The following is a 228938-nucleotide window of genomic DNA, read 5'->3' as shown; positions in this document are numbered from 1 at the left end:
CTACGTGCGCTGCCCGTACGTGCTGAGCGACTACTTCGGGTTGATCGTTTCCGCGGTCATCGAGGCGCTGCACGCCCGCGGCATGCACGCCGTCGTCGATGCGGGCGAGTCGGCGTGGCGGCACACCGACGTCCTGCCGACGCTGGTGGGCTGGCCGCAGGTGCGCGGCGCCATCCTGGTCCTGCCGTCGGAGACGGAAAGCGAGCTGACCCGGCTGCGCGACCTCGGATTTCCGTTCGTGATCGTGGACCCGCAGGCGGCGCCTCCGGCGAACATCGCGGCCGTGTCGGCCGCGAACTTCGCGGGGGCGCGGCGCCTGGGTGCGCACCTGGTCGAGCTGGGGCACCGGCGCGTCGGCGTGCTCGGCGGCCGGCCCGAGTGGCGGGTGAGCGGCGACCGGCTCGCCGGCTACACGGCGCCGCTGATGGGCGCGGGGGTGTTCCCTTCCGAGGAGCTGCTGCGCTCGACCGACGACCCGACCGTGGAGGAGGGTTACCGGCTCGCCGGTGAGCTGCTGGACCTGCCGCAGCCGCCGACCGCGCTGGTGGCCTTCAACGACAAGATGGCGGTGGGCGCGCTGCGGGCCGCGGCGGCGCGTGGGCTGCGCGTGCCGGCCGACCTGTCGGTGGCCGGCTTCGACGACATCGAGCTCAGCCGCGTCACCGACCCGGCGCTGACCACGGTTCGCCAGCCGTTGAACGAGATGGGCCGGATGGCGGTCAGCCTGCTCGAGCGGATGCTCAACGGCGGCGAGATCGACGCGCTGCACGTCGAGCTGGCCACCGAGCTGGTCGTACGCGACTCGACCGGGCCCGCTCGCTGACGCGTGTTACATAGCCATATTCACGGTTCGGCTGCGAAAATTGCACCACAACATTGACGTGGTGTGCGCGACAGTGTTTCCTTCTCGTTAACGCCATCGTGCGAGCCGGGCAGCTCGCCGAGGCGATGCACCGACCCATCGAGGACTGTCGCGACCCGCCGAGCGAGCGCGATCGGGGTCAGCACGCCGGCCGACGACGTCGGCCGGTCGACCATTCCGACCCGGGAGTCCGCAGATGCCGTCGGCCGTACCCCCATCCCCGCGACGCGCGAGCCGCGGCGGGAACCCTCGCTGAGTCCCGGTCGCCCCGAACCCACGGGTGCGCGCCGCTTCCTCGGCGGCGTGCACCGAGGCGTCGCCTGTGCTCAGTGGCCGGTGCCTCCGGAAAGGCCGGCGTTGCCCGGCGCCGGCCTTTCCGCGTGCCCGCTCTGTCCCCCGCTATCCCCAACAGCACAGAAGGGACATCTCGCATGTCACCAGCGTCTCCCCGTCGCCGGATCCGGCGTTCGCGGGTCCTCGCCGCCGGTGTCACGACCGTGGTCCTCGCCGGCGTCGGCGTCGCCACCGTGACCAACGCGTTCGCGGCCACCACCGGCAGCATCGTCAGCTCGGCCACCGGCAAGTGCCTGGACGTGACCGGCGGCTCCACCGCCGACGGAACCCTCCCGCAGATGTGGTCCTGCGCGAGTGGCCCCAACCAGACCTGGACCGTCGCCGACAACGGCTCGCTCCAGGCGCTCGGCAAATGCCTCGACGTGGTCGCGAACGGGACGGCCAACGGCACCGCGGTGCACATGTGGACGTGCTACGACTCGGTCGCCTCGCAGAAGTGGCAGCTGACCGCGGCGCACGATCTGGTGAACACGGCATCGGGCCGGTGCCTGGACGTCAAGGACAACAGCACGGCCGATGGCGCGAAGTTGCAGTTGTGGGACTGTGCCGGTACCGCGAACCAGAAGTGGAACCTGTCCGGCGGATCCACCACGCCGACTACGCCGACCACTGTTCCAACAAATCCTACAAATCCGGATTTGGGGCCGAACGTTACGGTGTTCGATCCGTCGATGTCGGCGTCGACGATTCAGAGCAAGTTGACCAGCGTCTTCAATTCGCAGGTCAGTAACCAGTTCGGTAACGCGCGGTATGCGCTGTTGTTCAAGCCGGGTTCGTACAACGTGGACGCGAACGTCGGTTTCTTCACGCAGGTGGCCGGGCTTGGTCTCAGCCCGGATCAGGTGACTATCAACGGGCATGTGCATGTCGAGGCGGACTGGTGGCCGGACGGGTCGCAGAACGCGACGCAGAACTTCTGGCGTTCGGCCGAGGGGCTCAACGTCGTACCGGCGGATGGTCTTGATCGTTGGGCGGTGTCGCAGGCCGCGCCGTACCGGCGGATGCACGTTCGCGGGAATTTGGCGCTCTCCGACGGCGGCTGGTCCTCGGGTGGTTTCATCGCCGACTCCAAGATCGACGGGCAGATCCAGTCGGGTACGCAGCAGCAGTGGATCACGCGGGACTCGCAGATCGGCAGCTGGACCGGCTCGAACTGGAACCAGGTGTTCGTGGGTGTGCAGGGCGCACCGGCCAACAGTTTCCCGAGCCCGCCGTACACGACGGTCGGCTCGGCGCCCACGGTCGCCGAGAAGCCGTACCTGTACGTCGACTCCACCGGCGCGTACCAGGTCTTCGTCCCGGCGGTGCGCAACAACGCCAGCGGCACCAGCTGGGCCGGCGGCAACCCGGCCGGCACGTCGCTGCCGATCAGCAGCTTCTACGTGGTCAAGTCCGGCGACACCGCCGCGACCATCAACGCGGCGCTGGCGGCGGGCAAGAACCTGCTCGTCACGCCGGGCGTCTACCACCTGAACCAGACACTGAACGTCACCCGGGCGAACACCGTGATCCTCGGCCTGGGCCTGGCCACCTTCGTACCCGACGGCGGCGTCGACGCCATCCACATCGCCGACGTCGACGGCGTCCGGCTCGCCGGTCTGCTGCTCGACGCCGGCACCACCAACTCGAACACGCTGCTGCAGGTCGGCCCGGCCGGCTCGAGCGCCTCACACGCGGCCAACCCGACCGTGCTGTCCGACGTGTTCGTGCGCATCGGCGGCGCGATCGCGGGCAAGGCCACCGTCAGCGTCGAGATCAACAGCAACAACGTGATCGGCGACCACGCCTGGATCTGGCGGGCCGACCACGGCAACGGCGGCACCGTCGGCTGGACCACCAACACCGCCCGCAACGGCCTGATCGTCAACGGCCAGAACGTCACGACATCGACCTGCACATCCTCGACACCGTCAAGCTGATCCAGAAGTACAACCCGCGGGCGACGTTCTTCGCCTCCGCGTGGAGCGCACCGGCCTGGATGAAGACGAACAACCAGTTCACCGGCCAGGTCGCGCTCAAGCCGGGCAGCACCACCGAGTACTACCAGGCCGGCAAGCTGCGCGACGACGCGATCGACGTGTTCGCCAGGTACTACGCCAAGTACGTCGACGCGTACCGTCGTCAGGGCGTCTATGTCGACGCGATCACGCTGCTCAACGAGCCCGGCATGGACGTCGTCTACCCGGCGATGGACATCAGCGTCGAGCAGCAGCAGAAGCTGGCCGTGGCGATCAAGAAGACGTTCCGCGCCGCGGGCCTGCGAACTCAGCTGTACGTGCACGACTTCAACTTCTGGGACTGGAAGGACCCGAACTCCACGGCGACCAAGAACTACTACCGGATCATGAACGATCCGGCGGCGGCCGCGGCGGCCGATTCGATCGCGTTCCACCCCTACTGGGGCGACCCCACGGTCATGCGCGACACCTACGAGCGGTACGGCAAACCGGTGCAGCTGACCGAGACCAGCGACCTGTCACCGGCCACGGTGCTCGGGTACTTCCGGCTCGACGCGTCGTCGTACATCCTCTGGGCGCAGACCACCGACCAGGACGGCGGCACGCTGCACTGGACCGACAAGCGCGACAACAACGTCGACTGGGACCAGGTTGCCGCCACGACCAAGTGGCCCGACCGCCTCGTCAAGGTCAACACCAACACCAAGACGTTCTCGGTACGCGACGAGCTCTACCCGCTCGGCCAGTTCGCCAAGTACCTCACGCCCGCGGACGTCCGCGTCGAGTCCAGCGCTCCCGCGGCCGGGATCGCCAACGTCGTCTACCGCAACGGCGACACGTTCACGGCCATCCTGGCGAACAGCAACGCCACCGCGTCCTCGGTACGCGTGCTGCTCGGCGGCGAGTCGTTCGTCGCAACGGTTCCGGCCGGGGCGTACGCCACCTATCGATGGCAGGCGCGGGTCCCGCGCCGGGACCATGCACCCGTGCTGGCCGCCGTGCCCGCGGTGACCGCCGATCAGTACGTCACCAGCACCTTCGCGCTGCACGCCACGGACCGCGACCACGACCGGCTCGCCTACTACGCCACCGATCTGCCCGCCGGCGTCACGCTCGACGGCCGCACCGGCGTCGTGACTGTGCACCCGACCACGGCCGGCGAGCAGACCCTGACCTTCTACGCGACCGACGGCGCCTCGCGCGCCGCCACGACCGTGCACCTGACCGTGGCACCGCACGGCGCCCCGGTCGGCGAGAAGGTCGAGGCCGAGTCCTATGTGGCCCAGCACGGCTGGACCGAGGGCGTGAACTTCATCGAGTCCAACGCGGCGGCCAGCGGCGGCAAGAACGTCGGCTGGACCGCGGCCGGGAACTGGCTGCAGTACCGCCTGGACGTCGCCACCGCCGGCAGCTACGACCTGGAGCTGCGGGTCGCCAACGGAACCGGCGCAGTGGCCGCCGGCGCCGTCTCGCTGCGGGACGCGGCCGGCACCAAGCTGGCCACGGCGGATGTGCCGGACACCGGCGGCTGGGGCACCTACCAGTCCGTCCACGTGCCGGTGACGCTCGCGGCCGGCGACCAGCTGGTCACCGTCTACTGCGAGACCGGCGGCTTCAACCTCGACTACCTGCGGCTGGGCAACTGACCCGCACCAACGGGAATCGCCGTGCCCCGTCCCCGAGCCGGGGACGGGGCACGGCTCGTCCGGGTCACGAGGCGCGGACCAGCTCCTTGTCTTCCGGAGCCGGGTCGCTCGCCGACGCCGGCGCCGGGGCCGGCGGCTCGTGGGCGATCGCCGGGAGCCAGCCGAGCCAGCGCGGCAGCCACCAGTTCTTCTCGCCGAGCAGGGCCATCACCGCCGGCAGCAGCACCGCCCGGATGATCGTGGCGTCGAGCAGGATCGCCGCGGCCAGGCCGACACCGAGCTCCTTGGTCGAGGCCAGCGGCAAGGTGGCGAAGAGAGCGAAGACCGCGACCATCACCACGGCGGCGCTGGTGATCACGCCGGCGGTCTTGCCGATGCCCTCGCGGACCGCCTGCCGGGTGGGCAGGCCACGGTCGTAGCCCTCGCGGATCCGGCTCAGGACGAAGACGTGGTAGTCCATCGACAGCCCGAACAGGATGATGAACAGGAACAGCGGCATCCAGTTGATGATCCCGCTGGCCGCCTGGAACTGGAGCTGCTTCTCGAAGTGGCCGTACTGGAAGACCCAGACCATCATCCCGTACGCCGCGGCCACCGACAGCGAGTTGAGAACGACCCCGGTGATCGCCACCACGACCGACCGGAACGAGACCAGCAGGAGCACGAAGGCCAGGCCGAGCACGAAGCCGAACACCCACGGCAGGCTCGCGTCGAGCTGGGCGTTGAAGTCCGCGTCTCCCGCCTTCTCCCCCGTGACCAGTGCGGTCGCCCCGGTGAGGTGCCCGAAGGTGGCCGGCACGACCTCCTGGCGGAGGGTGCCGAGCGCGCGGTCGCCGACCAGGCCGACCGAGACCACCGCGACCGTGCCGGCCGGGTTGATCTCCACCTCGACCGGGCCGGTGAGGTGCCCGCCGCTCTTCTGCACCGCGGTCTTGAACGCCGTCAGCTGCCGGTCGAACGCCGCGCCCTTGACCGTCGGGGCCTTCACGACGACCTCGGCGGGCGAGGTCTTGCTCGGGAAGGCCTCGTCGACCGTCTTGTACGCCTGCACGATCGCCGCGCCCGGCGGCAGGTCCTCGAGGCCCTCGGCCTTGGTGCGCAGGTCGAGCACCGGCGAGGCGATCACGGCCAGCGCACCGACCGCGACGATCGCCGAGATCAGCGGCTTGGCCAGCACCACGCCCAGGAACGCGTTCCACGCCCGGCCGTCGCCACCCTTGCGGTACAGCCCCGGGATCTTGATCGCGTCGACCTTGTTGCCGAGAGCCGACAGCATGGCCGGAAGCACCGTGAGCGAGCCGAGCACGGTCACCATCACGACCAGGATGGTGCCGACCGCGAAGCTGGTGAAGGTCGCGTCCTGGGTGAAGAACATGCCGGCCATCGCCACGATCACGGTGAGGCCGGACACCCAGATCGAGCGGCCCGAGGTCTGCGCCGCGATCACCAGCGCCCGGTGCGCGTCGGCGCCGGCCCGCCGCTCGTCGCGCTCGCGCCGGATGTAGAAGAGGCAGTAGTCGACCCCCACCGCCAGGCCGACCAGCAGCATCACGTGCATCGTCGTGTCGACCGTGGGCGCCAGCCGGCTCGCCGCCGCCAGCAGCCCGATCGCCGCGACCACCGCGGTGATCGCCAGCGCGACCGGCAGCAGCGCCGACACCACCGCGCCGAAGGCGACCAGCAGGATGCCGAGAGTGACCGGGATCGACAGCATCCCGAGCCGGTTCAGCCCCTTGTCGAGGTCGTCGCCGATGAGCTTGTCGCCGCTCGCGTCGCCGCCCTCGGCGATGTAGAGGCCGGGATGCGCGGCCTGCGTGGCGGCGACGGCGTCGAGGGCCGGGCCCACCCGGTCCTTGGCCGTCTCGGGGTCGCCGGCGACGCTGAAGGTGATCAGCGACGATCGCTTGTCCGGCGACTCGATCGGCGGCTGCACGCCGGTCACGTCGCGGGTCGCCTCGAGCCGCTTGGTCACGTCGGCGATCGCGGCGGCCCGGTCGGTCGACGCCCGGTTCTGCACGATGACCATCTCGCCGGCCGGCTTCACCGGGAAACCGGCCTGCTCGACGATCTGGTCGGCCCGCTTGGAGTCGCCGTGGCCCTGGTCGGCGCCGGTGGCCTCGGTGGTGCCCAGCCGTCCGCTGAGGACGGTCACACCGATCACGAAGGCGATCCAGCCGAGGATCGCGAGCGTCCGGTGCCGGGCGCTCCACATCGCGGCCCGCGCCGCGATTCCCTTTACGTTCTCCCGGTTTCTCATGGCGATGACGCTATGGAGACCGGCAATCGAGTTCGATGGAGCTGGCAACCGTCTTTGGGGTAGTGCTAGCCCTACCCCCGGCGCCGCCGGTTCTCCTTCTTGAGCGAGATCGGGATCACCGAGATCGTCCGGCCGTCCGCCTCGCGCGACTCGGGCTCGCCCTCGACGAACCGGAAGCGGCGGTTCATCTGCCGCACGACCATGTTCTCCTCGAGCACCTCGCCGGTGAGCTCCTCCAGCCCGAGCACGTCGAAAGCGTGGTCGGCGGCCTCCCGCATCACCTCGAGCCAGGCCGGCAGCGTCTCGCCGCGCTCGGCCAGCCCGGCGGCGTCGAGGAAGAATCCCCACGATCCGGTCCGGCCGGGCCCGGCCGGGGCCAGGTCGAAGAAGTTGACCACGCCCGACGGCACGCCCTCGCGCTCGTAGATCAGCACCTGCCGCGACGGGTCGCTCCGGGTCTTCGACCACCACGCCGCGTGCTCGTCCGGCGTGATCTCGTGGCTGTTGATGCTGACCTCCCGGTTGGGCGGCTGGTTCCGCCAGGCCCGCATCGCATCGAGGTCGTCGTCGGTCGCCGGTCGCAGCATGTGATCGCTCACCCTTTCCGTCCTGTTCGCCTGCACGCTACAGATCTCCTGGGTACGCCGGTTCGGGCCCGGGTATGCTTCGGCACCATGAATTCGCTGAGTCGTTCCCAGGTTCGCGACCTCATGGCGCAGGTCATGAAAAACCAGGGCAAAGTGCTCCCGGACGACGACAGCGCAGACCTCCGTGAGATCGGTTTCCGGTCGCTCGACTTCTCCGAGCTGGCCCTGCGGGTCGAGGACGAGACCGGCGACGAGCTGAACTTCGACGCGCCCGGCCTGCGGCAGATCGCCACGGTCGGTGACGTGCTCGACTTCCTCGTGCAGCTGCAGTCGGAATGAGCGAGCTGAACGGCGACGGCAACCGGGTCGTCGCGAGCGGTCGACAGCTGACCTGGCGCGACCTTCCCGCCGCCGACCTGCCGTCACCCGCCGCCGTCCTGGCCGCCACCGGGCTCGACGCGCTGGTCGCCGCCCGGCAGCACGCCGTGCACGGGACGGAGCTGGTGCTCAGCACCCCGTCCCGGGTCGACTCCGAGCTGCGCGACGAGCTCGCCGACGCCGGCTTCACGGTCGTCCGGCTCGACGACGGTGACGTCACGGTGGTGGAGAAGGGGCGGCAGCGGCCCGCCGAGCCGGAGCGTCTGTGGCTGCTCACCTCGGGCTCGACCGGCCGGCCCAAGCGGGTGGGGCACACCCTCGAGTCGCTGACCACCGTCCGTGGCGCCCAGGAGCCGCGCACCTGGCTGTGTCCGTACTCTCCGGGCACGTACGCGTGGTGGCAGGTGGTCACCCTCTCGCTCACCCAGCCCGGGCAGGACCTGGTGGTGATCGAGCCGAGCGAGCTCGACAGCTGGGCCGAGATCGCGAGCGAGCACGGGGTCACGGCGGCGTCCGGCACACCGACGTTCTGGCGGCAGGCGATCTACCGGGACGGCGAGGCCCTCGCCCGCGTGCCGCTGCGGCAGGTCACGCTCGGCGGCGAGCCGGTCGACCAGGCCATCCTCGACCAGCTGCGGGAGATCTTCCCGGCCGCCCGCATCTCCTGGATCTACGCGTCCTCCGAGCTCGGCGCCTCGATCGTGGTGCACGACGGCCGGGCCGGCTTCCCGCAGGAGTGGCTCGACCGGTCGGCGCCCGACCGGCCGTCGATCTCGGTCGACGGCGACGAGCTGGTGATCCGGTCGCCCTACCACGGCGCCGGACTGACCGGAGCGGTCCGCACCGGCGACCGCGTCGAGATCATCGACGGCCGGGTGCACATCGTCGGCCGGCTCAACAGCGACGAGATCAATGTGGGCGGTTCGAAGATCTCGGCCGGGCTCGTCCGGCACGTGCTCACCGCCCATCCGCAGGTGGCGTGGGCCCGGGTGACGTCCCGCAAGGCACCGATCGTGGGCCGGATGGTCGCGGCCGAGGTGGTGCTGGCGCCGTCGGCCGACCGCGCGGAGGTCGACGAGGCCGCCCTCGTACAGTGGTGCCGGGACCGGTTGCCCGACTACGGCGTGCCGCGCCGCATCCGCTTCCTGGACGAAATCCCGGTCAAGGAGACCCTGAAAAGCGATGTCTGACGCTGCTGTGATCCCGCCCTCCTCCGTCGTGCTCGTCTCCGGCGGTTCGCGCGGACTGGGGCTGGCCATCGTCTCGAGCCTGCTGGCCGAGGGCCTGAAGGTCGCGGCCTTCGCCCGCACGGTGACGCCGGAGCTGCGCGACCTGGCCGTCAAATACGAGGGCCGGCTGCACATCGGCTCGGTCGACATCACCGACCTCAAGGCCTGCACCGCGTTCGTCAAGGAGGCCGAGGAGCGCCTCGGCCCGATCGACGGCCTGGTCAACAACGCCGCCATCGGGCAGGACTCGCTGCACGTGCACACCTCGGTCGACCAGATCGAGAAGATCATCAACACCAACCTGACCGCGCCGCTCGTCCTGACCCGGCTCGTCCTGCGGCGCATGCTGGCCAAGGGGCTGAAGGGCCGGCTGGTCAACGTCACGTCGATCTGCGCCCAGCGCGGCTACTCCGGCCTGGTCGCCTACTCGGCCACCAAGGGCGGGCTGGACTCGGCCACCCGCACCATCGCCCGCGAGCTCAACGGCCGGGTCCTGGCCAACTCGGTGGCGCCGGGCTTCTTCGCCTCGGAGATGTCGGCCGTGCTCGGCCAGACCCAGCTCGACCAGATCACCCGGCGGACCCCGACCGGCCACCTGACCGAGCCCGAGGACGTGGTGCCGGTGATCCGCATGCTGCTGTGCGAGAACACCAACATCAACGGCCAGGTGCTCGAGATCGACGGCGGTGCCTCGATCTGACCGCGCCGGCGTCCGGGAGCTGCTGGACCGGGCCGAGGAGCACCTCCGGATCGACGGCGACGGCGGCGGAGACGGCGTTTCGCTGACCCGGGCGTACACCGCCGACTCCCGCACGGTCGGCTGGTACGGCCCGGCGCCGGCCGGCCATCGCCTCGCCATCGACGCCGAGCAGAGCGACGCCACCGTGCCGCCCGCGCTGGCCGCCCGCTACGGACCGGCGAACTTCTGGGCCCGGTGGACCCGCGCCGAGAGCCTGTGCAAGGCGTACGACTTGCCGATCCTGCTCTGGCTGCGCCGGTACGGCCTGGAGGTCCCGCACGATCGCCCCGCCCGGTGGCGGACGCTGACCATCGACGACCTCACCGTGTCGGTGGCTTGCGTGCCGCTCGATCGGTAGCGATCAGTAGATCTCGAGGTGCACGGTGCCCGCTCGGGGCTGCAACCGGATCCGCCGGTCGCCGACCTCGAGCTCGATCGGCAGGCGGTCGTAGAGGAAGACGTCGGGCTGCACCGCGTACGCCGACTCGCCGTTGGCCGGCTCGGCGAACAGCGTCCAGTCGACGAGGCCGGCCATCGGGTCGAGCGACGAGCGCACGATCATGTCGGGCGACGGCAGCAGCTCGGCGAGGGCGATGCCGGCCGACCACCGGCCGTCGGTGCTCTCCAGCCGGCACTCCGCGTCGACGTAGTCGTTGGAGTTGGCGAAGAAGCGGCGCCAGACGAAGCGGGTGCCGCCGTGCTCCAGCATCGGCCCGCCCACGGTCAGCCGGTGACCGTCGGCGCCGGCCGTGACCTCGAGCGATTCGGCCATCGGGCGGACCGGGCCCTCGTGCAGGTTGACGTAGTTGGCCGGCGAGCGGGTCACGGTGAGCAGCCGGCCCTCGTGCACCGCCTGCACCGACCGGGACAGTCCGGTGGCCAGCAGCCAGTCCTGGTCGCCGTCGCCGACCCGGGGCACCCGGACCGTACGCTGCGTGAACGGGTCGTCGGGGTTGGCGGCGTCGACGATCGCCTCGAACGGCAACCGGACGGTGAAGGTCGCGCCGTCGTCGTCGCGCTGGATCCGCATCGGCACCACGGCGTCGCCCGACGACCGGCTCAGCCGGAACTGGGTTCCGGTGACGGCCCCGGGCAGCCGGCCGGCGAGAACGAACGCGCCGTCCTCGACCCGGGCCGACGTCAGCTCGTACGGCCGAAGCATCTGCATCAGCATCAACTGACCGCTGCTGGCGCGCGTCGGCTGGATCCAGACGCCGTCGGTGACCCAGGCGCCGGCCGGGAACTGCGGGTTGCCCGGACGCAGGTTGCGCAGCTTCGCACTCCGGCGCATCAGCCCGCGCCGGATCTCGACCTCGAAGTGGGACAGGGCCTCGTCGCGCGGGAAACCGGCGAGCAGGGTGCGGGACACGCGCGCCTCGAAGCCGACCTCGGCCGACCGGCCGTGCAGGTCGAGCGCCTCGAACCGGCGGACCGGCAGCGGGAACCTCTTGCCGTCACGGACGAGCCAGATCCGCAGCGCCGATTTCTGATCGTTGGCCAGGTGAAGGATCTCCGCCGTACCGCGAAGGATCAGGTCCTGGTCGTCCCAGCCGACCGAGGTCACCGAGTTGTGCAGCTCGATCTCCGGCCTGGGCAGCTGGTAGACCTTGCGCGACACCGGCCGGGGGTGGTCCTCCAGGCCGGGGTACTGGTTCTCGAACCGCCAGGGCAGCACCGGGTGCCGCCGGGCGATCGCGCCGCCGCGCAGCCCACCGTCGGCCCGGAAGCGTGCCAGGCGGATCAGCAGGTCGACGTCGCCGGTCTGCAGGGCGCGGTACTCGAGCCGCTGATACGGCCCGGCCTTGCGCAGCAGGTGCCCGTCGAGCCGGCCGGCCAGCCGCTGGCCGAGCCGCACCAGCTTGTCCTGCTCGTGCTCGGGCACCGAGCCGAACGCCAGCACGAGCGACGTGAGGTCGATCTCGGCGAGCACGCCGTGCACCTGGTTGCGCAGCTCCGGCGCTTCCTTGTCGATCAGATCCAGCACCATCTCGGCCGAGACCACCCGGTCGTAGAGGTTCGAGTACTCGAACCTCAGCTGGGTGATCGACTCGCCCGACTCGCGCTCCCGCCAGTAGTAGACGGGCGCGGACAGGCAGTCGACGGTGATCGCCTCGATGTGCGCCTTCAGCGTGACCGGGTAGTCCTCGTAGCGGATGGCCGGGAACTCGTAGCCGAAACGGTCCCAGAACGACCGCCGGTAGACCTTGTTCCACACCATGCGGTCGAGCGCCAGGGGCTTGAACTCGAAGACGTGGGTGGCGGGCCGGTCGGTCGCGAACGGAATGCGGTGGGACCACGACGGGCGTACGCCATTGGTGTTGTTGAAACGCCGTGCGTTGCCGGCCGCGAACGAGGATCCCGTGTCGTCGAGCGACCGAATCATGATCTCGTACGCGTGGCGGGCGACCAGGTCGTCACTGTCGACGAACGTCAGGTACTCGCCCTGCGCGTGCCGGACGCCGGTGTTGCGGGCCGGGCCGAGCCCCTGGTTCTCCTGCGTCACCACGCGGAAGCGGCCGTCCCGGTCGCAGAAGGATTTCGCCACCACGGCGCTGCCGTCGCGGGAACCGTCGTCGACCAGGATCACCTCGAAGTCGCCGTACGTCTGGCGGACCAGCGAGTCGAGGCAGTCGCCGATGTAGTCCTCGACGTTGTAGAAGGGGACGACCACACTGAGCCGGGGTTTCACGCCGTCACCTCACCGATGCGAGGGGCGGGGAGGCGGGAGCCGGGCGAGAGCGGAGTCGGCACGATACCCAGTTTCGACGAGGGTCACGACAATCGAGACGTTATCAACGCCAAATGACCTTCGCCGTAACGGGTACCCTGACGGGGTGTGCGCCCCGCCACACTGCACGTCGCCACCAGTGCACGTTCGGCGGCAACCGGCGTCGAAGTAGACTGCCCGGCGACATCGCGGGCCGACGCTGAATGCGAGTTTCATGGACTCCAGCAATCACTGGTACGGGCACGCCCACATCCTTGCCGCCTACTGCGGCATGAACGCGGCCAAGCCGCCCCGGATCAACGGCGTCCTGCAGCACGGGTGGAACATCCTGCACGGGTTCGGCCCGGGCCACGAGCCGCCCGCCGGCTTCCTCAAGTACGTCTGGTCCGACGTCTCCCGCCGCCGCGGGCACCTGATCGGATGGCGGGACTACGCGGTCATCGGCTCCCCGTGGGCGTACCTGCTGGCGCAGCAGCCGGAGCAGCCGGCCGAGCGGTCCGGCACCATCTTCTACCCGTTCCACACCTGGGAGCAGGGCGCCGTCGAGGGCGACCACGGCGACCTGATCGCCCGGATCAAGGAGACCGAGCCCGGCCCGGTCACGGTCTGCCTGTACTGGATCGAGTACGACATGCCCGAGGTGCGGCGCGCCTACGAGGAGGCCGGGTTCCGGGTGATCTGCCACGGCCAGCGCGGCACGTACTGGAAGGGCACCGACACCAAGTTCCTCTACAAGCAGCTCGCCGAGCTGCGCAGGCACAAGCGGGTGGCGTCCAACCGGCTCACCACCGCGATCTTCTACGGGGCGTCGGTGGGCTGCGAGGCCGGCGTCTACGGCCCGCAGATGGATTTCGTCGAGGACCGCGGCGGCTTCGACGGCAAGCACCTGGTGCAGCGGCTGCATCCGGAGCTGCACGGCGAGTCGATCGACCGGGAGCTGCTGGCCGCGGTGACCCGGTCCGAGCTCGGGCTCGACGAGCTGCTGAGCCCCCAGGAATTGAGCTACGAGCTCGGATGGAGCGTGGCATGAGCGATCAGGACCTGCCCGGTCGAGTGCGGCTGCTCGGCGGCGAGATGCCCAATTGGTCGGATCTTGCGTCGGCCTGGGAGCCGGTACGCGGCGGCGCGCAGCTGCCGATCGTGCTCGCCGCCCTGGCCGGCCGGTCGCGCGTGCTCGTGGCCGGTCCGCACGAGCCCGACCTGCTCGCGGCCCTGGCTCGGGCGATCGACGGCGAGCTGACCTGCCTGGTGCGCTCGATCCCGGACGCGCGGCTGCTCGCCGAGGCGTTCGACACCGAGAACACCGAGAGCGGCGAACCCTCGATCCGCGTCGTCTGCGGCAGCCTCGAGCGGTTCCACGAGACCGGGTACGACGCGGTGGTCGCGCTCGACGACGTCATCCGGCTGTATTCGACCGAGGGCCCGGAGCCGACGTTCGGCACCGCGCTCGCCGACCTGCGCCGGCTGCTGACGCCGGACGGCGTCCTCGTCGTGACCGTGCACAACGAGCTCGGCGTGCACCGGCTGACCGCCGAGGTCCAGCCCGAGGCCGATCAGTCCGAGCCCGCCTGGAGCCGCCCGGCCGACGCGGACGACACCCGTCCGCGGAGTCTCGCCGACCTCGCCGCCCAGTTCGGGCCCGGCGCCGCGATCTGGCCGGTCTACCCGCTGCCCTCCGCGCCGGTGGTCGCCTGGGGTGCCGCCGCCGCGTCGGTGGACCGGATCGAGCACGCCGGCTTGCTCGCGGCCCTGTCCGAGCCGGCCACGCGCTCGCTCGAAGAGGCCCGGCCGACGGCCGACGCGGCCTCCCTGATGCGGCGCGTCTGGCGTTCCGGGCGGCTGCCCGAGCTGGCCGCCGGCTGGCTGGTCGTCGCGGACGCGAGCGACGGCCGGTCGGTCACCGCGGGGGCGAGCGACGGCCGGTCGGTCACCGCGGACGCGAGCGACGGCCGGTCGGTCACCGCGGAAGCGGGAGACGGCGGCGGCCGCGGCCCGGCGGCCGGCGACGTGGTCGCGTGGTTGGCCGCCGAGCAGGGCGAGCCGGTCGCGGTCCGGCTGGCCGGCGGCCGTCCGGTGCTGCCGGACGGTTCGGAGGCGCCCGCCGGCCGGCTTCTGTCCGACGTGCTGGCCGAGGCGGTCGTCGCCCCGGACCAGGCGGCTCTGCGCTCGGCCATCCGGGCTTACGCCACGTGGCTCGGCACGCTGAGTGACGTGGCGCCGGCCGCGGCCTCCCGGGTGATTCTCGGCCCCGACGGCGAACACCGGCCGCTGGTCCTCGGCGACGCCGGCCCGCTGCCGGTGGCCAAGACGCCGGACGACCAGCTGCTGATCGCGGTCGCCGACCTGGTGCGCCGGGTCGAGCGGAACGGCTACCGGCGCACGTGGCCCTCGCATCTGACGCCGGTCGAGGCCGTCGCCTGGGTCGCCGCGATGCGGGGCACGCCGGTACCCGACGACGCGGTACGGCGGGTCGCCGCCGACGCGGGACTCGACCAGCCTCGTCCGCCCCGGTCCGGGGTGCCGGTCGCCGTGGCCGTGGCGGCCGAGCGGTTCGAGGACTCCAACGCCTCCCGCGCGCGCTGGTTCGAGACGAAGCTCAAGGCGACCGAGAAGCAGCTCACGGCCGCCTGGGGTGAGGTCGACAAGGCCCGCCGGGCGTACCGGGAGATCGCGAAGGCCGACGACGCCCGGCTGAAGAACCGGCTGAAGACCAAGCTGAAGGAGGACGCGCCGCCCGGAGCCCTGCGGATCGGCAAGGCCGTCCGCACCCGGCTGCGGCGGGCCAAGCGACTCGCCCGCCGGATCCGCGGCTGACGTCGGCGCCGCCGGAGGTGCTCAGCCGCCTCCGGAGGTGCTCAGCCTCGCCGCCGGAGGCGCTCAGCCCTGCAGGTAGGCCAGGACGGCGAGCACCCGACGGTGCTGCTCCTCGTCCTGGTGCAGGTCGAGCTTGGTGAAGATGTTGCGGACGTGCTTCTCGACCGCGCCCTCGGTGACCACCATCTTGCGGGCGACCGCCGTGTTCGACATGCCCTCGGCCATCAGGCTCAGCACCTCACGCTCGCGCGGGGTGAGGTTGCGCAGCGGGTCGTCCCGGCGGCGCCGCACGAGCAGCTGGCTGACCACCTCGGGGTCGAGCACGGTGCCGCCGCCGGCCACCCGGCGCAGTCCGTCGAGGAACTCGGCGACCTGCGAGACCCGGTCCTTCAGCAGATAACCGACCGCGCCCAGGCGGTCGGCGAGCAGATCGTCGGCGTACGAGACCTCGACGTACTGGGAGAGCACCAGGATCGGGCTGCCCGGCACCAGGGAGCGCGCCTGCACGGCGGCGCGCAGCCCCTCGTCGGTGTGGGTGGGCGGCATCCGGACGTCCACGATGGACACATCCGGCTTGTGCTCGGCGATCGCCGCGACGAGGGACGGCCCGTCGCCGACGGCCGCCACCACCGTGTGGCCGTTCTCCTCGACGAGCCGGATAAGACCCTCGCGCAACAGCACCGCGTCGTCGGCAATCACCACCCGCATGCCGCCATGCTGTCAGATGCGGCGCCTCTCAGAGGGGCAGGGCGGCGGTGAGGACCGTGCCCTGACCCACCGGGCTCTCCACCGAGAGCACCCCGCCGGCGGCCCGCACCCGGTCGTCGAGCCCGGCGAGGCCGTGCCCCTTGGCCAGGCTCGCGCCGCCGTTGCCGTCGTCGGACACGGTGACCAGCAGCCCGGTCGCGATGCGCTGCACGCTGACGCGCACCTCGCTGGCGTAGCTGTGCTTGGCCACGTTGGTCAGCGCCTCGGCGACCACGAAGTACGCCGTCGACTCCACCGCCGGGTCGAGCCGCTCGAACTGCGGCGCGTCGAGGTCGACCGGCACCGTGCAACGGCCGGCCAGCGCGGTCAGCGCCGCCTGGAGGCCGCGGTCGACCAGGATCGGCGGGGCGATGCCGCGGGACAGGGCACGCAGCTCGTCGAGCGTCTCGCGGGTCTGGGTGAGCGCCTCGGCGACGGTCGCCCGGGCCGCCTCGGGGTCGGTGGCGAACTGCTGCTCGGCCCGGCCCAGATCCATGGCCAGCCGGACCAGGCGCTGCTGCGGGCCGTCGTGGATGTCGCGCTCGAGCCGGCGCAGCGCGGTGGCCTCGGCCGAGACGGCGGCGGCCTTCTGCTCCTGGGCGACCTCGCGCGCCGCGTTGGCCTGGACGACCTGCTGACGCAGATCGTTGACGCCGCAGAGCAGGGCGCGGGCGAAGTACGCCTCGAGCAGCGCCGCCCCGCGCACGACCCAGTAGAGGGTGCCGGCGAAGAAGACGCCCGTGGCCAGGTAGAACGCCACCTTGGTGCCGTAGCTCCCGTCGAAGCCGAGCAGCTCGGGCAGGTCCTGGTCGTCCGGCCCGTTCGGCAGCGCCCAGCCCCACAGGCCCCAGGTGAGCCCGTTCAGGACGCCCGACCACCAGGTGACCACGAAGGCGAACGAGATGGTGCTCGGGATGAACCGGAACATGCCGTGCAGCATGTCCAGCCAGACCTGGCCGTCGGTGAGCGGCGTCAGCAGCTTGCGGAAGATGCCGGCCTCGGGCCGCGACTTCTTGTAGTAGGGGTGCTGCACCGGCTGGTCGAGGACCGGGCGGAGGCGGGCCCGCTCGAGGGTCGCGAGGCCACGGGCCACGCCCATGGCGGCGATCAGGATCGGCAGGCCGATCCAGATGATCGCGGTGCCCACGCCGAGCCAGAACAGCGTCATGCACAGAACCACCGCGAGGATTCCCAGCGGGAAGCCGACCAGCACGTAGAGGGTGTCGTTGCCCAGCTTGCGGAGGATCCCGTTGGCCCGGGCCGGCGCGAGGGGCGCGGAGGTCGTCGTCATGGGTTCGACGCTAGGCATTGGCGAGCCCCCCTCCGATCCCGCTGCCCGCCGAATCGACGGTAGGGCTAACCCTACTCAGGCGCGTCGACCAGCTCGTAGATCGTCACCGGGCCGGCCGTGTGCCGGGCGACGGCGGCCCCGGCCAGCCGGGCCGAGACCGGACCGACCCGGGCGTCGGCGAAGAGCCAGCGCACGCCGTAGCGGCCGTGCAGGGCGGCCACGTCGGCCGGGTCGCCCGCGGCGAAGACCCGCTCGTTGAGGGCGGCACGCGCGGGATAGGGGGCCGGCTGGAGGTAGTACCGCTTGCCGCCCACGCCGTCGGCGGCGACCGCCTGGTCGCTGTAGCCCCAGCCGCCCAGCAGCGTGCGGCGCCCGGTCAGGGCGGCGACCCAGAAGGCACGCGCATCGCACCGGCCCGGGGGACCGAAGGGGAGGCAGTGGACGTTGGTGGCGACGACGTCCTCCGGCCCGGCGTGCCGGTCGAGCCATCTCGCGGCGGCCATCTCGTCCCGGCTGACCGCCGGGATCTTCGCGGCGGCCGGCCCGCGGAGAGCGTGCCGCAGGGCCACGGCGACATTGTGCGCGTACCCGCCGACGCCGGCGCCGAGGACCGCCGCGAGCAGGACCATCGGCAGGGCGCGCCGAGCGGCCGGACCACGCCCCGCGAGCAGGGCCGCCGGCAGGGCGCGCCGCGCGAGCAGGACCACCGCCGCGACGACGACCGTGACGGCCGCGGTCAGCAGCACCGGCACGAGCAGGGCGAGCGACCACGACACGACCGTGCGCGCGGGCGTCCCGCCGAGCCGGGGCACGAGCAGCGCCCAGACCGCACCGGCGGCCAGGCCGGCCGCCACCGTGCGGCGTCCGGGCGCCCGGTCGGCGAGCAGCCAGACGGTGAGCACGCCGGCGGCCGGCAGGACGCCGAGCCAGAAGTACACCTGGCTCGCGGAGGGGTGCCAGAACAGCCACATCCCGCCCGCGCCCGCCACCGTGACGCCGGCGAGCAGCCAGGCCGCCGGGTCGCATCGGGCCCGGCCGGTGCCGAGCAGCGCCAGGCCCGCCAGCCGGCCCACCTGCATGACCAGCCACCAGATCACCAGGGCCGCGACGAAGGCCAGGCCACCGGCCGAGGCGTGCGCGACACCCGCCGGCAGGCCGCCGTCGTTCGCGTCGTAGGCGCCGAGCGTCTGCCGGTACGGCAACAGGGAGAAGAGGATGGCCAGCGGCCGGACCGCCAGCGTGCCCGCCCCGCCGCCCGCGAACAGCCGGTAGCCGACCAGCATCGCGGCCAGGACGAGGCCGAACAGGACGAGCGCGCACCGCAGCCGCTCCCGGCCCCGGACCGCCACCGCGACCGCGCCCGCCGCCAGGCCGGCCACGATCGGCGGCAGCGCGCCGGCCTTGGCCCCGGCGCAGGCCAGCGCGAGTGGGAAGACCAGCACCCAGGCCCGGCCGATCGGCACGCCGCGCAGCACGTCGACGGCGAGCACCAGCAGCAGCCCGGTCAGCGGCAGCTGGTAGCTCTGCGAGGGACTGGGATAGCTGATCGCGTTGCCGCCGAGGGCGACGATCGGCGCCCCGAGCACCAGCGGCAGCCCGGCCACGGCGAGCACGCCGCCGAGCGCGCCGGCCTGCCACCGGCCGGTGACCTGCCGGGCCAGGGCGGCGGTGACCAGCGCGGTCAGCGCGATGATCGGCGGGAGCCAGAGCCGCAGCAGCACGGTGGCCGGGTCGATCCGAGTGATCAGCGCGGCGGTCGCCACGTCGGCGTCGGCGAGGTAGTGGTAGCGCAGGGTGTCGCCGGCCACCTGCGGCGTCTGGAACGGCATCGGGCGCATCACCTCGCGGACCAGCGCGAGGTGGTAGTAGAGGTCCTGATACCAGGAGGCGCCGGCCGGCGGCAGCGGCGTCGCGCGCCAGGCCGGCCCGAGGGCGAGCACGGCCAGCGTCACCGCCCCGGCGAGCGCCCACGACCAGTACGCCGGCGCCGGCCGCGGGTGGGCGATGCGCCAGTGCCGGCGCAGCCCGGGCACGGCCAGGAACGGCGCGACGATCAACAGCGGCCAGGCCGGCAGCAGCGCCGGAAATCCGGTGACGGTCGTCACGGCCCAGCCGGCGGCCAGCAGCAACAGGCCGGTGGCGCCGCCCAGGCCGAGGTCCTCGGCGAGACTGCCGGAGCTGCCGCGCAGGGCCCGGTACACGAGCGTGCCCGGCAACAGCACGGCCACGGGCAGATACACCGCGTAACGAAGGATGTCCCCGGATGGGACCCCGGTCGCCCCCAGGAGCGCGAGCACCACCAGGCCCGGTACGAGCCATGGAAGCGCCGGGTAAACTCGCGCGGCAAGCGACCGGCCGGAGGACAGAGGACTCCTACTTTCTTACAGAGTTGTGGACGGGGTGAACAATCCCGGTTTAACTACAGTTGAACGAGTGTTGTCCTTCTTCGGCCGGCCGAGAAACGCACCCGATCGTGGTTATGCTTCGGCCTCGTACCGCGTTCTGCCCACCCCTCGGGAGCTCAATCGTGTCTGAAATCAGTGGATCTTCGATCCTCGTCACCGGTGCCACCGGCTCGTTCGGCAAGGCGTTCCTGAAGTACGCCTTGGAGCACCTGGACCCCCAGCGGATCGTCATCCTCTCCCGCGACGAGCTGAAGCAGTACGAGGTTCGCCAGATGTTCGGCGACGACAAGCGCCTGCGCTTCTTCCTCGGCGACATCCGCGACAAGGACCGGCTGGCCCGCGCCGTGCACGGCGTCGACTACCTGATCCACGCGGCCGCGCTCAAGCAGGTCGACACCGCGGAGTACAACCCCTCCGAGTTCGTCGCCACCAACATCAACGGCTCGCAGAACGTGATCGACGCGGCGATCAACGCCGGTGTGAAGAAGGTCGTGGCCCTCTCCACCGACAAGGCGTCCAGCCCGATCAACCTCTACGGCGCGACCAAGCTCGTCGCCGACAAGTCGTTCATCGCCGGCAACCACTACGCCGCCACCCACCCGACCCGGTTCTCGGTCGTCCGCTACGGCAACGTGATGGGCAGCCGCGGCTCGGTGGTGCCGCTGTTCCGGCGCCTGGCGGCCGAGGGCAGGAGCCTGCCGATCACTGACAAGCGGATGACCCGGTTCTGGATCACGCTCCCCCAGGCCGTGCAGTTCGTGGTCGACTCGTTCGACAAGATGGAGGGCGGCGAGCTCTTCGTGCCGCGCATCCCGAGCATGCGCATCATGGACCTGGTCGAGGCGGTCGCGCCCGGCTCGCCGACCCACGAGACCGGCATCCGCCCCGGCGAGAAGCTGCACGAGGAGATGATCGCCTCCGACGACAGCCGCCGCACCCTGCGCTTCCCGGACCGTTACGTGGTGCAGCCGGTCGTCGCGAGCTGGGGCTACCAGACCCCGGTCGGCGGCGAGGAGGTCGAGGACGGCTTCAACTACCGCTCCGACAACAACGACCTCTGGCTCGGCATCGAGGAGATGCGCGAGCTGCTCGAGAAGGAGAGCTGATGCTGCCGTACGGGCGGCAGTCCATCGACGATTCCGACATCGAAGCGGTCGTCGCCGCGCTCGGCAGTGACTGGCTGACCACCGGCCCCCGGGTCGCGCAGTTCGAGAAGGACATCGAGGCCGTCGCGGGCGCGCCGGCCGTCACGGTGACCAACGGCACCACGGCGCTGAACGCGGCGTACGCGGCGGCCGGCGTCGGGCCCGGCGACGAGGTCGTCGTCACCCCGATGACGTTCGTGGCCACGGCCTCGGGCGCGACCACCCTCGGCGCCAAGGTGATCTTCGCCGACGTCGAGGACGACACCGCCAACCTCGACCCGGCCGCGGTCGAGGCCGCGGTGACGTCGCGCACCCGGGCGATCGGCGCGGTCGACTACGCCGGCCACCCGGCCGACTACGACGCGCTGCGCAAGATCTCGGAGCGGGCCGGCGCGGTCCTGATCGGCGACGCCGCCCACGCGATCGGCTCGACCCTGCACGGCCGGCCGGTCGGCACGCTCGCCGACCTCACCACGTTCTCGTTCTTCCCCACGAAGAACCTGACCACGGCCGAGGGCGGCGCGGTCGCCTCGATCCGGCCCGACCTGCTCGAGCGCGCCCGCACGTACAGCCGCATCGGCATGGTCCGCGAGCCGGAGAAGCTGCGTCACCCCGACGAGGGCGGCTGGTTCTACGAGGTCCACGAGTTCGGCACCAACTACCGCCTGCCCGACCTGCTCTGCGCGCTCGGCAGCTCGCAGCTCAAGCGGCTCGGCGAGTTCAAGGCCCGCCGCCAGCGGCTCACCGCCCGCTACGACGAGCTGCTGGCCGACGTGCCGGGCCTGCGCCTGCCGGTGCAGCGCGACGGCGTCGACCCGATGCGCCACCTCTACCCGGTGCGGGTGCTCGACGGCCGCCGGCGCGAGGTCTACGACCGGTTGCGCGAGGCCGGCATCGGCGTGCAGGTCAACTACATCCCGGTCTACTGGCACCCGGTGTTCGAGGACCTGGGCTACCGGCGGGGGATGTGTCCGGTGGCGGAGGCCTTCTACGCTGAAGAGCTGTCCCTACCGCTCTTCGTCGACCTCAGCGACGCCGACCAGGACCGCGTCGTGGAGGCATTGCGACACATCCTCGGGAGCTAGCCGAGTGCACCACGCCAACCACTTCTACGGCCACGCGCACGTCCTGGCCGAGTACTGCGGCCTCGATCCGGAGCGTCCACCCCGGATCGAGGGCTACGTGCAGCACGGCTGGAACGTGGTCGACGGGCTCGGGATCGGCACCCCGTACATGCCGGGCAAGCCGATCTTCGTCTGGTCCGACCAGACCCGCCGGCGGGCCTGGTCGATGGGCCGCCGGCAGGTGACGGTGACCGGCGCGCCGTTCCTCTACCTCCTGGAGCTGAAGAAGGACGAGCCGGCCGCCGAGCGCGAGGGCACGATCTGGTATCCGTTCCACGGCTGGGAGAGCCAGAAGGTCAAGGGCAGCCACGCCCGCCTGATCGACGAGATCATGGCGACCGAGGACGGCCCGGTCACGTTCTGCCTGTACTGGAACGAGTACCGCACCGACCGGATCCGCGCCGAGTACGAGAAAGCCGGCCGGGTGGTGTGCCACGGCTACCGCGGCCTCAAATGGCAGGACACCGACACCCGGTTCCTGCACAAGCAGCTCGCCGAGCTCCGCCGGCACCGCCGGGTGGCGTCCAACCGGCTGAGCAGTGCGATCTTCTATGGGGTGGCGGCGGGCTGTGACCCGGCCGTCTACGGTGACCCGATGCAGTTGGAGAACGAGGACCGCGCCACCGCCGAGCGCATCCGCCGCCAGTGGCCGGAGCTGCACGGCAAGCGCCCCGATCCGGCCCGGGCCCGGCCGAGCGCGCTGGCCGAGCTGGGCGACGGCTACCTGGCTTCGCCGGCCGAGCTGCGGGCGATGCTGGGCTGGTCGCACGAGCGAGCAGGTCTGCCGGCCGCTGCCGCGACCGGTGGTCCGCGGGCGGTGCCGGCGTGATCCGGCTGATCGGCGGCGAGATGCCCGGGTTCACCGAGAGCCGGCCACCGGCGGGCGGCGGCCTCCTCGGTCACATCGCGGATCAGGTGCCGGCGGGCGTCGAGGTCCTGGTGGCCGGCCCGCACGACCGGGCGCTGATCGACACCGTCAAAACCCGCAGTTCCGTGACCTGTCTCGTACGCTCCCAGACCGCGGCCGCCGAGCTCGACGCCCGCGGCCTCGACGTGCTCTGCGGGTCGCTGACCAAGCTGGAGGCCGGCCGCTGGGACGTGATCGTCGCGTTCGACGGCGTCGACCGGCTCTGCTCGGTCGAGGGCCCGCAGCTGGACTGGGCCGAGAGCGTCCAGGCGCTCAAGCGTTCCCTGCGCCCCGGCGGCACGCTGCTGCTCGCGGTGGAGAACTCGCTCGGCGTGCACCGGCTGGTCGACCCCGGGATCCCCACCGCCGCGCAGACCGACGACGCGTGGCGGCCGCTCGGCGAGTTCGACGGGTCCCGCCCCGGCACCCCGGCCCGGCTGACCGCCCGCTTCGAGGCCGAGGGACTCACCGTCGGCTGGCTGGCCGCGGCCTGGCCCGAGCCCGGCTCCCCGACGCTGGCCGCCACGGCCGAGGCCCTAGAGAACGAGGCGCTCGCCGCCCTCGCCGCGCGCGCGGCCGGCGTGGCGTACGCGAACCGCAGTGTCCTGTCCGATCCCCGCCGCCTGGCCGCCGCCGCCGTGCGCGCCGGTCTCGGCGCCGAGCTCGCCGCGTCCTGGCTGGTCGTCGCCCACCTCGCGCCTTCGGAGTCACCCGCGGTGACGAGCTTGCCGCCGGTCCTGACCGAGGCCGGCCCGCTCGACCGGCCCCTGCCGCAGGGTCACCTGGTCGAGGAGTTGCTGCTGGCCGCCTGCCTGCGGCATGATCTGCCGACCGTGCGACGGCTGCTCACCGGCTGGATCGCGGCACTGCCCGGCGCCACCGCCGACAACGTGGTGGTCGACGGCGACACCTACACCATGCTCGACCCGAGCGTTCCGGCCGAGGCCGACGTCCTCCACCGGTTCGCCCGCACCCTGCTCACCGGCGGGTACGCGCACCCGTGGCCCGCCGCCACCGACCCGCAGGCGCTGACCGCGATCCTGCACGGCGCCGCCGGCCTGTCCGGCGACGTCCCGGCGGCACCGGACGGCGACGACCCGCCGCTCCCGGACGCCCGCCGCGAGCACGAGGAACAGCTGCGGGCCCTCAACCGCAGGCTGGCCGACGCCGAATCCCGCGCCGACATGTCCGAGCGCGAGCTCGCCAAGCGGGAGGAGGAGCTGCGGAAGGCCCGGGCCCAAATCGCCACATTCAGCGGTTCGATCGGCTACCGCATGGCAAAGCTTGGGTATGGAGCAGCACGTAAGGCAAGAAATCGCCTTCGAAAAAGGACCTAAATGACATCCCTCGGCATAATTCAGGCGCGGATGGACTCCTCCCGCCTTCCCAATAAGGTGCTGCGCAAGCTCGGCACCCGCACGATGCTCGAGCGTGTCGTCCGCGCGGCCCGGCAGAGCGGGGTGCTCGACGAGCTGGTCGTCGCCACCACGGTCGAGGCCACCGACGACGCGATCGTCGCCGAGTGCGAGCGGATCGGCGTGCCGTACCACCGCGGTCCGGTCGACGACGTGCTGGCCCGGTTCCTGGGCGTGCTCGACCGGTACGACAGCGACATCGTGCTGCGGTTCACGGCCGACAACCCGCTGATCGACCCGGAGCTGATCGCCCGGGCGCACCGGGTCTTCGTCGCGTCGGGGGCCGACTACCTCAGCACGTCGATCGGGCACACGCTGCCGCGCGGCCTGGACGTCGAGATGGTGCGGACGCCGGTGCTGCGCGCCATCGACGCGGTCGCCACCGAGCATCACCGGGTACACGTGACGTCGTACATCTACACGCACGCCGACGACTTCGACGTGGTCGGCCTGACCCTGCAGCCCGACCTCTCGCACCTGCGGCTGACCATGGACACCGAGGACGACCTCAAGCTGATCGAGGCGATCGTCGACGAGTTCGGCGACGAGCCGGTCGGCTATCGCAAGCTCACGTCGTGGCTTGCGGCGCACCCCGAGCTGGTCGAGATCAACGCGCACGTCCTGCAGAAGGCTCTTGTGCAGGCGTGACGATCGTCGGTATTCGCTGCGACGCCGGTGCCCGCACCGGCGTCGGGCACCTGGTCCGCTGTGTCGCGCTGGCCGAGGAGCTGGTCGCCCGGGGCGCCGGGGTCCGCTTCCTGAGTGACCTCGGCGGCGTCGAGTGGGCGACCGCCCAGCTCACCCAGCGCGGGCTGCCTTGGCATCCGCCACCGTTCGACCCGGTCGGGTTCGTGGCGGCGGTCGAGCGGCTCGAGATCGACGCGGTGGTGATCGACTCGTACACGCTGCCGCCCCAGCACAGCGTGGCCGTCCGCAAGACCGGCCGCCCGGTGCTGGCCATCGTCGACGGGGACTTCCGGGGGCAGACCGCGGACATCTACGTCGACCAGAACCTGGACGCGGTGATCGACGATCCGGAGGCGGTCGGGCTGGCCGGGCTCGACTACGCCCTGCTGCGGGGATCGGTCCGGCAGCTGCGACCGCTCTCGCCGCCGGTCGGGAGCTCCGCGCGTACGCCCAAGGTCGTCGCCTTTTTCGGCGGGACCGACGCCTACCGCGCCGCGCCGCAGATCGCCCGGCTCCTCGCCCGGACCGGCGTGCCCTTCGACGCCACGATCATCGGCGCCAACGAGGAGCTGCGGGCCGAGCTGGCGCAGGTAGCGGCGGGACCGGGTCAGCGTTTCGACATCATCCCGCCCACCGACGACCTGCCCAAGCTCCTCGCCGGCGCCGATCTCGCGGTCAGCGCCAGCGGCACCTCGACCTGGGAGCTGCTCTGCCTCGGTCTGCCGTCGGCGCTGGTCTGGGTGGTGGACAACCAGATCATCGGGTACGACCGGACGATCGCCCGCGGCTACGCGGCCGGCCTGGGACAGCTCGGCCACCTCGGCGACGACTCGGTGACGACCCTGCGCTCGCTGCTGACCGACGCCGGCCGCCGCACCGAGCTGGCCGCCCGGGCGTGGGCGGCCGTCGACGGGCGCGGCGTGGAGCGGGTGACGGACGCCCTGCTCGAGCGAGTTACGGCGCGCTGACCTCGATCACCACCTTGCCGACCGCGTGCTGCTCGACCGCCTCGTGCGCGTCGGCCACGCGCTCGAACGGGTAGCGCAGGATCGGCAGGCCCGCCTCCTCGCCCACCCGGAAGGCGCCGCTGTTGACCGCCTCGGCCACCGCGGCGACCGCGTTGTCCTTCTCCTCGGCCGAGGTCGTGTAGGTCAGCACGAAGTCCAGGCTGACGTTCTTGAGCATCGCCTTGAAGCTCGGGATCGTCACCTCGCCGCCCACGTAGATGGCGATGTTGCCGCCCGGCGCGACCACGCCGAGGTCGGTGCGCAGGTTCTCGGTGTTGACCTCGACCACGACCTGGCAGCCCCCCGGCGCCAGCTCCTTGACCCGGGCGACCACGTCCTCCTCGCGGTAGTTGATCACCGCGTCGGCCCCGGCCGCGCTCGCCAGATCGGCCTTCTCCTTCGAGCTCACCGTGGTCAGCACGGTCGCGCCGGCCCACTTGGCGAGCTGGATGGCGGCGTTGCCCACGGCCCCCGCGCCACCGGCGACCAGCACCGTGCGGCCCTCGAGCGCGCCCGGCCCGAGCCGGGCCGGGCCGTCGCTGGCAAGCGTGAGGCAGCGGTGCGCGGTCAGCGCCGGGATGCCCAGGGCCGCCCCGACCTCGAACGGGACGTCCTCGTTCATCCGGACGACCTGGCGGCGGGGAATCACGATGTACTCCTGCGCGGTGCCGTCGGCCCGGCCGTAGGCGGCGTCCCAGACCCAGACCCGGTCGCCCGGCTCGAGGCCGGTCACGCCCTCGCCGACCGCGTCGACCACGCCGGCGCCGTCCTGGTTCGGCACGCGCGGCGGGTTGACCCCGTCGGGCACGCCCCGGCCGGCGCGGGTGCCGGTGTCGGTGGGGTTGACGGCGGACAGGACAATCCGCACGCGGACCTCATCCACTCCCGGCGGCGGGGTCTCCCGCTCGACGATCTGCAGGACGGAGGCGGGTCCGGGCTCTTCGAAAACGGCAGCTCGCATGGATCACACGCTAGTCAGCTCCCGGCGCATCGCCACCCGCGGCCACCGATCCAGCCCGTGCGCGGCCTCGGCGGCGCGGATCCGGCGCAGGCCCGGGGTGAGCTCGGCATCGGTCAGCCGCCGGAAGCCGAGCCGCTCGTAGTACGGCGCGTTCCAGGCGACCTCCGCGTAGGTGGTGAGGGTCAGCGCGGCCGATCCATGCGCGCGGGCCCACGCCGCGACCTGCTCGACCAGCGCCGAACCGAGACCGCGGCGGCCGTGGGCGGGATCGACCGACACCTGCTCGATGTGCACGTTCCCGTCGACCCACTCGGCGACCAGGTAGCCGACCGGCGGGTCGCCGGCCACCCAGGCCCGGCCGTCCCGCACGTACGGCAGCAGCTCCTCGACCGTCCCCGGATCGTCCTCCGCCACGAAATCCATGCCGACGGCGGCGAACAGCCGCCCGGCCGCGACCTCGATCGAGATCATCGCCGGCACGTCGTCCGCCCGGGCCGCCCGGATCACTCATTGCCCATCGAGTCGAGAAGAGCATCGAGGTCCGGCCCCGGTTCCGGCGTCGGCCGCACCTCCACGTAGAGCCCGAGCGCCGAGATCACCTTGAAGACCAGACCGACTTCAGCGGTTGCCTTGCCTGCCTCGAGATCGGTCAGCCAGCGTCGACTCACGGTCGCCCGGTCAGCCAGCGCGCCCTGGCTCAGCCCGACAGCACGGCGGCGGTCGCGAAGATATCGGCCCAACTCCTGCACGTTGCTCAGTCGCACGGGCTCCCCCTCTCCGCGTCATTGTTGCGCACGTACGTGCGCAACCCGGAAAAGGGCTCAGTGGCCTCCGGCGGCGTGCCGAACAGGTCTGTGTTCATTCGCAGCTTCCCTGGAGGCACCCGTGTCAACCGTGCTCATCGCCGACGACGACGCCGACCACCGTGAGCTGCTCACGCTCGCCCTTCGCCGGGCCGGGCACGACGTGGTCGCGGCCGAGGACGCGGACGGCGCGATGACGGCGCTGCGCACGGGCTCGTTCGACGCCGCGCTGCTGGACGTGCGGATGCCGGGCGAGTCGGGGATCGAGCTGTGCGCCCGGCTGCGGGCCGAGCCGGCCACCGCGCTGCTGCCGGTGATGATGCTCAGCGCCGACGTCAACGACCAGAAGATCGTCGCGGCGCTGCACGCGGGCGCGGACGACTACATGACCAAGCCGTTCCACCGGGCCGAGCTCTGCGCCCGGCTGGACAACCTGATGCTGCACAAGCCGTCGCCGGCCCGGCAGTCGGCCACCGCCGCCGCGGCCGCCGCGGCCGCGGCCCGGGCCGGATCCCGGGCCCTGCGCGAGGCGGCGGTCCTTACGCCGGAGCCGCGCGGCGCCCGCACCGCCTGACCGTCATCCGACGTATGCCCGCGGCATGATCCCCGGGCGTAGGGTCGTCCGCATGACCGCCGCCGGGGACACCCTGATCCGCTACCACTCGGCCCGCGGGCGGTGGGTTCTGCTGGCCACCGTGCTCGGCTCCAGCCTGGCCTTCATCGATGCCACCGTGGTCAACATCGCGCTGCCGTCGATCGGCAGCAGCCTCGGCGCCGACGCGGCCGGGCTGCAGTGGACCGTCAACGGCTACGCGCTGAGCCTGGCCTCCCTCATCCTGCTCGGCGGCTCGCTCGGCGACCGGTACGGCCGCAAGCGCGTCTTCATGATCGGTGTGGGCTGGTTCGCCGCCGCGTCCCTGCTCTGCGGGCTGGCGCCGTCCATCGAGCTGCTGATCGGCGCCCGCGTCCTGCAGGGCATCGGCGGCGCGCTGCTCACCCCGGGCGCGCTCGCGATCCTGGAGGCGTCCTTCGCCCGCGACGACCGGGCCCGGGCCATCGGCGCCTGGTCCGGCCTCGGCGGCATCGGCGGCGCGCTCGGGCCCTTCCTCGGCGGCTGGCTCGTCGAGGCCGGCAGCTGGCGCTACATCTTCCTGATCAACGTGCCGGTCGCCCTGCTCGTGCTGCTGGTCGCGGCCCGGCACGTGCCCGAGTCGCGCAACCCGGCCGCGGCCCGCCACTTCGACATCGCCGGCATCGTGACCGGGGCGATCGGGCTGGGCGGCCTCACCTACGGTTTCACCGCCTGGCCGGCGCGTGGGCCGGGCGACCCGGTGGTGCTGCTGTCGCTGGCCGTCGGCGTCGCCGGGCTGGTCGCCTTCGTGCTGGTCGAGCGCCGCTCACCGCAGCCGATGGTGCCGCTGGAGATCTTCCGGCACCGGGCGTTCGCCGGGGCCAACCTGGTGACGCTGCTGGTCTACGCGGCGAACGGCGGCGTGTTCTTCCTCTTCGTCATCAACCTGCAGGTGGTGGCCGGGTTCAGCCCGTTGGCGGCCGGCACCGCGATGCTGCCGGCCACGGTCCTGATGCTGCTGCTGTCGGCCCGCTCGGGCGCGCTCGGCCAGCGGATCGGCCCGCGGATCCCGATGACGGCCGGCCCGCTGATCTGCGCCGTCGCGCTGCTGATGATGGCGATGATCGGGGCCGGCGCGTCGTACCTGACCGACGTCCTGCCCGCCGTGATCATCCTGGGTCTGGGCCTGTCGGCGCTGGTGGCGCCGCTGACCGCGACGGCGCTCGGCTCGCTCGACGACGCGCACGCCGGCATCGCCTCGGGCGTGAACAACGCGGTGGCCCGGGCCGCCGGCCTGCTGTCGGTCGCGATCCTGCCGCTGGCCGCCGGGCTGGGCGCGGGCAGCCTCACCGTCGCCGACCAGCTGCACCCGGTCTACCGCAACGCGATGCTGATCTGCGCCGGGCTGATGGTGGTGGGCGCGGCGCTCGCGTTCGTCCTGATCCCCAACCGGCTGGCCGAGCACCCGCCGTCGCCGAGCTTCTGCGACCCGTGCTCCCCGCCGGTCCTCTCGCGGGAACCGGCGGAGAGCAGGCCGGTCTAGAAGTGGGCGACGATCCGGCGCGCCGGGCCGTCCACGGTCATCCGCCCGCCGTACGGAAGGATCCACTGCGGCGCCGTATGACCGAAATCGACACCGAAGACCGCGAGCGCCGACGGGTTGTAGGCGGCCAGCGCGCGCAGCACCGCCGCACGCTGCTCGTCGCGATAGCGGGCCCGGTCCTCGTGTGGCGGCCGGTGCTCGAAGTTGCTGGCCTTGGCCGTCGCCACCAGGACCGCCGGGAACTGCTCGAGCAGGCCCCGCTCCCCCGCGTTGCGCAGCATCCGGAACACCTCCTCGGCCGGCGGCATCTCCTCCGAGGTCTCCAGCAGCAGGATCGACCCGGCGTAGTCGGCGGCCGGGTTGATCCACCGGTTCGCGGCCAGGTTCCAGTGCAGGATCTCGAGGTTGCCGCCCCAGGTCGGCCCGGTCACCACCCGGTCGGCGTTGTGCCAGTGGAAGCCGGGGCTCTCGACCCGCGGCGCCGCGGTGGTCAGCGCGGCCTCGTCGGACCAGCTCAGCTCCTCGTCGCCGAACTCCTTGACCGGCGTGATCTCGAGGTCGCCGCCGTCGAAGAGGGCCGCCCGCAGCGAGGCCAGGTGCTCGGGGTCGACCCCGCCGCCCCGCGCGAGGTGCACCATCGTCGACCCGCCGTGGTAGGCGGGCACCCCGTGCCGCCAGAGCCAGTTCAGCAGGTTGGTGTTGTCGGAGTAGCCGAAGAACGGCTTCGGGTCGGCCACGAACGGCGCCGGGTCGAGGTGCGGCAGCACGGTGATCTGGTCGCTGCCGCCGATGGTGGCGAAGACGGCCCGGATCGACGGGTCGGCGTAGGCGGCCGTCAGGTCGGCGGCCCGCTCGGCCGGTGACGCGCCGCTCTTCCGGGTGGTCGGGTACTCCACCGGCTCCAGCCCGAGCAGCTCCCGGATGCGGGCCAGGCCCTGCTCGTGGACGGCGGGATAGAGGGCGGGCGCGGCGAACGAGGGCGAGACGACGGCGACGCGATCGCCGGGTTCGAGCTTCATGACCCCTATCTGAGCCTCAGATCATGCCCGCCCGCAACGCATATGCCACGGCGTGCGAGCGATTGCGCAGCTTGAGCCGGTGCGTGACCCCGTAGATCACGTTTTTCACGGTCCGCTCCGAGTAGCAGAGCTTCCCGGCGATCTCGTTGGTGTCGAACCCGTCCGCCATCAGCCGCAACACGTCGATCTCGCGCGGGGTGAGCCCGGAGGCGTTCAGCCCGTTCGGCGCGAGCACGTCCCGCTGCATCCGGTCGACCTGCTTGAGCAACTCGCCGACCAGGTTGGGCGGCATCACCCCGCCGCCGGCCGCGGCCGCCCGCACGCTGTGCGCGAGCCGCTCGGCAGTGACCGCGGACCGCGGCAGGATCGCCACCACCCGGCACTCGACGGCGGTCATCAGCTCGGCCTCGGCCACTTCCTGGCAGACCAGCACGATGGGCGCGCCGGTCTCGGCGCCGGCCCGGCGCAGCGCGGCCACGGTGTCGGGGGTGAGTCTCTCGGCGGCGGCCACCAGCACCTCGGCGTCCGCCCGCTGAGCGGTACGCAGCACCGTGATGTCACCGCGGAACTGAAGCAACGCGGCCAGTCCCGCGTGGCTGACCGGATCCATCGCCTGCAACGCGACCCTGACCTGTTCCACGGCGGCCCCTTCCTTCGCGACGTGGAGCAAGTGTCGGAGAAGGTTCTTCAGGAATTCTTCACAGATCCTTCATCCCGGAATAGAGGCCGATAGGCCAGTTCAGCAGAGGTGCGAAGCGGCATGGAAGGGGTACCGCGGAGGTGTGCCCGTCCGTGCGGTTTGTGTTATCCATTGACACCCGCCCCGTCTCCCTCGAAGTTGGGTTCACCGACCCGGGAGGACACGTGCCCGAAACACTGCGCGTAGGCGTGCTCGGGCCGGTCCGTGCCTGGATCGGGGAGCGCGAGATCGACCTCGGCGCGGCGCGGCAGCGGGCGGTCTTCGCGGTCCTCGCCGCGCATGCCGGCCGGCTCGTCGGCCGGGACGAGCTGATCACGGCGATCTGGGGCGACTCGCCGCCGGCCACCGCGGCCGGGAGCGTCTACACGTACGTGTCGGGCCTGCGCCGCGCTCTCGACCCGGGCATGCTCACCACCGCCTCGGGCGGCTACCTGCTGCACGTCGCCGCGGCCGACCTCGACGCCGAACGGTTCGGCCAGTTGCGATCGGCGGCCGCCGAGCTGCTGGCCGCCGGCGACAACCGGGGCGCCGCCGACCGGCTCGACGAGGCGCTGGCCCTGTGGCGCGGTGACGCGTACGCGACGCTCGCCGGCCCCTTCCTCGAGCTGGACCGCCAGCGCCTGGCCGAGCTGCGCCTGGCCACCGCCGAGCAGCGGGCCCGCATCCTGCTCGACTCCGGCGGCGACGACGGCCTGATCGCCGAGCTGACCGGCCTGGTCAAGGACAACCCGCTGCACGAGCCGCTGCACGAGCTGCTGATGCGCGCCCTGCACCGGGCCGGCCGGCACGCCGAGGCGCTCGAGGTCTTCCGGGCCGCCCGCCGCACGCTGGTCGCCGAGCTCGGCATCGAGCCGGGCCCGGCGCTGCGCGAGCTGCAGCGCCAGGTACTGGCCGGCTCGGCCGAGCAGCCGGCCGCCCTGCCGGTGCCCGAGCCGCTGCGCACGGTGGTGCCGACCCCGGTCGCCAAGGCGCTGCGCGACGGGCTCGCCGCCCGTGACTGGTTCGGCCGCGAGTCCGAGATCGATCAGCTGCGCGACCTGGTGCGCCAGGTGGCGGCCGGCACCGGGGGCGAGGTCTGGATCTCCGGCGAGGCCGGCATCGGCAAGACCGAGCTGCTGACCCACGCGTTCGCCGACGCGGCCCGCTGCGGCTGCCGGGTGGCCTGGGGCGCGGCCGACCAGCTCGGCTCCCGGGTGCCGCTGCAGGTGCTGTCCCGCGCCCTCGGTCTCGAGTCCGCCTCCCGCCGGCCGCGCAGCCCGCTGGCCGAGCCCGACATCGCCGAGGACCAGATCGTCGCCTCGGTCCGCGCCGCCTGCGCGGCCGCGCCGCTGATCCTGATCGTCGACGACATGCAGTGGGCCGACAGCGCCACGCTGCGCGTCTGGGAGCGGCTGCGCGGCCTGCTCGGGCGGCTGCCGCTGCTGCTGGTCGCGTCCTCCCGGCCCGGCGACCGGGCGGCGCCGCCCGGGGCGCTGCGGCTGCGGCCGCTCCCGGCCGGCGAGCTCGACCGCCTGGTGGCCGCCCTGGTCGGCGCCCCGCCCGGCGACAACCTGCGCGCCCTGGTGTCCGGCTCCGGCGGCAACCCGCTCTTCGCCCGCGAGCTGGTCGGCGCGCTGCGGCAGCGGGACGTGATCGAGGTAGCCGACGGCCGCGCCGACATCGGGCCGGAGGTGACCGTCGAGCCGCCCCGCACGCTGATGGCCGCCGTGCACGCCACGCTCGAGCTGCTCTCCGGCCCGACCCGGGAGGTGTTGCGGCTGGCCGCGCTGCTCGGCACCGAGTTCTCGGTAAGCGAGGTGGTCGCGGTGACCGGCCGCTCGGCGCTCGAGCTGGTCGGCGCGCTGGAGGAGGCGCTGGCCGCGACCGTGCTGGTGGACAGCGGCACCGACCTCGCGTTCCGGCACGGCTACCTGCGGCAGGCGCTGGTCGAGACGGTGCCCCCGGCGCTGCGGGCCGGCCTGCACCGGCACGCGGCCGAGGTGCTCGCGGCCGGCGGCAGCCCGGTGACCCGGGTGGCCGAGCAGTTGGTGGCCGAGACCCCGGCGGTCGACACCTGGGTGCTCAACTGGCTGCTCGCCCACCACGCCGAGGTGGTGCGCCGGGCGCCGCAGATCGCCGGCGACCTGATCCGCCGCACGCTCGACACCGACCTGCCGTCGGCCGCGCAGCGTGGGGTGCTGCTGGTGGCGCTGGCCCGGCTCGAGTTCCGCCGGGAGCGCTACCCGATGACCGAGGCCGAGGAGGCGATGAGCCTCGCCACCGATCCGGCCGACCGGGCCGAGATGCGGCAGCTGCTGGCGACCATGCGCTACCGCAAGGGCGAGACCGCCGAGGCGGTGGCGATGCTGCGCGACGCCGTCGACGATCCGCGGGTGCCGACGATCTGGCGGTCCCGGCACCGGGTGCTGCTGGCCAACTTCCGCCGGGGCGATCTCGACGACCTCGACCGGGCCGAGGAACGGGCGCGGGCCGTGCACGCCGAGGCCGAGGCGGCCGGCCAGCCGTACGAGACCGCGTTCGCCCTCCAGACGATCTGGCTCACCAGCTCGATCCGCCGCGACCACGAGCGCGCGCTGCGGCACGTCGACCGGGCGCTCGAGGTGGTGTCGGGCCGGCCCGAGCTCGCCGGGACGTACTTCGACCTGCTCGACAACCGCCTGTTCTCGCTCCAGAACCTCGATCGTCTCGACGAGGCGCAGAGCACTCTGCGGCTGGCCGCCGAGTTCGCGGCCGAGCACCGGCTGCCGGCCGGCATGCAGGTCGCGACCGCCGTGCAGCACTACTGGCGGGGCCGCTGGGACGAGGCGCTGGCCGAGGTGGCGGCGGTGACCGAGGACGGCCCGGGCATCACGCTGCACGGCATGCGCGAGCCCGGCGCGGTCACCATGCTGCTGCACGGGGTGGCCGCGCTGATCGCTCTGCACCGCGACGCGCGCGACCTCGCGGCGGCCCATCTCGACGCGGCCGACGCCGTGCCGGCCAGCGAGGCGGAGCGGGAGAACTGCGACTTCCTGCTGGTCGCCCGGGCGCTCTGGGCCGAGCAGCGCGGGCGGCCGGCCGAGGCGCTCGACCTGCTCGCCCCGCTGCTCCAACCCTCGTACGCGCCGATGATGCTCCGCCACCAGTGGCTGCCCGACGTGCTGCGCCTGGCCCGCCGCCAGTCCCGGATGGACATCGCCGACCGGGCCGCCGCGATCTGCGCCGACGAGGCCGCGAAGGAGGTGCGGCCGGCCCGCGCGCACGCCGCCCACCTGCGCTGCCAGGCGCTGCAGAGCGGCGATCCGGCGCCGGCCCGGGAGGCGGCCGCGCACTACCGACAGGTGGGCCGGCCGTTCGAGCTGGCCGCCGCTCTCGAGGACGCCGCCATGCTCAGCGGCGAGCGCCCGGACGAGGCGCTGCACCTCTACGCATCCATGTCGGCGCGCTGGGACGTGGCGCGCACATCGACTGTTGTCGTTTAATACCCCTCCCGGCTCCATCACGCGCCGCCCACGAGGGGCGTTCCGCGTGCGTTTCTGATTGGTTCTGGTAGCGGACCTTGACAGGAAAAGTTTGATAGTGCGTGAATGTGTTTCCAGGCGGTTACTCCCCGATGACTCATCACCGCTAAGGAGCACAACTCATGAGCACATACCCGGGCCGCTTGCGGCCTGCGGCCGCTACCCTCGGTGCGGCCCTGCTTATTCTCAGTGCCGGCGCCTGCGCCAAGTCCGAGGACGACAGCTCGAGCAACAACGCGGCCGCGCCCGCGTCGGCCGCCGCCCAGGTCGCTCAGTCCGCCGCGCCCGGCGCCGCGACCTGCACGATCGACCAGTACGGCGGCACCAAGATCGACCTCAAGACGGCGAAGGTCGGCTTCTCCCAGTCCGAGAAGGAGGCGAACCCGTTCCGCATCGCCGAGACCCAGTCCATCAAGGACGAGGCGGCGAAGCTGGGCATCACCAACCTCACCACCACGAACGCGAACTCCCAGTTCAACAAGCAGATCAGCGACGTCGAGCAGATGATCGACTCGGGCGTGCAGCTGCTGGTGATCGCGCCGCTGAACTCGGACGGCTGGGACTCGGTCTTCGCCAAGGCCTCGGCCAAGAAGATCCCGATCGTGACCATCGACCGCAAGATCAACGCGACCCCTTGCAAGGACTACCTGACCTTCATCGGGTCGGACTTCGCCGAGCAGGGCAAGCGGGCGGCCGACGAGATGGCCAAGGCGATGGGCAACAAGGGCAAGGTCGCGATCCTGCTGGGCTCGCCCGGCAACAACGTGACCACGCTGCGTACCAGCGGTTTCAAGGACGAGATCGCCAAGGTCGCGCCGGACATCAAGATCGTCTTTGAGCAGACGGGCAACTTCGCCCGTGAGGACGGGCAGAAAGTCACCGAGCAGCTGCTGCAGGCCAACCCCGACATCAACGGCATCTACGGGGAGAACGACGAGATGGCCCTGGGCGCCATCACCGCGCTGAAGGGCGCCGGCAAGAAGGCCGGCGACGTCAAGGTCGTGTCGATCGACGGCACGAAGGGCGCGGTCCAGGCCATCGTGGACGGTTGGGCGAACGCCGTCATCGAGTCGAACCCGCGCTTCGGGCCACTCTCCTTCGCCACGGCGCAGAAGTTCTTCGCCGGCGACCCGGTCGAGCAGGACATCATCATCCAGGACCGGCAGTACGGCACGGACAACGCCAAGGCGGACCTCAACAGCGCGTACTGATCCCCGGAACGTTCCCGGCGGTGACCGCACGAGCGGCGCCGCCGGGAAATGTTCGTTCCCGTCTGTCTGTGTTGCCGGCGGCGGGACCAGTCGTCGATCCGGTGGAACGAGACCGCACACCGTAAGGAAATCGGGAAATGGCGCTGCTTGAAGTCGTCGACGTCTCCAAAATCTTCCCGGGGGTGCGCGCCCTCGACGAAGTCTCGTTCCGCCTGGAGGCGGGCGAGGTGCACGCCCTGGTCGGCGAGAACGGCGCCGGCAAGTCCACATTGATCAAGGTGCTCACCGGCGTCTATCACCCGGACGGCGGTGAGCTGCGCTACCAGGACCGGCCGGCGCAGTTCGCGACGCCGATGGACGCCCAGGACGCCGGCATCTCGACCATCTACCAAGAGGTCAACCTCATCCCGCTGATGAGCGTGTCGCACAACCTGTTCCTCGGCCGGGAGCCGCGCACGAAGCTCGGTCTGCTCGACGAGGGGCGCATGCACCGCGAGGCGCGGCAGATCCTTTCCGGGTACGGGGTGACGGCCGACGTCCGGCGCCCGCTGGGCACCCTGCCATTGGGCGCCCAGCAGATGGTCGCCCTGGCCCGGGCCGTGATGATCGACGCCAAGGTCGTGATCATGGACGAGCCCACCTCGTCGCTGGAGCCGCGCGAGGTGGAGACCCTGTTCGGGGTCATCCGCGACCTGCACGCCCGTGGCATCGGCATCATCTACGTCAGCCACCGGCTCGACGAGCTGTACCGCATCTGCGACGCCGTCACGATCCTGCGCGACGGCAAGCTGGTGCACACCGGAAAGCTCGCCGACCTCGAACGCATTCGCCTGGTCTCGCTGATGCTCGGCCGGGACATGTCCGAGATCAGACGTGAAGGATCGACGGCGTTCTCTTCGACCAAGGGCTCCGGCGCGGCGACCGGCGACACCGGCGCCGCGCCGGTCCTGGCCGCGGAGGGCCTGACCAGCCGCCCGAAGCTCCACGACATCAGCTTCGACGTCAAGCCGGGCGAGGTGGTCGGGCTCGGCGGCCTGCTCGGGGCCGGCCGCAGCGAGACGATCAAGGCGATCGGCGGCGCGTATCCGCTGGACGCCGGCGATGTGCGGGTGGACGGCGTCAACCTGAAGAAGCCCAGCACCGTGCGGGCGGTCAAGGCCGGCATCGCCGTACAGCCGGAGGACCGCAAGGCCGAAGGCATCGTCGCCGGCCTGTCGGTACGGGAGAACATCGCGCTCGCCGTGCTGCCCCGGGTGTCCCGCCTCGGCCTGGTCTCCGACGCCCGGATCGACGAGATCGTCGACAAGTACATGAAGCGCCTGCGGATCAAGGCGTCCAGCCCCGACCAGCTGGTCGGCGACCTCTCCGGCGGCAACCAGCAGAAGGTGCTGCTGGCCCGCCTGCTCGCGACCGGCCCCAAGGTGCTGCTGCTGGACGAGCCGACCCGCGGCATCGACGTGGGGGCGAAGGCGGAGGTGCAGTCGCTGATCGACGAGCTCGCGGCCGAGGGGCTCGGCGTCGTGCTGGTCTCCTCCGACGCCGAGGAGCTGGTCGAGGGCGCCGACCGGGTGGTGGTGCTGCGCGACGGCGTCGTCGTCGGCACGCTCACCGGCGACCAAGTGACCACCGAGGACCTCATGGCCACGATCGCCGCGGCCGCACCATCGGAGACCGACAATGACCACTGACACCGCGGCCGCCCGGCCGAGCGTCGACCTGAGCCGGATCAAGGCCTGGCTGCCGAAGTACGGCGTGTACCTGGCGATCGTCCTGCTCGTCCTCTACAACATCTTCTTCACGCCGTACTTCCTGACCTGGAGCAACCTGCGCATCCAACTGATCCAGGTGGCGCCGATCGTGATCGTGGCGATGGGCATGGCACTGGTGATCGGCACCGAGGGCATCGACCTCTCGGTGGGCTCGGTGATGGCCCTCGCGGCGGCGCTCATCCCCCTCTATCTGGGGTACGGGGTGGCGGCCGCGATCCTGGTCTCCCTCCTCGCCGGGGTGGTGGTCGGCCTGATCAATGGCACGCTCGTGGCCAAGGTCGGGTTGCAGCCGATCGTCGCGACGCTGGCCCTCTTCGTGGGTGGGCGCGGCCTCGCCGTGGTCATCTCCGAGGGCAAGCTCAAGGACATCCGCGACCCGAACTTCCTCTACCTCGGCTCCGGCGAGCTGCTCGGCATCCCCGTGCTGGTCTGGATCGCGGCCGTGCTGGTGCTGGTCGTGGCGTTCCTGGTGCGCCGCACGGTCTTCGGCCGGCGGCTGCTGGCGATCGGCGGCAACCGCCCGGCCACCGAGCTGGCCGGCCTCCCGGTCAAGCGGGTGCTGATCACCGTGTATGTGCTCTGCTCCGTCCTCGCCTCGATCGCCGGCCTCCTCTCGGTCTCCCGCATCCAGTCCAGCGACGCCTCGGCGGTCGGCCTGCTGATCGAGCTCTCCGCGATCACCGCCGTCGTGGTCGGCGGCACCCCGCTCACCGGCGGCCGGGTGCGGGTGCTCGGCACCGTCGCCGGCGCCCTGCTCATGCAGCTGGTGATCGCCACCATGATCAAGCACAACCTGCCGCCGTCCACGACCGAGATGGCGCAGGCCGTCATCATCCTGATCGCCGTGTACGTGGCGCGAGAGAGGAAGACCCGGTGACCATGGGAATCGCCGTCGATCCCGAGACGCCCGCGACCGTCGCCGAGGACGTCCGCCGGGCCGAGCGCACCGATCGGATCGTCGGGGCCGTGCAGCGTCAGGGCGCGCTCGCCGTCCTGATCGTGGTCGTGCTGATCTCGTTCATCGCGTTCCCGAACTTCCGCAGCTTCGACAACACGGCCACGATCCTGGTCGCGGCCGCACCGCCGATGCTGATCGCGCTCGGCATGACCTTCGTGATCATCACGGGCGGGATCGACCTGTCGGTCGGCTCGCTTTACGTGCTCGTTGGCGTGCTCGCCGCCTGGGCCTCGCAGTACGGCTTCGTGGCGGCGTTCGCGGCCCCGCTGCTCGTGTGCGGCGCCATCGGCTTGGCGAACGGCTTGCTCATCGCGTACACGAGAATGGCCCCTTTCATCGTCACCCTGGCGGCACTGCTCGGCGCCCGGGGACTGATGCGCGCGATCAGCGACGAGGGCTCGACGACGTACCTGGTGAAGAACGACGCGTTCCGCAAGCTCGGCAACGGGTCGTTCCTCGGTATCGGCTACCAGGTGTGGCTGGTCGCGGTGCTGGTGTTGCTGGGCATGGTGCTGCTCGCCCGCACCCGCTTCGGCCACCGCGTCTACGCCGTCGGCGGCAGCGAGGACGCGGCCGCGCTGATGGGCGTGCCGGTGCGCCGGGTCAAGGTCTGGGTCTACGTGATGTCGGGCCTGCTGGCCGGCCTGGCCGGCGCGATCAACGCGGCCAAGCTCGGCTCGGGCGTGACCGTGCTGGGCACCGGCATGGAGCTGGACGCGATCGCCGCCGTGGTGATCGGCGGAACCTTGCTGACCGGCGGCGCCGGCACCATAGCCGGCACGGTGGCCGGCGTCCTGCTGCTCGGCGTGATCCAGAACCTGATCAACCAGGTAGGCAACGTCAACAGCAACTGGCAGCAGGTAATCAGCGGCGCGTTCCTGGCACTGGTCGTGGTCGCACAGACCTACCTGGTCAAGCTCCGCCGCCAGAACAACTAGCCGCCCGGCGTCGCCAGAACAAGTCGCCAGAACAAGTAGCCGCCCGGCGCGGCGCGGCTCCCGGCCGTGCCGCGCCTCTAGGCCCCACCGACCGGGTAGTTGCGCTCCTGCGGTGGCGTCGCGCGGCGCTGCCACGAGGAACGAAACCGTCACGACAAGCGCGCCGCTCGGAGGCCCGGGCCACGGGCACCCGCAAGCACGGACGGCCGCAAGCACGGGCGGCCGCAAGCACGGGCTGCCGCAAGCACGGACGGCCGCAAGCACGGACGGCCGCAAGCACGGACGGCCGCAAGCACGGACGGCCGCAAGCACGGACGGCCGCAAGCACGGACGGCCGCAAGCACGGACGGCCGCAAGCACGGACGGCCGCAAGCACGGACGGCCGCAAGCACGGACGGCCGCAAGCACGGACGGCCGCAAGCACGGACGGCCGCAAGCACGGGCGGCCGCGTGGCACGGGAGCAAACGCGGCGCTTTGGTCTGCTCACCAATACGCGCCACAGGTGCACCCGCGGTTGCGGGTCGCCGTTGCCGTTGCCGTTGATCGCGCGTCCCCGGCCACCCCGCCACCCCGCCACCCCACCCTCGTGGGTGGGGCCGATTAGAGCACCCGCCTACGACATTTCCGCGGCGTAATCCACAGCGCCACTTCGCGGACAGCCGGCTACCTCACGAACGCTGCGGCTAATCGAGACTGGCCGTGCCGAGCAGGTGGCCGTCGTGGTCGGCGACGCTCACCGAGCGTACGTTGCGCAGCTGGATGGAGCTTGCGCCGATCACCTTTGCGCTGCCGCTCGGGGTCGGGCCCCACGTGGCCGCCTGCTCGGTGTCGCCCTGCATGCTGTGCACCTGGCAGAGGAACGGGCCCTGGCCGCGCAGCTTGGTCACGTCGAGCGCCACCGAGACGCCCCATGTCTTCGGGGTCAGCACCGCCTCGCCGGAGAGGCCGCTGCCCTGGGCCGGCTCGAACTGGGCGGTCACGAGCTGCGGGCTCGGCAACGCCTGCGGCGGCTGGGTCTCCCGGTTGCTGCGGATCACGCCGACGCCGATCACCGCGGCCACCAGCACGACCGCGGCGGCGGCCAGCCAGCGTACGCGTGCCTTGCGGTTCTCCCGGTTCCGCTCGGCGCGCATGCGGCGCAGCAGGCCCTCGATGTTCTCCGGCGTCGGCCGCGCCGACATGCTGATCAGAGGCTGCGCGGTCTCGGTCCCGGCCCGCCGCCCGTCGGGAAGGCGCTGCAGCAGCTCCGGCACGGGCGCCAGGCGATCCAGCTCGTCCCGGCAGTCGTCGCAGTCGCGCAGGTGCGCGTCGAGCCGATCGGTATCGGTCTCGTCGAGGCCGCCGAGCAGATAGCCGCCGAGCAGCCGGCGCAGCTCGTCGTGTTCGGCGCTCACCGTGCCGCCTTCCGTCCGCGACGGCGGGGCTCGCGTCGCTCGCTCCTCGGGCTCACCGCAGCACCCCCATCTCCTCGAAGGCGGTGCGCAACGCCCGGACCGCGTAATAGGCCCGGGACTTGATCGTTCCCTCCGGCACCGACAGCCGCCGCGCCGCCTCCGCCACGCTCTGCCCCTCGTAGTACATGGCCCGGACGACGGCCTGGTGATCGGCCGAGAGACGCTCGAGCGCCTCCGCCACCAGCCAGCCCTCGACCATCTGATCGACGTTGTCCTCGACCGGCATCGTGTTGACCGCGGTCTCGTCCGCCACCAGGTGCGGGCGCCGCTGCTCGGCCCGCCACGCGTTGGTGACCACGTTGCGGGCGATGGTCAGCAGGTACGACCGAGTACGGCCCTGATCGGTGTCCAGGTGGTCGATGTGCTTCCAGGCCCGCAGCAACGTCTCCTGGACCATGTCCTCGGCGCGGTGCCGGTCGTGCACGTAACGCAGGACGAAGCTCAGCAGGACCGCGTAATGCTCGGTGTAGAGCGCGGTCATCAGCTCCTCGTCGGGGCTGTTTCGCCTCATCCGCGCCTCCGCCTGCTTCCGGTGTCACCCACTTGTACACCGTCGAGGTGAAGTCGGTTCGACCGGTAGGCCCGGGAAACGGGACGATGCCCGGTCCCCCTCGCCGGGACCGGGCATCGCGTCACGCAGTACTTCAGCAGGCCTTGACCGGACCGCCGTACTGGAACGTGCGGGAGCTTCGCCCGACGATCGGGTACCGCGCGGCGTCCGTCGTCTGGTACGTCAGGTTCACCGCCGGGCCGTTCAGGAACGCCACGCTCGCCATGTAGGCCGCGCCGCTCGGGTCGGTCGGCTTCTCCGGGTTGATCGACAAGCCGTTGCCCATCTGGCTGCACGGGGTGAGGCTGGAGGCCGCCACCTCGCCGAAGACCTGGATCAGGCCGGACCGGCTGAACTTGATGCCCTCGTCGTTCCAGAGCTGCTCGGGGAAGTAACCGATCCACTCCGAGTCGAACGCGATCCACCACGCGCCGTTGAAGTACTGGATGCCGAACTTCTTGATGGTGTCGGTGGCGAGGGTGTCACCGGGCTTGATGTTCTTGCTGTACTGGACGAAGCCGCAGCCGTTGTAGCAACTCGGGGTGCGGTTGACCCAGTGGTAGACGAACAGGTGCGGGTCGTCGTCGCCGTTGACCAGGCGGTCGACGTTCCAGCCGACCTCGACGATCTGCTTGCCGTCGGCCGACTGCAGCGCCAGCTCGCCGAGCGTGTGGTAGTCGCCCCTGGTGAGGGCCGGCTTGGCGATCGAGACGTTGGTGTAGAAGCCGTCGGTCTCGGCGTACTGCATGCCGGTGTTGTAGAGGAAGTACGCCTTGTCGCTGGTGGTCGAGGCGCCGCTGGGCTCGGGCGCGACGTGCCCGGACGAGCTGGCGGCCGGCTCCGGCTCCTGGCCCGGCGCGGCGTCGGCGGTCGACTCGGTGGCCTCCGGCTGGGCGGCGTCGGTGGTCGTCTCGGCCGTCGGCTCGTCGGTCGCGGCGGTCGTCGCCTCATCGGTCGGATCCGTGGTCGGGTCCGTCGTCGCCGCGGTGGTCGGGTCCTCGGTCGGATCCGCCTCCGCCGTCGGGCTGGCGCCGGCCGGCGGCTCCGGCGGGGCCACGTCGGTCACCTCGGTCTTCAGGTAGCCGGTCTTCGACCAGCGGCCCTTCGGCGCGTACCGCCCGCGCGGCTGGGTCGAGCCCGACGTGTCGTTGGCCGCGGCGTCGTCGCCCTCGGCGCGCAGCGTCCGGCTGGTCGCGCCGGCGCGGCCCTTGCGGACGCGCTCGGGGCGCTGGCCCCAGGGAAGGACGCTGGGCGGCGTCGCCGTGCCGGCGAGCGCATTGGGATCGACCGGCGCTGCCTCGGCCACGGGCTGCCCCGAACCCCCCGTGATCTGTCCCGCACCCGCGTTCAGGGTCGAGGCGACGCCCAGGGCGCCCACCACGGCGACAGCTAGGCCGGCGGCAAGAAGACCGCGGCGTGACTTCAACACGTGTCCGTCCTCGTTGATCGTGGAGTCGGAGGCATGGGCGAGGTAACCTCCGGCACCGGTTCTCGGCGGCGCTGGTCACCATATAGCTTTCTCGATTCCGGATGACCCTGCCGACGGGATTTCCGCCTTAACGGCTGAGGCCCCCAGCCGATCCGGTGATGGAAAGCTCAATTTCGGCGACAGAGCGTGTGCGCGCGATCGCTCAGGGGCGATTTCACGCCTTGTTCGGAAAGAGGCAAAGCGCTATGAGCTTCTTTCAGGTCTAGCGTGGGTACATGGGCGGGATCCGGGTCCTGTCGCTCACCGGCGACGGGGTCGAGGCGCACACCGTATCCGAGGTCGCGGGCCTGTTGGACCGGCCGGGCGCACTGGTGTGGGTGGACGTTCCGGAGTGCAGTGACGAGGCGATCGCCTTGCTCACCGACGTGTTGTGCTGCCATCCTCTGGCGGTCCGCGACTGTATGCAACGGAATCGCGTGCCACGTGTCCGGATTTATCCGCATCAGCAACTCTTGATCCTTCACGGTCCGGAGCGGGGACCATCCGGTCATATCCACTACCTGGAACTTGATCAGATAATCGGGGAAAAGTATGTGGTGACCGTCCACGGACCGATTAATCCGGCGCTTTCCCTGGAAGTCGCTCTTCGCGAAACGGACGGTGTTCGGCGCCGGCTGGAATCGGGCCGGTTACGACCGGATTCACCCTATGAACTGTCCTATGCGATCACTTCCGCGTTGATCCACCGCCTCGAGGGCTTCATCGAGGAGATCACCACCGACGTGTGGCATCTCGAGCAGCGGGTGACCGGCGGCCACATGGGCAATCCCGAGGAGTTCCTCGAGGAGCTCTTCCAGGCGCGGCACGGCCTTCTCGCCGTACGCACGATGGGTGCCCTCGGCGCCGAGGTGTACGGCCGGATCGCCGCCCTCGAGGCCCGCGTGCCGGCCGACGACCTGCCCCTGGTCAACGACGTGGTCGACCAGCTCAACCGGATCCGCGGCCTGGCCGACGGCGAGCGCGAGTACCTGCAGGGCGTGATCGAGTTCTACCGGGCCCGGGCCGAGACCAAGATGACGGTGGCCGCCGAGCGGCTGGCCGTGATCGCGGTGGTGACCCTCCCGATCACGGCACTCTCCTCGATCTACGGCATGAACGTGATCGTCAACAGCCACACCCAGGTCGAGCAGCTGCTGGCCGTCCTGGTGATCATGGCCGTCATGTCGGCCATGCTGCTGACCTGGGCCAAACGGCGCGGCTGGTGGTGAGCGGACGCGCGTCCGCTTTTCCGCTCCCACATCGCGGAACGAATTTGACCACTGATCACCATTCCGGTCACCATGGGCGTCATGCAGCGGACGGGAATCCCTCTCGTCGCCGATCTGGCGACCGATCTGGCGCACTGCGCCAGCGCTTGCTGTCCTAGCTGACCAGCGCTTTCGAGTCTCTCAGCACTGATCCGCCGACTTTCCGCCCGACCCGCCGAGCCAGGCGCTATCCTTGGCCGCGTTGTGGCGGTAAACCTATAGGACTGATAGGCAATGTATGTAAATCGAGGAGCTTCCGTGAACGCCGTCGACCTTCGCCTCGACCATCTCGCCATCGCCGCCCGCTACGCCGCGACCCCCGAGGACTGGCCGGTCGCACCGCGCTTCAACCCGGTCGACCGCTGGTACCACCGCCTCGCCGTCGCCGACGACCACGAGGTCTGGCTGCTCACCTGGCTGCCCGGCCAGGGCACCGACCTGCACGACCACGGCGGCTCGGCCGGCGCGTTCCACGTCTTCGCCGGCACGCTCACCGAGGACACCGTCTCGATCCCGGCCGGCGGCCCGGCCCGGATCACCGGCCGCGAGCTCGGCGAGGGCGCCGGCCGCCGGTTCGGCTCCCGGCACATCCACCGGATCACCAACCGCTCGTCGCGGCCCGCGGTCAGCGTGCACGTCTACGGCCCGGCGCTGGCCACGATGACCCGTTACCGCATCGGCGCCGACGGCCTCGAGGTGCTGACCGTCGAGAAGGCCGGGGTGCAGTGGTGACCGCGGTCCTGACTCCCCCGCCCGGCTCGATCGGCATCGACGAGATCCTGGCCGGCGCCCGCGCCCGCCTGCGCCGCCTCGGCCCGCTCGAAACCGCCGCCGCGATCGACGAGGGCGCCGTGCTGGTCGACATCCGCCCGGCCGCCCAGCGGGCCGAGTTCGGCGAGATCCCGGGTGCCGTGATCATCGAGCGGAACGTGCTGGAGTGGCGGCTCGACCCGCGCAGCGACGCCCGGCTGCCGTTCGCCGACAGTTACGACCTGCAGGTGATCGTGACCTGCCAGGAGGGCTACACCAGCAGCCTGGCCGCCGCCTCGCTGCAGGACCTCGGCCTGCGGCGGGCGACCGACCTCGCCGGCGGTTTCAAGGCCTGGCGCGAGGCCGGTCTCCCGACCGTCTAGCCCGCTTCCGGCCTCGCCTTCCGGGGCAGCAGGAAGGCGAGGCCGAAGGCGAGCACCAGCAGCACCATCGTCACGCCCGTGCTCCACACCGCCGAGTCCTGGAAGCCGGCCCGCACCTGCTCCGCGGCGTACGCCTGCACCTGCGGGCTCGGCACGCCGGTGCTCTGGCAGCTGGCCGGCACCACGTCGGGATCGTTCTCCGCCGTACGGTCGCGGAGGCATTCACGCAGCCCGGCCACCACCGCCGGTTGCGCGTCGGCCGGCACCCCGGCCGTGGTCAGCACCGTCCGCAGCTCGGTCGCCGAACCGTCCACGTGCGACACGACCTGGCCGGGCAGGATCGCGAAGAAGATGGTGCCCAGCACCGCGATGCCGAACGCGCCGCCGAGCTGCTGGATCGAGGTGAGCGCGCCCGACGCCGAGCCGGTCTCCTCGTCCTCGACGCCGGCCAGCACGATGTTGAAGAACGGCGCCATCGCGAGACCCATGCCGGCGCCGGTGAGGACCATGGCCGGGATCATGTGGTACGGGGTGATGCCCGCACCGGCCAGCCGCACGGTCAGCGCCATCCCCGCCGTCCCCACGATCATCACGGCCGTGCCGATCAGCAGCAGCTTGCGGCCGAGCTTCTCGGCCAGCCCGGCGCCGGCCGCGATGAAGCCGGCGACCGTGCCGAGCGCCTGCGGCAGCGTGGTGAGGCCGGCCTTGAGCGGCGAGTAGCCGAGCCCGATCTGCAGATAGAAGGTGAAGACCAGGCCGGTGCCGATCAGCGCGCCGAAGAACACCAGGCCGACCGCAAGGCCGCCGGAGAACGCCCGCTTGCGGAACAGGCTCGGCGTGACCAGCGGGTCGAGGTGCTTGCGCTCCCGCCGGTTCTCGTAGAGGGCGAACAGGCCGAAGACGATGACACCGGCCGCCAGCAGCACGAAGCACCACACCGGCCAGTCCAGCTCACGGCCCTGCACCAGCGGGTAGAGCAGGAGGAAGGCGCCGACCGCGGCCAGCAGCACGCCGAGCAGGTCGAGCCGGGGCGCCCGCTCGCTGGTGAACTCGGGCAGGAACTTGACCGCCCCGAAGACCGCGAACAGCCCCAGCGGCAGGTTGATGAAGAAGATCATCCGCCAGCCGGCGTCGAGGTAGTCGGCGTCGACGAGCCAGCCGGCCAGGATCGGCCCGCCGACCGACGACAGGCCCATCACCGGCCCGAACGCGCCGAACGCCTTGGCCTGCTCGGCCGGCGAGAACATCTGCTTGATCATGCCGAGGCCCTGCGGCAGCATCACGGCGCCGAACAGGCCCTGCACCGCCCGCCCGGTGATCAGCTCGACCGGTGTCTGGGCGATGCCGCAGGCCAGCGACGCGAGCGTGAAGCCGGCCGCGCCGATCAGGAACATCCGGCGCCGGCCGTAGATGTCGCCGAGACGGCCGCCGGTGAGCAGGCCGATGGCCATGGCCAGGGTGTACGCCGCGCCCAGCCACTGGATCAAGCTGTAGGACCCGCCCAGGTCGGTACGGATCGACGGCCCGGCGATGTTGGTGACCAGTGCGTCGAGCAGGTCCATGACCTCGACGGCCAGGATCACGAAGAGCGCGACCCACCGATATCGGTACGCCGTCGCAACGGCGCCCGGCTTCTCCAGTACGGCTTCCATGGGGTTCCCCCGATGACGTTGAACGGTGTTCGTTGACTACGAACACCGTTCTACTGGCGAACACCGTTCGCGTCAAGTAGATTGGGCGGCGATGAAAGAGTCGCCGTTCCTGCGGCGGGCCATTAAGCCCCAGCGCCCCGCCAAGGCCCCGCTCGGTCGCGCCGAGATCGTCCAGGCTGCCCTGCGCATCGTGAAGACCGAGGGCATCGACGGCGTCAGCATGCGGCGGCTCGCGGCCGAGTTCGAGACCGGGCCGTCCAGCCTCTACGCTCACGTGACCAGCAAGGACGAGCTGCTCCAGCTGATGTTCGACGAGATGTGCGGGCTCATGGAGCTGCCCGAGCCCGACACCGCGCGGTGGAAGGAGCAGATCCGTCAGATCGCCCGCTCCGGACACCAGGTGCTGCTCGACCACTACGACCTGGCCCGGGCCGCGCTGGCCACGATTCCGACCGGGCCCAACGCGATGCGCGTCTCCGACTTCATGCTCGGCCTGATGGTCGGCGGCGGCGTCCCGCCCCAGGTGGCGGCCTGGGCGATGGACCGGATCTTCCTCTACATCACCGCCGACGCGTACGAGATGTCGATCTGGCGCGGCACGCTGCAGGGCGCCGGCTCCGACCAGGAGTCGTTCGTGGCCGAGCTGAGCGAGGACCTCACGGCCTACTTCGAGCAGCTTCCGGAGGAGCAGTACCCCAACCTCAAGAAGTACGCGCACGACATGGTCGGCGGGGGCAATGAGCAGCGCTTCGAGCTCGGCTTGTCGATGCTCGTCGACGGGCTGGACAAATATGTCACGAAATGAGCGATCAACGACGTCTTCAACATCGACAATGCCTGGTCGTCACCCATAGTTGATCTGAGCGGTTTTGTTGATACTGGGTCGATGGAAGGCCTGCCGGTACCGGCTACCGCGTTCGGACCACTTCATCTGTACGCGCTCCGGGTGCACCGGCTCGCCAACACCGGCCACGGGCACGAGGCGCTCGCGGCCGCCGACGCGTACCTAGCCCTGGCCCGGCTCTGCGGCGATCGCCGCACCATCCCCTTCCTGGTACAGGGAAAGATGTACGCCAACCTGTACATGGGCCGCCTCCACGAGGGCGCCGAGCTCGCTCAGGAGCTGCTGCGCATGCACCGCGCGGCCGGGTCGGCGCTGGGCGAGGCCAAGACGCTGTGCGATCTCGCGCACTTCGACGTGCTGCGCGCCCGCTACATCGACGCCATGCGCGGCCTGGCCCGCGCCGCAGTGCTGCTGGACGCGCCGCATCCGGGCCGCGACCGGCGCATCTCCGCGCTGTGCAGCTTCGCCGAGGCCGCGACGGCGGCCGAGATGTACGAGATCGCCTCGGACACCTACGAGCAGCTGAGCGAGGCCACCTCGGGGTTCGAGCTGGTGCACGCCACGACGCTGCTCAACTGGGGCGTACGGCTCGACCACATCGGCCGGCACGACGAGGGCGCCACCCGCCTGCGCCGCAGCGCCGCGATCACCCGCCGGCACGTCGACCAGTACCCCGACGACACCGGCGCGGCCGCGATGCTGGCGCTCGCCCTGGCCAAGCTCGGCGACGTGGTGCCGGCCGAGAAGCTGGCCCGCGAGGCGATCATGCCGTTACGCACGGCCGAGAGCTTCGCGTACGCCCGGATGGCACATCTGGCGCTGGGTATCGCGTTGCGGTCCCAAGGGGGACTGCCCGAAGCCCGGCGCGAGTTCGTGGCGGCGCGCGAGCTCTGCGCGTACGGCGCCCGCCCCGACGAGAAATCGATCATCCGCTTCGAGCTCGCCCTGACCGCCCTCGAGCAGGACGACGGCCAGGCCAACCGGGACATGTTCGACGCGGTCGAGGGGCAGACCCGCGAGCTGTGGCGGGTGCGTCTGCAGCGGCTCGCCATGCTGCGGCAGGCCCGCCAGCAGGAGGAGGCCGAGTCGGCGCGAGCGCGGGCCGAACGGGAGGTGCTGCGTGACCCGCTCACCAAGCTCGGCAACCGCCGCCGCTTCGACCTGCTGCTGAACCGCATCGACTCCGGCCGGCTGGCGGCCCCGCTGGTCCTGCTGCTGGTGGACGTGGACCACTTCAAGGCGGTCAACGACGCGTACTCGCACACGGTGGGCGACCGCGCGCTGCGCGAGGTGGCCAAGATCCTGCGCGCCCACTGCCGCGCCGACGACATCCCGGTGCGCTACGCGGGCGACGAGTTCACCGTCTTCCTGCGCGGCGACCTCGAGGTGGGCCGCGAGGTGGCCGAACGCATCCGCGCCGCGGTGGCGAAGGCCGACATCATCCCGGGCGTACGCCTGACGGTGAGCGTCGGCCTCGCCGCCCTCACCCCCGACATGACCGGCGAGTCCCTGTTCCGAGCGGCCGACGACCGCCTCTACGCCGCCAAGTTCAGCGGCCGAAACACCATCGCCTTCTGACATGAGCTAACGAAGGAGTTACGGCCCGGCACCATGCGGATTCTCTTCGCCTTCGACCCGTGGCGGTCGACGATTCTCCTGGTTGCCGGTAATAAGGCGGGACGATGGAACGTCTGGTACGAGACCGCGATACCGCTGGCGGAGCAGAGGTACGACGCATACCTGAAGGAACGCGGCGAACGGGAGGACGAGGCATGAGCGAATACGTGCGCTGGCGTGACATCCGAGCGGAGTACGTCGCGCGGGCGGGTGGGGAGGATGCCGTCGCCGCGGGGAAGCAGGAACTGCTCGCGGCGGTCGTCGGGCATCGGCTGGCCGAGGTCCGCCGGGGGCGCGGCCTCACCCAGCGGCAGGTCGCCGCGCTCGCGTGATCACAGGGGCTTCACGACGCCGGACTTGCCGCTGTAGAGGCTTCGGCCGCCGTCGCGGGCCCGCGGCGTGTCGGGGGCGTCGAGCCAGATGATGTAGGGCGCGCCCGAAGTGAGGCCGGTCAGGGTGGTGGAGACGGTGCAACCGGCGCCGGCCGGGACGGTCGTCCAGCTCGGCTCCGGCTGTGGGCCCTTAACCAGGCCCTGTCGAACGGCGGTGATGCGGTAGTACGAGCCGTAGGCCGAGGGCCACTCGACCTTGAAACCGCCGGCGACCGGGGTGATGACCATCGGGATCAGCACGAGACCCGTCTCCGGCCAGGCCATCGTGCACGCCGAGCTGGTCGACAGGTACGAGACCGAGGGCAGGGCGGGCGGCGGCGTACCGGTGAACCGCGCGGCGCCCCGGCTCGGGGTCGGATTGCCGGAGTTGTAGATCACCCATGGCGTCTGCGTCGCGGTCACCGAGGGCGTCGCGGCCGGCGTGGTCCCGCTGCGGCAGCCGGTCAGCGCGAGCGGGAGCACGAACGCCGCCGCCGCGAGCACGAACCGCATGCGACCCCTCTCCGCGTGTGCGAGTCCCTACCTCCCGATCGGCCTCTGCGCGTGCGCGCTTAGCGGCGGCGCGAACACCCAACCCTCCGCGAGCACCTCGTCGGTCGCCCTCACCGCGGCGCGCAGACGCTCGCCGAAGGTTCCGGTCAATTCCCGGTGTCGTACGCCGTGAGCAGCCAACTCGTCGCGAAAACGACCCGTCATCCACCGTCGGAGGTGCTCGCCGTCGCGCAGGCCGTCGTCCTCGAACGGCACGCCGTCGTCGTCCGTGAGCAGGTACAGATCGGGGCGGCGGACTTCACCCCGTACGGCCGCGGAAGTTGCTCCCAGATAGCGCTCCTCCCAGATCGTGGTCGCGAACGCGTCGGTATCGCCGAAGAGCACCGGTGAGCCCGACCGGGCCGCCGCATCCTCCGCGGCGTTCTGCGCCGCCGCCACCGTCCGGAAGTCCGCGTGGTCCCAGGTCACGTCGAAGATCGTCGCCCCCGGACCGAGCGCGGCCAGCTTGCGCTCGGTCAGCTCCCGGCCGAACTCGGGCACCCACCGGGTCGCCCGCCAGAGCCCGCCGCGCAGCCGGTAGTGCCGGGCCAGCGCCCGGGCCATGGTCGTGGTCCCGCTCGACTCGGCGCCGACCACCACCACCCGCTTCGCGAGCCAGCCCCGCACGCCCGGCCCGAGATGAGCCCAGTTCCCGATCGGGTCGTCGCGCACGGCCGTCCCCGAGACCGGCACCCGTTCCCGCCCGAGGTCGACGATCACCGGCTCGGCGTGGAACCGGGCCGCGAGCTCCACCCCGTACGCCTCGGAGGAGAAGACGGCATCGACCCGATCGGTGCCCGCCGCCGCCCGGAAGACCGCCATGTGCAGCTCCCACACCGCCGGGTCGGCATAGTCGATCGGGTGGTCGTCGTGCACGCCCACGAACCGTACGTTCGGCCCGTGCGCCGCGCGCAGCCAGTCGAGACGAAGATCGAGCGGCAGGGTCTCGGCCGAGGACGGCGCGACCACGACCGTCACCCGGGCGCATCGTGCCGCGGCCGTGTCGATCAGCAGGTGGTGGCCCGCGTGCGGCGGATAGAACTTGCCGACGATCAGCCCGTGTTCGTACTCCACAGCTCTTTTCTAGCGGTCCGCCACGAGCGCAGGCCGGCGACGTAGAGGGCGAGGAAGGCCACGTACAGGATCGCCGTGAGCCAGAGGTCCTTGTAGGCGTAGAGCGGAATGTAGATCAGGTCGGCGGCGATCCACAGCCACCAGCTCTCGATCAGCTTGCGGGTCTGGCCGTAGGTGGCGAGCAGCGAGAGTGCGGTGGTGAGGGCGTCGGCGAGCGGCACGGTGGACCCGGTGAGCCGGTCGAGGAACAGCCAGAGGCCGGCGGTCAGCACGATGCCGGCGACTGCCAGCCCGACCCACTCGGGGCCGGTGGTCGAGCGGACCACGAGCCGGGTGTGCCGCTCGCCGCCGTAGAGCCAGGCCCACCAGCCGTAGAGGCCGAGCACGACGTAGACGACTTGGAGGCCGGCGTCGGCGTAGAGGCCGGCCGACCAGAACACGACCATGAGCAGCAGAACGTTGAGGATGCCGAGCGGCCAGTTGAGGATGTGCTGGCGGACGAGCAGAGCCACGTTGATGAGGCCGGTCGCGAAGCCAAGGATCTCGGCCCAGGTCGTGGGGGCGCCGAATGCGGTGAAGGCGGTGCTCGTGAGCCAGTCGATCATCGTGGTCTTCTACCCGTGTCCGCCCTGTTTGTCCGGCCGTTTGTCTGCTGGTCTCACCCCACCCCGTTACTGGGTGGGGTGAGATTAGAGCACCGCTACGACACTTCCGAACCGGAATCCACAGGGCCGGTCGTGCCGCGGACGACCAGCCGGGGTGAGGTGACCACCTCGCGATGGGCGATCCGCACGCCGGCCACGCGCTCCACCGCGCGGGCCACGGCGAGCGTCGTCATGGTGTCGATGTCCTGGGCCACGGTCGTCAGGTCGATGTGGGCGAGCCGGCTGAAGCTGCTGTCGTCGTACCCGACGACGCTGATGTCGCCGGGCACGTCGAGGCCGCCCCGGCGCAAGCCGTCGAGCAGGCCGGTCGCGCTCAGGTCGTTGAACGTCGTGACCGCGGTGGGCGGATCGTCCAGCAACTCCCGGGCGGCCCGGGCGCCGTCCTCCTCGCCGGAGCCGCCGGGGACGACGCGGATGTGCTCGGCCAGGCCGTGCCGGGTCATGGCCTCGCGGTAGCCCTGCCGCCGCTCGGCCGACGCGACCCAGCGGGCGCCGTCGACGTGGGCGATGCGGCGGTGGCCCAGCTCGACCAGGTGGTCGACGGCCAGGTGCAGGCCGCGCGAGTCGTCGGTGCGCACGACGTCGACCGCCTTGTGCCGGATCGGGCGGAACATCGCCACCACCGGCATGCGGGCGGTCAGCGCGCCCAGCTCGGCGGTCGGGATGAGCGGACCGAGCAGGATCAGCGCGGCGCATCGGTCGCGCAACAGGCCGTCGATGGCCGTACGCTCATCGCGTCGCGGGGTCACCGCGCTCAGCGCCAGCTCGTGGCCGACCCGCCCGGCGGCGTCGTAGAGGCCGGTCAGCACGTCGTCGTGGAACGGGTGCTGGACGCCGAAGACCACGCCGAGCAGCCGGCTCTCGCCGCTACGCAGCAGGCGGGCCCGGCTGTCCGGCTGGTAGCCGAGCCGGCGGGCGACCTCGAGCACTCGCGCGCGGGTCGCGGCACTGGCGCCGGGCGCCTCCCGCATCACGATCGAGGCCAGCGCGACCGAGACCCCGGCCTCGGCGGCGACGTCGGCCAGCGTGGGCCGCCGTTCCCCTGTCCGCATGAAACCGAACTTTAACGTGTGATCACTAGAACGTTCTACGACGCCACGGCCTAGAACGTTCTAGAGTCGGCCCAGTGGAGAGAATGACCGCCGGCCGCCGCTGGGCGGCCCTGCTCGCGCTGGCGCTGGGCGGCTTCGGGCTGGGCCTGACCGAGTTCGTAGCGATGGGCCTGCTGCCCGACATGGCCCATGACCTGCTGCCGGCGGAGTACGCCCGATCGAGCGCCGACGCGGTGGCCAAGGCCGGCTGGATGATCACTGGGTACGCCCTCGGCGTGGTGGCCGGCGCGCCCACGATCGCGGCCCTCACCGCCCGGGTCCCGCGCCGCCGGCTGGTGGTCGGGCTGCTCGGGCTGTTCGTGGCCGGCACGGTCGCCTCGGCGGTGGCGCCCACCTTCGGGCTGGTGCTGGCCGCCCGGTTCGTCGCCGCGCTCGCCCATGGCGCCTACTTCGGCGCGGCCGGGCTGCTGGCGGCGGCCATGCTGGGGCCCGGCAGCCAGGGGCGCGGCTTCTCGATCGTGCTCGGCGGCCTGACCGCGGCCAATGTCTTCGGCGTCCCGCTGATCACCGGCCTCGGGCAGGCGGCCGGGTGGCGGGTGGCCTACCTGGCCGTGGCCGGCGTCTTCGCGCTCACGCTGCTCGCCGTGCTGGCCGTGGTGCCCGAGGTGGCGGCCGCGCCGGGCGGCTCACCCCGGGACGAGCTGGCCGCCTTCCGGCTGCCGCAGGTGTGGCTCGCCGCGCTGGTGGTGGCGATCGGCTTCGGCGGCTTCTTCGCCGTGAACAGCTACATCGCGCCGGTCACCACCCACGTCACCGGGCTGCCGGCGTCGGCCGTGCCCTGGGTGCTGGCGGTGATGGGCGTCGGCATGACGGTCGGCAACGCGGTCGGCGGCGTCGTGGCCGACCGCGACCTCCGGCGCAGCGTGCTGCTCGGCTTCGTCGGCATCATCGCCTCGATCGCGCTCTTCGGCCTGACCGCCCGGCACCCGGCCGGGCTGGTGGCCGGCGCGTTCCTGGTCGGCGCGGCCAGCCTCTTCATCGGGCCGGCGCTGCAGGCCCGGCTCATCTCGGTGGCGCCCGGCGCCCAGCTGATGGGCGCGGCGATCAACCAGTCCGCCAGCAACGTGGCGAACAGCATGGGCGCGGCCCTGGGCGGCGTGGTGATCGCGGCCGGATGGGGTTACCTGTCGTCGGCCTGGATCGGGGTGGCGCTGGCCGTCACCGGCCTGGTGCTGGCCCTGGTGAGCTTCCGGACGGACAGGCGGAGCAGCCTAGAGAGCGGGCCCGAGGCGGTAACCGGCCATCTCGAGCTCGCCCTCGCCCAGGGCGACCGCCGTGTACAGCCCTGACTCGTCGCTCAACGTCATCGTCGCGCCGTCGATGGTGTACGTGCCGTGCGCATGACGCTTCCGGCCGGCGACCTGCCCGTCGTACGTGCCGTCGTCGAAGATGTCGAGCCGCACCGCGCCGTCCTCGCTCAGCCACGCACCCACCGGCGCCGCGGTCCGCACCCGCGGGGCCGCGAGCCGCGTGGACTCGGCGGGCCGGCCGCCCATGATGCGCTTGAACAGGGCGACGTCGACGTGCGGGGTGCGCATGGCGGCTCCTCAAAGGCGAGGCGAACGGCGAGGTAGGGGAATGGCTCCTAGTTTCGGCAGCGAGGGGCTGACCCGGAGTGCAACCGGGTTGCGGTTGGGGTGCGTCAGCTCGACGCGCGCAACGCGGCCATGACCGCGGCGATCATCTTCTCCAGGTAGTCGTCGCCGAGGGGCGTACGTGCGACCGCGAGCCGCCAGTAGAGCGGCCCGAGGATCAGGTCGATCGCCACCTCGGGGTCGGTGCCCGGCGGCAGCTCCCCGCGGGCCACGGCCTGGCCGATCAGCTTGTCGCCGACCGCCTGCTGGTGGGTGCGCAGCGCCTTCTGGAGGGTCTCGGCGATCTGCGGGTTCCGCGAGGCCTCGGCCATCAGGTCCGGGATGATCTGCGAGGCGATCCGGTGCTGGAGCGCGCGGCTTACGATCATCATGAGCAGCTGGAGATCGCTTTCGAAGCTGCCGGTGTCCGGAAGGGGTACGCTTCGCCCCGCGACGTCGGAGACAATCTCGAGGACCATCTCGAGCTTGTTGCTCCAGCGCCGGTAGACGGCGGTCTTGCCGACGCCGGCTCGGCGGGCCACGGCTTCGATGGAGAGGCGGCCATATCCGACCTCGGCCAGCTCCTGCATGACCGCGTTACGGATAGCCACAGTGATGTCGCCCCGGAGCACGGCGGCCCCGGCTGGTGCTCGCTTCGCTGTCGCCACGTAGTCACTATACGCCAGGACGTAACGGTTGCGTTCCGCCGTTCGGTCGGTTAGATTTCACGTCGATACGAACCCGTTCCATCGGTGACGTGTTGGCATGCTTGCTAGTTGTGTTCTCGCGGAAAGCACCAGGACCCGATTCCCCCGACGTCGGGCCGACGAGATCGGAGCACCACCCCATGGCTCAGACGACCGTCGTCGAGTCCTACTCCGGGCCCTCCGTGAGGGAGCTGGCCCGGAAGCATGGACTGGGCGCCGCCGGACGGCTGCCCACCCTGCCGGAGTACACCCGCCAGCTCTGGGCCTACCGGCACTTCATCTGGGAGTTCGCGAGCGCCAAGGTCTCGGCGTCACTGGGCAACACCCGCCTGGGCATGATCTGGCAGGTCCTGACCCCGCTGTTCAACGCGGGCGTCTACTACGTGATCTTCGGCGTGCTGCTCAACACCAAGCACGGCGTGGGCAACTTCATCCCGTACCTGTGCACCGGGGTTTTCATCTTCGGATACACCCAGACCGTGGTGCAGGCCGGCGTCCAGGCGGTGAGCGGCAACCTCGGCCTGATCCGGGCGCTGCACTTCCCCCGGGCCAGCCTGCCGCTGTCGATCACCCTGGTCGAGGCGCGGAACATGATCGCGTCGACGGCCGTGCTGATCGCGATCGTGCTGTTCACCGGCGAGCCGATCACGGTCGAATGGCTGCTCATCCTGCCCGCCCTGGTGCTGCAGACGATCTTCAACGCCGGCTTCGCGATGCTGGTCGGGCGGCTCGGGTCCACGCTGCACGACCTGCGGCAGCTCATCCCGTTCATCATGCGGGTCTGGATGTACGGGTCGGCCGTGCTCTACCCGGTGACGCAGTTCACGGCCCACCTGCACGGCTGGAAGCTGGCCCTGGTCGAGGCCAATCCGCTGCTGGTCTACATCGAGCTCATGCGGCACGCGCTGATGGAGAACGTGATCCTGGCCGGGTCGCCGCGGCGACTCTGGACCGAGGCCGTCATCTGGGCCGTGGTCATGGGCCTCGGCGGCTACGCCTACTTCTGGCGGGGAGAGAAAGGGTACGGCCGTGGCTGACGAAGAGCGGGTCCCCACCGTCATCGCCGACAACGCGCACATCATCTACCGGATCCACGGCTCGGTCTCGGCCGCGCAGAACTCGCCGCTGAGCAGCTTCAAGCGCCTCGTCACCCGGACCAAGAGCGCGGCCGTCCGCGAGGTGCACGCGGTCAAGGGCGTCAGCTTCGTGGCGTACAAGGGCGAGGCCATCGGCCTGATCGGGACGAACGGCTCGGGCAAGTCGACGCTGCTGCGGGCGATCGCCGGCCTGCTCCCGGTCGAGGCGGGCGGCGCGATCTACGCGGCCGGCCAGCCCTCGCTGCTGGGCGTGAACGCGGCGCTGATGAACGACCTGTCCGGCGAGCGCAACGTGACCCTCGGCTGCCTGGCCATGGGCATGTCCCCGGCCCAGGTCAAGAGCCAGGTGCAGGACATCATCGAGTTCTCCGGGATCAACGAGCGGGGTGACTTCAGCTCGCTGCCGATGCGCACCTACTCGTCCGGCATGTCGGCCCGGCTGCGCTTCGCGATCGCCGCGGCCAAGAAGCACGACGTGCTGCTGATCGACGAGGCGCTGGCCACCGGCGACGCGAAGTTCCGCAAGCGCAGTGAGCAGCGGGTCCGCGACCTGCGGGCGGAGGCCGGCACGGTCTTCCTGGTCAGCCACAGCGAGCAGTCGATCCGGGACACCTGCGAGCGCAGCATCTGGCTGGAGAGCGGCGTGATCAAGGCGGACGGCCCGACCGACGACGTGATGAAGGAGTACGAGGCCTTCGTGAAGAAGTGAAGGCCCCGTACCGCCCTAGATGACCGACAAATGCACGTGGTTCGTGTGATCGCTCGAGGGATCGCCGTTGCCACGGGTGTACGCCTTCCAGCCGCTCGACGGCAGCCAGATGCGTTTGAACCAGATGACGTACAGGACGCCCAGCCGGCTCGAGTTGTTGATGAAGTAGTTCGCGAGGTTCGTCCCGTACGTCTTGCTGGCGCCCGTCGCCACCCCGCCGAAACCGCCCTTGTCGGCCGCGAAGTCGCAGGCCCGGCCCTTGGGATGCTCGCCGCTGTTCTGTTCGCGCCAGCAGTGCACGTAGTGCGTGAACCCGTCGGCCTGGGCCTGCCGCATGGCGAACAGCATGCGCTGGGTGATGCGGCCGCCACTGGTCGGGTCGTCCACCATGCCGCTGCCGCCCTGGAACTTGGCCGCCGACTTGCTGCTGCCGCCGTCGCTGGGCTGCGGGTCGTCCTGGCCGGCGTTGGCCGCCTTCAGCGCGGTCTCGGCCTGGACCTTGCGCTTGGCCATCACGTTCACCTGCTTCTGCTGGTCACGGATGGTGGCGTCGATCGCCAGCTTGGCCGCGGCCTGCTGGTCACGGACGGCCCGCAGGTCGGTGACCGCGGCCTGCTGCTTGACCCCGACCGTCTCCAGCATCTCGGCCCGGTCCAGGAAGCCGGCACCCGAGCCGGCGTTGAGCAGCGCGCTCATCGGGCCGAGCCGGCCGGACATGTAGGCCTCGGCGACGATCTCGTCGACCGCCGCCTGGCGGGGGGCGAGCTCGGCGTCCAGCTGCTTGAGCCGGGCGGTGAGCTGGGCCTGGCGGGTCTTGGAGGCCGCGAGCGCGTCCCGGGCCTGGACGTAGCCCCGGGAGGCCGCCTCGAGCTGCTGGATCAGCGACTTGGAGCCGCCTTCGCCGTCGTCCCCGGTGTCGCCCGGCGCCGCGTGGGCCGGGGCCGCGAACGCCAGACCGGCGGCAGCGACCAGGAGGGCGAGGGTCGCCGCTAATCGGCGGCGGACAGATTGGTGCCGCACACTGTTTCCTTCCGTCGGCCGCCGACCGAGTTAGCTGACGGGTTCGGGACGGAAGTTCCCTACCGGAAGTGACTCCGGATTCACCCCATTGAGAGGAACGGTTGGTTCCCCGGCTCGCCTCGCGGCGATTAGGCGGCGATCCCCGGGTGGGGATCGGGACCGACGATACCCATGCCATCGATTGATCGACAGATCTCGTACCCTGTGCGATTGGCCGATAACGGCTTGTCACCTCATTACGGAAAGTGCTTATCCGCTCACCACATTCACGTTTATCGGACCCTGATGCGTTCCCAAGTCTCGGGTAAACTCTCCGACGGCTCTGCCGCCGAAGGCGCCGCCCCCGAGGCGCCGGCAGACCACCGCCCAATCGCCGCGAGGCGAGCCGGGGAACCAAATGTTCCTCACCTGGGGTGAATCCGCGCGAGCGGTAGGGATCGCTTCCGTCCCGAACCCGTCAGCTAACCCGGTCGGCGGTTAACCGGAAGGAACCTGGCTGGATGACCGTACGAACCCGCCGGTGGCTGACACTCGCCCTGGCGCCGCTCGTGGCTGTCTCGTTCCTGGCGGCGCCGACCGCCCCCGCGAGCGCCGACCCCGACACCTCGTCCTCGTCGAGCTCCGGCGAAGGGTCGAGCTCAGGCGGAGGAACGTCCGCGATCCCTGACGAGGGCGACGACGACGTCGAGGCGAACGCGACGCTGAACGACGTGCTCGAGTCGTCGAACCGCAAGTATGTGCAGGCCAAGGCGGCGGTGACGAAGTCCACCGCGACGCAGAAGAGCCTGGCCGTCGAGATCAACCTGGCCGAGGCCAAGCGCAACGCGCTGATCCCCGAGGTCAACGCGATCGCCGCCCAGCAGTACCAGACCGGCCACCTCGGCGCCGCCAGCTTCCTGCTCGGCAGCCAGGGGTCGAGCGACTTCCTCAAGAAGGCGGTCTCGCTGGAGGAGATCAACACGCTGCACGACCGGAAGCTGCGCGAGCTCAACGCCGCGATCGACCTGGTCAACAGCAAGAAGGCCGCGCTCGACGCCGAGGTGAAGGCGCAGCAGACCAACCTGCTGGCGATGCAGAAGCAGAAGGCCTCGGCCGAGAAGGCGCTCGAGTTGGTCGGCGGCAAGAGCCTCACCGGCGGCTTCGTCGACGCGGTCTCCAAGCAGGCGGCGCCCGCGCCACGCAATGCCGAGGGCGGTTTCTCGCCGGAGAAATGCACCGTGAACGATCCGACCACGAGTGGCTGCATCACCGCGCGTACGTTGCACATGTACCAAGAGGTGAAGAAGGCCGGCTTCAATCGTTTCGTCGGCTGTCACCGCAACGGCGGACCGTTCGAGCATCCGAAGGGCCGGGCCTGCGACTGGTCCCTGCAGAAGAGCGGATTCTCGAACGCGCACAACGCCGACATGAAGAACTACGGCAACAACCTGATGGCGTTCCTGGTCCGCAACGCCGACCGGTTGGGCATCTACTACGTCATCTGGTATCAGCAGATCTGGTTCCCGGCGACCGGTAACTGGCACACCTATCACGGCGTCAGCGCCCACAAGGACCACGTGCACGTTTCGATGCTGTAGAGCAGACATGGCAACGGCCCCCGCGATATCCGCGGGGGCCGTTGTCGTTGACGGTCAGTCCTGCGGAGCCCGGCGCACCGGGGCCCGGCCCGCGGGCTGGGTCGGCGGCGGGCCGACCGGTCCGGCCGGCGGGATCGGCACGCTCACCGGCTTGACCTGGGTGACCTCGATCTCCTTGCCGTGGTGCAGCAGCACGAGCCGGGCCGAGCCGCCGCCGTTGCGCAGCGAGTAGGTCACCTCGTCGGCCGTGACATTCACCCGCAGCCGGAGCCCGCGCCACAACAGCGAGAACTCGAGGTTGCTGATCCGGCTCGGCAGCCGGGGCGCGAACGACAGCTGGCCGTTGAAGTCCCGCATGCCGCCGAGGCCGGCGACCAGCGAGATCCAGGTGCCGGCCAGCGACGCCACGTGCACGCCGTCACGCGAGTTCTGGTGGAGGTCGTGCAGGTCCATCAGGGCGGCCTCGCCCAGGTAGTCGTGCGCCAGCTCGAGGTGCCCGACCTCGGCCGCCAGAACCGCCTGGACGCAGGCCGACAACGACGAGTCCCGCACCGTACGGGCGTCGTAGTAGGCGAAGTTGCGCTGCTTCTCCTCCGGGGTGAACGCGTCACCGCGGATGTACATCGCCATGACCAGGTCGGCCTGCTTGACCACCTGCTTGCGGTACAGGTCGAAGTACGGGTAGTTCAGCAGCAGCGGGTACGCCTCGGGCGGGGTGTTCTCGAAGTCCCACTCCTGGAGCCGGGTGAAGCCCTCGGACTGCTGATGGACCTGCAACTCCCGGTCGTACGGGATGTGCACCGCCGCCGCCGCATCCCGCCACGACGCCATCTCCTCGTCGTCGACGCCCAGCTTGCGGGCCAGGTCGGGGTGCCGCTTGCAGGCCTCCACCGCGCTGAACATGTTCTGCTGGGCCATCAGGTTGGTGTAGATGTTGTCGTCGACCACGGCCGTGTACTCGTCGGGGCCGGTGACGCCGTCGATGTGGAAGCGTCCGTGCCGGTCGTGGTGGCCCAGCGACCGCCACAGCCGGGAGGTCTCGACCAGCAGCTCGAGACCGACCTCACGCTCGAAGTCGTAGTCGCCTGTCGCCTGCACGTAGCGGCGGACCGCGTCGGCGATGTCGGCGCCGATGTGGAAGCCCGCGGTGCCGGCCGGCCAGTACGCCGAGCACTCCTGGCCGCGGATCGTGCGCCACGGGAACGCGGCGCCCTGCAGGCCGAGGGTCTGCGCCCGCTCCCGGGCCAGATCGAGCGTGGAGTGCCGCCAGCGCAGCACGTCGGCGGCCGCCGAGGGCTGCGTGTAGGTCAGCGCCGGGAGCACGAAGGTCTCCGCGTCCCAGAAGGTGTGGCCGTCGTAGCCGGGGCCGGAGAGGCCCTTGGAGCCGATCGGGCGCTGCTCGGCCCGGGCGCCGGCCTGGAGGGTGTGGAAGAGGCCGAAGCGGACGGCCTGCTGCACCTCGGGGTCGCCCTCGACCTTGACGTCGGAGTGGTCCCAGAACGCGTCCAGGTACTCCCGCTGGGCCTCCACGAGGCCCTCCCAGCCGTCCAGCCGGGCGCTGGCGAGCGCGGCGCCCACCTGGTCGCGGATGGCGGGCAGGGAACGGCTCCCGGACCAGCCGTACGCGGCGAGCTTGACCACGCGCAGCTTCTGTCCCGGCTCGAGCTTGCTCGCCACGGTCGTGCGCAGCCAGTCGGGGTGGCCCTCGGTGGTGATCGCGTGCTTGCCCGGCGCCTCGACGAGGTGCTCCATGGCCGCGGCCATCCGCAGGTCGCTCGCCTTGGTCCGGTGCACCAGCAGGCCGCCGGTGCGCTGCTCGAGCATCTCCTCGGCCTGCAGCGGGTGGTCGAGCACGGCCGCGACGCGCGGGTCCTTGCTCATCGGCGGGAGCTGCTCGTTGGCGACCAGCTCGGACTGCAGGATCAGCCGGGCCGAGGCGTCCAGCGGCTCGACCTCGTAGAGGAACGCCACCACGGCGCGCTGGGTGAACGAGACCAGCCGCACGGTGCGCACCCGGATCGCCTGGCCGGACGGGGAGACCCACTCGACGGTGCGCTCGAGCGTGCCGGCTCGCAGGTCGAGCACGCGCTCGTGGGAGCGGAGCTCGCCGTACCGTACGTCGAACGGCTCGTCGTCGACCAGCAGCCGCATGAGCTTGGCGTTGGTCACGTTGATCATCGTCTGGCCGGACTCGGGGAATCCGTAGCCGGCCTCGGCGTACGGCAGCGGGCGCAGCTCGTAGAACGAGTTCAGGTAGGTACCCGGCAGGCCGTGCGGCTCGCCCTCGTCCAGGTTTCCGCGTATCCCGATGTGCCCGTTGGCAAGCGCGAACACCGACTCGGACTGGGCCAGCAGGTCCAGGTCGAGCCGGGTCTCCCGGATGTGCCAGGGGTCCACGGGATATGCCCGTTCACGGATCACGGTGGTGCCTCTCGTGAATGAGTAAAGAAAGTCGTGAATTTAAGCGCTGATGCGGGTTCAGCGCGTCAGGAGTTCGGACAGGTCCGTGACCACAATGTCCGCCCCGTGCTCGAGCAAAGCGTCACGTTGCCCGACGCGGTCCACACCGACCACGATCCCGAAACCGCCCGCTCGACCTGCGGCAACGCCGGCCTGAGCATCTTCGAAGACGGCACAGCTCTCGGGGGGAAGCCCGAGGAGTTTCGCGCCGTACAGGAAAGTGTCGGGTGCCGGCTTGCCGGGCAAGCTTTGCTCGCGTGCGGTCACACCGTCCACGCGCTCCTCGATGAGGTTCGCGATACCCGCCGCCTCGAGAACGTCCTTGCAGTTGGCGCTGGCCGAGACGACCGCCCGGCGCAGCCCCGCGTCGCGCGCGGCCTTGAGGTACTCCACGGAGCCCTCGTATACCTGGACCGCGCCCTCCTTAATCTTCTGTAGGACGAGGTTGTTTTTCTGGTTGCCGATGCCGTTCACGGTCAGCTGGTCGGGACCGTCATCCGGGCTGCCCTCGGGCAGGGTGATACCGCGAGAGGCGAGGAAGGTGCGTACGCCATCGGCGCGTGGCCGGCCGTCGACATATCGGTGGTAGTCGGCGCCGGAGTCGAACGGCACGAATTCTTGCCCGTGCTGTGCCGACCACGTCTCGAGGAACGTGTCGAACGTTTGTTTCCACGCAGCATTGTGCACGAGGGCGGTCTGCGTGAGCACGCCGTCAAGATCAAAAAGGCATGCGGTCACATGCTGAGGTAGTCCGAGCACGCGCCCAATGTAGTCGCATGCGGCTCGCGGTGAGTCCGGAAGGGCGGCTTCACGTTTTCCGGACGCTTTACAAGCTGTTCAAATCACCGTTTCACGCAGGTCACACGCGGCGCGGCAACTCGATGCGCAGCCCGATCGTGGTACCGATCGGCCCAGTGGCCACCGTCACCTCGTCGCACAGCTGGTGCGCCAGCCAGATGCCCCGCCCGCCGACCTCGAACGCGCCGGGCACCTCGGGCTGCTGGAGGTAGTGCGCCGGGATGCCGGGGCCCGAGTCGGTGACCGTGCACCACGCCGAGCCGCCGGCCAGCCAGAGCACCGCCCGGCCCTGGCCGCCGGCGTGCAGCACGACGTTGGTGATCACCTCGTTGACGGCCAGGACGAAGCCCTGCAGCCGCTCCCCGGCCAGACCGGCCGCGGTGAGCCGGGCGGACACCTCGTGCCGCACCACGGCGATCTCGTCACGGCCGAAACGCCGGTCGAGAAGCTGAGGAGAGCGGGGCGCATCGCCGCCGGACGACTCCACGCCGGGAGCCGAACGCACGCTCTGTCGCAATCTCTCCTCCACCGTGGTGCAGCCTACGCGCCGTGGTCTCCCGGTTGCAGCAGCCATGGGCGATCAACCTCAGAAGAGGTGAGCGATCGTCTTGAAGATCTCCGCGTAGAAGTTGCCGTCGATCTGGCGGTACAGGCTGAACTTCATGCCCGGGCTGCCGAAGAACGGCCGCAGCGTCCACGCCAGCTGGGTGCCGACGAAGCCGAACAGCAGGATCCAGATGTACAGCAGGGTCATGCTGGGCGGGGTCTGCGTGGCCGGCCGGGCCGGCGCCGCCTTCTGGATGGGCTGGAGCACGTAGCCGAGCGGCACCTGGACCTGGTGCGGCTGCGGCGCCGTGCCGTTGCCGGCCTCGGGGGCGGGAGCGCCGGCCATTGCCGGGACCGCGGCCGGAGCGGGTGCGGGCGAGACCGGGGCCTTGACCGGCTGGGGCGCCGGCGCCATCAGGCCGTGCCGGTTGAGCGTGCGCATGCCGTCGGTCATGAAGCGCAGGCCGACCAGCGCCGAGAGCGCCAGGATCGCGACGTTGAGCAGCTTGAAGAACTGGTAGTCGGGCGCAGTGATCAGGAAGAACAGGCTGATCGGCGCGAACGCCAGCGCGAGCATGGCGGTCACCGTGAGCGCCACCATGACCAGCGCGAGCGCCTGCCGCACCGAGAGCCGGGCGCCGAAGACCAGGTTGAACAGGTACAGCGTGGGAAGGCAGATGGCCAGGGTGGCCAGGAACAGCAGCGGCAGCTTCACCGCCGACGTCAGCGCCATCAACACACTGTGGAAGGAGCCGAGAACCGCGCCGTAAACGGCGAGGGCCAGCACCGTGCTGGCGAGCATCTGGCCCACCAGCCGGGGCAGGTCCCGGTCCTCGACGAGCTGCTGCCAGATGCCCTGCCGGTCGCGCAGGATGCGCTCGATCACCAGCAAGCCGGACGCGTTCGCCACGTGCCCACCTCCGCGAGGTCTTCAGCGTCGATACGCCATCGCATCGACGTGTGGGCGGAACGCTAGCTCATGGGGTCAAGCGGGGGAAGATCTCCGTTACCGCCAACCGACGTCGATGCGGTCGCCGCGCTCGTCGAAGAAGTGCAGGGCATCCATCCGTACGGCTACGGCGAGCGGATGTCCGGGCGAGACGGCCGGGTACGGCGCCAGGCGCACCGCGAGCTCGGCCGGCCGGCGGTGGTGCCGGCCCGGGTCGAGCACGCTGTCGCGCTCGGGCCGGGGCTGGACGACCGTGGCCGTGGCGGCGCGCCCGGTGAGCTTCTGCAGCGCGCCGCCGAAGCGCTTGAGCGGGTTGCCGGGCTCGGGGTCGGGCTTGCCGGTGCCCATCTCGTCGACCACGATCGCGGTCGCCCCGATGTCGAGGTAGGCCAGCGACTCGTGCCCGTGGTGCTCGAGGTAGCGGATGCGGCCCCGCAGGATGTCGCCCGGCACGTCCGGCGCGACCGGCGTGAGCGCCTCGGCCCGCATGCCGACCACGATGCGCTCGCCGTGGTAGTGGGCCACCGCCCGGGCCCGGATGTCGTTCCACGGCAGGTACAGCGCCTGCTCGCCGAAGTTCAGGGCGATGTACTGATCGAGGTGCACGTAGACGGATGCCTCGAGCAGGTTCATCCGGGGTGAGCCGAGGAAGGCGGCGACATAGAGGGTGGCCGGCCGGCCGTACACCTCGGTCGGGGTGCCGACGTCCTGGAGGATGCCCTTCCGCATGATCGCCACGCGGTCGGCCATGGTGAGCGCCTCGGCCTGGTCGTGCGTCACGTACATGGTGGTGACGCCGAGCTCGCGGGTGAGGCCGGTGATCTCCGCGCGCAGCTCGGCGCGCAGGCCGCTGTCCAGGTTGGACAGCGGCTCGTCCATCAGGAAGAGGCCGGGGCGGCGCACGATCGCGCGGCCCATCGCGACGCGCTGGCGCTGGCCGCCGGAGAGCTGGCTCGGCTTGCGGCCGAGCACATCGCCGATGCCGAGAGCGCTGGCGACGTCACCGACGCGATCCAGCCGGTTGGTCTGTTCCATTCCGGACAGACGGAGGGGAAAGCCGATGTTGTCGCTAACCGTCATGTGCGGATAAAGGGCGAAATCCTGGAAGACCATGGCAATACTGCGGTCGCGTGGCGCCAATTCCAGGACCGGGTCACCGTTGAGAAGAATGTCCCCTTCGGAGGGATCCTCCAGGCCCGCAATCATGCGTAAAATGGTGGATTTGCCGCAGCCGGACGGGCCCAGGAGCACGAGAAACTCACCGTCCTTCACGTCCAGGCTGACGTGATTGACGGCAACCGTGCCATCGGGCCAAATCTTGGTGACGTCCTTGAGCAAGACGGTGGACACCGTCTCTACCTCCTGCCGCAAATGTACGCAATGACCCCGATCCCACGACGGTCGGCGATCTAGCTCACTTTGACGAGGAGTATCTATATGCCGCCATCGGGTGAACGTGCCATTTGCGCACAGTAGCGGACCGATTACGGCAGATTACCGCTGTTCCGGAACACCCGGCGAACCACGCGCTCCGACGCCCCGCCGTCGTCGAGGTAGCAGAACCGAGCCCGGAACGCCGCGCGGGCGGCGTCGCCCCGCTCCCCCGCCTCCAGGATCCGGACGAGCTCGCCGAACTCCGTCGCCACCGGGCCCGGCGGCTCGGCCAGCAGGTCGAAGTACGCCCCGCGCAGGTCGCGGTAGGCCGCCCAGTCCGGCGCGTAGACGACCACCGGCCGGTCCAGCACCGCGAAGTCGAACATCGCCGACGAGTAGTCGGTGATCAGCACGTCGGCGGCCAGATAGAGGTCCTCGACCGAGCGGTGGCCGGAGACGTCGACGAGCCGGCCCGGGCCGCCCGTCGTCCGGTCGGCTGCGCCGGCGCCGGCACCGGTGTCGAAGTAGTGCGCCCGGACCAGCAGGACGGTGCCGGGGCCGAGCGCGTCGGCGAGCCGCTCGACGTCCAGCACGAAGGTGTCGGCCGGCAGCCATTCGCGGTGGGTGGGCGCGTAGAGCACGACCCGGCGGCCGGGCTCGATGCCGAGCCGCTCCCGGGCCGCGGCGGCCTCCCCGGGCGTGGCGGTGGCCAGGCGGTCGTTGCGGGGATAGCCGACCTCGAGCGTCTCGTACGCGCACGGGTAGGCCCGGTCCCAGGCGATCGTGCTGTGCGCGTTGGCCGAGACGCTGAAGTCCCACTTGTCGGCCCGGCGCATCTGGCCCGGCAGGTCGGCGTCGCGGGCCGCGGCCGGATGGTCGAGCTGGTCCATCCCCATCATCTTCAGCGGGGTGCCGTGGTGGGTCATCACGTGCGTGGCGCCACGGCGCTTGACCGTCCAGTCCGGCCAGTTGACGTTGTTGATCAAGTAGCCGGCGCGGGCCAGCGCCCGGTAGTACGGAAGCGTGCCCTCCACCACGTACGGCGTGCCCGGCGGCACCGAGCCTGCCCGGTCCGGGCCGACCACCCAGAGCTGCCGCACGCCGGGCACGAGCTCGGCCTGCTTCGCGGCGATCGCGGCCGGGTTGCAGGCGACTCCGCGGAACCAGTAGGCGGCGTAGAGCGCCAGCGACCGGTCGACCGGCAGCAGCAGGTTGAGCCGGTAGTAAAGGTGGCCCAGGCCCTGGCGGAAGCGGCGGGCCAGGCGGTGGCGCGGCCCGCTCAGCGTCCGCTGGGCCGACCGGATCGCCTGCATCGCCGTCTCGGCGACGGTGAAGAGCGTGTACGAGCCACGGGCCAGGAAGCGGTAGCGCAGGCCCTCGCCCCCGCCCGGCGACGGGAAGCCCGCCGGCGGCCGGTGCTTCTGATACATCTCGGTCATCCGGGCGAAGAAGCGGCGGCGCGACCGGCCCGGCACCCGGGCGTCGTGGCGCAGCACCCGCATGAAGTGCCAGAGCATCCGCCGGAACAGCAGGCCGCGCACCCGGTCGCCGGGCTGGGCGTACTTGGCGCACAGCGCGAGCGCGTGCTCCCAGTGGTCGAAGACCTCGAAATGCCGGTCGCCGACGGTGTTGGTGATCGCGCCGGTCCGCCGCTGGCGGTAGTGGACGCAGGTGCGGGGCAGCGCGCTGATCCGGTTGGTGGCCAGCAGCAGCGGGAACGTGAACGACACGTCCTCGTACCAGCCGGTCTCGAAGCCGAGCCCGAGCCGCTCCAGCAGCTCGCGGCGGATCACCTTGTTCCACGCCACGTGCAGGACGTCGATCACCTGGGGCCAGTCCTCGACCGAGAAGACCGGGGGCGCGTCGCCGAGCAGCGTGCGGGCCGACCCCGGCTGCACCGGGCCGTCCCAGTGCACCCGGTCCCAGCCCACCACCAGCACGTCGGCGTCGGTCTCCCGCAGCCGGGCGGCGACCGCCGCCAGCGCGCCGGTGGCCAGCCAGTCGTCGCTGTCGACGAACCAGACGAACTCGCCGGTGGCGTGCTGGAGGCCGAGGTTGCGGGCCCGGCCGAGGCCGACGTTCTCGGGCGAGGTCACCACCCGGACGCGGGGGTCGCGGGCCGCGTACTCGGCCAGGATCGCGCCGCTGTAGTCGGGCGAGCAGTCGTCCACGGCCACGATCTCGAAGTCGCCGAAGGACTGGCTCAGCAGCGAGTCGAGGCACTGGCGCAGATAGGCCTGCACCCGGTAGACCGGCAGAACGATGGTCAGCAGGGTCACGTCGTCCGGCCGCCCGCCCGCCAGTCGGCGATCGCGTTGTACAGGAAAGATCCGCCGGTCACGACGGCCAGGAACGCCTCGCCGGCGGTCGCCGCCCCGGCCAGGGCGAACGCGGTGAGCAGCACGACCCGGCCGTCCCAGCCGATCGGGGCGCCCACCGCCCGCCCGGCCGGCGCGCCCTTCTCCATCCGGGCGGTCAGGTCGTAGTGGCGCAGGGCCAGCGTGAACAGCAGCAGGTAGACCACCGGCGGCGGCACCGAGCCGCTCAGCCCGGCCGCGACGACCAGCAGGTATTCGCCGGCCCGCAGCGCGGCCGGCACCAGCCAGTCGAGCGGGCCGTCGTGCCGGGCGCGGGCCGGCAGCCCGGCCGCGAGCACGAGCAGCGCGGCGATCGCGAGCGCGGGCTTGGCCGGCGCGTCCAGCCACCCGGTCAGCAGGGACACGACCAGGGCCAGCGCGGCGGCGGCGCCGAGCACGGCGAAGGCCAGCGGCGCGGGCAGCCCGGCCCGGCCGAGCAGGTACCGCACCAGCGGACCGTCGTCGCGGTGCCGGGCGGTGTCGACCGTGTTCAGCACGCCGACCCGCATCGAGAGCGAGCGCAGGGAGCGGAGGGCGCCGGTGTACGCGAAGGCCAGCAGCCCCCAGGCGACGACCGCCGCCAGCGCCACCCGGCCGTTGAAGATCATGGCGAGCACCGCGATCAGGGCCCAGCGCTCGCCGATCGGGAAGACCACGATCCGTTTCAGCCAGTACGCGGCCGAGCCGGTCTCGCCCTGCACCCGGTTCGAGGCGGCGCTGAGCCGGGCGCCGACCCCGCCCGCCGCCTGCGGCCGGGGCCGGGCGGCGGCCTCGTCGTGCAGCGCGCCGTACCAGGTATCGGTCATGTGCCGGACGGTCTGGAGCAGGATCGCGGTCACGGCGAGCGGCCACGCGTACGGCAGCCCGACGCGCTCGGCGCCGGCCGCTAGACCGGCGTAGACCGCGTACTCCTTGGCCCGGTCGGCCATCGTGTCGAGCCAGCCGCCGAACGCGCCGAAGGTGCGGGTGTAGCGGGCGAGCTGGCCGTCCACGCAGTCGAGCACGAAGCCGAGGTAGAGCAGGATGCCACCGGCGATCATCGCGGGCCGTGACGCCTGCCAGAAGGCGAGCGCGGACACCACGGCGAGCAACACCGAGAGCCAGGTCACCGCGCTGGGCGACAGGCCGAGCCGGGCCGCGGCGCGGGTGACGATCGGCGACCACGAGCTGACCGCGTACGTGGTGAAGAAGTCGTCCTTCTCCTTGACCGCCAGCCGCAGCAGCGCCCGGTCCTCGTCGACGGCGGCCAGCTCGGCGCGGGCCCGGGTCAGCTCGGCCGTCGTCCGCACCCGCTCGGCCTTGAGCAGCCGCACCGGCGTCGCCACCGGCACCAGGCCGGCCTCGAGCAGCGCGGCGAACAGGTCGGGCCGGTCCGCGACCTTGTCGAGCGTGGGCAGGTCGGCCGGGGCCAGGCAGACCGCGCCGAGGTAACGGACGGTGCCGGCGCCGGGCGCGGCCGGGAGCAGCTTGCCACGGTCGTCGCGCAGGTCGCCGGCCGGATCGGCGACGACCAGCGCGGTGCTGCGGCCGCCGGGCTCGGTGGCCAGGATGCGCAGCAGCCCGGCGTGGGCGACCAGGTCGCCGGCACAGATCAGCAGGCGCTCGCCCGCGTCGTGGGCACGACGGGAGAGCTCGCGCAGCCGGCCGGGATCGTCGCCGAGACGTTCCACGTCGGCCGCGCCGGCCGCGTGCAAGGCGGTGACCAGTTCGTCCTCGAGACGGTTCGCATCGGTCGGATCGAGGGCATTGGCGCTGCCGGAGAGGACGGCCAGCGTCACGGAACTATCACCGCCTTGACAGGGGGCCCGGAGTCGGCGTCCAGGTTAACAGTGAGTGTCCTTCGGGTACGGGTGACCCTTACGGGAACCGGACCGCCCATCTCCCCCTCGGGACCGAGGGAAGCCGGTCGCCGCGCCCCTACCGTCGAACTTGGTCGCGGGAACTGCCCGTGACCAACCGATAAGGAGACGATGACCGTGTCCAGCCGCCTCTCCCGCCCTCGCAACGACCGTTGGATCGCCGGCGTCTGCTCCGGCCTCGGACGCCGGTTCGGGCTCTCGTCCGGCACCGTTCGCCTGATCTTCGTGGTCTCCTGCCTGCTGCCCGGACCGCAGTTTCTCATCTACCTGATTCTGTGGGCCCTCATGCCCAACGAGTGAGACCCCGGCTCAGGGACTGGTGAAGATGACCGTCACCGACGTGTAGCCGAGCCGGGTGAACAGGCTCTCCAGCATGTGTTGCGTGTTCTCCCGGGCGCGCCGGTCGAGCCCGCTGGCCGTGGCCGCCTCGGTGATCCGCTGCTGGGCCGACTGGTAGACCCGCTGCTGCTTGTCGGTGTCGGTCTTGAACGCGTCGCCGATGCTGGTCAGCAGCCCGCGGTCCTCGTCGGCTACGTAGCTGCGCTGCAGGTCGAGCGCGACCTGCCCCTGCTGCGGCGGCGGCAGCGTGATCTTGATGGTCTTCTTCTCGTTGTCGACCTCGAGCGCCTTGTCGGACAGGGTGCCGAAGTCGACGTACTCCTCGACCGTGCCGGAGCCCACGAACAGCACGCGCCGGTTGATCAGCCAGTCCGGGATGTACTTCCGGTCCTCCTGCATGTCGACGATCACCTGGAAGGTGCCGTCGGCCGCGACGTACCGGCTCAGGTCGCGCATGGACTGGAGGAGCACCGGCTGGCTGCGGTCGGTCTGCTGCTTGTCGAACGGGTTGTCGAAGCTGGGCAGCACGTTGAGCGAGCGGAGCCCGAAGCAGGCCGCGACGATCACGGCGAAGACGACGCCGAAGAAGATCAGAACGCGGGCGACGATGCTCCGGCGCTCGGGCTGGGGATCCGACGGGGAATCGGTGACAGGCTCATCGGGAACCGACGGGTACTCCTTGGTCGGTTCGTCGACATCCGGTGACTGGGCCATACCCATAAGGTACGAGGGGGGTACGACACCCGCATCCGATCAGCCGGCGAACGCGTTCAAACCAGTCAATTTCTGGCCGATCACCAGCTGGTGGATCTCCGAAGTTCCCTCGTACGTGAGCACACTCTCGAGGTTCGCGGCATGCCGCATGATCGGGTACTCCCCGCTGATGCCGTTGCCGCCGAGGATCGTCCGGCACTGCCGAGCGATCTTGATCGCCTCGCGGACGTTGTTGAGCTTGCCCACGCTGACCTGCTCGGGGCGCAGCGACCCGGCCGAGTCGCGCAGCCGGCCGAGGTGCAGCGCCAGCAGGAAGCCCTTCTGCAGCTCCAGCGCCATGTCGGCGAGCTTGGCCTGGGTGAGCTGGAAGCCCGCGATCGGCCGGCCGAACTGCTCGCGGCTGCCGGCGTAGTCGATCGCGGTGGCCAGGCAGTCCCGGGCGGCGCCGAGCGCGCCCCAGATGATGCCGAAGCGAGCCTCGGTGAGGCAGGACAGCGGCGCCTTGAGCCCGGCCGCCTCGGGCAGCCGGGCCGCTTCCGGCAGGCGTACCTCATCCAAGGTGATCTCGCCGGTCGACGACGCCCGCAGCGACATCTTGTGCTTGATCTCCCGGGCCGAGAAGCCCGGCGTGTCGGTCGGCACCGCGAAGCCGAGCACGCCGTCCTCGCCGCGGGCCCAGATCACCGCGACGTCGGCGATCGGCGCGTTCGTGATCCACATCTTGCCGCCGGTGAGCACCCAGTCGTCACCGTCGCGGCGGGCCCGGGTCGCCATGGTGGCGGGATCGGAGCCGTGGTCGGGCTCGGTGAGGCCGAAGCAGCCGATCAGCTCGCCCGCGGCCATGCCCGGCAGCCAGCGGTGCTTCTGTTCCGCGGAGCCGTATCTCCAGATCGCATACATGGCCAGCGAGCCCTGCACGCTGACCAGCGAGCGGACCCCGGAGTCGGCGGCCTCCAGCTCCATGCAGGCCAGGCCGTAGGAGACGGCCGAGGCGCCGGCACAGCCGTAGCCGGTCAGGTGCATGCCGAGCAGGCCGAGCTTGCCGAATTCCAGGGCGAGGTCGCGGACCGGGGCGGCGCCGTTCTCGAACCACTCGGCGACGGACGGGCGTACGCGATCGTCGGCCACCCGCCGGCAGAGCGCGCGGATGTCGCGCTCCTCGTCGGTGAGCAGGGTGTCGAGGTCGAGAAGATCAAGCGGGGCGACGGCCATGCCCTAAAACTAACGGTGTTAGCCCTCGACCACCAGCACCCGGGCGTGGATCTGGTTGCGCTGCTGCAGTGCCGCCCGCAGCGCGCGGTGCAGCCCGTCCTCCAGGTAGAGCGCGCCCTGGTATTCCACGACGTGCGGGAAGAGATCGCCGTAGAAGGTCGAGTCCTCGGCGAGCAGCTTGTCCAGCGCGAGCTCACGCTTCGTGGTGATCAGGTCGGCCAGGCGGATGGGCCGCGGCGGGATCTCGGCCCACGCCTTGAGCGTGGTGTGATGATCGGGGTACGGGGCTCCGTCCCGGACCGCTTTGAAGATCACGTCGGGTTGCACCCCCATCCGGCCAAGAACCCAAGTCAACGCAAAGCCTAGCCGCCCAACAATCACTCGGCGCCGGGCGGCGGCTCAGTCCATCGGCCATGATGCACCACTTCGTCCACCGGGCGGTGCCCCCTCTTCAGTGACGGGGACCTCTTGTCGGCGGCACGGTAGCCGACCGACAGCGTGCCGATCGGGTGGAACTCGGCCGGCACGCCGAACGCGTCCTTGAACGCCTGCGTGGTCTGCACCGGGATGCCGAAGAAGCACGAGCCGAGGCCCTCGTCGACGGCGCTGAGGTGCATGAGCAGCGCCGCGAACCCGGTGTCGATGTCCCAGTACGGCACCGGCCAGTGGCTCTCCGACCTGTCGGTCCACCCCTTGTCCGGCTGCGCGTAGCGGTCGAGGTAGGCCGACTTGTTGGCGAGGCAGACGATCAGCACGGGCGCGTTGCGCATCCGGGTCAGCCAGTCGCCGCGCCACACCGGCTCGGCCTCGCCGCCGGTGGTGACCGCCCAGTACCGGTCGCGGTCCTGCGGCTCGGTGAGCACCAGGAAGCCCCAGCCCTGGGAGAAGCCGGCGCTCGGGGCCCGCAGGCCGTGCTTGACGATCTTGTCGACGACCTCGGGCGCCACCGGGCGGTCGGGGTCGTAGGTGCGCACCATCCGCCGCTTGCGGACGACCTCGGCGAACTCCATCAGCCGCGGATTCCCCAGCTGGTGGCCCAGCGCTCGCCGGGGGCCAGCACGGTCAGGTCGCGGCCGGTGCGGAACGAGTCCGGCGGGCAGGTCATCGGCTCGATCGCGACCGACCGGCGGAACCGCTCGCCGTGCAGCGTGTCGCCGGTGAAGATCTGCCAGTACTTGCATTTGCCGTCGGCCCAGACCACGACCTTGCGGTCCGAGCCCGGGTCGGCGATGGTCACCTCGGTGAGGCCGGACGCGTCGTGCTCGATCTCGCCGAACGAGACGTCCATGACCAGGTCGCCGATCTTGCGGGGCTGGGTGAAGTCGTACTCGGTGCCGGCCACCGGGACGTAGCCGATCGGCAGCAGCCGGTTGTCGGCCTGGATCCGGGTCTTGCCCGGCACGTGCAGCAGGATGTCGTCGACCGCCACGCCGGCGAGCTGGACGTACGGGTGGACCGAGTAGCCCCACGGCGCGTTGCCGCCGCTGTTGTTCACGACCTCCTGGTCGCACCGCAGCCCGTCGGCCGACACCGACCAGCGGGTCCGCAGCGTCAGCCACCACGGGTAGCCGATCTGGGCCGGCAGCTCGTACTCCAGGGTGACCGTGTCGGCGGCCTGCTCGACGAGCGTCCAGCGCGACCAGTTGGCCAGGCCGTGGATCGCGTTGTGCCGGGCCGGCTCGGTCAGCGGCAGCTGGTGGCTCTCGCCCTCGAACGTGTACTTGCCGTCCCGGATCCGGTTCGGCCACGGCGCCAGGATCTGCCCGGACGACGCGGGCGACAGCTCGTCGGCCTCGAAGCCGTCGAGCACCTGCGTGTCGCCGACCGAGAAGTGGCGCAGCGTGCCACCGACCTCGACCACGACGGCCCGGGCGCCGCCCGACTCGATCGACCACTGGGTTCCGGATATCGCCGGCACGACACTCGTCATGGTTTGGACCCTAGCGGTTCTGATGGGGGCTTATAACGCGCCAGGGCCGGGAAAACCAAGCCGAGCGCGAGGGCCAGCCCGGCCGCGACGAAACCGCCGCCGGCCCACGAGCCGGTCGTCCCGGTCACGTCCGCGGTCGCGCCGGCCCGCAGGTCGCCGAGCCGCGGGCCGCCGGCCACCACCACGATGAAGACGCCCTGCAGCCGGCCGCGCAACCGGTCGGGGGCGAAGGTCTGCAGTATCGACTGCCGGTAGACGGCGCTGACCAGGTCGGCGGCGCCGCCGACGGCCAGCAGCAGGACCATCAGCCACAGCGAGTGGGCGAAGCCGGAGAAGCCGATCGCGATGCCCCAGGCCATCACCGCCGCGATCAGCGCCACGCCCTGCCGCTTGACCCGGCCGATCCAGCCCGAGGTCAGGCCGGCCACCACCGAGCCGATCGCGATCGCCGCGTACAGCCAGCCGACGGCCGAGCCGCCGCCGAACCGGTCGGCGGCGACCTCCGGGAACAGCGCCCGCGGCATGGCGAAGACCATCGCGATGATGTCCACCGCGAAGGACAGCAGCAGCACCGGCTGGGTGGCCAGGAACCGCAGGCCGTCGACGATGCCGCGAAGACCGGCCGAGGGCTTCTCCTCGTCCTCGGCGTGCACGATCGGCGGGATCGGCGGCAGCTTCCAGGTTGCCCAGAACGAGATCGTGAAAAGCACGGCGTCGACCAGGTAGGCCACCGTCACCCCGGTGCTGGTGGTGGCGACGCCGAAGATCAGGCCGGCGGCCAGCGGGCCGAGCACGCCGCCCGCGGTCGTGGTCGTGTAGCTCAGCGTGTTCGCGGCCGGCACCAGGCCGGTCGGCACGATCCGCGGGATGATCGCCTGCCGGGTCGGCGAGCTCACCGCGAAGCCGGCCGACTGCAGGGCGGTCAGCGCCAGCAACAGCCAGCCGCTGCGCACCCCGGCCAGCGCCTGGAGCAGCAGCCCCACGGTCGAGAGCCAGGCCAGGGTCGAGCTGATCAGCAGCAGCTTGCGCCGGTCGATCACGTCGGCCGCGGCGCCACCCCAGAGCCCGAAGATCAGCAGGGGGACCAGGCCGGCGATGCCGAGCAGGCCGACCCAGGCCGAGGAGTGCGTGATCGCGTACATCTCGACCGGCACCGCGACCGAGGTGAACTGGAAACCGAAGAAGGAGACCCCGTTGCCGATCCACATCCGCCGATAGGCGGTGACCTTCAACGGGCGGGTGTCGATCACCCAGGACTTGCGCTCGCGCTCCTCGACGATCTCCTCGGTCGCCTCGACGGCGTCCTGGCTCACGGCGCGAGCCTCTCGACGATCCAAGAGCCTTCGTCCGTACGCCGGAAGCGCAGCCGATCATGCAGGCGGTTCGATCGGCCCTGCCAGAACTCCACCGTCTCGGGCAGCACGCGCAGGCCGCCCCAGTGCGGCGGAGGCGGCACCGGACCGTCGCCGAAGCGCTCCTCGGCGGCGGCCAGGCCGGCCTCGACCGCGGCCCGGTCGGGCAGCACCCGCGACTGCGGGCTGGCCCAGGCGCCCAGCTGCGAGCCGCGCGGCCGGGTGGCGAAGTACTGCTTGGTCTCGGCCCGGGAGACCCGCTCGACGGCGCCGGCGACGATCACCTGGCGCTGCATCGCGAACCACGGGAAGACCAGGCTCGCGTACGGGTTGGCGGCCAGCTCCGAGCCCTTGCGCGACTCGTAGTTGGTGAAGAACGTGAAGCCGCGCTCGTCGTAGTCCTTGAGCAGCACCGTGCGGGCCGAGGGCCGGCCCGCCGGGGTCGCGGTCGACACCACCATCGCGTTCGGCTCGGGCAGCCCGAACGACACCGCATCCGCGAACCAGACGGCGAACTGGCTGGTCCAGACGGGCTCGAGGCTGGTCTCGAGGAGCGGGCCGCGCTCGGTGTAGTCGCGCCGCATCCCCGCGGGCGAGGGTGGTTCCACTGTCACGAGCGCTCCCTGGATGCTTTCGGCCACAACGACCGTAAGTCGCCGCGGGCCTTACGTCAGCTCGGCGAGGATGGGTGTCACACAGAGCACATCGCGCCCGCCCTGGCAAACGGGCAATATGAAAGACTCAAAGCATTTCTTCGCAGATATTCTCTTCGCAGTTTTCCGCAGGGAGCCTGTCTTAATTGTCCGATTTCAAGCCGGGCCTCGAAGGCGTCATCGCGTTCGAGACCGAGATCGCCGAGCCCGACAAGGCGGGGGGCTCGCTGCGCTATCGCGGCGTCGACATCGAGGACCTGATCGGCACGGTCTCCTTCGGCGACGTGTGGGGGCTGCTGGTCGACGGCAAGTTCGGGCCCGGGCTGCCGCCGGCCGAGCCGTTCCCGGTCCCGGTGCACTCCGGCGACATCCGCGTCGACGTGCAGTCCGCGGTGGCCATGCTCGCGCCGTACTGGGGGCTCTCCCAGCTGCTCGACATCGACGACGAGCAGGTCCGCCGCGACCTCGCCCGGGTCTCGGTCACCGCGCTCTCGTTCGTGGCCCAGGCCGCGCGCGGGCTCGGCCTGCCGGCCGTGCCGCAGAAGGACATCGACAAGGCCGGGACGATCGTCGAGCGGTTCATGCGACGGTGGCGGGGCGAGCCCGACCCGCGGCACGTCCAGGCCGTCGACGCGTATTTCATCTCGGCCGCCGAGCACGGGCTGAACGCGTCGACCTTCACCACCCGCATCGCCGCCTCGGTCGGCGCCGACGCGGCCGCCTGCATCTCCTCCGGCATCGGCGCGCTCTCCGGCCCGCTGCACGGCGGCGCGCCCTCCCGGGTGCTGCACATGATCGAGGCGGTGGAGCGCAGCGGCGACGCCGAGGGGCACGTCAAGGGCGTCCTCGACCGCGGCGAGCGGCTGATGGGCTTCGGCCACCGCGTCTACCGGGCCGAGGACCCGCGGGCCCGGGTGCTGCGCCAGATCGCCCACGACCTGGGCGCGCCTCGCTTCGAGGTGGCCGAGGCGCTCGAGCGGGCGGCGCTGGCCGAGCTGCGCGAGCGCAAGCCCGACCGGGTGCTGGCCACCAACGTCGAGTTCTGGTCGGCCGTGGTGCTCGACTTCGCCGAGGTGCCGGCGCACATGTTCACGTCGATGTTCACCTGCGCCCGGGTGGCCGGCTGGAGCGCGCACATCCTCGAGCAGAAACGGCTCGGCCGCATCTTCCGGCCCAGCGCCCGCTATGTGGGACCGGCGGCCCGCAAGCCGCAGCAGGTCGAGGGCTGGGATCGACTCGCGCATAATGTGTGACCGTGAATGACATCCGGATCCCCGACACCATCAAGCCCGTAGACGGACGCTTCGGCTCGGGCCCGAGCAAGGTTCGTCCCGAGGGTGTCGAGGCGCTGTCCGCGGTGTCCCGCACGTACATGGGCACCTCGCACCGGCAGAAGACGGTGAAGAACCAGGTCGCCCGCCTGCGCCGGGGTCTGGCCGAGTTCTTCTCGCTGCCCGACGGCTACGAGGTGATCCTCTCCAACGGCGGCACCAGCGCGTTCTGGGAGACCGCCGCCTTCGGCCTGATCCGCGACAAGGCGCAATTCGCCGAGTTCGGCGAGTTCGGCGCCAAGTTCGCCAAGGCCGTCGCCGACGCGCCGTTCCTCGCCGATCCGACCGTGCACAAGGCGCCCGGCGGCCAGGCGGCGTTCCTCACCGCCGAGGCCGGCGTCGACGTGTACGCGTCGGTCCACAACGAGACGTCCACCGGCGTGGCCGTGCCGGTGCGCCGGGTCGCCGGGGCCGACGAGGGCGCGCTGCTGCTCACGGACGCGACCTCGGGCGGCGGCAGCCTCGACGTCGACCTGACCGAGACCGACGTCTACTACCTCGCCCCGCAGAAGGCGCTCGGCTCCGACGGCGGCATCTGGCTGGCGCTGATGTCGCCGGCCGCCCTCGCCCGCGCGTTCGAGATCAAGTCGTCGGGGCGGTACATCCCGCAGTTCCTCGATCTGGTCACCGCGATCGAGCAGTCCCGCCTCGAGCAGACGTACAACACGCCGGCGCTGGCCACCGTGTTCCTGGCGGCCGAGCAGCTGGACTGGATGAACTCGCTGGGCGGGCTGCCCTGGGCGGTCAAGCGGAGCGCCGAGAGCGCGGCCGCCATCTACGGCTGGGCCGACAAGTCGTCGTACGCGACACCGTTCGTCACCGACCCGGCTTTGCGCTCGGCGGCGGTCGCCACCATCGACTTCGACGAGAGCGTGGACGCGGCGGCGATCGCCAAGGTGCTGCGGGCCAACGATGTGGTCGACACCGAGCCGTACCGCAAGCTCGGCCGCAATCAGCTGCGGATCGCCCTCTACCCGACCGTGGACCCGGCCGACGTGACCGCGCTCACCGCCTGCATCGACTACGTGGTCGAGCGCCTTTAGGCGGCGCTTCCCGGCCGGGCACGTTGAAGATCATCAGCGCAGCTCAGCGATGTGATCCGATCCGACACGACCGCGTGTCTCCCCCCATTGGGTGAGTGGGACGCGTACCGTGTTCCAGAACGCGCCCGGGTAACGGACTCTCGGGAGCACAGGCCAACGCGACGGGACGGAGGCAACGCATGCGGCCGGTACGCTTCGTCGCCCTCTCCGAGGACGGTCAGGCCCTGGTGCTTGCCGATGAGGTCGGCCGGCTTCTGGCCCTGCCCATCGACGACCGCATCAGCGGTGCGGTCAGCCACGAGCCGCACGCCGCCGTGCCCGGCAACGCGGTGGCCCCGGTGGTGCCCGAGGCCATGGCGAGCCTTTCCCCGCGCGACATCCAGGCCCGGATCCGGGCCGGCGAGTCGGCCGAAGAGGTCGCCCGCGTCGCCGGCGTGCCGGTCGACCGGGTGCTGCGCTACGCGGGACCGGTACTGCAGGAGCGGGCCATGCTGGCCCAGCACGCGCGCCGCACCCGCCTCAAGACCTCCGACTCCGGCGCGCCGCTGGCCGAGGTGGTCGACAGCCGCCTGGCCCAGCACGGCATCGACACCGAGAAGATCTCGTGGGACGCGTTCCGCCGCGACGACGGCACCTGGCGCATCGTCGCCACCTGGCCGTCGGGCAAGGCCACCGCGCAGGCCATCTGGGATCTCGACAAGGGACGCCAGGTCGTCTCCCCGCACGACGACATGGCGCAGTACCTGTGCGCCGAGCGGCCCACCCAGATCCTCGGGCAGGAGCCGGTTCCGGAGCGCACGTTCCTCGAGCGCGGCGGCCACGGGCTGCCCGGCCCGGCGCGCACCGCCGAGCCCACCCGCGGCGGCCACGCCCTGCCCGCCGCCGAGGCGCCGGCCGCGCGCCCGACCCGAGACCCGATCCGTGCCGGCCGCGACGCGCTGCTGGCTTCGCTCGACCGCCCGCTGAGCGGCGGCCGCGGCCTCGAGCCGGCGGCCGACCAGCCCCGGCGCCCGGTGGCGGGTGGTGCCGCGGCCCTGCTGGGCGGCGGTTCCGGCTCGGCCTTCGACGACGACGCCGACCTGCCCAAGGAGGTCCCGGCCGTGCCGTCGCTGGCGGTGCTGCGGCCGAGGCGCACGGTGGGCCAGTCCGGTCAGCAGGGCGAGACCGACGAGACCAAGCCCCGCAAGCGCCTGCCAAGCTGGGACGACGTCCTCTTCGGCGGCGGCCCCGCAGCGCGCGAGTCGTCCTGACCCGCCTGTTCGTCGCGCTCTTCCCGCCGGAGCCGGTCGTCCGGTCGTTGCGGGCCGCCCTGCCCGCCGACGCCCGCTTGACCGCGCCCACGAAGTGGCACGTCACCCTCGTCTTCCTCGGCGAGGTAGACCCGCTTCCGCCGGCGACGCCCGGCGCATCCGCCGGCTCGCCGCCCCGCTCATCCGCCAGCTCGCCCGGCAGCTCGCCGCCCGGCTCACCCGGCAGCTCGCCGCCCGGCTCACCCGCCAGTTCGCCGCCTGGCTCGCCTTCCGGGTCGCCGCCCACTTCGAGCGCCGTTGCCGAAGTGTCCGCGATTCTCTCTCGGGTGCCGGTCGGCGGCCCCTTCTCGCTGCATCTGGCCGGAGGCGGTCGCTTCGGCTCGGCCGCGTGGGCAGCCGTCCGCGGCGACATTTCCTACTTATCGCGATTTCGCGAGAACATCCGCTCAGCCCTCGACGCCGGCGGCTTCCCCTCGGACCCACGCCCCTACCAACCGCACCTCACCGTGACCTACCGGGTATCACCCGCCGTATTGTCCGCCCTGGACCGATATATCGGCCTATCGTGGACGGTCGACCGGTTCGCCCTGGTCGAGAGCGCGAACGGCGCCTACACAACCCTCCAGACCTGGCCCCTCTAGCGGTCTGCCCCTTCCCGCATCGCACGTTCCGCCTCGGGCACCCCGCGTGAATTCACCGCAGCGGCGAGGATCGCCTGGGCCGACGTGCGCATCAGCTCGGCTGCCTCCCGACGCGACAAACCGGCAATATCGGTCAGCCAGATCAACGACTCGATGCCGGTGGTTGCTCGGATCGCGATCGCCAGGCGGCGTACATCCAGGAAAGGATGCGACTCCCGCAACGGTGACAGCGCGTCCTCGATCCAGTCGATCGCCCGCCCCTGGCGCAACACCGGCTGCTCGGCGCCCGGCTCCAGCGACAGCCGCAACGACGTGCGCAGCTGCGGCTCCCAGTCGACGTTGATCCGGGCGAACTCCCGCAGCACCAGGTCGAGCCGGGTCGCGACGTCCGCGGGCGGCGCGTCGGCGGGTAGCAGCGTGCGCTGGGAGATCTCCGGGTGGGCGGCCAGCAGCAGGGCTCGCTGGCTCGGGAAGTAACGGTATGCCGTCGTACGAGAAATGCGCGCCTCTGCCGCCGCCTGCTCGACGGTCGGGCTGACACCGTCGGCCAGCAGGCGCCGCGTCGCCGCGACGAGGGCCTCCCGGGTCCGCGCCTTCTGATCCCGCCGGCCGGTCGCTTCATATGGTACTGGCATCGCCATAATGGTACTGTAGTACCATGGGACTTAAGTCCCACGAAGAGGTCGGAGGGCGTCATGGATCCCACGGTGGTCAGTCCGGAGCTTTACCGCGTGGTGCTGGAGAACGATCGAGTCCGCGTCCTGGCGTACCGGGATCGTCCCGGCGATCGCACCCGCCCGCACACCCATCCCGACTCGGTGATGGTCACCTTGTCGTCCTTCCGCCGGCGCATCACGTCGGGCGAGCGCAGCGTCGAGGTCGAGCTCGGCGCCGGCGAGGTCCGCTGGCTGGGCGCGCAAGAGCACTCCGGCGAGAACATCGGCGACACCGAAACCGTCTCGATCTTCGTGGAGCTGAAAGGCGATGGTCCCTCCCCCGACGGCGCCGCTTCGCTCGGCCCGACGCCCTGACTTTCGGTGCGGCCCTACCGCAGGGCCAGACCCGCCGCCTGCAACTCGCTCTCGACACGCAGCCGCTCGAGCTCGCGGTCCATGCCCTCGAGCGGTTCGAGGTGCTCACTGAGGCCGAGGCAGCGACAGGCAAGGCACAACCTCTGGTCGTACGCCCGGAGCACCGCCGCCCGCCATTTCTCCGACTGCCGAATAAGATCGCTGCGCCGTTGCACATCAAGCCGGCGCAGGTCATAGGCGATCTGCTCAATCGACGGCACGTCCGCCACCACCAGCGACGGCACCGGATCGTCCGACCGCAGCGCCCGATCGAGCCGCCGCAGAGCCCGCAGCTCGCGACGCCCCTCCCGGGTCAACAACCGGCGCACGACCCGCTCGTCGGCACAGAGAGCGGCCGCCACGACGCACGGCAAGAACAGCAGCGTCAGCAACGCCGCCAAAAGCACGACAATGTGCGCGATGGCCACGTTGAGACGCTAAAACGCCGCGATGCTCGCGCGGAATACCCGTTCAGCCGACCCGATCTGCCAAAACGAGACCGCCCCTGTGGATAAGGCCCCGAAAGTGTCACAGCCCTTCCGTATGTTGTCCCCCACCCAGTGTTTGGGTGGGGTTGCGTAACTGCCGCCGCCGTCGAGCGGGGGCGGCGCTCGGCAGATCGGGGTGGTGCTGGCCGGGCGGAGCGGTGCCCAGCAGGTGGCGAGGCGGTGCCGGCCGAGCGGGGCGATGCCCAGCAGGTGGCGAGGCGGCGCCGGCCGAGCGGGGCGGCGCCCAGCAGGCGTCGAGGCGGTGCCGCCCGAGCAGGGCGGCGCCCAGCAGGTGTCAAGGCGGTGCCGGCCGAATGGGGCGATCCCCGGCAGGTGTCAAGGCGGTGCCGGCCGAATGGGGCGGTGCCCAGCAGGTCGGGGCGGTGCCGACTGAACATGGCGCTGCCCAGCCGAACAGGTCGCTGCCGAGCAGGGCGGAGCGGTGCCCGGCAGAACACGCAACACCATCCCCCGCTAACGCACCGCCCAGCCGCACACCTGTGGACAGCGCCAGGAAATTGTCATACCCCGCGTCTACGTTGTCCCCCACCCAGTGACCGGGTGGGGTGCGTAAGGGCAAGGGCGCACTCCCGCCGCGAAACGACCCGCTGGCGCACTCCGGCCGCGGAACGACCGGCTGGCCCACTCCCGCCGCGGAACGACCGGCTCGCGCACTCCCCGCCGCGGAACGACCGGCGAGCGCCCACCAGGTACCGTCGAGCGCCATGCAAGGGGCGACGGTGTTCGGGGTGCTCGCGGAGCTGGCGCCCGCCGGTGGGGATCGGGTGCTCGATGTGACCCGCGGCAACCAACCCCTCGTCTGGCTCGCCGACGCCGAGCGCGCGCCCCGCCGGAAGGAGCTCGATCGGCTCGCCGCGCTCGACGCCCTGCACCGGGAGGAACGGCTCCTGCGCCGCGGCTGGGGCTTTCTGGCCGGCCGGGCCGATGTCGAGGGCAAGTCTCGCAAGATTCGGGTACCGCTGCTCAGCCAGCCGGTACGGCTCGAGCGCGGCCTCACCGGCTATCGGGTCGCGCCCGCCGGGGACGTCGAAGTCACGCCCCTGGTGGCCGATCGCGATCTGGCGGCGGCGCTCGAGGCGGCGCCGGGGCTGGCGGCGCCGGGCTGGCTCGACGCGATCGGCAGCAAGGCGTGGCTGATGTCGGCGGCCGAGGCGACGGGACTGCCGATCGACGCCCTGGTCGAGGACCATCGGCGCCTGCCCGACGACCGGGTCGTGCTGGTTGCCGTGGCCGGCCTGTTCGTGGCGCGGGACGTCTTCGGCGCCGGGCTTCAGGACAGCCTGCGCAGCTGGGCCGGGCGTGATGTGACCGGTACGGCGTTGGCGGCGATCTACGGCGAGGACGGCGCCGACCAGCACCAGGACGACCGCTCCCCGGTGCTGTCGCCGCTTCCGTTGACGGCCGCGCAGGAGGAGGTGGTGGCCCGGGCGCGGACGAGCCCGATCACTGTGGTGTCGGGGCCGCCCGGGAACGGCAAAAGTCACACCGTGGTGGCGGCGGCGCTCGAGGTGGTGCATCGGGGCGGCTCGGTGCTGGTGGCCACCCAGTCGCCGCATGCGGCCGAGGTGCTGGCGGGGCTTCTCGCGCGCTATCCGGGGCCGGCGCCGGTGCTCTTCGGGGACGCGGGACGCCGGGAGAGCCTGGCGGCCAAGCTCGCGGCGGGTGCGGAACAGGGCCCGGGCGAACGAGACCTCAGAGCGGATGTCGCGGCCGTCCGTCGAGCCGAGGACTCCGTACGCCGGAAGCGCTCCGAAATCGCCGATGCTCTCGGTTTGGAACACCAGGCGGCCACGCTCGCCACCTGGCAGCCGGAGCTGCCCGCCCTGGCCGCCGACGTGCCGGGCGCCTTCGACGACGACTTCGACCCCCGGCGGCTCGACCGCAGGGGACTGGCCGGATGGTGGGCTCGTCGCCGATTGCGGACGCGTCCCGGCGTACCCGCAAACCGGGTGACCGACGCCATCGCCGCCGCCACCGCGCAGCGTGCCGCCGCCCACCTCGCCGCCACCGGCGGCACCGACCTCGCCCCGCGCTGGATCGCCCTGCACGCCGCCGAGGCCGAGTTGGCCGCCGCGGTCGGCACCGCGATGCGCAACGCCGCCCGCAGCGAGAAGCGCTGGGACCGCGAGGCCCGGCGCGGCGCCGCCTCCCTGTCCGCCGCCTTGCGAGCGGGCCGGAACCGCCGACGCGAGCTGCTCGCGAGCCTGGACGCACCGCCGCTGGTCCGCGCCCTCCCGCTCTGGATCGGCACGGTCGCCGACGTGGAAGACCTGCTCCCGGCCGCGCCCGGCATGTTCGACCTGGTGGTGATCGATGAGGCGTCGCACGTGGACCAGGTGCGGGCGGCTCCGGTGCTGGCCCGGGCCCGCCGGGCGCTGATCGTCGGCGACCCGAGGCAGCTGCGGTTCGTCTCGTTCGTGAGCGACGTCGACGTGGCCGAGGTCCTCTCCCGGCACGGCGCCGACGAGCGTCTGGACGTCCGGCGGATGAGCACGTACGACTTGGCGGCCGGCGCGGCGCCCGCCACCTGGCTGGCGGAGCATCACCGCAGCACCCCGCACCTGATCGGCTTCTCGGCCCGCCGCTTCTACGGCGACCGCATCGAGGTCATGACCCGCACTCCGGCCGCCGAGGCCACCGACGCGATCGATGTGGTGAAGGTCCCGTCGGCGACGCTCGCGTGCGAGGTGGACACGGTCCTGAAGGTCGTCGGCGACCTGATCGCCGAGGGCCGGCGCGGCATCGGCGTGATCTCCCCGTTCCGCGCGCAGGCCGAGGCGCTGGAGGCCGCCCTGGTAGCCGCCTATCCGGTGGAGAAGATCGAGGAGTTCGGGCTGCGGGTGGGTACGGTTCACGCGTTCCAGGGCAGCGAGGCCGATACCGTCGTCGTCTCGCTGGGACTGCTGCCCGGGGACTCGGCCGGCCGGCGCCGCTTCGTGGCCGATCCACACCTGTTCAACGTGATGATCACGCGAGCGCGGCGGCGGCTGGTCGTGGTGACGGCGTTCGATTCTTCGTCCGGCTTGCTCGGGGACTTCTTGGATTACAGTTCCACGGTTTCGACTTCGGATTTGCCGGAAATGTCGCCCGAAGGGTGGGTGGCGGATCTTGCGGCCGAGTTGGCCGCGTTGGAGGTACGCGTACGGGCGGGCTACCGGGTCGGGCCCTGGACGGTGGACCTGTGCATCGGCGACCGCGAGATCCCGATCGGGGTGTTCTGCGGACCGCATCAGGATGGCGCCGAAGCCCACCTGCAACGCCAGCGTGCCCTGCACCGGTCCGGTTGGCGCTTGCTGGACGCCTTCGAGAGCCGCTGGTCCAGCGACCCCCGGCGCGGCGCGCTCGAGCTGGCCCAGGCTGTGGACAACGGTCCGGAATTGTCGTAGGCGGTCGCTAGTTTCGTCCCCACCCACTGAACGGGGTGGGGGACCAACGGGCGATCCGAGGCCCGACACTGCCTGCTGGGCCGGGGCGGCTATCGGGTCGAGCTGAGCGCCGGGGAAACGGGCTCGACCTCGAGCGAGCGCACCACACCCGAGGGCACCTGGCGCCGCGGGGCCTCATCGGCCGGGATCGGTGCGCCGCCTCCGGCAACCGCGTCCACCGGCGCCCCCTCGGTCCGCGCGCCTGCCGGCGTCTCCCCGGCGAGCGGCGTCTCCCCGGCGAGCGGCGCCTCCCCGGCGGGACGAGCCTTCGCGGCGCGACCATCGTCCTCAGCCACAACGGCCTGCCGGTGACCGGGGACGATCCGCACCCGCGGCCAAGGCCGGACCCGCACCACGATCCGATCCCCGCTGACCCGCAGCTGCCACACCAGCGCCACCGCGGCGGCGGCGAAGCAGATCAGACCCGCGCCCCAGATGCTGGACGGCACGCCGAAATGCTGGCCCCACCAGCCGACCACCGTGGCGCCGATCGGGGTCGTCCCCAGGAAGACCAGCACGTACAGGGCCATCACGCGGCCCCGGTACTCGCCGTCCACGCCCATCTGGACGCGGTGGTTCGCGGCCTGGGCCAGGAAGATCGAGAAGAAGCCGGTGGGCAGCAGTACGGCCATCGCGACCAGGAAGCTCGGCGCGAACCCGACCGCGAACTCGAGCAGGCCGAACGCCAGCGCCGAGCCCAGCACCAGGTAGACGCCGGGACGGGCCCGGCGCGCGCTGCCGGCCAGCGCGCCGCCGAGTGCGCCGACGGCCAGGGTGGTGGTGAGCAGGCCGAAGGAGGACGGGCCGGCGTGGAAGTTGATTTTCGCGAGGGCGGCCAGCGTCACCGGAAAGTTGAAGCCGATCATGCCGACGACCGCCATGAGGCTGATCGGCAGCAGCAGGTCGGGCCGGCGGCGTACGTAATGAAGCCCGTCCAGCACCCGGGCGTCCTTCTTGCCCACGGCGTCCTTGCGGTAGAGCTCGCCCGGCCGCATGCGCCAGTAGCTGAAGACCGGCGCGACCGCCAGCGCCGTCGCGATCAGGAAGACCGGGCCCGTGTGAAAGATCGCCAACGCCACGCCGGCCAGGGCCGGGCCGCTGATCCGGGCGGTGTTGAAGGTCGCCGCCGACAGCGCCAGCGCGTTGGGCAGCAGCGGCACCTCGACCAGCTCGGACACGAAGGCCTGCCGCACCGGCGTCTCGATGGCGTTTGCGATGCCGAGCAGGCCGGCGAAGAGGAAGACGTGCCACAGGCGTACGGCGCCGGAAGCGACCAGGATCGCGAAGATGATTGCGGTGATCGCGAAGGCCGCGTTCGCCGCGATCAGCAGGTGTCGCTTGTCGTAGCGGTCGGCGAGCCGGCCGCTGTAGAGGGTGAGCAGCAGCACCGGCACGAACTGCAGGGCGGCGACCGAGCCGAGCGCGCTCGGTGAGTTGCCGGACAGGTCGAGCACCAGCCAGTCCTGGGCGGTGAACATCATCCACACGCCGACCAGCTTCACGAGCTGGCCGGTGGCGAAGATTCGGTAGTTACGAATCTTCAAGGACCGGAACGTGGTATTCAGCACTGCCCGCACGTGGCTGCGCCTCCCTTTCGGCCGTACGCGTCATCGACATGTGATGAAGCACGGCGACCGAAGCCGGCGGTCAGGCGCGGGCGACCTGCTGCAAGATCTGTGCAGCCCGGACGAGCACGTCGCGGTCCTCGGCGCTGAGCGCGGCCAGCTGGTCGGCCAGCCACTCGTTGCGCGCCTTCTCGAACTGGGCGTACATCGCCCGCCCCTCCTCGGTGGCGGCCAGGATGACCTGCCGTCCGTCGGTGGGGTGCGGGGTGCGGACCACGAGGCCGCGATCCTCCAGCTTCCCGACGATCTTGGTCATCGTCGGGGGCTGGACCCGTTCGACGTCGGCGAGCTCCCGCGGGGTCAGCGCGCCGGCCAGTTGGAGGCTGGTCAGGGCGGAGAGCTGACTGAACGTGAGATCGCCGACCGCGCGGGTCTGCCGGACCCGCCGGTTGAGCCGCTGGATGGCCTCGCGCAGCGTCCTGGCCAGCTCGTCCGCTGTCCCTCGCTCCGTCGCCACCGGCAACTCCATCACGATACTTAGCCTAACTAATGAGCCAGGCTAACGACTATGGGAAGGCGTATGACCACCGTCACCGGGCGAGCGAGCCCGCCCGGTGGCGGAAAGTCTAGAGAACCCAGGCCTCGAGCGGACCACGCAGGAAGTACAGAACGAAGAGCGCGGCAACGCCGTACAGGATGGGGTGAATCTCGCGCGCCCTGCCGGTGGCGACCTTGAGCACGACGTACGAGATGATGCCCGCCCCGATGCCATTGGAGATCGAGTAGGTGAACGGCATCAGCGTGATCGCCAGGAACGCCGGCACGGCGACCGTGTAGTCGGTCCAGTCGATCTGCCGCACCGAGGTCATCATCAGGAAGCCGACCACGACCAGCGCGGTCGACGCCGCCTCGAACGGCACCACCTGCACGAGCGGCGCCAGGAACATCGCCAGCAGGAACAGCACGCCGGTGACCAGGTTGGCCACGCCGGTCCGCGCGCCCTCGCCGACGCCGGCCGCGCTCTCGATGTAGGACGTGTTGCTGGACACACTGGCCGCACCGCCGGCCGCCGCGGCGACCGAGTCGACGAGCAGGATCTCCCGGGTACGCGGCGGCATGCCGGACTCGTCGAGCAGCCCGCCCTCCTGGCCGATCGCGACCAGGGTCCCCATCGTGTCGAAGAAGTCGGTGATCAGCAGCGTGAAGACGAACATCACGCAGACCAGCCAGCCGGCCTTCGACCACGAGTCGAGCACGTTGAAGTGGCCGATCAGCGAGAGGTCGGGGCTGCTGACGATCTTCTCCGGCAGCTTCGGCACGTTCAGCGACCAGCCGTGCGGATTGGACACCGAGGAGCCGACGCCGGCGATGGCCTCGACGATGATCGCCAGGACCGTGCTGCCGAGGATGCCGATCAGGATCGCGCCCTTCACCTTGCGGACGAAGAGCACCAGCGTGAAGAGCAGCCCGACCACGAAGACCAGCGACGGCCAGCTCATCAGCGCGCCACCGAGACCCAGCTCGACCGGGACGGTGGTGTTCGCGGCGTCCGGCACGCGGTGCACGAACCCCGCGTCGACCAGGCCGATGATCATCAGAAAGAGCCCGATACCGACGCCGATGGCGGTCTTGAGCTGGGTGGGTACGGCCTTGAAGACCAGCGTGCGCAGACCGGTGAGCACGAGGAGGGCGATCAGGACGCCCTCGATGACGACCAGGCCCATCGCGTCGGCCCAGGTCATCTCCGGGGCGATCTCGTACGCGACCAGGGCGTTGACGCCGAGGCCGGCGGCGAGCGCGAGCGGGAAGCGGGCCACCACGCCCATCAGGATCGTCATCACGCCGGCGACCAGGGCGGTTCCGGCCGCGAGTGCCGCGATCGGCAGCTTGCCGCCCTCGCCGTCGGTCCCCGCCCCGAGAATCAGCGGGTTGAGGACGACGATGTAGGCCATCGTGAAGAAGGTCGCGAACCCGCCGCGGATCTCCCGGGAAAGGTGCGATCCACGCGCAGATATCTCGAAATATCGGTCAAAAGCGTTGCGTACGCCTGCATCGGTAGTAGCGGTCGACATGCAGGGCCCTCCGGAAACGTCGGATGAAACTCCTTCGCGCAGATGCTGTCAGATGGGGTGAGCTGCGCAAAGTCTCAGAGGCACCGGTCACCGTGAATGATCGTCGCGGACGTACTCTGTCGAACGTGACTCAGCCCAAGCCAAGGGTGGAACCGCTCGACCCGCCGATGGTCCCGTTCGCGATCGCCGGTCTGGCCGCCTTCGTGATCGCCGGCGTGATCGTCGCGCTCGCCGACGGCCCGGACAGCTGGCTCGACACCTGCATCGCCGGCTTCCTGGTCGGCATCCCGGGTCTGATCACGATGATCATCCACGACCGCAACCGGCGCCGCCGCCGCGCGCTCACCCACGCGACGTTCAAAGAGAACTAGCTGTGGCCGTAGTCCTCGGCCGGCTCCTCGTTCTCGACCGACCCGTGTCCGCGGCTGACCGCGACCGACTCGACCTCGCTGTCGTCGTAGACCGTCGGCAGCTCCTCGACCGGCTGCTCCGCGGTGCCGAGCAGCGCTTCGGAGTGCGCGCCGCAGCCGTGGTCGGCACTCACCGCGCGGCCGTCGTCGGGCGCGTAGAGGTTGCCGCAGACGCCGAACATCGCCCGTAGCGTGCCGGCCAGCGGCAGGTAGAAGCCGCAGGTGCCGCAGCGGGCGTTGCGCGGGGCGGCGGCCGAGATCGGCGCCTCCGGACCGGACTCCCCGTCGTACCACCGCTGGGCCGTCTCGATGCGGCCCTCGCGGGACATCACCCGGGACCGGCCGAGGCCCAGCTCCCAGCTGACCTCCTCGACCGCGGGGTCGTCGCTCAACACGTACCCCTGGGCCAGCCGCTCGTCGTCGGGCGCGGTCGGCATGAGGTCGCCCACGCCGAGGTCGCCGGGCTGCAGGCGCTCGTTCCACGGCACCCAGCCGGGCGCCATCAGCGCGTCGGGCCCGGGCAGCAGCACCGTCTCGCAGACCGTGACGTGCCGGCTGCGCGGCACCCGGGTCACGGTGACGGCCCAGCGCCAGCCGCGGTAGCCGGCGAGGTGGCTCTCGAAGAAGTGGGTCACGACCCGGTCGCCCTCGGCGATCGCCTCGAGGTGCTCGCCGATGTCGGCCGGGTCCACATCGGTGATCGCACCACGGGCCACCCCGACGGCATCGGCACAAACCTGGTCGAGGCGGGCGGCGCGCGCGGTGGTCCTGGTCGTCACCTATCCATTGTCCCCTACCGGGACAGGTGAGCCGCAGGGACTCCCCCGAATTCCGCGGTGCCGGAGGCGACGCGGCTCGCCCGCATCAGTCAGGATGGTTCCCATGCCGCTGCTTCCCACCCTCGGACGCACCGTCGGCACCGGGATCAAGGCCGCCCGCCTGCTGGTGCGCGGCTCCCTGCGCGGTGGGGTCTGGGCGACCCGCCGCGTCGGCACCGCGCGGGCGAAGGGCGCCGCCAACGAGATCGGCATGATCCGGCTCTTCGACCTGCACGCGATCTCCTGCGCCGGCGACACGCTCATCGCCATCGGCCTGGCCGGGACGATCTTCTTCAACGTGCCCCTCGGCGAGGCCCGCAGCAAGGTGGCGCTCTACCTGCTGATCACGATGGTGCCGTTCGCGCTGCTCGCGCCCGTCGTGGGTCCGCTGCTCGACCACTTCCGGCACGGCCGCCGCTACGCCCTCGCGGCGACCATGCTCGGCCGGGCGTTCCTGGCCTACGTGATCTCCGATCACCTTTTCGGGTGGGGCCTTTACCCGGCGGCTTTCGGGGTGCTTGCGCTTTCCCGGGCGTACGGCGTTGCCCGATCCGCCGCGGTTCCCCGGCTCCTGCCCGAGGGCGTCGGGTTGTCCCAGGTCGGCGCCCGGGCCAGCGTCTACGGCACGTTCGCCGGAGCGGTCGTCGCGCCGCTGGGCCTGCTCGCCTTCAAGATCGGACCGCAGTGGCCGCTGCGGGTGGCCACGCTCATCTTCGTGGTCGGCATGGTGATCTCGCTGGCGCTGCCCCCGCGCGCCGACTCCGACCCGCCCGAGGCCGTCCCCCGCCCGTGGCGAGCCGCCCTGGGCCTGGGCCGCAACGGCGACCGCCCGCTCTCCGGCAAGCTGGTGATCGCCACCCTGATCGGCAGCGCCAGCCTGCGCCTGCTCTACGGCTTCCTACTGCTGTTCCTGGCCTTCGTCATCATGGCCAACCAGCTGGACACGACGTTCCTCGGCAAGGACGTGGGCCGGCAGGCCGCCGTCGGCGTGGTCGGCGGCGCCCTGGCCGTGGGCACGTTCCTCTCCACCGCGGCCGGCACCCGCCTGCGCATCCGCCGCCCGCTGCCGCTGCAGTCGGCCGGCCTGACCATCACCGCCGGCGTCGCCGTGCTGGCCGCGCTCTTCTACAACCTCGCCACGGTCGCCCTGCTCGCCCTGATCACGGCCATCTTCAGCGGCATCTCCAAGCTGGCCATCGACGCGAGCATCCAGGAACGGGTCCCCGAGCGCCTGCGGGCCAGCGCCTTCGCCCACTCCGAGACGGTGCTGATGATCGCCTGGGTAGCCGGCGGCGCCATCGGCATCATCCCGCTCCCCGGCCGCCTCGGCATAGCCTTGGCCGCGCTGCTCGCGGTGGCCATGGCCGCCCGCGCCGCCTGGGCCGCCGCCCGCCTGCGCAACGAGCGCCTCTCCGGCCGAGCCGGCGACCCCGACGCCGAAAAGCCGGCCACCGAGCCCGCCACGGATTCCGCCGGAAAGCCCCAGCCCGCCGGAAAGCCCCAGCCCGCCGGAAAGCCGGCCACCGAGCCCGCCGCGCCGATCGACCCGTGGCCGGAGGCGCCCACCGTCCCGGTCCGTAACCAGCCCAACCCCTCGACTCCGCCCGTTCCCCCGGCACCCCGCGCACCCGCCGGCACCGCCACCCGGGCCCGACCGGCCGACCAGACGAAGATCGACCCTGAGCCCGGCCGATCCGGCGGCCGGCGATTCAGCTTCGGCTTCGGCAAGAACAAAAGCAGGGACACGGGCAAGACCAAGGGCAGGACCATGAGCGATGACACTCCGGTGACTCCGCCTCCTCCACCGGCGCCGGCACCCGAGCCCGTCACCAAGCCCGATCCCGCGTTGGCACCTCCCGGCTTCCACGTCTACCGGCCCTCGTCCGCGGAATCGCAGACCAACGGCGGCCTTACCGAGGACGACGACCGCTGATGACGTATCCGCTGCTGGTGGTCACCGCGGTGGCCGCCGAGGCCGAGGCTGTCCGCGCCGGGGCCGACCTCGCCCACGTCGTCGTCGAGCCGGTCGGCGTCGGGCCCGCGGCGGCCGCCGCCGGGACCGCCCGGCTGCTCGGGACCGGCCGCTACCGGGCCGTGATCAGCGCGGGCATCGCGGGCGGCTTCGCCGGGCGGGCGCCGGTCGGGGCGACCGTGATCGGTGTCCGCAGCATCGCCGCCGATCTCGGGGCGGAGTCGCCGGACGGGTTTCTGCCGATCGAGGAGCTGGGCTTCGGCTCGAGTGTGGTCGCGGCCGATCCCCTGCTGCTCAAGGGCCTCACCGCCGCGCTGCCCGAGGCCGTCGCCGGGGACGTGCTCACGCTGGCGACGGTCACCGGGACGGCCGCCACCGCGGAAACGCTCGCCAACCGCTTCCCGGATGCCGTGGCCGAGGCCATGGAGGGCTTCGGCGTCGCCGTCGCGGCCGCGGGACTGCCGTTCGCCGAGGTGCGGGCGATCTCCAACCCGGTCGGTCCGCGGGACCGGGCGGCCTGGCGGCTCAAGGAGGCGTTCGCCGCGTTGTCCACAGCTTCCGGCGCCCTGTGGACAGCCTGTGGATAACGTCACCGTGTGGGATGAGAGACAGCCGTGGCGGGGGGCGGCAGCCCGGTCCCGGGTCTAGCGTGGCCCTCGTGACGCTTTCACTCGCGGTCTCCCCGTGTCCCAATGACACGTTCGTCTTCCACGCTCTCGTGCACGGGCTGATCCCGGGCACGCCCGAGGTCAACCTGACCTTCGCCGACGTGGACGTCACCAACACGGCGGCCGAGCGCGGCGAGTTCGACCTGGTCAAGGTCAGCTACGCGGCGCTGCCCTGGCTGCTCGACGACTACGAGCTGCTGCCGACCGGCGGCGCGCTCGGGCGCGGGTGCGGGCCGCTCGTGCTGGCGCGTGACGAAGACCGCGACCTGACCGGCGCGACGGTGGCGGTACCCGGCGACCGCACCACGGCCTACCTGCTGTTCCGCCTCTGGGCCGAGCAGACGGGTCAGCGGCCGGGCAAGATCGAGGTGGTGCCGTTCCACCAGATCATGCCGGGCGTCGCCGACGGGACGTACGACGCCGGCCTGGTGATCCACGAGGCGCGTTTCACGTACCAGCGCTATCAGCTCGTCGCCCTCAAGGACCTCGGCGAGTGGTGGGAGGCGGACACCGGCCTGCCGATCCCGCTCGGCGCGATCCTGGCCAAGAAGGGCGTCGTCGACCCGGCCGCGGCCACCGAGTGGATCCGCAACTCGGTGAGCATGGCCTGGGCCAACCCGGCCGCCAGCCACGACTTCATCCTCGCCAACGCGCAGGAGATGGAGCCCGACGTGGTCAAGCAGCACATCGAGCTCTACGTCAACGAGTTCACCCTGGAACTGGGCCGGGACGGACTCGCCGCCGCCGACGCCCTGTTGCAGCGTTCGGCGGCGGCGGGTCTGACGCCGGCCGTGAAGCCCTTCCTCTGAGGGTCAGGCCTCGAACTCCTTCGCGACCGCGTGGACGAGCTGCGCGATCTTCTGGGACGTCTTCTTGTCGGGGTAGCGCCCGCGCGACAGGCCCGGCTGCACCTGCGACTCCAGCACCTTGATCATGTCTTCGACCATGCTGTGCAGCTCTTCGGCCGGGCGGCGCCGCAGCTCGGCCAGCGACGGCGGCGCATCGATGAGCTTGACGCCCATCGCCTGCGCGCCCTTGCGGCTGTCCACCACGCCGAAATCGACCCGCTGACCCGCCTTCAGCTCGGTCACGCCGGCCGGCAGCGCGCCCTTGGGCAGGAACACGTCACCGCCCTCATCGCTGGTGACGAACCCGAATCCCTTCGTCGCGTCGTACCACTTCACTCGACCCGTGGGCACCGCTGACCTCAACTTCACTCAATGGAAACAACCGCTCACCGCAAAGGCTACTGAAGCGGCGGCCTAGGACCCAACTGCAATCTCGCGCAGCAGCGCCGGGAACCCGGTGAGATCCGGCAGGACGTACGCCGCGCCGGCCGCCCGCAAATCCTCGGCACTGCACGGGCCGGTCGCCACGCCGATCCCGGGCACACCGGCGGTCCCGGCCGCGACCATGTCGGCCACGTGGTCGCCGACGTACCAGCGCACCCCGTGCTCGGTCAGCGCCGCCGCCTTGCCCTCGGCGAACAGGTCGCCGGCCAGCTCGTCGACGCGCATGCCGAGGTGGTCGAGGTGCATCCGCGCCAACCGGCCCAGCTTCGAGGTCACCACGACCACCCGCAGGCCGAGCTCGCGCACCGCGGCCAGCGCCTCGACCGCGCCCGGCGTGGGCACGCTCGGCGCGATGGCGTAGTCGGGGTAGAGCGCGCGATAGGTGTCGACCGCCTGCTCGACCTGGTCGGCCGGGAACCATTCACCCAGCTCGGCGCGCAGCGGCGGACCGAGCCGGGTGACCGCCAGGTCGGCGTCGACGAAGACGCCGGTCGTGGCGGTCAGCGCCCGGTAGGCGGCGTGGATCCCCGGCCGGGAATCGATCAGGGTCATGTCCAGATCGAAGCCGACCGCCGCACTCACGCGGGCGTGGACGGGATGTAGGTCAGGCGGTCCACCGGCAGCGGAAAGGTCAGGTCGTCGCCGAACGGCGACGGCGCGGCGGCCCGGTCGGCGATGAGCTCGGAGACCGCGTGCGGGGCCCGGTCGGGCGTCACGCCGGTCGCCGGACGCGACCCCGCGCCGCCCCGGACAGCGGTACCCGGCAACTTGTCTTGAGCGGCCACGGATCTCCCCTTCAGGTGTTCACGGAACCGGGCGCGTCGCCCGGACACCTCAATATCGTCCCACGGCGGCTAGCGTTGAGAACGATGCCCACCACATTCGCCGATCAGCTGCGCGCGCTCCCGGACGAGGCGCTGAGCGCGCTCATCCAGCTGCGCCCCGACCTCGTCGTGCCGCTGCCCGCCGACGTCTCGGCGCTGGCCGTGCGCGCGCAGTCCCGCGGCTCGGTCGCCCGCTGCCTGGACGGCCTGGACGAGTTCACCCTGCGCATCCTCGACGCGGCCCGGCTCAGCCGTTCCCCCGACACCGCCCTGACCTCGGTCGACGCCATTCTCGAGCTGGCCGGCGGGGTGTCGGCCGACGACGTTCGGGCCGCCGTCGAGCGGCTACGGGTGCGCTTCCTGCTGCACGGCCGCGAGGACGCGCTGGAGGTGACCGGCGCCGTCGACGAGGTCACCTCGCCCTACCCGGCCGGGCTCGGCCGGCCCGCCGACTACCTCGACCCCCAGGCCGCGGCTCTGGTCGCGGACAAGGCCCGGCTGCGCCGCACGGTGCTGGCGGCACCGCCCGGCGCGCGAGCGGTGCTGGACCGGCTCGCCGCCGGCCCGCCGATCGGCGCGCTCGGGCGCGACTCGATGGCCGAGCCGGTGCGCTGGCTGCTCGAGCAGCACGTGCTGGTCGCGGTCGGCGAGGCGGGCCGGGCCCCGCGACCGGACGGCGAGCTGGTCGAGCTGCCCCGCGAGGTCGGCGTGCTGCTGCGCCGCGAGACCGGGCCGCTCGGCGAGCTGCGCCCGTTCCCGCCGTTGCCCGAGGGCTCGCGCCGCGATCCCAAGTCGGTCGACTCGGCCGGCGCCGGGCAGGTCATGGAGGCGGTGCGCAGCACCGATGCGCTGCTCGAGGCGCTCGCGGCCGAGCCCGCGCCGGTGCTGCGGGCCGGCGGCCTCGGCGTGCGCGACCTGCGCCGGCTCGCCCGGTCGGCCGGTCTCGACGAGGCCGGCGCGGCGCTGCTCATCGAGATCGCGTACGCGGCCGGCCTGCTCGGTGAGGCCGACGCGCACGGCTCGTCGCGGTCGGTGACGGTCAGCCGGGCCGGCTCGCCGGTCGACGAGATCTTCCTGCCGACCGGGGCGTTCGACCTGTGGCGGGCGCTCAGCATCGCCCAGCGCTGGCACACGCTGGCCCGGGCCTGGCTCGCGATGACCCGGCAGCCGGGCCTGGTCGGCACCCGCGACGACCGGGACCGCCCGATCAACGCGCTCGCGCCCGAGGCCGAGCGGGCGGGCGCCCCGCAGGCCCGGCGGGAGGCGCTGCTCGTGCTGGCCGACCTCGAGGCCGGGACCGCGCCGGCCGCCGACGAGGTGCTCGAGCTGCTGGCCTGGCAGGCGCCGCGCCGGGCCCGGGGCCGGGAGGCCGCACACCGGGACGCGCTGGGCGGGGCCGCGCTGCTCGGCGTCACCGCGCTCGGCGCCCTCACCTCGTACGCCCGCCTGATCTTGGAAGACCCGGACGACGCCGACGAGACCGACCCGCTGGGCGTGCGGGCCGCCGCCGCGCACCAGAGCAGCGACTCGGTACGGCTGCTGGACGGCCTGCTGCCGGCGCCGGTCGACCACATCCTGGTGCAGGCCGACCTCTCGGTGGTCGTGCCCGGCCCGCCCGAGCCCGAGCTGGCGGGCGAGCTCGACGTGGTGGCCGAGCCGGAGTCGGCGGGCGGCGCGAGCGTGTTCCGGGTGACCCCGGCCAGCGTGCGCCGGGCCCTCGACGTCGGCTACACGGCGAGCGACCTGCACGCGCTGTTCAAGCGCCGCTCGCGCACACCGGTGCCGCAGACGCTGACCTACATGATCGACGACGCCGCCCGGCGGCACGGCGGCCTGCGCGCCGGCTCGGCCGGGTCCTACCTGCGCGGCGACGACGAGGCGCTGATCGCCGAGGTGCTGGCGGACAAGCGGCTCGGCCCGCTGGCACTACGCCAGATCGCGCCCACGGTGCTGGTCAGCCCCACGCCGACGGCCCGGTTGCTGGCCGCGCTGCGGGACGCCGGCTTCGCGCCGGTCGCGGAGGACGCCGGCGGCGCCGCGGTGCTCGCCCGGCCCAAGGTGCGGCGGGCTCCGACGCGTACCTCCCTGGCCGCCCGGATCTCCGACCAGGCCGGACCTCCCGTCCTCGCCGGACCACGTCTCGCCGGGGTGGTCGAGCAGATCCGCAAGGGTGACATCGCCACCCGGGCCGCCCGCCGCGCCCCGGTCACCGTGCGCGCCGCCAATGGGCAGAGCGTGACCGGACTCACGTCCGTGCAACGGCATGGTGAGGCGATGGCGGTGCTGCAACAGGCCGTACGGGAGAAGGCGCGGGTCTGGGTGGGTTATGTCGACTCACACGGCGCCACCCTGTCGCGGCTCGTGCGCCCGGTGTCGCTGAGCGCCGGTTACCTGCGGGCCGAGGACGAGCGCACCGAGACGCTGCACACCTTCGCCCTGCACCGGATCACCGCCGCGGTGCCCGAGGACGAGCAGTAGAAGGGGGCAGGTCGCACGCCCCCGAACCATCGCGCGACCTGATCCCCCGCATCAATAAACGCAGGGATGAGCGGCAAGGTTGCACCGTGGCAAACTGGAGGGTCGGCTTTCGCGCTACGAGAGGGACTTCGGGTGAGCGGCGGACCACTGATCGTGCAGTCGGACAAGACACTCCTGCTTGAGGTCGACCATCCGGACGCGCAGGCCTGCCGGATGGCGATCGCGCCGTTCGCCGAGCTCGAGCGGTCGCCCGAGCACGTGCACACCTACCGGCTGACCCCGCTCGGGCTGTGGAACGCGCGGGCCGCCGGGCACGACGCCGAGGGCGTCGTCGACTCGCTGATCCGGTTCTCGCGCTATCCGGTGCCCAACGCGCTGCTGGTCGACGTGGCCGAGACGATGGACCGGTACGGGCGGCTGCAGTTGCTGAACGACCCGGTGCACGGGCTGGTGCTCCGCGGCCTCGACAAGATCGTCCTGATCGAGGTGGCGAAGTCCAAGAAGCTGGCCGGCATGCTCGGCGCCCGGATCGACGACGAGACGATCGCGGTGCACCCGTCCGAGCGCGGCCGGCTCAAGCAGGCGCTGCTCAAGCTCGGCTGGCCGGCCGAGGACCTGGCCGGCTACGTCGACGGCGAGGCGCACGACATCTCGTTGAAGGAAGATGGCTGGACCCTGCGGTCCTACCAGCAGGAAGCCGTGGATGGTTTCTGGGCCGGGGGCTCGGGTGTGGTTGTCCTGCCCTGCGGTGCCGGGAAGACCCTGGTCGGCGCGGCGGCGATGGCGACCGCGTCGGCCACAACATTGATCTTGGTGACCAACACCGTCGCCGGGCGGCAGTGGAAGCGGGAGCTGGTCGCGCGCACGTCGCTCACCGAGGACGAGATCGGCGAGTACTCGGGCGAGCGCAAGGAGATCCGCCCGGTCACCATCGCGACGTACCAGGTGCTCACCGCCCGCCGCGGCGGCGCGTTCACCCACCTCGACCTGTTCGGCGCCCGCGACTGGGGCCTGGTGATCTACGACGAGGTGCACCTGCTGCCCGCGCCGATCTTCCGGTTCACCGCCGACCTGCAGGCCCGGCGCCGGCTCGGCCTGACCGCCACGCTGGTCCGCGAGGACGGCCGCGAGGGCGACGTCTTCTCGCTGATCGGGCCCAAGCGCTACGACGCGCCCTGGAAGGACATCGAGGCCCAGGGGTGGATCGCGCCGGCCGAGTGCGTCGAGGTGCGGGTCACCCTCACCGAGGCGGAGCGGATGACGTACGCGGTGACCGACGCCGAGGAGCGCTACCGGGTGGCCGCCACCGCGCGCACCAAGCTGCCGGTCGTCAAGGCCCTGGTCGAGAAGCACCCGGGCGAGCAGGTCCTGGTCATCGGCGGCTACATCGACCAGTTGCACGAGCTCGGCGAGTTCCTGGACGCGCCGATCGTGCAGGGCTCGACCACCAACAAGGAGCGCGAGCGGCTGTTCGACGCGTTCCGCGAGGGCTCGCTGAAGACGCTGGTCATCTCCAAGGTCGGCAACTTCTCGATCGACCTGCCGGAGGCGGCGGTCGCGATCCAGGTGTCCGGCACGTTCGGCTCCCGGCAGGAGGAGGCGCAGCGGCTCGGCCGGGTGCTGCGGCCCAAGGCCGACGGGCGGCAGGCGCACTTCTACACGGTGGTCTCGCGCGACACGATCGACACCGAGTACGCGGCCCATCGGCAGCGGTTCCTGGCCGAGCAGGGGTACGCGTACACGATCGTCGACGCCGACGACGTGCTAGGCCCGCCGCTCCCCCGCATGGACTAGCTTCCGGGTCCTTTTCGTATCGTACATCGCGACGTCGGCCCGGGCGATGACCTCGTCGATGGTGTCGCCCGGGCGGACAGGCGCGACACCGACGCTGACCCCGATCCGCACGAGCTCGCCGCCGATCTCGAACGGCCGGGAGATCGCCTCGGCGACCCGGCCACCGACCGTGGCCACCGCGTCCGGACCGCGGCAGACCAGCACGAACTCGTCACCGCCGAACCGGCTCGCCAGGTCGCCGTCCCGCAGGCACGCGCGCAGCCGGTCGGCCACCGCCACCAGCAGCTGGTCACCGGCGGCGTGCCCGAGCCGGTCGTTCACCGGCTTGAAGCCGTCCAGGTCGCAGAAGAGCACGGCCAGCTCGTCCGGCTCCGCGGCCAGCTCGCGCGCCAGCCGGTCGAGCAGGGCCCCGCGGTTCGGCAGCCCGGTCAGCGCGTCGCTGGTGGCCAGCCGGTGCAGCGCCTGCTCGGCCTGCCGGCGCCGGGACGAGAGTCCGGCGATGCGCACCATGACCAGCGGGATCAGCCCGGCCGAGGTGACCGCGATCAGCACGCCGTCGATCGGGAGGCCGAGCATCGCCCGCCCACCGCCGATCAGCGGGGCGAGCGCCAGCATCACGCCGAGGAAGGTCAGCCGGCCCCAGGTCAGGTCGTCCTCCGGGGCCGGGCCCGGCGTCATGACCCGGGCGACCGAGGGATGCACGGCGGCGCACCCGAGGGCGGCGTACGCGGCCAGGAAGATCATGTTCGTCCAGTCCGGCCGGACGTTCGCCGCGTCGGTGGTCAGCGCCGACGCCACATTCCCGGCCAGGGTCAGCGCGACCCCGGCGGTGAAGAGCCGGACCGACGGCGAGCGGCCCGCGGACGAGACCCGGGAGACGCGCAGCATCGCACCGAGCGTGCCGGTCATCGTGATGATGCTGACGAACAGCGACACCTGCCGGCCGGTGGGCACGTGCTCCGCGGTCAGCACCGGCAGCACGAACGCGTCCCAGAGCACGCCGCCGAGCGCCACCGCGGTGATGACCGAGTCGATGATGCCCCCGGTGTCCCCGCGCCCCCGTTGGCGCACGACCACGAGCGCGGCGCCGAGGACGAGCAGCCCGCCGGCGCCGTAGAAGAGATCCGCGACGCTGCCGTCGCCCGTCGCCTCTCCGACGACCGTTTCGAGCCAGATCCACACGACGTTGCCGGCGTTGTAGAAGGCCAGCGCCACCAGCATCAGCCACCAGGGCAGCCGGGCGCCGGCCGGGGCCCGGCGCAGGGCGACGACCACGGCCGGGACGGCCGCGCCCAGAGTGACCGCGAGGAACGGCCAGGAGCGCTGGTCGTACGGCCACACCAGGTAGGTCGCCACGAGGACGCCCGTGACGGCTGCGTACCAGCGCAAGAGCATGTGCGACCCATCGGCCGCACGGCGAAGGATGTGAGGTTTCAGCGCGGGGAGACGGCCGGCGCCGGGGCCGCCGGCTCCGGACGGGACGAGCTGCTGCTCCAGAAGAACGAGAACGCGCACAGGCCCAGGACCACCAGCAGGAACAGCCCGCTCACCCCGGCGACCACCGGCCAGACCCAGGCCGGCCGCCGCCGTTTCGGCGTCTCGGGGCGGGTGCCCGCCTCCTCGTGCGCGGCCGCCGCCACCACGTCGGGGGAACCCAGCCGCTCGAGCACCTCGATCAGCTCGCCCTCGGTCGCCAGGTTGCGCTCGGCCCGCTCGCTCGCGATGTGCGCGGCCAGGTCGGCCAGCAGCTCGCGGCGCTGCAGCACGGGCATCCCGGCCAGGCGCTGGTCAACCTCGTGCAGGTACTCCGCGACGACGTCGGTGTGCTTGGTCTTCATGCGGCCTCACCGGTTCCCACGAGACGGTCGACGGTCTGACGAAACGAAACCCATTCGGTGCGGAAGTGCTCAAGCGCGGACCGCCCGCCGGGGGTGAGCCCGTAATACCGACGCGGGGGACCCGACGGCGACTCCGCCCATTTGCTGTCCAGCCAGCCGACCCGGCGCAGGCGCGAGAGCAGCGGATAGATCGTGCCCTCGCTCGCGGCCAGGCCCGGCTCGTCACCGAGGCGGCGAACGATCTCGGTGCCGTAGCGATCCTCTTGCTCGACCATGGCGAGCACGCAGAACTCGAGCGTCCCGCGGCGCAGGCTGGTCGCCAGTTGCCCGACATCTGCCATGCCTCACACAGTACCTTGCGACGCAAGGTAGGAGAAGCCCACGCCGAGAGCCGCTCCGGCCGTGTTGTGCACCACATCGATGGCGTCCCCGCCCCGGCCGATGACCGCCTGCCAGGCTTCGAGCAGGAAGCTCAGCCCCGCGCAGGAGAGCAGGACCAGCGCCGGCCGCCGCCAGAGCAGCGTCCCGAGCAGGCCGAGCGGCAGGAACAGCACGATGTTGCAGAGCCTCTCGACGTTGCCGCCGAAGCCGCCGAAGACGTATCCGGGGTCGCCGAACTGCTCGAGATAGGGCCGCACGCCGGCGACGTCGAAATGGACCAGCCGGGTGGTGGCGGTCGCGGCCAGAACCAGGCCGGCCGCCAGCACGAACAGCACCCCGGTCACGCCTCGTCGGCGCCCGAGCGGCCAGGCCAGCAGCAGGGTGAGCAGGATCAGGACGATCGTTGCCGGCCTGGTCGCGACGATCCAGGCGATCCGCGTGTCAACCACGCCGCCGACTCAAGCAGAGGCGGTCAATCCGCCGGTAGCTCCGGACCCGGTTCCAGCAGGTCGGCGAGCAGGTCGCCGTGCTCCTCGACGCGGTCGAGCACCTCGTCCGCCCGGTACTGCCGCGCCTCGTCCTCGCCGGTGGCGACCGCCTCGACCTCGTCCCAGGTGAGCGGCGTCGAGGCGGTGGGGAACTCCTGGGCCCGCAGCGAGTAGGGAGTGACCGTCGTCTTGGCCGCCGCGTTCTGGCTCCAGTCGATGAAGACCTTTCCCGGCCGCACCGCCTTCGCCATCTTGGCGGTGATCGAGCCGGGCACCATCGCCGCCAATTCCTCGGCGACCTTTTTCGCGTACGCCGAAACCGTCTCCGCCGATTGCGTCCCGGAGATCGGGCAGCACAGCTGCATGCCCTTCTTCCCGGACGTCTTCGGATAGGCCGCCACCCCGTCCTCGGCGAGCCGGTCCCGCATCAGCACCGCGACCGCGCTGCACTCCTTGAGACCGGCCGGCGCGCCCGGGTCGAGGTCGACGACGAGCAGATCGGGGTCGCGGCCGACCCGCCACTGCGGCGTGTGCAGCTCGAGCGCCGCCAGGTTGGCCAGCCAGACCAGGGTCGGCAGATCGTCCACCACCACGAAGTCGATGGTCTCCCGGCTCTTGGTCGAGCCGGGCACGGGCAGCGTCTCCAGGCGCACCCAGTCGGGCGTACCCCCCGGCTTGTTCTTCTCGAAGAAGTGCACGCCGTCGACGCCGTTGGGGAAGCGGATGCGGGTGACGGCCCGGTCGGCCAGATGCGGCAGGATCACCGGCGCGACCCGGGTGTAGTAGTCGATGACCTCGCCCTTGGTGAAGCCCGCGGCCGGGAACATCAGCTTGTCGAGGTTAGAGAGCTCGAGGTCCCGCCCGCCGATCGAGACGAGGAACCGGTCAGGTGCCATCCTCGTCGTCCTCCTCCGCGCACTCGGCCGGCGTCTTGTCGTCACGCAACCGCAGATAGCGCGGGAAGCGCAAGCGCCCGTCCGGCGTCCGGTTGCCGTAGCGCACCTCGACGACCAGCTCCGGGTCCACCCAGTGGGCGCCCTTCGCATCCTCCCGCGGAACCACGCCCGGCGCGAACGGTGACTGCCGCCGGGCCAGCGGCTCGAGCCGGGCGAGCAGCTCCTTCTCGGCCACCGCGCCGATGCCGCCACCGACCCGGCCGCGGAAGGCCAGGCCGTCCGCGGTCGGTACCCCGATCAGCAGGCCGCCGAGCTTGCGCGCGCCCGAGCGCCAGCCGCCGATCACGTAGTCGCCGGTGCGGTCGAACTTGACCTTGACCCAGTCCGGCGACCGCGTGCCCGGCAGGTACACCGAGTCGCTTCGCTTGGCCACCACGCCCTCGAGGCTGTTCTCGCGGGCCGCCGCCTCGGTGGCCGGGCCGTCGCCGAACGACGGCGGGATCATCCAGCGCGGCCCGGTCAGCTCGAGCTCCTCGAGCCGCTCGCGGCGGGCCAGGTAGGGCAGGCCGGTGAAGTCCATGCCGTCGTAGTAGAGGAGATCAAAGATCATGTACGTGACCGGGGCCGTCACCGCGAGCCGGGACGCCCGGTTGTGCTCGCGGACGTGCATGCGCTCGGCCAGCGCCGTGAACGACGGCCGGCCCTTGGCGTCGAGCACCACCATCTCGCCGTCGAGCAGCGTGCCCTCGGGCAGGTGCAGGTCGGCGATCTCCGGGTAGGCGGCCGTGACCAGCGCACCGGAGCGCGCGAACAGCTCGGGCGGACCGCCGGCGAACAGGGCGAGAACGCGTACCCCGTCCCATTTGAACTCGTAGCTCCAGCCCGGCCCGACCGGCAGCGCGCCCGCGGTGGCGAGCATCGGGGACAGCGGCGCACCGGGCACCTGATCACCTTAGGCAAGGTCGAAGACCTTACGCAGGCGTCTCAGTAATGTAATCCTGAAGCTATGCGTGCGATCTGGAAAGGTGCGGTCTCGTTCGGCCTGGTGTCGATCGCCGTGAAGCTGTACTCCGCGACCGAGGAGAAGGACATCCGGTTCCACCAGGTGCATCGCACCGACGGTGGCCGGATCAAGTACCAGCGCACCTGCTCGATCGACGGCGAGGTGGTCAGCTACGACGACATCGCCAAGGGCTACGACATCGGCGGCGGCGAGATGGTGATCCTCACCGACGAGGACTTCGCCGACCTGCCGCTGACCACGTCGCGGGCGATCGACGTGCTGGAGTTCGTCCCGGCCGACGAGATCGACCCGATCCTGTTCGCCAAGGCGTACTACCTCGAGCCGGAGGGGCAGGCGGCCAAACCGTACGTGCTGCTCCGCGACGCCCTGCAGGACGCCGACCGGGTGGCGATCGTCAAGATCGCCCTGCGCCAGCGCGAGCAGCTGGCCACGCTCCGGGTCCACGAGGGCGTGCTCGTGCTCAACACGATGCTCTGGCCCGACGAGGTGCGCACGCCCGAGTTCGGCTTCCTCGACGAGGACATCGAGACCCGGCCGGCCGAGCTGGCGATGGCCTCGTCGCTGATCGACTCGATGGCGGGCAGCTTCAAGGCCGACGAGTTCACCGACAACTACCGGGCCGCCCTGCAGGAGGTCATCGACGCCAAGGTCGAGGGTCGCGAGATCGTGCAGCCGGAGGAGGCCGAGGAGGCGCCGGCCGCCGCGGTCGACCTGATGGCCGCGTTGAAGGCGTCGGTGGAGCGGGCCAAGAAGGCACGCGGCGAGGAAGCGCCGGCCAAGAAGGCCACTCCGGCCAAGAAAGCTGCGAAGAAGGCCACTCCGGCCAAGAAGGCGGCGAAGAAGTCGGCCTGACTAGAGTTGGCGCGTGGCGTTGACGTGGGCTGAGTCTTATCTGGGCAAGGTGCGGGCGAGCGTCGGCGATGCCGACACCATCCTGTTCGTCGGGGCGCGGGGCGTGGTCATCGACGACCAGAACCGGCTGCTGCTGATCCAGCGCTCCGACAACCATCGCTGGGCGATCCCGGCCGGGGCGATGGAGCTCGGCGAGAGCATGGAGGAGTGCGCGATCCGCGAGGTGTGGGAGGAGACGGGCCTGCGGGCGACGTCGCTGACCCCGTTCGCCTTCTACAGCGCATACACGTACACCAACGACTACGGGCACACGTACCAGCAGATCTTGATGAGCTTCCGCATCCACACCTGGGAGGGCGAGCTGCAGCGCCAGACCGAGGAGTCGGTCGACGCCGGGTTCTTCCCCCTCGACGCGCTGCCCGGGCCCAAGTCCTTCGTCATCGAGGAAACCCTTAACGATCTTGCATCGTACGAGGCCACGGGCCGTATCGTGCTGAAATGAGGTGGCCGTCGCCCGGTTCGCGGCATAGAGTCGCGGCCCGTGAGCAAGCGCCTGGGCCTCGATCTGAGCCCGCTACGAACGTCGCGTGACTACCGGCTGGTCTTCACCGGCGGCGCGGTCACCGCGTTCGGGTCGTTCATCAGCTACGTCACCATCCCGTACCAGGTCGCGAAGCTCACCGACGACCCCCTGATGGTCGGCCTGCTCGGCGTCTGCGAGCTGGTCCCGCTGCTGTTCATGGCGTTCGTGGGCGGCGCGCTCGCCGACTACGTCGACCGCCGTCTGCTGGTCCGCGGCGGCGAGTTCGCGCTGGCCGGCCTGAGCGGCATCCTGCTGCTCAACGCGCTCTCCGACCGCCCGCACCTGTGGCTGCTCTACGTGATCGCCGCGCTCACCGCGTGCGTCGACGGCCTGCAGCGGCCCGCCCTCGAGGCGATGGTCCCGCGCCTGGTCGAGCCCGAGCAGCTGCCGGCCGTGATGGCGTTGCAGTCGTTGAGCATGCAGATCGCGCAGCTCGGCGGTCCGGCGCTGGCCGGCGTGCTCATCTCCGCGATCGACCTTTCCTGGGTGTACGCATTCGACCTGCTCACCTTCGCCGTCTCGCTGACCTGCCTGACTTTCGTACGCGCGGTGCCGCCCCCGCCCGCGGCCGACCGGCCGTCGATCCGGTCGGTGGTCACCGGCCTGCGCTACGCCCGGTCGCGGCCCGAGCTGCTCGGCACGTACCTGGTCGACATCAACGCGATGTTCTTCGGCATGCCGACCGCCCTCTACCCGTTCCTGGCCACCCAGCTCGGCGGCCCGCGCATCCTCGGCCTGCTCTACGCCGCGCCCTCGGTCGGCTCGCTGATCGCCACCTTGACCTCGGGCTGGACCGCTCGCGCGCATCGGCACGGCCTGATGGTGCTGGTCGCCGGCGCGCTCTGGGGCCTGGGCATCGTCGGCGTGGGACTGTCGCACACGCTCTGGCTGACGTTGTTCTGCCTGGCCTTCGCCGGGGCCGCCGACATGGTCTCGGGCATCTTCCGCGCCATCGTCTGGAGCCAGACCATCCCCGACCACCTGCGCGGCCGGCTCGCCGGGATCGAGATGCTCTCGTACACGACCGGACCGCTCCTGGGTCAGCTCCGCTCCGGCCTGATGGCCCGCACCCGCCTCGGCGTGACCGGCTCGATCTGGCTGGGCGGCGTGCTGTGCATCGCCGGTTCGGCCGTGCTGGCCGCCGCCCTCCCCCAGTTCGTGCGCTACGACGGCAAGGACGGCCCGGCCCGCAAGAAGGCCGCCGACGAGGCCTGGCTGGCCGCGTCTAGCTCGAGGTCGACGGCGTCGGTCCCGTCTCCTTGACGGCGTTCTCCACGGCCGCGATCGTCGCCGCGTCGACCGTGCCGGTCGGCTCGACCTGAAGCTCGGTCTGGAACTCCTTGAGCGCCCCGGTCAGCTCCGGGGTCCAGACGCCGTCGACCGGCCCGGTCCAGTGCCCGGCCAGCTTCAGCGTCTGCTGCACGGCGGCGGTCGAGGCGGTCGCCTGCTGGGCCTCCTGGCCGCCCTTGGCCGCCAGCTCGGCCTGGAGCGCGGCATCGGTGGCCTTGTCCACGGTCCCGGTGACCGGCAGCCCGTTCTTCTTCTGCAGAGCCTCGACCGCGCTCACCGTGGTCGGGCCGTAGACCCCGTCGATCTCGCCCTCGTAGTAGCCGGCCGCGGCCAGCGACTTCTGCAGGGCCAGCGTGTAATCGCGGGCGGCGTCGTGATGGCTCTCGTCCAGGCAGCCCGCCTCGTCCAGCACCCGTATCCAGGCCATCTCCAGCGCGACGGCGGCCGCGTTGAACCGCTCGGACGCCTGGCGGATCGGCGTCTGCGCGGAGATGCCCTGCTGAGCCGCCGCGAAGTCGGCGTCGGCCTGCTTGACCCGGTCGATCGTGGCCGGGGCGAGACTCGGCCCGGTGCTCGGCGACGCCGCCGGGCTGCTCGCGGCCGAGGCGCTGGTCTGCGCCCGTTTCGCCGCGGCCAGCTCCTGCTCGGCCGTGGCCACCGCGTCCTTGGCCTCCTTGACCTGCTCGGCGGCGGCGATCACATCCTCGCGCGGCTCGGCCAGGTCGGCGCCGGCCTCGGTGACGTCGCCGACCGTCGGCGCGGTCCGGGTCAGCACATCACCGTAGCGATCCAGGGCGGTGACGTACGCCTTGGCGTCACCGCAGAACTCGTCGCCCGCCTTCGCCAGGTCGGCTCGGGCCTGGTCGAGAGCCTCCTGCTTCTTCTGCACCTCGGCCGCGGCGGCGTCACCGTTCCGGCCGCCACAGCCGGTCAGCGCCAGTACCAGGACCGCCCCGGCGACGCCGAGCCGGCGCACGTTCAACGTCCGTTACGCCGTCGCAGGATGACCACGGTTCCCGCGACGACCAGAAGGATGGGGAGCACGAGCCCCCAGAGCAGCACGCCATTCACGAGCATCAGCCTGCATCGGCGCGCGCCCCGGGGGATCACCCCTGCCGAATGAAGGTCAGAGCTTCTCGAGCAGCGCCCGGTTGAAGGCGGGGATGTCGTCGGGCTTGCGGCTCGTGATGAGCTGACCGTCGACGTGGACCTCCTCGTCCACCCACTTCCCGCCGGCGTTGGTGATGTCCGTGTGCAGGCTCGGCCAGCTGGTCAGCGTCCGGCCGTTCACCACGCCCGCCTCGACCAGCGTCCACGGACCGTGGCAGATGGCGGCCACCGGCTTGCCGGTGGCGAAGAAGTCACGGACGAACCGGACGGCGGCCGTGTCGGTCCGCAGGAAGTCGGGGTTGGCCACGCCACCCGGCAGCACCAGCGCGTCGTAGTCGGCCGGATCGGCGTCCGCTACCTGCTTCTCGACGGGGTACGTGCCGCCCTTGTCCATGTGGTTGACCGCCTGGATCTCCCCGTCCTTGATGGAGAGCAGCTCGGCGGTGCCGCCGGCGTCCTCGACCGCCTTGCGCGGCTCGGTGTATTCCACTTCCTCGACGCCGTCGGTCGCCAGGAACGCCACGCGCTTACTCATTTTCAATCCCTTCGAGTGACTGCCGCTTTCCTTGAGCCGTTCCCGGGCACGCGGCAGTCAAACGATGGGATCAGTAACCGCGGTTCTGCGCGGCCGCCTTCGCGAACGCGGGCATGCGGCCGTTGGCCAGCTCGCCGCCGAACCACAGCCCGAAACCGGAGACCGACAGCGCGAGCAGCTCGATGACCAGCAGACCGGGGCCGGCCGCCCGGTCGTGCGCGCCGACCCGCACCATGAGAATGACGGCGAAGAGGAACAGCACGCCCATGTTCACCAGGACGCGCAGAACGCCGACCCGCCGCGCGGTCGGGCGCCGGACGTAGGCAAGGTCGATCACGCCGGCCACCAGGGCCAGGAAGCCACCGGCCAGGCCGGCCACGATGTTCCAGTACGCCAGGGCCCCGAGCATGCCGGGGCCGCCCGACAGGTTCGCGACGTCGAAGATCACGGCCATCGTGAACAGTCCCAAGGGGAACATCACGAGGATGGGTTGCACCGCTTGTCCCGCGATGCTGAGGCGGCTCTCCATCCGGTCATCGCCCTTCCTACCTGCGTGAATCGTAGGTTCGTCGTGGCATCCGTGTGTGGCCTACCCGGTGCATACATCAATGAAACGCCGCAGATGGGCCCTGGTGACGCACGCTACTAGCCAGTACTCAGCTTGTACGCAATCTGCAACATGGCAGGTTGAGTTGTGGCGCATTGCCGGGTGGCGTGCTCTACTACAAGTAGAGCAACACAGGGCGGAGTAAACAGGAACACCGCAACGGCACCCGGCGGCAACCGGGTGCCGTTGGCGCCTCTAAAGCTCCGTCAGAAGCGAGGCGGGGAATTCTCTCTGCGCCCATGGTGGCTCGCACTTCCCTGTTCTCGCAAGAGCCTGGGGAGGGAGTTCGCGATGCGCATCTACTACCGCGGGCCCGACGCCGTCGTGACCAGCGAGCTCTTCGTCCGGCGCGGATCACCGCCCGGGCGGTTCGCGATTCGCGACCTGCGCGCGGTCACCATTGCCAGCGCCGAACACGACGGCGCCCAGCTCACCACCGCCATTCCGTTCGCCGCCGCGGCCGTGCTGGTCGGCGCGGCGGTCATCGCGGCCGCCGGCTACGTGGTGATCGGCGCGACACTCGGGGCCGTCGCTCTGGCCGTCTGCCTGGCCTGCATGGTCATCGACGAGCACCGTCCGCGCCGCTGGGAGCTGCGCGCGCGGTACCGCAACGACACGGTCACCCTCTTCTCGTCGTCCGACGAACGCGTCTTCCACCAGGTCAGCCGCGCGCTGCGCCGGGCCATCGAGGAGACCCGCCCACTGGGCGGGGTCGCCGCGGCATGAATTGCTCAAACAGCTTGTGCGCAATCTGCGATATGGCAGGTTGAACGGTAGCGGCCCGACTTGTGGCCATGCTGTACTCGTTACAGACAGTCCGGAGGGCGGATTTTCGAGGGGAGAGACAAAGCGGCGTCTGGCGGCAACCAGGCGCCGTTTCTCTCTCTGCCGGACACCCGCCGCGCCCAAGCGAGGTGGGAATTCTCTCTGTGCCGCACCGGCGGCCCCTCCTCATTGACGAAAGGTCCGGATCAGCGCCGAGCAACGCGAGAGGGGAACCGGAAGTGCGCACGTATTACCGCGGCCCTGACGCCGTCATCACCGACACCCACTTCGTCTGGCAGACCCCGGTCGTCCAGATCTTCGCGATCGACGACCTCGACGACGTACGGCTGGAGCGCTCGGTCAATGCCGGACCGTCCGGCGTGGAGTTCGTCGCCGGGATCGGCCTGCTCGCCCTGACCGTGCTCGGCGGCCTCCAGTTCGGCCTCGTGGCCGCGGTGCCGTTGGCCGTCGCCCTGGTCGCGCTGGCGGTGTTCGTCCTGCGGCGGCACGGGCGGCAGGCGTGGGAGATCCGGGCGCGTTACCGGGCGCAGGAGGTGGTCGTCTACACCTCGCCCGACCCGCGCGTCTTCAATCAGGTCACGCGCGCGCTGCGGCGCACGATGGAGCAGCGGGCCTACCGCCTGGTCGCCGGCTGAGATGACGGCGACGGCGTCCCCCGAACTGACGTACGCCGATTTCCCTCCCGGATCGGCGCTGAGTAGGCTGCTGCGCGATTTCGCTTCCTGCGCGCCGGCCGCCGGCGATGCCGCAGGTTACGAGCGATCTTCGTCGCCCGACCTTGAAGGACCTCATGGCCGAGGGTAAGTCGCTCAGTGGCGCGCGGCGCGACCTAGTCGCCGTCGGCCGCGCGCGCCACCGTCCGGCCGACGCCTCTCGCAATGTGCCAGATAGCAGGTTGAGGGGTGGCCGCCAGACTGGTGGCCATGCTGTACTGGTTGGTAAGGGCGCAATCATGGCGGCATCCGGCGGCAACCGGGTGCCGCTTTTGTTTGTCCACGACGCACATGTCACCCGTGCGGGCGCCCGGTCGGCCGCCCACGAGCCCGCCGTCGACGACGAGCGGGCGCCGCCAAAGATCGGCTCCCAACGCCCCTGACCAGGCCCTCAGCGTCCAATAGTGACCGCGCGCGGGTGCGGCCCGGTGATCACGACGAGATATCGCGTGGTGACTCATCTCATTTGGGCAAACACCCCGTACGCGCTGCGTCGTTTTGATAGGACAGTGGATAGCATGATGCCACCTCGCCGCCCGCCTGGTGGCTGACAGCGACGTGGCACCTTGACCCGATACCTTGACCCGATGCCTTGACGATTCCGACACCGAGGGACTGACGAGAGACAGTGGCCGAGGACGTCTCGCCGACGATCGCGCGACGTCGCGTACGCATCGCGCTGCGCGAGGCACGCGAGGCTGCCGGTTACACGCAGTCCGATGTCGCCGAGGCCATGGAGTGGAGCCTCAGCAAGGTAATCCGGATCGAGAACGGCGACGTCAGCATCGCGCCCAACGATTTGCGACCACTGCTCGCCTATCTCCATGTCAAGGACCGGGCTCTCGGCGCCGAGCTGCTCGCGCTCGCGAAAACGGCTCGCAGCCGGCAGCGCACGGAGTGGTACCAGCGTCCCGATATCCGGCCGCATCTGACGCCCGCGATGCTCCGCCTCGCCGAGTACGAGGCCGAGGCGATCGAGATTCGATACTTCCAGGCGTTCCACATGCCCGGCCCACTGCAGATTCCGGCATACGCGGAGGCACTTCTCTCGATCTTCAGCGACGAGGACATCCCGGCCGACACCAGGCATGCGCGCGCCCTGGCCCGGCAGTTCCGCCGCGACACCGTGCTGTCCCGGCTCGGTTCCGGACTTTCCGTCTACGCCCTGCTCGACGAGTCGGTGCTGCGCCGCACGATCGGCGTTCCCGACGTTTGTCTCCAGCAATTGGGCGAAATGAGGGACTTGGCGACCACTGGGAAGATTACGATACGGATGATTCCGTTCGACTTTGACTCGGCGGTCACCAACAACGCCACGTTCGACCTCCTCACACTCAAGTCCGGGAAGGCCGAGGAACGCAGCGAAGTGCTGTATCGGGAAACCGGATTGCGGGATGAGATCGTGGAGGATCAGACGGTCCAACGCCATCGCGAGCGATTCGATAAAATTTGGAACGCCGCGGCTACCGAACAAGACACAATCAACTTCATGGGTAGCCGAATAAAAGACCTGGAAGCGCAGATCCGCCACAGGAGAATTCCGTAACAACACCCCGAATCCGCGGTTCCGGTTCGGGCCGCGGGTTCCTTTTGTGTGGAGAGCTGACAATGAAGTCCAACTCGATCAACTGGCACAAGAGCAGCCGGTGCGGTAGCACAGCCTGTGTCGAGGTCGCAAAGGTCGACAACACCTACCTCGTGCGCGATTCGAAGAACCCGGATACGGCTCCCCTGTCCTTCACCCGGGAGGAGTGGACCGCCTTCGTCGAGGGCGTGAACCAGGGCGAGTTCAGCTTTTAGCTCGTACGCGGAGCCCCACCGGCGCGGATCGGCGTGTGGGGCTCCGCTCGGCTTCGTGCCCGCACATGCGACAAAAGCCGGATATCCGGCGCAACCCGGTTGGACAAAACCGCGTTCTGCGGATGAAACGCGCAATAAGTCGGTTTCACTCATGTCAACTCCTGACCGACCTTCCCTCGCTCCCTTACCGTGGAGGACGGGAACCGTCTGGAGGTGCAGGACATTGAGCAAGCCGGCGGAGCACGTGCAATGGCGAAGATCCACGCGCTGCGGAACCAGCGCCTGCGTCGAGGTCGCCGCGGTGGACGACACCTACTTCGTACGCGATTCCAAGGATCCCGACGGAGCGATCCTTTCCTTCACCGCCGCCGAATGGGCGGCGTTCCTGTCGGCTCTGAAGGCCGGCGACTACGACCTGAAGAAGTAAGGTCAGGTTCAGCGATGACCGTCGAAGACGCGCCGACGTGGCGAAAGAGCAGCTTCTGCAGCAGCAACGCGTGCGTGGAGGTCGGCCGGACCTCGAACGCCGTGCTCGTCCGCGACCCTCGGAACCCGGGGATCGCGCCGCTGGCGTTCACGCCCGAGGAGTGGGAGGCCTTCATCCGCGGCGTCAAGGCGGGCGAGTTCGGCTAGCCGGCGCCCGTTCGCCATTCGACAAGCTCGCTCGTAGCGGGGTGTACACCGTGCCGACCGGGGCATACTGACCCACGTGAGGGCGGACCCGCACGCAACCGGCACCGCGCGCTTCGCGGTGCTGCACGACGCGGCCGAGCGGCTGCTCGACGATCTTCACGAGCACTACATGGTCGAGCGGCGCGAGAGCAAGGAGCAGCTGGGGCCGGAGGACGCTCTGGTGCGGATGGTGCGCCTCATTCCGCGTACGCCCGCGGCCGGCCCGCTGGCCGTGGCGTTCACCGACTCCCCCGGGCTGATGGTTCGTCTCGGGCGGTGGTGGGCCGAGGTGCTGCCGGCCTGCGGCTGCGACGCCTGCGGCGAGGACCCGGCCGAGCTGGTCGGCACGCTGCGCTCGCAGGTGGACGCGCTGATCGAGGGCGGCCTCTGGGAGCGCGTACGGCGCGGCGTCGGCGGCTCCTGGTTCGAGACGCGGCTGATCGGCGTGGAGGTTACCGCGCGCCGCGAAGGCCCGCTGACCAGCCGCGACGCCCGAGACGCCCGACGAGGCGGGTTCGCGGCGCCGGTCCAGTGGGCGCCCTGGCCGCGGCGGTCCTGACGCCCCGGTCCGCTAGCGGCCGCCGAGCAGAGTCACTGCCGCGTGGATGCCGGGGCGGTGGATGACGTTCGCCATCGCCAGCTCACCCCGGCAGAACATCTCGAACGCCCGCCAGCCGATCGGAGTGGCCATCGCCGCGTGCACCAGCATCGGGCGGCGGCTGAAGACGGACAGGAGGCGGCGGCCGGCGAGCATCTCGGGGACGAGCTCGGCGCGTACCTGGCGCTCGTAGGCGGCCAGATCGCCGGCGGCGGCCGCGGCACCGGCCCACGAGCCCGAGCGCAGCGCGTAACTGATCCCCTCCCGGGTCCACGGCTCGAGCAGCCCGGCCGCGTCGCCCGCCACGAGCACGCGGTCTCGCCGGAGCGGCGCGTCGGGGCGGCGGCAGCGGGTCAGGTGGCCCGAGTCGCGGACGACCGCGCGGCCGGACAGCCCCAGCCGGGCGACGAAGTCGTGCAGGTACTGCTTGGTCTCGGCGCCGTGGCCCTTGGTCATGATGACGCCGACCGTGAGCTCGTCGTCCTTCGGGAAGACCCAGCCGTACGAGCCGGGGAACGGGCCCCAGTCGAGCAGCACCCGGCCGCGCCAGGCCGTGCGGTCGGCGGCGGTGGCCGACAGCTCGACCTCGAGGCCCAGGTCCTGCTGGTCGAAGGTGACGCCGACGTGGCGGGAGCTGATGCCGGCCGAGCCGTCGGCGCCGATCACCGAGGACGCGACGACCTGCTCGCCGCCGGCCAGCGTCACGGTCACCTGGCCGTCGGCCTGGTCGATCGCCCGCACCTGGCAGTTCTGCCGGATCGTGGCGCCGGCCTCGAGCGCCGAGGAATACCAGGCGTGGTCGAAGTCGTCGCGGCGGACCATGGTCAGCAGCGGGCGGCCGCCCCGGGAGCGCCGGGTGAAAGTCCGCTTGCCGCCGCGGGTGAAGGTGATCGCGTCGATCGTGTCGCGGCCCGGAACGGTGTCGAGGCGCGGCTCGGCGATCGCCAGCGAGGTGCCGATCAGGCCGCCGCCGCACGTCTTGTATCGCGGGTGGGTCGCCCGCTCGAGCACGATCGTGCGGGCGCCGGCGGTGGCCGCGGCGTGGGCGGCGGCGAGCCCGGCGGGGCCGGCCCCGACCACGGCGACATCCCAGGGCGGCTCAGCGATCACGAGCCGAGAGTCTAAACCGCGTGCTTGCGTACGGGCGTACATATCCTCGGTACGCTGATGGTCATGGAGACCCGGACCATGCGCGAGCGGATGCTCTCCGGCGAGCTGTACATCGCCGACGACCCCGAGCTCGCCCGCGACTCGCAGCGCGCCATGGCACTCACCCACCGGCTCAACTCCGCCGACCCCAACGATCACGAGCTGCGCCGGTCGCTGCTCACCGAGCTGCTTGGCGCGTTCGGCTCGGACAGCGAGATCCGGCCGCCGTTCCGCTGCGACTACGGCTACCAGACCTTCGTCGGGGCACGCACGTTCGCCAACTTCGGGCTGATCAGCCTGGACGTGGCCCGCGTGACGATCGGCGACGATGTGCAGATGGGCCCCAACGTGCAGCTGCTCACGGCCCTGCACCCGGTCGCCGCCGGCCCGCGCCGCGACAAGTGGGAGGCGGCCAAGCCGATCGTCATCGGCGACAACGTGTGGCTCGGCGGCGGGGTGATCGTTCTGCCCGGCGTCACGATCGGTGAGAACTCGGTGGTCGGCGCGGGCGCGGTGGTGACCCGGGACCTGCCACCGAACGTGGTCGCCGTCGGCAATCCGGCGCGGGTGATCCGGGCGGTGGAGCCGTGACGGCCGTTCCCGCGGCGCGGTCGCCGCGGCGTTACGATCCCGAGCGCAAGAGCCGGATCGTGGACGCGGCGATCGACGTGGTCGCCTCGCACGGCGTGACCGGGACGACGATGCGCCGGATCGCGGCCGCCGCGGACGTGCCGCTGGGCTCGCTGACGTACCACTTCGAAGGGCTCGACGATCTGCTGGCGCAGGCGTTTCAACGGCATTCGGAGCGGATGTCCCCGCTCTACGAGGCGCATTTCGAGGGCGTACGGGATGAGCAAGGTTTCGTCGACGCGGTAACCGACCTGATCCACGGCGATGCCGGCGCCGCCCGGCGGGACTGGTTCGTCGCGTACGAGCTGTATCTCGCCGCGCTGCGCAACCCCGCGCTCCGCAGCGTGACCGAGGCCTGGATGCGGCGGTCACGCGCCGTGCTGGAGCGGTATGTCGACCCGGTGACGGCGCGCGGGATGGACGCGCTCATCGAGGGCCTGGTCATGCACATGACGCTGTCGACGGCCACGTTCGAGCGCGCCGACACGCGAGCCATCGTGAGCCGCATGGTGCAGGGGGCGTAAGGGCCGCCCGGGTCGCCGGTTGGGCAGCTCGACCGGATCCACGCCCGGCCGGCACCTTCCCGCCAGGCCGGCCCTTCCCGCCACGCTGGCCGTCGCCGCTCCGCCTCGGCGGCCGGCCACCGCCGCATTGTGTCGGCGCGGCCGCCATCACCACCCCGGCCCTTCGCCGGATCAGCCGTCGCTCCGGCCGTCAGCCCCGCCAGAGGGTGAGCATCATGGCCTCGACGGCGATGTCCGGCTTCACGTTGAGGTCGATGGCCTCGCGGCAGGCCAGGACCGCTTCGAGGCGGCGCAAGGTGCTCTCGGCGCTCCACTTGCCGGCGGCGGCCTCGGACTGGGCGGCCACATCGGTGTGCACCACCGCGACCGGCGCCCGCAGCTTGGTGACCAGCACGTCGCGATAGAAGCCGGCCAGGTCGACCAGGGCTCGGTCGAGCGCGTCCCGCTTCGATCGGGTGGCCCGTGAGCGCTGTCGTTTCTCGAGATCTTTCAGCTGGCCCGCGGCGCCGCGCATGGCGCCGGCCGCGCCCCGGCCCGTGCCGCCCGCGCCCAGCGCCTGCTCGAGGGCCGCGCGCTCGGCCGCATCGGTCTCGGCGACGGTCTCGGCCGCCTCGGCCTCGGCCGCCTTGATCAGGGCCGCGGCCGCGTCGTAGCAGGCGCCGACCCCGGTGAGCCGCCGCGGGACGGCGAGGACGGCCTCACGCCGACCGCGGGCCTCGGCGTCGCGGGCCAGCCGTTTGGCCCGGCCGACGTGACCCTGAGCGGCCGCGGCGGCCCAGGTCGCCACGTCGGGGGCGACGCCGTCACGCCGGGTCAGAACCTCGGCCACCGCCGCGGCCGGCGGCTGACGCAGGGTCACCACGCGGCATCGGGATCGAATGGTCACCGAGATGTCGTCGGGGTGGGTCGACGGCGTACAGAGAAGGAAGACCGTGCGCGGCGGTGGCTCCTCGATCGCCTTGAGCAGCGCGTTGCCCGCCTGCTCGGTGAGGCGGTCGGCATCCTCGATCACGACGACCTGCCACCGGCCGCCGGAGGGAGCGCTGGCGGCCCGCAGGACGAGCGCCCGCATCTCGTTGACGCCGATCGACAGGCCCTCCGGCACGACGAAGCGGACGTCGGCGTGGGTGCGGCCGAGCGCGGTGTGGCAGCCGTGGCACTCGCCGCAGCCGGTGCCGTCGCGCTCGCACTCGAGAGCGGCGGCGAACGCCCGGGCCGCGACCGACCGGCCCGAGCCCGGGGGGCCGGTGAAGATCCAGGCGTGCGTCATCGCGCCCGCGGCCACCTGCTCACCGGCCACGACCCGGGCCGCGGCCTCGGCGGCCCGGCGCAGGGTGTCGACCGGCTCGTCCTGGCCCACCAGGTCAGCGAAGACGTCACTCACGCCCGGAATGGTATTGCGCGGGTCCGACAGTTTCGAACTTCGCGGTGCGATGTACGGCGATCATCCGGAGGGTTATCCACAGAGGACAACTGGCCGTAGCGGAGGTGTCACGCTTCCGGGTACGGTCTGGTCCCGGAAAGCGACGAGGCGCTGACGCAAGGTGAGGAGCCTGGGGCATGGCGCGCGAGATCGACGAGGCGTGGATCGATGAGGCGATCGATCGGTACCGGCGCCTTGATCAGTTGCGCGGCGAGTTCGACAAGGCCGTCGCGTCGCATTCCGTGTCGGTGCATTCGCCGGACGATTCGATCGAGGTGGTGGTCACGGCCGCCGGGGAGATCACGGACGTACGCATCTCGGGCTCGCTGCAGCATCGCAGCGCCGCCGAGCTCGCCCGCGAGATCCAGTCGGTGGTGACCACGGCCTCGGAGGCGGCCCGCTGGGCTCGGGCCAAGCTGCATGGCGAGATCTTCGGAACGCTGCACCCGCTGAAAGAGGACTGAGATGGACCACCTCGCCGACCGCCTCGACCGGGCGGCCGACACGCTGAGCACGGTCGACCGCCGCTTGCCGGCGCTGGCCGTCACCGCGACGGCCTTCGGAGCCGACGACGCCGGCGTCCCCGGCCGCCTGGGGCGCGCGTTGCACGCCCGCTGGCAGGCCGTCATCGATGCCCGAGCCCGCGAGGCGGCCGGCCTGGCGGGCCGCCTGACCGACGCCGCCTCGTCGGTGCGGGCTACGGCCCACGACTACGTCGCAACCGACGACACCGTCCGCCGGCGCCTCGAGCGGGAGCGGTGATGGACCGGCTCGACGAGGTCCTGGCCGTCGCGCTGCCGTTGCTCCGGCGGGTCGACGAGCTGCTCGGCAGCGAGGGCGCGCCGCCCGAGCACGCGCTCTGGGATCAGCTCCGGCGGGTGCGGCTGCTGCCCGGCGACGCGGTCCGGGCGGTCGCGGCGCTGCGGCCCGACGCCTTCGACGACGCGGTGCCGGCGCTGCGGGCCGACGCCCGGGCATGCGCCGAGGTGGCGTCCGGCCTGCCTCCCCCGGGCGACGACTGGAGTGGGGAGGCCGCCGATGCGTACACCGACCTGCGCACCCGGGTGGCCAGCCACCTGAGCGGCGACGAGGAGAGTCTGGACGAGCGCTTGGAGGCGTCGGCCGACCTGGCCCAGGCCCTGATCGACTGGATGGCCCAGGCGAGGGCTGCCGTGGCGACGGCGCTGGCCGAGGTCCTGGCGTCGAGTGAGGCGCTGAGCCTGACGACGTCCTCCGACCCACCGGCGGCCGCCGAGGTGGCCACTCACGTGCTGCGCGTGGTCGCCGACGCGTACGCCGAGGCCGACGACTTGCTGGAGGGCTCGGCCAACCTCGAGGTGGCGATCCCGATGTGAGCTCGACCCCGGGACGCGGGCGCGGCGCCGCATTCGGGTCTGCTGCCGAATACGACGCCGCGTCCTCCTGCACCCCCCGCAGGTGCTGCCTACTCAACGCCATCAATCGACCGTTGTCGCGGTCTTACTCCCGGGTAGAGACACTCGGCGGACGAGGAAGGCCCAACCGTCGGCGGCGCCTCGGCCCTCGGTGCATCGATACCTGTCCATTCGGACGATCCGCTTCCGGAACCGGCCGCTCGGCAGCCGGTCGCCCCGCGGCGACGAGCGGGGCGGCTCTGAGCGGGCGGGCCACGGACGGGCGGACCCGACCGGGAGTGGGCCGACCAAAGGCGGCCCGACCGGAAACGGCCGATTAGGGCGGCCGACCGGAGACGGCCCGACTTGGGCGGCCCGGCTGGGAGCGCCTATGAGCGGCGCGGTAACTAGCCAGGGCGAGTCCCGCTCCGGGAGCTGCTACGAGTGGGAGCGGCGGCGACGCAGGCCGAAGAGGACGGCGGCCACGCCGGCTACCAGCAACGCGGCGCCGCCGATGGCCAAGCCGCTCACCTGGGGGCCGGTGATCGGGAGCCCGGCCACCTCGCCGCCGGCGGCGCCACCGCTTCCGCCGGTTCCACCGGTTCCACTGGTTGGGGCGGACTCGGGAGCCACCGCGGCCGCCTCCAGCAGGCCGACCGAGACGGCGAGCGATTGGCTGGTGCCTCCGCGCTGGCCGTAGCCGGGCTTGGTGCGCCCATCCGACGTGGTGTTGCCACCGGGCTTGCCGTCGTTGGTGCCGTTGCCGTCGGCGCCCTTGCTGCCGTGGGCGCCCTTACTGTCTCCGGTGCCCTTGCTGCCGTAGGCGCCCTCACTGCCTCCGGCGCCCTCACTGTCTCCGGCGCCCTTGCTGGCGCCCTCCTTGCGGGCGCTGCCCTTGTCGACCTCGACGATCGACACCCTGAGCGCGGTGGCTCGGGCGGCTACGGCGTGGCCCCTGCGCGCCTGGCGGACGCCGCCCAGCTCGATGCGCAGGCGGGTGCCGTCGGACGCGGTGCCGGCCGACTCGGGGGTGGGGGCGGTGACCGTGGGCAGGCCGGCCACGTGTGGCAACGGCAGCGGGCGGCTCGAGTGCAAGCCGCGCATGCCCATCGCGTCGAGCACGCCCTCGGTCGCCTGGTCGCGGGCGGCCAGCGTGACGTCCACGTGGTCGCCGACGGTGTTCAGGCGCTTGGTGGCGATGCCGTCGCCGGATACCTCGACCTGCGCCGGCTGGTAGCGCACGTCGCCGCCCTCGGCCGACATGTCGGCGACCAGGGACGGCGCCTTCAGGATGCGTACCCGTACGCGGCCGCCGGCCAGCTCGACGCGGCCGGCCGTGATCGTTGCCGTCGCCACCGTGCGGGCGTTGCCGGCGTGACCCTCCAGGGCCGTCGTGCTCAGGGTCGCCGCCTTTCCGGGCATCCGGAACAGCGGGCCGCCGAGGATGCTCGCGCCGTTCACCGCGGCCTGCGCGCGCGACGCCTCGCCGGTCACCGACCCGCAGGCCATGCCGGCGTCCCAGCGCGCGAGCCCGGAAGCCTCGCCGGCGCCGAGCTTGAGCGGGCCCACCCGCCCGGCCGAGGTGGTGCGGGTCGCGGGCTTGGCGTGCGAAGGCGGCGCTACCTGCAGGACCGGCTTCGTCCACGCGGGCTTGCCATCGGCCTCACCATCGAGGGTGCGCGCCACCGCGGCCGACTTGACCGAGGCGGTGGCGATCAGCGCCGTACGGGCCTCGCCGACACCCACCTCGCCGAGAGTCACCGCCTTGCCGTCCGCCGCGCCGCTCTCGCCCGCACTGCCGTCCGCCGCGCCGCCCTCGCCCTCATTGCCCGCCTTGCGCGCCGCGCCGCCGCCGATCCCCGACGCGGGCCGCGAAGAACCGGGCATCGCGCCCCCGCCGCCCTGGCCACCGGTGGCGCCTTGGCCGCTCTCGTCCGCCGACTCGGCACCTCCACCGCCCTGGCCTGCGGCACCCTGACCACCCTCGCCCGTCGCCGCCTCCGTGGCCGGCTCGGCATCGCCGGACTCGCCGACCGGGATGGCGCCGGCCTGCGGGAGGATCGAGCCGTTCGGGAAGATCTGGTGCAGGATGGCGACGCCGGTCTCGCCGATCGACTCGCTGGGTGAGTCGCTGTCCTCGCCGTTGTGGTCGGTCGGGTCGAAACCCGTGCCATCGGTGGGGGCCAGGCCGGTCGCGCGGAGCGTCCGGGCCGTCGCCGAGCCGTCCTTCGCCGACCCATGCTCACGGGTCACCGGCCGTTCGCCGCCGCTGCCGCCGCCGCGTACCTCCAGCCGATCGATGCGGAAGAGCTCGGCGCCGGACTGTGCGGCGTAGTTCTCGGCCCGTTCGCAGGGCGCGGGCGCGGCGAAAGCGGGCAGTGGCGCGGCGACCGAACCGGCGAATCCGATTGCTGCGACACTGGCGGCCAGCGACCTGGCGGGCTTCATGGCAGTTCCCTCCCGAAGTGTTCCGCGATGGGGCGGCGTCTACGGGTCTGCCCAACGATGGTCGATCTGGGCGGTTGCGACATATCTATGCGACAACCCCCGCGGGTACCTCAAAACCGGCATTTGGTACGGGCGGTGCGGCGTCGTAGTGTGTTCGGCATGGGCATGCTGTGCGCGGTCAGCTTCAACCGGTACGGCCGTCTCTACTACCTCGATCCGGGTGAGTTCTCGCCGCAGGTCGGCGACCGGGTGCTCGTGCCTACCGACGACGGCCCCGAGGTGGCGGAGTGCGTCTGGGCGGCGCAGTGGGTGGACGAGGACACCGGCGGTTTCCCCAAGGTCGCGGGCCTGGCGGCCGACGACGACCTCCGCCGCGACGAGCTGCTGCGCAAGCGCAAGGCCGAGGCCAAGGTCGCCGCCAAGAAGCTGATCAAGGCGCACGACCTGCCGATGAAGGTGGTCGCCGTCGATCACGTGCTGGACCAGGCCGGCTCGGGCGGGCCGCGCACGACGATCTACTTCACGGCGCCGCACCGGGTCGACTTCCGGTCGCTGGTGCGCGACCTGGGCGCGACCCTGCACTGCCGGGTCGAGCTGCGCCAGCTGTCGGCCCGCGACTCGGCCCGGGTGCAGGGCGGCATCGGCTCCTGCGGTCGCGACCTGTGCTGCGCGACGTTCCTGACCGACTTCGAGCCGGTGACCATCCGGATGGCAAAGGACCAGGACCTGCCGCTCAACCCGCTGCGCATCTCCGGCGCGTGCGGACGGCTCATGTGCTGCCTTAAGTACGAACATCCGCTATATCAGAAATTTCAGGCATCGGCGCCGGCCGTCGGCACCCGGGTCACCACACCGGAGGGCGACGGGCGAGTCGTGGCCCACAGCGTCCCGCGCGACGAGGTTGTGGTGCGCATGGACGCCGACGGGTCTCGCTGCTCGTGCAGCCGGGCCTCGGTGTGCGGCCCGCGCCAGAGCCACGAGGAGCGCTACAACAGCTGACGCGCGCGGCCAAGCCCGGCGAGCGCCCGGAGAAGGGTGAGCGGCAAGCCCGACGGGCGAAACCCTCAGCGCACGACGATTGGTGGCTCGATGGGGTGGGCCACCAGCGGGTCCGCCGGCGTCAGCCACGATGCGTGCGGCTCGCCGTCCGGGTCGGGGGTCCACTTCTTGCAGACCTTGTCGATGCCGATGGGATGGATCGTCAGGGTGCCGTCGGCGGCGATGTGCAGGCGCAGGAAGCTTTTCGCGTCCTCGATGCCCTGGCCGGCGAAGAGCTCGTTGACGTTCACCTGAAACTGGCCGGCGATCAGCAGGTAGAGCGCGCACAGCTGGGTCGACAGGAAGCCGATGATCGGCCCGTAGATGACGGCGGCCACCACCAGCGGGCCGGGCCAGGGCCAGTCGTACGCCGGAAGCCGCAGCCACACCCAGGTGCCGAGGACGGCCAGCCCGATCTGCGCGAAGCCGTGCCCCAGGCCGAAAAGCCAATGCCGGGCGTGATGGGAGAACGAGGCGCCCGGCGGACGGGCGAACAGCACGGTGCCGGCCAGGATGATCACGACCATGAGGCCAAGCGGGATCGTGAACAGGCGCTGGATGCTGCCGCCCTGGCTGGCGGCGCCGGCCATGGCCAGCATGGTCAGCGTCTGGATGATGCCGAGCATGGTGGCGAAGCCCGGGTTGCGGGCCGGCACGCGCTTGAAGACGCCCCAGCTCATCCGCCGCGACGTGGCCGCGTCGGGGAAGCGGGAGACCAGGTCGTAGACCCGGCTGCGGCTCTTGTTGCGGGTCAGCGTCTCCTCCGGCGGCACGGTGATCTGCTCGGGCAGCTGATGGGTGGCCAGCAGGTAGGCCCCGCCGCCACCACAGGTGATCAGCTCGCGGTCCTCCCCCGAGTAGCGCGCATAGTGGTGCAGGTCGCCGGAGACGAGCACCCGCACGTGGGCGCCGGTCGGAGCCAGGATCGTGCGGATGAAGTAGTCGGTCGCGTCGTACTCCTCGGGGGCGTCGGCCGCCTTCACCCACTTCGGCGAGGGGGTGGCCAGGATGATCCGGTCCTCGGGGCGGACATTGCGGGCCGCCTGCTCGAAATAGAGCAACTGCGGGTCATCGATGTACGCCCCGAACTGCTCGTCCATCGCGAACAGCCACCAGTCGCCGGGCAGCTTGACCGCGAAGTAGGAACGCCGCTGCTCGGTGCGCCAGCCGCCGATGTGGCCGTCCTTGCGGCGGGCGAACAGGCGCAGGAACGCGGTGAGCCCGTCATACCAGTCGTGGTTGCCGGGCAGCGCGAACAGGGCCGGTCGGGGCTGACCGGCCGGCGGCTCGGGCAGGGCCGCGCGATAGGGCCCTTTCGTCCGGCTCTCGTAACCGTCGCCGCTGGCCAGCGGGTAGACCTGGTCGCCGCCCATCATCAGCAGGCGCCCGCGGGGCAGCTCGACCCCGTCGATCTCGAGGCTCGGCTGGGCCAGCAACCAGGCCACCGAATAGGTCGCGTGGAAGCCGTCGCCGAGGTCGGCCACGTAGTCGAACCACATCTCGCCGTCCTCGGAGGCGGAGGTCGAGTGGTCGAACCACGCGTCGTCCAGCGAGTTCTGCAGCTCGCGCTTGTCGAGGTAGGCGCCGAAGAGGACGGCAAGCAGCGCCCGCAGCCCGGTGTTGAGCAACAGCAGCGGCGCGAGCCAGCCCACCGGGCGCTGCGGTGTGAAGCCCAGCTCCCGCGGCTCCATGCTGCGGGGCCGGGGCGGGAGGACAGGCTCGGCCTCGACGGGCCGCGGGTGGACGTCGGTCACGCCAGGCACATTAGTCCCGGGGTGCGACAGAACACACGGGCGCCGGTGGGGTATCCCGCTGCGGAGGACCCGGTCGGATCCCGTACACTTATGCCTCGTTGCCGCCTTAGCTCAGTCGGCTAGAGCGACGCACTCGTAATGCGTAGGTCGACGGTTCGATTCCGTCAGGCGGCTCCATCACGAAGGCCCAGGTCACCGACCTGGGCCTTCGTCGTTCAACGGCGGTTCGGCGGCTCGTCCTCGACCCCGAGGACCTCGGCCATCTCCTCGAGAGCCTCGGATTCACGCAGGTCGGGAGCGTCGAGGTTCGGGCCCGGCGGTACGGCCGTGGAGGCGGGCGCGGGCGGCACGTGCGGCGCTGCCAGCATGCCCGAGAGGCGGGCGGAGACGGCGGATCCGATCTCGTCGGCCGGGCGGGCGGCGTCGAGGACCAGGTAACGCTTCGGGTCGGCGGCGGCGAGGTCGAGGAACGCGTACCGGACCCGCTCGTGGAAGGCGCGCGACTCGCTCTCCAACCGGTCCTGTCCCTGGCCACGAGAGTCGACCCGGCTGAGGCCGACCGTAGGGTCGACGTCCAGCAGCACGACCAGATCGGGCTTCAGGCCGCCGGTCGCCCACGAGGAGAGCCACGAGATCTCGGATACCGGCAGCGTGCGGCCGGCACCCTGGTAGGCCAGCGACGAGTCGACGTACCGGTCGCTGATGACGACGGCGCCGCGGGCGAGGGCCGGACGCACGACGGTGGCCACGTGGTGGGCGCGGTCCGCCGCGTACAGCAACGCCTCGGCGCGCGGAGCCGGCGCATTGCCCTTGTCCAGCACCAGGCTGCGGATGCGGGCGCCGAGCGGGGTCGCGCCGGGCTCGCGGGTCACCACCACGTCGTGCCCCTCGGCCTCCAAGACCGAGGCGAGGCGGGCGAGCTGGGTGGACTTGCCGGCGCCCTCACCGCCTTCGAAGACCACGAAGACGCCGGTACGCAGGAAGTCCTCGGCCGGTGCGAGCGGCCGGCCGCGGATCGACCCCCAGAGATCGGCCAGCACCGGGACGCCGCGCTTGTCGTCCATCTGGCGGAACGACCCGATGCCCACCCAGATGCCGATCGCGCCCGCCACCAGCAGCACGATGCGCGTCGTGGAGACGTCCACGCTGAACGCGCCGAGGTCGATCCGGCGGGAGCTGCCCAGGCCGACGATGAAGCCGGCCAGCGTGATGGCCAGCAGCAGGACCATCCGGACGCCGATCTGCACCACCGCGAAGACCCGGCCCCGCACCGCGTCGTCCACCTCGCCGTAGAGCAGCGTGGTGCCGGCCAGGAACGCCATGCCCGCGCCCGCGCCGACCAGCAGCGCGCCGACCAACGCCATGGACAGGTGGAAGGCGATGCCGAGGAACATCACCGAGCCGCTGGCCAGCACGATGCTCATGCCGAACCAGCGGCGCCGGGACAGCTCGCGGATGATCATCGGGCCGAGGCCGATGCCGACCGCGAGGCCCATGAAGATCACGCCGAAGAGCAGGTAGAACGCGGCCTCGCCGGCGCCGAGCGAGGTGGCGAAGGTCTTGGCCGCGCCGATCACCACGCCGCCGGCCGCGAACGCGCCGAAGATGCCCAGGACCAGGCCGCGTACGAGCGGGGTGCTCCCGATGTACTTCCAGCCGTCCAGGAACTGGCGGAACATGCTCTGCTGCGCCTCGCGCTGCCGCTCCGCGCTCTTGCCGCCGATCTCCTTGATGCCGAAGAAGACGGTCAGCGCGGTGGCGAGCCGGGACAGGGCGTTGATGTAGAGCGCCAGCTGCACCGGCTGGGCCCACTCCGGCAGTGTCACCCCGGACTGCTGCACACCCGCGGTGAGGGCGGAAAGCGCCAGCGCGGCCAGGATCGGCGTGATCCCATACGTGGTGACCAGGGTGAGCTGGTTGGAGATCTCGATCCGCGACTTGGGGATCAGGTTGGGTACCGCGGCCTCCTTGGCCGGGATCCAGATCAGCGTGATCGTCTCGCCGATGAAGGTGGCGATCGTGGCCCAGGCGACGGTCTCCGCGGGCGAGGCGCCGAGCAGCGGCACGATCGGGATCGAGCCGTAGAAGACGAACCGCAGCAGGTCGGTGATGACCATCGTGTAGCGACGGTCGAACCGGTCGGCGAAGACACCGGCGATCGGTCCCAGCAGCAGGGCCGGCAGCAGGCGTACGGCAATGGTGCCGCCGAACGCCGCACCCTGGCCCGCGCTGCTCTGGAACTGCGCCGCCGCGAAGATGCCCGTGGCGAGGAGGCCGATCCAGTCGCCGAAGGAGGCGAGGCTCAGGACCAGCCAGAGCCGGCGGAACGGCCGGATCCGCAGGACGGAGCGCAGCGCGGCGAACCCCGACAAGTCGATAGGTCCGGTTTCGCGCGTTTCGGTGTCGATGTCCGTACCTCCCGTGTCCCCTGCCAGGGAGCACTCTAACCGGCCGCCCCGACCGGCCCGGTTTCGCACGTTCGGGTGGCGGATAAATGAATGTCTTTCGCATTGCCGGACGGAGGCGCTACCGTGCTGGCGTGATTGCCGACCGCAACAAGCTCAAGCAGCGCCTCGACCGGGCGACCGGCCATCTCGAGACGCCGATCGCGGCGGTCGACCTGGCGGCGTTCGACGACAACGCCGCTCAGCTGGTCAGGCGGGCCGGCGGCAAACCGGTCCGGGTCGCCAGCAAATCGGTACGCTGCCGGGAGCTGATCGAACGGGTGCTGGCCAAGCCGGGCTGGCACGGCGTCATGGCGTACACGCTGCCCGAGGCGATCTGGCTGGTCCGGGCGGGCGTGACCGACGACGTGCTGCTGGCGTACCCGACCGTGGACCGGACGGCGATCGCGGAGCTGACCGGCGACCCCAAGCTGGCGGCGGCCATCACGATCATGGTCGACCACCCGTCGCACCTGGACGTGGTCGACCAGGTGACCTCGCCCGGCAAGCGGCCGGAGGTACGCCTTTGCATCGACCTCGACTCGTCCTGGAAGCCCGGTCCACTGCACGTCGGCGTGCGCCGCTCCCCCGTGCACTCCGCCGCCCAGGCCTCGGCGCTGGCCCGGCGCCTGGTCGCGCGGCCCGGCTTCCAGCTGGTCGGCCTCATGTCGTACGAGGCCCAGATCGCCGGCGTGGGTGACGCGCCGCCCCGCCAGGCCCTGCGCGGCAGCGCCATCCGGCTCATGCAGTCCCGGTCCTACCCGGAGATCGTCAAGCGCCGGGCCGAGGCCGTCGCCGCGGTACGCGAGCACGCCGACCTCGAGTTCGTGAACGGCGGCGGCACCGGCAGCGTGGCCGTCACCAGTGCCGACCCGGTGGTCACCGAGGTCACCGCCGGTTCCGGTCTCTACGGGCCGACGCTCTTCGACGCGTACCGGCAATGGCAGCCGACCCCCGCCGCGTTCTTCGCGCTCTCGGTCGTGCGCCGGCCGGCGCCGCGCATCGCCACCGTGCTCGGCGGCGGCTGGATCGCCTCCGGCCCGGCCGAGCGTTCCCGCCTCCCGCAGCCCTACCTACCGGAGGGGCTGCGGTTCAAGCCCGACGAGGGCGCCGGCGAGGTGCAGACGCCCCTGCTCGGAGCGGTCGCCGACAAGCTCCGGCCCGGTGACCGGGTGTGGTTCCGGCACGCGAAGGCCGGCGAACTGTGCGAGCACGTCAACGAGCTCCAGCTGATCGACGGTGCGACAGCGACGCCGGCCCCGACCTATCGCGGAGAGGGCCATGCCTGGCTGGGCTGACCGGCAGCGGCTAGGCGGTGACGTGGCGGTGCAGGTACTCCCGGATCAGCGCCTTGGCCTCGGTCAGCACCGCCTCGTCGCCGGTGGTGTCGCGCCGGAACGCCAGCTTGATCAGCGCGTCCGCCGCCTCGACCGAGATCTGCAGCGCGAACCGCAGGCGCGCCCGGTCCATCAGCTGGAACTGGTCGACCAGCAGCTCGGCCAGCCGGTCGGCGATCACCGCGTTGTTGTCGCGCTCGATGTCCAGCAGATGCACGTCCACCACGTCGCCGAAGTGCAGCGTCCGGAAGCCGGGCACGCTGCGGTGCATCTGGATGTAGACGTCGATGGCCGCGTCGACGCCGTCCCACCAGTGGGCGAACGTCTCGCTGCCGAAGCGGGCGGAGAGACCCTGCAGGTAAGCGTCCATGTTGCGCATGGCCAGGGCCTGCACGATCGCCCGCTTGTCGGGGAAGAACTGGTAGACCGAGCCGATGGCGACCTCGGCTCGCTCGGCGAGCAACGTCGTGGTCAGGCCCTCGTAGCCCACCTCATCGACGAGCTCGGCGCAGGCGTCGAGCATGCGCTGGACCCGGGCAACGCTTCTGCCCTGCACCGGGACCCGCCGCAGCGGCCCGGTGGTGACGGTTGGTGTCGACACGCGTCGCCACTCCCTCTCAGCAGTGATAATCGGAACGTTACTCGGATCAACGAGCGAGAGGCATCGACGGGACGCGGAGGACACTCCACACGCCCAGTTTTGTGCGACTGTCCGCTCGTACGGAGGACAAAGCCATAATGACGACCCCCGTGATCGCCCGCCGCTGGACCAACTGGGGCGGCAACCAGCACGCTCTCGCGACCGACATCCTGACTCCTGGCACTGTCGACGAGCTCGCGGCCCAGGTCAAGGAAGCGTCCGGTTCCGGACGCCAGATCAAGGCGGTGGGGAGCGGGCACTCGTTCACCGCCATCGCCGTGGCCACCGATCAGCGGCTCTTCCTGCACCGGCTCGCCGGGCTGGTGTCGATCGACGGGCCGCTGGTGACCGTGCAGGCCGGCATGCCGCTGCACGCCCTGAACGCGCTGCTCGCCGAGCACGGCCTGGCCATGCCCAACCTCGGCGACATCGACCAGCAGACCGTCGCGGGGGCGATCTCGACCGGCACGCACGGCACCGGCGCCGGGCACTCCACGCTGGCCTCGTGCGTGGAGGGTGTCAAGTTGGTGACCGGCTCGGGCGAGGTGCTCGAGGTGACCAAGGACGACCCGATCTTCCCGGCCGCGCGGCTCGGGCTCGGGGCGCTGGGCATCCTGGTCGAGGTGACGCTGCGCTGCACCGAGGCGTTCACGCTGCTGGCCGACGAGCGGCCGATGGCGCTGACCGACGTGCTGGCCGGCCTCGACGAGTGGATCCCGGCCAACGAGCACGTCGAGTTCTACTGGTACCCGTACACCGACCGGGCCCAGCTGAAGATCAACAACAAGGTCCCGGCCAACGACCGCCCGCTCTCCCGCTTCCGTGGCTGGATGGACGACGAGTTCCTGTCGAACACGCTCTTCGGGGCGGTCTGCCGGCTGGGCAAGGCGGTGCCGGCCACGGTCCCGGGCATCTCGGCGGTCGCGGCCCGCGCGCTCACCGCGCGGACCTATACCGAGCGATCCGACCGGGTCTTCTGCACGCCGCGGCGGGTGCATTTCACCGAGATGGAGTACGAGATCCCGCGTGCCGCCCTGCCCGAGGTGATCGAGGCGCTGCCCCGCGTGATCGAGGGGCTGCCGTTCAAGGTCCAGTTCCCGGTCGAGGTCCGCTTCACCGGGCCGGACGACGTCTGGCTCTCGCACGGCTACGGCCGCGAGTCCGCCTACGTGGCCGTGCACCAGTACACCGGGGTCGACCACGAGCCGTACTTCCGGGCCGTCGAGGCGGTCTGCCAGCCGCTCGGCGGCCGCCCGCACTGGGGCAAGCTGCACTACCGCTCGGCCGCGGACCTGCGCCCGGTCTACGAGAAGTTCGACGACTTCGTGGCCGTGCGCGACCGCCTGGACCCGGCCCGGGTCTTCACCAACGACTACCTGGACCGGGTGCTCGGCGCGTAACGCCTACTCGGCGGCGGCCGTCGCCTTCTTGGGCGCGGCCTTCTTCGCCACCGCCTTCTTGGCCGGCGCCGCCTTCTTCGCGGCCGCCTTCTTGGCCGGCGCCTTCTTGCCGGCGGTCCCGGCGGCCGGCTCGGCGTTCTTGGCCGGGGCCTTCTTGGCGGCCGCCTTCTTCTTCGGCGCCGGACCCTTCGCCCGCTTCTCGGCCAGCATCTCCGACGCCTGCTCGACGGTGAGCTCCTCCGGCGTCTGGCCGCGGCGCAGGGACGCGTTGTACTCGCCGTCGGTCACGTACGGACCGAACCGGCCTTCTTTGATGATCATCGGTTTCTCGGTGACCGGGTCGGGGCCCATCTCGCGCAGCGGCGGCTTGGCCTCGCGACGCTGCCGCGTCTTCGGCTGCGCGAGCAGGGCGAGCGCCTCGTCGAGGGTGACCGTGAACAGCCGATCCTCGTTCTCCAGCGACCGGAAGTCGTTGTCGCGCTTCACATACGGCCCATACCGGCCGTTCGCGGCGAGGATCTCGTTGCCCTCCGGGTCCTTGCCCAGCGTCCGCGGCAGGGTGAGCAGCTTGAGCGCCTGCTCCAGGGTCAGCGTCTCGGGCGACTGGCTGCGGAACAGCGAAGACTTGCGCTCGCCGGCCTGCACGTACGGTCCGAAGCGGCCCGACTTGAGCTGGACCGACTCGCCGGTCGCCGGGTCGTCGCCCAGGGAGCGCTCGCCTCCGCCGCCGAGGAAGAGCTCGTTCACCTTCTCGGGGGTCAGCTCGTCGGGCGCGACGCCCTCGGGAATCGAGACCCGGTCCTCCGGCCGCTCCTCGGTCGCGTCCGGAAGCTGACGCTGGAGGTACGGGCCGTAGCGGCCGACCCGGACCACGACTTGGCGGCCCTCGTCGTCGGTGAAGAGCGGGATCGAGTTGACCGAGCGCGCGTCGATGGCGCTCAGGTTCTCGGTCACCATCTTCTTCAGGCCGCCGGCGGCCGCGATCGTGTCGTCCGCCCCGGCCGTCTGGCTGCCGAAGTAGAAGGAGGTGAGGAAGTCGAGAGCCGCGTGGTCGCCGCCGGCGATGTCGTCGAGCTGGGTCTCCATGGCGGCGGTGAAGTTGTAGTCGACCAGCCGCGGGTAGTGCCCCTCGAGCAGGCCGATGACCGCGAACGCCAGGAACGACGGGATCAGAGCCTGACCGCGCTTCTCGACGTAGCCCCGGTCCTGGATGGTCCGCATGATCGACTCATAGGTCGACGGGCGGCCGATGCCCAGCTCCTCCAGCGCCTTGACCAGCGAGGCCTCGGTGTAGCGGGCGGGCGGCGAGGTGTGGTGCCCGGCCGCAGCCAGCTCCTCGGCGGTCAGCGGCTGGTCCTTGACCAGGGTCGGCAGGCGGCGCTCGGCGTCCTCGGCCTCGGCGTTCTCGTCGTCGGACGACTCGACGTAGGCGCGCAGGAAGCCGGGGTCGGTGATCGTCTTGCCGGACGCGGCGAAGTCGACCTCCTCGCCCGAGGTGGAGATCGCACGGATCCGGACGCTCACCGAGTTACCGACGGCGTCGGTCATCTGGGAGGCGATCGTGCGGCGCCAGATCAGCTCGTACAGCTTGAACTCGTCGGTCGACAGCTCGTTGGCCACCTCGCCCGGCGTGCGGAAGTTGTCGCCGGCGGGCCGGATCGCCTCGTGCGCCTCCTGCGCGTTCTTCACCTTGCCGGTGTAGCGGCGGGGCTGCGGCGGCACGTTCGACTGGCCGTAGAGCTCGGCGATCTGCCGGCGGGCCGCGGTGAGCGCGGTCTCCGACAGGTTGACCGAGTCGGTACGCATGTAGGTGATGTAACCGTTCTCGTACAGCCGCTGCGCGGTGCGCATCGTCTGCGAGGCGGAGAACCGCAGCTTGCGGGCGGCCTCCTGCTGCAGCGTCGAGGTGATGAACGGCGCGTACGGGCGGCGGCGGTACGGCTTCTCCTCGACCCGGGTGACCCGGAACGGCCGGTCCTCGAGACGGGCGGCCAGCCCACGGGCGCCGGCCTCGTCGAGGTGCACCACGCCGGCGCCGGGCTTGACCCGGCCGGTGGTGGGCTCGAAGTCCTTGCCGGTCGCGATCCGGTCGCCGTCGAGGGCGATCAGCGTCGCGTTGAAGTTGCGCGGCCCCTCAACCTGCCCCTGCACGGCCAGGGTGGCCAGAATGTCCCAGTACTCGGCGCTGCGGAACGCCATGCGCTGCCGCTCGCGCTCGACCACGATGCGCGTCGCCACCGACTGGACCCGCCCGGCGGAGAGGCGGGGCATCACCTTCTTCCACAGGACCGGGCTGACCTCGTAGCCGTAGAGCCGGTCGAGGATGCGCCGGGCCTCCTGCGCGTCGACCAGGTCGCGGTCGATGTCGCGCGGGTTGGCCACCGCGGCCTGGATGGCCGGTTTGGTGATCTCGTGGAAGACCATCCGCTTGACCGGGACCTTGGGCTTGATCGTCTCGACCAGGTGCCAGGCGATCGCCTCGCCCTCGCGGTCCTCATCGGTGGCGAGGAAGATCTCGTCGACCTCCTTCGCCAGCTTCTGCAGCTTGGCGATCTGTTGCTTGCGGTCCTGGGAGACCACGTAGAGCGCATGGAAGCCGTTGTCGACGTCGACGCCCAGCCGCGCCCACGACTCGCCCTTGTACTTCGCGGGCACGTCGGCGGCGTTACGCGGCAGGTCGCGGACATGGCCGAAGGAGGCCTCGACGAAATAGTCGGGGCCTAGGTAACCGGCGATCGTCTTGGCCTTCGACGGGGACTCGACGATGACCAGACGGGTCGTCCTGGTGTCACTCGGCACGGCACTCCCAAACTTCAAACTCTCAGCGCTGCGTCATCCGGATCGGCGCAGCGCAGACTTTCAACGTAACGCGCCGGGGTAGCACACATTCCCCGGGAACCCGGGACTCGGATGGTAACGGTCCGGCCACCGCATGCGTCCGACGGCGACACCGTACACCGGGAACGTACGGTCGTGTCGCACACAATCCAGGAAGATCACGCACCCGCGCCGCCGGGCCACCCTTCCTCGGGCGCGGCGCCGGGCCGTTCGCCGACCAACTCGGCAAGCCGCCGGAGGCGTCGCTTGCCCACTATTAGATAGTGTCGCCCGTCGTCCGAGGCGCGCCCGGCCAAACCGGCCCGGACCAGGGCGGCATCGATCGCGACCAGGTCTTTGTGGGGGTCGAGGCCCAGGGCGTAGCCGCCGGCGACCGGTTCACCGGCCGCGGCGACCCAGAGACGAAGGCGCGGCCCGGAGAGAAACAGCTGGGCGGTCGCCTCGGGCCAGGCGCGGGCAAGGGCGTTCAATCGACTGGAGTACGCCGTGAGCACCTCAAACCTGGGCCGGCGCTCCGGTTCTGCCGGTTTATCTGATGGTTCGTCCCCTTCTGTCTCTTTGTTAAGTGCCCTTTCCGTGTCGGGCGGTCGCCGACCGGCCGTGAGAGAGAGCTCCCCTGGGACAGGAAGGAGCCGGCCGGCGCCCGGATCTTGGTGATCTCTCCGGCCATCCTCCACAAGATCGCCGCCGGACGGCTCATCCGCAGCGGAGGAGTCAGGCCACTCGTCGGGGTCGGGATAGACGTCGTCGAACGGGTCACCGGCCGGCTCGATCTCGGCGGGCTCCGGCCGTACCGGCTGCTCCTGATCTTGATCGTGAAGTGGCCGCCACTGGACCGTGAGACCGCGTATCACCAGCTCGGCGACCAGCACATGGACGCGCCACGCGGCATCGACCTCGACCGAGACGCGAGCCGTGCCGCCCATCCGCCCCAGCCGGCCGGGACCGGCGAGAAGACCGGCGAGATCGGCGGGCGACGGCTCGGTCGTCTCGGCGCCGAAGAAGGGGAGCTGACGGCCCGGATCGGCATGATGCGGACGCGGGAGCGGGCGGCGCTTGACCGCCGGAACCGGCGCCGGCAGCACCTCGCGCGGGATCAGCGGCCACCCCGTCTCGCTCATCTCACCGGCACTCGGGCAGCTCGTCGAAGGCCTCCTGCAGCTCGGTCGAGTTGAGCTTGCTGGTGTCGAGGCTGCTCTTCTGGTAGTCGGCGTTGAGCTGGTCGACCACCTTGCCCACCTGCTCGTAGAACGCCTTGGCCGGCGCCGTGGCCAGCCCGTCGATGCCGGACGCGGCCCGGCCGTAGGCGTCGCGCATCGAGGCCAGCGAGCCGGTGAAGCCGGCGGCGATCTGCTGGCCGTTGTCCACGTCGGGCACGCCCGCCTTGGCCACGCCGGCGCGCGCCTTCTCGCTCGCGTCCTTGGCGCCGGTGAAGAGGCGGCTCAGGTTTTCCTTGGCCTGACCGGGGGTGGTCGCGATCTCCATCTGCTGCTGAGCGCGGTTGGTCAGCGAGCCGATCTCGGTGCGCCAGGGGCTCAGCGTCGTGCAGACGGACGCCGCCCAGGCCCGGGCGCCGTGCGCGCCTCCGCACGCCGCGGCGCTCAGCACGAGCGCGACCGTGAGCACTACCGAAAGGGGACGGGCCGCACGCATGGGAAGCAGCGTACGGCCCGGGTGTGACAACCTTCCATGGTGCCGGGGCACCCGTTGCGGATGCCCCGGCGTTGCGTCAGGCGCTGATCGTCTCCGAGGGCGTCGAGTTGCCGACCGGAGTGTCGTCGCCCATCGAGATCGGCTTGCGCTTGCTGATCACGACCGCCGCGACCACGATCGCGGCCGCCACGACGGCGATGGTCACCCGCAGCGGGGTGTTGGCGTCCTTGCCGATGCTCCAGCTCACGACGGCCGGCGCGATCAGCAGCGAGACCAGGTTCATCACCTTCAGCAGCGGGTTGATGGCCGGGCCCGCGGTGTCCTTGAACGGGTCGCCGACGGTGTCGCCGATGACCGTGGCGGCGTGCGCCTCGGAGCCCTTGCCGCCGAACGAACCGTCCTCGACCAGCTTCTTGGCGTTGTCCCAGGCGCCACCGGAGTTGGCCAGGAAGACCGCCATCAGGGTGCCGGCGCCGATCGCACCGGCCAGGTAGGACGCGAGCGCCCCGGCGCCGAGGCCGAAGCCGACCGCGATCGGTGCCATGATCGCCAGCAGGCCGGGGGTGAGCAGCTCGCGCTGCGCGTCCCGGGTGCAGATGTCCACGACGCGGCCGTACTCGGGCCGCTCGGTGCGGTCCATGATGCCCGGGTGCTCGCGGAACTGCCGGCGGACCTCCATCACCACGGCGCCGGCCGAGCGGGAGACCGCGTTGATGGCCAGGCCGGAGAACAGGAAGACCACCGCGGCGCCGATGAGCAGGCCGACCAGGCTGCGCGGGTTGGCGATGTTGAGCAGGCCGAGGATCTCGGCGCCGACGTCCTTGACACCCGCGTCGGCCAGCGAGCTGGCCAGGCTGTTGGTGTACGAGCCGAACAGCGCCGTGGCGGCGAGGACGGCCGTGGCGATCGCGATGCCCTTGGTGATCGCCTTGGTCGTGTTGCCGACCGCGTCGAGCTCGGTGAGGATCCGCGCGCCGTTCTCGTCGATGTCGCCGGACATCTCGGCGATGCCCTGCGCGTTGTCCGAGATCGGGCCGAAGGTGTCCATCGCGACGATGACGCCGACCGTGGTGAGCAGGCCGGTGCCGGCCAGCGCGACCGCGAACAGCGATAGGGTCAGCGACGAGCCGCCGAGCAGGAACGCGCCGTAGACGCCGGCGCCGATCAGCAGGGCCGAGTAGACGGCCGACTCGAGGCCGACGCTGATGCCGGCGAGCACGACCGTGGCCGGGCCGGTCTGCGACGACTTGCCGATGTCCTGCACCGGCCGCCGGTTGGTCTCGGTGAAGTAGCCGGTCAGCGCCTGGATGGCGGCGGCCAGCACGATGCCGATCACGACGGCGCCGATGGCGACCCAGCGCGGGTCGCGGTTGCTGTTGACGACGTCGGTCGCGATGCTGCTGTCCTCGAACCCGGCGAACGAGTCGGGCAGGTAGATGAAGCTGACCACCGCGACGACCACCGCCGAGAGCACGGCCGAGATGTAGAACGCCCGGTTGATGGCGGTGAGGCCGTTCCGGTCGGACTGACGCAGCCGGGTGATGAAGACGCCGACGATCGCGATCACGACGCCGATCGTGGAGACGATCAGCGGGAAGATCAGGCCGTCCTGGCCAAACGCGGCCTGGCCGAGGATCAGGGCGGCGACGAGCGTCACCGCGTACGACTCGAACAGGTCGGCCGCCATGCCGGCGCAGTCACCGACGTTGTCGCCCACGTTGTCGGCGATCGTCGCGGCGTTGCGCGGGTCGTCCTCGGGGATGCCCTGCTCCACCTTACCGACCAGGTCGGCGCCGACGTCCGCGGCCTTGGTGAAGATGCCGCCGCCGACCCGCATGAACATGGCGAGCAGCGCGGCGCCGAAGCCGAAGCCCTCGAGCACGGTCGGCGCGTCGCTCTTGAAGATCAGCACGACCAGCGCGCCGCCGAACAGGCCGAGGCCGACCGTGAGGAAGCCGACCACACCGCCGGTGCGGAACGCGATACCCATCGCGGTCTCGCGGCCGCCCTCGCCGCCGGCGGCCGCGGCCACCCGCAGGTTCGCCCGCGTCGCCAGGGCCATGCCCGCGCCGCCGATGAACGACGAGAAGACCGCACCCACGATGAAGAACAGCGACCGGCCGATCTTGACCCATACCTCGTTGTCGGTGTCGTGCACCGGCAGCAGGTAGAGCAGTACGACCGCGATGACCACGAAGACCGCCAGCGTTCGGAACTGGCGGAACAGGTAGGCCGAGGCGCCCTCCTGCACGGCGCCCGCGATCTCCTGCATGTTCTTGGTGCCGCGCCCGGTCTTGAGCACCGACTGGACGAACATCGCGGCGAAGGCCAGCGCGATCAGCGCGAAGACCAGCGCGACGATGACGAATGTGACGTTTGAACCGCTCAGGGACACTCCGCCCGCGGCAGAAGTTATCAAGGTCCCGGACATCAATGTCCTCCTGTACACCGACCGCACCCGAACCGGCGGACGAGACCGACCCGGGCGCTCCCCCGATCACCGGGGAGACGACAACTGGGCCCCGCGGACGCGGGACCAGGAGCAGTAGCTGATAACTCGCGTACTGTATCGGCCGGTCGTGGTGGTGGTCACACCCGGCTCCGGCCGTGTCGTGGTGATGTTCGCCGCTGTGTTAGCGCGGCGCCAGAGGGGTAGAGATCTTTTTTGATCTCCGGCGGGTCATCGCCGCTGCACCGGCCACACCATTCGGACCTCGGTCCCGGGTCCGTCGTCGACCGGACGAACCTGCAGGTCATCGACAAATCCGGCGAGCAGGGCGAAGCCCACGCCGGTGGTGAGCGCCTCGTCCGTCAGCGACTCGTCGGCGAGCTCGTCGGGCGGCAGTTTGGCCAATCCGACGCTCGCCTCGATCGGGGCGTGATCGATCACCCGAACCGCGTATGAGTCCGAATCAGACATTTCGACCGTCACAAGATCGGGCAGGCCGTACTGGTTGTGCAGGGCCACGGCCCGCGTGCACGCCTCACCGATCGCGAGCCGCACCTCGTCCAGCAGTTCCTCGGCGACCCCCGCCCGGCGGGCCACCGCCACACCGACAAGCCGGGCCGTGCGGACATGCACCGGTGCGGGCGAGAAGGACAGCCGAACCGTCGCCATCACGAAGTCGGACCGCTGCCGTCGCCGTCTTCCGTCGCCGCCTCGATCGTGGGGTAGATCGGGAAAACCTGGTCCAGCGCGGTGATCCGGAAGATCTTCAGCAACGGTTCCTTGGAGCAGACGAGCCCGAACGTGCCGTTCGCGACGCGCAGCCTCTTCATCGCGCCGACCAGCACGCCGAGGCCGGTGGAGTCGAGGAACTCGACGCCGCCGAGGTCCACGACCACGTTGCGGGCGCCCGCGTCGACCAGCTCGACGAGGCGTTCGCGCAGCCTCGGAGCCGTGTAGACGTCGACCTCGCCGCCCACCTCGAGCACCGTGTGCTCGGCGACGGTCCGAGTCGCAAGGGACAGCTCCATCGCTCCTCCTTCCGATCTACTCAGCGAATCTAACCACCGACGGGGTTGGGCCGACGCATGGCACCCACCCGTCCTACCCGTTTGAGGTTGGGCCCATACCGGTGTAACAGTGCTGGGCGTGACGTCCACCGCCTCCTCGCTCCGGCTCTCCTCCCCCGCGGTGACCCACATCGAGCGGGTGCCGGCGCGCGAGGCGGTGACGGCGGACTGGCCGTCCTGGGCCCCGGCCTCGCTCATCGCCGCGTTCGGGCACGCCGCGCCGTGGGCCCACCAGGTGGAGGCGGCATCGCTCGCGTTCGAGGGCACCCACGTCGTGCTGGCGACCGGGACCGCGTCCGGCAAGTCGCTGGGATATCAGCTGCCGGTGCTGAGCCGGCTGCTGACCGATCCGCGCTCCACGGCGCTCTACATCGCGCCGGCGAAGGCGCTGGCGGCCGATCAGTTGCGCGCCGTCGCCGGTCTCGGTCTTCCCGACGTACGCCCGGCCACTTACGACGGTGACACGGCGCGCGAGGAACGGGAGTGGATACGCCAGCACTCGCGCTACGTTCTGACAAATCCCGACATGTTGCATCATGGGGTGTTGCCGGGACATGAGCGCTGGGCGACGTTCCTCCGGCGGCTGGCGTACGTGGTGGTCGACGAGTGCCACGCGTACCGCGGCGTGTTCGGCTCGCACGTGGCGCACGTGCTGCGTCGCCTGCGCCGGGCCGCGGCCCGGTACGGCGGCTCCCCCACGTTCGTTCTCGCCTCCGCCACCTCGGGCGACCCGGCCGGCGCCGCGTCCCGGCTGACCGGCTTGCCGGTCACCGCCGTCACCGAGGACGCGTCGCCGCGCGGGGCGACCACGTTCGCCCTGTGGGAGCCGCCCCTTCTCCCGCCGGCGGAGGACGACCTGCCGCCCACCCGGCGCTCGGCGCTGCGGGAGACGGCCGACCTGCTCACCGACGCGATCGTGGCCGGGACGCGGACGCTGGCCTTCGTGCGGTCGCGCCGCGGGGCCGAGGTCGTGGCCGCGGTGACCCGGCGTCAGCTGGACGAGGCCGTCCCCGGGCTCGGCGACCGGGTGGCGGCCTACCGGGCCGGTTATCTCAAGGAGGACCGCCGGGCGATCGAGCGTCAGCTGCTGTCCGGCGAGTTGCTCGGCCTGGCCTCGACCAACGCCCTCGAGCTCGGCGTCGACCTGGTCGGGTTGGACGCCGTCCTGATCTGCGGCTACCCCGGCACCCGCGCCTCACTGTGGCAGCAGGCGGGCCGGGCCGGCCGTGCCGGCGACGAGGCGCTCGCCGTGCTGATCGCCCGGGACGACCCGCTCGACACCTACCTCGTCCACCACCCGTCGGCGCTGTTCGGCCACCCGGTCGAGGTCACGGTGCTGGACCCGGCCAACCCGTACGTGCTGGGCCCCCAACTCTGCTGCGCCGCCTCCGAGGCCCCGCTCACGGCGGCGGACGTCGACCTGTTCGGCGGCGAGGTGGCGCGGGCGGCGGTCGACGCCCTGACCGAGTCCGGCGCCCTGCGGAAGCGCCCGTCCGGCTGGTACTGGACGCACACCGGCCGCCCCGACGTCGACCTGCGCGGCACCGGCGGCGCCCCGGTCTCGGTGGTCGAGTCGGCCACCGGCCGCCTGCTCGGCACGGTCGACGCCGGCTCGTCCCACGTCATGCTCCACACCGGCGCGGTCTACCTGCACCAGGGCGTCTCGTTCATCGTCGACGACCTCGACCTGGAGGACGCGGTCGCGCTGGTGCACCAGGAGGAGCCGGACTGGTCCACGCACGCCCGCGACGTCACCGACCTCTCGGTGGTCAGCATCCGCTCGTACGTGGACGCCGGCCCCGTGGGCCTGTTCCTCGGCGAGGTCGACGTAACCAACCAGGTGGTCTCCTACCAGCGCCGGCGCATCGGCTCGGGCGAGCTGATCGACACCCGCCCGCTCGACCTCCCCCCGCGCGAGCTGCGCACGGTGGCCGTCTGGTTCACCGTCTCACCGCGCGCCCTGGAGTCCGCGGGTGTCGAGCCACCGGACTTCCCCGGCGCCCTGCACGCCGCCGAACACGCCGCCATCGGCCTGCTGCCGCTGATGGCCACCTGCGACCGCTGGGACATCGGCGGCCTCTCCACGGCCAACCACGCCGACACCGAGGCGCCCACGGTGTTCGTCTACGACGGCCACCCCGGCGGCGCCGGTTTCGCCGAGCGGGCGTACGCCACCGCCGCCGAGTGGTTGCGCGCCACCCGCGAGGCCATCGCCGCCTGCGCCTGCGAGACCGGCTGCCCGTCCTGCGTCCAGTCCCCCAAGTGCGGCAACGGCAACAACCCGCTCCACAAACCAGGCGCCGTCCACGTGCTCGACGCCGTCCTGGCCGCCCTGCCCGGTCCCGCTCACCCCACCACGCCGTAGATCGGGCCGGCCCGGGCTCCCGCCGCCGCCCGTCGCACCATGCCCGGCATCGGCCGCACCTCGACCTCGGCCCACACGACCACCTCGAGGCCGTCGACGGCGCACGAGGTCGTCCGCCCGCCGTTGGCCGCCGCGAACCGCTCGGCCCGCACGCACGCCACCCCCTCGCCGTAGATCGCATCCGCCGCCCCGGCCAACGCCGCGAGATCGGCCGCGTTGTGCGCCTCGTGCCGCCCGACCCGGGCCGTGCCGACCGACGTGCCGGCCAGCCCGGCCAGGACCAGCACCAGCCCCACCGCCAGCAGAAAGATCGACGCCGCTCCCCGATCGTGGCCGTCCGCAGCCCTCTGCCGCTCGAGTGCCGCAGACGCTCCTCTCTCGTCCGCCCGCCAAGGCTCCGCACCCATCGCTGCGGTGCGCGTTCTCATCCGCCCGCCTCCGGCTCGCGCGCCGCGACCGCGCGGCCCTCCACGGTGACCGCCGGGAGATGGGCGCCCAGCAGCCGGACCGGCGCCCGCACCACCACCGTCACCGTCTCCGTTCCGGCTGCCACGTCGATCTCGGCCCGCGGCGGCGCCACGCGTCCGGCCGCCGCGGCCGCGCCCTCGCCCCGGGCGCCCGCCAGAGCGCCCTCCCGCGCCGCGTCGACGCACTGCCCCTTGGCCGTCACGGCCGCCACCGCGGTAAGACCGGCCAGAAGCAGCAGCATGAGCGCCGGCAGCCCGGCCGCGAGCTCGGCGGTGAAGGATCCCCGGTCGCGGCCGGGCGGCCGGCGCCCGATCACTTCAGAGCCCGATCGATGATTGCGGTCAGCGCCGCCTGCACGTGGGCGCCGCCGACGACTTTGAGAAGCACGCCGGCGAAGGTCACGGCCGCGAGCGTGCCGACGGCGTACTCGGCCGTATTCATGCCCGCGTCGCCGGCTTCGGTCCGTAGCCGCGCGAGGTTCGCGATCAGTTTGCGCACGTGGTTCTCCTTCGGTTGTGAGATGCCGGCGGCCGGCGACCGCTGGCGGATCCGTGGCCCGCGAGCCACGGGAGTTCGGGAGCCGGCGTCCTGCCATCGCCGGTCACAGCACGTCACATCGCCGGTCACAGCACGTCCTGGAGCACGGAGACCACCACCGGCACGAGCCCGGCCAGCAGGAACGCGGGCAGGAAGCACAGCCCGAGCGGCAGCACGATCAGCACCGCGCCCCGCTGCGCCGCCGCCTCCGCCGCCGCGACCCGGTCGGCGCGCAGGTCGTCGGCGAGCCGGCCGAGCGCGCCCGACAACGCGCCGCCGCTCGCGCTCGACCGGATCGCCGCCGCGATCAGCCGGTCGGCGCCGTCGATGCCGGCCAGGTGCGCCCACGCCTCGGCGGGTTCCGCGCCGAGCCGCAGCGACCGCGCCGTCCGCCGCAGCCGCTCACCGAGCGGTCCCGGCAGCGCCTCGGCCACGGCGGCCGCGGCCCGGTCGGGCGGCGCGCCGGCTCGCAGCGCGGCCGCCAGCAGGTCGGCACCGAGCGGAAGGTCGGCGACGGCCGCGAGCCGCTCCCGCCGGTGCGCCGCCGGTTCCTGCCGCCGCAACACCTGATCGACACCGACGCCGGCCGCGGCGCCGGCCGCCACGCCCCACCACGTCCCGATGAGCCCGGCCACCGCCAGCCCGGCCAGCACGGCGATCGCGACCTGCGGCGCCCGCGTCTCCCGAGCGGGCGCGAGCCGGTCGAGCCGCCGCCGCGCCCGCCCCCGCCGCCACACCACCGGACCGAGGACGACCATGGCCGCCGCCATCACGAGGATCACGGCGTCACCTGCAGCTCGGCGTTCCTCGGCGCCGCGGCACGGCTCTCGGGCGGCGCGGTGCGGCTCAGGGGCGCCCCGGCGCGGCTCTGGGGCGGTGCGGCACAGCTTTGGGGCACCGCGGCGCAGCTCAGGGACGCCGCGGCGCCGCTCGGGAACGCCGCGGCGCCGCTCTGGGACGGCCCGGTCGAGCCGCCGGACGCGGCGGGCGCCCGCCGCCCGACGAGCGCGGCCAGACAGCACGGACGCACCTCGACCCGGACCGGACCGCCCTCCCTCATCAACGCGTCCAGCGCACAGGACTGCGCCGCCTGGAGCAGCCCCGCGCTTTCGGACCCGGGCGCGGTCATCGGGTCGTCCGGATCAGTCGCTCGGACCACAGCAGGCCGGCGCTCTGCAGGCCGGCCGCGCCGATCGCGCAGGCCGCGCCCAACGGCGTGTGCAGCAGTACGCCGAGCGGGTCGGCGCCGATCCCGTAGCCCAGCCCGATCCCGCCCAGCGGCAGGGCGGCCAGCAGCGTCGCCGTCGACTGCGCCCCGGCCGCCTGGGCCGCCGCCGACTTGGCCGCGCGATCCGTGGCCCGGGCGTCGGCCTCGATCCGCTCGACCAGGTCGGCCGCCGGCGCCCCGGTCGTCTCGGCCAGCCGCCACACCGACGAGGTGAGCTCACCCAGCCGCCCCGGCAGCGGCACGCCCCGGGACGGTGGCAGACCGGCCCGCAGATCGGCCGCTAGCCCGCCGAGCGCGGTCACCGCGGCCACCCGCCGGGCCATGGCTTGCCGGCGGGCACCGCGCCGGAGCAACGCCCGCCCGGCCAGCGCGGCATAGATCGCGACCGCGACCGCGGCCACCGGGCCGGCGACGACCAGCCCCATCGCGGCCGTAACCGCCACCGCGGACGCCACCCTGCCCCGCGACAGCCGCTGCGAAGGCGGGCCCCCGAGCCCCTGCGGAGGCCACCCGAGCGACTGCGGAGACGGCCCGAGCGACTGCGGAGACCGCCCGAGCCACTGCGGAGACCGCCCGAGCCACTGCGGACGCCCGGGCCAATGCGGGGACCACCGGCCGAGTCGCGGCGCGGCCACGACCGCCGCGGCCGTCACCAGGCAACAAACCAGCACGACGCTCACGCGGCCACCCCCACGGGCGGCTCCAGCACCGCGGGCACGGCGACGCCTCGGGCGGCCAGCAGGCGGCCCAGCGCGGCCGCGGCGGGGCCGGCTCCGCGCGTACGCCGCCAGGCCGGAACCACTGTCGCCAAACGTTGCTCGCCCGAAGGCAGCAGGATGCTCACCGATTCCAGCACCCGTCCGCGCTCGGCCCGCCGCACGTGCAGCACCACCTGGAGGGCCGCCACCACCTGCGCGTGCAGCGCTGCCCGGGGCAGGCCGCCGAGCATGCCGAGCGCCTCCAGCCGGGCCGGGACGTCGGTCGCCGTGTTCGCGTGCAGCGTGCCGGCACCGCCGTCGTGCCCGGTGTTGAGGGCGCCGAGCAAATCGACGATCTCGGCGCCGCGGCACTCGCCGACGACGAGGCGGTCGGGCCGCATCCGCAGCGCCTGCCGGACCAGGTCGGTGAGCCCGATCGCGCCGGCGCCCTCCACATTGGCCGTACGCGCCTGGAGCGCCACCACGTGCGGGTGCACCGGCCGGAGCTCGGCCGCGTCCTCGACCAGGACGATCCGCTCGGTCGGCGGCACCAGGCCGAGCAACGTGGACAGCAGCGTGGTCTTGCCGCTGCCGGTGCCGCCGGTCACCAGGTACGCCAGCCGGGCCGCCACGATCGCGGCCAGCACCGGCGCCACCGTCGGCGCGACCGTGCCGTGCTCGACCAGATCGCCGAGGCTGAACGGCCGTTGCCGGAACGTCCGCAGCGACAGGCAGGGCCCGTCGGTGGCGACCGGCGGCAGCACCGCGTGCAGCCGGGTGCCGTCGGGCAGGCGGGCATCGGCGTACGGCTGGCCGTCGTCGAGCCGCCGCCCGCAGGCCGCCGCCAGCCGCTGGGCCAGCCGCCGCACCTCGTCGTGGTCGCGGAAGACGACCGCCGCCCGCTGCAGGCCGGCGCCCCGGTCGACCCAGACCGCCTTGCCGTTGACCAGCACGTCGGTCACCTCGGGATCGCCGAGCAGCGGCGCCAGCGGGCCGGCGCCGACCAGCTCGTCGTGCACCCGGTCGGCGATCCGCAGCACGGCCGTGTCGCCGAGCGCGCCGGTCTCGCGCCGCACGGCCCGGGCGACCGCGGCCGGCGTCGCCCGCACCCCGCCGACCGCGAACCGCTGCCGCACCTGGGAGGTGAGATCGCCGTACCCGCTCATGCCGCCACCCCGGTGGGCGCCAACTGGCCGATCAGCTTGCGGCACAACGCGGAGAGCGGACCCTTGCCGTTGGCAGCGGCGACCGTGCGGCCGAGCTCGATCGCCTCGCACAGCGCCGGCTCCGGCCGCAGCAGACCGGCCAGGGGCAGGTGAAGCACCTTGGCGATCTGGTCGGCCTTGAGGCTGCCCGGCGCCGGGCCGCGTACCACCAGCTCGAGGTCGTCGCGGTGGGCGCGGACGGCCTGGACGACCTGAGCGGCCGCCGCCACGGCCCGCACCTCGGCCGGGACGATCAGCACCGCCCGGTCGGCGGACTGCAGCGCGAGCACGGCGGCGTCGTCGAGCTGCCGCGGCAGGTCGGCGACGATCAGGTCGCGGCCGTGCCGGCCGGCGTCGAGGGCGGCCGCCATCGCCTCGCCGGGCACGGCCGGCAACTCGTCGCGGTCGAACGACAGCAGCACGAGGTCGCCCCGCTGCGGCAGCGAGCCCAGCAGCGTCGGCGGGTCGACCCGGCCGCCGGCCTCGGCCAGCTCGGGCCAGCGCAGGCCGCTCAGCTCCTCCCAGCCGAGCAGCAGGTCGAGGCCGCCGCCGAGCGGGTCGGCGTCGATCAGCAGGGTGCGATGACCGGCCTCGGCCGCCGTGACCGCGAGGCCGACGGCCAACGTGCTCGCCCCCGCGCCGCCGCGGCCGCCGATCACCGCGATCGTCCGCGCGACCGGCAGCCGCTCGCCGGGCGGCTCGGGCGGTCGCTCGGCGAAGCGGTCGATCAGCCACGGCTCGCCCCGGGGCAGCAGGCAGACATGCATCGGGCCGAGCCGGCGCACCGCGTCGTCGATGCCCGGTGGCCAGCCGTGCCGGCTCACCACCACCGTCCGGCGATGTCGCGGCACGCGGGCGCGCAGCCAGGCGACGACCTGGTCGGCGCCGAGCACGACCAGCGGCGCGCTCGCGATGCGGGACCGGGCCGCCTGCGGGTCGGCGGCCACGGTGACCTCGGTGCGGCCGGCGGCGGCGAGGCGCACGAGGTCGTCGAGCAGGTGGGAATCGGCGGTCACGACGAGGGGCAGGCGCGGGACTGGCATCGTGCTCTCCGAGGGGCTCCGGGCGGATGAGGCGCCCACCGTGGCCGAGGCGGCCCGCGCCCCGCAACGCCCCGGATCGCGTTCTGTGGAAAACTTCCGGCCCTGTGGATAACCCCGTCGTGCTGCGTTGATCTGCTATGAAGAACGCCCGCAAACCATCCCGAAGGGGATCGGGCGACGGGTGCGGCTGGGCGCGGTTGGGTATGTTGGTGCCGACACGGGAATGATGGAGTTGGCATGGAAGCTTCGATCCAGCGAACGCTCGCCGACGACGGCACGGCAACGGTCCGCGTGCGTGGAGAGATCGACTTCGCGAACTGCGACGAGCTGGCTCAATGCGTACGGGATGCTCTCGTCGCGTGGTCTCCGACCACCGTGCGGATCGATGTCCGCGAGGCCACCTTCATCGATTCCACCGGTGTCGGCGCCCTGATCGAGGGCTACAAAGCGTCATCGGCGGCCGCGACCCGATTCATCGTCGTGAATCCGACACACGTCTTCCGCCGCGTCCTCGACGTCACCGGCCTGTCCGACCTCTTCGGACTGGCCACCACCGAGGTAGAGGCCACCGGCACATAGGGAACGACCCCCGTCGGGGGAGACGGGGGCCGTCCGAGGATTCGGCTCCGGGGGGGTCGAGCCGAATCGACTCGGTGATCGCGGGGGGCGCAACCACCGAGGGTCATGTGCGGGAAGCCGGCAGTCAGGCGCGACCGCAGCAACGTGAATCCCGATCGCAACAGCACTAGCATGCCTCACGAAAGCCGCACCCGTCGAGTACCGATTGTGCGTCGCTGCGAACGTGCTGCCCGTCTGACCGATTTCACAGCGCGTCACCGTCCACCGCCCGGCGCGCCGGGGGCGACGCCGGAGACCCACTTGCGGCTACACTTTCGGCCCGTGGGCCGCAGCGCCGCGTTTTTCGACCTCGACAAGACCGTCATAGCCAAGTCCAGCGCTCTGGCCTTCGGACGGCCGTTCTATCGCGACGGCCTGATCAGCCGCCGCGATGTCGTGAAGTCCGCTTACGCACAGCTCATGTTCCGCCTCGGTGGCGCGGGCGACGAGCAAGCCATGGCGCGCACGCGTGACTACCTCGCCGCGCTCACCAAGGGCTGGCGGGTCGAGCAGGTGCAGCAGATCGTCGCCGAGACCCTTCAAGAGCTGATAAATCCGTACGTGTACGCCGAAGCCGCCGTCCTGATCAGTGAGCACCAGGCGGCCGGCCGCGACGTCGTCCTGGTCTCGGCCTCGGGCGAGGAGATGGTCCGCCCGATCGGGGCGCTGCTCGGCATCACCGACGTGATCGCCACGAGAATGAGCATCGTGGACGGCCGGTACAGCGGCGAGATCGCGTTCTACGCGGCCGGCCCCAACAAGGTCGTCGAGGTGCGGCGGCTGGCCGACGATCGCGGGTACGACCTGGCGCAGTGCTACGCCTATTCCGACTCGGCGAGCGACCTGCCGCTGCTCGAAGCCGTCGGGCACCCCAGCGCGGTGAACCCGGACCGCGCCTTGCGCCGCGCCGCGCTGGAGAACTCGTGGCCGATCCTCGAGTTCCGCAACCCGATCCCGGTCGGCCGGCGGGTGCGCCCGGCGGTGCCGGTGGCGGCCGCCCTCGGTGTCGGCGTCGGCGTCGGCATCGGGCTGGCGATCTATGCGCGCCACCGCCGCGCGCGAGCCGTCGTCTAGAGCCGATCGGGCCGCAGCCATCCCGCCGCCGAAACGCCGGGCGAGGCGGAGATCCAGCACGCCGGAACGTGCACGCGACCTGCGCAAAGAGTTAAGGTCGGCGGATTCGCATGCCCAATGAGCAGCGCGAATGGCTTTGGTCTGACTAATCTGAAACGCCAGGTTTGCCGGGCTGAAGGCCTGGCGATCAAGCGGCCGGCGGCGTAGAAAGAAACGGCGAGAGCTACTACGGAGGGCCTGGATCCGGGATGACCCGGGGGCCGGATTACCGGCTTCGCAGGGCTCGGCCAGCGTCCTCGGCGGCGGCACTCGTGCACGGCCACCGGGAACCCACGCGCGATCAGCCACGGCAGGCACGTTGCGGCGGGACCTGGGCCAAGCGGCTTCGGCCGGGCGGCTGCGGGACTGTCGACAACGACCCAGGTGCACGCTTGATAACCCGGTCTGGACGCGCAAAGCCGGCGCCCCTCAAGGGACGCCGGCTCTACTTTTCGCCAAGAGCTATCGGGTTTTCTCTGAAAGCTATCGGGCGACCGCTTCCAGGTGGCGCGACCGCAACTCGTGATAGACCGCGCGGAAAAGCTTGGGCCGCGCGTGGAAATCGACGCCCTGGGCCCACAGCTCGGTGTTCACCATCGAGCCGTCGTGCCGCTCGATCAGAACCGTCATGCCGCTCTCGATCTGCCACGGGCCTACCTTGTGCGTGGACTTGTGCAGCCGTACGTGCGCCACATCGCCCCACCGCATGGTGCGCGACCGCACCAGGCCGTGGATGCGCAGGCCGCGCGCGCCCACGTAGGCGCCCATCTGCAGGATGCGATGCGCGCCCAGCACCCACACCGCGGCGAGCGTGCAGAAGACCAGCTTCACCCCGTGGCCGGTGAGATCGAACTGGCGGATCGTGGCCCAGGCCAGGAAGGCGAGGGCGGCCGCCTCCCAGGCGATCACCAACCAGCGACCAGGGCCGGGTGAATACGGCCGGGTCCAGGTTTCCTCCACCCCAGCGAGTATGGCAGCGGCCTCGAATGATCGGACCGGCTTCGACGCAAGAATGACCGATCAGACGGACGCCAGGACACCATCGCCGATGACGGTCAGCTCGTCCGCGGCGGCGGTGACGGCGGCGGCGTAGTGCCGCAGCCACGACCGGACGCCGTCGGGAGTCCCGGTGGCGTAGGCGCCGGCCGCGCCCACATACTCCGGCTCGCGCAGGCGGTGACCGACCTCGACGGCGACCAGGCCGCGCGGGTCGAAACCGCGGTTGATCAACGTGAGCCGGGCGGCGGCCCGGGCCACCACGCCCGACGGGCCGGCGAATGGGCGCAACGTCAGCAGCTCGGCGTGCACGACCGCGGCCAGCAACAGCGGCGGGGTGTCCGACCTGTCCGGCGACGGGCAGTCCGCGACGAGCGCCGACAACGCGTCGATACGCTCGGCGCCACCCACCAGACGCCCCAGCTCGGACGGCGGGACAACGCCCCGACCGGCCAGGACGTGCAGCTTGGCGAGAACCTGCCGCGGCGCCCGGGGCCACAGGTCGACCAGCCCGCCGAGCGACTCGGCGACCCGCAACGCGCCTTGCACGACCGGATCGGTCACGGTCCCCCCGCGTACCTCCTCGAGGTCGTAAGCGTGACCCTCCAACGCCGCCGAGGCCACCGCCGCCCGCAGCGAGGCCTCGGCCGCGACCTGACCGCCGTGCCGGCGCAGCGCACGATGCCGCATCGCGGCATCCACCCGGTCGCGGGCCGCGGCCAGCGCGGGAGCAACATCGGCGAGATCGAGAAGCGGTGCGAGAGGGTTCACCCGAACACCGTAGCCGGTAAGACACGCGAAACATGGGGTGCGCAAACCGGCTCGCAACTGGCAAGATTCGCGCAGTACCAAGCAGCAACCGGTCATCCGGCGCGCGGAGCCGCCCATCGGGCGCGCTACCCGACGCAACCCTCGCCGGGCCCCAGAGGCCGAACTAGTGTGCAACGAAGTAGACCAGACAAGAGGAGCCGCCCTCATGAGCGAGACGTTGGAGAACCTTTCCTCCGAGACGCGTAAGTTCCCACCGCCGGAGCAGCTCGCGGCGGATGCCAACGTCAAAGCCGATGCGTATGAGGAGGCCGCGGCCGATCGCCTCGCCTACTGGGCGACCCAGGCCGAGCGGCTGAGCTGGGCGAAGAAGTGGGACCAGGTGCTCGACTGGTCCAACCCGCCGTTCGCGAAGTGGTTCCTCGGCGGCGAGCTCAACGTGGCGTACAACTGCGTCGACCGGCACGTCGAGGCGGGCCACGGCGACAAGGTCGCGATCCACTGGGAGGGCGAGCCCGGCGACACCCGGACCATCACGTACGCCGATCTGCTCAAGAGCGTCAGCCAGGCCGCCAACACGCTCACCGACCTCGGCGTCGGCGCCGGCGACCGGGTGGCGATCTACCTGCCGATGATCCCGGAGGCCGCGGTCGCGATGCTGGCCTGCGCCCGGGTCGGCGCCACGCACAGCGTCGTCTTCGGCGGCTTCTCGGTCGACGCGCTCTCGACCCGCATCCAGGACGCCGACGCCAAGCTCGTGATCACCGCCGACGGCGGCTACCGGCGGGGCAAGCCGTCGGCACTCAAGCCGACCGTCGACGAGGCCGTGGCGAAGTGCCCGAGCATCGAGAACGTGCTGGTCGTCCGGCGCACCGGGCAGGAGGTCGCCTGGGGCGAGAAGGACAAGTGGTGGCACGAGACGGTCGAGCAGGCCAGCCCGGAGCACCAGCCGCAGGCCTTCGACAGCGAGCACCCGCTGTTCATCCTCTACACCTCGGGCACGACCGGTAAGCCGAAGGGCATCCTGCACACCACCGGCGGCTACCTGACCCAGGTCTCGTACACGCACAACGCCGTCTTCGACCTCAAGCCGGAGTCGGACGTCTACTGGTGCACCGCCGACATCGGCTGGGTGACCGGCCACTCGTACATCGTCTACGGCCCGCTCTCCAACGGCGCCACCCAGGTCATGTACGAGGGCACCCCCGACACCCCGGGCCGCGACCGGTTCTGGCAGATCGTCGACAAGTACAAGGTGTCGATCCTCTACACCGCGCCCACCCTGATCCGCACCATGATGAAGTGGGGCGACGACATCCCGGCCGGCTACGACCTGTCGTCGCTGCGCGTTCTGGGCAGCGTCGGCGAGCCGATCAACCCGGAGGCCTGGATCTGGTACCGGAAGAACATCGGCCGCGACCGTACGCCGGTGGTGGACACCTGGTGGCAGACCGAGACCGGCGCCGTGATGATCTCGCCGCTGCCGGGTGTGACCGAGGCCAAGCCGGGCTCGGCCATGACCCCGCTGCCGGGCATCGTCGCCGACGTCGTCGACGACACCGCACAGTCGGTGCCGAACGGCGGTGGCGGCTTCCTCGTGCTGCGCGAGCCGTGGCCGTCGATGCTGCGCACGATCTGGGGCGACGACAAGCGGTTCATCGACACCTACTGGTCCCGCTTCGGGGCGGGCGCCGGCCAGGGTGATAAGTGGATCTACTTCGCCGGTGACGGCGCCAAGAAGGACGAGGACGGCGCGATCTGGCTGCTCGGCCGGGTCGACGACGTCATGCTGATCTCCGGGCACAACATCTCGACCACCGAGGTGGAGTCGGCGCTGGTGTCGCACCCGGCGGTGGCCGAGGCGGCGGTGGTGGGCGCCACCGACCCGACGACCGGCCAGGCGATCGTGGCGTTCGTGATCCCGCGCGGCAGCGTCGAGACCGAGGGCGACAAGGGCGAGCAGCTCAACGTCGACCTGCGCAACCACGTGGCCAAGACGCTCGGCCCGATCGCCAAGCCGCGGCAGATCATGCTCGTTCCCGAGCTGCCCAAGACCCGCTCCGGCAAGATCATGCGACGGCTGCTCAAGGACGTGGCCGAGAACCGGTCACTCGGCGACGTCACCACGCTGCAGGACTCGGCGGTGATGGACCTCATCTCGGCCGGCATGAAGACCGGCAAAGCGGACGACTGAAAATGCGCGTAACGGCCGGTGGTGCCTGCGAGCGCCGCCGGCCGTCGCTTTCTTGCCGCCCGTTCCATCGATTGACTCCGATGCGCTGATCCGGTGAGGATTTGACCGGCACATCGGGCCACGGGGGAACGGGGCTGCCTGGAATGCTGGCCGATCTACTCAGCGACAACGCACACAACCTCTATGACCGGTTGGTCGCCTCCGGCGGCTGCCCGGAATCGGACATTCTCGACCACGAACGCACGGCGTTGCGGGAGCTGGTCCGGCAGGGCCTGGTCTTCCGTACGCCGGAACCAGTCCCGCGGTACAGCGCGGTGCCGCCGATGACCGCCATGCTGCGGCTGCTCGACGACGAGCAGCAACTCGTGCTGCGGGCGCACCGGCGGCTGATCGAGCGGTACTCCGCGCTGGAACGGCTCGAGCGCCGCGCCGCCCGCCTGCAGGTGATCACCGACGCCGAGGCGGCCCGGTCGGCCGCACACGACCTGGCCGCCCGAGCCCGGGAATGGTGCGTGCTGGTCCAGGGCCCGCATCTGGGACTGGACCAGCCGGACTGCACGCGTCCCGGCGTACGTCATCGTCATTTGATCGATAGATCCCTGCTTGCCACGTCGACCTGTGCCGAGGTGCGCGCGCTGCCGGAGGTCCCGGCGCCGATGCTGGTGACCGACGCCGCGGCCCTGCTCTGCCTCGGGCCGATGCCGGAGATGGGCATGCTGCTGATCCACGGCGGCAGCCTGGTCGAATCGCTGGCCCGATACTTCGACCTGCTGTGGGCGCAGGCGGTGCCGTTCGGCGGCACAGCGCCGGCGGACGGGCCGAGCGAGGTGCAGCTGCGGATCCTGCGACTGGCCGCGACCGGCCTCAAGGACGAGGCGATCGCGCGCGCCATGGGCCGCAGCGTGCGCTGGGTCCGGCGGCATTTCGAGCTGCTCGAGGAGCGGCTGGGCGCGACCAACCGGCTGACGCTCGGCATCGCCGCCTCCCGGCGTGACTGGGTGTGACGAGCCGACTATCCACAGTGCAGGTTCCGGACGGCTGCCGCTTCGCCATTCATCGGGTCACCGCGCGGGCCGAGCATTCCTCGTAGTTCCACTACGGGGAGGTCCAGTGAGAAGAATCCGTTCCCTTGCCGTCGCGGCCGCGGCGGCGGTATCGATCAGTGCCGTCGGCACGGTGATCGCGCCGCCGCCCGCGCTGGCGATTCCGGTGCCCAGCTGCGACGACCATGCGATCTACTGGAACCAGGTGCTGCTGACCGCCTACGCCTCGGCGACCGGCGGCAATGCGTCGCCGACCAGGCTCAGCCGGGCCGGCGCCATGATGCACCTGGCCATGTACGACACGGCGGTCTCGCTCGGCATGGCCGGCACGCCCTACCTGACCAAGGTGGCGCCGGCGGCGGGGTACTCGTACGACCCGATCATGAACTACGACACCGCCGCGTCGACGATGCTCAAGAACCTCTTCCCGAGCCTGGACACGGCGTCGTACTACACCACCGCCCGCAAGAACTGCGTGCCGCTGGAGCCGGGACCGAACGGCCTCTCCACCGACGTCGCGACCCGGGTCGTGCAGAACATCATGAGCGCCCGGGCCAACGACCACTCGACCGACACCACCGCGTACGCCCCGAGCCTGACCGCGGGCCAATGGCGGCCGACCGAGTCGGGCAAGTCGGCGGTCGACCCGAACTGGGGAAAGGTCACGCCGTTCGGTCTGGCCTCGCCCAGCCAGTTCCGGCCGTCGCTGCCGGGCGGCTTCACCGACGTCACCACGATGCTGCACAGCACGCAGTACGCCCAGCAGGTCAACGAGGTCCGCGCGGCGGGTTCCGCGTCCGCCCCGGTCTCCGCCCGCACCGCGGACCAGACCGTCGCGGCGCACTTCTGGGCCAACGACCTGGACGGCACGTACAAGCCGCCGGGCCAGCTCTTCAAGATCACGCAGGACGTGGCGGCGGCCCGGTCGGGCACCAACCGGATCAAGCTGTTCGCCCTGGTCTCGATGGCCATGGCCGACGCCGGCATCACCGCCTGGGATGCCAAGTTCGACACCTCGATCGACCTGTGGCGGCCGGACACCGCGATCGCCGAGCCGCAGGGCGATGGGAACGCCGCGACCACGCCCGACGCCGCCTGGCAGCCGCTGTCCGCCGACCGTAGCGGCAACCACTTCTCGCCGCCCTTCCCGGCGTACATCTCCGGTCATGCGACGTTCGCCGGGGCCTGGGCCGGCATCATGAAGCGCTACTACGGGACCGACGCCGTGACGTTCACGGCCGGCACCCAGGATCCGTACGCGACCGGTGTGACCCGCACCTTCACCAGCTTCAGCGCGGCCGCCACCGAGGACGCGATGAGCCGCCTCTGGCTCGGCGTGCACTTCCGCTGGGACGCGGACAGCGGCCTGAGCTCGGGCGACCAGGTCGCCGCCTACATCGTCGGCAACAAGCTGCTCTGACCCCACCACCAGCCGTGATGACCCGGCGCCCGGGGTCATCACGGCTGATCCATAACACGTAACCGTCGCCTATCGATTTTGATCTAGACGCCATCACATCGCTGTCTTTACATACGTTGACCTCCTGTCCCTGATCACGGGACGGCTGTACGCCGGCCGCAAGACCCAGCTGGCCGGCCATATGCGGAGGTATGCGTAGTGCGCAAGGTGGTCGTGGGACTACTCGGCGCCGCGATGATGACCAGCGTCGGGGCCTCGTTCCCGGCGATGGCGTCGGCGGCCCCACCGGCGGAACCGGCTCCAGCGGCGAAAGCCGGAAGTGATGCCCCACCGATCGACGATCTGCCCAACCCGTTGGAGGACAAGCGCCGCGCGCTGCGCGAGCAGGCGGTGTCCGATGTGGTCAGCGGCAAGGCCAAGGCGGTCGACCGCAACGGCAGCACGGTCGTCAAGGTCGGCCGCACCCAGGGCAACGGCGGCACCAACCGCGGCCGCGGCAAGGACCAGTACGTCGAGCTCGCCCGGCAGCGCACCGACCGGATCTTCGTGATCCTGGCCGAGTTCGGCGACGAGCGTGACCCGCGCTTCCCCGACCGGGACACCAACCCGGCCGTGGCCGGCCCGTCGACGTACTCGGGGCCGCTGAACAACCAGATCCCGGCGCCCGACCGCACCGTGGACAACACGACGGTCTGGCAGGCCGACTACTCGGCCGACCACTACCGGCAGCTGTACTTCGGCACCGGCAAGAACACCGAGTCGCTGAAGACCTACTTCGAGACCCAGTCGTCCGGCCGCTACAGCGTCGACGGCGAGGTCACCGACTGGGTCAAGGTCAAGTACAACGAGGCCCGGTACGGCCGCTCGACCGACGACCCGAAGGACGCCAACGGCGACGACCCGAACGTCTGCGCCGGCCACGTCTGCAACACGACGTGGGACCTGGTACGCGACGCCGCCAACCAGTGGGTCGCCGATCAGGAGGCCGCGGGCCGGACCCAGGCGCAGATCACCGCCGACCTGAAGTCGATGGACCAGTACGACCGGTACGACTTCGACGGTGACGGCGACTTCAACGAGCCGGACGGCTACATCGACCACTTCCAGATCGTCCACGCGGGCGGCGACGAGGCCGACGGCGACCCGCAGCAGGGCGAGGACGCCATCTGGAGCCACCGCTGGTACGCGTACGGCACCGACATCGGCGTGACCGGTCCGGCCACCAACCGGCTCGGTGGCACCCAGATCGGCGACACCGGCATCTGGATCGGCGACTACACGATCCAGCCCGAGAACGGTGGGCTGAGCGTCTTCACCCACGAGTACACCCACGACCTCGGCCTGCCGGACGACTACGACACCAGCGGCCTCGGCGACAACAGCAACGAATACTGGACGCTGATGGCGCAGAGCCGCCTCAACGCCAAGGGTGAGCCGCTCGGCAGCCGCCCCGGCGACCTCGGCGCGTGGAACAAGCTCCAGCTCGGCTGGCTCGACTACACGAAGGTCAAGGCGGGCGAGAAGAAGATCGTCAACCTCGGCCCCGAGGAGTTCAACACCGCCAAGTCGCAGGCCGTCGTGGTGACCCTGCCCGACAAGGAGGTCACCTCCGACCTGGGCGCGCCGTACGCCGGAAGCAAGCAGTTCTTCTCCGGCAACGCCGACAACCTGGACAACTCCCTGACCAAGGAGCTGGACCTGACCGGCAAGACCACGGCGAGCGCGACCTTCAAGGCCCGCTATGCCATCGAGAAGGGCTACGACTACCTCTACGTCGAGGCCTCGACCGACGGCGGCGCCCACTGGACCCGGCTGAACGGCACGGTCGACGGCGCGGCCTTCCCGGTCGACGCCAGCAAGAACCCCGCGCTGAACGGCTCGACCGGCGGCAAGTGGGCCGACGTCGAGGTGCCGCTCAACGCGTACGCCGGTCAGAAGGTCACCTTCCGCCTGCACTACCTCTCCGACGGCGGCACGAACGACGGCGGCTTCTTCGGCGACGACATCACGATCTCGGCCGACGGCACGCCGCTGGTCACTGACGGCGCCGAGGGCGACAGCGCCTTCACGCTGGACGGCTTCACGATCGTCGGCGCCACCCGGACCGACCTGTTCCCCGGCTACTACATCGCCGGCAACCGCAGCTACACGTCGTACGACAAGTACCTGGCGACCGGGCCGTACAACTTCGGCTGGCCGTCGACCAAGCCGGACTACGTGGAGCACTACAACTACCAGACCGGTCTGCTGATCTCGTACTGGGACACCTCGCAGGCCGACAACAACACCAACGAGCACCCCGGTGAGGGTCGCAACCTCTACATCGACGCGCACCCGAAGCCGTTCAACAACGTCAACGGCGTGCCGTTCCGGTCCCGCATCCAGGTCTACGACGCACCGTTCGGCCTGTACCCGACCGACGGCATGCTGCTGCACGTGGACGGCAAGCCGTCGCCGGTGTGGCCGCAGTTCGGCAACCCGCTCTTCAACGACAAGGGCAAGTACTTCTACGACGAGCTGCCCAACCACGGCGTCAAGCTGCCGGCGGTCGGCGTGAAGATCGGTGTGCTCAGCCAGAACGGCACCTCGATGACGGTCGCGGTCTCCTGATCACGACGCACCAGCGACGACGCCCGGGGATCCTGCTCCCCGGGCGTCGCCCCTTTCCGGTTCCGGGGAACGTCGCGGTCCGTCGTGGCGTCCCATTCCCCATGAGGTACGCGCTGACCGCCGCCCTGCTCATCCTGGTGTCCGGATGCGCGTCTCCCGCGTCTTCTTTGCCTCCGGTAAGTCCGACATCGGCGGCGGGGTCGACCGACAGCCACCCGCCGAACGATCCGTCCGACCTGATCAAGCCCCGGGACTACATCGTGGGCACGGTGACGGCCGGTGGAACCGGGCCCTGCTACGGCCTGGAGACCGACGACGGCAAGCAGTATGCGTTGCACTCGACGGCCGGGATCGAACTGACAAAAGGCACGAGAATCAAGATCAAGACACAGGCGGCGCGCGTACGCATCGACTGCGGTCCCGGAATGCTGTTGGAATTGATCTCGGCCGAACCCCTGCGCTGACCGGTTCCGGGCTAGTCTGTCCGCCGCGGAACACTCACGGGGGTAGCCGGTGCGCAAGTCCTTGCCGCTCGTCGCGGTCGTCGCGGCGACGTTCCTCTCCGGCTGCACGGTGGATCCGTCGACCGCACCGCCGGACACCATCGCCGCCCCGGTCTCGCCCGCGCTCGCGCCGTCGACCCCGGCGGTCACCGGGCCCGCGACACTTCCTCCCACCGTGACCGGAAATGGCCTCGGGCAGGCGCCCCCGGCCGCCGCGCCGGCCCACACCCCGACCCGGCGGCCGGGACCGGTCCCGCCGTCCCGCCGGCCCACCCCGCCGGTCGAGGCCGTGCGCGCCGGCTGGATCACCGCCACCGTCACCCGCGGCGGATCCGGTCCCTGCTTCGGTTTCCAGGCCACGGACGGCGAGGCGTACGCGGTCTATTCGTCCGCCTCGCTGAAGCTCACCGCCGGCGAACGGGTACGCGCCCGGATCACGCCCGGATCGACGCCCGTCTCCTGCGGCACCGGCCGTCCGGCCCGCCTGGAACACGTCCAACTCGCCGGGTGAGACGCCGGGGCGGCTCGGATTCGTGGCGACCGCCTAGTCTTGGTGCATGGTTGACGAGTCGTGTGTCCTGGTGGAGGGTCCCTGGACGCACCGTTTCGTCGGCGCGAACGGCAGCCGCTTCCACGTCGTCGAGGCCGGCACCGGCCCGCTCGTGCTGTTCCTGCACGGCTTTCCCGAGTTCTGGTGGGCCTGGCACGACATCATGATGCGGGTGGCCGACGCCGGTTTCCGCGCGGTCGCGATCGATCTGCGCGGCTACGGCGCCAGCGACAAGCCGCCGCGGGGCTACGACGGATACACGATGGCCGCCGACGTCACCGGCCTGATCCGCGCCCTCGGCGAGCGCTCGGCGATGATCGTCGGGGCCGGCGCCGGCGGCATGATCGGCTGGGCCGCGGCCGCCTTCCACCCCAAGCTGGTCAGCCGGCTCGTGGTGCTGGGCGCCGCGCACCCGCTTCGTCTGCGCGCCGCCCTCTTCGCCGACCCGCGCGGCCAGCTCAGCGCCTCCTCGACGGTGCTGCGCTTCCAGGTCCCGCGCTACGAGCACGTCCTGACCCGCGACGACGCGGCCCTGGTCGGCGAGCTGATGACACAGTGGACCGGTCCGGAGTGGAGGGAGACTCCGGAGTTCGCCGACTACGTGGCCCGCTGCCGCCAGGCGATGCAGATTCCGCAGGCCGCGTTCTGCGCCCTGGAGGCGTACCGCTGGGTCGCCCGCAGCGCGCTTCGCCTGCAGGGCTACCGGTTCGTCAAGCTCATGCAGCACCCGCTGATCACGCCGACGCTGCAGCTGCACGGCGCGCTCGACACGGCCACGCTGCCCCGCACGGCGCAGGGCTCGGGCCGCTACGTGATCGCGCCGTACGAGTGGCGCCTGATCCCGGACGCCGGCCACTTCCTGCACCAGGAGGCGGCCGACGTGGTGACCGGCGAGGTGTTGCGCTGGCTCAAGACGCCGTAGCGTCCTGGGCTCAGATGCGCTGCTCGTGCAGGTCGAGGACCTCGTTGGCGGGCGCCCACGCCTGGTAGACGCCGAAGTCGAACTCCTCGAGGCCGAGCTGACGCGCGACCGGGGCCCGCCCGCCGGTGTACTCGACCCGGAACCAGTTGTCGGCCTCGGCCAGCACCAGGAACGGCGCGCCGCGCCAGGTGCAGGTCGTGCGCACGTAGACCAGCTCGTCGTACTCCTCCGGGGTCAGCACCCGCACGTAGCGGCCGGGCTTGACCTCGTCGAAGCCGTCGGCCGGCTGGGTCGTGTAGATCCGCACGTTGTCGCCGTCCGGAACCGCGTCGTACTCCCGGCCCTGCCACGTCACGACGTACCCGTCGCGCATCACTGCTCACCCACCCGGCGCCACTGCGGTCCGTCGTTGTCGAAGATCGCGACCATGTGCTCGCTGCCGTCGGCGTCGATGCGCCACAGCTGCGCGCCATGCGGCAGCCGCACACTGTCCACCTTGAACTCGGCGATCACGTCCCGGCCCTCGCCCGGCGCGAAACCGTTGCCCCGGAACGGCGCCCGCTCGATCACCCAGCCGTCCATCGCCTTCAGCGCCTGCTCGTTCTGGCCGCCGTAAGGGATTCGGTACAGGCTGGGGCGATAGGCGGGCCAACGGAGGACGTACGCCTCCTTGGCGTCACCCTGGTGCGGCGACCCCTCGTAGGTGAGGCCCAGCGCACCGAACAGCTCGCCCGGCGTACGCAAGTGCTCCACCTCGGTCGCCCGGTGCACGAAGCCGGCGACCCGGTCGTACCCGCGCTCGAGGTAGAAATCGACCTGCTCCGGCGGAACCGTCTTCTGCATGACGGTCGCGTGCTGAGCGTCGTCGTTGGCCGGTGCCGGGGCCGGAACCGGCTCGCCCGGCTCGTCACCGTGCTCCGGGTCGAGGCCGGCCTCGGCCGCCCAGCTGGCCAGTGCGATGACCTGCGGTCCGGGGTACTTGGCGCCGACCGGCGTGCCCGGGTTGACCGCGAACGACCACTCCGGGTCCGGCCAGTTCCGGATGAGCTCGTAGAACCGGACGCTGACCGTCCGGGTCGGCTCGGCGAAGTGCTCGGCGAGACGATCCTTGCTGGTGAAGACGACCAGGAACCGCTCGCCCTCGGCGTCCTCGGTGCGGAACGCGAACCCCGACTCCCCGGGCGCGCTGCCCGGCCGCGAGTGGTGCGCGACCGGCACGAGCACGGTGGCGAGAAGCAGCGTGGAGAGGAACTGGTCGGTGCTGTGCGCGCCGGCCGCGTCCAGAAGGTCCCGCTCGACGTCGTTGGCCGGAACGAACGGCTCACCCACCGGCTCGGCCGGCGGAGGCGGCGCCGCCGGACCGCCAGGCCGCACGCCCGCCGCCGCAACCGGAGCGGCCGCGCCACGAACTTCGAGCGGCGGCGTCGCACCGAGGCGAGCGGGCCGGTCACTGCCCGGCGCCCCCGGAATAACCGGCGGCGCGAGCCCCGCACGTCCCGCACCCGGCGCAACGGGCGCCGCGGATCCGGCCTGCGCGCCGTAAGCCGCAGGTCCGCCCGGCGCACCGTAGGGCGCGGGTCCAGCCGGCGCGCCGTAGGGCGCGGGTCCAGCCGGCACCTCGTGGGCCGCGGGTCCGGCCGCCGCCCCGTAGGCCGCGGGTCCGGCCGCCGCCCCGTAGGCCGCGGGTCCAGCCGGCACCTCGTGGGCCGCGGGTCCGGCCGCCGCCCCGTAGGCCGCGGGTCCGGCCGCCGCCCCGTAGGCCGCGGGTCCGGCCGGCGTGCCGGGCGCGAAGGGCGCGTTGGGCGTGGCCGGCACACCGGGCGCGGCAGGTCCCTCCGGCGCGCCCGACGCGCCGGGCGCGGCCGGTGCGGCAGCTTGCGCGGCGGCGGTGGCGGCCCGCTCGGCCGGAGTCTTGAACGCCGGGAACGACGTCATGGGCGCCGGTTCAGCCGACGCAGCGGCCTGCCGGCGGGGCAGCGGCGTCCCGAAGCCGGGCGCCGGCTGATCGGTGCCGCGCTGAGCGCCCGCGGCCTGCGGCGAGGCCGGCCCTTGCGGGAAGCCACCCCCGGCAGCGTCCCCGGCCGGGAACCCACCGCGACCGGCGGCATCCGGCCCGAAGCCACCACGCGCGGCCTCGTCCTGCGGCGAGTGACGGTGGGGAAGCTCGGGCAACGCGGGCGCGGAGGGGACGCCCAGGCGCGGGTCGTAAGGCTGCTCGGCCGGGCTGCCGGCGAGATGCTCCGGCACCGGCGGCGTGTTGGCCATCGGGGTGCGCACGGGAAGCGGCCCGTTCGGGTCCTGCAGCGGGCCGCGCGGGTCACCACCGGGCACCGAACCCGGCCACCCACCCGCCGCGTCGCCCGGAATCGAGGGCGGGCGATACGCCGGCGGCACCGGAAGCGCGGCCGGTGCCGGGACCACCGGGCCTGGGCCGGCGAAACCGGTGGGGCCGGAAGCGGGCGCCGCGGACGTGGGAGACGCCGAGCCGGGCGTGGCCGACGTCGGAGTGCGCGAGGGAAGGCCGCTCGGCATGACGGCGCCCGGCGTTCGGATCGGAAGGCCACCCGGGCCGATCTGCGGTGCGCCCTGGGCGGCGGGAGACTGCGCGCCGTATGGGGGCGGCGGGGTGGAGCCGGGCCGGGCGGGAGCCGGCGGGGCCGAGGCCGGGCGGCTGGCCGCGGGCGGAGCCGAAGTGGGCCAAGCGGCGCCCGAGGGCGGGGCCGACGCAGGACGGGTCGCGCCAAAGGGCGGAGCGGAAGCGGAAGCCGCGGGCGGGGCTGAAGCGGAAGCCGCGGGCGGGGCGGAGGCGGAAGCAGCGGGCGGGGCCGAGGCGGGACCGGCCGTGGCGGCGGGGGCGGACGCCAGGCGTCCGGGGGCAGGCGGGCCGGACGTCGGGTGGCCCGGTGCCGGTGGGGCCGAAGCGGGCGCCGAGGCGGCATCGGGCTGGGGCTCGTCGGCGGCCGGCATCTGGGGCATACGCGACGCGGCGGCGGCCTGTGCGTAGCCGGCGGGCGCGCCGCTCAGGGTGGACGCCGAGAAGGAAGGCGCCGGAGATGTGGTCGGCGGGGCGCTCGTGGGCTGCGGGTAACCGGCCGCCGCGGCGGCGGGAATGCCGGCGGGAGGCGCGCTGGTGGGCTGCGGATAACCGGCGGCGGCCGAGGCCGGGAATCCGGCGGCGGCCGAGGCCGGGAATCCGGCGGCGGCCGAGGCCGGGAATCCGGCGGCGGCCGAGGCCGGGAATCCGGCGGCGGCCGAGGCCGGGAAACCGGTTGGCTGCGGATACCCAGCCGGCTGCGGGACGGCGGCCGGCGAGCTCCCCGGCTGCTGGGCGGCGGCCGGCGAGCTCCCCGGCTGCTGGGCGGCGGCCGGCGAATTCACGGGCTGCGAGGCGGCGGGCGAGCTTGCGGGCGGCGCGGCGGCGGCCGGCGAGCTCGCGGGCTGCTGGGCGGCGGCCTCGTCCTTCTTCGCCACGGCGGCGTTGGCGGCCATCGCGGCGGAGTGCAGGTCCTGGATGCGCGCGGGGCTGGGCGGCTTCTCGCGGCCGGGGCCGCGGGTCGGCAACCTCAGGTCGCCGCGGGAGAGCTGGGCCACGAACCACGCCGGCAGATATCCCTCGATCGGCAGGCCGGGGTTGACCGCCAGCCACCACTCGAGGTTGGGCCAGGTGTTGGCCAGCTCGCCGTACGGCACCCGCCGCGCCGAGCCGTTGTAGTCGGCCAGGCATGACTGCATGGCCGCCGGGGACGTGAATGCGAGGACATGCGTGCGGCCGCCGGTGCTCCACGTGCCCCAGCCGAGCGGCGACAGCCCCTGCAGGGCGTCCGCCGAGACCGGCAGGAGCAGGTCAACGCCGGCGAGAATGCGGAAGTACGACTCCTGGTCGTCCGTGCGCAACGCATCCCGCATCGCGACCTCGGCGTCCGTAGCCGGTTCCCACTCGGACACGTCCACCTCTCCCCACCGCGCGACGAGGCCATCTCAACGCGTACAACCTACAAGGTCAGGCGGCGATCACAATGGGCGGCGTTGCGCTGACGGTCAAGTCGTCGCCGACGGCCCCGTTTCGGTTGCGGGACGCGATCAGCCAAGTACTGATCGTAGCCGTAATGGCCTATTCGACCAGTACGCGTTCGGGGGACACGAACGGCGAAAGAACGGACCAAACGGAAACGGCCGGCCCAACCTCGAGGGCTGAACCGGCCGTTCCGTCGCGTCGCGGGCGCGCGCTCACGTGAAGCGCTGGGTCGCCTGCTTCTCGGTCTGGATGTAGTCCTGGGTCGACTGCTCGACGGCGGACTTGATGTTCTGCAGGATCTGCGTGAGGTCCTGCGAAGCGGCCTGCCACTTGGCCTGGCGAGCCGCGTACGCCTCCTTGGCCGCGCCGTCCCAGGTCTCCACCAGCGGACCGGCGTCACGCGAGAGCTGGTCGAGCTGGCTCTGCATGGTGCTGATGGCCTTGTTGATGTCGCCGGTCGCCTGCTGCAGGGCGCCGAAGTTGACGAGAAGCATTCCGTCACTCATGTATATCGACTCTCCTCGTCTCGGCTCAGAGCGGCAGCGAGAAGCTGCCGCCGCTGCTGGAAAGCTTGCTGGCGGCGTCCGTGTCGGTCGTGTCGTAGCCGGTCGCCGACCCGCGGATCGACTCGGCGGTCTCCGACAGAGCCTGGTTGAGGCTCTTGAGGTCGGCCGCGTACTGCGCCTTGACCTGTTCGAACGCCTGCGCGCCGAGGCCCTTCCAGGTGCTCTGGAGGCTCGACAGCTCGTTCATGAGCGTGCTCAGCATCTGCTGAAGCTGGTCGTTGACCGTGTCGAACTTCGCGGCGGTCTGCGCCATCACCGCGGATTCAGCTCGCGTCTGGGCCACCCCGGACGTCACCCCGCTTTCTTGTTCGTCGCCGAGACACCGGCATCCCTTGTGGACAGGCCCATCGGCCCTCGGCGTATCGACGTAGGCCACCACGTTAACCCGGCCGCGCAAAGCGTGGGGGGCGGCCCGTGATCGGCCAACTACTGTTCTTCTATGTCGCCGACGGTAGCGACCCGGGTCAATCCGCGATAGCCCGGGATAGCAACCTGTGGATAACCTCGCACCCCCTACGGCGGCTCGGGGGGCCCTACGATAGGCCACGACGTGGCGGAATGCAGCCGGAAGGACGAGCAACGGTGACGGTGGGCGTGGCTGGCGACCGGGATTACCGCGACCTGACCGGCGGCGCCAAGCTACCGAAGGTCAACACCCGGCCCGTTCGGCACGGCCGTCTGCTCGGCATCCGCGGGAGCCAGTGGATCGGCACCCAGGTCGCCGCGGCCGCCCTGCTGATCGGCGCGATCAACGGCGCGATCGGCCTCGCCATCGGCGCCGTCGTCGCCTTCGTCGTGCTCGCGCTGACCTGGCTGCGTCTGCGCGGCCGCTGGGTCTTCGAGTGGATCGGCGTCGCGTTGCGCTACAGCGGCCGGCGGCACGCCGCTCCGGGCGGGCCGGCCACGCTGTCGCTGCTCGAGTTCGTGGCGCCCGGCTCGCGCGTCGAGCAGACCGACCTGGCCGGCGACCCGGCCGCCGTGATCGTCGATGGCAACGGGCTCACCGCGGTGCTCGAGCTCGGCGACCCGGCCGGTCTGCTGGCCGAGGAGTCGGCCACGCTGCCCTCGCCGGCCACCCTGCTGCCGCCGACCGGGCCCGACCAGCCGCCGGTGCTGATCCAGCTGCTGCTGAGCGGTGCGCCCGCGCCGTCGATCCGGGCCGGCGCCGGCACCCCGGCCAACTCCTACCGCCAGCTCACCGAGGGCCGCCTGCTCGGCCACAGCCGGGCCCTGCTCGCGGTGCGGGTGCTGCGCGCCGAGGGCTTCGCCGAGGACGAGCTCCGCCGTACGCTCTCGGGCCTGGTCCGCAAGATGACCCGGCGCCTGTCGACCGCGCCGGCCCGCCCCCTCGGCGAGGCGGCGGCGCTGCGGGTGCTGGCCGAGATCGCGCACGACGAGGGCGCCGCGGCGGCCCAGGAGTCGTGGCCCGGCCTCCGCCTCGGCGGCCTCGTCCAGGCCACCTTCCAGCTGCGCCGCTGGCCCGACACCCGGATCGAGACGTCCCGCCGGCTGGTCCCCCGCATGCTCACGCTGCCGGCCGCGGCGACCACGGTCTCGCTGACCGCCGGGCCGCGCCCCGCGCACGGCTCCACCCCGATCGAGATGACCGTGCGGCTGGCCGCCCCCGACGCCGGCTCGCTCGGCGCGGCCACCCAGGCGCTGCGCAAGGTGGTGTCGGCCGAGCACGCGCAGATCCGCCGGCTCGACGGCGAGCACCTGCGCGGTCTCGCCGCCACCCTGCCGCTCGGCGGCTCGCCCACCGGCGTGCCGGGCCTGCCGCCCGACCTGCACCCGGCCGAGCGCAGCGACGGCATGCTGCTGCCGGTCGGCACCTCGGGCCTGATGCTCGGCCGCAACCGGCACGGCAACCCGGTGGTGATCCGCCTGTTCCGTCCCGAGCAGACCCGCGCGCTGCTGGTCGGCGGCGTCCGGGCGGCCCAGCTGATCTCGATGCGGGCGATGGCGCTCGGCGCCCGGGTGGTGGTCCAGACCGCCCGGCCCCAGGCGTGGGAGCCGTTCGTACGCGGCGCGGCCGTCCCCGGCGAGGCGATCGCCGTCGTGCCACCGGGCCGGGCCATCGAGATCGCTCCCGGCTCGGCCCTGCACCCGCTGCTGGTCGTCGTCGACGTCGGCCCGGTCGGCGCCGACACCCGCCCGGGCGCCGGCTGGCAGGCCACGCTCGTGGTCCGCGACGACTTCGGCGCCGCCGACGTCGACGTGGCTTCCCGGGCCGACCTGCTCCTGTTGCAGCCGCTGCGGCCGGAGGAGGCGACGCTGCTCGGCGGCGCACTCGGCCTCGGCGAGGTGGCGCAGTGGATGACCCGGATCCGGCCCGACATGGTGGGCGTGGTCAACCGGCGGGCGGTCCGGTGGGCGGCGCTGGCCGAGACCCCCATCGAGGGCCAGCTGATCGGCGCTCCGACGCGCTGATCATCGAGGGCGCGGTGGGGCGACAAGATTGGCATGATCGTGACACCATCCGGTGCCATGGGAATCCTCATCCGGCTGGTGATCACGGCCGTCTCGCTGTGGATCTCGACGCTCCTGGTCAGCGGGATCACGGTCGAGACCGACTCCGTTCCGAAGAAGATCGGAACGCTGCTGGCCGTCGCGGTCATCTTCGGCATCGTCAACGCGGTGCTCCGGCCGATCATCAAGGTCGTCGGCTGCGGCCTCTACGTCCTGACGCTGGGCCTGATCGCGCTCGTCGTGAACGGCCTGCTCTTCCTGCTGACCAGCTGGATCGCGGACCAGCTCGACCTGCCCTTCCACGTCGACGGCTTCTGGAGCGCGGTTCTCGGCGCCCTGATCGTCGGCGTGGTGAGCTGGCTGCTGAACATGCTGGTTCCCGACGGCGACGACTGATCGCCCGCAGCTGGACAGCATTCGCCGGGCCGCCCGCTCGATCACGCGCGGGCGGCCTTCGCGTTGCGTGAGCCTTGCCATATGCAAGGACCGTGCGGCGGGCTAACCCTTACCGTGGGGGCATGAGCGAGGAGCGGCGCGGATATCTGTACGGCCTGGCGGCGTACGTCCTCTGGGGTTTCTTCCCGATCTATTTCAAGCTGCTCAAGCCCGCCTCGCCGCTCGAGATCCTGGCCCACCGGGTGATCTGGTCGGTGCTCTTCGTCAGCCTGCTCCTGGCGGCGGCCCGCAATTGGCGGTTCCTGGCCCGCATCGTGCGCTCGCCACGGCTCTTCGGCGGGATCGCGGCCGCCGCCGTGCTCATCGCCGTGAACTGGGGCACCTACATCTACGGCGTCAACTCGTCGCGGGTCGTCGAGACGGCGCTGGGCTACTTCATCACCCCGCTCGTGCTGGTGCTGCTCGGGGTGACGGTGCAGCGCGAGCGGCTGCGCTCCTGGCAGTGGATCGCCGTCGCGATCGGCGGCCTGGCCGTCGTGGTGCTGACCGTCGACTACGGCCGCCTGCCCTACATCGCGCTGCTGCTGGCCGCCAGCTTCGGCACCTACAGCCTGGTCAAGAAGCGGCTCCAGCTGCCACCGGCCGAGGGCCTGTTCGTCGAGTCGGCGGTGCTGGCCGTCCCGGCGCTGATCTACGTGGGCTGGCTGACCGTGGCCGGCCATGCCCACTTCGGCCACGAGGGCGCCACCCACACGGTGCTGATGATCCTCGCCGGCGTCGCCACCGCGGTGCCGCTGCTGCTGTTCGCGGCCAGCGCCAACCGGGTGCCGATGGTCGGCATCGGGATCCTGCAGTACGTTGCGCCGATCATCCAGCTCGCCTGCGGCCTCTTCCTCTTCCACGAACCGATGCCGCCGGCCCGGCTGGCCGGCTTCGGGCTGGTCTGGATCGCGCTGATCATCTTCACCGCGGACGCGCTGCGGCAGCGCCGACGGACGGCGACCGGTCCGGCGGCCGCCACCGCCGAGCCGGTCGACGCCCTACCGACCCGCTGACCCGGAATCAGGAGGTCAGGGGACGTCGTAGGCCAGCATGACCCGGCCGTCGGCGCGTACGAGCTCCAGCCGGCTGATGTTGCCCTTGCCGAAGTGGGTGAAGCCCTGCATCGGGAACTCGCCGCCGGGGCTCGCGTCCCAGGAGCCGATCTGCTCCTGCTCGTTGTCCCGGCCGTACGCGATGAGCCGGAAGGTCGCCTTGTCCTTGGCCTCGTCGCTGTAGGCGCACTTGAGCTCGGCCTTGGTGCCGCCGGCCGTGGTGGTCAGCCGCAGCGTGGCCGAGACCGGCGAGGCCGCGTCCACCCGGGTCATCGCCACCGCGGGACCGGCCGGCGCGGTGCCCGGCACCGACGTGTCGCGGGTCCAGGCGAGCACGCCGATGCCGATGAGACCCACGAGGATGACGGCCGCCACGGTGCTCATCACCCGTACGCCCAGGTTCTTGCGCCTCCGGCCGCGCCCCGCCGCCGGCGCCGCCATGTCCCGCAGCGAGGCGCCCGGGTGATCGGCCGTCAGCGAGGGGTCGAGGAGCTTGGCGAACTCCTTGGCGTCCAGCCGGGACAGAAGGTCGGGCAGCGTCGAGATGTCGGCGACCGCCTCGCGGCAGAAGGAGCAGGTGGCCAGGTGCCGTTCGTAGGCGGCGCGCTCGGCCGGCGAGAGGGCGCCCAGCACATACGCGCCGTCATCATGCTCGTGCTCGCAGTGCACCCCGTCACCACCCTCCGCTGACCTCCCGCGTGCACCCTGTCTTACGGGGCTCGGCGGCCGGAGGTTCAACGGAGGTTTAGACGGGCTGGTCAGGCGGTGGCCGACTCCCCGGCGGACAGGGCCTCGGCCACGTTGCGCGCGGCCGAGGTCAACTTGGCCCGTACGACCCGAGCCGAGGTGAGCATCTCGGCCGCCGGCAGCGAGCAGGCCAGCACCAGCCGGCGCTCGATGTCGCGGTCGGCCACCACCAGCACGGCGGCGCAGGCCAGGCCTTGCCGGAACTGGCCCATCTCGATCTGCATGCCGCGCCGCTCGCCGGCCGCGAGATCGGCCTCGAGCGCGTCCGAGGTGATCAGAGTGGCCGGCGTGAACTGGCGCATGCCGTAGTCGCGCAGGTATCGTGCCCGCTGGTCGGGGGTCAGCGTGGCCAGCAGCGCCTTGCCCAGCGCGGTGGCGTGGCCGCCCTCGTCGAAGCCGGGCGCCATGTCGTCGACGAACGGCGAGCGGGCGCCCTCGGCCGAGGCGGTCACCGCGATCCGCCCGCCGACGAAGCGGCCGAGGTAGTGGGTGTAGCCGGTGTCGAGGGCGGCGCGACGCAACGCCTCGCCGACCGCGGGCGGGCCACGGAAGGCGGAGACGAGCTCACGGTACCGATCGGCGATCTCCAGCCCGACGATGTACGTGCCGTCCTCCCGACGGATCACGTAGCCCTCGTAGGCCAAAGTGCGCACGAGGTGGTACGTCGTCGCGACGGTCAACTCGCACCGTCGCGCTATCTGCTTCACGGTGAGTCCGCGCGGGGCCCGGCCGACCGACTCGAGGACGCGCAACGCGCGTGACACGCTCCGAATCAGATCGGACGGCTCCGCCAGGGGGTCGCGCACAGCTACCTCCGACGCCAGGGACTTACACCATATGAATAATCTTCCGCCGACGGAATGCCAAAAGCCATGTGGATCACGATCGATTTGCACGACGCGTGTGGTCATTTACACCGAACGCGCTCGGATGCATTCTGCCGCCGTGGCCGGCGGTCGATGGCCAAACCCAAGATCCATCGACGCCGCAATGCATCGACCAGCATGAACATGGTCCGGCGGCACCGACCACGCGGCACCGGGAACGTGGCGACGACCGCGCTCGCGGCGATCTGCCCGATCGATTGATGATCTTCGATTTTTTACGAGCTCAGCTCGTCCGGTCGGCGATGAAGTCGCACAGCGCCTCCATCGCGCGCCGGGCCTCGCCGGCGGGCAGGGGCGCCAGCCGGGCGCGCGCCTCCTCGGCGTAGGTCCGCACGGTCTCGCGTGCCCGCTTCATCGCGGCCGAGTCGCGCAGCAGCCCGAGCGCCTCGGCGTGCAGGGCGTCGTCGGTGATCGGCCCGGTCGCCAGGATCTCGCGCAGCCGCACCGCGGACGCGTCGGTGTCGTCGCCGGCCAGCGCGTAGAGCACCGGCAGCGTCGGCACGCCCTCGCGCAGGTCGGTGCCGGGCGTCTTGCCCGACTGGTCGGACTCGGAGGCGATGTCGAGCAGGTCGTCGGAGAGCTGGAACGCGATGCCGATGGTCTCGCCGTAGCCCGCGAGGGCCTCGACGTGGTCGGCCGGGGCGCCCGAGAAGAGCCCGCCGAATCGCGCCGAGGTGGCGATCAGCGAGGCCGTCTTCTCCTCGATGACGTGCAGGTAGTGCTCGATCGGGTCGGCATCGCGCGGGCCCACGGTCTCGGCGATCTGCCCGTGCACCAGCCGGGCGAACGTGCGGGCCTGCAGGTGGACGGCCTCCGGGCCGAGCGAGGCGGCGATGTCGGCGGCCCGGGCGAACAGGTAGTCGCCGACCAGGATCGCCACCGAGTTGCCCCAGCGTGAGTTGGCACTGGGCGCGCCGCGTCGCACCGGCGCCTCGTCCATGACGTCGTCGTGGTAGAGCGTCGCCAGGTGGGTCAGCTCCACCACGTTCGCCGCCGCGACGATCTCGGGCGCCTGGGGGTTGCCGAACTGCGCCCCGAGCGCCACGAGCAGCGGACGGAACCGTTTGCCACCGGCATCGGCGAGATGCCGCGCAGCCTCGGCCACCAACGGATCGGCGCTGGCCACGTTCGCCCGCAGCGCCTCCTCCACAGCGGCCAGCGTCGCCGTGACCGACGCATCGACCTCCGGGTCGATGTCGAGGCCGAGCGACGACAGCGTCATGTCACCGGTGCTCACCACGGTTTCACGATGCCATACGAGCCGCGCGCTTTCCGTGCCAGGGGTCGCCGCTGCAAGATCAAAATCAAATTCCCGCGCCCGTACGCCCGGAGCACCGTCCCCCGCCCGATCATTTCCAGCCACGCACGGCCGCCACGAACGCCTCCGGGTTGTCCAGCATGATGTTGTGCCCACAGTCCGGCACCGCGACCACCTCGACCCCCGCCGCCACCAGCCCCGCCACGTCGTCCGGCGCGGCGCCGGCCGGATGCAGGTAGGCCCGGGGTATTTCCAGTCCCACCAGCAGCTCCCGCATGCTCGGCGTGGTGCCGCGTCCGAGGTGGAGCGCCGACCGGTAGAGCGCCTCGGGCCCGGCCAGCCGCATCGTCGCGGCCCAGTGCCGCCCGACCCGGCGCAGATGCCGTTCGCGCCCGTCTCCGTGCACGAACTCGTCCTCGGTCCACCGCGCCGCGATCCCGCGATGCCCCGGCGGGTAGGGGTCGAGGTTCGCGTCCACCAGCAGAAGCCGCCCCACCAGCCGGGGATGCCGCGCGGCCAGCACGATCGCGACCGCCCCGCCCATCGAATGCCCGATCACCTCGGCGTCGCGCACGCCCGCGACGTCGAGCGCGGTGGCCACCCAGTCCGCGTGGTCCTCGAGCGTGTAGCCGGCGTCGACCGGCCGGTCGCTGATCCCGTGCCCGAGCAGATCGACCAACAGGCTGCGCCGCCCGACCAGCGTGGGGTCCGCCACCGCCGCCGCGAAGTAGGGCGCCGACGACGCGCCCAGCCCGTGCAGATAGACCCGGGCCGGCTCCGCCCCCGCGATCTCGACCCACCGGATCCGGCTCCCGTCCGGCCGCACCTTCGCTTCCCGCATTCCGCCCTCCCCGCTTCCTCGCCTTGAGGCTCGCCGATCATTTCCGGCCACAGCTTCCACTCAGTCTCCGGGCCCGATCACCCGCACTCCGGGCCAGCGCGCCCCCGGACGGAGCCGAGCCAGCCGGGTCCGTGCCTGCTCGACGCCGACCCGCCGTGCGTTGGGCCGCCAGACGCCGTTCAGCAGGTCGTCGACCCCGAGCGGCGCGCAGACCCGGAGGCGGTCACCGGCGTCGAGCCGGACGGCCACCGCGGTCGCCGTCTCGGGCCAGGTCGCGATCCCGTCGGCGGTCGACACCAGCGGCTCGACCGGGTCGCCGGGAAACACCTCGTGGTACCAGGTGTGCACGGCGGCCTGGTTGGTCGCCTCCCACGGGACGGCCGGCTCGCGGGCCGCCAGGAGCTCGGTGGCCGTCCGATCCCGCTGCCGGCTCAGATCGGCCGCATCGAAGAACGCCACGTCCACGTCGCGCACCTCGGCAGGCCGGAAGCCGGAGCCGTAGCGCTCGCCCCACACCAGGTCGCGCAGCGCCCCGGCGCCGACCCAGGCGTCGGGCAGCCCGGCATCGCGGACGACGCGCAGGACGCCCACGAACCACTCGCACCGCGCCACGATGGCGACCAGCTCGTCCATCGGCCCTCCGGAAGAAACGGAAGAGCCCCGGCCGTCGCGGCCGGGGCCCTTCCACGTGCGCCCTTTGGTCAGCGGACGAACTGCGCCGCGTCTCGGGTCAGGTCGATCAGCGGTGCCGGGACGATGCCCAGCGCCAGGGTGGCCAGGACGCCGATGGCCAGGGCCGCCGACGTCAGGAAGCCCGGGATGGAGACCGTCGGGGTGGACTCGCCCGGCTCGCTCAGCCAGAGCATCACGACGACCCGCAGGTACGGGAAGGCGATCAGCATGCTGGTGATCACGCCGAAGATGACCAGCCAGGTCTGCCCGCCCTCGATCGCGGCCCCGAAGACCGCGAACTTACTGGTGAAACCGCTGGTCAGCGGGATGCCGGCGAAAGCGAGCAGGATGAAGGTGAACGCCGCGGCGAAGAGCGGGCTCTTGCGCCCGAGGCCCGCCCACCGGGAAAGGTGGGTGGCCTCGCCGTCGGCGTCGCGCACCAGGGTCACGATGCCGAACGCGGCGAGCACCGAGAAGCCGTACGCGACCAGGTAGAACATCGAGCTGCTCAGGCCCTCCTTGTTGAGCGCGAGCACACCGACCAGGACATAGCCCGCGTTCGCAATCGAAGAGTAGGCGAGCAGCCGCTTCATGTCGGTCTGCGTCACCGCGAGCACCGCGCCGACCAGCATCGTCAGGACCGCGATCACGCCGAGCACCGGCTGGAAGTCCCAGCGGACGCCCTCGAAGGCGACGTAAAGGATCCGGAGCAGGGCACCGAACGCCGCGACCTTCGTGCAGGCTGCCATCAGCGCCGTGATCGGGGTCGGCGCGCCCTGGTAGACGTCCGGCGTCCAGACGTGGAACGGCGCGAGGGCCGCCTTGAAGAGCAGGCCGATTGCCAGCATCGCCAGCCCGGCGTACAGAAGCACCTGGCTCTTGTTCGGCGCCGCCACCGCGGTGTGCACCGCGTTGAGCGAGATGCCGCCCGAGAAGCCGTAGATGAGCGCCACGCCGAACAGGAAGAACGCCGAGGCGTACGAGCCGAGCAGGAAGTACTTGAGCGCCGCTTCCTGGCTGAGCAGACGACGCCGCCGGGCAAGCGCGCACAGCAGGTAGAGCGGCAGCGAGAGCACCTCGAGCGCGACGAACATGGTCAGCAGGTCGTTCGCCGAGACGAACAGCAACATGCCGCCGAGCGAGAACAGAGTCAGCGGATAGACCTCGGTGGCGCCCGGCTGATCGCCCGCCTGTCGCAGGTCCTTCTGCGAGCCGACGGTGATCGCGGCCTGGGAGACGAACGGGCCGCCCCGCTCGATCGACCGTTCGCCGATCAGCATCAGCGAGACCGCGCCCAGCACCAGGATCGAACCCTGCAGGAACAGGGTGGGCCCGTCCACGGCCACCGCGCCGCCGATTGTCACCACTCGCTTGTGGTGCTGGGCGATCACGACGACGAGCGCCGCGATGATCGCCAAGAACGACAGCGCCAGCTGGACGACATTGCGCGACCGGCGCGGAACCAGCGCCTCGACGAGGACGCCGACGCAGGCCACCCCGAAGAGAATCAGCATCGGCGCCAGCGCCGCATAGTCGATGGCAGGAAGTTTGAGATCTTCCATGGCTAGCGAGCCCCTCCATTGGCGGTGACCGCCGTCGGGCCTGGATCTTGGGTACCGACGTCATGCATGGTCGCCTGGACCGCCGGGTTGATCACATCGGTGACCGGCTTCGGGTAGAAGCCGAGCAGGATCAGCAGGAGGATCAGCGGCGCGACCACGACCTTCTCCCGCAGGGTGATGTCCTTGCGCATGGCCGGCACCTCTTCGAGGGCCGGGTTCAAGGTGCCCTGGGTGGTCCGCTGGACCATCCAGAGGACGTACGCGGCGGCGAGGATGATGCCCAGCGTCGCGATGACGGCGTACGCCTTGTGCACCGTGAACGTGCCGATCAGCACCAGGAACTCGCTGATGAACGGCGCCGTGCCGGGCAGCGCCAGCGAGGCGAGACCGGCGAAGAACAGCACCCCGGCCAGCACCGGCGTCAGCTTGCCGGCGCCACCGAAGTCGCTCACCAGGTTGGACTGGCGGCGAGCGACGTACATGCCGACCACGATGAACAGCAGGCCGGTGGCCAGGCCGTGGTTGACCATGTAGAGCACCGAGCCGGTCCCCGCCTGCGTGGTGAAGGCGAAGATGCCGATGCCGATGAAGCCGAAGTGCGCGATCGACGTGTAAGAGACGAGCCGCTTGAGGTCGTTCTGCCCGACCGCGAGCAGTGCCGCGTAGATGATGCCGATGACCGCCAGCACCAGGGCCGCCGGCGCGAACCAGCGGGACGCCTCCGGGAACAGCGGGAGGCAGTAGCGCAGGATGCCGAAGGTGCCGACCTTGTCCATGACGCCGACCAGCAGCGCGGCCGCACCGGCCGGGGCGGCGCCACCGGCGTCCGGCAGCCAGGTGTGGAACGGGAAGAACGGCGCCTTGATCGCGAAGGCCACGAAGAAGCCGAGGAACAGCCAGCGGGCCGTGTTCTGGTCGATCGAGCTCACCGACTGGACCAGCTTGGTGAAGTCGAACGTGTGCCCGCCGACGACCCAGAGGCCGATCACGGCGGCCAGCATGAACAGACCGCCGACCAGGCTGTAGAGGAAGAACTTGACCGCCGCGTACTGCCGGCGGGGCCCGCCGAACGACCCGATGATGAAGTACATCGGGATCAGCATGACCTCGAAGAACACGTAGAAGAGGAAGACGTCGGCGGCCGCGAAGACGCCGATCATCGTGAACTCGAAGGCCAGCAGCAGCGCGAAGTAGGTCGGCGCCGACCGCTTGCTCTGGTCCACGTCGTGCCAGGAGGCCAGGATCACGACCGGGGTCAGCACCGCGATCAGCATCAGCATGACGAGCGCGATGCCGTCGGCCGCGAACGTGAACCGGGCGTCCCACGAGGGAATCCAGGCGTACGACTCGTGGAACTGGAACCGGTCGCCGTCGACCTTGAAGGCCACCCACATGAAGACGCTGAGCACCAGCACCACGAGCGACCAGACGAGCGCCACCGTCTTGGCGAGCTCGGCCTTGCGCCGCGGGATCAGGCCGACCACGATCGCGCCCACCAGCGGCAGGAGCGTCAGGATCGACAGAAACGGGAAGTCGCTCATGCCAGCCACCCCAACTGGATCGCGAGGAAGGCGCCCAGCACGAGCACGACGCCGGTGAGCATGGAGAGGGCGTACGAGCGGACGAAGCCGGTCTGCAGTCTTCGTAGCCGGCCGGAGCTGCCGCCGACACCGGCCGCGATCCCGTTGACCAGGCCGTCGATGCCCTTGTTGTCGAGGTAGACCAGCGCCCGGGTCAGGTAGATGCCGGGCCGCTCGAACACCGCCTCGTTGAACGCGTCGGTGTAGAGGTTGCGCCGGGCCGCCGTGACCACCGCGCCGGCCGGCTGCTCCTGCAGCGCCGTGCCCTTGCGGAAGAGCGCGATGGCGATCAGCGCGCCGGCGACCGAGAACACGATGCCGAGCACCAGGATCAACCACTTCGACATGACCGGCTCGCCCTCGCCCTCCCCGGTGACCGGCTCCAGCCAGCCGGGGATGCTCGTCGAGAGCAGGTAGCCGGCGACGATCGAGCCGAGCGCCAGGAGCATCAGCGGCACGGTCATGATGTACGGCGACTCGTGCGGGTGCTTGTTGTCCTCGGTGTAGCGCTCCGGCCCGTGGAACGTCAGCCAGAACAGCCGGGTCATGTAGAACGCGGTCAGGCCGGCGCCGATCAGCGCGGCCCAGCCGAACAGCCAGGACGTCCAGTCACCGCGGGCGAAGGCGGCCTCGATGATCGGGTCCTTGGAGAAGAAGCCGGACAGCGGCGGGATGCCGATGATCGCGAGCCAGCCCATCATGAAGGTGAGCCAGGTCCAGCGCATGTACTTGCTCAGGCCGCCGAACCGCCGGATGTCGACCTGGTCGTGCATGCCGTGCATGACCGAGCCGGCGCCGAGGAACATGTTGGCCTTGAAGAAGCCGTGCGCCAGCAGGTGGATGATGGCCAGCGCGTACGCCCCGCCGCCGAGCCCGACGCCGAGGAACATGTACCCGATCTGGCTGACCGTCGACCAGGCCAGGACCCGCTTGATGTCGTCCTTCGCGGCGCCGATGATGCAGCCCATCAGCAGGGTGAGCGCGCCGACGCAGCACACGATCAGCTGCAGCGTGGTGTTCGCCGAGAAGATGTAGTTGGAGCGGGCGATCAGGTAGACGCCGGCGGTGACCATGGTCGCCGCGTGGATCAGGGCCGACACCGGGGTCGGGCCCTCCATCGCGTCCGGCAACCAGGCCTGCAGCGGGAACTGACCGGACTTGCCGGCGGCGCCGAGCAGCAGCAGGATGCCGAGGATCAGCACGGTGGTCGCGGAGAGCGAGCCGACCCCGTTGAAGACCTCTTTGTAGTTCGTGGTGCCGAGCGTGGCGAACATCAGGAAGATGCCGATGGCCAGGCCGGCGTCGCCGACCCGGTTCATCAGGAACGCCTTCTTGCCGGCCGTGGCCGCCGACGGGCGGGTGTACCAGAAGGAGATCAGCAGGTACGAGGCGAGACCCACGCCCTCCCAGCCGAAGTACAGCATCACGTAGTTGTTGCCGAGAACCAGCAGCAACATCGCCGCGACGAAGAGGTTGAAGTAGCCGAAGAACTTACGGCGTCCCGGGTCGTGCTCCATGTAGCCGACCGCGTACAGGTGGATCAGCGAGCCGACGCCCGTGATCAGCAGGACGAAGACGCCGGACAGCGGGTCGAAGAGCAGGCCGAAATCGACATGCAGCTTGCCCACGGCGATGAAGTCCCACAAGCTCAGCTCGGCCGAGCGGTGCTCGGCGTCCAGGCCGCCGAGCTTGATGAAGAAGATCAGCCCAAGCACGAAGGTGGCCGCCACCGCGAGGACGCCGAGCCAGTGTCCCCACTTGTCGGCCCGCTTTCCGAGGAGCAGCAGGACCGCGGCGCTGGCAAGCGGAATGGCTACCAACAGCCAGATTCCGCCCAACACTCCCGTCGCGTGGGCATACTCCACTGTCTGTTCCACAGGAAGGCCCCTTTAGTACTTAAGAAGGTTCGCGTCGTCGACGCTCGCCGAGCGTCGAGTACGGAAGATCGACATGATGATGGCGAGGCCCACCACGACCTCGGCCGCCGCGACGACCATCACGAAGAACGAGATGATCTGGCCGTCGAGGCTGCCGTTGATCCGGCTGAAGGTGACCAGCGCCAGGTTCGCCGCGTTGAGCATGAGCTCGATGCACATGAACAGCACGATGGCGTTCCGGCGGATGAGGACCCCGGCGGCGCCGATGGTGAACAGGATCGCCGCCAGGACCAGGTAGTAGTCGACAGTCACTTTTCTGTTCCCTTCGGAGCCACCTCGGAGGCGGACAGCTCCCGCACGGGCAGGATCGGCGAGATGCTCCGCTCGGACCCGTTGCCGTCCGGCAGCCGGGCCGGCGCGGCCACCGACATCGTGTTGGCGTAGACACCCGGACCGGGCTTGGCGCCCGGGTAGTTGCCGGGGCGGAAGCGCTCGGTCATGCGGGTGAGCTGGTCGCGGATGTCGGACTTGGCCCGCTCGACGTGCGCCAGCACCATCGCGCCGACCGCCGCCGTGATCAGCAGGGCCGACGTGACCTCGAACGCGAAGACGTAGCGCGTGAACAGCAGCCGGGCCAGGCCCTGCACGTTGCCGTTCGCGTTGGCCGCGGTCAGGCCGACCACCGGGGTGTCGCCGAGCGACCGGGCCAGGCCGGTGCCGATCAGGATCGCGAAGCCGACGCCGAGCACGATCGCCGCGACCCGCTGGCCGCGCAAGGTCTCGATCAGCGAGTCCGACGCGTCCCGGCCGACCAGCATCAGCACGAACAGGAACAGCATCATGATCGCGCCGGTGTAGACGATGATCTGCACCATGCCGAGGAACGGCGCCGAGTTGACCACGTACAGGAAGCCCAGGCACAGCATGGTCAGCACGAGCCAGAGCGCGGAGTGCACCGCGTTGCGGGCGATCACCATGCCGAGCGCGCCGATCACCGCGAGCGAGCCGAGGATCCAGAAGGCCCAGGCCTCACCGGTGGACACGTGGGTCATCGGACGACCTCCTTGGGCTGGTCGGCGGCGTCCTCGCGGCGGCGGGTGCCGGCCGTCTCGGCCCGGTCGCCCGGCTGTGCCGGGTCCGAGGCGTCGTGCGAGCCCGCGTCGGACCACGGCGCGCGCTCGGCCCCGGCCGACGTGCCCGGGTTGGTCAGCGCGCCGACGTAGTAGTCCTTGTCGGTCTCGCCCAGGCGCATCGGGTGCGGCGGCTGCTCCATGCCCGGCAGCAGCGGCGCCAGCAGCTCCTTCTTCGTGAAGATCAGGTCCTGCCGGCTGTCGCGGGCCAGCTCGTACTCGTTGCTCATGGTCAGCGAACGGGTCGGGCAGGCCTCGATGCACAGGCCGCAGAAGATGCAGCGCGCGTAGTTGATCTGGTAGATCTTCGCGTACCGCTCACCGGGCGAGAACCGCTGCTCGTCGGTGTTGTCGCCGCCCTCGACGTAGATCGCGTCGGCCGGGCAGGCCCAGGCGCACAGCTCGCACCCGATGCACTTCTCGAGGCCGTCCGGGTGCCGGTTGAGGATGTGCCGCCCGTGGTAGCGCGGCGCCGGCGTCGGCGGGGAGAACGGGTAGTCGGTGGTGATGACCTTGCGGAACATGTGCGCGAAGGTCACCCCGAAGCCCTTGAAGGAGCCCGTGAACGTCCCCACGTCACACCTCCTTCTCGGAATCGCCGCCGACCGTGGCGGGGGCCCGTTCGGCCACCGCGCGGCGGGCCCGCGGGCTCGGGGGTACCTGCAGATCCAACGGGGGCACCGGGAAGCTGCCGGGCGGCCGGGCGGCCAGCTGCTCCTCGAGGGAGACCTGCCGCGGCTTGCGGCTGGCCGGCCAGAACAGCGCGATCAGCAGGATGACGACCACGATGCCGCCGATCGACAGCCACTTGGCGCGCTCGGAGAGCTCGTTGTTGGCGACCTTGACGTAGGAGAGGAAGAGGATCCACACCAGGTTGACCGGGATGAGGACCTTCCAGCCGAGGCGCATGAACTGGTCGTACCGGATGCGGGGCAGGGTGGCCCGCAGCCAGATGAAGCCGAACAGCAGGATCAGCACCTTGACCAGCCACCAGATCAGTGCGAACCACCCGGAGTTGGCGCCGTGCCAGAACGCGGTGATCGGCCACGGCGCGCGCCAGCCGCCGAGGAACAGCGTGGTAGCGAACGCCGAGACGGTGATCATGTTGATGTACTCGGCCAGGTAGAACATCGCGAACTTGAACGACGAGTACTCGGTCTGGAAGCCGCCGACCAGCTCGGACTCACCCTCGGGCAGGTCGAACGGGGCCCGGTTGACCTCACCGACCGCCGAGATGCAGTAGATGACGAAGCTCGGGAACAGCAGCACCACGTACCAGCTCGGCGTGGTCAGGTCCATGCCGAGGAAGTGGAACGGGTTGCCCTCGGCCTGCGCCTTCACGATCTGCGAGGTGCTCATCGTGCCGGCGGTCATGAAGACCGCGACGATCGAGAGACCCATCGCGACCTCGTACGAGATCATCTGCGCGCTGGACCGCAGGCCACCGAGCAGCGGGTAGGTCGAGCCGGACGACCAGCCGGCCAGCACCACGCCGTACACGGCCATCGAAGAACAGGCCAGCAGCACCAGCACCGAGACCGGCACGTCGGTGAGCTGCAGCGCGGTCTTGTGGCCGAACATGCTGACCACACCGCCGAACGGGATCACCGAGAAGGCCGTGAACGCCACCGTCGCCGAGATCACCGGCGCGAGGAAGTAGACCAGCTTGTCCGCCGTCTTCGGGATGATCTCTTCCTTGAACGGCAGCTTCAGGCCGTCGGTGAGGCTCTGCAGCCATCCGTTCGGACCGACCTGGTTGGGGCCGGGCCGGACCGCCATCCGGGCCACGACCTTGCGCTCGTAGTTGATCGTGAACAGGGTGAGCAGCAAGAGGACCACGAAGACGCCGAGCAGCTTGATCAGCGTGATCCACCAGACGTCGTTCTCGAACGTCTGCAGGGTCGGGTCCTGAGCGTGGGCGAGGATCATGCGTTTGCCCCCTCCGCGAGGATCGGGCCTGCCACGCCGGCGCTGAGCCGGACGATCGCGCCCGAGGTGACGCCGAGGCTGCGACGCAGCGACGAGCCCGGCGAGTTGGTGGGAAGCCACACCACCTGCGGGGGCAGGTCGGTGATCGCGGCCGGCAGCGAGATGCCGCCCCGGTCGGTGCTGACGGTGATCACGTCACCCTCGGCCACCCCGAGCGACTCGGCCAGGTCCTTGCCGATCCGCGCGACCGGCGGCCGGGCCGTGCCCTTGAGCACGTCGTCGCCGTCGAGCAGCGAACCCTGGTCGATCAGGTGGTGCCAGGTGGCCAGGATCGCCTCGTTCGCACCCGGCTTCGGCAGCGTCGCCGCGGCGACCGTGGGCAGTGCCGGGCGGGCGGTCTTGCTCGGCGGCATGGCGCCCAGCTCGCGCCGGATCGCCATCACGTCGCCCGTGCCCAGCGAAATGCCTTTAGTCGCTTTTTGGGCGGTGGTGGGGTGGTTGGACGGGACCTCGAGCAGGGCGGCGATCGCCTCGAGCACGCGGCCGTCGGTCATCGCCGTGGTCGGCAGGACCGTGCCGAACGAGCGGAGCCGGCCCTCCCAGTCCATGAACGTGCCCGACTTCTCCTGGGCCGGGGCCACCGGGAGCACCACGTCGGCGCGGCGGGTGACCGCGCTGCCGCGGATCTCGAGGCTGACCACGAAGCCCACGTTGTCGAGGGCCTGCTCGGCCAGCCGCGGGTCGGCCAGGTCGCCGGGGTCCACGCCGCCGACCAGCAGGCCGCCGAGCGTGCCGTCGGCCGCCGCCGCGATGATCGCGTCGGTGTCCCGGCCCGGAGCGCTGGGCAGCGCGCCGGCCTCGACGCTCCACGCGAGCGAGAGCTCGGCGCGGGCGGCGGGGTCGGTGACCGGCCGGCCACCGGGCAGCAGGTTGGGCAGGCAGCCGGCGTCGACAGCGCCGCGGTCACCGGCCCGGCGCGGCACCCAGGCCAGCCGGGCGCCGGTGCGGGCGGCGAGCGCGGCCGCGGCCGAGAGACCGCCCGGCACGCCGGCGAGACGCTCGCCGACGATGAGCAGTGCGCCCGGCGTGCCGAGCGCCGCGGCCACCGCCGGGTCCTCGGCCAGCAGGGTGGCCTCCTCGCCCGGCGCCGCCGCGACGAGCGTCGCGCCGATCTTCGTGAGGCCGCGGGTCAGGAACGGCGCGACGGCCGTGACCCGCAGCTTGCGCTTGTTGACCGCCTTGCGCAGCCGCAGGAAGAGGATGGGGCACTCCTCCTCCGGCTCGAGGCCGACGATCACCGCGGCCGGGGCGTTCTCGACGTCCTCGTAGGTGACGTCGGAGAGGCCGCCGGCGACCGAGGCGGCCAGGAAGCCGGCCTCCTCGGCGCTGACCGGGCGGGCCCGGAAGTCGATGTCGTTGGTGCCGAGCGCGACCCGGGTGAACTTGGCGTACGCGTACGCGTCCTCCACCGTGAGCCGGCCGCCGGTGAGGACCCCGACGCCGCCGACGTTCCGGGCCGCCCGCAGTCCCTCGGCCGCCGCCAGCAGCGCCTCGCTCCAGGACGCCTCCCGCAGCTCGCCGGTCTTCGCGTCGCGGACCAGCGGATTCATGATCCGGTCGTTCGCGGTGGCGTACCGGAAGCCCCAGCGGCCCTTGTCGCAGTTCCACTCCTCGTTCACCGCCGGGTCGTCGCCGGCCAGGCGCCGCAGCACCTTGCCCCGGCGGTGGTCGGCGCGCATCGAGCAGCCGGCCGCGCAGTGCTCGCACGCCGTCGGCGTCGAGACCAGGTCGAACGGGCGGGCACGGAAGCGGTACTGCTCGCCGGTGAGCGCGCCCACCGGGCAGATCTGGATCGTGTTGCCGGAGAAGTACGAGTTGAAGGCGACGTCACCCTCACCCTCGCCGACCTGCCCGTCGCCGGTGCCCCGGCCGCCGAAGAAGTCGTCCCGGTACACGTTGATCTGCTCGCCCGAGGACCGGTCCATCAGGTCGATGAACTTGTCGCCGGCGATCTCCTCGGAGAACCGGGTGCAACGCTGGCACAGGATGCACCGCTCGCGGTCCAGGAGCACCTGGCTCGAGATGTGGATCGGCTTCTCGTACTCGCGCTTGTGCTCGTGGAACCGCGAGTCCACCCGGCCGTTCGACATCGCCTGGTTCTGCAGCGGGCACTCGCCGCCCTTGTCGCAGGTCGGGCAGTCGAGCGGGTGGTTGGCCAGCAGCAGCTCCATCACGCCGTGCTGGGCCTTGTCGGCCACCGGCGAGGTGAGCTGGGTCTTGACCACCATGCCCTCGGCCACCGCCTGAGTGCAGGAGGCGACCGGCTTGCGCTGACCCTCGATCTCGACCAGGCACTGACGGCAGGCGCCGGCCGGGGCGAGCAGCGGGTGGTCGCAGAACCGCGGAATGGCGACGCCCATCCGCTCGGCGACCCGGATGACCAGCTCGCCCTTCTCGGCGGTGACCTGAATCCCGTCGATGGTCAGGGTGACCTCGTCGGTCTTCTTGGCTATGTCTGTCATCAGTGAGCTCCAACCAGAGCCTTGGCCGACAGACGCGGCGCGGTGCGGCCCTCGATGTAGTCCAGGTAGTCCTGGCGGAAGAACTTCAGGGTCGAGATGACCGGGGTCGCCGCGCCGTCGCCGAGACCGCAGAAGGACCGGCCGAAGATGTTGTCGGCGGTGTCCTGCAGGGTGTCGAGGTCGGCGTAGGTGCCCTCGCCGGAGAGGATCCGCCGGTAGGTGCGGACCATCCAGTAGTTGCCCTCGCGGCACGGGGTGCACTTGCCGCACGACTCGTGGTGGTAGAACTCGAGCCACCGCCAGGTCGCGTAGACCGGGCAGTCCTGGTCGCTGAAGATCTGCATGGCCGTGGTGCCCAGGATCGAGCCCGCGGCCGCGACACCCTCGAAGTCCATCGCCGTGTCGATGTGCTCGGCCGTCAGCAGCGGCGTCGACGAGCCGCCCGGGGTCCAGAACTTCAGCTGGTGACCGGGCTTCATGCCGCCGGCCAGCTCGATCAGCTCGCGCAGCGTGATGCCGAGGCCGCACTCGTACTGACCGGGGTTGGCGATCCGGCCGGAGAGCGAGTAGATCATCGGGCCGGACGACTTCTCCGTGCCCATGCTCTTCCACCAGTCGGCGCCGCCGAGCACGATGTACGGCACCGAGGCGATGGTGCCCACGTTGTTGACCACCGTCGGGCTCGCGTACAGGCCGGCGATGGCCGGGAAGGGCGGGCGCAGCCGGGGCTGGCCGCGGAAGCCCTCCAGCGAGTCGAGCAGCGCGGTCTCCTCGCCGCAGATGTACGCGCCGGCGCCGCTGTGCACGACCAGGTCGAGGTCGAAGCCCGAGCCCAGGATGTTCGTGCCGAGGTAGCCCTTGGCGTACGCCTGCTTCACCGCGTTGCGCAGCCGGCGCGCGGCGTGCACCGCCTCGCCGCGGATGTAGATGAAGGCGCGGTTGGCCCGGATCGCGTACGAGGCGATGATCGCGCCCTCGATGAGCGAGTGCGGGTCGTAGGTCATCAGGGGCAGGTCCTTGCAGGTGCCCGGCTCCCCCTCGTCGGCGTTGATGACCAGGTAGTGCGGCTTGCCGTCGCCCTGCGGGATGAAGCCCCACTTCAGGCCGGTCGGGAAGCCGGCGCCGCCGCGGCCGCGCAGACCCGAGTCCTTCACCAGCTGGATCAGGTCGTCCGGGTGCACGTCGAGCGCCTTGCGCAGCGCCGCGTAGCCGTCCAACCGCTCGTAGACGTCGATCTGCCAGGCGTCCGGCGACAGCCAGCGCTTGGTCAGGACGGGGGTCAGCTTCTCGAGAACCTCACGCCGTGGCTGAGTCACTTCTGCTCCTGGTTACCGCGCGGCACGTTCTGCCATCCCGGGTTGGGATCGGGCTTCGTGGCGGCCGGCTCCTGCTCGGCGACGCCCTCGTCGACGATCGTCTCGCCGCGCTGGGTGTCCCCGGCCGGTTTGCCGTCGCCCGCCGTCTGGTTCGTCGCGACGCCGGCGGCCTCGGCCGGGTTCTCCGGCACCGGCGGGGTGGCCTGCGCGTCGCCGGTCTTGTCCGGCTCGCCCATGGTCGGGTTGCGCTGCTCGGCCGTACGCACCTCGGGGTCCTTGGCGTCCCCGGTGTCGGTCGGCTTGCCCGCGTTGTCGGTCGCCTGGGCGGCGGCCTTGGCGCCGCGCCGCTCCTCGACCTTCTCGGCCACGGCGCCGGCCGCGGCCTTGACCGCGCCGGTCACCTTCTCGGCGGCGGTGGCGACCCGGCCCTTGCTCTCGCGCTCGTTCTCCTCGCGGGGCGACGGCTTGGTCTTGGTGATCGGGGCGTCGAGGTTGAAGTTCGGCACCGCGATCCCGTGCTGCTGGGCCAGGGTGACGCCGCGCAGCGTGGGCGCGCCGGCCGGCCCGTCGGCGACCGCGCCCTCACGCTCGTCGGCGAACCCGGCCAGCTGGACCTGCATCTCCTTGAGCGAGCAGATCCGCGCGCCGCGGGACGGGGTCGGCCGCTCGCCCTTGCGCAGGCTCTCGGCCAGGGCGATCGCCGTGTCCGGGGTGGCCTCGTCGATGGCGAAGTCGTAGTTGACCGTCACCACCGGCGCGTAGTCGCAGGCCGCCAGGCACTCGGCGTGCTCGAGCGTGATCCGGCCGTCGGCGGTGGTCTCGTCGTGGCCGACGCCGAGGTGGTCGCTCAGCCGGTCGTAGACGTCCTGGCCGCCCATCATGTTGCACAGCGTGTTGGTGCAGACGCTGACCAGGTATTCGCCGGTCGGCCGCCGCTTGTACATCGTGTAGAAGGTGGCGACGGCGCCGACCTGGGCCTTGTTGATGCCCAGGACCTCGGCGCAGAACGCGACCCCGTCCGGGCTGACGTGGCCCTCCTCCGTCTGCACCAGGTGCAGCAGGGGCAGCAGCGCCGAGCGGCTGCGGCCTTCGGGGTAACGCGCGATGATCTCGAGCGCCGCGGGCAGCAGCTTCTCGGCGAGCGGGGCCGCCGCGGCAGAGAATTCGATAGTGGTATCGGACATTTAGCGGTCACACCCACCCATCACGGGGTCCAGAGACGCACCGCCGGCGATCACGTCGGCGAGCAGAGCGCCCTCGGCCATCGCCGAGATGGACTGCAGGTTCACGAAGCTGGGGTCGCGGTAGTGCACCCGGTAGGGATGCGTGCCGCCGTTGGACACCGCGTGCACGCCCAGCTCGCCGCGGGGGTGCTCGATGCCGACGTAGACCTGGCCCGGCGGAACCCGGAAGCCCTCGGTCACCAGCTTGAAGTGATGGATCAGCGACTCCATCGACTGGCCCATGATCTTCGCGACGTGCTCGAGCGAGTTGCCGAGGCCGTCGACGCCGAGCGCCAGCTGCGCCGGCCAGGCGATCTTCTTGTCCGAGATCCAGATCGGGCCCGGCTTGAGCCGGTCGAGCGTCTGCTCAATGATCTTGAGCGACTCCCGGATCTCGGCCAGCCGCACCTGGTAACGGCCCCAGACGTCGGCGGTCGTCGCGGTCGGCACGTCGAACTCGTACGTCTCGTAGCCGCAGTACGGCATGGTCTTGCGCAGGTCCCAGGCCAGGCCCGCGGACCGCAGCACCGGGCCGGTGACGCCGAGCGCCATGCAACCGGTGAGGTCGAGAACGGCGACGCCCTGCGTGCGCTGCTGCCAGATGATCTGGCCGGACAGCAGGCTCTCGTACTCCTTGAGCTTCTTCGGCAGGTACTTGAGGAAGTCGCGGATCTTGCGGATCGCCGACTCCGGAACGTCCTGGGAGAGGCCGCCCGGCCGGATGTACCCGTTGTTCATCCGCAGGCCCGAGGTCTCCTCGAAGATGTCGAGGATGTACTCGCGCTCCCGGAAGCCGTAGAGCATCATCGAGATCGCGCCGAGCTCCATGCCGGTCGTCGCCAGCCACACCAGGTGCGAGGCGATGCGCTGGAGCTCCATGAACATGACCCGGATGGTGGTCGCCCGCTCGGTGATCTGGTCCTCGATGCCGAGCAGCTTCTCCACCGCGAGGCAGTAACCGGCCTCGTTGAACATGTTGGACAGGTAGTCCATCCGGGTCACGAAGGTGACGCCCTGGGTCCAGTTGCGGTACTCGAGGTTCTTCTCGATTCCGGTGTGGAGGTACCCGACCACGGGACGGACCGCGGTGACCGTCTCGCCTTCCAGCTCCAACACCAGCCGGAGCACGCCGTGCGTCGACGGGTGCTGCGGACCGAGGTTGACCACGATCTTCTCGTTGCTGAGCGGATCGATGTTGTTGGTGATCGTGTCCCAGTCGCCGCCGGTGACCGTGAAGACCCGGCCCTCGGTGGTCTCGCGCTCGGTGGCGTATCCCGACTGTGTCATTGATAGACCCTCCGCTGGTCCGGCGGCGGAATTTCGGCGCCTTTGTACTCGACGGGCACGCCGCCGAGCGGGTAGTCCTTCCGCTGGGGGTGGCCCTCCCAGTCATCCGGCATCAGGATCCGGGTGAGGTTGGGGTGGCCGGTGAAGACGACGCCGAACATGTCGTACACCTCCCGCTCCTGCCAGTCGGCGGTCGGGTAGACGGCGGTCACGCTCGGCAGGGCGACGCCCTCCGCGACGGCTGCTTCGAGCCGGACCCGGCGGCGGTACGTCATCGAGGTCAGCTGGTACGAGACGTGGAACCGCCGGCTGTCGCTGCCCAGGTAGTCGACGGCGTCGACCGAGGAGCACAGCTCGAAGCGCAGCGCCTCGTCGTCCCGCATGATCTGGCAGACCTCGGCGATCCGCTCGGGCGCGATGTGCAGGGTCAGCTCGCCGCGGTCGACGACGACCTTCTCGATCGCGTCGGCGAAACCCGGGTAGGCCTCCTCCAGCGCGTCGGTGACCTCGTCGAAGTAGCTTCCGTACGGCTTCGGGCTCCCGACCACGTCGGGCTGCCGGCGAACGAGGCCGCCGAAGCCGGAGACGTCGCCGGTGCCGGTGATGCCGAACATGCCCTTCAGCGGGCTGGCCGGCGTCTGCGCCGGCGCGTCGATGTCGGCGCCGACCGGGTCGGAGTTGGCCGGCACGCCACCCGTGCTCTCGACGCTCACTTTCCGTCCTCCCGCAGGTGCGGCTGAAGCTTCATCCAGTTCTCGATGCGCAGCTGTTCCTCGCGGCCTTCCTTGACCGCCTGGGTCCACTCCGCACGCCGGACCTTGTCCACGCGGTACGACGACGGCATCGCGCCGGGGGCGACGACCGGGACCTTGCCGGCGGCCTTGCGGGCCTCGAGCATCTTGCGGCCGTTCGGGCCGAGCGGCTGGGCCATGACCTTCTCGCGCATCTTGAGGATGGCGTCGATCAGCATCTCCGGCCGCGGCGGGCAGCCGGGCAGATAGACGTCGACCGGGACGATGTGGTCCACGCCCTGCACGATCGCGTAGTTGTTGAACATGCCGCCGGACGAGGCGCACACGCCCATCGAGATGACCGAGCGGGGCTCGGGCATCTGGTCGTAGATCTGGCGGACGACCGGGGCCATCTTCTGGCTCACCCGGCCCGCGACGATCATGAGGTCGGCCTGGCGGGGCGAGGCCCGGAAGACCTCCATGCCCCAGCGGCCGAGGTCGTAGTGCGGGCCGCCGGCCGCCATCATCTCGATCGCGCAGCACGCCAGGCCGAACGTGGCGCCCCAGAACGACGACTTACGGGCCCAGTCGGAGAGCTTCTCGACGGACGTCAGCAGGATGCCTGCGGGCAGTTTCTCTTCGATTCCCATGTCGAATCAGTCCCAGTTGAGGCCGCCGCGCCGCCACACGTACGTGTAGGCGATGAAGACGGTGACGATGAACAGGACCATCTCCACGAAGCCGAAAACGCCCAGCGCATTGAACGAGACGGCCCACGGGTACAGGAAGATGGTTTCGATGTCGAAGACGATGAAGAGCATCGCGGTCAGGTAGAACTTCACCGGGAACCGGCCGCCGCCGATCGGCTGCGGCGCCGGCTCGATGCCGCATTCGTACGCGTCGAGCTTCGCGCGGTTGTAGCGGTGCGGGCCGACGATCGGCGCGATCGACACCGAGAACAACGCGAAGAGCGCGCCCAGGATCATCAGCCCGACGATCGGGACGTAAGGGTTGATCGTCATTGTGTCTCCAGCTGCTCCGTTAGCCGCTTCACACTATTAATCCGATTCAGCGGTGCCGCGACCGGGGTACGCCTGCTTCTCATACGGCCGGTGCCACCTTGCTGAGGCCATTGATGATCCGGTCCATGGCGTCGCCGCCGCGGGGATCGGTCAGGTTGGCCAGCAGCTTCAGCACGAACCGCATCAGCGTCGGGTGCGGCATGCCGTGCTTGGTCGCGATGCGCATGATCTGCGGGTTCCCGATCAACTTCACGAATACCCCACCGAGGCGGTAGTAGCCACCGAATCGCAGGCTGAGCTCGTCGGGGTAGGCGCGGAGAGCGCGTTCACGGTCGGCGCCCGCGGGCCGGGCGAGCGCCTGCACGGCCACCTCCGCCGCCAGCTCGCCGGACTCCATCGCGTACGCGATGCCCTCGCCGTTCATCGGGTTCACCATGCCGCCGGAGTCGCCGACCAGCATCATGCCCCGCGTGTAGTGCGGCACCCGGTTGAAGCCCATCGGCAGGGCGGCGCCGAGGATCGGGCCGTCGGCGTTGGTCTCGTCGCGCATGCCCCAGTCGGCGGGGGTGCCGGCCAGCCAGTCGGTGAGCATCGCGCGGTAGTTGGTCTTGCCGAAGGCGCTCGACGAGTTGAGGATGCCGAGCCCGACGTTGACCCGGCCGTCGCCCAGACCGAAGATCCAGCCGTAGCCGGGCAGCAGCTTGTCGCGGTCGCTCGCGCTGCGCAGCTCGAGCCAGGACTCGAGGTAGTCGTCGTCGGCGCGCACCGGCGAGTGGTAGTAGCGCCGGACCGCGACGCCGATCGGCCGGTCGTCGCGCTTGGCCAGGCCCATGGCCAGCGGCAGCTTGCCGGAGACGCCGTCGGCGGCGATGACCAGGGGCGCGCGGAACTCGACCGGCTCCTTCGCCGCGCCGACCTTGGCCGCGACGCCGATCGCCCGGCCGTCCTCGTCGAGCACCGGGCCGGTCACGTTCACGCCGGTGCGCAGCAGAGCCCCGGCCTCGACCGCCCGCTTGGCCAGCATGTCGTCGAAGTCGAGCCGGGTGCGGACCAGGCCGTAGTTCGGAAAGCTGGCGAGGTCGGGCCAGTCCAGCTCGAGCCGGACGCCGCCGCCGATCACCCGCAGGCCCTTGTTCTGCAGCCAGCCGGCCTTCTCCGAGGTGTCGATGCCCATCCGGACGAGCTGGCGAACGGCGCGCGGAGTCAGACCGTCACCGCAGACCTTCTCCCGCGGGAAATCGGTCTTCTCCAGCAGCAGGACCCGCAGCCCGTGCCGCGCCATGTGGTAGGCCGCCGCCGAGCCCCCAGGCCCGGCGCCGACCACTATTACGTCGGCTTCGTCGCCTATTGGGTTGTGCACGGCACACCTCCGTCTCGTGCGGGCTCGTGAAACAGTTCACAAGCACGCCCAGATCGGAGTCTAAGACGGCCATCGAAGCTCGTTCGGGTTAGGCAACCCTAACTGTTTCGCGCCGGTGAAATGCCCGATCCGCTATCTGTCAAGGCCCGCTCCGCTCCATCGGGCTGGTCTTGATCCAGGTATTCCCGAAACGTACCGCCCATGGCGCGGTCGAGTGCGACGATCAGCTCATCTACTAGGTCCTGAGCCAGTTCCGGGTCCTGGGCGGCCACCATCCGGATCCGGGCGGCAAGCTCCATGCCGCGTCGTTCGCCCGCTTCACTGTCGTCGATGGCGATGTCGATATCGGTGTCCTCTAGATGCCCGAAGGTAGTCATGGGCGCAGCAAAACACCGATTCGCGATCGCCGCGGCGAAACGCCCGATTTACACCCGAGTAGCGCGATGTAGGGCGACGACTCCCCCGGTGAGGTTGCGCCAGCCGACCCGGGTCCAGGGGCCGGCCGCGCTGATCCGGCCGGCGAGGGACTCCTGGTCGGGCCAGGCACGGATGGACTCGGCCAGATAGACGTACGCGTCCGGGTTGCTGGAGACCCCGCGCGCCACCACCGGCAGCGACCGCATCAGGTACTGCATGTAGACGGTCCGGAAGGCGGGGTTGACCGGGCTGCTGAACTCGCACACCACCAGCCGCCCGCCCGGCCGCGTGACCCGGCCCAGCTCGCGCAGCGCCCCGTCGGTGTCGACCACGTTGCGCAGGGCGAAGGAGATCGTCACCGCGTCGAACGTGCCGTCCGCGAACGGCAGCCGCAGCGCGTCCCCGGCCAGCAGCGGCACCTCCGGACGCACCGCCCGGCCGGCCCGCAGCATGCCGATCGACAGGTCGGCGCCGACCGCGAACGCGCCCGAGCGGGACAGCTCGTCGGTCGAGATGCCGGTGCCGGCGCCGACGTCGAGAACCCGCTCGCCCGGCCGCAGCCCCAGCGCCGCACGGGTGGCCCGCCGCCATCCCCGGTCCTGGCCGAAGGAGAGCACGGTGTTGGTCAGGTCGTACCGCTTGGCCACGCCGTCGAACATCTCGGCGACCTCGTGCGGCTGCTTGTCCAGGTCTGCGCGCGTCACACTGGTGACTCTCTCACCCCGGGAAACAGATCGGGCGGGATGGTCGCCCATCCCGCCCGCTCCTTGTGCGTTATGTAAACGACCGCAATCGGTCGGGTCCGCGGCCGTCAAGCTGCAGCTTGACGTTCCAAGGAAGTTCTCAGACTTACGCGAGGAACGTAACCAGCGGGACCGGAGGGGGTACAGAGGTTCACCGGCCTCGTTACGAAGTGGCAATCAGCCCCACGCCGGTCAACCGACCCGTACCTGTCCGAACGGTCGATCGCGACCCCCCGAATGGGGCTCGTTACTTGGCCTCCACCAGCGGGAGCGACTTCCGGCCGGCGCCACCCTCGGGCATCGCGATCGACGAGAAGTGCGAGACCACGCGCTCGTCGGTCGGGTCGTCGGCATCGGTGCGGTGCACGGCGAGGTGGCGGTAGAGGGTGTCGCGCTGGGCCGGGATGCGGTCGGCGGTCCTGATCATCCAGATCAGCTCGTGCAGGTTCGACCGGTGGCGGGCGCCGGCCGAGGAGATCACGTTCTCCTCGAGCATGATCGAGCCGAGGTCGTCGACGCCGAGGTGCAGCGAGAGCTGGCCGACGTCCTTGCCGGTGGTCAGCCACGACGCCTGCAGGTGCGCCACGTTGTCGAAGAACAGCCGGGACACCGCGATGAAGCGCAGGTACTCGATGGTGCTGGCCTGCGTGCGGCCCTTGAGGTGGTTGTTCTCCGGCTGGTAGGTCCAGGGAATGAAAGCCCGGAAACCTCCGACGTCGTGCGAGGTCTCGACCGCATCGTCGCGGTAGCCGTTGGCCACGGCCAGATCCTGTACGTCGCGGATCATCCGGATGTGCTCGATGCGCTCGGCGTTGGTCTCCCCCGTGCCCATCATCATCGTGGCGGTCGAGGACAGCCCGTTCCGGTGGGCGACGGCCATCACCTCGAGCCAGCGGGCGCCGCTCTCCTTGAGCGGGGCGATCGCCGTGCGCGGCCGATCGGGCAGCATCTCGGCCCCGGCACCGGCGATCGAGTCGAGACCGGCCGCCTTGATCCGCAGGACCGCCTCCTCGATCGAGACGCCGGAGACCTTGGCCATGTGCAGGATCTCGCTGGGCCCGATCGAGTGGATCGCGAGCTGCGGGTACGCCTTCTTGACCCCCGAGAACAGCTCCTCGTAGTACTCCACGCCGTAGTCCGGGTGGTGACCGCCCTGGAGCATCACCTGGGTGGCGCCGAGGTCGACCGCCTCGCCGCACCGCCGAAGGATCTCCTCCATCGGGTGCGACCAGCCCTCGCCGTGCTTGGGCGCGCGGTAGAAGGCGCAGAACTTGCAGGCGGTGACGCACACGTTCGTGTAGTTGATGTTGCGGTCGATCAGGTATGTGACGATGCCGTCCGGATACCGCCGGCGGCGCACCGCGTCGGCGGCCTCGCCGAGCGCGTGGAAGGGCGCGTCCGTGTAGAGCAGCAGCGCCTCCTCGGGCGTGATGCGCCCGCCGTCCGCGCCGCGCTGCAGGATGCTGTCGATTTCCGGGTTCGCCGTCACGACACGAAGATTACGTCCCCGGTTCGGCGGACGACAGCGGCGCGGGTCACGGTCGTACTCTCGATGCCGTCGTTTCTGGGGGTGGGTGTGCTCGTCGTTCAGGGGTCGTGGCTGCCGGGCCGGCTGGCCTTGTGGGCCGAGGGGGATTCGTCCCTGGGCCCGGAGGTCGTCACGCTCCGGCTGCCCGGCACCGCGCGCGGACCGGCGCCGTCCCCGGAGAGCGGCGTCGAGCCGCCCAAGCGGGTCAGCCTGCGCTCCTATCCGGTGCCGGCCCTGGTGGTCGGCGGTCAGCAGGCGCTGGCCACGCTGGGCGACCTGGACGAGGAGTGGATGCCCGCCGCCTCCGTGCGCTACCTGCAGCTGCTGGCCGGCTTCGCCTGCGACCTGGCCCGGCGCGGCCGCCTGCTGCCGCAGCTGGTGCTCGAGGCGGGCGTGCCCACCGCCCGCTGGCGGCCGGTGCTCACCGGCGCCGACGCCGCCACCTACCGCGACTTCGCCGCCGCCATGCCGCCGGTCGTGCGGGCGGCCGGCGCCGGGGTCGGGCGCACGCTGCGCGACGCCCTCGACGCGCTGGTCGACGCCTCGGCCCGAGCGGTGATGCCGGAGCGGCTTCTGCACGGGCACCGGGCCGGGCCCCAGGCGCCGCTGCCCGACCGCTGGATCGCGGCGCTGACGGCCGCCGACCCGGCCCTGCCGGGCAGCCGGCCCGAGGAGGTGCGCGAGCTCGGCGCCGCCCTCGGCGACTGGCTGCGGGCGGCCCACGAGGCGAACGGGCCGGTCCGGGTCAGCTTCCGGCTGATCGAGCCGCAGCCGGGCACGGACGCGTGGGCGCTCGAGTTCGCCCTGCAGTCGGCCGAGGACCCGAGCCTGTGGCTGCCGGCCGCCGACGTCTGGGAGGGCGCCCGCTTCCCCGGCCTGCCGCCGCGGCCGGACGAGACGCTGCTGGCCGGCCTGGGCCGGGCGGTCCGGCTCTTCCCGCTGCTGCACGTGGCCCTGATCGACCAGCGGCCGGCCGGGCTGGAGCTGACCACCGGCGAGGCGCACGACTTCCTGCGCCAGGCCGCTCCCCTGCTGCAGGCGGCCGGCTTCGGGGTGCAGCTGCCGGCCTGGGCCGGGCGCAAGGCGGTCGGGCTCAAGCTCACCACCCGCTCGAAGTCGTCGTCGCCGAAGAGCCGGGCGGTGGCGGCCTCCGGCTTCGGGCTCGACCAGCTCGTCGACTTCCGGGTCGACCTGGTCATCGGCGACGGCGTGGTGAGCGCCGAGGAGCTGGCCGAGCTGGCCCGGCTCAAGGTGCCGCTGGTGCGCGTGCGGGGGCAGTGGGTCGAGCTCGACGACCGGCAGCTCGAGGCGGCCCTGAAGGCGGTGGGCCGGGCCCGTGAGGGCGAGCTGACCGCGGGCGAGGTGCTGCAGCAGGTCATCGACGGCGGCGAGGAGGACCTGCCGCTGGTCGAGGTCGACGCCGACGGGATGCTCGGCGACCTGCTCTCCGGCCAGGCGGCCGAGCGGCTCGAGCCGCTGCCGACCCCGGCCGGCTTCCGGGGCGCGCTCCGGCCGTACCAGGAACGGGGTTTGTCCTGGCTGCACTTCCTCTCCCGCCTCGGGTTGGGCGGGATCCTGGCCGACGACATGGGCCTCGGCAAGACCGCGCAGACGCTATCGCTGCTGTTGACCGACCGGTCGGGGCCGACCCTGCTCATCTGTCCTATGTCGCTGGTGAGCAACTGGCAGAAGGAAGCGGCCCGGTTCGCGCCCGACCTGCGGGTTTATGTCCATCATGGAGGCGCGCGCCGCCGCGACGGCATCGACGACGCCGATCTGGTCATCACCACGTACGGCACGGCGGTCCGTGATCTGTCCACTTTGTCGCAGATCTCGTGGGAGCGCGTGGTCTGCGACGAGGCGCAGGCCATCAAGAACAGCGGAACCCGCCAATCCCAAGCCGTCCGGGCGGTCAAGGCGCGGACCCGGATCGCGTTGACCGGAACCCCGGTGGAGAACCATCTCGCCGAGCTCTGGTCCATCATGGACTTCGTCAACCCGGGCCTGCTCGGTCCGGCGAAACGGTTCCGCCGCCGGTTCCAGGAGCCGATCGAGGTCCGGCAGGACGAGGACGCGGCGGCCGCGCTGAAGCGGGCGACCGGCCCGTTCGTGCTGCGCCGCCTCAAGACCGACAAGACCATCATCTCGGACCTCCCGGAGAAGAATGAGATGAAGGTGTGGTGCACGCTCACCCCCGAGCAGGCCACCCTCTACCAGGCCGTGGTCGAGGACATGATGGCCACGATCGAGAACAGCGAGGGCATCGAGCGCCGCGGGAACGTGCTGGCCGCCATGACCAAGCTCAAGCAGGTCTGCAACCACCCGGCCCACCTGCTCAAGGACGGCTCGCGGCTGCCGTCGCGCTCGGGCAAGCTGGCCCGGCTCGAGGAGCTGGCCGAGGAGATCGTCGAGGACGGCGACAAGGCCCTGGTCTTCACCCAGTACTCGGAGTGGGGGTCGCTGCTGCAGCCGTACCTGGCCGCCCATCTCGACCGCCCGGTGCTGTGGCTCCACGGTGGACTTTCCAAGGCCAAGCGGGACGAGCTGGTCGACCGCTTCCAGAACGACGACGAGCCGATGTTCTTCCTGCTTTCGCTCAAGGCGGCCGGCACGGGCTTGAACCTCACCGCCGCGAACCATGTCGTCCACTTCGACCGGTGGTGGAACCCGGCGGTCGAGGACCAGGCCACCGACCGGGCATTCCGCATTGGACAGCGGCGCGACGTGCAGGTCCGGAAGTTCATCTGCACCGGCACGCTGGAGGAGAAGATCGACGCCATGATCGAGCGGAAGAAGGCGCTCGCGTCGTCGGTGGTCGGCACCGGCGAGGACTGGATAACCGACCTCAGCACCGACCAGCTGCGTGACTTGTTCTCTTTGGACAGTGGGGCGGTGCGCTGACATGCCGGTCGATCCCGAGGGCCGATGGTTCGAGACCGCCAAGCCAATCGCGGTCGACGGCGGCATCGCGGTGCGCGCGAAGCGCGGCAAGATCGGCGAGCAGTGGTGGTCGCGGCGCTTCGTCGACGTGCTGGAACGCGTCTGCGACGGCGGGCGGCTGGCTCGCGGGCGGGCCTACGCCCGCAAGGGCCAGGTGATGGACTTCCAGCTCTCGGCGGGGCGGGTCACCGCTCGGGTGCAGGGTTCCCGTCCGCAGCCGTACGCGGTGGAGATCGCGATCGCGGCGTTCGACGACCCACAGTGGACTGCGCTGTTGTCGGCCCTGGGAAGTCGCGCCCTCTACCGCGCCGCGCTGCTGGCCGGCGAGATGCCGCGCGAGATCATCGAGCTGTTCGACGAGCAGGGACTGCCGCTCTTCCCCGACCGTCTCGACATCCGGTGCAGCTGTCCGGATTGGAGCGTGCCCTGCAAGCACGGCTCGGCGGTGCTCTACGTGCTGGCCGAGGCGTTCGACGACGACCCGTTCCTGGTGCTGGCCTGGCGCGGGCGCGACCGGGACACGCTGCTGGCGGCCCTGCGCGGCACGCCGGAGCCGGTCGAGGAGGTGGATCCGCTGGCGGTGGAGGAGTCTCCGCTGGAGGACCACGTGGCCGACTTCTACTCCCCCGGCATCAGCCTGAGCCGGTTGCGGGAACGGCCACCGCGCGTCACCACGCCGCCCGAGCTGCTGCTGCGGGCGCTCGATCCGCCGCCGGTCAAGGTGCGGCACATCCCGCTCACCGATCTGCTGCGCCCGGCGTACCGCGATCTGGCGGAGCCGCCGTCCACTGCGGACGGCGACTCCTGATCCGGATCAGCCCTGGCGCCACTTCTGGTTGGACGAGCCGGCGCAGTCCCACAGCTGGAGCTTCGCGCCGTCGTTCGGGTTGACGTCGACGATGTCGACGCACCTGTTGGCCTGCGGGTTCACCAGGTCACCCGCGGAGCTCAGGGTGAACTTCTGCGCCCCGGTGCCGTTGCAGGTCCAGAGCTGGATGGCCGCGCCGTTGGCGGTCGAGCCGCTCGCGACGTCCATGCACTTGCCGCTCGGGCTGACCAGCGCGCCGCCGCTGAACGACCACTTCTGCGCGTTGGTGCCGTTGCAGCCCCACATCTGCAGCCGGGCGCCGTCCACGAAGTTCGAGCTCGGCACGTCGATGCACTTGTTGTTGAGCGAGCTGATCAGCGCGGAGCCGGTGCTGGGCGGGGGCGTGGTGCCGCCGCCTCCGCTGAACGGCGACAGGATGATGCCGGCGGAACGGGGATCGCCGTCGTTGACCAGGGACTCGAAGTTACCCACGTCGTCGAACGCGAACGCGTACGCCTTGCCGTCGGTCATGTTGGCGTGGATCGTCTTCGCGTACACGTTGGTGGGGTTGTTCTTGTAGAAGTCGGCGGCGTTGGTGCTCGGCTGGGTGTCGATGGTGCCGAGCGTGCCCCGGTTGAGGGCGGCACACAGCGTACGCGAGATCGGGCCCACCACCAGGTCGTTCGGCGCCGGGAGATCGCCGTCGCAGCCCCAGACGCTGGCCGACGAGGGCCGGTTGAACGACGCCACCTGGGCGCCCGAGGAGTTCGTGAAGGTCATGGTGTTGCCGGACGTGCGGCCGAAGTACTTGGTGTTCGGCTGGTCGGCGAACGGCACGACGGTCAAGGTCTTGCTGGTGTACGCGTTCCAGGCGCTCGCGATGTACGAGTCGAGGTAGTTGCTCGCCAGCGCGCCGGTACCGGCCGCCTTGCCCGGCGACAGCACGCGCAGCACCGTGCCGTCCGACCGGGTGTAGACCGTGTTGGCCCACCCGGAGGTGCCCTTGATCGTGTTGATCACGTTGGTCCGGCCGTTCGCGACCAGGTCGCCGGTGCGCTTGGTGACGCCCGCGCTGTTGGTCACGGTGACCGCGTGCGGCACCGCGAACATGTCCACCTGCGAGCTGTTCAGCCACAGGCCGGAGTCGTTGTAGGTGAACTCGCTCCAGTCGAACAGGATGTTCTGGTTGGCGTCGCCGGCCGCCCACGGCGCGGGCTGCACGAGGCCGTCCGGGGTGAGGAAGAACTTGAGCTTCTCGCCGAGCGAGAAGTAGACCCGGCCGGAGAAGCCGCGCGGGAAGTTGATCGTGGTGCTGCCGCCGTTGCCGGCGCCCGCGATCGAGACGTCGGGCGCGGGCGAGGGCGGGATCTGGCCGCCGCTCCACGCCGTGAAGGTGCCGGCCTGGTTGACGTAGCCGAGCCGGCCGGAGCTCAGCTGGACGCCGATGACGTACAGGTAGACCGCGTCACCGCGGCCGGTCTGGTTGGCGACGGTTACCGGCAGGAGGTTGGGGCCGACGGCCTGAGCGGCCGGGGGGCTGATGGCGGCCGCGATGGGGATCGCTACGGCCAGGGCGGCGAGAGCGCGGAGGACACGCACCGGGGGATACCTCATTTCGTTCTCGTTGTTAACTGAGAGCGCTCTCACAATCTCGGGTTTGTTAACAACGTGTGTCAATAGATGAGTACGTATGTCCGGCGGCCTTGTATCGAACGGGCATAGGGTTCGAACCATGAGTGACATGAGCTACCGCCGGCTGGGCACCTCCGGCCTGGTCGTCTCCGTGGTCGGGATCGGCTGCAACAACTTCGGCCGCAAGCTCGACGCGGACGGCACCCGCGAGGTCGTCGACGCGGCGATCGACGCCGGGATCACCCTTTTCGACACCGCCGACATCTACGGCACTCCGCACGGCAGCTCCGAGGAATGCCTGGGTGCGGCCCTGAAGGGCCGGCGCGACGAGGTGATCGTGGCCACCAAGTTCGGCATGAACATGGAGGGCCTGAACGGCAACGACTTCGGCGCCCGGGGCGCGCGGCGCTACATCGTCCGGGCGGTGGAGGCCTCGCTGCGGCGACTGGAGACCGACTACATCGATCTCTACCAGATGCACGAGCCCGACCCCGCCACCCCGATCGACGAGACGCTGGCCGCCCTCGACGACCTGGTCCGTTCGGGCAAGGTCCGCTACCTGGGCAACTCGAACTTCGCCGGCTGGCAGATCGCCGACGCCGACTGGACCGCCCGGGCCGCCGGCCGGACCCCGTTCATCAGCGCCCAGAACCGCTACAGCCTGCTCCAGCGCGACGTCGAGCAGGAGGTCGTGCCGGCCTGCGAGCAGTTCGGGCTGGGCTTGCTGCCGTTCTTCCCGCTCGACTCCGGGCTGCTCAGCGGCAAGTACCGCCGCGGCGAGGCCCCGGCGTCGGGAACGCGGCTCTCGCTTTCGCGCTACCAGCGGGTTCTCGAGGGCGCCGACTGGGACCGGATCGAGGCGTTGACCGCTTTCGGCGCCGCGCGCGGCCACAGCCTGCTCGAGGTGGCGATCGCCGGGTTGGCCGCCCGCCCGGCGGTGACCAGCGTGATCGCGGGCGCGACCACGGCCGAGCAGGTGGCCGCGAACGCCGCGGCGGCGAGCTGGCAGCTGAGCGCGGAGGACCTGGCCGCCCTCGATGAGGTGCTTGCCTAGACCTCGGCGAAGATCGGGCCGTCGGCGGGCAGCGGCGGCACCTCGCCGCGGAGGGCGGCCCGGCGGGCGAACTCGCGCAACCCCGCGACCTGCCGCTCGCCGAGCGAGAAGTCGAGCGCCCGGAAGTAGTTGGCGAGCGTCGCGGCGTCGAAGGGCTCCCAGCGGGCCGCGGCGGCCGCGGCCTCGTCGAGCTCGCCCAGGCACAGGTCGCGCGAGCGCTGAAATGCCTCGTGCACGTCCTTGACGGCGCCGGGGTGGGCGGCCGCGTAGTCCTTGCGGACGGCCCAGACCGCGAAGACCATCGGCAGGCCGGTCCACTCCCGCCAGGCCTGGCCCAGGTCGGTCACCTCGAGGCCGAGACGAGGAGCCTCGTACATGGCGCGCAGGGCGGGGTCGCCGATCAGCACGCCGGCGTCCGCCTCCATCAGCATCTGGGTCAGCTCGGGCGGGCAGCGGAAGTACTCGGGCTCGGCCTGGTAGCGCTCGGCGAGCAGCATCTGGGCCAGCAGCACGCCGGTGCGCGAGGTCGAGCCGAGCGCGACCGGGCGGCCGTCGAGCGAAGCCAGCGGCCGGGTCGAGATCAGGTTGACCGAGAGGACCGGCCCGTCGCTGCCGACCGCCAGGTTGGGCAGCAGGAGCAGCTCGTCGGCGTGGCGCAGGTACTCGACCAGGGTGATCGGGCCGATGTCGAGGTCGCCGGCGACCAGGTCGGCGCTCAGCTTGTCGGGCGTGTCCTTGCGCAGGTCGACGTCGAGCAGCGCGCCGGACCGCATCAGCCCCCAGTAGATCGGGAGACAGTTCAGGAACTGGATGTGCCCGACCCGGGGCCGACCGGCGCTGTCGCTCATGACTCCGACGCTATCCCGACCAGTGGACGCTCCGCCTGCGGGTGGACCCGAGGGTGGCTCACATCGCAGTGTGCGCTCTCCCGCCGTACCACCGGCATCGCCAGCAGGCAGGTGAGCAGGCCGGTCGCGCCGGCCGCGGCCACCAGCAGCCGCGGGTCGAAGTGCTCGACCAGCGGGCCGGCCACCGTCAGGCCGAGCAGGGCCGCGGTCTGAACGACGGCGCTGAGCGCGGCGAACGCCCGGCCGTGCGACTCGGCGGGGGCGCGGCCGGCCACGATCACCATGACGAAGACGTTGATGCCGCCGTTGCAGATGCCGCCGAGCACCCAGAGCGGGATCAGCCAGCCCGCGCCGGAGACCGCGGCGCCGGCGAGGATCGGCGCGCACGAGCCGGCGACCAGCGCCAACAGTGTCGGTACGGTGATCAGGCGCCGCGGGAAGCGACCGAACCCGATGCTCCCGATCAGCATGCCGACGGCCCACGACGCGCTGACGAACCCGTAGAGCGTGGTCGAGGCGTGCAGGGTGTCCCGGATGAAGAAGACGTCGAAGACGTTGATCGCGTTCGCCCCGGCGATCGTCACCGCCAGCGAGCCGATCATCACGGTGAGGACCCGGTCGTCGCGCACCCGGAAGGCGGGGGCCGGGGCCGACTCGGCGGCGGGAGCGGGACGCCGGCGGGTGCGGACCGCGAAGCCGGCGACGACCAGGGCCAGATAGCTGGCCGCGTCGAGCAGCAGCGGCAGTCGGCTGCCGGTCTGTCCGACCAGGATGCCGGCCAGCGCCGGGGCGACCAGGGCGCCGATCACGCCCGCGGTCTGGGTGAGCCCGCTCGCCTTGGCCAGATCGTCGGGGCGGACCATGCGCGGGATCAGCGCCGACAGCGTCGGCTGGGTGATCGCCAGCCCGCAGGAGAGCAGCCCGACCAGCGCGATGATCGCGACCGGCCGGCTGACGAAGGCGAGCGCCAGGCAGATCAGGGACTGCGCGAGGCCGGCCGCGATCAGCACGACCCGGCTGTCGGCCCGGTCGGCGATGCGCCCGGCGATCGGCGCGAGCAGCGCCAGCGGCAGGCTCGCCGCGACCAGCAGGCCGGACACCGCGAGGCCGCCGTGCCCGGCCTGCTGCAGCACCAGCGCGAGGGTGGTCGCCGCCAGGAAGTCGCCGCAGACGGAGACGGCCCGGGTCCCGGCAACGACGTAGACGTCGGCCCAACGCGAATCACCAGATGTGAAGGACATACTTCGAAAGTAATCCTTCACATCTGGTCGCACAAGTCTCGGCTGAGGTCAGTCCTCCGGAATCGCCGCGTAACTCACCGAGACCCGCCGCGCGCCCTCCGGCGCCTCGTCCTGTCGATCTCTCATCCGGTACGGGTCGGTCAGCTCACGAATACGCTGGTTGAGCTCCTTCAGCTCGTCGGCGGTCAGCAGCAGCCGCTGCCCCATGATCGCGCTCGCCTCGGCCCACTCCCGCGGCTCGTCGCCCTGCTTGGCGATCCAGTTCCGCATCCGGTCGAGGTCGCGGTTGAGATAGAGGTCGACCAGGGCCTGCGTGGCCGCCCGCACCCCCGGCTGCTCGAAGTCGGCATCGATCCGCAGCCCGGTGCTGGAGGTGCTGCGCCAGACCCGCTCACGCCCGTCCCCCCGGCTCGGCGCCTGCTCGACCAGCCCGTACTTGGCCAGCTCGCGCAGGTGGTAGCTGGTGGCGCTGGGCGACAGCCCGACCATGCCCGCGACCTCCGTTGCGGTGACCACCGCCCCGGTGTCGTTGAGGTACTCCACGATCTCGATCCGCGCGGGATGCGCCAGCGCCCGCATCACCCGCGGGTCGCTGACCCGAATCCCGTCACTGCCGGCACGCCCCTCAGCCATGCCCCCATTCTCACCGACGCCCACCGGGCGAATAATCGGTGGACAGCGGGTGACCAGGGCGTAGGGTTGAGGGCCGCTTGACGGCCGTGGTGAGCATGCACCGCAGCGGACGTCCTCACGCGCCGGGTGCCGGCCGGACGGTCCCGGATACGCGAGCTGCCCGCACAGCCTGTCTCGAGGATGGACCGTGTCTTCATTCGACCTGGACACCGAGCTCTCCGCCGAACGTGACCACCTCCGCGAATCGCGGGCCGCGCTGGCTCGTATGCGGGGGCGGGCCGAGGCGCTCTACTCCGCCGGATCCGAGGTGGCCGGCGACCCGTACGGCGCCGAGGCCCTGGGCCGCACGCTCTCCCGCCGGGTGGCCGAGCTGGCCGACGACCCGACCACGCCGCTGTTCTTCGGGCGGCTCGACATCGACGACGCGAACTACTACGTGGGTCGCCGGCACGTCACCGACGACGCCGGGGAGCCGATGGTGCTCGACTGGCGGGCGCCGCTCTCGCGGTCGTTCTACCGGGCCAGCGTGCGCGATCCACAGGGGGTCGCGACCCGCCGCCGGTTCGGCTTCGTCAAGGGGGAGCTGACCAGCTTCGAGGACGAGCATCTCGACCGCGGCGAGGAGCTGGGCACCCGGAGCCGCATCCTGACCGCCGAGATCGAGCGTCCCCGCGTCGGGCCCATGCGCGACATCGTGGCCACCATTCAACCCGAGCAGGATGAGCTCGTACGCGCGGAGCTCGCCGACTCGATCTGCGTGCAGGGCGCCCCGGGCACCGGCAAGACCGCCGTCGGGCTGCACCGGGCGGCCTACCTGCTCTACCTGCACCGCGAGCGACTGCGCCGTTCGGGGGTGCTCATCGTCGGGCCGAACACGGCCTTCCTCTCGTACATCTCGGCCGTCCTGCCCGCCCTCGGCGAGGTCGAGGTGCAGCAGGCAACCGTGGACACGCTGATCGGCCGGCATCCGGTGCGCGCCACCGACAGCGAGGCCGCGACGCTGGTCAAGCACGACGTGCGGATGGCCGAGGTGCTGCGGAAGGCGCTGTGGAGCCGGCTCGCGAAGCCGACCGAGCCGATCATGGTCTCGGACGGTTCCTATCGCTGGCGGATCGACCCCGAGCCGCTGCGGCGGATCGTCGACGAGGCGAGGCGCGAGGGATTGCCCTATGCGGTCGGCCGGGAACGCGTACGGGCGCGGGTGGTCGGGTTGTTGCAGCGGCAGTCGGAGTACCGGACGGGTAACTCACCGAGCGAGACGTGGCTGCGGAAGATGAGCAAGGTCGCGCCGGTGACCGAGTTCCTGGACGCCGCGTGGCCGGCGGTGACGCCCGAGGCGCTGGTCGTAGAAGTACTGACGAACCCGGAGAGCTCGGACTTGAGTCCGGAAGAACAGGACGCGATCCGCTGGGAAAAGCCCCCGAAAACGGTTAAGGCAGCGAAATTCAGCAGCGCCGATCTCGTGCTCGTCGACGAGGCGAGCGGACTGCTCGAGCGCGAGTCCAGCTTCGGTCACGTCGTCGTGGACGAGGCGCAGGACCTCTCACCCATGCAGGCCCGAGCGATCGCCCGGCGCAGCGAGCACGGCTCGATCACGCTGCTCGGCGACCTCGCGCAGGGCACCGCGCCGTGGGCCGCCGCCGACTGGCGCCACACTCTCGGCCACCTGGGCAAGCCCGAGGCGAAGGTGGTTCCGCTGACCGTCGGCTTCCGCGTCCCGGCCGCCGTGGTCGAGCTGGCCAACCGCCTCCTACCGGCCCTGGCGGTGGACGTGCCCGAGGCCGTCTCGCTGCGCCGCGACGGCGACCTGGCGATCATTCCGGTCGGGGACGCGAACGAGCTCGACGCCGAGACGCTGGTCGAGGTCACGGCCGCGCTCGAGCACGAGGGCTCGGTCGCGGTGATCGCCGCCGATGCCGCGGTGGACCGGCTGCGCGCGCACCTCACGGCGGCGCGGATCGAGCACGCGACGCCGGACGACATCGACTCCGAGGCGCGCGTCCAGGTGGTGCCGGCGACGGTCGCCAAGGGCCTCGAGTACGACCATGTGATCGTCCACGAGCCGGCCGACATCGTCGATGCCGAGGCCCGTGGGCTCAACCGCCTCTATGTGGTGCTCACCCGGGCCGTGTCGCGCCTTTCGGTCGTACACGCGAAGCCCCTGCCCGCCGCTCTCAGCCCGGCAGCGGCTTGACCCACCGGGACCACTCACCCTGGCGGCGGTAGCCGCCGGCCGACCACACACCGTGCGCCGACGTGTTGTCGTCCAGCACCATCGCGTCGGCCCGGGTCCCGCCAAACACGCGGAACCGCTCCTCGGCCGCGTCGATCAGCAGCCGCCCGATACCCTGCCGGCGCCGGCCGGGCGCCACCGCGAGCCGGTAGAGGTGGCACCGCCAGCCGTCCCAGCCGGCGATCACCGTGCCCACGATCTCGTCACCGTCCACGGCCACCAGCAGCGCGTCCGGGTCGCGCAGGTGGAGCGCGGCCAGGGCGGCGCGGGAGTCGGGCGGCCGGTTCCCGTTCTCCGCGGCGGTGCTCCAGAAGGACAGGACGGCGTCGAGGTCGTCGACGACGGCGGGTCGGATCATCACCCGGGAAAGACTAGAGCCCGTCGCTTATCGCCGGGATAGTCGTGCTTGCCGGGGTGGCCGCATCGGCCTATCGACGGGGTGCGGGTCGTCGGTTCAGCTAGAACATCGACACTTAAGCCCAACCAAAGGTGGGCGATGCGACGATCCGTGCATGAGCGCGTCTACGCCCGGCTTTCCGACCTGGGTAGATCTCGGGACCGCGGACCTGCGGGATGCGCAGCGCTTCTACACGGCGCTGTTCGGGTGGGACGTCCACTACGACGGGTCGTACACGACGTTCCTGCTGAACGGGCGGCCGGTCGCCGGGGCCGGCCCGCTCTACGACGAGGGGCAGCCGACGGCCTGGAGCACGTACATCGCGACCGCCGACGCCGACGACGTGGCCGCCCGGGTCGCGGCCAACGGCGGCAAGGTGCTGGTGGCGCCGTTCGACGTAGCCGACCAGGGACGGATGGCGGCGTTCCTCGACCCGGGCGGCGCGCCGTTCAGCGTCTGGCAGGCGTACTCGATGAGCGGCGCCGCCCTCTTCGACGTGCCGGGCGCGCTGACCTGGAACGAGTTGAACACCCGGGATCTGGCCGAGGCGCGCGCCTTCTACGGCTCGGTATTCGGCTGGGCGTTCCGGGACAGCGAGATGGGCGGGCTGCCCTATCTGGTGGCCAAGCTCAACGAGACGGCGATCTGCGGCCTTCAGCCGATGCCGGCCGATCTGTGGCCGGCCGACGTCTCGCCACATTGGATGGTGTACTTCGCCGTCCACGACTGCGACCGGACCGCGGCCCACGCGGCGGCGCTCGGTGGACTGGTTGTATACCCGCCGACGAGCCTGCCGATCGGGCGTTATGCGGTGCTGGAGGACCCACAGGGCGGGATGTTCGCCGTTCTGGCCAGCAACCGGTAGGGCGTCACCGCACCGGCACCACCAGCGGGCCGTGCTCGCCCTCGATGACCCGTACGCGTACCCGGTAGTGCTTGGCCAGGTTGTCCTCGGTCAGCACCTCCGCCGGCGGCCCGGCCGCGACCACCTGCCCCGCCGCCAGCAGCACCATCCGGTCGGCGTACTCGCCGGCCGTGGTCAGGTCGTGCATGGTGGCGAGCACGGTGAGGCCGCGCTCGGCCCGCAGCCGGTCGACCAGCTCGAGCACCTCCTGTTGGTGCCCGATGTCGAGGGCGCTGGTCGGCTCGTCGAGCAGCAGGATGCGCGCGCCCTGGGCGAGCGCGCGGGCCAGGAAGACGCGTTGGCGCTCGCCGCCGCTCAGGGTGTCCAGCCGGCGGCCGGCGAACCGTTCCAGATCGAGCTCGCCGAGAACCTCACCGACGGTGGCGAGGTCGGCGTCCGACTCGCGGCCGAGAGGAGCGACATAGGGCGTACGCCCGAGCAGCACGTAGTCGAAGACCCGCATCGCCGGGGGCACCACGGGCGTCTGCGCGACGGTCGCGACGGTCTTCGCGCGTTCGCGGCGGTGCAGCTTCTCCACGGCGACACCGTTGAGCTCGACCAGGCCGTCGAACGGCAGCAGCCCGCCGATGGCCCGCAGCGCGGTCGACTTGCCCGCCCCGTTCGGCCCGATGACGGTGACCCACTCACCGGGCGCGACGTCGAGGTCAACGCCGTCGACGATGAGCGTCTTCTCCAGGCGTACGCGCAGGCCCACCACCCGCACCGCGGTCATGGCGCGGCGGTTCTCGTCGTGCGCAGCACCACGATGAAGAACGGCGCCCCGAAGAAGGCCGTCACCACGCCGATCGGGATCTCGGCCTGGCCGCCGGCCGTGCGGGCCAGCAGGTCGGCCAGGGCCAGGAAGGCGCCGCCGAACAGCACCGACAACGGCAGGATCGACCGGTAGCTGGGCCCGGCCAGCAGCCGCATCGTGTGCGGGACGATGATGCCGACGAAGCCGATCAGGCCGGACACCGAGACGGCCGCGGCCGTGCCCAGCGACGCCGCCACGATCAGCAGGTAGCGGCTGCGCTCCGGATGCAGGCCGAGGCCGGTCGCCTCCTCGTCGCCGACGGTCAGCACGTCCAGCTCGCGACGCTGGGAGAGGACGATCGCGCCGGTCACGGCCGCATAGGGCAGCACCAGGAGCACGTCGTGCCAGCCCGCGGTGGCCAAGCGGCCCAACAGCCAGGAGTAGACCTCGCGCAAGGCGTCCACGTGGCGCTGCATGACGTACGTCTGCGCCGCCGCGAGGAACGACGAGACCGCGATTCCGGCCAGGATCAGGGTGGCCGGTGAGCGATCGCGGCCGCCGGCCGCGCCGAGAAGCCAGGTGAGCGCCACCCCGATGAGCGCGCCGACGAAGGCCGCGACCGGCACCCCGAACGGCAGGTCGACCGTCGCGTCGCCGGTGCCCGCACTTGCCCGGAACGCGATCACGGCGGTCACCCCGAGCCCGGCGCCGGCCGCCACGCCGAGCAGGTGCGGATCGGCCAGCGGGTTGCGGAAGACACCCTGGTAGGCGGCGCCGGCCAGGGCCAGCATGCCGCCGACCAGCAGGCCCAGCACCACGCGCGGCAGGCGCAGCTCGATCAGGATCGCGACCTCACGCTCGGTGAGACCGCTGTGCAGGCGTACGCCCGGAATGAGGTTGAGCAGCTCGGCCGCGACGCCCGCCGGCGGCAGCGGAACCGGGCCTGACGCCAGGCCCGCGATCAGCGCGACCAGCACCGCGAGAACTCCGCCCGCGAGCCACGCCGGGCGAAGACCGGCGGGCCGGACCCCCGGCTTGGTCGGCCGCGCTTCGCGCAGGCCTGCGGTCACGCCGGGACCTTGGCCACCGCGTCGGCGACGGACTGCACGAGATCGACGGTACGGGGTCCCCACCGCGACGCGATGTCATCGTCGAGCGCATAGATCTGGCCGGCCTGGACCGCCGTGATCGTCTTCCAGCCCGAGCGCGCCGCCACCGTCTGCGCCGACTGCTGGCAGCACTTGCTGTCGGCCAGGAAGATGGTGTCCGGGTTCGCCTTGATCAGCGCTTCCTGGGACAACTGCGGGTAGCCGCCCTTGCCGCCGTCGGCGTCGGCCGGATCGGCCACATTGGTCATGCCGAACATCGAGAAGATCGACCCGATGAACGTCTTCGACGTGACCGAGTACAGCGTGGGGTCGAGCTCGTAGTAGTAGCTGAGCGGCTTGCTGCGGGCCGGCACGCCCTTCACGATCTTGTCGATCTGGGTGGCCATCTGCTGGTGCAGCGCCTCGGCCTCGCCCTGGTGACCGGTGAGCGTGCCGAGCTGCCCGATCTCCTGGTACGTGTCGTCCATGCTCACCGCGGCCGGCACGAGGAACACCGGGATCTTGAGCTTGTCGAGCTGCGACACGATCTTGTCAGTGTCGTTGGAGATCACCACAAGATCGGGGTTCTTGGCCGCGATCGCCTCGGCGTTCGGCTTGAACCCGGACAAATCCGACTTAGGGGCATTTGCCGGATAGTTCGACTGATCATCCACGGCTACGACCTGCGACCCGGCTCCGATCGCGAAGAGCATCTCGGTCGCGGTCGGCGTGAGCGAGACGATCCGCTTCGGCTGCGCCGCCAACGTCAGATCACCGACGGTGACCGGATAGGACGCCGCGCTAGCGGCCGCGCTGCTCGGCGTCGTGCCCGAGGTCGCGTTGTCGTGGTCGCCCCCGCCACACCCGCCCGTGAGCAGCAGGGCGGCGGCGGTCACGACCGCGGTGAGCACACGCTTCATCGAACTTCCTCCTGTCGGCCGGGCGCTTGGTGCTGCTTCGCCGACAGGACCCGGAACACCGGCCCGCCCGCGAGGCGCCCCTTCCCCGGGAGCGCTACTTCGCGACCGACACGCAGGCGACCTGGCTAGCCTCACGGAGGCATCACAGTTGCGGGACAGCGCCGGATTCCCACCGGCTTCGCTGCGACGCGGTCCCTCGAACGCTATCCCACCGCCACGGCGGCGTTACGGCCGACGTCCGAGCTCGGCACTGTGCTCTGCTTACCCAGACGCGCGGCCAACACCGCGCGGCGGATCGCGCTGCGGCTTGTGCGCTACTTCTTGTCCTCGGCCGGCTCGGCACTGACGACCGGGTCGGTTGCGGCGGTGACGGAGTTGGCCGCGGGCTCAGCGGCTCGGTCTTCTTCAGCAGGCACGGTTGGTGCGGCGGGTGCCGCCGATGCCGCCGGTGTGGCGGCTCGGTCGCCCGCGGCGGCGGCCTCCTCGTCGCCGGCCAGGGCGGCTCGCAAGCGCTCCTTCTCGGCGGTGCGGCGGGACGCCGCGCCGGCCAGTTGTTCGCCCATCTGGTTGCGCCAGTCGGCCAGCAGGAAGTAGGAGAGGACGGCCGAGACGACAAGGGCGATCATCGCCTTGATCAGGATGTTCAGCGGGAGCGGCAGAAGCAGCACGAACAGCAGCACGAACAGGCCCAGGCGGCCGAGCGTGTACTTGACGGCGGGGTTCATCTCTATCTCTCCCTAGCCCGCTCGATGGCTGAGCCACCGCAGGCCGTAGAACCAGACCAGGCAATAGACGACCGTGCACGCGGCGGCGCCGACGACGCCGCTGACCAGGGCCGGGAACGTGGAAGCGGCCAAGCCCGCGAAGGTCATGCCCGCGGTCACGCCGAAGCCGGCGGCCAGGATGGCCACCACGAACCGGTAGGGCCCGGGCCCGGCGGCGCGGAACTCCTCGGTGAACAGCCACAGCGGGAGGATCAGCACGAGCCAGCCGCTGGTGTGACCGAACTCGGACGCCCTGGCCAGCGACAGGATGCCCTCGAACGCGAGCAGCAGGACGACGCCGATCACCAGCCCGGCGAATGCGGTGCCCAGCAGGTCGCCGATGGTGGACAGGCGCCCGCTGGGGTCGCGGCGGGGGCGCCGCTCACTCTTCGTCTCGGTCATGACCCCCTGAGGGTACGCCGTGCCGAGTCGTCCCTTTACGCCCAGACCTGCTGTGGCTCACTCCGCCGGTCGGCCAGCGGCGTGGGCTTGTCGTACTCCCGGACGACCTCGTAGCGCGTGTTCCGCTCGACCGGCTGGGAGCCCGCGTCCCAGATGAGGTTGAGCAGGTCGTCGCGGTGCATCGTGTTGGGCGTGCCGTACGAGTCGGCGTCGTGGGTGATCTTGTACTCCACGACGGACCCGTCGAGGTCGTCGACGCCGAAGTTCAGCGAGAGCTGGGCCACGGACAGACCGTGCATGACCCAGAAACACTTCACGTGCGGCACGTTGTCGAACATCAGACGGGAAACGGCGAAGGTCTTCAGCGACTCGGCGGGCGCGGCCATCGTCGTACGGGATTGGATGCGGTTTCGGATCTTGCCGTCCTTGGAGTCCACGAAGTCGTGCTGGTAGCGCAGTGGGATGAAAACGGCGAATCCGCCCGTCTCGTCCTGCAGCTCCCGCAGGCGCATGACGTGGTCGACCCGGTGCCGGCGCTCCTCGATGTGGCCGTAGAGCATGGTGGCCGGGGTCTTCATCCCCTTCTCGTGGGCGAGCCGGTGGATGCGTGACCAGTCCTCCCAGTGGCAGTCGTGGTCGACGATGTGCTGCCGGACCTCCCAGTCGAAGATCTCGGCGCCGCCGCCGGTCAGCGACTCGAGACCGGCATCCATCAGCTCGTCGAGGATCTCGGTGGCCGGCAGACCGCTGATCTTCTCGAACCACTGCACCTCGGTCGCGGTGAAGCACTTGAGCTTGACGTTGGGCAGCGCCGCCTTGAGCTCGCGCAGCACCTTGGGGTAGTAGCGCCAGGGCAGCGTCGGGTGCAGGCCGTTCACGATGTGCAGCTCGGTGAGCTGCTCGTCCTCCATCTCCTTGGCCTTACGCACGGCCTCGTCGATGCGCATCGTGTACGCGTCTTTCTCGCCCGGTTTACGCTGGAACGAGCAGTAAGCGCAGCTGGCCGAGCAGACGTTGGTGAGGTTGAGGTGCCGGTTGACGTTGAACATCACCCGGTCACCGTTCATCTCGGTGCGCTTGTGGTGGGCCAGCCCGCCCAGCCAGGCGAGATCGTCCGACTCGTAGAGCGCGATGCCGTCCTCACGGGTCAGCCGCTCGCCGGCGTAGACCTTGGCCTCGAGCTCGCGCTTCAGTCCGGCATCCATGTGCGCCCCTTTCCTAACCTCGCCGTCGAGAGTACGACCCACCCCTGACAAGAACGCGCCGACCGTCGACCGAGCGGCCCAGCTCACGCCGCCGTTCTCTTGATTCCCAGCTTTCTTTCACCGTCGATCGATCGACACGCGTGTGAGCGATGCGGTAAGCAATTAGAGGGACACGAAGGAGCGACGGTCACACCCCCGATCGTCGCTACGGACGGGGAGCTCATGGCAACAGCACGGCAGACGGACCGTCAATACCGCACCGCACGCCCGTGGTGGCGTCCGGCGCTGTATTCGGCTGCCGCGACGGCGGCCATCGCGGCCCTGTTCAACCCCGTCCCCGCCCTGGCCGCTCCCGACGCTCCCCAGGTGCCCGGCGCCCCGCAGGCACCGCTGGCCCCGGCCGTGCCCGACGTCGGCTCCCGTCCGATGGCGCTCGGCACGCTCGTCCTGCCCGGCCAGCCCGCCACCACGACCCCTCCCCCGACCGCGGCGACCAGCATCGTCGGCGCCGCCACCAGCCCCGTCCTGCAGCGGATCGAGAAGGGCCGCGCCGAGATCGCGACCATGGGCGACCAGCTGATCCAGCTCGGCACCGACCGCGACCTCGCGCAGACCCAGGAGCAGACCGCCGAGCAGCGATACACGAAGGCGGTCGAGCAGCTGCAGACGGCCCGGGCCGAGGCCGAGAGCGCCGCCGCCCAGTCGATGATCGAGGCCGCGGCCCTGCCGCCCGGCGCCTTCGAGCCGGGCCTCGCCGGCCTCGACGACCTCGCCCGCATCCAGCGCGGCGACCTCGGCAACGAGCAGGCCGCCGCCCGCCAGCTGGAGAACGCGGAGACCACCGTCCAGCTCGCGCTGGACGAGGAGACGCTGGCCAAGCAGCACCACGACGACCTGGTCACCAAGTACACCAAGCTCAACACTCAGCTCGGCAAGAAGCAGGCGGCGCAGCAGGCTCTCGAGCTCGCGCACGCCGACGAGCTGAGCGCGGCCGAGTCGAGCGAGACCGCCGCCGACAGCCAGCTGGGCGCGCAGTACCTGGCCGGCGCCGAGGCCGGGCGCGGCGCCGACCCGCGGGCCATCCAGGCGCTGACGTTCGCGCTGGCCCAACGGGGCGACCCGTACGTGTGGTCCGAGGAGGGCCCGGACAAGTACGACTGCTCCGGCCTGATGTACGCGGCGTACCACTCGGTCGGCTTCCCGCTGACCCGCGTGTCCCGCGACCAGTACTGGCAGACCCGTAACAAGGTCGTCGACCGCTACTCCCTGCTCCCCGGCGACCTGCTGTTCTTCAGCTACTCGAACAGCTGGCGCGGCATTCACCACGTCGCGATGTACGCGGGCGACGGCATGATGGTCGAGGCCCCGCGCACCGGTCTGAACGTGCGGTTGGTTCCCGTCCGCTGGACGCGGCTGTTCCAGGCCACGCGCGTCTTCGGCTCGGTCGAGGGCGTCACCGAGGGCCCGGTCCTCGGCGCGCCCGATCCCGACCCGGCCGACGACCCGACGACGACCACGCCGGACAACACGTCGCCGGCGACGACGAGCCCGACCACGCCGACGCACACGACGAAGCCGACGTCCCCGGCCACGTCCAAGCCGACCACCACGCCGCCGACCTCGCCGAGCACGTCGCCGAGCAGCTCGCAGCCGACCACCACGCCGACCTCGTCGAAGCCGACCACGTCGCCCACGTCGTCGCCCACGCCATCGCCCACCTCGTCGAAGCCGACCACGACGGCGCCGACCACGACGGCGCCGACCACGACGGCGCCGACGCCGGCGGCCGATCCGACCACAACCACGCCGGCCCAGCAGCAGACCACGGCGCCGGCGTCCTCGACGACGACCGGCTCCGACGCGTCGCACTCCTCGGCGGCGGCGAGCAGCGCCACCAGCTCGGCGAACGCGACCGAGGAGGCGACCACTTCGTCCTCGCCGTCGGCCGGTTGATCCGCATTCGGTCGTCGACCGGGCGGTAAAAGATCGCCTTTCCGGTGGTAAGGGACCGGCCTCGCGAGTGGCCGGGATGGTGCCGGGTGTGCTCACGAGCGCGGATATGGCACGGTTAGAGGCAGCGTCCGGCGTCCCCGAACCGTCGGCGTGCGGTCGGGAGGGTTCATGGACGAGCGGCAGGCGACACCGGACGGCGACGGCACCAAGCCGGCTACCGGTGACGACCAGGAGGCGTACGCCCCGCCGCCGCCCCCGGCCCCCGGCGCGCTCTGGGCCTCCCCCGCCACCGATCCGCCCGCCGCCGCCCCCACCAGCGGCGCCGCCTCGGGCCGCGCGGCGGTCGGAAAGCCGGCGTCCGCACCCGTCTCCGGTCCGGGCAGCACGTCGCGCGCCGTAAGCGCCTCGGCCCCGCTCTCCGGTCCCGGCGGCACCTCGCGCCCGATCAGCGGCTCCGCCCCCGTCGGCGAGCCCGGCAGCGTCTCACGCTCGGTGAGCGGCTCCGCCCCCGTCTCCGGACCGGGCGGCACCTCGCGCCCGATCAGCGGCTCCGCCTCCGTCTCCGAACCGGGCGGCGGCTCGCGCGCGATCAGCGGCTCCGCGTCGGTCTCCGGGCCGGGCGGCACCTCGCGCGCCATCAGCGGCTCAGCGCCGGTCTCCGGGCCGGGCGGCACGTCGCGGTCGGTCGGTGCGTCGGCGCCGGTTTCCGGGCCGGGTCGGGTCAGTGGCTCGGCTCGCCCGGTCAGCCCAGCGAGCGACGGTCTCGTGCCCGAGCTGGTCGACGACTCCTCCCGGACACTTCCGGCCAAGCCGGGTGCGGGCGCGGCCCGGGCCTCGGTGCCGGGCGCGATCAACGCCGACCCGGCCGCGGTACGTGCGGCGACGTGGCCGAGCGGCCAGGCGAACGTCTACGGTGGCCGCCCGGCCGAGACTTCCGCGACCGAGAAGCCCGCGGTGTCCTCGAAGTCGATCGGCTCGGCCTCGGTGGCGCCACCCAAGCCCGACGACGAGACCGCCAAGGCGCGGCTCAAGCCCGCCGAGCCCGAGCCGCCGCGAACCAGCGACTCTCAGGCCTCGGAGCCCGACCTGCCGCAGGCGAAGTCGTCCGATTTCGCACCGCTGCGTGCGAGCGATCCCAAGCCCTCCGAGCCCGAGCCCGCGCAGCCCGAGCCCGGCGACCCCACGCCGCCCGAGCCCGACCCGGCCGAGCCGAAGCCGGGCGACCCCAAGCCGGCCGAGCCCAAGCCGGGCGAGCCCAAGCCGAGCGAGCCGAAGCCCGCCGACCCGAAACCGGGTGAGCCCAAGCCGGGCGAGCCGGAGCCGAAGCCCGAGCCGGACGAGCCTCAGCCCGAGCCGGGCAAGCCCGAGCCGCCGCGGCCCATCCCGGTGCCCCCGCGTCCCGAGCCGGCGAAGCCCGAGCCCTCGAAGCCCGAGCCGCTGCAGCCAGAGCCGCCGCGGCCCGAGCGCCCCGGGCCGTTGGAGCCGCCGGCGCCGTTCCCGGGTCCGAGCCCGTTCCCCAGTCCGTCGCCCTTCCCGGCGCCGGGACCCACGCCCGGCCCGGCACCCACGCCCGGTCCCGCACCCACCCCCGGGCCCACGCCGAGCCCGACTCCGGGGCCGGTCCCCACGCCGCCGGTTCCGCCCGCGCCCAGCCCGGTGCCGCCCGGCCCGGTGCCGCCGGGTCCAGGACCGTCGCCGGTCCCGCCCGGTCCCGGACCGAGCCCGGTGCCACCCGGCCCGGATCCGAGCCCGGTCCCGCCGGGTCCGAACCCGAGCCCGGTGCCGGGACCGCCCGGACCGAGCCCGATCCCGGGCCCACCGCAGCCGGTCTTCCCCCCGCCCCCGACCATCCGGCAGCAATCAAGCCAGCCGCCGTCGGCCCAGCACCCGTCGGCCGACCCGACGATGGTTCAGCTGCCATCAGCCCAGCCGCCGTCGGCCAAGCCGTCGAACGAGCCGCCGACCCAGCTGCCAGTGTCTGACCCGACCATGGTTCAGGTGCCCATCCCTCCTGGTCTGCGCCCGACTCCCGGCCAACCGGTCGGCGGGAGCAATGCCGGCGGCGGGCTGCCGGCGTACACCATGCCGTCCTCGAGCCCCTCGAAGCCGGCGGCGAACCCGCCGCAGAACCCGTTCGGGGTAGGCGGACCGGCCGCTATGACCCAGCCGTTCGGTGTGAATTCGGCGCCGACCGCGCAGGTCAGCGCGCCGGCCTACCCGCCGGGATTCGATCCGGCGGCGACCATGGCGGTGCCGCAGCAGCGTGGCCTCGGTGACGCCGACCTGGGTGGCACCGTCTACGGCACCGGTGGATATCCGTCGATCGAGACGACGATGCCGGTCTCCACCAACGCGATCGAGAACTCCGGCTCGCTGACCGGCCATATCCTGGCCCAAGGCTGGCGTGACGAGATCGTGGACCGCCGTCGCGGCAACCTCAAAGTAGTCATCGCCATGCTGGTGGTGCTGGGGCTTCTGGTGACGGTGAGCGTGGTGTTCCTGCTCACCGCGGGCAGCGCCTTCACCGACATGATCTCGGGGATGTTCGACTGAGTTTGTCGCCGACGGCAACCGGGCCTATCCTGGCGAGGTTGCCCCGCGGGGTGAGCCTGCCCACTGCGGGCACGGAATGCGGTCGGCGGTCCAAACGTTGAGCCGTACACTTATGACAGTTGTTGACGCGGCGTGCCTTTACGAAGCACGCCACGGGCGTTCTTGCGGGCATTACAGCGGCAGGCTCATGGCAGCCGCGGCGGGCCATTCGCGAGCATGCGCCCCCGTAGAGAGGTTCTCTTGACCACTTTCGCTGACCCCAGCACGTTCCCGTCCGTTTTCGAAGCAACCGAAGGAACCCCCGCAATCGAAGAGGCCACCGAGGCCCCCGTCGTCGTGGAGACGCCGGCGGCGCCGGCGGCTCCGGCCAAGAGCTTTGGTGATCTCGGTCTCCCCCACGAGATCGTGCGCGTGCTCACCCGCGAGGGCATCACCACCCCGTTCGAGATCCAGGCCGCGACCATGCCCGACGCCCTGGCCGGCCGGGACGTCCTCGGCCGTGGCCAGACCGGCTCCGGCAAGACGCTGGCGTTCGGCCTGCCGCTGCTCGCCCGGGTGGCGCAGGGTGGCCGGGCCAAGCCGCACCACCCCAAGGCCCTGATCATGGTGCCGACCCGCGAGCTGGCCATGCAGGTGGCCGACGCGCTGCAGCCGCTCGGCCGGGCCGTCGGCGTCTTCCTCAAGACCGCCGTCGGTGGCGTTCCGTACGACCGCCAGATGGACGCGCTGCGCCGCGGCGTCGAGGTGATCGTCGCCACGCCGGGCCGTCTCGGCGACCTGATCGAGCGTGGCGCCTGCAACCTCGACGACGTTGAGATCACGGTGCTCGACGAGGCCGACCAGATGGCCGACATGGGCTTCCTGCCCGAGGTCACCGAGCTGCTGGCCAAGACGCCGGAGCACGCGCAGCGCCTGCTCTTCTCGGCCACTCTCGACGGTGACGTCGACACGCTGGTCAAGCGGTTCATGCACGACCCGGTGACGCACTCGACCGCGCCCGCCGAGGCGAGCGTGTCCACGATGGACCACCACCTGCTGCTGATCCCGCCGCAGGAGAAGTTCCCGATCACCGCGGCGATCGCCAACCGGCCGGGCAAGACCATCGTCTTCGCCCGTACGCAGATGGGCGTCGACCGGCTGGTCGAGCAGCTCCGCCAGGTGGGCGTCCGGGCCGGGGCCCTGCACGGCGGCAAGACCCAGCGGGTCCGCACCCGCACGCTCGCCGAGTTCAAGGAGGGCCGCACCAGCGTCCTCGTGGCGACCGACGTCGCGGCCCGCGGCATCCACGTCGACGGCATCTCGCTCGTCGTGCACGTGGACCCGCCGAAGGACCCGAAGGACTACCTGCACCGCGCGGGTCGCACCGCCCGGGCCGGCGAGTCCGGCGCCGTGGTGACGCTGGTGCTGCCCAAGCAGCGCCGCACCACCCAGGCGATGATGGGCCGGGCCGGTGTCGCGCCGGCCGAGGTGCGGGTGCGTCTCGGCGACGAGAAGCTCACCGCGATCACCGGTGCCCGCGAGCCCTCGGGCGTGCCCGTGGTGGACGAGCCGGAGCCCCGCCGCGAGCGTGGCGACCGCCCGCGCGGCCGTTTCGGCGACCGCCCGCAGCGCTCGTACGGTGACCGGCCGCAGCGTACGTACGGTGACCGCCCCCGTGGCGACCGTACGGACCGTGACCGCTCCTACGGTGACCGTCCGCAGCGCTCGTACGGCGACCGGGACCGCGGCGGCTTCGAGGGCCGCCCGGCCCCCGAGCGCACCGACCGCCCGTTCGTCGACCGCCCCCGGGGCGAGCGCGGCTTCTCGCCCCGCAACGGCGAGCGCTCGACCGGCTTCCGCCGCGACAACCCGCGCAACGACCGGCGAGACGGCGCTTCCGGCCGCTTCGGCTCGGCTCGCCCCGCCCGCAGTTACTGATCGGCAGTGCCCGGGGACGCTCGCATGCGTGCGGGCGTCCCCGAACTCGGGTAGAGGTAGAGGCATGCCGCCGATGCCTGACTCGCTCTTCTGGGAACGACGCGACACCACCGGGTCCGAGCACGCCCTGATCGACGCGCGCGCCGGCCTCTACGCCCGGGGAACGGCGCTGGCCGTCGACCCGATCCCGTACACCTGCCGCTACGAGCTCCGCACCGAGCCGGGCTGGTCCACGGCCCACCTCGACGTGACCGCCGAGGGCGCGGGCTGGACCCGCAGCGTCCGGCTGGAACTGGCCGCCAACCGCTGGCGCGCCACCACCGCCGAGCAGGGCAACCTCGACGCGGTGCTCTCGGCCGCCGGGCACGCCGGCGCCGGCCTGCCGGGCATCGAGGACCCCGATCTGCTGTACGGGGCGTTCGACGTCGACCTGAGCGGCTCCCCCCTGACGAACACGCTGCCGATCCGCCGACTGGGCCTGCTCAAGGCGGAGCCCGGCGTCGCACACCGGATCAGCGCCGCCTGGGTGCTGCTGCCCAGCCTCGAGATCGTCCAGGCCGACCAGATCTACACCTCACTCGGCGACAACCGCATCCGGTACGCCAGCGAGACGTTCAGCGCCGACCTCACCGTCGATGACGAGGGCTTCGTCGTCGACTATCCGGGCCTGGCGCATCGGGCGCAGTTGAAGTAAAGCTCACCCGAGGCCGGGCTGCGGCCGGTTCTCCCACTTCGTCGACAGGGCGATCGCCGTACGGGTGGAAGCCACCCCCGGCGTGCGGTTGATGCGTACGATCAGCTGCTCCAGCTCGGCGATCGTGCCGACCCGCACGATCAGCTGGTACGACTCGACGCCGGCCATGAAGTAGCAGCTCTCCACTTCGGGCATGGCCCGGACCGCGGCGAGCACGTCGTCGGTGTCGGCGCCCGAGTCCTCGATGATGCCGATCAGCGCCGTGACCCCGAGTCCGAGCGCCTCGTGGTCCACGTCGGCCCGGTAACCGCGGATGGTTCCGGCCGCTTCGAGCTTGCCGACCCGCTCGTGCACGGCCGGCGCCGACAGCCCGACCTTGCGGGCCAGCTCGGCGTACGACGAGCGCGCGTTCTCCCGTAGCAGGTCGATCAGCCGGAGGTCGATGGAGTCCATGAGTCAGACCCTAATCGGGTGGCAGATAGCTACTCACGCCCGGTAGCGACGTATGGGCGGCAGGATAACGATCACTGTCGCAATTAGGGCTTTTTCCGCATTCCAGGGACTCGGTTCCGGGGCAATGCTCTAATGGCTTTACGTCCCGATCGAGCACGCCGACACTCACCGTGATCACGGCCGCTCCAGAAGACCGACGCGAGGAGGGGGTTGTGGACACTGGAGATCGTCTGCTGACACCGGGCGAGGTGGCCGCGCTGTTCCGCGTCGACCCCAAGACGGTCACGCGATGGGCCGCCGCCGGGCGTATCGGCAGCATCCGGACTCCGGGTGGCCACCGCCGATTCCGCGAGTCCGAGGTCCGCGCCCTGCTCGAGGGCGACGGTGTGGTGGAGGAGATGCGGGAGGACGACGCCGCCAATCGTCCCCGCAATGCGGGCCCGAGCAACCCCGGCATGGGCTACGGCCCGCCGAACGGGTTGCGCTGAGCGTTCAGCTCACCCTTCCACCGGGTCAACAGAGTGTGCCGTACGCCGAGCGCGTCCAGCACCTTGCCCGCCACGAAGTCGATGAGCTGCTGAGCGGTCGCCGATGCCCCGGAGCCGTAGAACCCGGGGCTGGCCGGCAACACGACCGCCCCGGCATCGAGAAGCGCGATCAGGTGCTCCAGGTGACTGCGCGTCACCGGGGTCTCGCGCGGCACCACGACCACGCGCCGCCGCTCCTTGAGGTTCACCTCGGCGGCCCGCTGCAGCAGGTCCTTCGAGAGACCGATGGCGATGCCGGCGCAGGCCGCCGTGCTGGCCGGCACGACCACCATCCCCTTCGCGGGATAGGAGCCGCTGCTCGGCCCGGCCGCCAGGTCACCGGCCGGCCAGTAGTTGAGATCGCCCAGATCGCGGCCGAGCCAGGCGCTCACGTCGTCCTTCCAGTGCGCGTCCCGCACGCTCGCGCCGGTCTCGTCGAGCAGGGTCAGCCGGGCGGCCCGGGAGACGACCAGATCGACGGGCTCGCCGGCGTCCAGGAGCGCGGACAGCACGGCCCGGGCGTAGGGCGTGCCGGAGGCGCCCGAGACGCCGACGACCCATGGTTCACGCATGACTCAAGTGTGCCCGTCAATAGCGCGCGAGCAGGTGGGTTGCCGGTATGGCGGTGTTCACCTCGACCCAGGTCGACGGCTGCGCCGGATCGGCGGCCGTGACCCCGTCGAGCATCTTGCGGATCTCACTCTGTCTGGTCGTCCCGCCGGCGGTCACCTCGAGCACATATTTGCCGCCGGAGAGCGGGCGGCCGCAGCTGCCGCCCATCAGCTCCCCGTTGCGGCGGAAGCCGTCGATGCAGGTGATCCTCGCCGACATCGTCGGGTCCGACCCGGCCGCGGGCGTGCTCACCCGGATGGCGATGACCTTGCCGGCCTGGCCTTTCTGGTCCGGCGGCAGGCCGTGGTCGGGCTCGCGCATGCGGGCCTCGGCCTGGTCGGCCGGCACCAGATAGGCCGCCGAACGGACCGCGCCGGACGGATCGGCGAAGGCGCCGACGAGCGTGTAGTCGCCGGTCACGTAGCGGGCGGTGAAGGCGATCCGGACCGGCGACGCCGGTCCCGGCTCGAATGCCTCGGCCACCTGCCGGAGCTGAGCGTCGCCCATCCCCTGCGCCTCGGGTTCGATCATGGCGAGCGCACCGTCGGCGTACTCCCAGAGCAGGGAGCGCTCGTGGGACGCCGTGGCCGGCTCGACGAAGTAGGCGGGCCGGCCGTGCACGGGCGCGGTGCGGGTCTTGACCGGCGGCTTCTCGCCCCGCCGGAACGGCTCGACGCCGGCGCGGTACACGTGGAGTGCACCGACCGTCTCGTCGGAGCCCGCCCTCCGGATGGCGGCCGTCTCACCGGCGAGCCCCCAGTCGATCGGGTCCGAGACACGGAACGCCCCGGCGGTGTAGCCGGCGAACGTGAACCGGACGGCCGGCCCGTCCGCCGTCGAGGGCGCCGGGGCCGGCGTGGTGACGTGCGGCGTGACCGGCTGCGGCGCCGGATCGGCCCGGGTGACGATCTGGGGCACCCCGATCGCGACGGCCACCGCCGCCACGGCCCCGATCGCCCACCCGGCGTTCCGGCGGCGCACCCGTCGCCGCCCGGCGGCCACCACGTCGTCGACGTCGACGCGGGTCGGCGGCGCGTCCGCCTTCGCCTCGTTCAACAGGTCAGACAGCTGCCTCATGACGGCCCTCCCAACTGTCGCCGAGGATGCCGCGCAAAGATTCCAAACCCCGCGAGGTGTACGCCTTGACGGTCCCCTCCGGGCAACGCAGCGCGGCGGCGGTCTGCTGCACGCTCAGGCCCTCGAGGAACCGCAGCACGAGGACGGCCCGCACCTTGGCCGGAAGCTGACCGAGCGCGGCCCGCACGTGCACCCGGTCCTCGACCGCGCCGGTGCGGTCCGGCACGGCCCGATCGGGCAGCGCGGCGTGGCTGTGCGCCTGCTCGCGCCGCCACCACGGCCGCCGGGTCTCGTCGATCGCCGCCCGCACGACGGCGGTCTTCGCGTACGCCTCCGGGTTGTCCACGCGCTGCCACCGCGCATAGAGCTTCGCCAGCGCCCCGAGGACCGCGTCCTCGGCGACCTGCCAGTCCCCGCAGGTGAGATACGCGAGCCCCCGCAGCGAGTCCATCCGGGCACCGACGAACTCCCGGAACTCGGCCTCTTTGTCGCTCACGCCGATTAGACGGACGGCGGGCCTCCTGGGGTTACAGCGGATCGCTCTGCTTACCGATACGCGCCCGCACGCCCCCGGCGGCCGTCAGCGGGCGGGCGAGCGCGGCCGGCTCAATGCGTGGGGTACCGGTGGGCCAGCGCGTCTTGGTGAGCAGAGCGATCGGGCCTGCGCCGGCTGGGCGTGGGCGCGAGGCCCACCCAGGCGCGGGGGCCCACCCGCGGGCACGAGGCCCACCCGCAGGCGCGAGGCCCATCCGCAGGCGCGAGGCCGACGTGCGGGCGCGGGCCCGCGGCTACAGGAAGGCCAAGTCGAGGACGGCGAAGAGGAACAGGGCGATGCCGACGAAGCCGTTGGCGGTGAAGAACGCTCGGTTTACCTTCGACAGGTCGGTGGGGGTGACGACCAGGTGCTGGTAGACGAACGCGGCCGCGGTCAGGGCCAGGCCTATCCACCAGAGCCAGCCGAGGCCGACGAGCTGGCCGAACCACACGAACAGCGCGAAGGTCACCACGTGCGTGGCGGTGGAGATGTGCAGGGCGGTGCGGACACCCCAGCGGGCCGGGGTCGAGTGCACGCCGATCTGGCGGTCGATCTCGACGTCCTGGCAGGCGTAGATGATGTCGAATCCGCCGATCCACAGGCCGACGGCGACGCCCAGCAGCCAGGCGGGACCGGAGCCGCTGAAGGTGCCGGTGATGCCGAGCCAGGCGCCGATCGGGGCGACCGCCTGGGCGAGGGCGAGCACGTAGTGCGGGTAGTTGGTGAAGCGTTTCGCGTACGGGTAGACGACCAGCGGGATCACGGCGAGCGGGAACAGCACCAGGCACAGCCAGTTGAGCAGGCCGGCCGCGACCGCCATGACGACCAGGGAGACGGCGGCGCCGGTCCAGGCGGTGCGGACGGCGACGGCGCCGGTGACGAGCTCACGGTTGCGGGTGCGCGGGTTCTGGGCGTCGATCTTGCGGTCGAGGATGCGGTTGGCGGCCATCGCGAACGTACGCCCGGAGACCATCGCGATCGTGATCAGCAGCAGGTCGAGCCAGTGGATGCCGGTGCCGAGCCGGTCGAGGGCGACCAGCGCCGACAGGTAGGCGAACGGCAGCGCGAAGACGGAGTGCTCGATGGCGACCAGGCGCAGGAACGATTTGATCTTGCCCGGCTTCTCCGGGACCGCCGCCACCGCCGTCATATGCCGTATTCCTTCCAGCGCTTGTCCACGAGCGCGACCACCTCGCTCGACATAGCCATCTCCTCCGGCCAGCCGCGGGTGTAGCCCTCGGACGGCAGCTTACGGGTGGCGTCGATGCCCGCCTTACCGCCCCAGAACTGCTGGTAGGAAGCGTGGTCGAGGTGGTCGACCGGGCCCTGGGTGACCATCAGGTCGCGGTCGTAGTCGACGTTGCCGAAGGCCCGGAACGCGACCTCGGCGTAGTCGTGGACATCGCAGTCCTCGTCGACGACCACGATGAGCTTGGTCAGCGACATCAGGTGGGCGCCCCAGATCGCGTTCATGATCTTCTGGGCGTGTTTCGGGTAGCGCTTCTTGATCGAGACGATCACGCAGTTGTGGAAGACGCCGGCGGCCGGCATGTCGTAGTCGACGATGTCGGGGATCAGCATGCGCAGCAGCGGCAGGAAGATGCGCTCGGTCGCCTTGCCCAGGCCGTGGTCCTCCTGCGGCGGCTTGGACGTGATGATCGAGTGGTAGACCGGCTTCTTCCGCATCGTCATCGTCTCGATGTGCAGCACCGGGAACGGCTCGACCGGGGTGTAGAAGCCGGTGTGGTCGCCGAACGGGCCCTCGGGCCGCCGCTCGCCGGGCTCCAGATAGCCCTCGAGGATCACCTGGGCGTGCGCCGGCACCTGCAGCGGGACGGTCACGCAGTCGACCATCTCGACCCGCTCGCCGCGGAGGAAGCCGGCGAACAGGTATTCGTCGATGTCGGAGGGCAGCGGGGCGCTGGCCGCGTAGCAGACCACCGGGTCGCAGCCGATCGCCACCGCCACCGGCAGCCGCTCGCCCCGGCGCTCGGCGACGGCGTGGTGTGCCGTCGAGTCCTTGTGGATCTGCCAGTGCATGCCCAGCGTGTTCCGCGAGTGCTGCTGAAGGCGGTAGAGCCCGAGGTTGCGCTTGCCGGTCTCGGGGTGCTTGGTGTGGGTGAGACCGAAGTTGTGGAAGATGCCGCCGTCGCCGGGCCAGACCTGCAAGCCCGGCAGCAGGCCGAGATCGACCTCGTCGCCCCGGAGCACCACCTCCTGGCAGGGCGCCGTCTTGACCTTCTTCGGCGGCAGCGACTTGAGCTGCATGGCCTTGCCGATGCCCTCGCGGATGCCGGACCAGCCGACCGGCAGCTCCGGCTTGATCAGCGCGCCGATCCGGTCGCCGATCTCGTCGAGCGACTCGACGCCGAGCGCCATGGCCATGCGCTTCTCGGTGCCGAACAGATTGATCGCCACCGGCATGTCGCCCCGCGTCGGCCGCTCGAACAGCATGGCCGGGCCGCCGGCCCGGACGGTGCGGGTGACCACCTCGCTGATCTCCAGCGTGGGGTCCACCGGGACGGTGACCCGGCGCAGCTCACCGGCCGCCTCGAGGGCGGTGAGGAAGCTCTGCAGATCGTCAAAGGGAAACCCGCGAGGTGCCATGCATCCAGTCTTCACCACCGGTACGACAGTTCGGCACTCGGGCGATCACCGTCACTAGCGATGTCCGATTCGAGTTGAGCTGACCGTGAAAGTCCGGAATTTGGTGCGTTGGTGCGGACTCGCGGCCGGCACGGCCCTGCTGGCGGCGGGCGTCTCCGCTCCCCAGGGGATGGCGGCCACCACCCGGCAGCTGCCGGCCTGTCCCGCCGGCAAGGCCTCGACCCGCCCGCCGACCACCCCGGCCGGCCCGGCGGCGCCCGGCGCCTGTCGCGCGGCGGGCCGGGTCCTCGAGTCGGCCGTCCAGCTCACCCAGCCCGGGCAGACGGGCTTCACCCCGAGCGGCTACCACCATCTCGGCGCGAACTCGGCCGGCGAGTGGAGCGGCGTCTCCGGCCGCATCTCGGTGGTGGACGGCTCGATCCGGCCCGGCAGCTACGACTTCGTGGCCGGGCGGTTCATGGTCAAGCGGAACATGGGCGGCGGCCGGATCAACTGGCTGGAGGCCGGCTGGGCGCAGACCGGGTGGGCCGGGCCGCTGCGGCAGCACATCTACACGTTCAACACCAACACCCGCACCTGGCAGTTCTACGACCAGTACGCGCTGCGGCCCGGCGACCGGGTCTGGATCGACCTGCACAGCGATCCGAGCGGGGTGTGGGGCGCGTGGCTGTGGTGGAACAACCGGTGGAACCTGCTGACGGCCCAGCGCCTGCCGATCGGCCAGAGCGCCTATGTCGAGCAGTACGTCGAGGTGCACGTCGACTCGGGCCGGCCGGCGCGGATCGACGTGCCCGAGGTGACCGTCGACAACGTGCAGCTGCGTCCCCCGGACGGCGGGGCGGCGCGCTACTGGCGGGACGACGTCCCGACGCTGACCGGCTATGACGCGGGGCAGCGGCAGATGACCGGCGGCTTCTGCCTGAACTGGGTCAACCGCTACGACACCTGGACGGCCGGCGACTGCGGCGACGCGATCGACCAGCCGCCCGCTGCGCTTCCGCCATCGGCGGACCGCCCGACAAATGCGATAAATCCGGCAAGGGGTGGGGCGACCACGGGGACGAGCGGCGACGCGGGCGCTGGCCCAGGCACGAGCGGCAACGCGGGCGCGGGGACGAGCGGCGAGGCGGGCGCGGGCGCGGGGACGAGCGCGAGCGGCGAGGCGGGCGCAGGCGCAGGCACGAGCGGCAACGCGGGCGCGCGCGCAGGCACGAGCGCGGGCACGGGAACGAGCGGCGACGCGGGCGCGGGAACAAGCGGCAACGCGGGCGCGGGCGTGGGGACGAGCGCGAGCGGCCGGGGAGGCGCGGAGCCGAGCGTCCAACCGGCGCAGAGCGCCGCGCCGGCGGCTACCGGGAGCCCGCGGTCACCGTCGCTGCTCGGCGGGCTGCTCCGCGGCCAGTAGGCCGGGGCTACATCCCGCCCGCGTTCGCGTACGAGTGGAAGCCGCTGAAGAACAGGTTCACGCCGAACAGGTTCATCAGCATCGTCGCGAAGCCGAGCAGCGCGATCCACGTGGCGACGGTCCGCTTCACGCTGGGCGTGGCCCGGGCGTGCAGGTAACCGGCGTAGACGATCCAGGAGATGAACGCCCAGACCTCCTTGGGGTCCCACCCCCAGTAGCGGCCCCAGGAGGCCTCCGCCCAGATCGGCCCGGCGATCAGCGCGCCGAAGGTGAACAGCGGGAACGCGAACGCGTGCAGGCGGAAGGTGAGCCGCTCGAGCACGGTCGCCTCCGGGGTGTTCCGGCCGAGCGAGTACGGGAAGCGGCGCTTGCCCTTGTCGTACCCGTCGCGGATCAGGAACATCGCGGCCGGCACCGCGCCGATCAGGAAGATGCCCGACCCGATGATCACCGTCGAGACGTGGATGACGAACCAGTACGAGTGCAGGGCCGGCACCAGCGGGCCGACCGGCGTGTACGCGATCATGCCGGCCGCGCCGAGCATGAGCACCAGTGCGAGCGTCACGAACAGCCCGATGTGCCGCACGGCCGGGCGCCGCAGCAGCACGCCGACCCAGACCGCCGAGCCGACGAAGGTGGCGGACAGGATGTACTCGTACATGTTGCCCCAGGGCATGCGGTCGGCGGCGATGCCGCGGGTGACCAGCGTGCCCAGGTGCAGCAGCAGGGCGAGCAGGTTGAGGCCGACCGCGATCCGCCCGATGACCTCCGCGCGCCGGTCGGGAGCGACGGCGACCGGCTCGACCGGCGGCTCCCCGCCGGAACCGGGGACCGGCGGCTCCTCGTCGGAAGCGGAGACCGGGGCGCCCGCGCCGACCAGCTGACGTGCCGGGCGGACGGCCGCCCGCCCGATGCGGCTCTTCGAGCCGAACGCGTACTCCGCCGCGTACAGCACCATCGCCGCCAGATAGGCGAGCACGGTGACCGCCATCAGCTGGTTCGACAACTCCGCCATCAGGATTTCCCTTCCTCGGCGGCCTTCACCAACGCCGCGAACTCGTCGGCGAAACCGGGATAGTCGGTGCGCGGGAGACCACCGGCCGTCAACAACGTACCGCCGGACGACCCTGCCGAAGCGGGCAGGGCTCGGAACCAGACGCGGCGGCGGTGCCCGAACAGCGAGAGCGTCAGCCCGATCAGGCCGAGCGCCGCGCCGATCAGCACCAGGGTCTGTGTCGGGTCGTAGCGGATCGACAGCGTCGCGTACGGCCGGGTGCCCAGGAACTCGAGCTTGGTGCCGTCGTCCAGGGTCCAGCTGTCGCCGACCTTCAGCTCGTGCGGCCGGGCCCCGCTCACGTTCTTGAGGTCGCCGGTCGCGATCTGTCCCTGGTCGAGCGAGTAGACCGAACCGGGCGTGCCGACGTCGAGCCCGAGGTCGCCGCGGTAGGCGGTCAGGAACAGCGCCGGCGCGTTCTCGGCCGGGAACGTCGAGGTCGCGCCGGTGCCGACGGTGGGCAGGTATCGGCCCTCGAAGCCCATCTGGAGCGCCGGGTCCCGCTTGTCGGTCTTGGGGTCGATGTTGACGTCCGGGAACTGGGCCACGCCCTCGCTGGTGAACATGCCATCGACCGGCAGGAACGGCACGGTCTTGGTCTGGCTGGCGCCGAACCGGTCGGTGTAGCGCATGGTCACCGCGTAGCCGTGGCCGATCAGGTGCACGTTGGCGCCGTGCAGCCGCAGCGGGTCGTTGACGGTGAACTTGCGGACCTTGTCGGGCCCGTCGTCCTCGGACACCGACACCGTGGCCGAGAACGTCTTCGGCTGGCCGGTGCTCTGGTATCTGACGTCGAACCGGTCCAGGGTGAGGCAGAAGTTCGGCAGGTCGGCGGCGTCGACGCGGGGCCCGAGCGTGGAGTCGTCGTACTGCGCGAGGGTGTCGCAGAAGCCCTGATCGGCGCCGGCCACCAGGATGCGGTTGCCGTGCCAGCCGTACCAGTGCCCGAAGCCCACCCCGATCAGCACCGCGAGCAGGGCGAAGTGGAAGAGCAGGTTGCCGGTCTCCTTGAGGTAGCCCTTCTCGGCCGAGACGGTCCAGCCGGCCTCCTGCTCCCGCAGCTTCGTCCGGAAGCGGTGCTTGCGCAGCACCCGCGCGACGCGAGCGGCCGTCTCCTCGGGCGCGGGAGAGATCGAGGTGGAGAACGACAGCGGCAGCCGCTCGAACCGCCGCGGGGCCTCCGGCGGCGCCTGCCGCAAGGCCCGGGCGTGGTCGCGCAGGCGGGGCAGCACGCAGCCGATCAGCGACGTGAACAGGAGCAGGTAGATCGAGGCGAACCAGGGCGAGCCGTACACCTCGAAGCCGCCGAGGCGCTCCAGCCAGGGTGAGAGCTTCGGGTGGGCGGCGTAGTACTCGGTCACCCGCTGGGAGTCGACCGCGCGCTGGGGGAAGACGGACCCCGGAATCGCGGCCACCGCGAGCAGGAAGAGCAGGACCAGCGCCGTACGCATGCTGGTCAGCTGTCGCCACGAGTTGCGCAGGAGAGCCCACAGCCGGTGGAGCCGCTTCGGCGGAGGCGCGGCGGGCGGCGCGGGACGTTCCTCGACCACGGTCACAGCAGCGTCTCCTGCCCGAAGTCGAAGGTGGTCAGCAGCCACACCAGGAAGTGGTTCCAGCCGCCGGTGACCAGCGCGACGCCGACCAGGATGAGCAGCACCCCGCCGATCCGGGTCACCCAGCGGCTGTTGCGGCGGATCGCCCGGAAGACCCCGAGCAGGCGCCGGAAGAACAAACCGAAGATCACAAACGGCAGACCGAGGCCGAGGCTGTACGCGAGGGACAGCGTCACCGCGCGGCTGGTCTGACCGCTCGTGGTCGCCAGCGCCGCGACCACCGTGAGCGTCGGTCCCGTGCACGGCAACCAGGAAAGCGCGAAGATCGCCCCGAAGACCGGCGCGCCGACCAGCCCGGCCGCCGGCAGCCGGCTGATCCGCACCTCGCGCTGCAGTCCCGGGATCCAGCCCAGATAGCCGAAGCCGAGCACGATGACCAGCACGCCGAGGACCACGTTGAGCAGGTCCTGGTGCGACTTGAGGGCGAAGCCGATGTTCGCCACCAGGGTCAGCAGCAGGGTGAAGACGATCGAGAAGCCGAGCACGAAGAGGCTGGTGCCGGCCAGGACGCGGCCGTTGACCCGGGTCTTGACAGCGACCGAGCCCTCGCCGGCCGGTTCTTCTGCGTCCAGATCCGAGCCCGCCAGCCCGGTCACGTACGAGAGGTAGCCGGGTACCAGCGGCAGCACGCACGGCGACAGAATGCTGACCAGGCCCGCGATCGCCGCGACACCGATGGCCAGCAGCAGCGGGCCGGTGCCGGCGATCGACGCGAACTCGTGGCCCATCAGCCCGTGGCCTCCGATGCCACCTTCTCCACCAACGGCTGCAACTCAGTGTGCGTCGTGGCGGCCCGCAGCGCGACCGCGATCCGGCCCTGCCGGTCGAGGATCAGCGTCTGCGGGGTGCTGGTCTGGGTGACGTCGAACTTCAGCGCCACCTTGCCGCTGAAGTCGTAGATGCTCGGGTACGTGACCCGGCCGCGCTCGAACGCCTTGGCCGCGTCCTTGTCGTCCCGGGAGTTGACCCCGACGAACGAGACGCCCTTGGCCTTGGTCGCCTGGTAGGTCGTCTCCAGGTCGTCGGCCTCGGCCCGGCACGGCGCGCACCACGAGCCCCAAAAGTTGACGACCACGACCTTGCCCTTGTCCTGGGCGATGTCGTAGGTGCCGCCGTCGAGCAGGTCGCCGGTCACGTCCTTGACCTGCGGCCGCTGGTCGGGCGCGCACTCGACCACGGTGCCGGTGGTGGTGCACTTCTTGGCCCAGTTCTCGCCGCCGCAGGCCGCCAGGGCGGGCACCGCGAGGGCGGCGACGGCCAGGACTGCGGCGAGGCGGCGCATGGTCAAGCTCCCTTGGCGGTCTTGGCGGAGGCGGACAGGGCGACCAGGTGGGCGGCCGGCTCCGAGTAGTCGATGCCGACGATCGTCGGGCCCTCGAACCGGAACGAGGTGAGACTGGCCAAGCCGCACTGACGCCGGCGGGGGTCGTGCCAGAGGCGCTTCTTCTCGACGTACCGCCGAAGTGTCCAGATCGGCAGCTGATGCGAGACGCAGACCGCCTCGTGGCCCTCGGCCGCCACCCGGGCCGCCTGCAGCGCCGCGAACATGCGCTGGGCGATCACCAGGTACGCCTCGCCCCAGGAGGGGGTGATCGGGTCGCGCAGCACCCACCAGTGCCGGGGGTTGGAGAACGCGCCGTCGCCGACCGAGACCCGCTTGCCCTCGAAGTAGTTGCTGCTCTCGATCAGGCGCACGTCGGCGGCGACGTCGAGCTTGAACTCGGCGGCGATCGGGGCGGCCGTCTCCTGCGCGCGCTCGAGCGGGCTCGCCACCACGTAAGTCACGTCGCGCGCCGCCAGCGTCTCGGCCGCGGCCTTGGCCATCTGCACGCCGAGCTCGGACAGATGGAAGTCGGGCAGCCGGCCGTACAGGACCTTGCCCGGGTTGTAGACCTCGCCATGCCGCAGCACATGCACCG

At 71.3% G+C, this 228938-nt stretch carries 211 protein-coding genes, 1 tRNA gene, 2 pseudogenes and 3 riboswitches (2 of these 217 running past the window's edge); of the genes and pseudogenes, 89 read left to right on the top strand and 125 right to left on the bottom strand.

All coding sequences use genetic code 11. From position 1 onward, the window contains the following. From ACQP2F_RS02265 to ACQP2F_RS02255, 3 genes are all read left to right on the top strand, one after another. Positions 1–823: the 3' portion of a LacI family DNA-binding transcriptional regulator gene (locus ACQP2F_RS02265; protein WP_433300145.1), read on the top strand. The gene continues 209 nt to the left of window position 1, outside the view; the window shows 823 of its 1032 coding nt (coding positions 210–1032); the start codon falls outside the window, past its left edge; the stop codon is at positions 821–823. A gap of 470 nt (positions 824–1293) precedes the next feature. Next, positions 1294–3135, top strand: a complete 1842-nt coding sequence (locus ACQP2F_RS02260) for a ricin-type beta-trefoil lectin domain protein (protein ID WP_433300143.1) — start codon at positions 1294–1296, stop codon at positions 3133–3135. After that, positions 3045–4820, top strand: a complete 1776-nt coding sequence (locus tag ACQP2F_RS02255; RefSeq protein ID WP_433307318.1) for a carbohydrate-binding protein — start codon at positions 3045–3047, stop codon at positions 4818–4820. The genes ACQP2F_RS02260 and ACQP2F_RS02255 overlap by 91 nt, the downstream gene beginning before the upstream one ends. A 64-nt stretch (positions 4821–4884) precedes the next feature. Here ACQP2F_RS02255 and ACQP2F_RS02250 read toward each other — a convergent pair whose 3' ends face one another. Beyond that, on the bottom strand, positions 4885–7077 hold the full coding sequence (locus tag ACQP2F_RS02250) for an MMPL family transporter (RefSeq protein WP_433300141.1): 2193 nt from the start codon (positions 7075–7077) through the stop codon (positions 4885–4887). Between the two features lie 71 nt (positions 7078–7148). Beyond that, positions 7149–7676, bottom strand: coding sequence for a GNAT family N-acetyltransferase (locus ACQP2F_RS02245; protein ID WP_433300140.1), 528 nt, complete (start codon positions 7674–7676; stop codon positions 7149–7151). A 75-nt stretch (positions 7677–7751) separates the two neighbouring features. Between ACQP2F_RS02245 and ACQP2F_RS02240 the strand changes: the two genes are divergently transcribed. From ACQP2F_RS02240 to ACQP2F_RS02225, 4 genes are read left to right on the top strand one after another with little or no spacing between them, the layout of a single operon-like run. Further along, complete coding sequence (locus ACQP2F_RS02240) at positions 7752–8003, top strand: phosphopantetheine-binding protein (RefSeq protein WP_433300138.1); 252 nt, start codon at positions 7752–7754, stop codon at positions 8001–8003. Beyond that, complete coding sequence (locus ACQP2F_RS02235) at positions 8000–9232, top strand: AMP-binding protein (protein WP_433300136.1); 1233 nt, start codon at positions 8000–8002, stop codon at positions 9230–9232. Before ACQP2F_RS02240 ends, ACQP2F_RS02235 begins: the two co-directional genes overlap by 4 nt. After that, complete coding sequence (locus ACQP2F_RS02230; RefSeq protein WP_433300134.1) at positions 9225–9971, top strand: SDR family NAD(P)-dependent oxidoreductase; 747 nt, start codon at positions 9225–9227, stop codon at positions 9969–9971. The genes ACQP2F_RS02235 and ACQP2F_RS02230 overlap by 8 nt, the downstream gene beginning before the upstream one ends. Next, on the top strand, positions 9958–10368 hold the full coding sequence (locus ACQP2F_RS02225) for a hypothetical protein (protein ID WP_433300132.1): 411 nt from the start codon (positions 9958–9960) through the stop codon (positions 10366–10368). Before ACQP2F_RS02230 ends, ACQP2F_RS02225 begins: the two co-directional genes overlap by 14 nt. Before the next feature lie 3 nt (positions 10369–10371). On the opposite strand, the gene ACQP2F_RS02220 is transcribed toward ACQP2F_RS02225, so the two are convergent. After that, a complete protein-coding gene (locus tag ACQP2F_RS02220) occupies positions 10372–12699 on the bottom strand; it encodes a glycosyltransferase family 2 protein (protein WP_433300130.1) in 2328 nt (775 codons plus the stop codon). A 253-nt stretch (positions 12700–12952) separates the two neighbouring features. On the opposite strand from ACQP2F_RS02220, the gene ACQP2F_RS02215 reads away from it, so the two are divergent. Both ACQP2F_RS02215 and ACQP2F_RS02210 read left to right on the top strand, forming a co-directional pair. Next, positions 12953–13768, top strand: coding sequence for a hypothetical protein (locus ACQP2F_RS02215; protein ID WP_433300128.1), 816 nt, complete (start codon positions 12953–12955; stop codon positions 13766–13768). After that, on the top strand, positions 13765–15552 hold the full coding sequence (locus ACQP2F_RS02210) for a hypothetical protein (RefSeq protein WP_433300126.1): 1788 nt from the start codon (positions 13765–13767) through the stop codon (positions 15550–15552). The genes ACQP2F_RS02215 and ACQP2F_RS02210 overlap by 4 nt, the downstream gene beginning before the upstream one ends. Positions 15553–15615: 63 nt before the next feature. On the opposite strand, the gene ACQP2F_RS02205 is transcribed toward ACQP2F_RS02210, so the two are convergent. From ACQP2F_RS02205 to ACQP2F_RS02195, 3 genes are all read right to left on the bottom strand, one after another. After that, positions 15616–16260 (bottom strand): response regulator, encoded by a 645-nt coding sequence (locus tag ACQP2F_RS02205; protein ID WP_433300124.1) that lies wholly within the window; start codon positions 16258–16260, stop codon positions 15616–15618. Positions 16261–16288: 28 nt separating this feature from the next. Continuing rightward, complete coding sequence (locus ACQP2F_RS02200; RefSeq protein WP_433300123.1) at positions 16289–17590, bottom strand: sensor histidine kinase; 1302 nt, start codon at positions 17588–17590, stop codon at positions 16289–16291. Between the two features lie 71 nt (positions 17591–17661). Continuing rightward, a complete protein-coding gene (locus tag ACQP2F_RS02195) occupies positions 17662–19830 on the bottom strand; it encodes a hypothetical protein (protein ID WP_433300121.1) in 2169 nt (722 codons plus the stop codon). 287 nt (positions 19831–20117) lie between these two features. Here ACQP2F_RS02195 and pseB point away from each other — a divergent pair, with 287 nt between their 5' ends. The 6 genes from pseB to ACQP2F_RS02165 are packed head-to-tail and all read left to right on the top strand — an operon-like array spanning position 20118 to position 26241. Then, positions 20118–21101 carry a UDP-N-acetylglucosamine 4,6-dehydratase (inverting) gene (gene pseB / locus ACQP2F_RS02190; protein WP_433300119.1) on the top strand — a complete coding sequence of 328 codons (984 nt, stop codon included), beginning with the start codon at positions 20118–20120 and terminating at the stop codon, positions 21099–21101. Beyond that, entirely contained in the window at positions 21101–22225 is a 1125-nt protein-coding gene (locus tag ACQP2F_RS02185) for a DegT/DnrJ/EryC1/StrS family aminotransferase (RefSeq protein ID WP_433300117.1), read from the top strand. Before pseB ends, ACQP2F_RS02185 begins: the two co-directional genes overlap by 1 nt. 4 nt (positions 22226–22229) lie before the next feature. Then, a complete protein-coding gene (locus ACQP2F_RS02180) occupies positions 22230–23093 on the top strand; it encodes a hypothetical protein (protein ID WP_433300115.1) in 864 nt (287 codons plus the stop codon). Beyond that, complete coding sequence (locus ACQP2F_RS02175) at positions 23090–24508, top strand: hypothetical protein (RefSeq protein WP_433300113.1); 1419 nt, start codon at positions 23090–23092, stop codon at positions 24506–24508. The genes ACQP2F_RS02180 and ACQP2F_RS02175 overlap by 4 nt, the downstream gene beginning before the upstream one ends. Further along, the gene (locus ACQP2F_RS02170; protein WP_433300112.1) at positions 24509–25234 is read left to right on the top strand and encodes a cytidylyltransferase domain-containing protein; all 726 of its coding nucleotides are present in this window, start codon (positions 24509–24511) and stop codon (positions 25232–25234) included. It begins immediately after the preceding gene. Further along, positions 25231–26241 (top strand): PseG/SpsG family protein, encoded by a 1011-nt coding sequence (locus ACQP2F_RS02165; RefSeq protein ID WP_433300110.1) that lies wholly within the window; start codon positions 25231–25233, stop codon positions 26239–26241. The genes ACQP2F_RS02170 and ACQP2F_RS02165 overlap by 4 nt, the downstream gene beginning before the upstream one ends. Here the strand turns inward: ACQP2F_RS02165 and ACQP2F_RS02160 are convergent. From ACQP2F_RS02160 to ACQP2F_RS02150, 3 genes are read right to left on the bottom strand one after another with little or no spacing between them, the layout of a single operon-like run. Beyond that, the gene (locus ACQP2F_RS02160; protein ID WP_433300108.1) at positions 26228–27241 is read right to left on the bottom strand and encodes an NADPH:quinone reductase; all 1014 of its coding nucleotides are present in this window, start codon (positions 27239–27241) and stop codon (positions 26228–26230) included. The two genes, ACQP2F_RS02165 and ACQP2F_RS02160, sit on opposite strands and share 14 nt — an antisense overlap. A 3-nt stretch (positions 27242–27244) precedes the next feature. Then, on the bottom strand, positions 27245–27712 hold the full coding sequence (locus ACQP2F_RS02155; RefSeq protein WP_433300106.1) for a GNAT family N-acetyltransferase: 468 nt from the start codon (positions 27710–27712) through the stop codon (positions 27245–27247). A gap of 32 nt (positions 27713–27744) precedes the next feature. Beyond that, the gene (locus ACQP2F_RS02150; RefSeq protein ID WP_433300104.1) at positions 27745–28005 is read right to left on the bottom strand and encodes a helix-turn-helix domain-containing protein; all 261 of its coding nucleotides are present in this window, start codon (positions 28003–28005) and stop codon (positions 27745–27747) included. 121 nt (positions 28006–28126) lie between these two features. On the opposite strand from ACQP2F_RS02150, the gene ACQP2F_RS02145 reads away from it, so the two are divergent. Beyond that, positions 28127–28618: a response regulator transcription factor gene (locus ACQP2F_RS02145; protein ID WP_433300102.1), complete on the top strand. Its 492-nt coding sequence runs from the start codon at positions 28127–28129 to the stop codon at positions 28616–28618. A gap of 52 nt (positions 28619–28670) precedes the next feature. Then, the gene (locus ACQP2F_RS02140) at positions 28671–30158 is read left to right on the top strand and encodes an MFS transporter (RefSeq protein WP_433300100.1); all 1488 of its coding nucleotides are present in this window, start codon (positions 28671–28673) and stop codon (positions 30156–30158) included. On the opposite strand, the gene ACQP2F_RS02135 is transcribed toward ACQP2F_RS02140, so the two are convergent. Next, the gene (locus tag ACQP2F_RS02135; RefSeq protein WP_433300099.1) at positions 30155–31177 is read right to left on the bottom strand and encodes a S66 family peptidase; all 1023 of its coding nucleotides are present in this window, start codon (positions 31175–31177) and stop codon (positions 30155–30157) included. The genes ACQP2F_RS02140 and ACQP2F_RS02135 overlap by 4 nt on opposite strands. 16 nt (positions 31178–31193) lie before the next feature. Further along, positions 31194–31817, bottom strand: a complete 624-nt coding sequence (locus ACQP2F_RS02130) for a response regulator transcription factor (RefSeq protein WP_433300097.1) — start codon at positions 31815–31817, stop codon at positions 31194–31196. Between the two features lie 224 nt (positions 31818–32041). Here ACQP2F_RS02130 and ACQP2F_RS02125 point away from each other — a divergent pair, with 224 nt between their 5' ends. The 5 genes from ACQP2F_RS02125 (at position 32042) to ACQP2F_RS02105 (ending at position 40253) form a co-directional block, all read left to right on the top strand. Next, the gene (locus ACQP2F_RS02125; protein WP_433300095.1) at positions 32042–35338 is read left to right on the top strand and encodes a BTAD domain-containing putative transcriptional regulator; all 3297 of its coding nucleotides are present in this window, start codon (positions 32042–32044) and stop codon (positions 35336–35338) included. A gap of 161 nt (positions 35339–35499) precedes the next feature. Continuing rightward, on the top strand, positions 35500–36588 hold the full coding sequence (locus ACQP2F_RS02120; RefSeq protein ID WP_433300093.1) for an ABC transporter substrate-binding protein: 1089 nt from the start codon (positions 35500–35502) through the stop codon (positions 36586–36588). A gap of 137 nt (positions 36589–36725) precedes the next feature. Continuing rightward, the gene (locus ACQP2F_RS02115) at positions 36726–38276 is read left to right on the top strand and encodes a sugar ABC transporter ATP-binding protein (protein ID WP_433300091.1); all 1551 of its coding nucleotides are present in this window, start codon (positions 36726–36728) and stop codon (positions 38274–38276) included. Then, positions 38266–39234, top strand: coding sequence for an ABC transporter permease (locus tag ACQP2F_RS02110; protein ID WP_433300090.1), 969 nt, complete (start codon positions 38266–38268; stop codon positions 39232–39234). The genes ACQP2F_RS02115 and ACQP2F_RS02110 overlap by 11 nt, the downstream gene beginning before the upstream one ends. A 2-nt stretch (positions 39235–39236) precedes the next feature. Further along, on the top strand, positions 39237–40253 hold the full coding sequence (locus ACQP2F_RS02105) for an ABC transporter permease (RefSeq protein WP_433307316.1): 1017 nt from the start codon (positions 39237–39239) through the stop codon (positions 40251–40253). Positions 40254–40937: 684 nt separating this feature from the next. Here ACQP2F_RS02105 and ACQP2F_RS02100 read toward each other — a convergent pair. The 3 genes from ACQP2F_RS02100 to ACQP2F_RS02090 form a co-directional block, all read right to left on the bottom strand. Further along, positions 40938–41648: a zf-HC2 domain-containing protein gene (locus ACQP2F_RS02100; RefSeq protein WP_433300088.1), complete on the bottom strand. Its 711-nt coding sequence runs from the start codon at positions 41646–41648 to the stop codon at positions 40938–40940. A gap of 52 nt (positions 41649–41700) precedes the next feature. Continuing rightward, on the bottom strand, positions 41701–42219 hold the full coding sequence (locus tag ACQP2F_RS02095; RefSeq protein WP_433300087.1) for a sigma-70 family RNA polymerase sigma factor: 519 nt from the start codon (positions 42217–42219) through the stop codon (positions 41701–41703). Positions 42220–42352: 133 nt separating this feature from the next. Beyond that, positions 42353–43687 (bottom strand): neprosin family prolyl endopeptidase, encoded by a 1335-nt coding sequence (locus ACQP2F_RS02090; protein WP_433300085.1) that lies wholly within the window; start codon positions 43685–43687, stop codon positions 42353–42355. A 275-nt stretch (positions 43688–43962) separates the two neighbouring features. Between ACQP2F_RS02090 and ACQP2F_RS02085 the strand changes: the two genes are divergently transcribed. The 3 genes from ACQP2F_RS02085 to ACQP2F_RS02075 all read left to right on the top strand — a co-directional run bounded on the left by ACQP2F_RS02085 (position 43963) and on the right by ACQP2F_RS02075 (position 46127). Next, entirely contained in the window at positions 43963–44955 is a 993-nt protein-coding gene (locus tag ACQP2F_RS02085; protein WP_433300083.1) for a magnesium transporter CorA family protein, read from the top strand. A gap of 297 nt (positions 44956–45252) precedes the next feature. Further along, a complete protein-coding gene (locus tag ACQP2F_RS02080; RefSeq protein WP_433300081.1) occupies positions 45253–45726 on the top strand; it encodes a cysteine dioxygenase in 474 nt (157 codons plus the stop codon). Continuing rightward, positions 45720–46127, top strand: coding sequence for a rhodanese-like domain-containing protein (locus ACQP2F_RS02075; protein ID WP_433300079.1), 408 nt, complete (start codon positions 45720–45722; stop codon positions 46125–46127). Before ACQP2F_RS02080 ends, ACQP2F_RS02075 begins: the two co-directional genes overlap by 7 nt. Here the strand turns inward: ACQP2F_RS02075 and ACQP2F_RS02070 are convergent. Beyond that, positions 46124–47779, bottom strand: a complete 1656-nt coding sequence (locus ACQP2F_RS02070) for an MFS transporter (RefSeq protein WP_433300077.1) — start codon at positions 47777–47779, stop codon at positions 46124–46126. The genes ACQP2F_RS02075 and ACQP2F_RS02070 overlap by 4 nt on opposite strands. A gap of 91 nt (positions 47780–47870) precedes the next feature. Here ACQP2F_RS02070 and ACQP2F_RS02065 point away from each other — a divergent pair, with 91 nt between their 5' ends. The 4 genes and pseudogenes from ACQP2F_RS02065 to ACQP2F_RS02050 all read left to right on the top strand — a co-directional run. Then, positions 47871–48584 (top strand): TetR/AcrR family transcriptional regulator C-terminal domain-containing protein, encoded by a 714-nt coding sequence (locus tag ACQP2F_RS02065; RefSeq protein ID WP_433300075.1) that lies wholly within the window; start codon positions 47871–47873, stop codon positions 48582–48584. Positions 48585–48665: 81 nt separating this feature from the next. Continuing rightward, positions 48666–50201 (top strand): diguanylate cyclase, encoded by a 1536-nt coding sequence (locus ACQP2F_RS02060; RefSeq protein WP_433300073.1) that lies wholly within the window; start codon positions 48666–48668, stop codon positions 50199–50201. Positions 50202–50213: 12 nt separating this feature from the next. Continuing rightward, positions 50214–50399 (top strand): annotated as a pseudogene (locus tag ACQP2F_RS02055) (type II toxin-antitoxin system RelE/ParE family toxin); the annotation flags it as partial. After that, positions 50396–50560: pseudogene (locus ACQP2F_RS02050) on the top strand (helix-turn-helix domain-containing protein); the annotation flags it as partial. The pseudogenes ACQP2F_RS02055 and ACQP2F_RS02050, both read left to right, overlap by 4 nt. Before the next feature lie 12 nt (positions 50561–50572). Here the strand turns inward: ACQP2F_RS02050 and ACQP2F_RS02045 are convergent. From ACQP2F_RS02045 to ACQP2F_RS02030, 4 genes are all read right to left on the bottom strand, one after another. Beyond that, complete coding sequence (locus ACQP2F_RS02045) at positions 50573–51124, bottom strand: hypothetical protein (protein WP_433300072.1); 552 nt, start codon at positions 51122–51124, stop codon at positions 50573–50575. A 27-nt stretch (positions 51125–51151) separates the two neighbouring features. After that, complete coding sequence (locus ACQP2F_RS02040; RefSeq protein ID WP_433300071.1) at positions 51152–52237, bottom strand: AAA family ATPase; 1086 nt, start codon at positions 52235–52237, stop codon at positions 51152–51154. Then, positions 52216–52842, bottom strand: a complete 627-nt coding sequence (pnuC, locus tag ACQP2F_RS02035; RefSeq protein ID WP_433300069.1) for a nicotinamide riboside transporter PnuC — start codon at positions 52840–52842, stop codon at positions 52216–52218. The genes ACQP2F_RS02040 and pnuC overlap by 22 nt, the downstream gene beginning before the upstream one ends. A 95-nt stretch (positions 52843–52937) precedes the next feature. Continuing rightward, a complete protein-coding gene (locus ACQP2F_RS02030; RefSeq protein ID WP_433300067.1) occupies positions 52938–53954 on the bottom strand; it encodes a LacI family DNA-binding transcriptional regulator in 1017 nt (338 codons plus the stop codon). 83 nt (positions 53955–54037) lie between these two features. Here ACQP2F_RS02030 and ACQP2F_RS02025 point away from each other — a divergent pair, with 83 nt between their 5' ends. Next, complete coding sequence (locus ACQP2F_RS02025) at positions 54038–55303, top strand: MFS transporter (protein ID WP_433307314.1); 1266 nt, start codon at positions 54038–54040, stop codon at positions 55301–55303. Here ACQP2F_RS02025 and ACQP2F_RS02020 read toward each other — a convergent pair. Continuing rightward, positions 55226–55552 carry an Atu4866 domain-containing protein gene (locus tag ACQP2F_RS02020; protein WP_433300065.1) on the bottom strand — a complete coding sequence of 109 codons (327 nt, stop codon included), beginning with the start codon at positions 55550–55552 and terminating at the stop codon, positions 55226–55228. The two genes, ACQP2F_RS02025 and ACQP2F_RS02020, sit on opposite strands and share 78 nt — an antisense overlap. 104 nt (positions 55553–55656) lie before the next feature. Next, positions 55657–56256, bottom strand: coding sequence for a TetR/AcrR family transcriptional regulator (locus ACQP2F_RS02015; RefSeq protein ID WP_433300064.1), 600 nt, complete (start codon positions 56254–56256; stop codon positions 55657–55659). 179 nt (positions 56257–56435) lie between these two features. Here ACQP2F_RS02015 and ACQP2F_RS02010 point away from each other — a divergent pair, with 179 nt between their 5' ends. Beyond that, positions 56436–57332, top strand: a complete 897-nt coding sequence (locus tag ACQP2F_RS02010) for an ABC transporter permease (protein ID WP_433300062.1) — start codon at positions 56436–56438, stop codon at positions 57330–57332. Next, entirely contained in the window at positions 57325–58101 is a 777-nt protein-coding gene (locus ACQP2F_RS02005; RefSeq protein ID WP_433300060.1) for an ABC transporter ATP-binding protein, read from the top strand. Before ACQP2F_RS02010 ends, ACQP2F_RS02005 begins: the two co-directional genes overlap by 8 nt. 15 nt (positions 58102–58116) lie before the next feature. Here the strand turns inward: ACQP2F_RS02005 and ACQP2F_RS02000 are convergent, their stop codons facing one another. After that, positions 58117–59121: a coiled-coil domain-containing protein gene (locus ACQP2F_RS02000; protein ID WP_433300058.1), complete on the bottom strand. Its 1005-nt coding sequence runs from the start codon at positions 59119–59121 to the stop codon at positions 58117–58119. Positions 59122–59124: 3 nt separating this feature from the next. After that, positions 59125–59266: riboswitch (cyclic di-AMP (ydaO/yuaA leader) on the bottom strand. Between the two features lie 208 nt (positions 59267–59474). Beyond that, positions 59475–59612: riboswitch (cyclic di-AMP (ydaO/yuaA leader) on the top strand. Between the two features lie 9 nt (positions 59613–59621). Here ACQP2F_RS02000 and ACQP2F_RS01995 point away from each other — a divergent pair. Continuing rightward, on the top strand, positions 59622–60698 hold the full coding sequence (locus ACQP2F_RS01995) for a coiled-coil domain-containing protein (protein ID WP_433300056.1): 1077 nt from the start codon (positions 59622–59624) through the stop codon (positions 60696–60698). A 54-nt stretch (positions 60699–60752) separates the two neighbouring features. Here ACQP2F_RS01995 and ACQP2F_RS01990 read toward each other — a convergent pair whose 3' ends face one another. The 7 genes from ACQP2F_RS01990 to ACQP2F_RS01960 all read right to left on the bottom strand — a co-directional run bounded on the left by ACQP2F_RS01990 (position 60753) and on the right by ACQP2F_RS01960 (position 70960). Beyond that, positions 60753–63119 carry a glycoside hydrolase family 65 protein gene (locus tag ACQP2F_RS01990; protein ID WP_433300054.1) on the bottom strand — a complete coding sequence of 789 codons (2367 nt, stop codon included), beginning with the start codon at positions 63117–63119 and terminating at the stop codon, positions 60753–60755. Positions 63120–63176: 57 nt separating this feature from the next. Then, positions 63177–63917: an HAD family hydrolase gene (locus tag ACQP2F_RS01985; protein WP_433300052.1), complete on the bottom strand. Its 741-nt coding sequence runs from the start codon at positions 63915–63917 to the stop codon at positions 63177–63179. A gap of 100 nt (positions 63918–64017) precedes the next feature. Next, on the bottom strand, positions 64018–64461 hold the full coding sequence (locus tag ACQP2F_RS01980) for an ATP-binding protein (protein ID WP_433300051.1): 444 nt from the start codon (positions 64459–64461) through the stop codon (positions 64018–64020). Positions 64462–64542: 81 nt separating this feature from the next. Continuing rightward, positions 64543–65412, bottom strand: a complete 870-nt coding sequence (locus tag ACQP2F_RS01975; RefSeq protein ID WP_433300049.1) for a hypothetical protein — start codon at positions 65410–65412, stop codon at positions 64543–64545. Between the two features lie 96 nt (positions 65413–65508). After that, positions 65509–66801, bottom strand: a complete 1293-nt coding sequence (locus ACQP2F_RS01970) for an ABC transporter ATP-binding protein (RefSeq protein WP_433300047.1) — start codon at positions 66799–66801, stop codon at positions 65509–65511. 134 nt (positions 66802–66935) lie between these two features. Continuing rightward, on the bottom strand, positions 66936–69104 hold the full coding sequence (locus ACQP2F_RS01965; protein WP_433300045.1) for a bifunctional glycosyltransferase/CDP-glycerol:glycerophosphate glycerophosphotransferase: 2169 nt from the start codon (positions 69102–69104) through the stop codon (positions 66936–66938). Continuing rightward, positions 69101–70960, bottom strand: coding sequence for a DUF5941 domain-containing protein (locus ACQP2F_RS01960; RefSeq protein WP_433300044.1), 1860 nt, complete (start codon positions 70958–70960; stop codon positions 69101–69103). The genes ACQP2F_RS01965 and ACQP2F_RS01960 overlap by 4 nt, the downstream gene beginning before the upstream one ends. A gap of 192 nt (positions 70961–71152) precedes the next feature. On the opposite strand from ACQP2F_RS01960, the gene ACQP2F_RS01955 reads away from it, so the two are divergent. Continuing rightward, positions 71153–71341, top strand: coding sequence for a PspC domain-containing protein (locus ACQP2F_RS01955; protein ID WP_433300042.1), 189 nt, complete (start codon positions 71153–71155; stop codon positions 71339–71341). Positions 71342–71350: 9 nt separating this feature from the next. Here ACQP2F_RS01955 and ACQP2F_RS01950 read toward each other — a convergent pair whose 3' ends face one another. The 7 genes from ACQP2F_RS01950 to pdxH form a co-directional block, all read right to left on the bottom strand. Then, positions 71351–72094, bottom strand: coding sequence for a DUF4230 domain-containing protein (locus ACQP2F_RS01950; RefSeq protein WP_433300040.1), 744 nt, complete (start codon positions 72092–72094; stop codon positions 71351–71353). A gap of 39 nt (positions 72095–72133) precedes the next feature. Further along, positions 72134–73306 carry an acyl-CoA dehydrogenase family protein gene (locus ACQP2F_RS01945; RefSeq protein ID WP_433300039.1) on the bottom strand — a complete coding sequence of 391 codons (1173 nt, stop codon included), beginning with the start codon at positions 73304–73306 and terminating at the stop codon, positions 72134–72136. Between the two features lie 18 nt (positions 73307–73324). Further along, positions 73325–73621 (bottom strand): type II toxin-antitoxin system VapB family antitoxin, encoded by a 297-nt coding sequence (locus ACQP2F_RS01940; RefSeq protein ID WP_014687530.1) that lies wholly within the window; start codon positions 73619–73621, stop codon positions 73325–73327. A gap of 62 nt (positions 73622–73683) precedes the next feature. Then, a complete protein-coding gene (locus ACQP2F_RS01935; protein WP_433300038.1) occupies positions 73684–74316 on the bottom strand; it encodes a nitroreductase family protein in 633 nt (210 codons plus the stop codon). After that, positions 74316–75236 (bottom strand): aldose 1-epimerase family protein, encoded by a 921-nt coding sequence (locus tag ACQP2F_RS01930; RefSeq protein ID WP_433300036.1) that lies wholly within the window; start codon positions 75234–75236, stop codon positions 74316–74318. Before ACQP2F_RS01930 ends, ACQP2F_RS01935 begins: the two co-directional genes overlap by 1 nt. Beyond that, positions 75233–76549, bottom strand: coding sequence for an MFS transporter (locus tag ACQP2F_RS01925; RefSeq protein WP_433300034.1), 1317 nt, complete (start codon positions 76547–76549; stop codon positions 75233–75235). Before ACQP2F_RS01925 ends, ACQP2F_RS01930 begins: the two co-directional genes overlap by 4 nt. Then, positions 76546–77172, bottom strand: coding sequence for a pyridoxamine 5'-phosphate oxidase (pdxH, locus tag ACQP2F_RS01920; protein ID WP_433307311.1), 627 nt, complete (start codon positions 77170–77172; stop codon positions 76546–76548). The genes ACQP2F_RS01925 and pdxH overlap by 4 nt, the downstream gene beginning before the upstream one ends. A gap of 215 nt (positions 77173–77387) precedes the next feature. Here pdxH and ACQP2F_RS01915 point away from each other — a divergent pair, with 215 nt between their 5' ends. From ACQP2F_RS01915 to ACQP2F_RS01900, 4 genes are all read left to right on the top strand, one after another. Next, entirely contained in the window at positions 77388–78494 is a 1107-nt protein-coding gene (locus ACQP2F_RS01915) for a citrate synthase 2 (protein ID WP_433300032.1), read from the top strand. After that, on the top strand, positions 78491–79615 hold the full coding sequence (serC, locus tag ACQP2F_RS01910; protein WP_433300030.1) for a phosphoserine transaminase: 1125 nt from the start codon (positions 78491–78493) through the stop codon (positions 79613–79615). Before ACQP2F_RS01915 ends, serC begins: the two co-directional genes overlap by 4 nt. Before the next feature lie 179 nt (positions 79616–79794). Then, positions 79795–80865: a septation protein SepH gene (gene sepH, locus ACQP2F_RS01905; RefSeq protein WP_433300028.1), complete on the top strand. Its 1071-nt coding sequence runs from the start codon at positions 79795–79797 to the stop codon at positions 80863–80865. A 305-nt stretch (positions 80866–81170) separates the two neighbouring features. After that, positions 81171–81506 carry a 2'-5' RNA ligase family protein gene (locus ACQP2F_RS01900; protein ID WP_433300027.1) on the top strand — a complete coding sequence of 112 codons (336 nt, stop codon included), beginning with the start codon at positions 81171–81173 and terminating at the stop codon, positions 81504–81506. Here the strand turns inward: ACQP2F_RS01900 and ACQP2F_RS01895 are convergent. Next, positions 81503–82141 carry a TetR/AcrR family transcriptional regulator gene (locus ACQP2F_RS01895; protein WP_433300025.1) on the bottom strand — a complete coding sequence of 213 codons (639 nt, stop codon included), beginning with the start codon at positions 82139–82141 and terminating at the stop codon, positions 81503–81505. The two genes, ACQP2F_RS01900 and ACQP2F_RS01895, sit on opposite strands and share 4 nt — an antisense overlap. A 60-nt stretch (positions 82142–82201) precedes the next feature. Here ACQP2F_RS01895 and ACQP2F_RS01890 point away from each other — a divergent pair, with 60 nt between their 5' ends. Then, a complete protein-coding gene (locus ACQP2F_RS01890; protein WP_433300023.1) occupies positions 82202–82537 on the top strand; it encodes a cytoplasmic protein in 336 nt (111 codons plus the stop codon). Between the two features lie 14 nt (positions 82538–82551). Here ACQP2F_RS01890 and ACQP2F_RS01885 read toward each other — a convergent pair whose 3' ends face one another. Beyond that, positions 82552–83004 carry a hypothetical protein gene (locus tag ACQP2F_RS01885; RefSeq protein WP_433300022.1) on the bottom strand — a complete coding sequence of 151 codons (453 nt, stop codon included), beginning with the start codon at positions 83002–83004 and terminating at the stop codon, positions 82552–82554. A 785-nt stretch (positions 83005–83789) separates the two neighbouring features. On the opposite strand from ACQP2F_RS01885, the gene ACQP2F_RS01880 reads away from it, so the two are divergent. Then, positions 83790–86471 (top strand): DEAD/DEAH box helicase, encoded by a 2682-nt coding sequence (locus tag ACQP2F_RS01880; RefSeq protein WP_433300020.1) that lies wholly within the window; start codon positions 83790–83792, stop codon positions 86469–86471. Between the two features lie 89 nt (positions 86472–86560). On the opposite strand, the gene ACQP2F_RS01875 is transcribed toward ACQP2F_RS01880, so the two are convergent. The 3 genes from ACQP2F_RS01875 to ACQP2F_RS01865 form a co-directional block, all read right to left on the bottom strand. Next, entirely contained in the window at positions 86561–88087 is a 1527-nt protein-coding gene (locus tag ACQP2F_RS01875; RefSeq protein ID WP_433300018.1) for an MFS transporter, read from the bottom strand. Positions 88088–88157: 70 nt separating this feature from the next. Further along, on the bottom strand, positions 88158–88604 hold the full coding sequence (locus tag ACQP2F_RS01870) for a MarR family winged helix-turn-helix transcriptional regulator (RefSeq protein WP_433307309.1): 447 nt from the start codon (positions 88602–88604) through the stop codon (positions 88158–88160). Between the two features lie 97 nt (positions 88605–88701). Beyond that, positions 88702–90147 carry an NCS2 family permease gene (locus ACQP2F_RS01865; RefSeq protein WP_433300017.1) on the bottom strand — a complete coding sequence of 482 codons (1446 nt, stop codon included), beginning with the start codon at positions 90145–90147 and terminating at the stop codon, positions 88702–88704. Positions 90148–90314: 167 nt separating this feature from the next. Here ACQP2F_RS01865 and ACQP2F_RS01860 point away from each other — a divergent pair, with 167 nt between their 5' ends. Then, entirely contained in the window at positions 90315–90518 is a 204-nt protein-coding gene (locus ACQP2F_RS01860; RefSeq protein ID WP_433307307.1) for a DUF2530 domain-containing protein, read from the top strand. Here the strand turns inward: ACQP2F_RS01860 and ACQP2F_RS01855 are convergent. Further along, a complete protein-coding gene (locus ACQP2F_RS01855; protein ID WP_433300015.1) occupies positions 90515–91336 on the bottom strand; it encodes a DUF3027 domain-containing protein in 822 nt (273 codons plus the stop codon). The genes ACQP2F_RS01860 and ACQP2F_RS01855 overlap by 4 nt on opposite strands. A gap of 103 nt (positions 91337–91439) precedes the next feature. Between ACQP2F_RS01855 and ACQP2F_RS01850 the strand changes: the two genes are divergently transcribed. From ACQP2F_RS01850 to ACQP2F_RS01840, 3 genes are all read left to right on the top strand, one after another. Next, entirely contained in the window at positions 91440–93308 is a 1869-nt protein-coding gene (locus ACQP2F_RS01850; protein WP_433300013.1) for an MFS transporter, read from the top strand. Beyond that, entirely contained in the window at positions 93308–93934 is a 627-nt protein-coding gene (locus ACQP2F_RS01845; RefSeq protein WP_433300012.1) for a futalosine hydrolase, read from the top strand. Before ACQP2F_RS01850 ends, ACQP2F_RS01845 begins: the two co-directional genes overlap by 1 nt. Positions 93935–94005: 71 nt before the next feature. Continuing rightward, positions 94006–94824 carry a 1,4-dihydroxy-6-naphthoate synthase gene (locus tag ACQP2F_RS01840; protein WP_433300010.1) on the top strand — a complete coding sequence of 273 codons (819 nt, stop codon included), beginning with the start codon at positions 94006–94008 and terminating at the stop codon, positions 94822–94824. Between the two features lie 3 nt (positions 94825–94827). Here the strand turns inward: ACQP2F_RS01840 and ACQP2F_RS01835 are convergent, their stop codons facing one another. The 3 genes from ACQP2F_RS01835 to ACQP2F_RS01825 form a co-directional block, all read right to left on the bottom strand. Continuing rightward, a complete protein-coding gene (locus tag ACQP2F_RS01835; RefSeq protein WP_433300009.1) occupies positions 94828–95214 on the bottom strand; it encodes a cold-shock protein in 387 nt (128 codons plus the stop codon). Between the two features lie 63 nt (positions 95215–95277). Further along, a complete protein-coding gene (locus tag ACQP2F_RS01830; protein ID WP_433300007.1) occupies positions 95278–95859 on the bottom strand; it encodes an HAD family hydrolase in 582 nt (193 codons plus the stop codon). 26 nt (positions 95860–95885) lie between these two features. Continuing rightward, positions 95886–96092: a hypothetical protein gene (locus tag ACQP2F_RS01825; RefSeq protein WP_433300006.1), complete on the bottom strand. Its 207-nt coding sequence runs from the start codon at positions 96090–96092 to the stop codon at positions 95886–95888. Positions 96093–96176: 84 nt separating this feature from the next. Here ACQP2F_RS01825 and ACQP2F_RS01820 point away from each other — a divergent pair, with 84 nt between their 5' ends. Both ACQP2F_RS01820 and ACQP2F_RS01815 read left to right on the top strand, forming a co-directional pair. After that, positions 96177–98609 carry a helicase-associated domain-containing protein gene (locus tag ACQP2F_RS01820; RefSeq protein WP_433300004.1) on the top strand — a complete coding sequence of 811 codons (2433 nt, stop codon included), beginning with the start codon at positions 96177–96179 and terminating at the stop codon, positions 98607–98609. Positions 98610–98741: 132 nt separating this feature from the next. After that, positions 98742–100403: a DNA repair helicase XPB gene (locus ACQP2F_RS01815; protein WP_433300002.1), complete on the top strand. Its 1662-nt coding sequence runs from the start codon at positions 98742–98744 to the stop codon at positions 100401–100403. Here the strand turns inward: ACQP2F_RS01815 and ACQP2F_RS01810 are convergent. From ACQP2F_RS01810 to ligD (ACQP2F_RS01785), 6 genes are read right to left on the bottom strand one after another with little or no spacing between them, the layout of a single operon-like run. Beyond that, positions 100374–101798, bottom strand: a complete 1425-nt coding sequence (locus ACQP2F_RS01810; protein ID WP_433300000.1) for a diguanylate cyclase domain-containing protein — start codon at positions 101796–101798, stop codon at positions 100374–100376. The two genes, ACQP2F_RS01815 and ACQP2F_RS01810, sit on opposite strands and share 30 nt — an antisense overlap. 38 nt (positions 101799–101836) lie before the next feature. Then, complete coding sequence (locus ACQP2F_RS01805) at positions 101837–102241, bottom strand: HAAS signaling domain-containing protein (RefSeq protein WP_433299998.1); 405 nt, start codon at positions 102239–102241, stop codon at positions 101837–101839. Further along, a complete protein-coding gene (locus ACQP2F_RS01800) occupies positions 102238–102582 on the bottom strand; it encodes a PadR family transcriptional regulator (protein WP_433299996.1) in 345 nt (114 codons plus the stop codon). Before ACQP2F_RS01800 ends, ACQP2F_RS01805 begins: the two co-directional genes overlap by 4 nt. Before the next feature lie 3 nt (positions 102583–102585). Further along, positions 102586–103071, bottom strand: coding sequence for a VanZ family protein (locus ACQP2F_RS01795; RefSeq protein WP_433299994.1), 486 nt, complete (start codon positions 103069–103071; stop codon positions 102586–102588). A gap of 23 nt (positions 103072–103094) precedes the next feature. Beyond that, complete coding sequence (gene ligD / locus ACQP2F_RS01790; protein ID WP_433299992.1) at positions 103095–104006, bottom strand: non-homologous end-joining DNA ligase; 912 nt, start codon at positions 104004–104006, stop codon at positions 103095–103097. After that, positions 103996–104949 (bottom strand): non-homologous end-joining DNA ligase, encoded by a 954-nt coding sequence (ligD, locus tag ACQP2F_RS01785; protein WP_433299990.1) that lies wholly within the window; start codon positions 104947–104949, stop codon positions 103996–103998. Before ligD (ACQP2F_RS01785) ends, ligD (ACQP2F_RS01790) begins: the two co-directional genes overlap by 11 nt. Positions 104950–105012: 63 nt before the next feature. Here ligD (ACQP2F_RS01785) and ACQP2F_RS01780 point away from each other — a divergent pair, with 63 nt between their 5' ends. From ACQP2F_RS01780 to ACQP2F_RS01770, 3 genes are read left to right on the top strand one after another with little or no spacing between them, the layout of a single operon-like run. Further along, the gene (locus tag ACQP2F_RS01780) at positions 105013–105882 is read left to right on the top strand and encodes a Ku protein (RefSeq protein WP_433299988.1); all 870 of its coding nucleotides are present in this window, start codon (positions 105013–105015) and stop codon (positions 105880–105882) included. A gap of 13 nt (positions 105883–105895) precedes the next feature. Next, positions 105896–106384, top strand: coding sequence for an NUDIX domain-containing protein (locus ACQP2F_RS01775; protein ID WP_433299986.1), 489 nt, complete (start codon positions 105896–105898; stop codon positions 106382–106384). Between the two features lie 39 nt (positions 106385–106423). Then, on the top strand, positions 106424–107728 hold the full coding sequence (locus ACQP2F_RS01770) for an MFS transporter (RefSeq protein ID WP_433299984.1): 1305 nt from the start codon (positions 106424–106426) through the stop codon (positions 107726–107728). Here the strand turns inward: ACQP2F_RS01770 and ACQP2F_RS01765 are convergent. From ACQP2F_RS01765 to ACQP2F_RS01755, 3 genes are all read right to left on the bottom strand, one after another. Then, a complete protein-coding gene (locus ACQP2F_RS01765) occupies positions 107691–108731 on the bottom strand; it encodes a peptidoglycan-binding domain-containing protein (protein WP_433299982.1) in 1041 nt (346 codons plus the stop codon). The genes ACQP2F_RS01770 and ACQP2F_RS01765 overlap by 38 nt on opposite strands. 150 nt (positions 108732–108881) lie before the next feature. Continuing rightward, entirely contained in the window at positions 108882–109400 is a 519-nt protein-coding gene (locus ACQP2F_RS01760; protein ID WP_433299980.1) for a type 1 glutamine amidotransferase domain-containing protein, read from the bottom strand. 70 nt (positions 109401–109470) lie between these two features. Then, positions 109471–109896, bottom strand: a complete 426-nt coding sequence (locus tag ACQP2F_RS01755; RefSeq protein WP_433299978.1) for a DUF2231 domain-containing protein — start codon at positions 109894–109896, stop codon at positions 109471–109473. 402 nt (positions 109897–110298) lie between these two features. Here ACQP2F_RS01755 and ACQP2F_RS01750 point away from each other — a divergent pair, with 402 nt between their 5' ends. The 7 genes from ACQP2F_RS01750 to ACQP2F_RS01720 all read left to right on the top strand — a co-directional run bounded on the left by ACQP2F_RS01750 (position 110299) and on the right by ACQP2F_RS01720 (position 114537). Next, the gene (locus ACQP2F_RS01750; RefSeq protein WP_433299976.1) at positions 110299–110733 is read left to right on the top strand and encodes a DUF6232 family protein; all 435 of its coding nucleotides are present in this window, start codon (positions 110299–110301) and stop codon (positions 110731–110733) included. Positions 110734–111011: 278 nt separating this feature from the next. Further along, complete coding sequence (locus ACQP2F_RS01745) at positions 111012–111428, top strand: DUF6232 family protein (protein WP_433299974.1); 417 nt, start codon at positions 111012–111014, stop codon at positions 111426–111428. A 706-nt stretch (positions 111429–112134) separates the two neighbouring features. Beyond that, positions 112135–113052 carry a helix-turn-helix domain-containing protein gene (locus ACQP2F_RS01740; protein WP_433299972.1) on the top strand — a complete coding sequence of 306 codons (918 nt, stop codon included), beginning with the start codon at positions 112135–112137 and terminating at the stop codon, positions 113050–113052. A gap of 62 nt (positions 113053–113114) precedes the next feature. Next, positions 113115–113306 (top strand): DUF397 domain-containing protein, encoded by a 192-nt coding sequence (locus ACQP2F_RS01735; RefSeq protein WP_433299970.1) that lies wholly within the window; start codon positions 113115–113117, stop codon positions 113304–113306. 223 nt (positions 113307–113529) lie between these two features. Further along, a complete protein-coding gene (locus ACQP2F_RS01730) occupies positions 113530–113733 on the top strand; it encodes a DUF397 domain-containing protein (RefSeq protein WP_433299968.1) in 204 nt (67 codons plus the stop codon). A gap of 14 nt (positions 113734–113747) precedes the next feature. After that, positions 113748–113939, top strand: a complete 192-nt coding sequence (locus ACQP2F_RS01725; protein ID WP_433299966.1) for a DUF397 domain-containing protein — start codon at positions 113748–113750, stop codon at positions 113937–113939. Positions 113940–114015: 76 nt separating this feature from the next. Further along, entirely contained in the window at positions 114016–114537 is a 522-nt protein-coding gene (locus ACQP2F_RS01720) for a DUF6226 family protein (protein WP_433299964.1), read from the top strand. A gap of 12 nt (positions 114538–114549) precedes the next feature. Here the strand turns inward: ACQP2F_RS01720 and ACQP2F_RS01715 are convergent, their stop codons facing one another. Beyond that, positions 114550–115728, bottom strand: a complete 1179-nt coding sequence (locus ACQP2F_RS01715) for a geranylgeranyl reductase family protein (protein ID WP_433299962.1) — start codon at positions 115726–115728, stop codon at positions 114550–114552. A 21-nt stretch (positions 115729–115749) separates the two neighbouring features. Here ACQP2F_RS01715 and ACQP2F_RS01710 point away from each other — a divergent pair, with 21 nt between their 5' ends. Together ACQP2F_RS01710 and ACQP2F_RS01705 are read left to right on the top strand one after the other, a co-directional pair. Next, the gene (locus tag ACQP2F_RS01710; RefSeq protein ID WP_433299960.1) at positions 115750–116316 is read left to right on the top strand and encodes a sugar O-acetyltransferase; all 567 of its coding nucleotides are present in this window, start codon (positions 115750–115752) and stop codon (positions 116314–116316) included. Continuing rightward, a complete protein-coding gene (locus ACQP2F_RS01705) occupies positions 116313–116879 on the top strand; it encodes a TetR/AcrR family transcriptional regulator (RefSeq protein WP_433299958.1) in 567 nt (188 codons plus the stop codon). The genes ACQP2F_RS01710 and ACQP2F_RS01705 overlap by 4 nt, the downstream gene beginning before the upstream one ends. A gap of 190 nt (positions 116880–117069) precedes the next feature. Here ACQP2F_RS01705 and ACQP2F_RS01700 read toward each other — a convergent pair whose 3' ends face one another. Then, positions 117070–118263: a DNA polymerase III subunit delta' gene (locus ACQP2F_RS01700; RefSeq protein WP_433299956.1), complete on the bottom strand. Its 1194-nt coding sequence runs from the start codon at positions 118261–118263 to the stop codon at positions 117070–117072. 176 nt (positions 118264–118439) lie between these two features. Between ACQP2F_RS01700 and ACQP2F_RS01695 the strand changes: the two genes are divergently transcribed. The 3 genes from ACQP2F_RS01695 to ACQP2F_RS01685 are packed head-to-tail and all read left to right on the top strand — an operon-like array spanning position 118440 to position 119657. Further along, positions 118440–118766 carry a YbaB/EbfC family nucleoid-associated protein gene (locus tag ACQP2F_RS01695; RefSeq protein ID WP_433299954.1) on the top strand — a complete coding sequence of 109 codons (327 nt, stop codon included), beginning with the start codon at positions 118440–118442 and terminating at the stop codon, positions 118764–118766. 1 nt (position 118767) lies between these two features. Then, complete coding sequence (locus tag ACQP2F_RS01690) at positions 118768–119064, top strand: hypothetical protein (RefSeq protein WP_433299952.1); 297 nt, start codon at positions 118768–118770, stop codon at positions 119062–119064. After that, on the top strand, positions 119064–119657 hold the full coding sequence (locus tag ACQP2F_RS01685; RefSeq protein ID WP_433299950.1) for a hypothetical protein: 594 nt from the start codon (positions 119064–119066) through the stop codon (positions 119655–119657). Before ACQP2F_RS01690 ends, ACQP2F_RS01685 begins: the two co-directional genes overlap by 1 nt. 456 nt (positions 119658–120113) lie before the next feature. Here the strand turns inward: ACQP2F_RS01685 and ACQP2F_RS01680 are convergent, their stop codons facing one another. Beyond that, positions 120114–122123, bottom strand: coding sequence for a hypothetical protein (locus ACQP2F_RS01680; protein WP_433299948.1), 2010 nt, complete (start codon positions 122121–122123; stop codon positions 120114–120116). Between the two features lie 159 nt (positions 122124–122282). Between ACQP2F_RS01680 and ACQP2F_RS01675 the strand changes: the two genes are divergently transcribed. Further along, positions 122283–123122 carry a PSP1 domain-containing protein gene (locus ACQP2F_RS01675; protein ID WP_433307305.1) on the top strand — a complete coding sequence of 280 codons (840 nt, stop codon included), beginning with the start codon at positions 122283–122285 and terminating at the stop codon, positions 123120–123122. A 65-nt stretch (positions 123123–123187) separates the two neighbouring features. On the opposite strand, the gene ACQP2F_RS01670 is transcribed toward ACQP2F_RS01675, so the two are convergent. Then, a complete protein-coding gene (locus ACQP2F_RS01670; protein WP_433299946.1) occupies positions 123188–124915 on the bottom strand; it encodes a metallophosphoesterase in 1728 nt (575 codons plus the stop codon). A 100-nt stretch (positions 124916–125015) separates the two neighbouring features. Between ACQP2F_RS01670 and ACQP2F_RS01665 the strand changes: the two genes are divergently transcribed. Beyond that, positions 125016–125092: transfer RNA gene (locus ACQP2F_RS01665), tRNA-Thr, on the top strand. 38 nt (positions 125093–125130) lie between these two features. Here the strand turns inward: ACQP2F_RS01665 and tmk are convergent. After that, positions 125131–127251 (bottom strand): dTMP kinase, encoded by a 2121-nt coding sequence (tmk, locus tag ACQP2F_RS01660; protein WP_433307303.1) that lies wholly within the window; start codon positions 127249–127251, stop codon positions 125131–125133. Positions 127252–127454: 203 nt separating this feature from the next. Between tmk and ACQP2F_RS01655 the strand changes: the two genes are divergently transcribed. Beyond that, complete coding sequence (locus ACQP2F_RS01655; RefSeq protein WP_433299944.1) at positions 127455–128657, top strand: amino acid deaminase/aldolase; 1203 nt, start codon at positions 127455–127457, stop codon at positions 128655–128657. A 10-nt stretch (positions 128658–128667) separates the two neighbouring features. On the opposite strand, the gene ACQP2F_RS01650 is transcribed toward ACQP2F_RS01655, so the two are convergent. After that, positions 128668–129297, bottom strand: a complete 630-nt coding sequence (locus ACQP2F_RS01650) for a TetR family transcriptional regulator (RefSeq protein ID WP_433299942.1) — start codon at positions 129295–129297, stop codon at positions 128668–128670. A 137-nt stretch (positions 129298–129434) separates the two neighbouring features. Between ACQP2F_RS01650 and ACQP2F_RS01645 the strand changes: the two genes are divergently transcribed. Continuing rightward, positions 129435–130736: a D-arabinono-1,4-lactone oxidase gene (locus ACQP2F_RS01645; protein WP_433299940.1), complete on the top strand. Its 1302-nt coding sequence runs from the start codon at positions 129435–129437 to the stop codon at positions 130734–130736. 3 nt (positions 130737–130739) lie between these two features. Here ACQP2F_RS01645 and topA read toward each other — a convergent pair whose 3' ends face one another. The 6 genes from topA to ACQP2F_RS01615 form a co-directional block, all read right to left on the bottom strand. After that, entirely contained in the window at positions 130740–133535 is a 2796-nt protein-coding gene (gene topA, locus ACQP2F_RS01640) for a type I DNA topoisomerase (RefSeq protein ID WP_433299938.1), read from the bottom strand. A 197-nt stretch (positions 133536–133732) separates the two neighbouring features. After that, positions 133733–134659, bottom strand: coding sequence for a hypothetical protein (locus tag ACQP2F_RS01635; protein WP_433299936.1), 927 nt, complete (start codon positions 134657–134659; stop codon positions 133733–133735). A 37-nt stretch (positions 134660–134696) separates the two neighbouring features. Next, entirely contained in the window at positions 134697–135227 is a 531-nt protein-coding gene (locus tag ACQP2F_RS01630; RefSeq protein ID WP_433299934.1) for a hypothetical protein, read from the bottom strand. 76 nt (positions 135228–135303) lie between these two features. Then, positions 135304–137658 (bottom strand): sodium-translocating pyrophosphatase, encoded by a 2355-nt coding sequence (locus tag ACQP2F_RS01625; RefSeq protein ID WP_433299932.1) that lies wholly within the window; start codon positions 137656–137658, stop codon positions 135304–135306. A gap of 249 nt (positions 137659–137907) precedes the next feature. Continuing rightward, entirely contained in the window at positions 137908–138348 is a 441-nt protein-coding gene (locus ACQP2F_RS01620; RefSeq protein ID WP_433299930.1) for an ATP-binding protein, read from the bottom strand. Further along, positions 138345–138704, bottom strand: a complete 360-nt coding sequence (locus ACQP2F_RS01615) for an STAS domain-containing protein (protein ID WP_433299928.1) — start codon at positions 138702–138704, stop codon at positions 138345–138347. The genes ACQP2F_RS01620 and ACQP2F_RS01615 overlap by 4 nt, the downstream gene beginning before the upstream one ends. A gap of 118 nt (positions 138705–138822) precedes the next feature. Here ACQP2F_RS01615 and ACQP2F_RS01610 point away from each other — a divergent pair, with 118 nt between their 5' ends. Next, positions 138823–141108: a DEAD/DEAH box helicase gene (locus ACQP2F_RS01610; RefSeq protein ID WP_433299926.1), complete on the top strand. Its 2286-nt coding sequence runs from the start codon at positions 138823–138825 to the stop codon at positions 141106–141108. Here the strand turns inward: ACQP2F_RS01610 and ACQP2F_RS01605 are convergent. The 8 genes from ACQP2F_RS01605 to ssd form a co-directional block, all read right to left on the bottom strand. Continuing rightward, the gene (locus ACQP2F_RS01605; protein ID WP_433299924.1) at positions 141090–141536 is read right to left on the bottom strand and encodes an Rv3654c family TadE-like protein; all 447 of its coding nucleotides are present in this window, start codon (positions 141534–141536) and stop codon (positions 141090–141092) included. The genes ACQP2F_RS01610 and ACQP2F_RS01605 overlap by 19 nt on opposite strands. Beyond that, positions 141533–141892 carry a TadE family type IV pilus minor pilin gene (locus tag ACQP2F_RS01600; RefSeq protein ID WP_433299922.1) on the bottom strand — a complete coding sequence of 120 codons (360 nt, stop codon included), beginning with the start codon at positions 141890–141892 and terminating at the stop codon, positions 141533–141535. Before ACQP2F_RS01600 ends, ACQP2F_RS01605 begins: the two co-directional genes overlap by 4 nt. Continuing rightward, a complete protein-coding gene (locus tag ACQP2F_RS01595; RefSeq protein ID WP_433307301.1) occupies positions 141889–142017 on the bottom strand; it encodes a DUF4244 domain-containing protein in 129 nt (42 codons plus the stop codon). Before ACQP2F_RS01595 ends, ACQP2F_RS01600 begins: the two co-directional genes overlap by 4 nt. Positions 142018–142199: 182 nt before the next feature. Next, on the bottom strand, positions 142200–142883 hold the full coding sequence (locus ACQP2F_RS01590; protein ID WP_433307299.1) for a type II secretion system F family protein: 684 nt from the start codon (positions 142881–142883) through the stop codon (positions 142200–142202). 8 nt (positions 142884–142891) lie between these two features. Beyond that, positions 142892–143242 carry a hypothetical protein gene (locus ACQP2F_RS01585; protein WP_433299920.1) on the bottom strand — a complete coding sequence of 117 codons (351 nt, stop codon included), beginning with the start codon at positions 143240–143242 and terminating at the stop codon, positions 142892–142894. Next, a complete protein-coding gene (locus tag ACQP2F_RS01580) occupies positions 143239–143784 on the bottom strand; it encodes a hypothetical protein (protein WP_433299918.1) in 546 nt (181 codons plus the stop codon). Before ACQP2F_RS01580 ends, ACQP2F_RS01585 begins: the two co-directional genes overlap by 4 nt. Before the next feature lie 233 nt (positions 143785–144017). Next, a complete protein-coding gene (locus ACQP2F_RS01575) occupies positions 144018–145205 on the bottom strand; it encodes a TadA family conjugal transfer-associated ATPase (RefSeq protein WP_433299916.1) in 1188 nt (395 codons plus the stop codon). Next, positions 145202–146287, bottom strand: coding sequence for a septum site-determining protein Ssd (ssd, locus tag ACQP2F_RS01570; protein WP_433299914.1), 1086 nt, complete (start codon positions 146285–146287; stop codon positions 145202–145204). The genes ACQP2F_RS01575 and ssd overlap by 4 nt, the downstream gene beginning before the upstream one ends. 237 nt (positions 146288–146524) lie before the next feature. On the opposite strand from ssd, the gene ACQP2F_RS01565 reads away from it, so the two are divergent. Beyond that, the gene (locus tag ACQP2F_RS01565) at positions 146525–146866 is read left to right on the top strand and encodes an STAS domain-containing protein (protein WP_433299912.1); all 342 of its coding nucleotides are present in this window, start codon (positions 146525–146527) and stop codon (positions 146864–146866) included. A gap of 321 nt (positions 146867–147187) precedes the next feature. Beyond that, a complete protein-coding gene (locus ACQP2F_RS01560; RefSeq protein ID WP_433299910.1) occupies positions 147188–147979 on the top strand; it encodes an HAD family hydrolase in 792 nt (263 codons plus the stop codon). Between the two features lie 522 nt (positions 147980–148501). On the opposite strand, the gene ACQP2F_RS01555 is transcribed toward ACQP2F_RS01560, so the two are convergent. Both ACQP2F_RS01555 and ACQP2F_RS01550 read right to left on the bottom strand, forming a co-directional pair. Continuing rightward, positions 148502–148978 (bottom strand): PH domain-containing protein, encoded by a 477-nt coding sequence (locus ACQP2F_RS01555; RefSeq protein ID WP_433299908.1) that lies wholly within the window; start codon positions 148976–148978, stop codon positions 148502–148504. A gap of 60 nt (positions 148979–149038) precedes the next feature. Beyond that, the gene (locus tag ACQP2F_RS01550; protein WP_433299906.1) at positions 149039–149785 is read right to left on the bottom strand and encodes an oxidoreductase; all 747 of its coding nucleotides are present in this window, start codon (positions 149783–149785) and stop codon (positions 149039–149041) included. Between the two features lie 205 nt (positions 149786–149990). Between ACQP2F_RS01550 and acs the strand changes: the two genes are divergently transcribed. The 7 genes from acs to ACQP2F_RS01515 all read left to right on the top strand — a co-directional run bounded on the left by acs (position 149991) and on the right by ACQP2F_RS01515 (position 159024). Then, a complete protein-coding gene (gene acs / locus ACQP2F_RS01545; protein WP_433299904.1) occupies positions 149991–151976 on the top strand; it encodes an acetate--CoA ligase in 1986 nt (661 codons plus the stop codon). Positions 151977–152119: 143 nt separating this feature from the next. Next, the gene (locus ACQP2F_RS01540; protein WP_433299902.1) at positions 152120–152980 is read left to right on the top strand and encodes a helix-turn-helix domain-containing protein; all 861 of its coding nucleotides are present in this window, start codon (positions 152120–152122) and stop codon (positions 152978–152980) included. A gap of 106 nt (positions 152981–153086) precedes the next feature. Further along, positions 153087–154439: a vanadium-dependent haloperoxidase gene (locus ACQP2F_RS01535; protein ID WP_433299900.1), complete on the top strand. Its 1353-nt coding sequence runs from the start codon at positions 153087–153089 to the stop codon at positions 154437–154439. 213 nt (positions 154440–154652) lie between these two features. Next, positions 154653–157049 (top strand): immune inhibitor A domain-containing protein, encoded by a 2397-nt coding sequence (locus ACQP2F_RS01530; protein WP_433307297.1) that lies wholly within the window; start codon positions 154653–154655, stop codon positions 157047–157049. A 101-nt stretch (positions 157050–157150) separates the two neighbouring features. Then, a complete protein-coding gene (locus ACQP2F_RS01525; RefSeq protein WP_433299898.1) occupies positions 157151–157513 on the top strand; it encodes a hypothetical protein in 363 nt (120 codons plus the stop codon). Positions 157514–157562: 49 nt separating this feature from the next. Further along, complete coding sequence (locus ACQP2F_RS01520; protein ID WP_433299897.1) at positions 157563–158063, top strand: hypothetical protein; 501 nt, start codon at positions 157563–157565, stop codon at positions 158061–158063. A gap of 46 nt (positions 158064–158109) precedes the next feature. Further along, a complete protein-coding gene (locus tag ACQP2F_RS01515) occupies positions 158110–159024 on the top strand; it encodes an alpha/beta fold hydrolase (protein WP_433299896.1) in 915 nt (304 codons plus the stop codon). A 10-nt stretch (positions 159025–159034) separates the two neighbouring features. Here the strand turns inward: ACQP2F_RS01515 and ACQP2F_RS01510 are convergent, their stop codons facing one another. The 4 genes from ACQP2F_RS01510 to ACQP2F_RS01495 all read right to left on the bottom strand — a co-directional run bounded on the left by ACQP2F_RS01510 (position 159035) and on the right by ACQP2F_RS01495 (position 163900). After that, complete coding sequence (locus ACQP2F_RS01510; protein ID WP_433299895.1) at positions 159035–159397, bottom strand: hypothetical protein; 363 nt, start codon at positions 159395–159397, stop codon at positions 159035–159037. Further along, positions 159397–162969, bottom strand: a complete 3573-nt coding sequence (locus ACQP2F_RS01505; RefSeq protein ID WP_433299894.1) for an SseB family protein — start codon at positions 162967–162969, stop codon at positions 159397–159399. The genes ACQP2F_RS01510 and ACQP2F_RS01505 overlap by 1 nt, the downstream gene beginning before the upstream one ends. Before the next feature lie 282 nt (positions 162970–163251). Continuing rightward, positions 163252–163545, bottom strand: coding sequence for a WXG100 family type VII secretion target (locus ACQP2F_RS01500; RefSeq protein ID WP_433299893.1), 294 nt, complete (start codon positions 163543–163545; stop codon positions 163252–163254). Between the two features lie 25 nt (positions 163546–163570). After that, a complete protein-coding gene (locus ACQP2F_RS01495; RefSeq protein WP_433299892.1) occupies positions 163571–163900 on the bottom strand; it encodes a WXG100 family type VII secretion target in 330 nt (109 codons plus the stop codon). A gap of 287 nt (positions 163901–164187) precedes the next feature. On the opposite strand from ACQP2F_RS01495, the gene eccE reads away from it, so the two are divergent. From eccE to rarD, 3 genes are all read left to right on the top strand, one after another. Beyond that, complete coding sequence (eccE, locus tag ACQP2F_RS01490; RefSeq protein WP_433299891.1) at positions 164188–166035, top strand: type VII secretion protein EccE; 1848 nt, start codon at positions 164188–164190, stop codon at positions 166033–166035. A 57-nt stretch (positions 166036–166092) separates the two neighbouring features. Then, entirely contained in the window at positions 166093–166470 is a 378-nt protein-coding gene (locus ACQP2F_RS01485; RefSeq protein ID WP_433299890.1) for a phage holin family protein, read from the top strand. Positions 166471–166592: 122 nt separating this feature from the next. Continuing rightward, positions 166593–167525 carry an EamA family transporter RarD gene (gene rarD, locus ACQP2F_RS01480; protein WP_433299889.1) on the top strand — a complete coding sequence of 311 codons (933 nt, stop codon included), beginning with the start codon at positions 166593–166595 and terminating at the stop codon, positions 167523–167525. Positions 167526–167540: 15 nt separating this feature from the next. On the opposite strand, the gene ACQP2F_RS01475 is transcribed toward rarD, so the two are convergent. From ACQP2F_RS01475 to mqnC, 23 genes are all read right to left on the bottom strand, one after another. Continuing rightward, positions 167541–168233, bottom strand: coding sequence for an anti-sigma factor family protein (locus tag ACQP2F_RS01475; RefSeq protein WP_433299888.1), 693 nt, complete (start codon positions 168231–168233; stop codon positions 167541–167543). Between the two features lie 89 nt (positions 168234–168322). Beyond that, positions 168323–169117 carry an IclR family transcriptional regulator gene (locus tag ACQP2F_RS01470; RefSeq protein WP_433299887.1) on the bottom strand — a complete coding sequence of 265 codons (795 nt, stop codon included), beginning with the start codon at positions 169115–169117 and terminating at the stop codon, positions 168323–168325. A gap of 304 nt (positions 169118–169421) precedes the next feature. After that, complete coding sequence (locus ACQP2F_RS01465; RefSeq protein ID WP_433307295.1) at positions 169422–170420, bottom strand: polyprenyl synthetase family protein; 999 nt, start codon at positions 170418–170420, stop codon at positions 169422–169424. A 127-nt stretch (positions 170421–170547) separates the two neighbouring features. Then, positions 170548–171297, bottom strand: coding sequence for an alpha/beta fold hydrolase (locus ACQP2F_RS01460; protein ID WP_433299886.1), 750 nt, complete (start codon positions 171295–171297; stop codon positions 170548–170550). A gap of 60 nt (positions 171298–171357) precedes the next feature. Next, positions 171358–171930 (bottom strand): nucleotidyltransferase family protein, encoded by a 573-nt coding sequence (locus ACQP2F_RS01455; protein ID WP_433299885.1) that lies wholly within the window; start codon positions 171928–171930, stop codon positions 171358–171360. Positions 171931–171998: 68 nt separating this feature from the next. Continuing rightward, positions 171999–173531: an NADH-quinone oxidoreductase subunit NuoN gene (gene nuoN, locus ACQP2F_RS01450; RefSeq protein WP_433299884.1), complete on the bottom strand. Its 1533-nt coding sequence runs from the start codon at positions 173529–173531 to the stop codon at positions 171999–172001. 2 nt (positions 173532–173533) lie between these two features. Further along, the gene (locus ACQP2F_RS01445) at positions 173534–175072 is read right to left on the bottom strand and encodes an NADH-quinone oxidoreductase subunit M (RefSeq protein ID WP_433299883.1); all 1539 of its coding nucleotides are present in this window, start codon (positions 175070–175072) and stop codon (positions 173534–173536) included. Next, on the bottom strand, positions 175069–176988 hold the full coding sequence (gene nuoL, locus ACQP2F_RS01440) for an NADH-quinone oxidoreductase subunit L (protein ID WP_433299882.1): 1920 nt from the start codon (positions 176986–176988) through the stop codon (positions 175069–175071). Before nuoL ends, ACQP2F_RS01445 begins: the two co-directional genes overlap by 4 nt. 12 nt (positions 176989–177000) lie before the next feature. Next, a complete protein-coding gene (nuoK, locus tag ACQP2F_RS01435; protein ID WP_433299881.1) occupies positions 177001–177300 on the bottom strand; it encodes an NADH-quinone oxidoreductase subunit NuoK in 300 nt (99 codons plus the stop codon). Next, entirely contained in the window at positions 177297–178040 is a 744-nt protein-coding gene (locus ACQP2F_RS01430) for an NADH-quinone oxidoreductase subunit J (RefSeq protein ID WP_433299880.1), read from the bottom strand. Before ACQP2F_RS01430 ends, nuoK begins: the two co-directional genes overlap by 4 nt. Then, a complete protein-coding gene (nuoI, locus tag ACQP2F_RS01425; RefSeq protein ID WP_433299879.1) occupies positions 178037–178693 on the bottom strand; it encodes an NADH-quinone oxidoreductase subunit NuoI in 657 nt (218 codons plus the stop codon). The genes ACQP2F_RS01430 and nuoI overlap by 4 nt, the downstream gene beginning before the upstream one ends. Before the next feature lies 1 nt (position 178694). Continuing rightward, positions 178695–180047, bottom strand: a complete 1353-nt coding sequence (gene nuoH / locus ACQP2F_RS01420) for an NADH-quinone oxidoreductase subunit NuoH (RefSeq protein ID WP_433299878.1) — start codon at positions 180045–180047, stop codon at positions 178695–178697. Then, entirely contained in the window at positions 180044–182569 is a 2526-nt protein-coding gene (locus ACQP2F_RS01415; RefSeq protein ID WP_433299877.1) for an NADH-quinone oxidoreductase subunit G, read from the bottom strand. The genes nuoH and ACQP2F_RS01415 overlap by 4 nt, the downstream gene beginning before the upstream one ends. Beyond that, the gene (gene nuoF, locus ACQP2F_RS01410) at positions 182569–183885 is read right to left on the bottom strand and encodes an NADH-quinone oxidoreductase subunit NuoF (RefSeq protein WP_433299876.1); all 1317 of its coding nucleotides are present in this window, start codon (positions 183883–183885) and stop codon (positions 182569–182571) included. Before nuoF ends, ACQP2F_RS01415 begins: the two co-directional genes overlap by 1 nt. After that, positions 183882–185069, bottom strand: a complete 1188-nt coding sequence (gene nuoE / locus ACQP2F_RS01405) for an NADH-quinone oxidoreductase subunit NuoE (RefSeq protein ID WP_433299875.1) — start codon at positions 185067–185069, stop codon at positions 183882–183884. Before nuoE ends, nuoF begins: the two co-directional genes overlap by 4 nt. Beyond that, positions 185070–186395 (bottom strand): NADH-quinone oxidoreductase subunit D, encoded by a 1326-nt coding sequence (locus ACQP2F_RS01400; RefSeq protein WP_433299874.1) that lies wholly within the window; start codon positions 186393–186395, stop codon positions 185070–185072. Continuing rightward, entirely contained in the window at positions 186392–187108 is a 717-nt protein-coding gene (locus ACQP2F_RS01395; protein ID WP_433299873.1) for an NADH-quinone oxidoreductase subunit C, read from the bottom strand. Before ACQP2F_RS01395 ends, ACQP2F_RS01400 begins: the two co-directional genes overlap by 4 nt. Then, on the bottom strand, positions 187105–187776 hold the full coding sequence (locus ACQP2F_RS01390) for a NuoB/complex I 20 kDa subunit family protein (protein WP_433299872.1): 672 nt from the start codon (positions 187774–187776) through the stop codon (positions 187105–187107). Before ACQP2F_RS01390 ends, ACQP2F_RS01395 begins: the two co-directional genes overlap by 4 nt. Positions 187777–187782: 6 nt before the next feature. Then, positions 187783–188148, bottom strand: coding sequence for an NADH-quinone oxidoreductase subunit A (locus tag ACQP2F_RS01385; protein ID WP_433299871.1), 366 nt, complete (start codon positions 188146–188148; stop codon positions 187783–187785). Positions 188149–188227: 79 nt separating this feature from the next. Next, positions 188228–189508, bottom strand: coding sequence for a geranylgeranyl reductase family protein (locus ACQP2F_RS01380; protein WP_433299870.1), 1281 nt, complete (start codon positions 189506–189508; stop codon positions 188228–188230). 98 nt (positions 189509–189606) lie between these two features. Beyond that, complete coding sequence (locus ACQP2F_RS01375) at positions 189607–189885, bottom strand: hypothetical protein (RefSeq protein WP_433299869.1); 279 nt, start codon at positions 189883–189885, stop codon at positions 189607–189609. Positions 189886–189933: 48 nt separating this feature from the next. Continuing rightward, complete coding sequence (locus ACQP2F_RS01370) at positions 189934–190680, bottom strand: demethylmenaquinone methyltransferase (protein WP_433299868.1); 747 nt, start codon at positions 190678–190680, stop codon at positions 189934–189936. Between the two features lie 235 nt (positions 190681–190915). After that, positions 190916–192157, bottom strand: coding sequence for a cyclic dehypoxanthinyl futalosine synthase (gene mqnC / locus ACQP2F_RS01365; protein WP_433299867.1), 1242 nt, complete (start codon positions 192155–192157; stop codon positions 190916–190918). 63 nt (positions 192158–192220) lie between these two features. Between mqnC and ACQP2F_RS01360 the strand changes: the two genes are divergently transcribed. Both ACQP2F_RS01360 and ACQP2F_RS01355 read left to right on the top strand, forming a co-directional pair. Next, positions 192221–195097 (top strand): DEAD/DEAH box helicase, encoded by a 2877-nt coding sequence (locus ACQP2F_RS01360; protein ID WP_433299866.1) that lies wholly within the window; start codon positions 192221–192223, stop codon positions 195095–195097. A 1-nt stretch (position 195098) separates the two neighbouring features. Then, complete coding sequence (locus ACQP2F_RS01355; protein WP_433299865.1) at positions 195099–195944, top strand: SWIM zinc finger family protein; 846 nt, start codon at positions 195099–195101, stop codon at positions 195942–195944. Positions 195945–195950: 6 nt separating this feature from the next. Here the strand turns inward: ACQP2F_RS01355 and ACQP2F_RS01350 are convergent, their stop codons facing one another. Then, positions 195951–197558: a beta-1,3-glucanase family protein gene (locus tag ACQP2F_RS01350; protein ID WP_433299864.1), complete on the bottom strand. Its 1608-nt coding sequence runs from the start codon at positions 197556–197558 to the stop codon at positions 195951–195953. Between the two features lie 118 nt (positions 197559–197676). Here ACQP2F_RS01350 and ACQP2F_RS01345 point away from each other — a divergent pair, with 118 nt between their 5' ends. After that, the gene (locus ACQP2F_RS01345) at positions 197677–198630 is read left to right on the top strand and encodes an aldo/keto reductase (protein WP_433299863.1); all 954 of its coding nucleotides are present in this window, start codon (positions 197677–197679) and stop codon (positions 198628–198630) included. On the opposite strand, the gene ACQP2F_RS01340 is transcribed toward ACQP2F_RS01345, so the two are convergent. From ACQP2F_RS01340 to ACQP2F_RS01330, 3 genes are read right to left on the bottom strand one after another with little or no spacing between them, the layout of a single operon-like run. After that, positions 198627–199478, bottom strand: coding sequence for a menaquinone biosynthetic enzyme MqnA/MqnD family protein (locus ACQP2F_RS01340; RefSeq protein ID WP_433299862.1), 852 nt, complete (start codon positions 199476–199478; stop codon positions 198627–198629). The two genes, ACQP2F_RS01345 and ACQP2F_RS01340, sit on opposite strands and share 4 nt — an antisense overlap. Next, positions 199475–200719 carry an MFS transporter gene (locus ACQP2F_RS01335; protein WP_433299861.1) on the bottom strand — a complete coding sequence of 415 codons (1245 nt, stop codon included), beginning with the start codon at positions 200717–200719 and terminating at the stop codon, positions 199475–199477. Before ACQP2F_RS01335 ends, ACQP2F_RS01340 begins: the two co-directional genes overlap by 4 nt. Positions 200720–200767: 48 nt before the next feature. After that, positions 200768–201352, bottom strand: a complete 585-nt coding sequence (locus ACQP2F_RS01330) for an ArsR/SmtB family transcription factor (RefSeq protein ID WP_433299860.1) — start codon at positions 201350–201352, stop codon at positions 200768–200770. Positions 201353–201539: 187 nt separating this feature from the next. Here ACQP2F_RS01330 and ACQP2F_RS01325 point away from each other — a divergent pair, with 187 nt between their 5' ends. Then, a complete protein-coding gene (locus ACQP2F_RS01325) occupies positions 201540–203546 on the top strand; it encodes a HelD family protein (RefSeq protein WP_433299859.1) in 2007 nt (668 codons plus the stop codon). Here ACQP2F_RS01325 and ACQP2F_RS01320 read toward each other — a convergent pair. Beyond that, on the bottom strand, positions 203527–203943 hold the full coding sequence (locus ACQP2F_RS01320) for a GNAT family N-acetyltransferase (RefSeq protein ID WP_433307293.1): 417 nt from the start codon (positions 203941–203943) through the stop codon (positions 203527–203529). The two genes, ACQP2F_RS01325 and ACQP2F_RS01320, sit on opposite strands and share 20 nt — an antisense overlap. A gap of 154 nt (positions 203944–204097) precedes the next feature. On the opposite strand from ACQP2F_RS01320, the gene ACQP2F_RS01315 reads away from it, so the two are divergent. Beyond that, positions 204098–204847: a VOC family protein gene (locus ACQP2F_RS01315; protein WP_433299858.1), complete on the top strand. Its 750-nt coding sequence runs from the start codon at positions 204098–204100 to the stop codon at positions 204845–204847. A 4-nt stretch (positions 204848–204851) separates the two neighbouring features. On the opposite strand, the gene ACQP2F_RS01310 is transcribed toward ACQP2F_RS01315, so the two are convergent. The 6 genes from ACQP2F_RS01310 to mqnE form a co-directional block, all read right to left on the bottom strand. Further along, on the bottom strand, positions 204852–205619 hold the full coding sequence (locus ACQP2F_RS01310) for an ABC transporter ATP-binding protein (protein ID WP_433299857.1): 768 nt from the start codon (positions 205617–205619) through the stop codon (positions 204852–204854). Further along, positions 205616–206710 (bottom strand): FecCD family ABC transporter permease, encoded by a 1095-nt coding sequence (locus tag ACQP2F_RS01305; protein ID WP_433299856.1) that lies wholly within the window; start codon positions 206708–206710, stop codon positions 205616–205618. The genes ACQP2F_RS01310 and ACQP2F_RS01305 overlap by 4 nt, the downstream gene beginning before the upstream one ends. Further along, on the bottom strand, positions 206707–207648 hold the full coding sequence (locus ACQP2F_RS01300) for an ABC transporter substrate-binding protein (protein WP_433299855.1): 942 nt from the start codon (positions 207646–207648) through the stop codon (positions 206707–206709). The genes ACQP2F_RS01305 and ACQP2F_RS01300 overlap by 4 nt, the downstream gene beginning before the upstream one ends. A gap of 94 nt (positions 207649–207742) precedes the next feature. Then, a riboswitch (cobalamin riboswitch) is annotated at positions 207743–207856 on the bottom strand. A gap of 106 nt (positions 207857–207962) precedes the next feature. Then, on the bottom strand, positions 207963–208373 hold the full coding sequence (locus tag ACQP2F_RS01295) for a DUF4229 domain-containing protein (RefSeq protein ID WP_433299854.1): 411 nt from the start codon (positions 208371–208373) through the stop codon (positions 207963–207965). A 12-nt stretch (positions 208374–208385) separates the two neighbouring features. After that, positions 208386–208814 (bottom strand): hypothetical protein, encoded by a 429-nt coding sequence (locus ACQP2F_RS01290; protein WP_433299853.1) that lies wholly within the window; start codon positions 208812–208814, stop codon positions 208386–208388. 35 nt (positions 208815–208849) lie between these two features. Then, positions 208850–210019: an aminofutalosine synthase MqnE gene (gene mqnE, locus ACQP2F_RS01285; protein ID WP_433299852.1), complete on the bottom strand. Its 1170-nt coding sequence runs from the start codon at positions 210017–210019 to the stop codon at positions 208850–208852. 222 nt (positions 210020–210241) lie between these two features. Here mqnE and ACQP2F_RS01280 point away from each other — a divergent pair, with 222 nt between their 5' ends. From ACQP2F_RS01280 to ACQP2F_RS01265, 4 genes are all read left to right on the top strand, one after another. Next, the gene (locus ACQP2F_RS01280; protein WP_433299851.1) at positions 210242–211972 is read left to right on the top strand and encodes an NlpC/P60 family protein; all 1731 of its coding nucleotides are present in this window, start codon (positions 210242–210244) and stop codon (positions 211970–211972) included. 168 nt (positions 211973–212140) lie between these two features. Then, positions 212141–214525 carry a hypothetical protein gene (locus tag ACQP2F_RS01275; protein ID WP_433299850.1) on the top strand — a complete coding sequence of 795 codons (2385 nt, stop codon included), beginning with the start codon at positions 212141–212143 and terminating at the stop codon, positions 214523–214525. Positions 214526–214765: 240 nt separating this feature from the next. After that, positions 214766–216442 carry a DEAD/DEAH box helicase gene (locus ACQP2F_RS01270; RefSeq protein ID WP_433299849.1) on the top strand — a complete coding sequence of 559 codons (1677 nt, stop codon included), beginning with the start codon at positions 214766–214768 and terminating at the stop codon, positions 216440–216442. 64 nt (positions 216443–216506) lie between these two features. Further along, a complete protein-coding gene (locus ACQP2F_RS01265) occupies positions 216507–217136 on the top strand; it encodes a putative glycolipid-binding domain-containing protein (RefSeq protein ID WP_433299848.1) in 630 nt (209 codons plus the stop codon). A 3-nt stretch (positions 217137–217139) separates the two neighbouring features. Here the strand turns inward: ACQP2F_RS01265 and ACQP2F_RS01260 are convergent, their stop codons facing one another. Further along, positions 217140–217589, bottom strand: coding sequence for an Lrp/AsnC family transcriptional regulator (locus ACQP2F_RS01260; RefSeq protein ID WP_020515111.1), 450 nt, complete (start codon positions 217587–217589; stop codon positions 217140–217142). Between the two features lie 212 nt (positions 217590–217801). Between ACQP2F_RS01260 and ACQP2F_RS01255 the strand changes: the two genes are divergently transcribed. Beyond that, positions 217802–218077 (top strand): BldC family transcriptional regulator, encoded by a 276-nt coding sequence (locus ACQP2F_RS01255; RefSeq protein ID WP_026206443.1) that lies wholly within the window; start codon positions 217802–217804, stop codon positions 218075–218077. Here the strand turns inward: ACQP2F_RS01255 and ACQP2F_RS01250 are convergent. From ACQP2F_RS01250 to ACQP2F_RS01230, 5 genes are all read right to left on the bottom strand, one after another. Then, positions 218050–218688, bottom strand: coding sequence for a UbiX family flavin prenyltransferase (locus ACQP2F_RS01250; protein ID WP_433299847.1), 639 nt, complete (start codon positions 218686–218688; stop codon positions 218050–218052). The genes ACQP2F_RS01255 and ACQP2F_RS01250 overlap by 28 nt on opposite strands. A gap of 16 nt (positions 218689–218704) precedes the next feature. Beyond that, entirely contained in the window at positions 218705–219805 is a 1101-nt protein-coding gene (locus ACQP2F_RS01245; RefSeq protein ID WP_433299846.1) for a hypothetical protein, read from the bottom strand. Then, positions 219789–220301, bottom strand: coding sequence for a SigE family RNA polymerase sigma factor (locus ACQP2F_RS01240; RefSeq protein WP_433299845.1), 513 nt, complete (start codon positions 220299–220301; stop codon positions 219789–219791). Before ACQP2F_RS01240 ends, ACQP2F_RS01245 begins: the two co-directional genes overlap by 17 nt. 292 nt (positions 220302–220593) lie before the next feature. After that, entirely contained in the window at positions 220594–221490 is an 897-nt protein-coding gene (gene mqnP / locus ACQP2F_RS01235) for a menaquinone biosynthesis prenyltransferase MqnP (protein ID WP_433299844.1), read from the bottom strand. After that, entirely contained in the window at positions 221487–222947 is a 1461-nt protein-coding gene (locus tag ACQP2F_RS01230) for a menaquinone biosynthesis decarboxylase (protein ID WP_433299843.1), read from the bottom strand. Before ACQP2F_RS01230 ends, mqnP begins: the two co-directional genes overlap by 4 nt. 103 nt (positions 222948–223050) lie before the next feature. On the opposite strand from ACQP2F_RS01230, the gene ACQP2F_RS01225 reads away from it, so the two are divergent. After that, complete coding sequence (locus ACQP2F_RS01225; protein ID WP_433299842.1) at positions 223051–224352, top strand: hypothetical protein; 1302 nt, start codon at positions 223051–223053, stop codon at positions 224350–224352. A 7-nt stretch (positions 224353–224359) separates the two neighbouring features. On the opposite strand, the gene ccsB is transcribed toward ACQP2F_RS01225, so the two are convergent. The 5 genes in view from ccsB to ACQP2F_RS01200 are tightly spaced (at most 2 nt apart) and all read right to left on the bottom strand, a layout consistent with a single transcriptional unit that may run on beyond the window. Further along, entirely contained in the window at positions 224360–225367 is a 1008-nt protein-coding gene (ccsB, locus tag ACQP2F_RS01220) for a c-type cytochrome biogenesis protein CcsB (RefSeq protein WP_433299841.1), read from the bottom strand. Beyond that, positions 225367–226962, bottom strand: coding sequence for a cytochrome c biogenesis protein ResB (resB, locus tag ACQP2F_RS01215; RefSeq protein WP_433299840.1), 1596 nt, complete (start codon positions 226960–226962; stop codon positions 225367–225369). Before resB ends, ccsB begins: the two co-directional genes overlap by 1 nt. Continuing rightward, a complete protein-coding gene (locus ACQP2F_RS01210) occupies positions 226959–227747 on the bottom strand; it encodes a cytochrome c biogenesis CcdA family protein (RefSeq protein ID WP_433299839.1) in 789 nt (262 codons plus the stop codon). Before ACQP2F_RS01210 ends, resB begins: the two co-directional genes overlap by 4 nt. After that, complete coding sequence (locus ACQP2F_RS01205; protein ID WP_433299838.1) at positions 227747–228301, bottom strand: TlpA family protein disulfide reductase; 555 nt, start codon at positions 228299–228301, stop codon at positions 227747–227749. Before ACQP2F_RS01205 ends, ACQP2F_RS01210 begins: the two co-directional genes overlap by 1 nt. A 2-nt stretch (positions 228302–228303) precedes the next feature. Further along, positions 228304–228938: the 3' portion of a histidine phosphatase family protein gene (locus tag ACQP2F_RS01200; protein WP_433299837.1), read on the bottom strand. Its footprint extends 22 nt past the window's final position; the window shows 635 of its 657 coding nt (coding positions 23–657); its start codon lies beyond the right edge, outside the window; the stop codon is at positions 228304–228306.

It is taken from the genome of Actinoplanes sp. CA-030573 (assembly GCF_050951115.1).
Lineage (GTDB): Bacteria > Actinomycetota > Actinomycetes > Mycobacteriales > Micromonosporaceae > Actinoplanes.
This window is presented reverse-complemented; position numbering and strand designations above follow the sequence as displayed.

Coding starts and splice junctions, on each gene's coding strand:
- ACQP2F_RS01630 (WP_433299934.1), bottom strand. CDS start 135,227: ATGCGTGCGGCCCGTCCCCTTTCGGTAGTGCTCACGGTCGCGCTCGTG.
- ssd (WP_433299914.1), bottom strand. CDS start 146,287: ATGCCAGTCCCGCGCCTGCCCCTCGTCGTGACCGCCGATTCCCACCTG.
- ACQP2F_RS01290 (WP_433299853.1), bottom strand. CDS start 208,814: ATGACCGAGACGAAGAGTGAGCGGCGCCCCCGCCGCGACCCCAGCGGG.
- ACQP2F_RS02110 (WP_433300090.1), top strand. CDS start 38,266: ATGACCACTGACACCGCGGCCGCCCGGCCGAGCGTCGACCTGAGCCGG.
- nuoE (WP_433299875.1), bottom strand. CDS start 185,069: ATGTCCGATACCACTATCGAATTCTCTGCCGCGGCGGCCCCGCTCGCC.
- ACQP2F_RS01930 (WP_433300036.1), bottom strand. CDS start 75,236: ATGACGAGTGTCGTGCCGGCGATATCCGGAACCCAGTGGTCGATCGAG.
- ACQP2F_RS01330 (WP_433299860.1), bottom strand. CDS start 201,352: ATGGCTGAGGGGCGTGCCGGCAGTGACGGGATTCGGGTCAGCGACCCG.
- ACQP2F_RS02045 (WP_433300072.1), bottom strand. CDS start 51,124: ATGCGGTTCGTGCTCGCGGCGGCGGCGTTCGTGCTCCCGCTCGCGCTG.
- ACQP2F_RS02200 (WP_433300123.1), bottom strand. CDS start 17,590: ATGACGACGACCTCCGCGCCCCTCGCGCCGGCCCGGGCCAACGGGATC.
- ACQP2F_RS02025 (WP_433307314.1), top strand. CDS start 54,038: ATGACCGCCGGCCGCCGCTGGGCGGCCCTGCTCGCGCTGGCGCTGGGC.
- ACQP2F_RS02070 (WP_433300077.1), bottom strand. CDS start 47,779: ATGGAAGCCGTACTGGAGAAGCCGGGCGCCGTTGCGACGGCGTACCGA.
- ACQP2F_RS01810 (WP_433300000.1), bottom strand. CDS start 101,798: ATGCTCTTGCGCTGGTACGCAGCCGTCACGGGCGTCCTCGTGGCGACC.
- ACQP2F_RS01575 (WP_433299916.1), bottom strand. CDS start 145,205: ATGAGCGGGTACGGCGATCTCACCTCCCAGGTGCGGCAGCGGTTCGCG.
- ACQP2F_RS01625 (WP_433299932.1), bottom strand. CDS start 137,658: ATGTCCGGGACCTTGATAACTTCTGCCGCGGGCGGAGTGTCCCTGAGC.
- ACQP2F_RS02095 (WP_433300087.1), bottom strand. CDS start 42,219: ATGAGGCGAAACAGCCCCGACGAGGAGCTGATGACCGCGCTCTACACC.
- ACQP2F_RS01445 (WP_433299883.1), bottom strand. CDS start 175,072: ATGAGCGACTTCCCGTTTCTGTCGATCCTGACGCTCCTGCCGCTGGTG.
- ligD (WP_433299992.1), bottom strand. CDS start 104,006: ATGGCACCTGACCGGTTCCTCGTCTCGATCGGCGGGCGGGACCTCGAG.
- ACQP2F_RS01715 (WP_433299962.1), bottom strand. CDS start 115,728: ATGTACGCCCGTACGCAAGCACGCGGTTTAGACTCTCGGCTCGTGATC.
- ACQP2F_RS01615 (WP_433299928.1), bottom strand. CDS start 138,704: ATGGAGCTGTCCCTTGCGACTCGGACCGTCGCCGAGCACACGGTGCTC.
- ACQP2F_RS01805 (WP_433299998.1), bottom strand. CDS start 102,241: ATGAAGACCAAGCACACCGACGTCGTCGCGGAGTACCTGCACGAGGTT.
- ACQP2F_RS02030 (WP_433300067.1), bottom strand. CDS start 53,954: ATGCGGACAGGGGAACGGCGGCCCACGCTGGCCGACGTCGCCGCCGAG.
- ACQP2F_RS01540 (WP_433299902.1), top strand. CDS start 152,120: ATGCTGGCCGATCTACTCAGCGACAACGCACACAACCTCTATGACCGG.
- ACQP2F_RS01295 (WP_433299854.1), bottom strand. CDS start 208,373: ATGAACCCCGCCGTCAAGTACACGCTCGGCCGCCTGGGCCTGTTCGTG.
- ACQP2F_RS01955 (WP_433300042.1), top strand. CDS start 71,153: ATGACCGTGTCCAGCCGCCTCTCCCGCCCTCGCAACGACCGTTGGATC.
- ACQP2F_RS02155 (WP_433300106.1), bottom strand. CDS start 27,712: ATGATCTCGATCGAGGTCGCGGCCGGGCGGCTGTTCGCCGCCGTCGGC.
- ACQP2F_RS01250 (WP_433299847.1), bottom strand. CDS start 218,688: ATGCGTGAACCATGGGTCGTCGGCGTCTCGGGCGCCTCCGGCACGCCC.
- rarD (WP_433299889.1), top strand. CDS start 166,593: ATGAGCGAGGAGCGGCGCGGATATCTGTACGGCCTGGCGGCGTACGTC.
- ACQP2F_RS01310 (WP_433299857.1), bottom strand. CDS start 205,619: ATGACCGCGGTGCGGGTGGTGGGCCTGCGCGTACGCCTGGAGAAGACG.
- ACQP2F_RS01210 (WP_433299839.1), bottom strand. CDS start 227,747: ATGGGCCACGAGTTCGCGTCGATCGCCGGCACCGGCCCGCTGCTGCTG.
- ACQP2F_RS01820 (WP_433300004.1), top strand. CDS start 96,177: ATGCCCACCACATTCGCCGATCAGCTGCGCGCGCTCCCGGACGAGGCG.
- ACQP2F_RS01995 (WP_433300056.1), top strand. CDS start 59,622: ATGACCGTACGAACCCGCCGGTGGCTGACACTCGCCCTGGCGCCGCTC.
- ACQP2F_RS01350 (WP_433299864.1), bottom strand. CDS start 197,558: ATGAGGTATCCCCCGGTGCGTGTCCTCCGCGCTCTCGCCGCCCTGGCC.
- ACQP2F_RS02185 (WP_433300117.1), top strand. CDS start 21,101: ATGCTGCCGTACGGGCGGCAGTCCATCGACGATTCCGACATCGAAGCG.
- ACQP2F_RS01860 (WP_433307307.1), top strand. CDS start 90,315: ATGGTCCCGTTCGCGATCGCCGGTCTGGCCGCCTTCGTGATCGCCGGC.
- ACQP2F_RS01515 (WP_433299896.1), top strand. CDS start 158,110: ATGGTTGACGAGTCGTGTGTCCTGGTGGAGGGTCCCTGGACGCACCGT.
- ccsB (WP_433299841.1), bottom strand. CDS start 225,367: ATGGCGGAGTTGTCGAACCAGCTGATGGCGGTCACCGTGCTCGCCTAT.
- ACQP2F_RS01430 (WP_433299880.1), bottom strand. CDS start 178,040: ATGACCCACGTGTCCACCGGTGAGGCCTGGGCCTTCTGGATCCTCGGC.
- ACQP2F_RS01455 (WP_433299885.1), bottom strand. CDS start 171,930: ATGGACGAGCTGGTCGCCATCGTGGCGCGGTGCGAGTGGTTCGTGGGC.
- ACQP2F_RS02250 (WP_433300141.1), bottom strand. CDS start 7,077: ATGAGAAACCGGGAGAACGTAAAGGGAATCGCGGCGCGGGCCGCGATG.
- ACQP2F_RS01300 (WP_433299855.1), bottom strand. CDS start 207,648: ATGAAGCGTGTGCTCACCGCGGTCGTGACCGCCGCCGCCCTGCTGCTC.
- ACQP2F_RS01415 (WP_433299877.1), bottom strand. CDS start 182,569: ATGACAGACATAGCCAAGAAGACCGACGAGGTCACCCTGACCATCGAC.
- ACQP2F_RS01390 (WP_433299872.1), bottom strand. CDS start 187,776: ATGGGAATCGAAGAGAAACTGCCCGCAGGCATCCTGCTGACGTCCGTC.
- ACQP2F_RS01880 (WP_433300020.1), top strand. CDS start 83,790: ATGCAAGGGGCGACGGTGTTCGGGGTGCTCGCGGAGCTGGCGCCCGCC.
- ACQP2F_RS01870 (WP_433307309.1), bottom strand. CDS start 88,604: ATGGAGTTGCCGGTGGCGACGGAGCGAGGGACAGCGGACGAGCTGGCC.
- mqnE (WP_433299852.1), bottom strand. CDS start 210,019: ATGGATGCCGGACTGAAGCGCGAGCTCGAGGCCAAGGTCTACGCCGGC.
- ACQP2F_RS01850 (WP_433300013.1), top strand. CDS start 91,440: ATGCCGCTGCTTCCCACCCTCGGACGCACCGTCGGCACCGGGATCAAG.
- ACQP2F_RS01385 (WP_433299871.1), bottom strand. CDS start 188,148: ATGACGATCAACCCTTACGTCCCGATCGTCGGGCTGATGATCCTGGGC.
- ACQP2F_RS02215 (WP_433300128.1), top strand. CDS start 12,953: ATGGACTCCAGCAATCACTGGTACGGGCACGCCCACATCCTTGCCGCC.
- ACQP2F_RS01280 (WP_433299851.1), top strand. CDS start 210,242: ATGGCAACAGCACGGCAGACGGACCGTCAATACCGCACCGCACGCCCG.
- ACQP2F_RS01710 (WP_433299960.1), top strand. CDS start 115,750: ATGGAGACCCGGACCATGCGCGAGCGGATGCTCTCCGGCGAGCTGTAC.
- ACQP2F_RS01735 (WP_433299970.1), top strand. CDS start 113,115: ATGAAGTCCAACTCGATCAACTGGCACAAGAGCAGCCGGTGCGGTAGC.
- ACQP2F_RS01360 (WP_433299866.1), top strand. CDS start 192,221: ATGCCGTCGTTTCTGGGGGTGGGTGTGCTCGTCGTTCAGGGGTCGTGG.
- ACQP2F_RS02105 (WP_433307316.1), top strand. CDS start 39,237: ATGGGAATCGCCGTCGATCCCGAGACGCCCGCGACCGTCGCCGAGGAC.
- ACQP2F_RS02135 (WP_433300099.1), bottom strand. CDS start 31,177: ATGAAGCTCGAACCCGGCGATCGCGTCGCCGTCGTCTCGCCCTCGTTC.
- ACQP2F_RS01370 (WP_433299868.1), bottom strand. CDS start 190,680: ATGGGCGACCATCCCGCCCGATCTGTTTCCCGGGGTGAGAGAGTCACC.
- ACQP2F_RS01890 (WP_433300023.1), top strand. CDS start 82,202: ATGGATCCCACGGTGGTCAGTCCGGAGCTTTACCGCGTGGTGCTGGAG.
- ACQP2F_RS02020 (WP_433300065.1), bottom strand. CDS start 55,552: ATGCGCACCCCGCACGTCGACGTCGCCCTGTTCAAGCGCATCATGGGC.
- ACQP2F_RS01780 (WP_433299988.1), top strand. CDS start 105,013: ATGCGTGCGATCTGGAAAGGTGCGGTCTCGTTCGGCCTGGTGTCGATC.
- ACQP2F_RS01585 (WP_433299920.1), bottom strand. CDS start 143,242: ATGACCGCGCCCGGGTCCGAAAGCGCGGGGCTGCTCCAGGCGGCGCAG.
- ACQP2F_RS01590 (WP_433307299.1), bottom strand. CDS start 142,883: ATGGCGGCGGCCATGGTCGTCCTCGGTCCGGTGGTGTGGCGGCGGGGG.
- ACQP2F_RS01695 (WP_433299954.1), top strand. CDS start 118,440: ATGGCGCGCGAGATCGACGAGGCGTGGATCGATGAGGCGATCGATCGG.
- ACQP2F_RS02060 (WP_433300073.1), top strand. CDS start 48,666: ATGGAAGGCCTGCCGGTACCGGCTACCGCGTTCGGACCACTTCATCTG.
- ACQP2F_RS02240 (WP_433300138.1), top strand. CDS start 7,752: ATGAATTCGCTGAGTCGTTCCCAGGTTCGCGACCTCATGGCGCAGGTC.
- mqnP (WP_433299844.1), bottom strand. CDS start 221,490: ATGACGGCGGTGGCGGCGGTCCCGGAGAAGCCGGGCAAGATCAAATCG.
- ACQP2F_RS01320 (WP_433307293.1), bottom strand. CDS start 203,943: ATGATCCGACCCGCCGTCGTCGACGACCTCGACGCCGTCCTGTCCTTC.
- ACQP2F_RS01895 (WP_433300025.1), bottom strand. CDS start 82,141: ATGCCAGTACCATATGAAGCGACCGGCCGGCGGGATCAGAAGGCGCGG.
- acs (WP_433299904.1), top strand. CDS start 149,991: ATGAGCGAGACGTTGGAGAACCTTTCCTCCGAGACGCGTAAGTTCCCA.
- pdxH (WP_433307311.1), bottom strand. CDS start 77,172: ATGCGGCGCGACTACACCGAGCGCGGCCCGCTCCTCGAGACCAGCCTC.
- ACQP2F_RS01685 (WP_433299950.1), top strand. CDS start 119,064: ATGGACCGGCTCGACGAGGTCCTGGCCGTCGCGCTGCCGTTGCTCCGG.
- ACQP2F_RS02120 (WP_433300093.1), top strand. CDS start 35,500: ATGAGCACATACCCGGGCCGCTTGCGGCCTGCGGCCGCTACCCTCGGT.
- ACQP2F_RS01865 (WP_433300017.1), bottom strand. CDS start 90,147: ATGTCGACCGCTACTACCGATGCAGGCGTACGCAACGCTTTTGACCGA.
- ACQP2F_RS01485 (WP_433299890.1), top strand. CDS start 166,093: ATGGGAATCCTCATCCGGCTGGTGATCACGGCCGTCTCGCTGTGGATC.
- ACQP2F_RS01205 (WP_433299838.1), bottom strand. CDS start 228,301: ATGCGCCGCCTCGCCGCAGTCCTGGCCGTCGCCGCCCTCGCGGTGCCC.
- ACQP2F_RS01400 (WP_433299874.1), bottom strand. CDS start 186,395: ATGACACAGTCGGGATACGCCACCGAGCGCGAGACCACCGAGGGCCGG.
- nuoH (WP_433299878.1), bottom strand. CDS start 180,047: ATGATCCTCGCCCACGCTCAGGACCCGACCCTGCAGACGTTCGAGAAC.
- pnuC (WP_433300069.1), bottom strand. CDS start 52,842: ATGATCGACTGGCTCACGAGCACCGCCTTCACCGCATTCGGCGCCCCC.
- ACQP2F_RS01465 (WP_433307295.1), bottom strand. CDS start 170,420: ATGACGCTGTCGTCGCTCGGCCTCGACATCGACCCGGAGGTCGATGCG.
- ACQP2F_RS01750 (WP_433299976.1), top strand. CDS start 110,299: ATGCGCATCTACTACCGCGGGCCCGACGCCGTCGTGACCAGCGAGCTC.
- ACQP2F_RS01230 (WP_433299843.1), bottom strand. CDS start 222,947: ATGGCACCTCGCGGGTTTCCCTTTGACGATCTGCAGAGCTTCCTCACC.
- ACQP2F_RS01935 (WP_433300038.1), bottom strand. CDS start 74,316: ATGGAGTTCGCCGAGGTCGTCCGCAAGCGGCGGATGGTGCGCACCTAC.
- ACQP2F_RS01565 (WP_433299912.1), top strand. CDS start 146,525: ATGGAAGCTTCGATCCAGCGAACGCTCGCCGACGACGGCACGGCAACG.
- ACQP2F_RS01690 (WP_433299952.1), top strand. CDS start 118,768: ATGGACCACCTCGCCGACCGCCTCGACCGGGCGGCCGACACGCTGAGC.
- ACQP2F_RS01355 (WP_433299865.1), top strand. CDS start 195,099: ATGCCGGTCGATCCCGAGGGCCGATGGTTCGAGACCGCCAAGCCAATC.
- ACQP2F_RS01345 (WP_433299863.1), top strand. CDS start 197,677: ATGAGTGACATGAGCTACCGCCGGCTGGGCACCTCCGGCCTGGTCGTC.
- ACQP2F_RS01275 (WP_433299850.1), top strand. CDS start 212,141: ATGGACGAGCGGCAGGCGACACCGGACGGCGACGGCACCAAGCCGGCT.
- ACQP2F_RS01315 (WP_433299858.1), top strand. CDS start 204,098: ATGAGCGCGTCTACGCCCGGCTTTCCGACCTGGGTAGATCTCGGGACC.
- ACQP2F_RS01265 (WP_433299848.1), top strand. CDS start 216,507: ATGCCGCCGATGCCTGACTCGCTCTTCTGGGAACGACGCGACACCACC.
- ACQP2F_RS01680 (WP_433299948.1), bottom strand. CDS start 122,123: ATGAAGCCCGCCAGGTCGCTGGCCGCCAGTGTCGCAGCAATCGGATTC.
- ACQP2F_RS02210 (WP_433300126.1), top strand. CDS start 13,765: ATGAGCGATCAGGACCTGCCCGGTCGAGTGCGGCTGCTCGGCGGCGAG.
- ACQP2F_RS01950 (WP_433300040.1), bottom strand. CDS start 72,094: ATGGCCCAGTCACCGGATGTCGACGAACCGACCAAGGAGTACCCGTCG.
- ACQP2F_RS01510 (WP_433299895.1), bottom strand. CDS start 159,397: ATGCGCGACGGGTACGTCGTGACGTGGCAGGGCCGGGAGTACGACGCG.
- ACQP2F_RS01645 (WP_433299940.1), top strand. CDS start 129,435: ATGACGACCCCCGTGATCGCCCGCCGCTGGACCAACTGGGGCGGCAAC.
- ACQP2F_RS01675 (WP_433307305.1), top strand. CDS start 122,283: ATGGGCATGCTGTGCGCGGTCAGCTTCAACCGGTACGGCCGTCTCTAC.
- ACQP2F_RS01760 (WP_433299980.1), bottom strand. CDS start 109,400: ATGAGTAAGCGCGTGGCGTTCCTGGCGACCGACGGCGTCGAGGAAGTG.
- ACQP2F_RS02065 (WP_433300075.1), top strand. CDS start 47,871: ATGAAAGAGTCGCCGTTCCTGCGGCGGGCCATTAAGCCCCAGCGCCCC.
- ACQP2F_RS01595 (WP_433307301.1), bottom strand. CDS start 142,017: ATGAATACGGCCGAGTACGCCGTCGGCACGCTCGCGGCCGTGACCTTC.
- ACQP2F_RS01245 (WP_433299846.1), bottom strand. CDS start 219,805: ATGAGGCAGCTGTCTGACCTGTTGAACGAGGCGAAGGCGGACGCGCCG.
- ACQP2F_RS01460 (WP_433299886.1), bottom strand. CDS start 171,297: ATGCGGGAAGCGAAGGTGCGGCCGGACGGGAGCCGGATCCGGTGGGTC.
- ACQP2F_RS02260 (WP_433300143.1), top strand. CDS start 1,294: ATGTCACCAGCGTCTCCCCGTCGCCGGATCCGGCGTTCGCGGGTCCTC.
- ACQP2F_RS01605 (WP_433299924.1), bottom strand. CDS start 141,536: ATGAGAACGCGCACCGCAGCGATGGGTGCGGAGCCTTGGCGGGCGGAC.
- ACQP2F_RS01830 (WP_433300007.1), bottom strand. CDS start 95,859: ATGACCCTGATCGATTCCCGGCCGGGGATCCACGCCGCCTACCGGGCG.
- ACQP2F_RS02115 (WP_433300091.1), top strand. CDS start 36,726: ATGGCGCTGCTTGAAGTCGTCGACGTCTCCAAAATCTTCCCGGGGGTG.
- ACQP2F_RS01500 (WP_433299893.1), bottom strand. CDS start 163,545: ATGAGTGACGGAATGCTTCTCGTCAACTTCGGCGCCCTGCAGCAGGCG.
- nuoN (WP_433299884.1), bottom strand. CDS start 173,531: ATGGAAGATCTCAAACTTCCTGCCATCGACTATGCGGCGCTGGCGCCG.
- ACQP2F_RS02160 (WP_433300108.1), bottom strand. CDS start 27,241: ATGCGAGCTGCCGTTTTCGAAGAGCCCGGACCCGCCTCCGTCCTGCAG.
- ACQP2F_RS01725 (WP_433299966.1), top strand. CDS start 113,748: ATGACCGTCGAAGACGCGCCGACGTGGCGAAAGAGCAGCTTCTGCAGC.
- ACQP2F_RS01375 (WP_433299869.1), bottom strand. CDS start 189,885: ATGACTACCTTCGGGCATCTAGAGGACACCGATATCGACATCGCCATC.
- ACQP2F_RS02205 (WP_433300124.1), bottom strand. CDS start 16,260: ATGCGGGTGGTGATTGCCGACGACGCGGTGCTGTTGCGCGAGGGTCTT.
- ACQP2F_RS01260 (WP_020515111.1), bottom strand. CDS start 217,589: ATGGACTCCATCGACCTCCGGCTGATCGACCTGCTACGGGAGAACGCG.
- ACQP2F_RS02085 (WP_433300083.1), top strand. CDS start 43,963: ATGGGCGGGATCCGGGTCCTGTCGCTCACCGGCGACGGGGTCGAGGCG.
- ACQP2F_RS02235 (WP_433300136.1), top strand. CDS start 8,000: ATGAGCGAGCTGAACGGCGACGGCAACCGGGTCGTCGCGAGCGGTCGA.
- sepH (WP_433300028.1), top strand. CDS start 79,795: ATGCGGCCGGTACGCTTCGTCGCCCTCTCCGAGGACGGTCAGGCCCTG.
- ACQP2F_RS01525 (WP_433299898.1), top strand. CDS start 157,151: ATGAGGTACGCGCTGACCGCCGCCCTGCTCATCCTGGTGTCCGGATGC.
- ACQP2F_RS02170 (WP_433300112.1), top strand. CDS start 24,509: ATGACATCCCTCGGCATAATTCAGGCGCGGATGGACTCCTCCCGCCTT.
- ACQP2F_RS02230 (WP_433300134.1), top strand. CDS start 9,225: ATGTCTGACGCTGCTGTGATCCCGCCCTCCTCCGTCGTGCTCGTCTCC.
- ACQP2F_RS01340 (WP_433299862.1), bottom strand. CDS start 199,478: ATGAGCGACAGCGCCGGTCGGCCCCGGGTCGGGCACATCCAGTTCCTG.
- ACQP2F_RS01945 (WP_433300039.1), bottom strand. CDS start 73,306: ATGGCCGTCGCCCCGCTTGATCTTCTCGACCTCGACACCCTGCTCACC.
- ACQP2F_RS01800 (WP_433299996.1), bottom strand. CDS start 102,582: ATGGCAGATGTCGGGCAACTGGCGACCAGCCTGCGCCGCGGGACGCTC.
- ACQP2F_RS02010 (WP_433300062.1), top strand. CDS start 56,436: ATGGCTCAGACGACCGTCGTCGAGTCCTACTCCGGGCCCTCCGTGAGG.
- ACQP2F_RS01845 (WP_433300012.1), top strand. CDS start 93,308: ATGACGTATCCGCTGCTGGTGGTCACCGCGGTGGCCGCCGAGGCCGAG.
- ACQP2F_RS02140 (WP_433300100.1), top strand. CDS start 28,671: ATGACCGCCGCCGGGGACACCCTGATCCGCTACCACTCGGCCCGCGGG.
- ACQP2F_RS01335 (WP_433299861.1), bottom strand. CDS start 200,719: ATGTCCTTCACATCTGGTGATTCGCGTTGGGCCGACGTCTACGTCGTT.